At 62.7% G+C, this 230,686-nt stretch carries 201 protein-coding genes, 3 tRNA genes and 3 pseudogenes (1 of these 207 cut by a window edge); 101 read left to right on the top strand and 106 right to left on the bottom strand.

Annotated elements, in window-relative coordinates; translation table 11 throughout:
- A protein-coding gene (locus B5F90_RS01035; RefSeq protein WP_087360158.1) for a rod shape-determining protein crosses the window boundary here: on the bottom strand, positions 1-202 show its 5' portion. 818 nt of this gene lie to the left of the window's left edge; only the first 202 of its 1,020 coding nucleotides appear in the window; it begins with the start codon at positions 200-202; its stop codon lies off the left edge, out of view.
- A gap of 179 nt (positions 203-381) precedes the next feature.
- On the opposite strand from B5F90_RS01035, the gene B5F90_RS01030 reads away from it, so the two are divergent.
- Positions 382-1,389, top strand: coding sequence for an NAD(P)H-dependent glycerol-3-phosphate dehydrogenase (locus tag B5F90_RS01030; RefSeq protein ID WP_087360155.1), 1,008 nt, complete (start codon positions 382-384; stop codon positions 1,387-1,389).
- A 3-nt stretch (positions 1,390-1,392) separates the two neighbouring features.
- Positions 1,393-2,724, top strand: a complete 1,332-nt coding sequence (locus B5F90_RS01025; protein ID WP_087360153.1) for a glucose-6-phosphate isomerase — start codon at positions 1,393-1,395, stop codon at positions 2,722-2,724.
- A 429-nt stretch (positions 2,725-3,153) separates the two neighbouring features.
- Here the strand turns inward: B5F90_RS01025 and B5F90_RS01020 are convergent, their stop codons facing one another.
- Complete coding sequence (locus B5F90_RS01020; RefSeq protein WP_162607732.1) at positions 3,154-3,612, bottom strand: lipocalin family protein; 459 nt, start codon at positions 3,610-3,612, stop codon at positions 3,154-3,156.
- A gap of 548 nt (positions 3,613-4,160) precedes the next feature.
- Complete coding sequence (gene efp / locus B5F90_RS01015; RefSeq protein ID WP_087360147.1) at positions 4,161-4,727, bottom strand: elongation factor P; 567 nt, start codon at positions 4,725-4,727, stop codon at positions 4,161-4,163.
- 219 nt (positions 4,728-4,946) lie between these two features.
- Between efp and B5F90_RS01010 the strand changes: the two genes are divergently transcribed.
- Entirely contained in the window at positions 4,947-6,017 is a 1,071-nt protein-coding gene (locus tag B5F90_RS01010) for a hypothetical protein (protein WP_087360145.1), read from the top strand.
- Between the two features lie 329 nt (positions 6,018-6,346).
- Here B5F90_RS01010 and B5F90_RS01005 read toward each other — a convergent pair whose 3' ends face one another.
- Positions 6,347-6,919, bottom strand: a complete 573-nt coding sequence (locus tag B5F90_RS01005; RefSeq protein WP_087360142.1) for a polysaccharide deacetylase family protein — start codon at positions 6,917-6,919, stop codon at positions 6,347-6,349.
- A 167-nt stretch (positions 6,920-7,086) separates the two neighbouring features.
- Between B5F90_RS01005 and B5F90_RS01000 the strand changes: the two genes are divergently transcribed.
- Entirely contained in the window at positions 7,087-8,082 is a 996-nt protein-coding gene (locus B5F90_RS01000; protein ID WP_087360139.1) for a DUF4837 family protein, read from the top strand.
- A gap of 41 nt (positions 8,083-8,123) precedes the next feature.
- Positions 8,124-9,539: a cardiolipin synthase gene (gene cls / locus B5F90_RS00995; protein WP_087360136.1), complete on the top strand. Its 1,416-nt coding sequence runs from the start codon at positions 8,124-8,126 to the stop codon at positions 9,537-9,539.
- A gap of 161 nt (positions 9,540-9,700) precedes the next feature.
- Here the strand turns inward: cls and clpB are convergent, their stop codons facing one another.
- Entirely contained in the window at positions 9,701-12,301 is a 2,601-nt protein-coding gene (clpB, locus tag B5F90_RS00990; protein ID WP_087360133.1) for an ATP-dependent chaperone ClpB, read from the bottom strand.
- A 296-nt stretch (positions 12,302-12,597) separates the two neighbouring features.
- A complete protein-coding gene (gene uraH / locus B5F90_RS00985; protein WP_204229515.1) occupies positions 12,598-13,011 on the bottom strand; it encodes a hydroxyisourate hydrolase in 414 nt (137 codons plus the stop codon).
- A 311-nt stretch (positions 13,012-13,322) separates the two neighbouring features.
- On the opposite strand from uraH, the gene dnaX reads away from it, so the two are divergent.
- The 10 genes from dnaX to B5F90_RS00935 all read left to right on the top strand — a co-directional run bounded on the left by dnaX (position 13,323) and on the right by B5F90_RS00935 (position 32,286).
- Positions 13,323-15,251: a DNA polymerase III subunit gamma/tau gene (gene dnaX, locus B5F90_RS00980; protein WP_087360127.1), complete on the top strand. Its 1,929-nt coding sequence runs from the start codon at positions 13,323-13,325 to the stop codon at positions 15,249-15,251.
- A 97-nt stretch (positions 15,252-15,348) separates the two neighbouring features.
- Entirely contained in the window at positions 15,349-16,644 is a 1,296-nt protein-coding gene (gene tyrS, locus B5F90_RS00975) for a tyrosine--tRNA ligase (RefSeq protein WP_087360125.1), read from the top strand.
- A 13-nt stretch (positions 16,645-16,657) separates the two neighbouring features.
- Positions 16,658-17,011, top strand: a complete 354-nt coding sequence (gene folB, locus B5F90_RS00970; protein WP_087360122.1) for a dihydroneopterin aldolase — start codon at positions 16,658-16,660, stop codon at positions 17,009-17,011.
- A gap of 291 nt (positions 17,012-17,302) precedes the next feature.
- The gene (locus B5F90_RS00965; protein ID WP_087360119.1) at positions 17,303-18,652 is read left to right on the top strand and encodes a sodium-dependent transporter; all 1,350 of its coding nucleotides are present in this window, start codon (positions 17,303-17,305) and stop codon (positions 18,650-18,652) included.
- Between the two features lie 505 nt (positions 18,653-19,157).
- The gene (locus tag B5F90_RS00960) at positions 19,158-20,564 is read left to right on the top strand and encodes a calcineurin-like phosphoesterase family protein (RefSeq protein WP_087360116.1); all 1,407 of its coding nucleotides are present in this window, start codon (positions 19,158-19,160) and stop codon (positions 20,562-20,564) included.
- Positions 20,565-20,615: 51 nt separating this feature from the next.
- On the top strand, positions 20,616-22,802 hold the full coding sequence (locus B5F90_RS00955; protein ID WP_087360113.1) for a calcineurin-like phosphoesterase family protein: 2,187 nt from the start codon (positions 20,616-20,618) through the stop codon (positions 22,800-22,802).
- 18 nt (positions 22,803-22,820) lie between these two features.
- Positions 22,821-25,463 carry a BACON domain-containing carbohydrate-binding protein gene (locus B5F90_RS00950; protein ID WP_087360111.1) on the top strand — a complete coding sequence of 881 codons (2,643 nt, stop codon included), beginning with the start codon at positions 22,821-22,823 and terminating at the stop codon, positions 25,461-25,463.
- An 84-nt stretch (positions 25,464-25,547) separates the two neighbouring features.
- Complete coding sequence (locus B5F90_RS00945; RefSeq protein WP_087360108.1) at positions 25,548-28,883, top strand: SusC/RagA family TonB-linked outer membrane protein; 3,336 nt, start codon at positions 25,548-25,550, stop codon at positions 28,881-28,883.
- A gap of 13 nt (positions 28,884-28,896) precedes the next feature.
- Positions 28,897-30,567, top strand: coding sequence for a SusD/RagB family nutrient-binding outer membrane lipoprotein (locus B5F90_RS00940; protein WP_087360643.1), 1,671 nt, complete (start codon positions 28,897-28,899; stop codon positions 30,565-30,567).
- A 21-nt stretch (positions 30,568-30,588) separates the two neighbouring features.
- Positions 30,589-32,286: a BACON domain-containing protein gene (locus B5F90_RS00935; RefSeq protein WP_087360106.1), complete on the top strand. Its 1,698-nt coding sequence runs from the start codon at positions 30,589-30,591 to the stop codon at positions 32,284-32,286.
- A 120-nt stretch (positions 32,287-32,406) separates the two neighbouring features.
- On the opposite strand, the gene B5F90_RS00930 is transcribed toward B5F90_RS00935, so the two are convergent.
- The 3 genes from B5F90_RS00930 to B5F90_RS00920 all read right to left on the bottom strand — a co-directional run bounded on the left by B5F90_RS00930 (position 32,407) and on the right by B5F90_RS00920 (position 34,786).
- Positions 32,407-32,697, bottom strand: a complete 291-nt coding sequence (locus B5F90_RS00930) for a DUF721 domain-containing protein (protein ID WP_234025738.1) — start codon at positions 32,695-32,697, stop codon at positions 32,407-32,409.
- Positions 32,694-33,782, bottom strand: coding sequence for a DNA replication and repair protein RecF (gene recF, locus B5F90_RS00925; RefSeq protein WP_087360103.1), 1,089 nt, complete (start codon positions 33,780-33,782; stop codon positions 32,694-32,696). The genes B5F90_RS00930 and recF overlap by 4 nt, the downstream gene beginning before the upstream one ends.
- A gap of 113 nt (positions 33,783-33,895) precedes the next feature.
- The gene (locus B5F90_RS00920) at positions 33,896-34,786 is read right to left on the bottom strand and encodes an AraC family transcriptional regulator (RefSeq protein WP_087360100.1); all 891 of its coding nucleotides are present in this window, start codon (positions 34,784-34,786) and stop codon (positions 33,896-33,898) included.
- A 150-nt stretch (positions 34,787-34,936) separates the two neighbouring features.
- On the opposite strand from B5F90_RS00920, the gene B5F90_RS00915 reads away from it, so the two are divergent.
- The 3 genes from B5F90_RS00915 to ribH all read left to right on the top strand — a co-directional run bounded on the left by B5F90_RS00915 (position 34,937) and on the right by ribH (position 36,959).
- Positions 34,937-35,608, top strand: a complete 672-nt coding sequence (locus B5F90_RS00915; RefSeq protein WP_087360097.1) for a DUF6198 family protein — start codon at positions 34,937-34,939, stop codon at positions 35,606-35,608.
- A 121-nt stretch (positions 35,609-35,729) separates the two neighbouring features.
- Entirely contained in the window at positions 35,730-36,413 is a 684-nt protein-coding gene (locus B5F90_RS00910) for a tetratricopeptide repeat protein (RefSeq protein WP_087360094.1), read from the top strand.
- Positions 36,414-36,428: 15 nt separating this feature from the next.
- Complete coding sequence (gene ribH / locus B5F90_RS00905) at positions 36,429-36,959, top strand: 6,7-dimethyl-8-ribityllumazine synthase (RefSeq protein ID WP_087360091.1); 531 nt, start codon at positions 36,429-36,431, stop codon at positions 36,957-36,959.
- A 523-nt stretch (positions 36,960-37,482) separates the two neighbouring features.
- Here ribH and B5F90_RS00900 read toward each other — a convergent pair.
- The 3 genes from B5F90_RS00900 to B5F90_RS00890 all read right to left on the bottom strand — a co-directional run bounded on the left by B5F90_RS00900 (position 37,483) and on the right by B5F90_RS00890 (position 41,972).
- On the bottom strand, positions 37,483-38,670 hold the full coding sequence (locus B5F90_RS00900) for an OmpA family protein (protein WP_087360088.1): 1,188 nt from the start codon (positions 38,668-38,670) through the stop codon (positions 37,483-37,485).
- A gap of 185 nt (positions 38,671-38,855) precedes the next feature.
- Entirely contained in the window at positions 38,856-41,408 is a 2,553-nt protein-coding gene (locus B5F90_RS00895; RefSeq protein WP_087360085.1) for an adenosylcobalamin-dependent ribonucleoside-diphosphate reductase, read from the bottom strand.
- Positions 41,409-41,597: 189 nt separating this feature from the next.
- Positions 41,598-41,972, bottom strand: a complete 375-nt coding sequence (locus tag B5F90_RS00890) for a RidA family protein (RefSeq protein ID WP_087360082.1) — start codon at positions 41,970-41,972, stop codon at positions 41,598-41,600.
- 153 nt (positions 41,973-42,125) lie between these two features.
- Between B5F90_RS00890 and B5F90_RS00885 the strand changes: the two genes are divergently transcribed.
- Positions 42,126-42,572, top strand: coding sequence for an META domain-containing protein (locus B5F90_RS00885; RefSeq protein WP_087360079.1), 447 nt, complete (start codon positions 42,126-42,128; stop codon positions 42,570-42,572).
- A 285-nt stretch (positions 42,573-42,857) separates the two neighbouring features.
- Here the strand turns inward: B5F90_RS00885 and B5F90_RS00880 are convergent, their stop codons facing one another.
- From B5F90_RS00880 to B5F90_RS00860, 5 genes are all read right to left on the bottom strand, one after another.
- Entirely contained in the window at positions 42,858-43,856 is a 999-nt protein-coding gene (locus B5F90_RS00880; protein ID WP_087360076.1) for a malate dehydrogenase, read from the bottom strand.
- A gap of 346 nt (positions 43,857-44,202) precedes the next feature.
- Positions 44,203-44,799, bottom strand: a complete 597-nt coding sequence (recR, locus tag B5F90_RS00875) for a recombination mediator RecR (protein WP_087360073.1) — start codon at positions 44,797-44,799, stop codon at positions 44,203-44,205.
- A gap of 228 nt (positions 44,800-45,027) precedes the next feature.
- A complete protein-coding gene (locus tag B5F90_RS00870) occupies positions 45,028-45,909 on the bottom strand; it encodes a tetratricopeptide repeat protein (protein WP_087360070.1) in 882 nt (293 codons plus the stop codon).
- A 52-nt stretch (positions 45,910-45,961) separates the two neighbouring features.
- Positions 45,962-47,833 carry a BatD family protein gene (locus tag B5F90_RS00865; protein ID WP_087360067.1) on the bottom strand — a complete coding sequence of 624 codons (1,872 nt, stop codon included), beginning with the start codon at positions 47,831-47,833 and terminating at the stop codon, positions 45,962-45,964.
- 72 nt (positions 47,834-47,905) lie between these two features.
- The gene (locus tag B5F90_RS00860; RefSeq protein WP_087360064.1) at positions 47,906-49,519 is read right to left on the bottom strand and encodes a fumarate hydratase; all 1,614 of its coding nucleotides are present in this window, start codon (positions 49,517-49,519) and stop codon (positions 47,906-47,908) included.
- Between the two features lie 448 nt (positions 49,520-49,967).
- On the opposite strand from B5F90_RS00860, the gene B5F90_RS00855 reads away from it, so the two are divergent.
- Positions 49,968-50,960: a class II fructose-bisphosphate aldolase gene (locus tag B5F90_RS00855; protein ID WP_087360061.1), complete on the top strand. Its 993-nt coding sequence runs from the start codon at positions 49,968-49,970 to the stop codon at positions 50,958-50,960.
- Between the two features lie 411 nt (positions 50,961-51,371).
- Here B5F90_RS00855 and B5F90_RS00850 read toward each other — a convergent pair whose 3' ends face one another.
- On the bottom strand, positions 51,372-51,977 hold the full coding sequence (locus B5F90_RS00850; protein WP_087360060.1) for a superoxide dismutase: 606 nt from the start codon (positions 51,975-51,977) through the stop codon (positions 51,372-51,374).
- Between the two features lie 192 nt (positions 51,978-52,169).
- Here B5F90_RS00850 and B5F90_RS00845 point away from each other — a divergent pair, with 192 nt between their 5' ends.
- A complete protein-coding gene (locus tag B5F90_RS00845) occupies positions 52,170-53,546 on the top strand; it encodes a tryptophanase (protein ID WP_087360057.1) in 1,377 nt (458 codons plus the stop codon).
- A gap of 298 nt (positions 53,547-53,844) precedes the next feature.
- Here B5F90_RS00845 and B5F90_RS00840 read toward each other — a convergent pair whose 3' ends face one another.
- The 4 genes from B5F90_RS00840 to B5F90_RS00825 form a co-directional block, all read right to left on the bottom strand.
- A complete protein-coding gene (locus tag B5F90_RS00840) occupies positions 53,845-54,837 on the bottom strand; it encodes an aspartate-semialdehyde dehydrogenase (protein ID WP_087360055.1) in 993 nt (330 codons plus the stop codon).
- 178 nt (positions 54,838-55,015) lie between these two features.
- A complete protein-coding gene (locus B5F90_RS00835; protein ID WP_087360052.1) occupies positions 55,016-57,451 on the bottom strand; it encodes a transglycosylase domain-containing protein in 2,436 nt (811 codons plus the stop codon).
- Between the two features lie 35 nt (positions 57,452-57,486).
- Positions 57,487-60,447: a hypothetical protein gene (locus tag B5F90_RS00830; RefSeq protein ID WP_087360049.1), complete on the bottom strand. Its 2,961-nt coding sequence runs from the start codon at positions 60,445-60,447 to the stop codon at positions 57,487-57,489.
- Complete coding sequence (locus B5F90_RS00825; protein ID WP_087360046.1) at positions 60,444-60,794, bottom strand: translation initiation factor; 351 nt, start codon at positions 60,792-60,794, stop codon at positions 60,444-60,446. Before B5F90_RS00825 ends, B5F90_RS00830 begins: the two co-directional genes overlap by 4 nt.
- 104 nt (positions 60,795-60,898) lie before the next feature.
- Here B5F90_RS00825 and B5F90_RS00820 point away from each other — a divergent pair, with 104 nt between their 5' ends.
- The gene (locus tag B5F90_RS00820) at positions 60,899-61,993 is read left to right on the top strand and encodes a DUF4435 domain-containing protein (protein WP_087360043.1); all 1,095 of its coding nucleotides are present in this window, start codon (positions 60,899-60,901) and stop codon (positions 61,991-61,993) included.
- A gap of 165 nt (positions 61,994-62,158) precedes the next feature.
- On the opposite strand, the gene B5F90_RS00815 is transcribed toward B5F90_RS00820, so the two are convergent.
- The 3 genes from B5F90_RS00815 to B5F90_RS00805 form a co-directional block, all read right to left on the bottom strand.
- Positions 62,159-62,869: a hypothetical protein gene (locus B5F90_RS00815; protein WP_143256071.1), complete on the bottom strand. Its 711-nt coding sequence runs from the start codon at positions 62,867-62,869 to the stop codon at positions 62,159-62,161.
- A gap of 76 nt (positions 62,870-62,945) precedes the next feature.
- A complete protein-coding gene (locus B5F90_RS00810; protein WP_087360639.1) occupies positions 62,946-64,199 on the bottom strand; it encodes an aspartate kinase in 1,254 nt (417 codons plus the stop codon).
- A 381-nt stretch (positions 64,200-64,580) separates the two neighbouring features.
- Entirely contained in the window at positions 64,581-66,713 is a 2,133-nt protein-coding gene (locus B5F90_RS00805; RefSeq protein ID WP_087360037.1) for a prolyl oligopeptidase family serine peptidase, read from the bottom strand.
- A gap of 115 nt (positions 66,714-66,828) precedes the next feature.
- Between B5F90_RS00805 and B5F90_RS00800 the strand changes: the two genes are divergently transcribed.
- The 3 genes from B5F90_RS00800 (at position 66,829) to gcvH (ending at position 69,208) form a co-directional block, all read left to right on the top strand.
- Entirely contained in the window at positions 66,829-67,656 is an 828-nt protein-coding gene (locus tag B5F90_RS00800) for a 2,3,4,5-tetrahydropyridine-2,6-dicarboxylate N-succinyltransferase (RefSeq protein WP_087360034.1), read from the top strand.
- Positions 67,657-67,695: 39 nt separating this feature from the next.
- Positions 67,696-68,445 carry a biotin--[acetyl-CoA-carboxylase] ligase gene (locus B5F90_RS00795; protein ID WP_087360031.1) on the top strand — a complete coding sequence of 250 codons (750 nt, stop codon included), beginning with the start codon at positions 67,696-67,698 and terminating at the stop codon, positions 68,443-68,445.
- 385 nt (positions 68,446-68,830) lie between these two features.
- Entirely contained in the window at positions 68,831-69,208 is a 378-nt protein-coding gene (gcvH, locus tag B5F90_RS00790) for a glycine cleavage system protein GcvH (RefSeq protein WP_087360028.1), read from the top strand.
- Between the two features lie 669 nt (positions 69,209-69,877).
- On the opposite strand, the gene greA is transcribed toward gcvH, so the two are convergent.
- Complete coding sequence (gene greA, locus B5F90_RS00785; protein WP_087360025.1) at positions 69,878-70,354, bottom strand: transcription elongation factor GreA; 477 nt, start codon at positions 70,352-70,354, stop codon at positions 69,878-69,880.
- 1,080 nt (positions 70,355-71,434) lie between these two features.
- Between greA and bamD the strand changes: the two genes are divergently transcribed.
- The 6 genes from bamD to B5F90_RS00755 all read left to right on the top strand — a co-directional run bounded on the left by bamD (position 71,435) and on the right by B5F90_RS00755 (position 78,079).
- A complete protein-coding gene (gene bamD, locus B5F90_RS00780; RefSeq protein WP_087360023.1) occupies positions 71,435-72,253 on the top strand; it encodes an outer membrane protein assembly factor BamD in 819 nt (272 codons plus the stop codon).
- Between the two features lie 2 nt (positions 72,254-72,255).
- Positions 72,256-72,630: a DNA-directed RNA polymerase subunit omega gene (locus B5F90_RS00775; protein WP_087360020.1), complete on the top strand. Its 375-nt coding sequence runs from the start codon at positions 72,256-72,258 to the stop codon at positions 72,628-72,630.
- 14 nt (positions 72,631-72,644) lie between these two features.
- A complete protein-coding gene (gene coaBC, locus B5F90_RS00770; RefSeq protein WP_087360017.1) occupies positions 72,645-73,865 on the top strand; it encodes a bifunctional phosphopantothenoylcysteine decarboxylase/phosphopantothenate--cysteine ligase CoaBC in 1,221 nt (406 codons plus the stop codon).
- A gap of 103 nt (positions 73,866-73,968) precedes the next feature.
- Complete coding sequence (gene recN, locus B5F90_RS00765; protein WP_087360014.1) at positions 73,969-75,660, top strand: DNA repair protein RecN; 1,692 nt, start codon at positions 73,969-73,971, stop codon at positions 75,658-75,660.
- Positions 75,661-76,148: 488 nt separating this feature from the next.
- The gene (locus B5F90_RS00760; RefSeq protein ID WP_087360011.1) at positions 76,149-76,637 is read left to right on the top strand and encodes a sigma-70 family RNA polymerase sigma factor; all 489 of its coding nucleotides are present in this window, start codon (positions 76,149-76,151) and stop codon (positions 76,635-76,637) included.
- A 26-nt stretch (positions 76,638-76,663) separates the two neighbouring features.
- Complete coding sequence (locus B5F90_RS00755) at positions 76,664-78,079, top strand: zf-HC2 domain-containing protein (RefSeq protein WP_087360008.1); 1,416 nt, start codon at positions 76,664-76,666, stop codon at positions 78,077-78,079.
- Between the two features lie 139 nt (positions 78,080-78,218).
- Here the strand turns inward: B5F90_RS00755 and groL are convergent, their stop codons facing one another.
- Complete coding sequence (gene groL, locus B5F90_RS00750; RefSeq protein ID WP_087360005.1) at positions 78,219-79,847, bottom strand: chaperonin GroEL; 1,629 nt, start codon at positions 79,845-79,847, stop codon at positions 78,219-78,221.
- 4 nt (positions 79,848-79,851) lie between these two features.
- A complete protein-coding gene (locus B5F90_RS00745; protein WP_087360002.1) occupies positions 79,852-80,121 on the bottom strand; it encodes a co-chaperone GroES in 270 nt (89 codons plus the stop codon).
- A gap of 223 nt (positions 80,122-80,344) precedes the next feature.
- On the opposite strand from B5F90_RS00745, the gene B5F90_RS00740 reads away from it, so the two are divergent.
- Positions 80,345-80,420: transfer RNA gene (locus B5F90_RS00740), tRNA-His, on the top strand.
- A gap of 499 nt (positions 80,421-80,919) precedes the next feature.
- Here the strand turns inward: B5F90_RS00740 and rpsT are convergent.
- The 5 genes from rpsT to B5F90_RS00715 form a co-directional block, all read right to left on the bottom strand.
- Positions 80,920-81,171 (bottom strand): 30S ribosomal protein S20, encoded by a 252-nt coding sequence (rpsT, locus tag B5F90_RS00735; protein WP_087359999.1) that lies wholly within the window; start codon positions 81,169-81,171, stop codon positions 80,920-80,922.
- 291 nt (positions 81,172-81,462) lie between these two features.
- A tRNA-Glu gene (locus tag B5F90_RS00730) sits at positions 81,463-81,534 on the bottom strand.
- 95 nt (positions 81,535-81,629) lie between these two features.
- Positions 81,630-82,397, bottom strand: coding sequence for an ABC transporter ATP-binding protein (locus B5F90_RS00725; protein ID WP_087359996.1), 768 nt, complete (start codon positions 82,395-82,397; stop codon positions 81,630-81,632).
- Between the two features lie 13 nt (positions 82,398-82,410).
- A complete protein-coding gene (locus B5F90_RS00720; protein WP_087359993.1) occupies positions 82,411-83,412 on the bottom strand; it encodes an iron ABC transporter permease in 1,002 nt (333 codons plus the stop codon).
- A 3-nt stretch (positions 83,413-83,415) separates the two neighbouring features.
- Entirely contained in the window at positions 83,416-84,552 is a 1,137-nt protein-coding gene (locus B5F90_RS00715; RefSeq protein WP_087359990.1) for an ABC transporter substrate-binding protein, read from the bottom strand.
- A gap of 126 nt (positions 84,553-84,678) precedes the next feature.
- Between B5F90_RS00715 and B5F90_RS00710 the strand changes: the two genes are divergently transcribed.
- A tRNA-Pro gene (locus B5F90_RS00710) sits at positions 84,679-84,753 on the top strand.
- A gap of 133 nt (positions 84,754-84,886) precedes the next feature.
- On the opposite strand, the gene B5F90_RS10755 is transcribed toward B5F90_RS00710, so the two are convergent.
- The 8 genes from B5F90_RS10755 to thiL all read right to left on the bottom strand — a co-directional run bounded on the left by B5F90_RS10755 (position 84,887) and on the right by thiL (position 92,616).
- Positions 84,887-85,690, bottom strand: coding sequence for a hypothetical protein (locus B5F90_RS10755; protein WP_143256070.1), 804 nt, complete (start codon positions 85,688-85,690; stop codon positions 84,887-84,889).
- Between the two features lie 3 nt (positions 85,691-85,693).
- Complete coding sequence (locus B5F90_RS10750; RefSeq protein ID WP_143256069.1) at positions 85,694-86,257, bottom strand: hypothetical protein; 564 nt, start codon at positions 86,255-86,257, stop codon at positions 85,694-85,696.
- 116 nt (positions 86,258-86,373) lie between these two features.
- Positions 86,374-86,757 carry a hypothetical protein gene (locus tag B5F90_RS00700; RefSeq protein WP_087359984.1) on the bottom strand — a complete coding sequence of 128 codons (384 nt, stop codon included), beginning with the start codon at positions 86,755-86,757 and terminating at the stop codon, positions 86,374-86,376.
- A 333-nt stretch (positions 86,758-87,090) separates the two neighbouring features.
- The gene (locus B5F90_RS00695) at positions 87,091-87,630 is read right to left on the bottom strand and encodes a hypothetical protein (protein WP_087359981.1); all 540 of its coding nucleotides are present in this window, start codon (positions 87,628-87,630) and stop codon (positions 87,091-87,093) included.
- Between the two features lie 124 nt (positions 87,631-87,754).
- Entirely contained in the window at positions 87,755-88,750 is a 996-nt protein-coding gene (locus B5F90_RS00690; RefSeq protein WP_143256068.1) for a hypothetical protein, read from the bottom strand.
- Positions 88,751-88,756: 6 nt separating this feature from the next.
- Positions 88,757-90,100: a hypothetical protein gene (locus tag B5F90_RS10745; protein WP_143256067.1), complete on the bottom strand. Its 1,344-nt coding sequence runs from the start codon at positions 90,098-90,100 to the stop codon at positions 88,757-88,759.
- Between the two features lie 22 nt (positions 90,101-90,122).
- Positions 90,123-90,449 (bottom strand): hypothetical protein, encoded by a 327-nt coding sequence (locus tag B5F90_RS00680; protein WP_087359973.1) that lies wholly within the window; start codon positions 90,447-90,449, stop codon positions 90,123-90,125.
- A gap of 1,006 nt (positions 90,450-91,455) precedes the next feature.
- Positions 91,456-92,616 carry a thiamine-phosphate kinase gene (thiL, locus tag B5F90_RS00675; protein ID WP_087359970.1) on the bottom strand — a complete coding sequence of 387 codons (1,161 nt, stop codon included), beginning with the start codon at positions 92,614-92,616 and terminating at the stop codon, positions 91,456-91,458.
- Between the two features lie 94 nt (positions 92,617-92,710).
- Here thiL and B5F90_RS00670 point away from each other — a divergent pair, with 94 nt between their 5' ends.
- Positions 92,711-93,286, top strand: a complete 576-nt coding sequence (locus B5F90_RS00670) for an adenylate kinase (protein WP_087359968.1) — start codon at positions 92,711-92,713, stop codon at positions 93,284-93,286.
- A 179-nt stretch (positions 93,287-93,465) separates the two neighbouring features.
- On the opposite strand, the gene B5F90_RS00665 is transcribed toward B5F90_RS00670, so the two are convergent.
- Together B5F90_RS00665 and B5F90_RS00660 are read right to left on the bottom strand one after the other, a co-directional pair.
- Positions 93,466-94,080 carry a lysine exporter LysO family protein gene (locus tag B5F90_RS00665; RefSeq protein ID WP_087359964.1) on the bottom strand — a complete coding sequence of 205 codons (615 nt, stop codon included), beginning with the start codon at positions 94,078-94,080 and terminating at the stop codon, positions 93,466-93,468.
- Complete coding sequence (locus B5F90_RS00660; protein WP_087359961.1) at positions 94,077-94,355, bottom strand: LysO family transporter; 279 nt, start codon at positions 94,353-94,355, stop codon at positions 94,077-94,079. The genes B5F90_RS00665 and B5F90_RS00660 overlap by 4 nt, the downstream gene beginning before the upstream one ends.
- Positions 94,356-95,110: 755 nt before the next feature.
- Here B5F90_RS00660 and rpsF point away from each other — a divergent pair.
- From rpsF to rplI, 3 genes are read left to right on the top strand one after another with little or no spacing between them, the layout of a single operon-like run.
- Entirely contained in the window at positions 95,111-95,455 is a 345-nt protein-coding gene (gene rpsF, locus B5F90_RS00655) for a 30S ribosomal protein S6 (protein WP_087359958.1), read from the top strand.
- A 3-nt stretch (positions 95,456-95,458) separates the two neighbouring features.
- Positions 95,459-95,737 (top strand): 30S ribosomal protein S18, encoded by a 279-nt coding sequence (gene rpsR / locus B5F90_RS00650; protein WP_087359955.1) that lies wholly within the window; start codon positions 95,459-95,461, stop codon positions 95,735-95,737.
- A 19-nt stretch (positions 95,738-95,756) separates the two neighbouring features.
- The gene (gene rplI, locus B5F90_RS00645) at positions 95,757-96,197 is read left to right on the top strand and encodes a 50S ribosomal protein L9 (protein WP_087359952.1); all 441 of its coding nucleotides are present in this window, start codon (positions 95,757-95,759) and stop codon (positions 96,195-96,197) included.
- Positions 96,198-96,941: 744 nt separating this feature from the next.
- Here the strand turns inward: rplI and rpsA are convergent.
- Together rpsA and B5F90_RS00630 are read right to left on the bottom strand one after the other, a co-directional pair.
- Positions 96,942-98,744 carry a 30S ribosomal protein S1 gene (gene rpsA, locus B5F90_RS00635; RefSeq protein WP_087359945.1) on the bottom strand — a complete coding sequence of 601 codons (1,803 nt, stop codon included), beginning with the start codon at positions 98,742-98,744 and terminating at the stop codon, positions 96,942-96,944.
- 328 nt (positions 98,745-99,072) lie between these two features.
- Positions 99,073-100,509, bottom strand: a complete 1,437-nt coding sequence (locus B5F90_RS00630; protein ID WP_087359942.1) for a bifunctional UDP-sugar hydrolase/5'-nucleotidase — start codon at positions 100,507-100,509, stop codon at positions 99,073-99,075.
- Between the two features lie 68 nt (positions 100,510-100,577).
- On the opposite strand from B5F90_RS00630, the gene B5F90_RS00625 reads away from it, so the two are divergent.
- The 9 genes from B5F90_RS00625 to trxB all read left to right on the top strand — a co-directional run bounded on the left by B5F90_RS00625 (position 100,578) and on the right by trxB (position 114,387).
- On the top strand, positions 100,578-102,248 hold the full coding sequence (locus B5F90_RS00625; RefSeq protein ID WP_087359939.1) for a nucleoside kinase: 1,671 nt from the start codon (positions 100,578-100,580) through the stop codon (positions 102,246-102,248).
- A gap of 64 nt (positions 102,249-102,312) precedes the next feature.
- Positions 102,313-103,899, top strand: coding sequence for a sulfatase (locus tag B5F90_RS00620; protein ID WP_087359936.1), 1,587 nt, complete (start codon positions 102,313-102,315; stop codon positions 103,897-103,899).
- Positions 103,900-104,036: 137 nt separating this feature from the next.
- Positions 104,037-106,862: an aminomethyl-transferring glycine dehydrogenase gene (gene gcvP / locus B5F90_RS00615; protein ID WP_087359933.1), complete on the top strand. Its 2,826-nt coding sequence runs from the start codon at positions 104,037-104,039 to the stop codon at positions 106,860-106,862.
- A 445-nt stretch (positions 106,863-107,307) separates the two neighbouring features.
- Positions 107,308-107,856: a peptidylprolyl isomerase gene (locus tag B5F90_RS00610; RefSeq protein ID WP_087359930.1), complete on the top strand. Its 549-nt coding sequence runs from the start codon at positions 107,308-107,310 to the stop codon at positions 107,854-107,856.
- 66 nt (positions 107,857-107,922) lie between these two features.
- Positions 107,923-109,233 (top strand): WG repeat-containing protein, encoded by a 1,311-nt coding sequence (locus B5F90_RS00605; RefSeq protein WP_143256066.1) that lies wholly within the window; start codon positions 107,923-107,925, stop codon positions 109,231-109,233.
- 263 nt (positions 109,234-109,496) lie between these two features.
- On the top strand, positions 109,497-111,230 hold the full coding sequence (locus B5F90_RS00600; protein WP_087359927.1) for a DUF4954 family protein: 1,734 nt from the start codon (positions 109,497-109,499) through the stop codon (positions 111,228-111,230).
- Positions 111,231-111,496: 266 nt separating this feature from the next.
- Entirely contained in the window at positions 111,497-112,354 is an 858-nt protein-coding gene (locus tag B5F90_RS00595; protein ID WP_087359924.1) for a hypothetical protein, read from the top strand.
- A 4-nt stretch (positions 112,355-112,358) separates the two neighbouring features.
- On the top strand, positions 112,359-113,399 hold the full coding sequence (locus tag B5F90_RS00590) for a WG repeat-containing protein (protein ID WP_087359921.1): 1,041 nt from the start codon (positions 112,359-112,361) through the stop codon (positions 113,397-113,399).
- Between the two features lie 67 nt (positions 113,400-113,466).
- Positions 113,467-114,387, top strand: coding sequence for a thioredoxin-disulfide reductase (trxB, locus tag B5F90_RS00585; RefSeq protein ID WP_087359918.1), 921 nt, complete (start codon positions 113,467-113,469; stop codon positions 114,385-114,387).
- 193 nt (positions 114,388-114,580) lie between these two features.
- On the opposite strand, the gene B5F90_RS00580 is transcribed toward trxB, so the two are convergent.
- Positions 114,581-115,144 (bottom strand): PepSY-associated TM helix domain-containing protein, encoded by a 564-nt coding sequence (locus B5F90_RS00580; RefSeq protein WP_087359915.1) that lies wholly within the window; start codon positions 115,142-115,144, stop codon positions 114,581-114,583.
- 24 nt (positions 115,145-115,168) lie between these two features.
- Entirely contained in the window at positions 115,169-115,780 is a 612-nt protein-coding gene (locus B5F90_RS00575) for a hypothetical protein (RefSeq protein WP_087359912.1), read from the bottom strand.
- Positions 115,781-115,996: 216 nt separating this feature from the next.
- Here B5F90_RS00575 and B5F90_RS00570 point away from each other — a divergent pair, with 216 nt between their 5' ends.
- The 7 genes and pseudogenes from B5F90_RS00570 (at position 115,997) to B5F90_RS00540 (ending at position 124,489) form a co-directional block, all read left to right on the top strand.
- Positions 115,997-116,920 carry a ribonuclease Z gene (locus tag B5F90_RS00570; RefSeq protein WP_087359909.1) on the top strand — a complete coding sequence of 308 codons (924 nt, stop codon included), beginning with the start codon at positions 115,997-115,999 and terminating at the stop codon, positions 116,918-116,920.
- Entirely contained in the window at positions 116,917-117,663 is a 747-nt protein-coding gene (locus tag B5F90_RS00565; protein WP_087359905.1) for an RNA methyltransferase, read from the top strand. Before B5F90_RS00570 ends, B5F90_RS00565 begins: the two co-directional genes overlap by 4 nt.
- 355 nt (positions 117,664-118,018) lie before the next feature.
- The gene (pdxA, locus tag B5F90_RS00560; protein ID WP_087359902.1) at positions 118,019-119,107 is read left to right on the top strand and encodes a 4-hydroxythreonine-4-phosphate dehydrogenase PdxA; all 1,089 of its coding nucleotides are present in this window, start codon (positions 118,019-118,021) and stop codon (positions 119,105-119,107) included.
- A gap of 488 nt (positions 119,108-119,595) precedes the next feature.
- Complete coding sequence (thrS, locus tag B5F90_RS00555; protein ID WP_087359899.1) at positions 119,596-121,548, top strand: threonine--tRNA ligase; 1,953 nt, start codon at positions 119,596-119,598, stop codon at positions 121,546-121,548.
- Positions 121,549-121,840: 292 nt separating this feature from the next.
- Positions 121,841-122,359 (top strand): annotated as a pseudogene (infC, locus tag B5F90_RS00550) (translation initiation factor IF-3); the annotation flags it as partial.
- Between the two features lie 480 nt (positions 122,360-122,839).
- Positions 122,840-123,805, top strand: a complete 966-nt coding sequence (locus B5F90_RS00545; protein WP_087360637.1) for an acyltransferase — start codon at positions 122,840-122,842, stop codon at positions 123,803-123,805.
- A gap of 36 nt (positions 123,806-123,841) precedes the next feature.
- Positions 123,842-124,489, top strand: coding sequence for an acylneuraminate cytidylyltransferase family protein (locus B5F90_RS00540; RefSeq protein ID WP_087359891.1), 648 nt, complete (start codon positions 123,842-123,844; stop codon positions 124,487-124,489).
- 97 nt (positions 124,490-124,586) lie between these two features.
- Here B5F90_RS00540 and B5F90_RS00535 read toward each other — a convergent pair whose 3' ends face one another.
- Positions 124,587-125,504, bottom strand: coding sequence for a hypothetical protein (locus B5F90_RS00535; protein ID WP_087359889.1), 918 nt, complete (start codon positions 125,502-125,504; stop codon positions 124,587-124,589).
- A 114-nt stretch (positions 125,505-125,618) separates the two neighbouring features.
- Between B5F90_RS00535 and B5F90_RS00530 the strand changes: the two genes are divergently transcribed.
- Positions 125,619-126,548 (top strand): glycosyltransferase family A protein, encoded by a 930-nt coding sequence (locus tag B5F90_RS00530; RefSeq protein ID WP_087359887.1) that lies wholly within the window; start codon positions 125,619-125,621, stop codon positions 126,546-126,548.
- A gap of 508 nt (positions 126,549-127,056) precedes the next feature.
- Here B5F90_RS00530 and B5F90_RS00525 read toward each other — a convergent pair.
- The 3 genes from B5F90_RS00525 to surE all read right to left on the bottom strand — a co-directional run bounded on the left by B5F90_RS00525 (position 127,057) and on the right by surE (position 129,625).
- Positions 127,057-127,701 carry a response regulator transcription factor gene (locus B5F90_RS00525; RefSeq protein WP_087359884.1) on the bottom strand — a complete coding sequence of 215 codons (645 nt, stop codon included), beginning with the start codon at positions 127,699-127,701 and terminating at the stop codon, positions 127,057-127,059.
- Between the two features lie 15 nt (positions 127,702-127,716).
- Positions 127,717-128,673, bottom strand: coding sequence for an ATP-binding protein (locus B5F90_RS00520; protein ID WP_087359881.1), 957 nt, complete (start codon positions 128,671-128,673; stop codon positions 127,717-127,719).
- Positions 128,674-128,851: 178 nt separating this feature from the next.
- Positions 128,852-129,625, bottom strand: coding sequence for a 5'/3'-nucleotidase SurE (gene surE / locus B5F90_RS00515; RefSeq protein ID WP_087359879.1), 774 nt, complete (start codon positions 129,623-129,625; stop codon positions 128,852-128,854).
- Positions 129,626-129,871: 246 nt separating this feature from the next.
- On the opposite strand from surE, the gene rplS reads away from it, so the two are divergent.
- Positions 129,872-130,255, top strand: a complete 384-nt coding sequence (rplS, locus tag B5F90_RS00510) for a 50S ribosomal protein L19 (RefSeq protein ID WP_087359876.1) — start codon at positions 129,872-129,874, stop codon at positions 130,253-130,255.
- 470 nt (positions 130,256-130,725) lie between these two features.
- On the opposite strand, the gene B5F90_RS00505 is transcribed toward rplS, so the two are convergent.
- Positions 130,726-131,451 carry a YebC/PmpR family DNA-binding transcriptional regulator gene (locus tag B5F90_RS00505; RefSeq protein ID WP_087359873.1) on the bottom strand — a complete coding sequence of 242 codons (726 nt, stop codon included), beginning with the start codon at positions 131,449-131,451 and terminating at the stop codon, positions 130,726-130,728.
- A 321-nt stretch (positions 131,452-131,772) separates the two neighbouring features.
- Here B5F90_RS00505 and B5F90_RS00500 point away from each other — a divergent pair, with 321 nt between their 5' ends.
- The 3 genes from B5F90_RS00500 (at position 131,773) to B5F90_RS00490 (ending at position 133,243) form a co-directional block, all read left to right on the top strand.
- Positions 131,773-132,153: a VOC family protein gene (locus B5F90_RS00500; RefSeq protein WP_087359870.1), complete on the top strand. Its 381-nt coding sequence runs from the start codon at positions 131,773-131,775 to the stop codon at positions 132,151-132,153.
- 111 nt (positions 132,154-132,264) lie between these two features.
- Entirely contained in the window at positions 132,265-132,846 is a 582-nt protein-coding gene (locus B5F90_RS00495; RefSeq protein ID WP_087359867.1) for an L-threonylcarbamoyladenylate synthase, read from the top strand.
- Between the two features lies 1 nt (position 132,847).
- On the top strand, positions 132,848-133,243 hold the full coding sequence (locus B5F90_RS00490; protein ID WP_087359864.1) for a thioesterase family protein: 396 nt from the start codon (positions 132,848-132,850) through the stop codon (positions 133,241-133,243).
- 475 nt (positions 133,244-133,718) lie between these two features.
- Here B5F90_RS00490 and B5F90_RS00485 read toward each other — a convergent pair.
- The 3 genes and pseudogenes from B5F90_RS00485 to B5F90_RS00475 all read right to left on the bottom strand — a co-directional run.
- Positions 133,719-135,095, bottom strand: a pseudogene (locus B5F90_RS00485) (HD domain-containing protein); the annotation flags it as partial.
- A 10-nt stretch (positions 135,096-135,105) separates the two neighbouring features.
- The gene (locus B5F90_RS00480; protein WP_087359861.1) at positions 135,106-135,756 is read right to left on the bottom strand and encodes a GDSL-type esterase/lipase family protein; all 651 of its coding nucleotides are present in this window, start codon (positions 135,754-135,756) and stop codon (positions 135,106-135,108) included.
- Positions 135,757-135,761: 5 nt separating this feature from the next.
- A complete protein-coding gene (locus B5F90_RS00475) occupies positions 135,762-136,478 on the bottom strand; it encodes a pyridoxine 5'-phosphate synthase (RefSeq protein WP_087359858.1) in 717 nt (238 codons plus the stop codon).
- Positions 136,479-136,631: 153 nt separating this feature from the next.
- On the opposite strand from B5F90_RS00475, the gene B5F90_RS00470 reads away from it, so the two are divergent.
- The 6 genes from B5F90_RS00470 to B5F90_RS00445 all read left to right on the top strand — a co-directional run bounded on the left by B5F90_RS00470 (position 136,632) and on the right by B5F90_RS00445 (position 143,623).
- Positions 136,632-137,513 (top strand): NAD(+)/NADH kinase, encoded by an 882-nt coding sequence (locus B5F90_RS00470; RefSeq protein ID WP_087359855.1) that lies wholly within the window; start codon positions 136,632-136,634, stop codon positions 137,511-137,513.
- A 121-nt stretch (positions 137,514-137,634) separates the two neighbouring features.
- Positions 137,635-138,381: an isoprenyl transferase gene (locus tag B5F90_RS00465; RefSeq protein WP_087359852.1), complete on the top strand. Its 747-nt coding sequence runs from the start codon at positions 137,635-137,637 to the stop codon at positions 138,379-138,381.
- Between the two features lie 52 nt (positions 138,382-138,433).
- Positions 138,434-141,025, top strand: a complete 2,592-nt coding sequence (locus B5F90_RS00460) for a POTRA domain-containing protein (protein WP_087359849.1) — start codon at positions 138,434-138,436, stop codon at positions 141,023-141,025.
- Positions 141,026-141,325: 300 nt separating this feature from the next.
- Positions 141,326-141,841, top strand: a complete 516-nt coding sequence (locus B5F90_RS00455; RefSeq protein WP_087359846.1) for an OmpH family outer membrane protein — start codon at positions 141,326-141,328, stop codon at positions 141,839-141,841.
- A 27-nt stretch (positions 141,842-141,868) separates the two neighbouring features.
- Entirely contained in the window at positions 141,869-142,411 is a 543-nt protein-coding gene (locus B5F90_RS00450; protein WP_087359843.1) for an OmpH family outer membrane protein, read from the top strand.
- Positions 142,412-142,708: 297 nt separating this feature from the next.
- Positions 142,709-143,623: an AraC family transcriptional regulator gene (locus B5F90_RS00445; protein ID WP_087359841.1), complete on the top strand. Its 915-nt coding sequence runs from the start codon at positions 142,709-142,711 to the stop codon at positions 143,621-143,623.
- Between the two features lie 258 nt (positions 143,624-143,881).
- Here B5F90_RS00445 and B5F90_RS00440 read toward each other — a convergent pair whose 3' ends face one another.
- The 5 genes from B5F90_RS00440 to B5F90_RS00420 all read right to left on the bottom strand — a co-directional run bounded on the left by B5F90_RS00440 (position 143,882) and on the right by B5F90_RS00420 (position 147,283).
- Positions 143,882-144,103, bottom strand: a complete 222-nt coding sequence (locus tag B5F90_RS00440; RefSeq protein ID WP_087359838.1) for a hypothetical protein — start codon at positions 144,101-144,103, stop codon at positions 143,882-143,884.
- 120 nt (positions 144,104-144,223) lie between these two features.
- Positions 144,224-144,685 (bottom strand): hypothetical protein, encoded by a 462-nt coding sequence (locus B5F90_RS00435; RefSeq protein ID WP_087359836.1) that lies wholly within the window; start codon positions 144,683-144,685, stop codon positions 144,224-144,226.
- An 11-nt stretch (positions 144,686-144,696) separates the two neighbouring features.
- Positions 144,697-145,320 carry a hypothetical protein gene (locus B5F90_RS00430; protein WP_143256065.1) on the bottom strand — a complete coding sequence of 208 codons (624 nt, stop codon included), beginning with the start codon at positions 145,318-145,320 and terminating at the stop codon, positions 144,697-144,699.
- Positions 145,317-146,039 carry a bifunctional demethylmenaquinone methyltransferase/2-methoxy-6-polyprenyl-1,4-benzoquinol methylase UbiE gene (gene ubiE, locus B5F90_RS00425; RefSeq protein ID WP_087359830.1) on the bottom strand — a complete coding sequence of 241 codons (723 nt, stop codon included), beginning with the start codon at positions 146,037-146,039 and terminating at the stop codon, positions 145,317-145,319. Before ubiE ends, B5F90_RS00430 begins: the two co-directional genes overlap by 4 nt.
- A complete protein-coding gene (locus B5F90_RS00420) occupies positions 146,036-147,283 on the bottom strand; it encodes an FtsX-like permease family protein (protein ID WP_087359827.1) in 1,248 nt (415 codons plus the stop codon). The genes ubiE and B5F90_RS00420 overlap by 4 nt, the downstream gene beginning before the upstream one ends.
- A gap of 76 nt (positions 147,284-147,359) precedes the next feature.
- On the opposite strand from B5F90_RS00420, the gene B5F90_RS00415 reads away from it, so the two are divergent.
- From B5F90_RS00415 to tpiA, 8 genes are all read left to right on the top strand, one after another.
- Positions 147,360-148,106 (top strand): SDR family NAD(P)-dependent oxidoreductase, encoded by a 747-nt coding sequence (locus tag B5F90_RS00415; protein WP_087359824.1) that lies wholly within the window; start codon positions 147,360-147,362, stop codon positions 148,104-148,106.
- Positions 148,107-148,338: 232 nt separating this feature from the next.
- On the top strand, positions 148,339-149,091 hold the full coding sequence (locus tag B5F90_RS00410) for a zinc metallopeptidase (protein ID WP_087359822.1): 753 nt from the start codon (positions 148,339-148,341) through the stop codon (positions 149,089-149,091).
- Entirely contained in the window at positions 149,088-150,680 is a 1,593-nt protein-coding gene (locus tag B5F90_RS00405) for a hypothetical protein (protein ID WP_087360635.1), read from the top strand. Before B5F90_RS00410 ends, B5F90_RS00405 begins: the two co-directional genes overlap by 4 nt.
- On the top strand, positions 150,677-152,179 hold the full coding sequence (locus tag B5F90_RS00400) for an MBOAT family O-acyltransferase (protein ID WP_087359820.1): 1,503 nt from the start codon (positions 150,677-150,679) through the stop codon (positions 152,177-152,179). The genes B5F90_RS00405 and B5F90_RS00400 overlap by 4 nt, the downstream gene beginning before the upstream one ends.
- A 13-nt stretch (positions 152,180-152,192) precedes the next feature.
- On the top strand, positions 152,193-152,840 hold the full coding sequence (locus B5F90_RS00395) for a phosphatase PAP2 family protein (RefSeq protein WP_087359817.1): 648 nt from the start codon (positions 152,193-152,195) through the stop codon (positions 152,838-152,840).
- Positions 152,841-153,113: 273 nt separating this feature from the next.
- Positions 153,114-155,288, top strand: a complete 2,175-nt coding sequence (locus tag B5F90_RS00390; protein ID WP_087359814.1) for a hypothetical protein — start codon at positions 153,114-153,116, stop codon at positions 155,286-155,288.
- Between the two features lie 185 nt (positions 155,289-155,473).
- Positions 155,474-157,198: a lysine--tRNA ligase gene (gene lysS, locus B5F90_RS00385; protein WP_087359811.1), complete on the top strand. Its 1,725-nt coding sequence runs from the start codon at positions 155,474-155,476 to the stop codon at positions 157,196-157,198.
- Positions 157,199-157,843: 645 nt separating this feature from the next.
- Positions 157,844-158,602, top strand: coding sequence for a triose-phosphate isomerase (tpiA, locus tag B5F90_RS00380; RefSeq protein ID WP_087360632.1), 759 nt, complete (start codon positions 157,844-157,846; stop codon positions 158,600-158,602).
- A gap of 210 nt (positions 158,603-158,812) precedes the next feature.
- Here the strand turns inward: tpiA and B5F90_RS00375 are convergent, their stop codons facing one another.
- The 35 genes from B5F90_RS00375 to rpsL form a co-directional block, all read right to left on the bottom strand.
- Positions 158,813-159,253, bottom strand: coding sequence for a PepSY-like domain-containing protein (locus B5F90_RS00375; RefSeq protein ID WP_087360630.1), 441 nt, complete (start codon positions 159,251-159,253; stop codon positions 158,813-158,815).
- Positions 159,254-159,598: 345 nt separating this feature from the next.
- Positions 159,599-160,285, bottom strand: coding sequence for a DUF6624 domain-containing protein (locus B5F90_RS00370; protein WP_087359809.1), 687 nt, complete (start codon positions 160,283-160,285; stop codon positions 159,599-159,601).
- 374 nt (positions 160,286-160,659) lie between these two features.
- Positions 160,660-161,226 carry a 50S ribosomal protein L17 gene (rplQ, locus tag B5F90_RS00365; RefSeq protein ID WP_087359806.1) on the bottom strand — a complete coding sequence of 189 codons (567 nt, stop codon included), beginning with the start codon at positions 161,224-161,226 and terminating at the stop codon, positions 160,660-160,662.
- 2 nt (positions 161,227-161,228) lie between these two features.
- Positions 161,229-162,221, bottom strand: a complete 993-nt coding sequence (locus tag B5F90_RS00360) for a DNA-directed RNA polymerase subunit alpha (protein ID WP_087359803.1) — start codon at positions 162,219-162,221, stop codon at positions 161,229-161,231.
- A gap of 23 nt (positions 162,222-162,244) precedes the next feature.
- Positions 162,245-162,853 (bottom strand): 30S ribosomal protein S4, encoded by a 609-nt coding sequence (gene rpsD / locus B5F90_RS00355; RefSeq protein ID WP_087359800.1) that lies wholly within the window; start codon positions 162,851-162,853, stop codon positions 162,245-162,247.
- Positions 162,854-162,973: 120 nt separating this feature from the next.
- The gene (gene rpsK / locus B5F90_RS00350) at positions 162,974-163,363 is read right to left on the bottom strand and encodes a 30S ribosomal protein S11 (RefSeq protein ID WP_022307380.1); all 390 of its coding nucleotides are present in this window, start codon (positions 163,361-163,363) and stop codon (positions 162,974-162,976) included.
- 13 nt (positions 163,364-163,376) lie between these two features.
- Entirely contained in the window at positions 163,377-163,757 is a 381-nt protein-coding gene (gene rpsM, locus B5F90_RS00345; protein WP_087359798.1) for a 30S ribosomal protein S13, read from the bottom strand.
- Between the two features lie 35 nt (positions 163,758-163,792).
- Positions 163,793-163,909 carry a type B 50S ribosomal protein L36 gene (gene ykgO / locus B5F90_RS00340; protein ID WP_010262443.1) on the bottom strand — a complete coding sequence of 39 codons (117 nt, stop codon included), beginning with the start codon at positions 163,907-163,909 and terminating at the stop codon, positions 163,793-163,795.
- Between the two features lie 19 nt (positions 163,910-163,928).
- A complete protein-coding gene (gene infA, locus B5F90_RS00335) occupies positions 163,929-164,147 on the bottom strand; it encodes a translation initiation factor IF-1 (protein ID WP_087359795.1) in 219 nt (72 codons plus the stop codon).
- Positions 164,148-164,153: 6 nt separating this feature from the next.
- Complete coding sequence (gene map, locus B5F90_RS00330; RefSeq protein WP_087359792.1) at positions 164,154-164,930, bottom strand: type I methionyl aminopeptidase; 777 nt, start codon at positions 164,928-164,930, stop codon at positions 164,154-164,156.
- Positions 164,931-164,955: 25 nt separating this feature from the next.
- Positions 164,956-166,338: a preprotein translocase subunit SecY gene (gene secY / locus B5F90_RS00325; protein ID WP_087359789.1), complete on the bottom strand. Its 1,383-nt coding sequence runs from the start codon at positions 166,336-166,338 to the stop codon at positions 164,956-164,958.
- A 21-nt stretch (positions 166,339-166,359) separates the two neighbouring features.
- Positions 166,360-166,806, bottom strand: a complete 447-nt coding sequence (rplO, locus tag B5F90_RS00320; RefSeq protein ID WP_087359786.1) for a 50S ribosomal protein L15 — start codon at positions 166,804-166,806, stop codon at positions 166,360-166,362.
- 28 nt (positions 166,807-166,834) lie between these two features.
- Entirely contained in the window at positions 166,835-167,017 is a 183-nt protein-coding gene (gene rpmD / locus B5F90_RS00315; protein ID WP_087359783.1) for a 50S ribosomal protein L30, read from the bottom strand.
- Positions 167,018-167,031: 14 nt separating this feature from the next.
- The gene (gene rpsE / locus B5F90_RS00310; protein WP_087359780.1) at positions 167,032-167,550 is read right to left on the bottom strand and encodes a 30S ribosomal protein S5; all 519 of its coding nucleotides are present in this window, start codon (positions 167,548-167,550) and stop codon (positions 167,032-167,034) included.
- A 6-nt stretch (positions 167,551-167,556) separates the two neighbouring features.
- Positions 167,557-167,919 carry a 50S ribosomal protein L18 gene (gene rplR / locus B5F90_RS00305; protein WP_087359777.1) on the bottom strand — a complete coding sequence of 121 codons (363 nt, stop codon included), beginning with the start codon at positions 167,917-167,919 and terminating at the stop codon, positions 167,557-167,559.
- Between the two features lie 16 nt (positions 167,920-167,935).
- A complete protein-coding gene (gene rplF / locus B5F90_RS00300) occupies positions 167,936-168,523 on the bottom strand; it encodes a 50S ribosomal protein L6 (protein ID WP_087359774.1) in 588 nt (195 codons plus the stop codon).
- A gap of 27 nt (positions 168,524-168,550) precedes the next feature.
- Complete coding sequence (gene rpsH / locus B5F90_RS00295; protein WP_087359771.1) at positions 168,551-168,949, bottom strand: 30S ribosomal protein S8; 399 nt, start codon at positions 168,947-168,949, stop codon at positions 168,551-168,553.
- 802 nt (positions 168,950-169,751) lie between these two features.
- Positions 169,752-170,048, bottom strand: coding sequence for a 30S ribosomal protein S14 (gene rpsN / locus B5F90_RS00290; RefSeq protein WP_087359767.1), 297 nt, complete (start codon positions 170,046-170,048; stop codon positions 169,752-169,754).
- Positions 170,049-170,053: 5 nt separating this feature from the next.
- A complete protein-coding gene (gene rplE, locus B5F90_RS00285) occupies positions 170,054-170,611 on the bottom strand; it encodes a 50S ribosomal protein L5 (RefSeq protein ID WP_087359764.1) in 558 nt (185 codons plus the stop codon).
- Positions 170,611-170,934 (bottom strand): 50S ribosomal protein L24, encoded by a 324-nt coding sequence (gene rplX / locus B5F90_RS00280; RefSeq protein ID WP_087359761.1) that lies wholly within the window; start codon positions 170,932-170,934, stop codon positions 170,611-170,613. The genes rplE and rplX overlap by 1 nt, the downstream gene beginning before the upstream one ends.
- Positions 170,935-170,955: 21 nt before the next feature.
- A complete protein-coding gene (rplN, locus tag B5F90_RS00275; RefSeq protein WP_087311260.1) occupies positions 170,956-171,321 on the bottom strand; it encodes a 50S ribosomal protein L14 in 366 nt (121 codons plus the stop codon).
- Positions 171,322-171,323: 2 nt separating this feature from the next.
- Complete coding sequence (gene rpsQ, locus B5F90_RS00270; RefSeq protein ID WP_087359758.1) at positions 171,324-171,578, bottom strand: 30S ribosomal protein S17; 255 nt, start codon at positions 171,576-171,578, stop codon at positions 171,324-171,326.
- 11 nt (positions 171,579-171,589) lie between these two features.
- Positions 171,590-171,781 carry a 50S ribosomal protein L29 gene (gene rpmC, locus B5F90_RS00265; protein ID WP_087359755.1) on the bottom strand — a complete coding sequence of 64 codons (192 nt, stop codon included), beginning with the start codon at positions 171,779-171,781 and terminating at the stop codon, positions 171,590-171,592.
- A 12-nt stretch (positions 171,782-171,793) separates the two neighbouring features.
- Positions 171,794-172,222, bottom strand: coding sequence for a 50S ribosomal protein L16 (rplP, locus tag B5F90_RS00260; protein ID WP_087359752.1), 429 nt, complete (start codon positions 172,220-172,222; stop codon positions 171,794-171,796).
- Positions 172,223-172,249: 27 nt separating this feature from the next.
- Positions 172,250-173,002 carry a 30S ribosomal protein S3 gene (rpsC, locus tag B5F90_RS00255; RefSeq protein WP_087359749.1) on the bottom strand — a complete coding sequence of 251 codons (753 nt, stop codon included), beginning with the start codon at positions 173,000-173,002 and terminating at the stop codon, positions 172,250-172,252.
- Positions 173,003-173,007: 5 nt separating this feature from the next.
- Complete coding sequence (rplV, locus tag B5F90_RS00250) at positions 173,008-173,418, bottom strand: 50S ribosomal protein L22 (protein ID WP_087359746.1); 411 nt, start codon at positions 173,416-173,418, stop codon at positions 173,008-173,010.
- A gap of 7 nt (positions 173,419-173,425) precedes the next feature.
- Positions 173,426-173,695 carry a 30S ribosomal protein S19 gene (gene rpsS, locus B5F90_RS00245; RefSeq protein WP_087359743.1) on the bottom strand — a complete coding sequence of 90 codons (270 nt, stop codon included), beginning with the start codon at positions 173,693-173,695 and terminating at the stop codon, positions 173,426-173,428.
- Positions 173,696-173,711: 16 nt separating this feature from the next.
- Complete coding sequence (gene rplB / locus B5F90_RS00240; protein WP_087359740.1) at positions 173,712-174,533, bottom strand: 50S ribosomal protein L2; 822 nt, start codon at positions 174,531-174,533, stop codon at positions 173,712-173,714.
- Between the two features lie 5 nt (positions 174,534-174,538).
- On the bottom strand, positions 174,539-174,829 hold the full coding sequence (gene rplW, locus B5F90_RS00235; RefSeq protein ID WP_087359737.1) for a 50S ribosomal protein L23: 291 nt from the start codon (positions 174,827-174,829) through the stop codon (positions 174,539-174,541).
- A gap of 15 nt (positions 174,830-174,844) precedes the next feature.
- Positions 174,845-175,471: a 50S ribosomal protein L4 gene (gene rplD, locus B5F90_RS00230; protein WP_087359734.1), complete on the bottom strand. Its 627-nt coding sequence runs from the start codon at positions 175,469-175,471 to the stop codon at positions 174,845-174,847.
- A 2-nt stretch (positions 175,472-175,473) separates the two neighbouring features.
- The gene (rplC, locus tag B5F90_RS00225) at positions 175,474-176,088 is read right to left on the bottom strand and encodes a 50S ribosomal protein L3 (RefSeq protein ID WP_087359731.1); all 615 of its coding nucleotides are present in this window, start codon (positions 176,086-176,088) and stop codon (positions 175,474-175,476) included.
- Between the two features lie 63 nt (positions 176,089-176,151).
- Positions 176,152-176,457, bottom strand: coding sequence for a 30S ribosomal protein S10 (gene rpsJ / locus B5F90_RS00220; protein ID WP_004329464.1), 306 nt, complete (start codon positions 176,455-176,457; stop codon positions 176,152-176,154).
- Positions 176,458-176,465: 8 nt separating this feature from the next.
- Positions 176,466-178,580: an elongation factor G gene (gene fusA, locus B5F90_RS00215; RefSeq protein WP_087359729.1), complete on the bottom strand. Its 2,115-nt coding sequence runs from the start codon at positions 178,578-178,580 to the stop codon at positions 176,466-176,468.
- A 15-nt stretch (positions 178,581-178,595) separates the two neighbouring features.
- On the bottom strand, positions 178,596-179,072 hold the full coding sequence (gene rpsG, locus B5F90_RS00210; RefSeq protein WP_087359725.1) for a 30S ribosomal protein S7: 477 nt from the start codon (positions 179,070-179,072) through the stop codon (positions 178,596-178,598).
- A 42-nt stretch (positions 179,073-179,114) separates the two neighbouring features.
- Positions 179,115-179,495 (bottom strand): 30S ribosomal protein S12, encoded by a 381-nt coding sequence (gene rpsL / locus B5F90_RS00205; RefSeq protein ID WP_087359722.1) that lies wholly within the window; start codon positions 179,493-179,495, stop codon positions 179,115-179,117.
- Between the two features lie 706 nt (positions 179,496-180,201).
- On the opposite strand from rpsL, the gene leuS reads away from it, so the two are divergent.
- The 8 genes from leuS to menA all read left to right on the top strand — a co-directional run bounded on the left by leuS (position 180,202) and on the right by menA (position 189,304).
- Positions 180,202-182,958, top strand: a complete 2,757-nt coding sequence (gene leuS, locus B5F90_RS00200; RefSeq protein ID WP_087359719.1) for a leucine--tRNA ligase — start codon at positions 180,202-180,204, stop codon at positions 182,956-182,958.
- 164 nt (positions 182,959-183,122) lie between these two features.
- Positions 183,123-184,208, top strand: coding sequence for a peptide chain release factor 1 (gene prfA, locus B5F90_RS00195; RefSeq protein WP_087359716.1), 1,086 nt, complete (start codon positions 183,123-183,125; stop codon positions 184,206-184,208).
- Positions 184,208-184,534: a methylated-DNA--[protein]-cysteine S-methyltransferase gene (locus B5F90_RS00190; RefSeq protein ID WP_087359714.1), complete on the top strand. Its 327-nt coding sequence runs from the start codon at positions 184,208-184,210 to the stop codon at positions 184,532-184,534. Before prfA ends, B5F90_RS00190 begins: the two co-directional genes overlap by 1 nt.
- 230 nt (positions 184,535-184,764) lie before the next feature.
- Positions 184,765-185,298: a TonB-dependent receptor plug domain-containing protein gene (locus tag B5F90_RS00185; protein ID WP_087359711.1), complete on the top strand. Its 534-nt coding sequence runs from the start codon at positions 184,765-184,767 to the stop codon at positions 185,296-185,298.
- Positions 185,299-185,549: 251 nt separating this feature from the next.
- The gene (gene xseA, locus B5F90_RS00180) at positions 185,550-186,899 is read left to right on the top strand and encodes an exodeoxyribonuclease VII large subunit (RefSeq protein ID WP_087359708.1); all 1,350 of its coding nucleotides are present in this window, start codon (positions 185,550-185,552) and stop codon (positions 186,897-186,899) included.
- A gap of 35 nt (positions 186,900-186,934) precedes the next feature.
- The gene (gene xseB / locus B5F90_RS00175) at positions 186,935-187,123 is read left to right on the top strand and encodes an exodeoxyribonuclease VII small subunit (RefSeq protein ID WP_087359705.1); all 189 of its coding nucleotides are present in this window, start codon (positions 186,935-186,937) and stop codon (positions 187,121-187,123) included.
- Positions 187,124-187,331: 208 nt separating this feature from the next.
- Positions 187,332-188,351: a class I SAM-dependent methyltransferase gene (locus B5F90_RS00170; protein ID WP_204229514.1), complete on the top strand. Its 1,020-nt coding sequence runs from the start codon at positions 187,332-187,334 to the stop codon at positions 188,349-188,351.
- A 68-nt stretch (positions 188,352-188,419) separates the two neighbouring features.
- On the top strand, positions 188,420-189,304 hold the full coding sequence (gene menA, locus B5F90_RS00165; RefSeq protein WP_087359702.1) for a 1,4-dihydroxy-2-naphthoate octaprenyltransferase: 885 nt from the start codon (positions 188,420-188,422) through the stop codon (positions 189,302-189,304).
- A 185-nt stretch (positions 189,305-189,489) separates the two neighbouring features.
- Here the strand turns inward: menA and B5F90_RS00160 are convergent, their stop codons facing one another.
- Positions 189,490-190,149: a hemolysin III family protein gene (locus tag B5F90_RS00160; protein WP_087359699.1), complete on the bottom strand. Its 660-nt coding sequence runs from the start codon at positions 190,147-190,149 to the stop codon at positions 189,490-189,492.
- 79 nt (positions 190,150-190,228) lie between these two features.
- On the opposite strand from B5F90_RS00160, the gene B5F90_RS00155 reads away from it, so the two are divergent.
- The 11 genes from B5F90_RS00155 (at position 190,229) to B5F90_RS00105 (ending at position 203,363) form a co-directional block, all read left to right on the top strand.
- The gene (locus tag B5F90_RS00155) at positions 190,229-192,430 is read left to right on the top strand and encodes a RelA/SpoT family protein (protein ID WP_087359696.1); all 2,202 of its coding nucleotides are present in this window, start codon (positions 190,229-190,231) and stop codon (positions 192,428-192,430) included.
- Positions 192,431-192,499: 69 nt separating this feature from the next.
- A complete protein-coding gene (locus tag B5F90_RS00150) occupies positions 192,500-193,117 on the top strand; it encodes a GNAT family N-acetyltransferase (protein ID WP_087359693.1) in 618 nt (205 codons plus the stop codon).
- A gap of 88 nt (positions 193,118-193,205) precedes the next feature.
- A complete protein-coding gene (locus B5F90_RS00145) occupies positions 193,206-194,408 on the top strand; it encodes an argininosuccinate synthase domain-containing protein (RefSeq protein ID WP_087359690.1) in 1,203 nt (400 codons plus the stop codon).
- Entirely contained in the window at positions 194,405-195,367 is a 963-nt protein-coding gene (argC, locus tag B5F90_RS00140; RefSeq protein WP_087359687.1) for an N-acetyl-gamma-glutamyl-phosphate reductase, read from the top strand. The genes B5F90_RS00145 and argC overlap by 4 nt, the downstream gene beginning before the upstream one ends.
- A gap of 136 nt (positions 195,368-195,503) precedes the next feature.
- Positions 195,504-196,631: an aminotransferase class III-fold pyridoxal phosphate-dependent enzyme gene (locus B5F90_RS00135; protein WP_087359684.1), complete on the top strand. Its 1,128-nt coding sequence runs from the start codon at positions 195,504-195,506 to the stop codon at positions 196,629-196,631.
- Positions 196,632-196,654: 23 nt separating this feature from the next.
- Positions 196,655-197,614, top strand: coding sequence for an acetylornithine carbamoyltransferase (locus B5F90_RS00130; protein ID WP_087359681.1), 960 nt, complete (start codon positions 196,655-196,657; stop codon positions 197,612-197,614).
- A complete protein-coding gene (gene argB, locus B5F90_RS00125) occupies positions 197,611-198,396 on the top strand; it encodes an acetylglutamate kinase (RefSeq protein WP_087359679.1) in 786 nt (261 codons plus the stop codon). The genes B5F90_RS00130 and argB overlap by 4 nt, the downstream gene beginning before the upstream one ends.
- A 207-nt stretch (positions 198,397-198,603) precedes the next feature.
- Positions 198,604-199,689 carry a M20 family metallo-hydrolase gene (locus tag B5F90_RS00120; RefSeq protein ID WP_087359676.1) on the top strand — a complete coding sequence of 362 codons (1,086 nt, stop codon included), beginning with the start codon at positions 198,604-198,606 and terminating at the stop codon, positions 199,687-199,689.
- An 81-nt stretch (positions 199,690-199,770) separates the two neighbouring features.
- Positions 199,771-201,069 carry an argininosuccinate lyase gene (gene argH, locus B5F90_RS00115; protein WP_087359673.1) on the top strand — a complete coding sequence of 433 codons (1,299 nt, stop codon included), beginning with the start codon at positions 199,771-199,773 and terminating at the stop codon, positions 201,067-201,069.
- A gap of 402 nt (positions 201,070-201,471) precedes the next feature.
- Positions 201,472-202,605, top strand: a complete 1,134-nt coding sequence (locus B5F90_RS00110) for a BACON domain-containing protein (protein WP_143256064.1) — start codon at positions 201,472-201,474, stop codon at positions 202,603-202,605.
- Entirely contained in the window at positions 202,602-203,363 is a 762-nt protein-coding gene (locus tag B5F90_RS00105) for a hypothetical protein (protein WP_087359668.1), read from the top strand. The genes B5F90_RS00110 and B5F90_RS00105 overlap by 4 nt, the downstream gene beginning before the upstream one ends.
- Positions 203,364-203,780: 417 nt before the next feature.
- Here B5F90_RS00105 and B5F90_RS00100 read toward each other — a convergent pair whose 3' ends face one another.
- Together B5F90_RS00100 and B5F90_RS00095 are read right to left on the bottom strand one after the other, a co-directional pair.
- Positions 203,781-205,094 carry an MFS transporter gene (locus B5F90_RS00100; protein ID WP_087359665.1) on the bottom strand — a complete coding sequence of 438 codons (1,314 nt, stop codon included), beginning with the start codon at positions 205,092-205,094 and terminating at the stop codon, positions 203,781-203,783.
- 307 nt (positions 205,095-205,401) lie between these two features.
- Entirely contained in the window at positions 205,402-206,391 is a 990-nt protein-coding gene (locus tag B5F90_RS00095; RefSeq protein ID WP_087359662.1) for a polyprenyl synthetase family protein, read from the bottom strand.
- A 103-nt stretch (positions 206,392-206,494) separates the two neighbouring features.
- Here B5F90_RS00095 and B5F90_RS00090 point away from each other — a divergent pair, with 103 nt between their 5' ends.
- The 10 genes from B5F90_RS00090 (at position 206,495) to B5F90_RS00045 (ending at position 219,466) form a co-directional block, all read left to right on the top strand.
- Entirely contained in the window at positions 206,495-209,044 is a 2,550-nt protein-coding gene (locus B5F90_RS00090; RefSeq protein ID WP_143256063.1) for a YfhO family protein, read from the top strand.
- Positions 209,045-209,335: 291 nt separating this feature from the next.
- Positions 209,336-210,217: a permease-like cell division protein FtsX gene (locus B5F90_RS00085; RefSeq protein WP_087359659.1), complete on the top strand. Its 882-nt coding sequence runs from the start codon at positions 209,336-209,338 to the stop codon at positions 210,215-210,217.
- Positions 210,218-210,230: 13 nt separating this feature from the next.
- Complete coding sequence (locus B5F90_RS00080) at positions 210,231-210,491, top strand: DUF3098 domain-containing protein (protein WP_087359656.1); 261 nt, start codon at positions 210,231-210,233, stop codon at positions 210,489-210,491.
- 95 nt (positions 210,492-210,586) lie between these two features.
- Positions 210,587-211,384, top strand: coding sequence for an undecaprenyl-diphosphate phosphatase (locus B5F90_RS00075; protein ID WP_087359653.1), 798 nt, complete (start codon positions 210,587-210,589; stop codon positions 211,382-211,384).
- Positions 211,381-212,124, top strand: coding sequence for a tRNA pseudouridine(55) synthase TruB (truB, locus tag B5F90_RS00070; RefSeq protein WP_087359650.1), 744 nt, complete (start codon positions 211,381-211,383; stop codon positions 212,122-212,124). Before B5F90_RS00075 ends, truB begins: the two co-directional genes overlap by 4 nt.
- A gap of 46 nt (positions 212,125-212,170) precedes the next feature.
- On the top strand, positions 212,171-213,220 hold the full coding sequence (gene queA, locus B5F90_RS00065; protein ID WP_087359647.1) for a tRNA preQ1(34) S-adenosylmethionine ribosyltransferase-isomerase QueA: 1,050 nt from the start codon (positions 212,171-212,173) through the stop codon (positions 213,218-213,220).
- Positions 213,221-213,312: 92 nt separating this feature from the next.
- Entirely contained in the window at positions 213,313-214,119 is an 807-nt protein-coding gene (locus tag B5F90_RS00060) for a glycogen/starch synthase (RefSeq protein WP_087359644.1), read from the top strand.
- Positions 214,103-215,797 carry a DUF4270 family protein gene (locus B5F90_RS00055; protein ID WP_087359642.1) on the top strand — a complete coding sequence of 565 codons (1,695 nt, stop codon included), beginning with the start codon at positions 214,103-214,105 and terminating at the stop codon, positions 215,795-215,797. The genes B5F90_RS00060 and B5F90_RS00055 overlap by 17 nt, the downstream gene beginning before the upstream one ends.
- Positions 215,798-215,904: 107 nt before the next feature.
- Entirely contained in the window at positions 215,905-218,205 is a 2,301-nt protein-coding gene (topA, locus tag B5F90_RS00050) for a type I DNA topoisomerase (protein ID WP_087359638.1), read from the top strand.
- Positions 218,206-218,263: 58 nt separating this feature from the next.
- Positions 218,264-219,466 (top strand): C1 family peptidase, encoded by a 1,203-nt coding sequence (locus tag B5F90_RS00045; protein ID WP_087359636.1) that lies wholly within the window; start codon positions 218,264-218,266, stop codon positions 219,464-219,466.
- 1,450 nt (positions 219,467-220,916) lie between these two features.
- Here the strand turns inward: B5F90_RS00045 and B5F90_RS00040 are convergent.
- From B5F90_RS00040 to B5F90_RS00005, 8 genes and pseudogenes are all read right to left on the bottom strand, one after another.
- Positions 220,917-221,651 (bottom strand): 4'-phosphopantetheinyl transferase superfamily protein, encoded by a 735-nt coding sequence (locus tag B5F90_RS00040; protein WP_239307710.1) that lies wholly within the window; start codon positions 221,649-221,651, stop codon positions 220,917-220,919.
- On the bottom strand, positions 221,648-222,925 hold the full coding sequence (gldE, locus tag B5F90_RS00035) for a gliding motility-associated protein GldE (RefSeq protein ID WP_087359630.1): 1,278 nt from the start codon (positions 222,923-222,925) through the stop codon (positions 221,648-221,650). Before gldE ends, B5F90_RS00040 begins: the two co-directional genes overlap by 4 nt.
- Positions 222,926-222,994: 69 nt before the next feature.
- Positions 222,995-224,320 (bottom strand): cell division protein FtsZ, encoded by a 1,326-nt coding sequence (ftsZ, locus tag B5F90_RS00030; protein ID WP_087359627.1) that lies wholly within the window; start codon positions 224,318-224,320, stop codon positions 222,995-222,997.
- A 358-nt stretch (positions 224,321-224,678) separates the two neighbouring features.
- Positions 224,679-226,184, bottom strand: a complete 1,506-nt coding sequence (gene ftsA / locus B5F90_RS00025; protein WP_087359625.1) for a cell division protein FtsA — start codon at positions 226,182-226,184, stop codon at positions 224,679-224,681.
- Between the two features lie 55 nt (positions 226,185-226,239).
- Complete coding sequence (locus B5F90_RS00020) at positions 226,240-227,340, bottom strand: hypothetical protein (RefSeq protein ID WP_087359622.1); 1,101 nt, start codon at positions 227,338-227,340, stop codon at positions 226,240-226,242.
- 179 nt (positions 227,341-227,519) lie between these two features.
- Positions 227,520-228,902: a UDP-N-acetylmuramate--L-alanine ligase gene (gene murC, locus B5F90_RS00015; protein WP_087359619.1), complete on the bottom strand. Its 1,383-nt coding sequence runs from the start codon at positions 228,900-228,902 to the stop codon at positions 227,520-227,522.
- A 90-nt stretch (positions 228,903-228,992) separates the two neighbouring features.
- Entirely contained in the window at positions 228,993-230,099 is a 1,107-nt protein-coding gene (gene murG / locus B5F90_RS00010; RefSeq protein ID WP_087359616.1) for an undecaprenyldiphospho-muramoylpentapeptide beta-N-acetylglucosaminyltransferase, read from the bottom strand.
- Positions 230,100-230,356: 257 nt separating this feature from the next.
- Positions 230,357-230,686, bottom strand: a pseudogene (locus B5F90_RS00005) (magnesium chelatase); the annotation flags it as partial.

Raw genomic sequence — 230,686 nt, 5'->3', positions numbered from 1 at the left:
GCGGACGGATGGTCTTGATGTTCGGATTGGTCTTCTCGTGCATCTGGCGGGCCTGATGACCGATGGCGACCACCTTGCCGGTGTGCACGTCGAGGGCCACGATGGAGGGCTCGTCCACCACGACCTTGCCGTTATAGATTATCAGCGTATTGGCCGTTCCGAGGTCGATGGCCAACTCCTGTGTCAAAGAAAACATTCCCATATTTATTCGCTCAACTTTCTTATTGTCAAACAGGTAAGAGTTCGTATCCGTAAAAATTCCCGGGGCACGCCTCCCCAGGAGCATATACACGGACAAAGGTAGCAAAAAGCAGGGGGATTTTTACATTTTTTATTAAGTTTTTTTTATTTACTTTTGTATGGCAAACAACAACCGACCGCATGGAACACCCAATCGGACACGAGGCCCGCTGCGCCGTCATCGGGTACGGCAGCTGGGCGACGGCCATCGTCCGCCTGCTCACCGAAAACAACCTCCGCACCGGATGGTACGTACGCAACCCCGAGGTGCTTGAATCGCTGCGCACCGAAGGGCGCAACCCCCGCTATCTGAGCGACGTGGAGTTCGACACGGCGCGCATCGCACCGTCGGACAACCTCGACGAGGTGGTTGCCGCCGCCGACGTGGTCATTCTGGCCACTCCGTCGGCCTATCTCAAGGATTTTCTGGCGCCGCTGACCGTACCGCTGCGCGACAAGTTCGTGGTCTCGGCCATCAAGGGCATCGTTCCGGGCGACTACCAGACCGTCGTGGAGTACATCCACGACCACTACGGGCTCTCCTACCGCCAAATCGGCATCGTCACGGGCCCCTCGCACGCCGAGGAGGTCTCGCGCGGCAAGCTCTCCTACCTGACGGCCGTCTGCGCCGACGAGGAGAACGCCCGGCGGCTGGGCGCCATGTTCGCCACGTCGTACATCCGGCTGAGCTACTCGACCGACCTCTATGGCATCGAATATGCAGCCATCCTGAAGAACATCTACGCCCTGGCGGTGGGCATCGCCGTGGGGCTGGGCTACGGCGACAACTTCCTGGCGGTGCTCATCTCGAACAGCGCCATGGAGATGGACCGTTTTCTCGAAGAGAGCTACCCCGCACCGCGCAACACCCACGCCTCGGCCTATCTGGGCGACCTGCTGGTGACCTGCTACTCGGTCTACAGCCGCAACCGCCGGCTGGGGCTGCTCATCGGCCACGGCTGCACGGTGAAGAGCGCCCTGAACGAGATGACGATGGTCGCCGAGGGCTACTTCGCTTCGGAGTGCATCCGCCACATCAACACGCGCCACGGCGTCGAGATGCCCATCGCCGAGATGGTCCACGAGGTGCTCTACAACGGAGCTTCGCCCCGCCGGCTGATGCAGGAACTGACTTCTAAACTTATCTGAGATATGAATGCGTTAAAACTGGACATCACCAAGTCGGGCGTCACGATTACCCCCGACATGGAGAAGGCGGCGCTCGAAGCCAATGCGCTGCTCTACTCGGGCAAGGGCGCCGGCAACGACTTCCTGGGGTGGGTGCACCTTCCCTCGTCGATTTCGGCAGCCGACATCGAGGCCATCGAGGCCGAGGCGGCCAAGCTGCGCGCCAAGGCCGACGTGGTCATCTGCATCGGCATCGGCGGCTCGTACCTCGGCGCCAAGGCGGTGCTCGAGGCGATGAGCGACCCCTTCCGTCTGCTGCACAAGGCTCCCCAGGGGCCGACCGTACTCTTCGCCGGGCAGAACATCTCGGAGGACTACACCTACGAGCTGCTCGATGCGGTCCGCGACCACTCGATTGCCGCCATCGTCATCTCGAAGTCGGGCACGACGACCGAACCGGCCATCGCCTTCCGGCTCATCAAGGCCGAAATCGAGCGGCGCTACGGCAAGCGTGAGGCGGCCGAGCGCATCGTCGCCGTGACGGACAAGGCTCGCGGCGCCCTCAAGACGCTGGCCACGAAGGAGGGCTACCCCACCTTCGTCATCCCCGACGACGTAGGCGGACGCTTCTCGGTGCTCACCCCCGTAGGGCTGCTGCCGCTGGCCGTCGCCGGCGTCAACATCGCCGAGCTGGTGCGCGGCGCCCGCGAGATGGAGCACGCCACGGGCGAGGAGGTTCCCTTTGCCGAGAACCCCGCGGCCCGCTACGCCGTGGTGCGCAACGAGCTCTACCGCAGCGGCAAGCGCATCGAGATTCTCGGCTCGTACGAGCCCCGGCTGCAGTACATCAACGAATGGTGGAAGCAGCTCTACGGCGAGAGCGAGGGCAAGGATGGCAAGGGGCTCTTCCCGGCCAGCGTGACCCTCACGGCCGACCTCCACTCGATGGGTCAGTACATCCAGCAGGGTGAGCGCATCCTCATCGAGACCATCATCTCGGTGGCAAAGCCCGCCCACGAGGTGCGCATCGAGGCGGATGCCGAGAACCTCGACGGATTGAACTACCTGGCCGGCAAGCGCATCTCGGAGGTGAACCGCATGGCCGAGCTGGGTGTCCAGATGGCCCACCTCGACGGCGGCGTTCCCAACCTGCGGGTCGAGATTCCGGCCATCGACGAGCACGCCATCGGCAGCCTGCTCTACTTCTTCGAGAAGGCGTGCGGCATCAGCGGCTATCTGCTGGGGGTCAACCCCTTCGACCAGCCCGGTGTCGAGGCCTACAAGAAGAACATGTTCGCGCTGCTCGAGAAGCCCGGCTACGAGGAGGCCACCAAGGCCATCAAGGCCCGGCTGTAGGCAGCCCAGGAGAGGGGGGGGAGAAGAAAAAAGAAAAGCGAAAACAAAAAAATCCGCTCCTCCGCGACACGCGAAAAAATCCCGGTTCCATCCAGAACCGGGATTTTTGTATCCGACAAGAGAGTCTGCCGGGCGGCTGTTGCGACACCGGACAACGACTGGCAAGACCCACCCTCGGGTCCTGCCAAACCGAAGAGCCGCCACCTCTCACCCCGCCCAGACAGCTCCGGCCGGGCAACTCTCCTTCCCGCGGAACAAAGCCAAACAACCCGCCTCCCCACGGAACAGGGCTCCCGACCCCGGCCGGGCAGGTCCCGAGCCCCGGACATTCGGAGAGACTGCTACACGGAGCGACGCCCCCTCCGGAGACAAAAAGAGAGGCGGACGCCCGTACCCGGACATCCGCCTCGTTGCATCTGATGCTGTCTGTTAGAGGAAGCGCTCCTCGGCCGGAATTTCGATAAAGGCCGTGCGCGTCATTACCCAGTCGGGAATGGTCGTCGCGTTGAACTGAGCCGCCTTGCCGTTGGACTCGGTGAGGGTCAGCGAGCTGCCCGAAAGTTTCACCGAATAGCTCTCCTTCCACGCCTTGCCGTCGGAATAGGTTCCGCTGAGCGAGCCGCCGCTATAGTTGTAGTTGCCGGTCAGTTCGGTATAACCGGCCTCGTTGATGTTCTGATAGAGTGCAAAGGTACCCCCTTCGTTGAAGCGGATATAGACCTTCTCGGCCATCTCCTGCGACCCGGCATACGAAGCAAGCACCCAGTCGCCGACGATACCGTCGTTGCCCGACGGCGAACCGCCGCCCTTGTTGTCATCACTACCGCCGCAACTGCTCAAGGCGAAAGCGGCAAACATCACGATTACGAATTTAGTCCAAATTTTCATACTATAAAGCCGCCCGGATTTGGTTTTCAGCGGATGCGGACCTACAAATATAGTCAATCCGCCTGAAAAACCAAAAGCTCCTCCGAAAAAAAACGCCGAAAGGGTCCACATCCGAGTAAAAATTCCCTTTCCGCAACATTTTCCGGCCAAAGCGGACAAACGGCCCGACACCTGCACGGCACCCCTCCGTCCGCTCCCCGTTCTTCCTCCGTTCACTATCTTTCCCGACCTGCTCCCGGCCTTCCACAGGCCCTCTTTCTCCAACCGTCCCTTCGACAACCCCGAACACTCCCGGTCTTACGCCCCGTCCGTCCCTTGCTGCCGATGGCCAAGGCCTTACCCCCCATCCGTCCCTGCGGAGGGGCGGCCTTTTACCGGGTCGAAGCTGGCGAGGGGGACGCTTTGCCCGCCCCGGCCCGACAACAGTGCTCACCGGAGCCGGCAGCCCCCGCTGTCGGAAAACAGAGGCGGACGGAGCACGATGCTCCGTCCGCCAGCTCGAAAGGGGTTGCGCCGGAGGCTTTCCGACGCATGCCGCACCTATATAATTACTTGATGCGCTCGTAGTACTCGCGCGTGCGGGTATCGACACGAATCTTGTCGCCCGTATTGATGAAGAGCGGCACGCGAATCGTGGCACCCGTATTGACAACGGCCGGCTTGAGCGAGTTGGTCGAGGCGGTATCGCCCTTGATGCCCGGCTCGGTGTAGGTCACCTCCATGTCGACAATCGGAGGAAGCTCGGCCGAAAGCACCGTCTCCTTCTCGGTGTGGAACATCACCTCGACAATCTGGCCGTCGGCCATCAGGTCGTAGTTCTGGATGAGGTTCTTGTCGATGTTAATCTCCTCGAAGGTCTCGGTGTGCATGAAGTGGGCGCCCAGGTCGTCCTCGTAGGTGAACTGGTAGGGGCGGCGCTCCACGCGCACGGGTTCAATCTTCGCACCTGCAGTGAAGGTGTTGTCCACCACGCGGCCGTTCTCCAGGTTCTTGAGTTTCGTACGTACGAAAGCGGGGCCCTTGCCCGGCTTCACATGCTGAAAGTCCACAATCTGGAAGGTCTTGCCGTCCAGCTCGATGCACATGCCGATTTTGATGTCTGCAGTCGTTGCCATAGGATTATCTTTTTATGTTTGTATTCGCGCCGCGAAGTTAGTAAAAAAATCTGAATTTTCCACCACCCCGCCCCGCGGCCTTTCGTCGAAACCGCCACAAATGCACCTTCCGAAGCGGCAGGCGTCCCGGAAGTTTCCTTTCGAAACTCGAAAGTTGCCTAATTCGTCCCGTTTTTTTACCTTTGTGTCTGGTTTTATTAACAACAAAAGGTTAAGTTTATGAGAAACGCAACTCGATTATTCCACCTCCTGGGCATTGCGCTGCTGAGCTTCACGCTGGCAGCCTGCTCGGATTCGGGCGACAACGACCCGACACCCTCCCCCGACGGCGGCGGCGACGGAACGACACTCGTGCCCACGCAGGACGTAACGACGGAGGCCTACTACAAGGGCGACCTCTACGGCACCTCAACGGGCAACCTCTGGATTAACTTCATCTCGAAGATGGAGTACGACGCGTCGGAGGGCGACTACGTCGGTCCGGGCTATATCCTCTGTCTGGACTTCAACACCACGCTGGCCGAGAATGCCGATTTCGCCACGCTGGCCGAGGGCACCTATACGTGCAACTATGCGTCGGACAGCCACGAAGCCTTCACACTCAACGTCGCCTACGGCGACAGCTACCTGCTCCGCTACGCCGAGGGCGGCGGTTCGGAGAACTTCGATATCACGGGCGGAACGGTCACCGTAGCCCTCCGCGAAGGATACTACTGCATCGACGCACACCTGACGCTGAGCGACAACTCCGACTACGACTACTCGTTCGTCGGCGAGCTGTCGTTCCTCAACCGCTCGGACGAGGGGCAGATGAGCAACCTCACGGGCGACGTCACGCTGAGCGGCATGACGCAGGCGCTGGCCGGCTACTACGGGGCAGCCTTCACCAACACGTCGGACTACTACACAATCATCATCGCCGGACCGGACTACGACCTGGACGTCAACTACGGAGCCTCGGACGCCCTGATGCTGACGCTCAACGTCACCCCCGGGAGCACGGATGGGATTCCGTCGGGCAGCTACACGGTCGTCGACACCTCGACGGCCATCGACTTCTACCCCAACACCGCGCTGAGCGGCATCTATGACCCCACCTACGGCGGCTACTTCGGCACGTGGTTCTTCTCGACCACCGGGAAGCTGGAGGCGTCACTGCGCGGCGGCGAGGTGAAGGTAACCAACAACGGCGACGGCACCTGCGTCTTCGACATCTCGCTGCAGGACGGCTACGGCCACCGCGTGTCGGGCAGCTGCACGGTCCCCTGCCGCGTGGAGGACTGGTCGTAGCGACACACACTTCCGCAGGAACACGGACCCAAGCAACGAAGAGACCGGCCTTTCCCGAACGGGAAAGCCGGTCTCTCATTTTTCCACAAGGCAATCGGGCGGCGGCACAGCCGGCAGCGGAGGAGGGGGAGCAGACAGAAGAGGAGGACGACGGAACGGGCCGATGACAGAACGGCCGGACGCAGAACCGACCGACGAAAGGACAGCCGGGCCGGCAGTACCGGGCCGGACGCAAGGGGAGGGGTGGCGGAACAGCCCGCCGCAGAACCGCCCGGAAGCGACACCGGGCCCTCTACCTAACAGGCCGGAAGCAACACCGGGCCCTCCGTCTACAGTTCAATCGACTTGCAGCGGAGCCCCATCTCGCGAATCCGCTCCAGCGTCCGGGGCAGCGCATAGCGCATGTTGCGGAAGGACTTCTCGCTGTCGTGAAAGACCACGATGGAGCCCGGCGCCAGATACTTGGTCACGTTCTTCAGACAGGAGCGCGGCGAGAGGCGGCGGTTGTAGTCGCGCGAGATGATGTCCCACATCACCAGCTTGTAGCGCTGGCCGAGCAGCCGCGCCTGCGCCGGCGTGATGCGGGCATAGGGCGGACGGAACAGCTCGCTGTGGATAAAATCGTTGGCAAAATCCACATCCTCCGTATAGCGCTCCAGGCTCATGCCCCACCCCTTCTGGTGGGAGTAGGTATGGTTGCCCACCTTGTGGCCGGCGTCGAGGATGCGCTGGAAGAGGTCGGGATACATCTCGACGTTCTTGCCCAGCACGAAGAAGGTCGCTTTGGCATCGTACTTGTCGAGCGTCGAGAGAATCCATTCGGTAATGCCGGGCGTCGGGCCGTCGTCGAAGGTGAGGAAGACCCCCTCCGCATCGTCGATTTCCCAGATGAGGTCCGGCATCAGACGCCGGATTATTTTCGGTGGTTTGAGTCGCATGGCAATCGGTTCCCGAAGCAAAAATAGTGAAAATCCCTCCCATTCCGAAAAAATATATCTATATTTGTAGGGTGTGCAGTACTCCGTCTGCACAGAGCGCCGCACACCTCAATCCATTAACCGACCATACCATGAAAAAGAGACTGCTGCTCGCACTGGTTGCCCTCGTCGCCCTGGCGGGAACCGGCTGCGACGCCTTCCACAAACTCAACAACGACCATAAGAAGAGCGCCCAGGGGCGCCCCTACGAACTGATTGTCGTCTGCCCGCAGGACAAATGGACGGGCGAACTGGGCGACACGCTGCGCAGCGTGCTGACGGCCCCCGTCCCCTACCTCAACCAGACCGAACCGCACTTCGACGTGCTGCGCGTCACCGAGCGGGGCTTCTCGGGAATGGTGGCCGACCACCGCAACATCCTCAAGGTGGCGACCGACCCGAAGCTCGACTCGACCACGGTGGCCGTCCAGTACGACGTGACGTCACGGCCGCAGATTGTCCTCACACTCCAGGGCCCCGACAACCGCCACCTGACCGACTACGTCTCGGCCCACCGCGAGCAGCTGCTCGCAGTGCTCGAGAAGGCCGAGCGCGACCGCGCCATCGAGAGCGCCCTGCGCTACAACGAGACGGGCATCCAGAAGGCCATCCTCAAGAACTTCGGCGTCGAGATGACCGTGCCGAAGGGCTACATCCTGGCCGCCGACCAGCCCGACTTCCTCTGGGCACGCTTCGAGTACCCCGAAGCCAGCCAGGGCTTCTTCATCTACTCCTACCCCTACGCCGGCAAGGAGGCGCTCACCCCCGAGGCGCTCATCGCCGCCCGCAACCAGTTCGCCGCCCGCATTCCGGGACCCTCCGACGGCTCCTACATGACCACCTCGGAGCTCTTCGTGCCGGGCTACCGCATCTTCAAGCTCGAGGGGCGCGTCTGGATTGAGATGCGCGGCTTCTGGGATGTCGAGGGCGACTTCATGGGCGGTCCCTACGTCAGCTACACCACCGTCGATGAGCGTACGGGCCGCGTCTTCACGCTCGACTGCTACGTCTACTCGCCCCACCTGCACAAGCGCAACTTCATGCGCGGCGTCGAACATCTGCTCTATCTGGTGAAGTTCCCCGACTGAGCCTCCGACCCGCCGACCGACCTTCCACCCCCGCCCCGCCGATGCCCCCGCTGCTGACATACCTCCTCTTCGGAATCTACGCGGTCACGATTCTCGGCATCGTTCTGGTCATCATCACCGACAACCGGAACCCGCTGAAAACCGTGCCGTGGATTGTCGTGCTGCTCTTCGCACCGGTTGTGGGGCTGCTCTTCTACTTCTTCTTCGGACAAAACCTCTCGAAGCTGCGCATCCTCTCGCGCCGCATGCGCAAGCGCATCCACATGCAGCTGCTCGAGGCCGGGCCCGACGAACGGAAGGAGCTCCCGGCCCAGTACCGGCCGCTGGCCCGCCTGCTCGGCAACGCGGGCCACTCCATCCCGCTCTGCGGAAGCCGCATCACCCCCTACGTCGACGGCGCCTCGAAGATGGAGGCGCTGCTGGGTGACATCGCCGCAGCGCACGAGCACATCCACCTCCAGTACTACATCCTCAACGACGACACCACGGGGCTCCGCCTGCGCAACGCCCTGATGGCCAAGGCGCGCGAGGGGGTCGAAATCCGGATTCTCTACGACGACGTAGGGAGCAGCAGCGTGCACAAGCGCTTCTTCGAGGAGATGCGCCGCGCCGGCATCGAGGTGCGCCCCTTCCTCCACGTCAAGTTCCCGCTCTTCACCAGCAAGGTCAACTACCGCAACCACCGCAAGATTGCCGTCATCGACGGCCGCACGGGCTACATCGGCGGCATGAACATCGCCGACCGCTACGTCGTCGGCACCGACTGGGGGACGTGGCGCGACACCCACTTCCGCGTCGAGGGGCCCGGCGTGGCGGGGCTTCAGGCCTCGTTTCTGAGCGACTGGGGCGCCACCACGCGCATCCGCCTGCGCGACGAACGCTACTACCCCCGCACCGAACGCTTCACGCACAACATCATGCAGGTGCTCCCCAGCGGCCCCTTCGGCAAGTGGCGCACGCTGCTCCAGGCCGACAGCTACGCCATCGCCAACGCCCGCCGGCGCATCTGGATTGAGACCCCCTACTTCCTCCCCTCCGACGTGCTCAACACGGCGCTCCAGACCGCCGCGCTGGCCGGCATCGACGTGCGGCTGCTCCTCCCGGCCCGCTCCGACTCGCGGGTGGTCGACCTGGCGACCCACTCCTTCCTCGACGACATGCTCAAGGCCGGGGCGAAGGTCTACTTCTACCAGCCGGGCTTCCTCCACTCGAAGCTGCTGCTCATCGACGACGGATTGTCCGTCATCGGCTCGGCCAACATGGACTTCCGCAGCTTCGAGCACAACTTCGAAATCAACGCCTTCGTCTACGACGGCGACTTCGCCGCCGTGATGGCCGACATCTTCCGCCGCGACATGGAGCAGAGCCGGCTCGTCACCCCGGGCGAGTGGTTCCACCGCCCCCGTTCGCGCCGCTTCGCCGAGTCGCTCATGCGGCTCTTCTCGCCGCTGCTCTAACCCCCTCCCCCCGGCCGAAACCTCCGCCGCAGCACATCCACACCCACCCCCAACCACAAAAAACAGCGTAAGCCGCGCCCGCAAAGGTCCCTTCGGACATGGACAAAAAAAACGGAGCCGGGATTGCTCCCGGCTCCGCACCGTCCGAGGACGGTTTTCGGCTAATTGGCAAAAGTCAGACCCTTGTCGTCGGCGTCGATTCGAATCGGCTTGTCGCGATGTACCTCGCCGGCCAGAATCCGCTTCGACAAATCGTTGACGATGTAGCGCTGGATGGTACGCTTGACAGGACGGGCTCCGTAGAGCGGGTCGTATCCTGCCGTGGCCACCCACTTGCGTGCGGCTGCCGTATACTCGAGCTTGATGCCGTTCTCCTCGAGCATGTGGCGCACGATGCCCAGCTGAATGTCGACGATGCGCTCGATGTCGGCATGCGTCAGCGGCTCGAACATCACAATCTCGTCGATACGGTTCAGGAACTCGGGCTTGAGCTGCTGCTTGAGCAGTTCGATGACCTCGCGGCGCGTCTTCTCGATGACCTCCTCGGGGAGCTTGTCGCCGTGGAAGGCCGAGGCGAAGTTCTCCTGGATAATCTGCGAGCCCATGTTCGACGTCATGATGATAATCGTGTTGCGGAAGTCGACCGTACGACCCTTGTTGTCGGTCAGTCGTCCGTCGTCGAGCACCTGCAGCAGGATGTTGAAGACATCGGGGTGCGCCTTCTCGATTTCATCGAGCAGCACGACCGAGTAGGGCTTGCGCCGCACGGCCTCGGTGAGCTGTCCGCCCTCGTCGTAACCGACGTATCCCGGAGGCGCACCGACCAGACGCGAGACGCTGTGACGCTCCTGGTATTCGCTCATGTCGATTCGCGTCATCATCGAGTCGTCGTTGAAGAGGAACTCGGCCAGCGCCTTCGCCAGCTCGGTCTTGCCCACACCCGTCGTACCGAGGAAGATGAATGAACCAATCGGCTTGCGCGGGTCGTTCAGCCCGGCACGCGAGCGGCGCACGGCGTCGGAGATGGCGGCAATGGCCTGGTCCTGGCCTACGACCCGCTTGTGAAGCTCCTCCTCCATGTGGAGCAGCTTCTCGCGCTCCGAAGCCAGCATGCGCTGTACGGGGATGCCCGTCCAACGCGATACCACTTCGGCGATATCCTCGGCGTCGACCTCCTCCTTAATCATGGCGTCACCGCCGGCCGAAGCCAGACGGAACTCCTCCTGCAGGGTTGCAATCCGCTTCTGGGCCTCCTGAATCCGGCCGTAGCGAATCTCGGCCACACGTCCGTAGTCGCCCTGACGCTCGGCCTGCTGCGCCTCAATCTTGAGCCGCTCGATTTCGTCCTTGTTCGACTGAATCTTCTTCAGCAGGTCGCGCTGGCTCTGCCACTTGGCTCGCAGCTCCGAATCCTTGGCCTTCAGCTCGTCGATTTCGTGCGTCAGCGTCTCGACACGCTCCTTGTCGTTCTCGCGGCGAATCGCCTCGCGCTCAATTTCGAGCTGGCGGACACGGCGGTCGAGCGTATCAATCTCCTCAGGCATCGAGTTCATCTCGAGCCGCAGCCGCGAGGCGGCCTCGTCGACCAGGTCGATGGCCTTGTCGGGGAGGAACCGTGAGGTGATGTAACGCGTCGAGAGTTCGACGGCGGCCACAATCGCCTCATCCTTGATACGCACCTGATGGTGGTTCTCGTAACGCTCCTTCAGACCGCGGAGAATCGAGATGGCATCCTCGCGCGAAGGCTCGTCGACCATCACCTTCTGGAAACGGCGTTCGAGCGCCTTGTCCTGTTCGAAGTACTTCTGGTACTCGTCGAGGGTCGTGGCGCCGATGGTGCGCAACTCGCCGCGTGCCAGCGCCGGCTTGAGGATGTTGGCGGCATCCATCGCACCCGACGACTTGCCGGCACCGACCAGCGTGTGAATCTCATCGATGAAGAGCAGAATCTCGCCCTCGCTCGAAACGACCTCCTGCACGACGGCCTTCAGTCGCTCCTCGAACTCGCCCTGATACTTCGCGCCGGCAATCAGCGCACCCATGTCGAGCGAGTAAATCACCTTCGACTTGAGGTTCTCGGGCACGTCGCCGTCGACAATACGGTGGGCAATGCCCTCGGCGATGGCCGTCTTGCCCACACCGGCCTCACCGACCAGGATAGGGTTGTTCTTCGTACGGCGCGAAAGAATCTGCAGCACGCGGCGAATCTCCTCGTCACGCCCGATAACGGGGTCGAGCTTGCCCGAACGAGCCTGCTCGTTGAGGTTGATGGCGTACTTACCCAGTGCGTCGAACTCCTGCGAGGAGGTCTGCGAGTCGACCGTCGCCCCCTTGCGGAAGGTGCGGATAGCCTCGATGAGCTCCTTCTCCGATGCGCCGTAGCGCTTGAGCAGCTCGGAGACCTGACCGCGCTCGGCCACGAGCGCCAGCAACAGGTGCTCGACCGACGCATACTTGTCGCCGAAATTCTTCGTGAAATCGACGGCGCGCTGTACGACCTTCGACGTATCCTGCGCGAAATACTGCTCACCGCCGCCCTGCACCCTCGGGAGGGAACCCAGCAGACGGGTCGTCTCCTCGCGCAACATCTTGACATTGACGCCCACACGGCCCAGAAGGAAGGTCGCCAGCGCATTGTCCTCGCGTATCAGCACGCTCAGCAGGTGCACCGGCTCCACGGCCTGCTGCCCCCGCTCCTGTGCAAGAGTAATTGCAGCCTGCAACGCCTCCTGCGCCTTGATGGTTAAAGTGTTGATATTCATATTGCGTTGTTTTTGTTAGTTTCAATGTTCGCCCTCCATACCCGCAAAACCCCTGCCAGGCCATAAAAACGCGTTTCGAGACGCTCCGGAGGGGCTTTTTGTCACTTTTTGACACCTTTTGTCACGTCACGACTGCCATGTGTCCGCCAAAATGGCGGCTCCGACACGAAAAGGGTTGTCAGCAAACGAAAAAGGCCTGCAACCGCCGCCCAGGCGGGTTGCAGGCCTTCACACGGCGCCGCACAAGGGCGAAGAGCGAACAGGCAATTCCTATTATAGGAAGGCTTCGCCGGCGGTCAGTTGCCGCGGTAGGTGGCGTAGCCGTTGGCCGACATGGTGATGGGGATGTGGTAGTGGCTGTCGCCCTCGATGCGGAAGGTCACCTCGACCCAGGGGTAAATCGAGCGGAGCCCCTGCCGGGCGAAGTAGGCTTCGGTCTCGAAGCGCAGCCGGTAGAGGCCGTTGCGGGCCTCGCCGGCCGGCAGCAGGTCGGCCACCCGGCCGTTGGCATCGGTCCGCCGCTCGGCCACCCGCTGCCAGAGGCCGTCCCCCTGCAGCTCCTCGAGCACCACCGCCACATCCGACGCCGGCCTTCCCAGCGAGACGTCGAGCATGTGGGTGCTCAGCCGGTAACCCGGCTCCGCGGCCGAACTCCACTCAGCGCACAGCAGCACCGCCAGCGCCACGGCAATCATTCGAATCGTACGCATAACTTTTCTTTTTTTTGAAAGGTTAAACCATAGTTGAATAATCGAGCCGGGGCACGGCCGGCGCAGCCATCCATCCGCCTGCCCCTCGGGGGAGGGGCAAGATAGGAAAATTCGGCCGGAGAACAATACCCTCCGCAGGGATTTTTTCCAATGGGCAACCCCGCCCTTCGCCGGAGCGCCTCCGCCGGGCCGTCGCCGGACATCCGCTCCGCCTCCGTCCCCGCCTCCGCCCTGCCATCCCCGAAAGATTGCCGGTAAAAATCGAAGGCCGCGTTCGATTCTTCACGCATATTTCGTATCTTTGCTGCATCATGAGTGATTTCATCGTCAGCGCACGCAAATACCGCCCCGCGACCTTCGCTTCGGTCGTCGGGCAGAAACATATCACCTCCACGCTCCGCAACGCCATCGAACGGGGACAGCTGGCCCATGCCTACCTCTTCTGTGGCCCGCGCGGCGTGGGCAAGACCACCTGCGCCCGCATCTTCGCCAAGGCCATCAACTGCCTCCACCCCCACGGAGCCGAGGCCTGCAACGAGTGCGAATCGTGCCGCGCCTTCAACGAGGGGCGCTCGCTCAACATCCACGAGCTCGACGCCGCCTCGAACAACTCGGTCGAGGACATCCGCACGCTCATCGACCAGGTGCGGGTCATCCCCCAGGTGGGCCGCTACTCGGTCTTCATCATCGACGAGGTCCACATGCTCTCGGCGGCCGCCTTCAACGCCTTTCTGAAGACGCTCGAGGAGCCCCCCGCCCATGCGATTTTCATCCTCGCCACCACCGAGAAGCACAAAATCATCCCGACGATTCTCTCGCGCTGCCAGATTTACGACTTCAACCGCATCCGCGTCGAGGACGGCGTCGAGTACCTCAAGTACATCGCCTCGCAGGAGGGCATCACCTACGACGAGGAGTCGCTCAACCTCATCGCCCAGAAGGCCGACGGAGGCATGCGCGACGCGCTGTCGATGTTCGACAAGGCGGTCTCGTTCTGCGGCACGACGCTCCGCTACCCCGAGGTGGCCCAGACGCTCAACGTGCTGGACTACGACACCTACTTCAACGTCACGCAGCTGCTGCTTGAGGGCAACTACGTCGAGGCGCTGGTCGCCTTCGACCAGGTGCTCTGCCGCGGCTTCTCGGGGCAGGCCTTCATGGCGGGGCTCAACCGCCACATGCGCGACCTGCTGATGGCCAAGCGTCCCGAGACGCTGCGCCTCATCGAGATGACGGGCACGCTGCTCGAACGATACCGCACGCAGGCGGAGGCCTGCAGTGTCGAGTTCCTCTTCGGAGCCATCTCCATTCTGACGGAGCTTGACGGAAAGATACGGCAGTCGTCCAACCAGCGGCTGCTTGTCGAGCTGGGCCTGATGAAAATCTCAGGTCTCGGCCAAAAAAAAAATAATCCCCTGACCACCGACGCCGACTACCCGCTTCCGGAGCTCGACGGACCCGCACCGCGGCAGCATACGGCAACCGCAGCAGCAGCGTCAACTGCCCCGGCAGCCACCCGGCCCGCACCGCAACCGGCCGGCGCAGCAGCCTCCCGACCCGCGGCAGCCCCGACCCCGGCAGCGGCCCCGCAGACGGCACCCCGCACCGCAGCGGGCGCCCCGGCCGTAACGGCTGCGGCACAACCGCAGAATCCGGAAGGGGCCCCGGCCCGCAGCAACGCAACGGCTGCCTCCGCGCAACCAGGCGGCGCTCCAAGCGCCGCAACAACCGCTCCGGCCGCTGGTCCGGCCGCTGGTTCGGGCATGGGAACAGCCGCAGCCCGGCCGCGGCGCAGCCCGCTGGGGACATCCCTCTCGGAGCTGCTGGCGACGACGGACCCCGCCGTCGAGGCCGAAGAGGCCACGGCTGCCGCACCGGTCATCGACCCCCAGAGCGAGGCAAAGCTCCAGCGGGCGCGCGAAGCCATCTTCGCCCTCATCCGAGAGAAGCGCCCCCGCTTCGTGGCCGCCTTCGAGCAGATGCAGTTCATCGGCAACACCATCTGCGTGAGCGTTCCGACGGCGGCGCTGCGCGAAGAGATGCTCCGCTCGAAGACCGAGATGCTGATGCGCATCGTCGAGCTGGCCGGCATCCACGGCACCATCGACCTCGAGGTCAAGGTCAACGAACAGATTCGCGCCTCGCGCCCCATCAAGCTGGAGGACCGCATGCGCTACATAACCGAAAAGAATCCGCTGGTGGCCGAGCTGCGCAAGGCGCTCGACCTCGAGGCGGAATAAGACGGGCGGCACGCCGCCCCACCCCGCGGAGAGGAGGCCGACGCCCCGACCGACGCGCGGCAACCGCACAACGAAGCAAGAAAGACAACGAAACGATATGAAAAACTTCATCGAAGAACTCGAATGGCGCGGCATGATTCACACCATCATGCCCGGCGCAAAGGAACAACTCGAAAAAGAGATGACGACGGCCTACCTGGGCATCGACCCCACGGCCGACTCGCTGCACATCGGCCACCTGGTGGGCGTGATGATTCTCAAGCACTTCCAGCTGTGCGGCCACCGTCCGCTGGCCCTTGTGGGCGGCGCCACGGGCATGATTGGCGACCCCTCGGGCAAGTCGCAGGAGCGCAACCTGCTCGACGAGCAGACGCTGCGCCACAACCAGGAGGCCATCAAGCGGCAGCTGGCCAAGCTGCTCGACTTCGACTCGGACGCCCCCAACGCCGCACGCATGGTCAACAACTACGACTGGATGAAGGACTTCACCTTCCTGGACTTCATCCGCGACATCGGCAAGTGCATCACCGTCAACTACATGATGGCCAAGGATTCGGTCAAGAAGCGCTTCAACGGCGAGGGTGACGGCATGTCGTTCACCGAGTTCACCTACCAGCTCGTGCAGGGCTACGACTTCCTGCACCTCTACCAGACGATGAACTGCAAAATCCAGCTGGGCGGCGCCGACCAGTGGGGCAACATCACCACCGGCACGGAGCTCATCCGCCGCAAGCTGGGTCCCGAGGCCGAGGCCTTCGCCATCACCTGCCCGCTCATCACCAAGGCCGACGGCACGAAGTTCGGCAAGACCGAGAGCGGCAACGTATGGCTCGATGCACGCTACACGTCGCCCTACAAGTTCTACCAGTTCTGGCTCAACGTGAGCGACGAGGATGCCAAGCGCTACATCAAGATTTTCACGCTGCTCGACCGCGAGACCATCGAGGCGCTCATCGCCGAGCATGAGGCTGCGCCCCACCTGCGCGTGCTGCAGAAGCGGCTGGCGGAGGAGGTGACCACCATGATTCACTCGCGCGAGGAGTACGAGAAGGCCCTCGAGGCATCGAACATCCTCTTCGGCAGCTCGACCTCCGAGGCGCTGCGCCGCCTCGACGAGCAGACGCTGCTGCAGGTCTTCGAGGGGGTTCCGCAGTTCCGCATCGCCCGCTCGGAGCTCGGCACGCTCCCCTTCATCGAGCTCTGCGCCGGACGGACCAACATCTTCCCCTCGAAGGGCGAGTGCCGCAAGATGGTCCAGGGCGGCGGCGTGTCGCTCAACAAGGAGAAGGTCACCGACCCGATGCGCATCGTCACGGAGGAGGAGCTCATCGCCGGCAAGTACCTGCTCGTACAGCGCGGCAAGAAGAACTACTACCTGGTCATCGCCGAATAGCTCCGAAGGGGTCATGCTCTACGACATCGAACTGACACGCATGGAGTTCCGGGCCTACCACGGCTGCTACGACCTGGAGCAGCAGGTCGGCAACCGCTTCACGGTCGACCTGGTCATCACGGCCGAGCTGGGCGACGCCGCCGAGCGCGACGACGTAACGCGGACGGTCAACTACCTGACCGTCTACGAGACGGTCCGCCGCCAGATGGGCATCACGCAGCGGACCATCGAGCGGGTGGCCGCCAACATCATCGAGGCGCTCTACGCCGACTTCGCCCAAATCCGGCACGTAAAATGCAGGGTTTCGAAGCTCGCACCGCCGCTGGGCGGCAAGCTGGAGAAGGTCAGCGTCGTGCTCGAGCGTTAAGGGCCGGGCATCCCGACGCAGCCAGGACGAGCGGAGCGACCCTGACCCTTCCCGACGGAAGGCAAGGCCGCTCCGCTTGCCGTATCCGTGAAGGGCAGCACCGCAGGGGGGGGCGAGCACCGCGCAACAGCCGCCCCACCGGGGCCTCAGGAGCAGGCGCCCCGTGACCGCCGCAACACAGGGGTCCGGAACCTGGCACCGCGCAACAACCGCGCCGCCGGGGAACCAGGCACCGCTGCGACTGCCACACAGCAACCGAGAGCAGAAAGCATCCATAAATCATAGAATACCATGACACACCACCACCATCGCGTCACACTGGGCGGCAAACTGAGCGCCGTGCTGGTCGCCGCCGGGAGCTCCGTAGGGCTGGGCAACATCTGGCGCTTCCCCTACGTCGCCGGAGAGAACGGCGGCGGAGCCTTCCTGCTGATATATATAGGTTGCGTACTGCTGCTGGGACTCCCCATCATGGTGGCCGAGTTCGCCGTCGGCCGCTCGACGCGCCGCAATGCCGTGGGCGCTTACCACGCGCTCGACCGCCGCTGGAGCTTCATCGGCTACAACAGCGTGCTGGCCGCCTTCCTCATCCTGGGCTTCTACTTCGTGGTCTCGGGCTGGACGGTCGAGTATACGGTCCACTCGCTCACGGGCGAGCTGGCCCGCCATACGACGGCCGAGGAGTATGCCTCGCTCTTCGAGCGCTTCATCACCAATCCATGGCGGCCGCTGCTCTACACGCTGCTCTTCATCCTGGCCACCCACGCCGTCATCGCGCTCGGCGTCCAGAAGGGAATCGAACGCTCAGCCAAGGTGCTCATGCCGCTGCTCTTCGTCATCCTCATCGCACTCTCGATTCACGCGCTGCTGATGCCCGGCGCCGGCGAGGGGCTCCGTTTCCTCTTCTACCCCGACTTCTCGAAGGTGACCGCCTCGACGCTGCTCACGGCGCTGGGCCAGGCCTTCTTCTCGCTCTCGGTAGGCATCGGCACCATGGTGACCTACGCCTCCTACTTCAAGCCCGACACCAACCTGCGCCACACGGCCCTCAACGTCTCGCTGCTCGACACGCTGGTGGCCGTACTGGCCGGCGTGATTATCTTCCCGGCCGTCTTCACAGCCGGCATCGCCCCCACGTCGGGCCCCTCACTGGTCTTCATCACGCTGCCCGGCATCTTCAACGGCATGCCGCTGAGCATGGTCTGGTCGACGGTCTTCTTCCTGCTGCTGGTCGTCGCCGCCATCACCTCGACCATCTCGCTGCACGAGGTCATCACGGCCTACCTGCACGAGGAGTGGCACCTCTCGCGCCGCGCGGCCGCCTGGCTCACCACGGGCGCCACGGCACTGCTGGCAACGCTCGCCTCGCTCTCGCTCGGAGTGCTCGGCGGCTGGCGCATCTTCGGGCTGACACTCTTCGATGCCCTCGACTTCGCCACGGCCAACATCCTGCTCCCGCTGGGCAGTCTCTTCACCTGCCTCTTCGTCGGCTGGAAGCTCGACCCCGCGCGGCTGCACGACGAGGTAACCAACGGCGGGGAGCTCCGCTTCCGCATCTACGGGCTCTTCATCTTCCTGCTGCGCTGGGTCTGCCCCATCATCCTGCTGCTGGTCTTCCTGGACAACCTGGGGCTCTATTGAACCGATTTTATAAATTTTTAAAAACGGACGTCTCCTCGAATGCGGGAGCGTCCGTTTTTCTCTTCCGAAGCCTCTGAAAAGGGGCGAAAAGAGCGCGAAAGTTTCGTTTTGAAATGATTTTCCGCCTCCTCCAAACCAATTTCAAACTCGAAACAAGCCATTAACGACCAGAAAGCAAGGAAATGTCACCCGAAGTACACCGTCTGAAGTGGCGTAAGAGGTGAGCCCCGTGGCCGTAATTGTAACAATACAGAGCCCGTTTTGAACGAATCTATACTCCCTTTCGACAAAATGGAGTGCAAAAAGGATATCCTTTGTTCCAATAACTTCCACGACAAGGGGCTATTATCCCGCCGAAAGCGCCTCTTCGTTACAAAGCAGTGAATTCTTTGCAAAAGAATCGTTATCTATTTTGAAATATAAAATATAATCCCTACATTTGTTTTGAAATAAAATAAAAATTATTACGCATCGCAACTACTCCGTTAAAAAACGCCCACTGTCCATGAAAAGAATACTTCTTTGCCTTCTGGCAAGCATTCTTTGGCTCGGAACCGTTGCACGCCCTGTGAAGGGCCGCGTCACCTGCGAAAAAGAGCCTGTCGGTAACGTCTTGCTTACCGACGGCCATACCTTTGCCCGCACCGATGCGAACGGAGCCTACGAACTCGACCTCGCAGAGGGTGCACACTTCGTTGCGATGGTGACCCCGGCGGGCTACGTCGCCCCCGCCGAGGAGGGATTTCCACGTTTCTACCGCGCCGTCGAGGAGCGCACGTCGCGCTACGACTTCGAGCTGCTGCGCTGGGAGGCCCCCACGGCCGGATACGAACTGCTGGCCATCGCCGACCCGCAGCCCAAGAGCCGCAACCACTTCGAACGGCTGGAGCAGGAAATAATACCTATATTAAATAAAAGATGCGCCCGCGCCGCGGCTGCCGACCGGCCGCAGGCCGCGCTGATTCTGGGCGACATCGTCTGGGACTCGCCCGAGCTGATGGCCGGCGTAAAGGGACTCTTCGGACAGCTGGGCATCCCCGTCTACCCGCTTATCGGCAACCACGACCACGACCGCGCGGTGAGCGACGACGACGCCTCGGCCGAGAACTACCGCCGCTGCTTCGGCCCGACCTACTACGCCTTCGATTTGGGCCGCACCCATTACATCGTCCTCGACGACATCATCTACCACGGCGACAAACACTACGACGAGCAGCTCGACACGCTGCAACTCGCCTGGGCCGCCCGCTATGCCCGCCTGCTGCCGACGGGCTCGCGCGTCTGCATCGCCATGCACGCACCGGTCTACAAGTCATGGCTCAACCACACGATGGAGAGCATCGAGCCGCTTCTGGCGGCTTTTGCCGGCTTCGAACTCCACTTCATCACGGGCCACACCCACATCAACTCGAACTACGAGGTGCGCGACGGCGTCACGGAGCACAACGTGGCGCAGCTCTGCGGCAACCTCTGGCACGACCCGATGAATGCCGACGGCACGCCGAAGGGCTATCAGCTCTTCCGCGAGTCGGGCGACGACTTCGAGTGGCAGTACCAGAGCCTCGACGAACCGGCCGACCGGCAGCTGCGTCTCTGGCTCCCGGGTCAGGTCGAGGGCTATGGTGACCGACTGGTGGTCAAGGCGTGGAACTGGGACCCGCACTGGACGGTGGTCTGGTATGAGGACGGCCGCTACCGCGGCGCCATGCAGCGCATCCACATCGCCGACCCCGACTATACGGCCCGCCTCGACTCGCTGCGCAGCGCCGGCGTACGGCTCGCGCATGCACAGAGCGCCCGCCCCACCAACTTCTACTTTGCGGCCCGACCCTCGGCCGACGCCCACGCGGTCACCGTCGTTGCCACCGACCGCTTCGGACGCCGATACACCGAGCAGCTCCGCCTCCGGTGACCCGCTCGAAACAATAACAACCCTATGTAAAAAACCAAAACCCAATACCGTATGAAAAAACTCCTTACACTACTTACCATTCTGTCGCTGTCGTGTACGCTGCTTTGCATCTCGGGATGCGAGGACAGCGGCGACTCCGTCTATGTGGACGAGGGGCGACTGGTATCCGACGTGGTAATCAACACATCGATGGATGTGTTCAAGGGCATGGAGGTCCCCATCGAAGGCCAGGGCTTCGAATCGGGCGACCAGATGATGCTCCGCGCCGAGACCGACCTCGAGGCAACGACCGAGGTCTCCTCGTCGAACCTTCTGACCTTCACGCTCCCCGACGAGATTGAGGACGGACACACCTACAAATTCGTCCTGCTCCGCGGCGACGACTACCAGGTGCTCGGCGCCTCGACGCTGACCGTCAAGCTGGTCATCAACGTCGAACTCGACGAGACGATGTCGGCCTCGTGGGGAGCTCCCGCCGTCATCCGCGGCGAGGGATTCCGCATGACCGACGTGCTGGTGCTCGACCAGGCCGGCGGCTCGCATGAAATCACGCCCAGCGAGGTGGACGACCAGTCGGTCACCTTCATCATTCCCGAGGGCGTCGCCGAGGGTGAGAGCACCTTCACGCTGCGCCGCGGCGAGGAGACCCAGGAGCTCGGCACGACCGAACTCTTCCTCTCGACCTCGGCCGTCGTTCCCGACAAGGAGGGCATGACCATCAAGGGCATCGTCCACAGCAACGGACAGGGCATTCCCAACGTGCTCGTATCGGACGGCGACCTGATTACCCAGACCGACGAGAACGGCTTCTACTGGCTCGCTTCGGAGAAGCGCAACCAGCTGGCCTTCATCATCCTGCCCTCGGGCTACGACGTGCCGACGCAGAAGGCGATGCCGCAGTTCTGGAAGCCCTGCACGCTCGACGCCTCGACCTGCGAGCAGCTCGACTTCAAGCTCATTCCGACGCAGAACGACAACCACACGATGCTCGTGGCTACGGACATGCACCTGGCCAACCGCAACACGCCGCTTGACCACGTACAGTTCGCCGACGGCTTCGTAAGTGAGATTACGGCCAACTACAACAGCTTCGCAGGCAAGGTCTACATGCTCAACCTGGGCGACTTCTCGTGGGACCTCTACTGGTATTCGAACAAGTGGGCGCTGCCCGAGTGCAAGGCTGCCATCGAGGACTTCAACTTCCAGGTATGGTCCGCCATGGGCAACCACGACAACGACCCCTACGTGGCCGATGACTTCCTGGCCGAGGCTCCCTACCGCCAGTACATGGGCCCGGTCTACTACGCAATGAACATCGGCAAGATTCACTACATCATGCTCGACGATACGCAGTATACCAACGACGGCGGCTCGCAGGGCGTCGTGGGCGACCGTGAGTACAACCGCACCTTCACCGCCAAGCAGCTTGCCTGGCTGCGCGAGGAGCTCAAGTACGTCGACAAGTCGACCCCGATTGTGGTCGGCGCACACTGCCCGCTCTACAACTACTCGGGCATCGACCGCGTAACCACCGCCGTAACCAACGTGAGCGAGGTGCTGAGCTGCTTCGACGGCTTTAAGAACGTCACCTTCGTCACGGGCCACACGCACGTCAACCGCAACATCCAGTCGCCCTCGTTCAGCAACGTCTACGAGCAGAACGTGGCGGCCGTCTGCGGCACCTGGTGGTGGACGCGCAACTACGCCGGCATCAACATCTGCACGGACGGCTCGCCGGCCGGCTACAAGATTTACACGGTCAACGGCACCGACATGAAGTGGCAGTACAAGGGCGTCGACCTGCCCGTCGAGCGTCAGTTCATGACCTACGACATGAACGAGGTGAAGAACTACTGGGCAACCGACGAGGAGGCGCAGAAGGCCTTTGATTCGGGCAACCTGCCCAACCGCCGCAACGACTACAACTCGGTGGGCGAAAACGAGGTATTCATCAACGTTTGGGCCTACGAACCGGGCTGGAAAATCACCGTGACGGAGAACGGCCGCCAGCTCGACGTCGAGCAGGTATGGATGCGCGACCCGCTCCACACGATTTCCTACGACATCCCGCGCGGCGTCTCGAACTCGCTCACCTTCCCCTCGGGATACTGCCCGCACATCTTCTCCGTGACGGCTTCGTCCGCGAACTCGACGCTCGAAATCTCCGTCACCGACCGCTTCGGCAACGTCTACACCGAGAGCATGACGCGCCCCAAGGCGTTCAAGTCCGATTTCTAACCGCAAAAATCATAACCCATGAAAAGATTACGCAACAAATGGTTTCTGCCGCTCTTCTGCGCAGCGCTCCTGGCAACGGGAGGCTGCTCGGAGGACGAGACGGAGAGCAGTTCGCGCGAGCCGCTGCCCCCGACCATAACCACCGAGAACATACCCGACCAGGGCTTCTCGTTCCTCTATACGGCACAGGAGCCCCAGACCTTCCTGCTGAGCAGCGACGCCCCGTGGGAAATCACCAAGACGGAGGGCTGGTTTGTCGTCACCCCCAAGGAGGGTGAGGCCGGCACCGGGCTCGAAATCTCGGTCATTGCCAACGAGAACACGGGCGAGGAGCGCACGGGTGAATTCACCATCCGCGCCAACAGCGGCAACCACCTCCATCCGGTCTACACCGAGATGACGGTCCAGCTGCGTCAGGACGCCTTCAACGCCGCAGGACTTACCGTCGAGGGGATAACCGACGACCAGATGGTCTTCATGGCCGAAGAGTCGGCTCCGACGACGTTCTACGTAACGGGCTCCTTCGACTGGACCATCACCCTGAGCGACGACTCGTGGGTGAGCGTCTCGCCGATGCAGGGCACGGCTCTGGAGCGCACGGCCGTCCGCGTGACCCCGACGCCCAGCACCGACCGCCAGCGCCACGAGGCCACGATGACCATCACCGTTGCCGACCCGGCACTCTCGGAGAACACCGCGACGCGTGAAATCAAGCTCATCCAGATGCCGCCCGCCGACACGCACCCCGAAGGCACCGTCTTTCTGAAGGACGACTTCAGCTGGATTACCGCAAACTGGGTTGAGCCCTACACCAAGTACGGCTGGCCGTCGGTTGCCATCGACGGCAAGAACAACAACGAATTCGCACTGACCAACTCGTCGATTGCACCGGTGGTTGCCGAGAAGGGCTACACCACCAGCGCTTCGGTCTATGCCCGCTACGAGGGACACATCAAGCTGGGCAAGACGGCCACCATGGGCTCCATCACCACGCCCGCCCTTTCCGGCATCGACGCCGACAAGGCGGCAACGCTGCTCGTGCAGTTCGACGCTGCAGCCTACTCTTCGGCCGGCGGAACGGTCGACAACGGCGACACGCACTTCTATGTATCCGTCACGCCTCCGGCCACCATCGGCGACCTGGAGCAGAGCGAGGCAGCCATCGAGGTGACCAACGTCTGGAGCTGGAAACGCTACTCGGTACTCGTCTACGGAGCAACCTCCCAGACGCAGATTACCTTCGGCAGCGAGCGTACGGTCAAGTGCCGCCTCTATCTGGACAACATCTCCATCACGCGTGCAGCCGATGAAGGGGCCGAGGCTCCCGCACCCGAGGATGTGGAGACGCCGCTCGACAAGGAGATTGTCGACAACTCGCCCGCAGGAACCTACAACGCATCGAACGAGGTTTCGAAGGAGGGTGCCACGCTGCTCTACTCCGTCCGCGTGAACAAGGCATGGAGCGCCCAGAGCGACTGCGACTGGCTCACCATCACGGCCGTACGCTGCGGCTCGACCGGTACGGGCACCGACAACGGCGCATCGCTCTCGAACGGCGTCGCCACGGTTTCGGGCACGGCTCTTCCCTACAACCAGACGCTTCTGAGCGTGAGCGAAAACAAGACGACCGAGGCCCGCACGGGTCACATCACCATCCAGGCCGAGGGTCAGACCATCGAGACGATTACCGTGAAGCAGGAGGCCGGTGACCCCGCCAGCTTCGACATCACGGGACTTGCCGGCAACAGCCTCTCGCTTGCCGCCGACCCCGCATCGAGCGATGCAAGCGTAACCTTCACCGTGAAGGGTACCCACGACTGGAAGGCCACGGTACCCTCGGATGAGAGCTGGTACACGGTATCGCCCCTGCAGGGAGCCGCCGGAGAGGCCGTCGAGGTGACCGTAAGCGCCGTCGAGAAGAACGAGGGCGCCGCACGCACCGGGTCGTTCAACCTCCGCATGGAGCCCGCCGGACTGGAGCCCGTCACCGAGACCATCACCGTGACGCAGAACTCGCCCGAGGAGATGTGGGACCTCGCAACTCCCGTCCAGTGGAACTTCTCCGCCGACAACATGGGCAACTACAAGGAGTTCTTCGAGGGCCTGGCCAGCGACCCGACCGCCAAGAACGCACTTCCGGCCGACCAGGGTCCGGGCTACATCTCCTTCTCGCACAACTATCCGGGTCTGCCCGAAGAGTGCGAGCGTCTGGTCGGCAGCACGGGCCATCCCTACATAACCGGTGCATGGCCGGGTGACTACTGGAGCTTCCGCGTACCCGTCGCCTCGCTCGCAGCCGGGACGAAGATTCACTTCACGGGCCTGACCCGCACATCCAAAACCGGACAGAAGTACTGGAAACTGGTCTACAACGACGGCGGTGAGTGGAAGCCTGCCGCAACGCTTCTGACCAAGGAAGTCAACGGCCAGACGGTCGAGTACACGCATGCCATGGCAGACGACGGAAAAACGAACATCGGTGTGGATGTCACGGTGACCTACTCCAACGCCATCACCAGCGGCAACGTCGAGTTCCGCTTCATCTGCATGGCCAACGCACAGTCGAGCAACGAAGCGGCACTTTCGGCACCCAACGGCGGCACGAGCCGCTGGGCCGGCGCCGGAACGGCCGACAGCCCGCGCATCGAAGTGGTGCACTAACCAGCCGAATACCGGGGCGACGGAGACTCCGTCGGGCAGCCGTCGCCCCGTTTCCATCCGAACTAATAAACAAAGAAACGCGATATGAAGCTAAAATTTTACCTAAGGAACTTACTCGCGACCCTCGTGCTCGTACTGATTGCGGGCAGCGCATGGGCGCAGAGCCGACGCGTTACGGGTATCGTCTACGACACGGACGGCAAAACGCCGATGGTCGGAGCCACGATTCTGGTCAAGAACACGACCAACGGCGTCATCTCGGGTATCGACGGCAGCTACACCATCGAGGTGCCGGGCGACGATGCCACCCTGATTTTCCAGTCCCTGGGCTACGACTCGCAGGAGATTACGGTCGGCCCCCGCACACGCCTCGACGTAACGCTCAAGGAGGCTTCGCAGAAGATTGACGAAGTGGTCGTGACGGCCCTCGGTCTGACCCGCTCCGAGAAATCGGTGGGTTACGCCATCTCGAAGGTCGACGGCGACATCCTCACGCAGTCGACCACCTCGAACTGGGTGAGCAACCTCAACGGCAAGGTGGCCGGTCTGACCATGTCGTCGGCCGGTACGGGCCCCGGCGGCACGATGCGTGTCACGCTGCGCGGCGACTCGTCGCTCAACTACGGCGCCAACGAGGCACTCTACGTCATCGACGGTATTCCGATGATGAGCAACACGGTCGCTTCGGGCTCGGGCGCCAACTACGCCAACTCGGATGCCCCGGTGGACTTCGGTAACGGCGTGACGGACATCAACCCCGACGACATCGAGAGCGTCTCGGTGCTGAAGGGCCCGGCCGCAGCCGCCCTTTACGGTTCGATGGCCCAGAACGGCGTCATCCTCATCACCACCAAGCGCGGCCGCGAGCAGAAGGGTATCGGCGTGACCTACAACGGTACGGTATCGTTCGAGAAGGCCGGCTTCTGGCCCGACTTCCAGACCGAGTACGGACCTTCGGCCGTCACCACGTCGCTGACCAACCGCGAGGCTTCGGCCTGGGGTCTTCCCGCCTCGATGACCGACGACGGCGTCGCCGTTCGCCAGCAGATTTCGCGCTACACCTACGGTGAGCACTTCGACCCCAACAAGATGCGTTACCTCTATCTGTCGAAGAACTGGGAGACGGGCGAGTTCACCCGCCTGCCGTGGGTCTATGCCGACGACTGGTATACGGGCCTCTTCGAGACGGGCGTGACGTGGACCAACAGCGTCACCATCGACGGCTCGACGGGCAAGGGCACCAGCGCCCGCTTCTCGTTCACCGACACGCGCAACGACTGGATTATGCCCAACACGGGGTACAACCAGCAGTCGTTCGCCCTGGCGCTGAACCAGAAAATCAGCAAGCGCATCCAGTTCTCGGCCAAAGTCAACTACATACGCAAGGACAGTGACAACATGCCCATGTCGGGTTACAGCCAGGCATCGCCCATGTACGGCCTTATCTGGGGCTACAACGTCAACCCGATTTCGGCCTACCGCGACGAGTACATGAAGGGCCGCTACACGATGGCCAACTTCAATGCCGGTAACTCCGAGGACAAGTACAACGTCACCTCGGGTCTGGTCTACAACAGCCTCGAGGGCCACAACCCCTTCCGTACGCTCTACGAGGAGCTCAACAAGCTCGACCGCGACCGCATGTTCGGCAACGTGAACATCTCCTTCGAGATTCTCCCCGAGCTGACGCTCAACCTGCGCGGCGGCGTGGACATGAACATCGAATGGCGCTCGCAGCAGAAGCCCAAGATGTCGCTCGACTACCCCGAGGGTATGTACCGCACCAAGGAAATCCGCCAGTACGAGTACTCGTCGGACTTCCTGCTCAAGTACGACAAGAGCTTCTGGGACCGCTTCCACCTGACGGCAGCCTTCGGCGGCAGCACGCTGCGCAACAAGTACTACTCGATTACGACGGAGGCTTCGCAGCTGCTGGTCGAGGGCCCGGGCATGTACTCGTTCGCCAACTCGGCCGTAGCGCTTGACGTCTCGCCCTACCGCAGCAACAAGGCCATCCACAGCCTCTACGGCTTCCTGAACCTCTCGTGGGACGATACCTACTTCCTCGACGTGACGGCCCGCAACGACTGGTCGTCGACGCTCCACCCCACGCAGTGGTCCTACTTCTATCCTTCGGTGAGCGCCAGCATCCTGCTCGACAAGGCGCTGAAGTTCAACTCGCGCTGGGTCAACATGGTCAAGCTGCGCGCATCGTGGGCAAGCGTCGGTAACGACACGAGCGTCTTCTCGCTCTACCCCGACTACTCGACCACGGACTACCCCGGCGGATTCACGCTGCCCACCACGCTGCCCAACGCCCTGATTCGTCCCGAGAAGACCAACAGCTGGGAAATCGGTCTTGACACGAAGTTCTTCGAGAGCCGACTCAACATCGACCTGGCCCTCTACAAGACCTCGACCACCGACCAGATTATCAGCGCCTCGCAGAGTGCCGAAATCGGTGCCACGGCAATGAAGATTAACGCCGGCCGCATCGAGAACAAGGGTATCGAGGTTTCGTTCCGCGCCGTGCCGGTCCGCACGAAGGACTTCACGTGGGAAATCAACGGTAACTGGTCGCTCAACAAGAACAAGCTGTGCGAGCTGCAGGATGGCTGGGACCCCCAGACGCCGCTGCAGACCTCGACCTCGACGACCATCGGCGGACGTGTCTACATCTACTCCTACGTAGGTCAGGCCATGCACCAGATTTACGGTAAGGACTGGGTACGCGCCCCGGAGGGCTCCTACTACACCGACGAGAACGGCAAGCAGATTGACTGCTCGGGCATGCCCATCATCAACGAGAAGACGGGGTATCCCTCCTTCACCGACCCCGACCAGTACATCGCACAGGTCAACCCCGACTGGCGCGCCGGCTTCGGCACGACGCTCCGCTACAAGGGGCTCTCGCTGAGCGCCACCTTCACGGCACAGGTCGGCGGCAACGCCTACTCGGCAACCAACTTCGCACTCTCCTACCAGGGCAAGCTGAAGAACTCGCTCGAGGGACGTGACGACGGTCTGATTGTTCCGGGTGTCAACGCCGTGACCGACGCCGACGGCAACGTGACCTACAAGAAGAACACGACCATCACCGAGAACGTCTACACCTACTACCAGACCTACAAGTGGAACCGCGACAACGCCCGGACGAACACCTTCAGCACCGACTTCCTCAAGCTCAAGGAGCTGCGCCTGGACTATCAGCTGCCCGCCAACCTGGTCAAGAAGACGCGCTTCCTGCAGGGTGCTTCGATTGGCTTCTTCGCCACGAACCTCTTCTGCATCACCGACTGGCCGCAGTACGACCCCGAGGCTGCCAGCCTCGTGAACGGCACGGATATCTACCCCGGTATCGAGACCGTCACCTTCCCGATGACGCGCACCTACGGTTTCAACCTCAAACTTCAGTTCTAAAACGATGCAAGCCATGAAATACTTGAAACATACGCTCTACGCCGCCCTGGCCGCCCTGGCCGTGACGGCCTGCACGGGGGATTTCGAGGAGTACAACACCAACCCCAACAAGCTTACGCAGGGCTCCATCACCCCCATTTCGATGTTGGAACCGCTGCTCTACTCGGCTACCAACTCGTTCGACGACTACATGCTCGCCATCGCCAACGAGATTTCGCAGGTGACCGTCGCCAAGTCGACGCCGCGCCGCGAGCACTGCTACAACCTCAGCAACCAGAACTTCCAGCAAATCTGGAATCTCTGCTACAAGTGGGCCAAGAATGCCGACCACATGTATGAGCTGGCCGTCGACCAGAACCAGCCCAACTTCCAGGCCATCGGCCTCACGCTGAAGGTCTACTACATGTCCATCTGCACCGACATGTTCGGTTCGGTAGCCTACACCGAGGGTCTGCGCGGCGACGAGGGCATCCTCAAGCCCCACATCGACTCGCAGAAGGAGGTCTACGAGGCCATGATGGCCGACCTGGAGACCGCCAACTCGCTCTACGACCCCTTGCAGGAGATGGACGACCCGACCAAGGATGCCATCTATGCCGGTGATATCTCCAAGTGGAAGAAGTTCACCAATACGCTGCACCTGCGTCTTCTGATGCGTGTGAGCGGCCGCAACGACGCCTTCACTCCGACGGTCGGCGAACGCATCCGCACCATCATCGATGACCCGACGACCTATCCCGTCTTCACGTCGAACGCCGACAACGCGACGGTGAAGTTCTCGGGCACGGCAATCTACTACCGCAACTACTTCAACACCACCACCTTCCCCAACGACACGAGCCTTTCGGGCGACCACCACGTATCGAGCCAGTTCCTGGGCATGATTTACAATGCCGAGACGGGATTCGCCGACCCGCGCATGTACGTCTGGATTAAGCCGCGCTACGTCAACAACGAAATCCGCGAGATGGTGGGTGCCCTTTCGGGCTGCACCATCGAGTTCAACTCGAACTCGATTCGTTCGGACAAGGAGCCCTATCTGCACTACGAGACCCTCGTACGCGACACCAACCCCAACCACATGCTCGACTACGACGAGCTGCTCTTCATCAAGGCCGAGGCGGCGATGAAGGGGTGGATTTCGGGCGAAGCGAAGGAGTACTACGAGGCAGCCATCACGGCATCGTGCGAGAAGTGGAACGAGTACGGACAGTATGCCGCCTACCCGATGCTCAACGAATCGGGCACGCTGACCCTCTCGACCATCTCGATTGGCTCGAAGGAGATTTCCGCCTTCCTGGCCAGCGACGAGGGCAAGTGGGACGGCACCGAGCAGCGTCTGGCCGAGCAGAAGTGGCTGGCCCTGTTCTGGGTGGTCGGCTTCCAGATGTACCACGAGATGCGTCGCACGGGCTATCCCGAGTGCATGACCGGTGAGGGCACCATCGACCTGGGCTACACCGACGGCAAGTTCATCGCCCGTTACGCCTACCCGCAGATTGCCGTGGCCAACAACCGCGCCAACTACGAGGCTGCCTTTGCCGAGCAGGGCGCCACGCTGGCCGACAACAACATGATTCTGCCCGTATGGTGGAGCGGCCAGGCCGTCGCCAAGGATGCCGGTACGCCGTGGGAGCACTCCTTCCGTCACAACATCATTGCCGACGAGAGCCAAATCGAATAATCCTTCAACCGCAGAACGATTATGAAAACCATAGATTTATTCCGCAAGATACGCCGGGGGGCGGGCGTTGCAACGCTCCTGCTGGCAACGCTGTTCTCGGCGTCGTGCAACGACGACGACACGTCGACGGGAACACCCTATTTCCGACTCGAAAACGTGGTGGTGTCGAGCAAGATGGTCACCTCGTCGTCCGAACTGGGCTTCAACGTGGAGGCCATGGTCGGCGACCCGACGCTCGAGCTCATCCGCTACGACATCCGCTCGAACTGCGACTGGACGGTCGAGGCCAACTCCGAGGATGCCGACTGGCTCCTCATCTGGCCCGACCACGGGTCGCGTGACGGCAAGGTACGCTTCTGCGTAACGGACAACGACAACCCGCTGCCGCGCTCGACGACGGTCGTATTCCGCTACGCCGACGGCCGCCAGACCGAGGCTACACTGGCGGTGGTACAGGCAGCCAACGTTCCGCACATCACCATCTCGGTCGACAACACGGCCACGACGGAGATTGTCGCCGGACGCGCCGCACAGAGCTACGACATCAACGTGAACGCCAACGTCGACTTCTTCTATTCGATGGAGCAGAACGACTGGGCGAAGCTCACCGAGACGGGCAACGGCACCTTCAAGCTCGAGGTTGCGGCCTATCCCGAGCAGCCGACCGAGCTCGAGCGCAGCTGCGCCATCACCTTCGAGGGCGTAGGCGAGTACAAGTCGACGACCAACCGCATCGACATCCTGCAGACGATTCGCCCGAAGATTGAGGTGACGAGCGAGGACCTCGACACGTCGGACAACTCGCTGCCTCCCTTCGCCGCACAGGGCGCCAAGCCGCTCTCGATAACCATCAAGTCCAACTGGGACTGGACGGCCACCACGGAGGCCGACGCCTGGTACAGCGTATCGCCCGCTGCGGGTGAGGCCGACCAGGAGTACACGCTCACCATCACGCCGACCGACAACACGGGCGACATGCGCTACGGCATGGTATCCATCCGCACGGCCGAGGTGCTGGGCGTGAGCGCCACCTTCGACATCACGATTTCGCAGGAGACCGGCGCCGGGTCGAGCGCTCCGATGACGGGTCTGGACAGCCCCGTGGAGTGGTTCTTCAACGGAGCTTCGGGCACCGACTACACCACGCCGACCAAACAGTTCGTCGAGGAGAACAACCTGCGCGCCGTCACGGGCGTCGGATACCTCTCCTACACGCACACCTACGTCGACAGCCAGGGTAACCCCGACCCCGACTGCGAGCGCTTCATCGGCGGTACGGGCCAGCCCTACATCACGGGTGCATGGCCGGGCGACTACTGGCTCTTCCGCGTACCGGTGAAGAACTTCAAGGCAGGCACCAACGTCCGCTTCTCGGGCGTCAGCCGCATCTCGGGTACGGGTCAGAAGTACTGGAGACTCGAGTACCTCGACGGTACGACGTGGAAGGCTGCTACCGAGCTGAAGACGGCCACCTTCAACGGTGAGGAGATTTCCTACACCCACATCCTGCCCACCAGCACGCCGAACCTGGAGGTATCGGCCACCGTATCCTTCAAGCGTGCAATCCCCGACGGCGAGGTACAGTTCCGCTTCATCTGCGCCGCCAACTGCACGGGAGGCAACCTGGCACTGGAGAACCCCAACGGCGGTACGTGCCGCTGGGCAAGCTCCGAGGATACGGGCTACAAGGACAGCCCGCGCATCGAGGTTGTCGAGTAACACCCCGCACTCAGCAGACAGAAAGTCCGGTGCTCCAGATGGAGCACCGGACTTTTTTTGCATAAGGAGCATCGCGGCGGCTGTACCGAACATGGACACGCCCCGTCTCCCTCCCCCGGGTCAGCGGACGACCACCGAGCGGACGAGTGCCACCCCCGAGCGGCGGTTGATTTCATCGCGCAGCGCCTCACGCTGGTAGAGCAGCTCGGAGCGCAGCACGCTCGAGCGCAGCGTGACGTAGAGCACGCCCCGCTCCAGGCGCAGAGAGGTTGTCTGGGCAGCGGCCGCCTCACCCACGATGGCACGCCACGTATCGGGCAGCTTGCCTTCGGCCACCTTGGCGGCAACGTAGGGGCGCTTGAAGAACTCCTCCAGCAGGTCGCCCATCAGCATGGTCTTCGTCCGTCTCATTGTTTGATGGTTCCATGCTCGACCTCGAAAAGGGTATAGTCGGCGCCTGCGCGGTCGAGAATCGTACGCAGACGCGTCGGGTTACAGTCTGAAATGAAAATCTGCCCGAAGCGCTCCTCCGACACCAGGCGGATGAGCTGCTCGACGCGGCCGGCATCGAGCTTGTCGAAGAGGTCGTCGAGCAGCAGAATGGGGCGCTCGCCGCAGGCCTCGGCCACAACGGCGTACTGCGCCAGCTTGAGGGCAATGAGGAAGGACTTCTGCTGCCCCTGCGAGCCGTACTTGCGCAGCGGATAGCCGCCGATGCGGAGCACCAGGTCGTCGCGGTGGATACCCGAGGTGGTGAACTCGTTGGCCAGGTCGCGGGCGCGCGAGGCGAGCAGCAGCTCCTCGAAGGGGCGGTCGTTCAGCTCCGAACGGTACGTGAGCTCGACCTGCTCGCTGTCGCCCGAAAGACGGCGGTAGCACTCCTCGACGAAGGGCCTCAGGCGGGCGACATACTCGCCGCGCCGCGCATGGATGAGCCGTCCTTGCTCGGCGAGCTGGCGGTCGTAGATGGAGAGCATCGTCTCGTCGGGCATGTGCTTGAGCAGCCGGTTGCGCTCGGCCAGCACGGCGTTGTAGCGCATGACGGCCGCCAGATAGGGACGGTCGAGCTGCGCGATGAAGCCGTTGAGGTAGCGGCGCCGCTCGTCGGCCGCATCGCTGATGAGCGCCGAGTCGGCCGGCGAGACAATCACCACGGGGACGAGCCCCACGTGGTCCGACAACCGCTCGTACTCCTTGCCGTTGCGCTTGAGCACCTTGCCCCCCTTGCGGGCAAAGGAGCAGGAGACCTGCTCGGTGCGTCCGGCGTCGGTCAGGTAGCTCCCCTCGACCACGAAGAAATCTGCGCCGTGGCGGATGCTCTGACCGTCGGTCATGCCGAGCGACGACTTGCACATCGAGAGGTAGTAGACCGCCTCCATGATGTTGGTCTTGCCGGCGCCGTTGTCCCCCACGAAGCAGTTGACGCCGGGGCAGAGCCGGAGCTCCTCCTGGGCAACATTCTTGAAGTTGAGCAGCGATAGTCTCTTGAGATACATGGCCAATCGGACATTATGCAGGTGCGCCTCCGGCGCGCCGTTTCAGGTACAAAGATACGACAAGCGGCAGGGACCGCCAAATTTATTTCAACCGCCAACGGAATCTGACGCAATCAGACTCCACGGCTACGGCGGAAGGCGAGCGGCGTGCAGCCCACATGGCGGCGGAAAAACTTGCAGAAGACGGCCGCATCGCCGAAGCCCAGCTGCGCCGCCACCTCACCCACCTGCAGCGTCGTCGTGAGGAGCAGGTTGCGCGCCTCCATGAGCTGCAACTCGCTGAGGATTTCGTTCACGCTGCGCCCCGTCTCGGCCCGCAGCACGCGCGTCAGATACTGCCGGCTCACGGCCAGCCGGTCGGCATAGAAGCCCACGGAGTGCTCCTCACGGAAGTGCTTCGTCGCCAGGGCGTGGAACTCACGCAGCAGTCGGTCGCGGCGGCTCACATGTTCGCGCACCACCGTCTTGTGCGACAGCCAGTCGGCCACATCGAGCAGCAGTGCCTCGCAATGGACCTGCACCCTGCGCCGCAGGAAGCGGTGGTCCGAATCGAGCAGCGACATCAGCGCTTCGAGCTCGCTGCGCAGATGCTCGGCGGCATAGGGGCTCAAACGGAGCGTGCAGTCGTCGTCGCGGCGCATGGTGAGCAGCAGCTGCGCAACGATGCGCGACAGGGCCGGCTCCTCGGCCCAGAGCGACTCGGAGAGCGACAACGCCATATACTCGAGGTCGGAGGACAAACTGCGGTGGTCGGTCAGATAGTCCGGACCGTGCAGCAGGACGGTTCCTGCCGACAACGATACGGGACGCCCGTTGAGGCGGATTTCGGAGTGTCCCGCGGTGAGCAGCACCAGCATCAGCTCGCGGTTAAAGTACCGCTCGTTGTGCGGATAACGACGGTTGTCAAAATTGCCCACAAAACAGACAACCTCGTCGTCCAGATGCGGCAGCTGAGGCCAGTGATGCAGCAGCTGCGCATTATCGTAGGTTCGCAATTCACTCATCGGGCGGTTGGTTTTACTCTATAAAGGTACGATTTATTTCCCGATTGACAAAAAAAGGACGGATACGGTCAATACTTTTTGCCCAAAAAGCAAGACCTTTGCAGGCTGGAACCGGTCCTGACCGGCCCTTCCCCAAAAAAGATTCTGCCCATGGAACCGAAACAGCTGGCCAAACGCTACGCCATCTTCATCGCAGGGCTCTACTTTCTGGCCCTCGGCATCGTCCTCATCGTCCGCTCGTCGCTCGGGACGACCCCCATATCGAGCGAAAACTACGTGCTGAGTCTGCACACGACCCTCACGCTGGGCTGGTGGACCTTTCTGACGAACCTCATCCTCATGGGCGGGCAGTTCTGGCTGCTGCGCGGCCGCACGACCCGCCGCGACACGGTCGAGATACTGCTGCAGTTCCCCTTCTCGTTCATCTTCGCCCTCTTCATCGACCTCAACATGGCACTCACCGAAGGGCTCGTTCCGGCAGGCTACGCCGCCTCGCTGGCGCTGCTGCTCTTCGGCTGCCTCGTGCAGTCGGTAGGCGTGGTGCTCGAGCTCAAGCCCCGCGTGGCGATGATGAGCGCCGAGGCCTTTGTCAAATACGCCGCACAGCGCTACGGGCGGGAGTTCGGCCGTGTCAAGGTGGTGTTTGACATCACGCTGGTGCTCATCGCCGTGGTGCTCGGACTGCTCTTCTCGGGGCGCATCGAGGGGGTTCGCGAGGGTACGGTCATTGCCGCCTGCATCACCGGCTACATCGTCTCGTTCCTCAACACGCGGGTGATGACGCGCCGCACGCTCGGACGGCTGCGTTCGGCACTGAAATAGGCCCACTTCGGCACGCCGCACAGGGCAAAAAAATCGGAGCACGGCATTGTACTTTGTGAATAGTTTTGTATCTTTGCTGCCTACTGTATGAAATTATAAACCCAAAACACCGATATTTTCTATGGCAAAGGAGCAAGTCGCCGGGCAGGAAGCTCTCGGCACGGCGATGAACAAAACGGAATTTTTCTTCGAGAAGAACGGCAAACTGATGTCGTACATTTTCCTCGGACTGCTCATCCTGGCAGCCCTCATCTTCGGATACCGCACCCTCATCGTGCAGCCGCGTGCCGAGAAGGCCGCCGAGATGATTGCCCAGGCACAGGCCCGCTTCGAGGCCGAGAACCCCGACTATGAGCTGGCCCTGAACGGCGACGCCAACGGCGCCGGTTTCCTCGACGTCATCGACCAGTACGGCTCGACCCCCTCGGGCAACCTGGCCAAGCACTACGCCGGCATCTGCTACCTGAAGAGCGGCGATGTGGAGCAGGCAGCCCTCTATCTGGCGAAGTTCTCCCCCGTGAAGGGTCTTCCCGGCGCGCTGATTAACGCCCAGAACTACGGGCTGCAGGGCGACGTAGCCGTCGAGCAGGGCAACTATGCCGCAGCGGTGAAGTTCTACGAGAAGGCCGTCAAGGCAGCCGACAACAACATGACCGCTCCGCTCTACCTGCGCAAGGCAGGTCTGGCCGAGAAGGCCCAGGGCAACAACGAGCGTGCTGCCGCACTCTTCCAGCGCATTCTGGACAACTACCCCTCGTCGATGGAGGCCCGTGAGGCCGAGAAACTCCTCGGAAGCATCAACTAACAAGGGAGCAACCACATGGCAACGAAAAACCACAACCTCTCGCAGTTCGATTCGCCGCTGCCTTCGGCCGCCGACATGCGCTTCGGCATCGTCGTGGCCGAGTGGAACCGCGAAGTGACCGAGGCGCTGCTCGAGGGCGCCGTCAGGACGCTGCGCAGCGCCGGCTGCCCCGACATCAACATCCAAATCAAGTATGTCCCCGGCACGTTCGAGCTCTCGCTCGGCGCCCAGTTCTTCGCCGAGTATACCGACGTGGATGCCGTCATCGCACTGGGCTGCGTCGTGCAGGGCGACACGCGCCACTTCGACTTCATCTGCCAGGGCGTAACGCAGGGCATCACCCAGCTCCAGATTCAGTGGAACATGCCCATCGCCTTCGGTGTGCTGACGGTCAACGACATGCAGCAGGCACTCGACCGCTGCGGCGGCCGTCTGGGCAACAAGGGTGACGAGGCCGCTGCCGCCGCCATCCAGATGGTGAAGCTCCAGATTGACATGGAGGCCGCATCGCCCAACCGCGAACCCGACCGCCGCAACATCAACTGACAAGGGCGGAGGTGCGGAAGCGCTCCATCCAACCCCAAACGAGGGACCGACAACCGTGTCGGTCCCTCGTTTTTTCATGCTCTCCTTCGAATTTGCGGCAGCAACAGCGCTACGCATCTCCATATCCGCAGGCCAGAGCCACTACTCCATCGCATCCCGACAACCCCATATCGCAGGCCCGACGCCTCTGCCGCATCCCAACAACCACAAACCGCAAACCACAGACACCACAGACACCACAGACACCGCAGACACCGCAGATAGCCCAAACGCCCGCACCCTGCTGCCGGGTCACACACCCCTTGAGCCGGAGACACGCCACTTCCATCCACAGCATCCTCCCTGCCCCACCCCTGCACCCAGCCGGGCGACACGCCCGGCACCACCCGGCAGGCTGCTTCCGGCGCCGGCCGACGGTCCCCTTCTCGAAAGCCGGCACACAGGCGACAAAAAAAGAGCGCATCCCGCTGCAGCGGAATGCGCCCGACCCGACGAAACCCGCCGGGAGGATATCGGTCGCCCGTTACTTGATAATCACCGAACGGTTGGCCTCCTTGAAGTCATAGGGGCTCTCCGAGTCACCCAGACCCTCGTAGGTCAGCTGCTTGGGGTTGACGCCGTTGGCCACCAGGAAGTCGTAAACGTTCTTGGCGCGGTTCTCGGCCACACGCTTGTTGCCGGCCGGCGTACCGGTCTGCTTGTCGGCATGGCCCTGAATCTTGTAGACACGCTCCTCGGGACCGTTCTTGATGACCTCAGCCATCAGCAGCAGACGGGTCTTCTCCTTCGAGGTGAGCTTCGACATGCTGTAGTCGTAGAAAATCACCGACATCGGGCTGGGATTGAGCTCCTGGGCGGCAGCTTGGGCAGCCTTCGCCTCGGCAGCACGGGCAGCGGCGTCGGCACGCTCGGCATCGGCACGCGCAGCCTCAAGTTCGCTGTTCAGACGCTCGTTCTCGGCCTTGGCCTCCTCCAGACGGGCATTGCCGTCGGCCACGGCGCGCTGGAAGGCCTCCACTTGCTCCTCGGTCACACCCGGCACACCACGCTCCCAGACGCGGCGGTTGAAGCGGTAGGTCACACCTGCCGTGGCACCCAGACCGAGCAGCACGGTGCTCGACGTCTTGGCCGGGCAGACGCGGTCGTGGGTGATGAAGCCCTTCAGCTCGAGGTTGATGTCGAAGGCGGGCGATACGCGGAACTTGTTCAGAAGGCCGTAGGCCACCGCGAAGTCATCCTGCGTCGAGGTTGCGAACTTCGACTGAATCTCGTCGGTGAAGTTGCTGACCATGTAACCGAAGCCGACGAAGGGGACGGCATAGTAGACCCGGTCGTCGCGATAGCCGCCAATCCAGTTCGAGAGGTTGACCGCCAGGTCGACGTGACCGAACAGGTAGGGCCATCTGGCCTTGCCCAGGTCGGGGTCGAAGTTACCGAGCTTGCCGCCCTGCAGCTGACCGCGGACTCCGAGCACGGGGTTGAGCCACTTCAGCAGCGAGACGTTGCCCTCGAAACCGAGCCGTTCGCCGAAACTTCCGGCGTTGGTGCCCGTCGTGAAGGCGGTTCCGGCTCCGAGGCCGACCGAAACCTCCCAGTTATCCCAAAAACCGTTGGTGACGAAACCCGACCAACTCGGATGCTTGGGTTCCTCACCTGCCGTTGCAGCGAAAGCCGTTGCAACCAAGACACATGTCAGGAATAGTTTTTTCATGCTTCTCATTTGATTTAAGTCCGAAACGAATATTAAAATTCTTTACAAATATAACGATAAATCTGCGGTTTACATATCGTGCACGCAAAAAAAGTCGGTCTCGGCACTAAAAAAAGGGGCCGGGATACGCATCCCGGCCCCTCTGCCGCCCGGAGAGGCCCATTTGCCCCTCCCGCTATGAGGCATCAACCGCACTTCGAATAGCCGCACGACATGCAGGTGATGCAACCGTTCTGGTAGGCCATGTTCTCCTGACCGCAGCTCGGGCACTTGCCCTTGGTCTTCGTGCCGTCGACGATATACTGCTTGAGCGCCCGGCAGACACCCGTCTTCCAGGTGTTGATGGACTCGCTGTCCAGATGGAGCGACTCGATGAGCGAAACGGTCTTCTCAATGGGCATGCCGTGGCGCAGCACACCCGAAATCAGCTTGGCATAGTTCCAGAACTCCTCGTTGAACAGACGCGAGATGCCGCCGATGGTGTTCGTATAGCCGTAGCGGTCCGTATACTGGAAGTCGTAGCGCTTCGTGCCGTCGGCCTCGCGCACCTTGATGATGTTGCCCTTGGTGATTTTGCGGGGGATGTACATGGCGTCCTCCTCGATTTTACCGGTGAAAATCTCGTAGGGGCGTCCGTCCTGCAGACCCACGAAGGCAATCCAGTCCTCCGAGCCGTTCTTGAAACGCACAATGTCGGCCGGAATCGACTTGGGACGCTTGAGCACCTGTCCGGGATGCTCCTCGCAGCGGGACTTCTTCTGCGAGTTCTTGTCGAGCAGCACGCCGTCGCGGCAGCCGTCACGGTAGACCGTCACGCCCTTGCAGCCGCTCTCCCATGCCGTCCGGTAGACCTGGGCCACCAGCTCCTCCGAAACGTTGTTGGGCAGGTTGACCGTCACCGAAATCGAGTGGTCGACCCACTTCTGGATTGCACCCTGCATCTTGACCTTGGCCACCCAGTCGATGTCATTGGCCGTGGCGCCGTGGTAGGGCGAGGCTGCCACCCAGCGGTCAAGCTCCGCATCGGAGATGGTCGCCAGCTTCGAGGTGTCGTAGCCATTAGCCTCAAGCCACTTGACGAAGTTGTGGTGGTAGACGTTGTACTCCTGGAACTTTTCGCCCGTCTCGTCGACGTAGTCCACATGCGTGTCCACGTCCGAGGGGTTAATCTTGCGGCGCCGCTTGTAGACCGTGCGGAAGACCGGCTCGATGCCCGAGGTGGTCTGCGACATGAGCGACGTGGTGCCCGTCGGGGCGATGGTCAGCAGGGCGATGTTGCGGCGTCCCTTCTCGGCCATCTCGGCGTAGAGCTCCGGGTCGGCCTCGCGGATGCGGGCAATCATCGGGTTGTTGCGCTCCTTCTCGGTGCTGTAGATGGGGAAGGCGCCGCGCTCGCCGGCCATCGTCACCGATGCGCGGTAGGCAGCCAGCGCCAGGGTCTTCTGCACCTCGACGGCGAAGTCGATGGCCTCGTCCGAGCCGTAGCGCAGCCCCAGAGCGGCCAGCATGTCGCCCTCGGCCGTGATGCCCAGACCCGTACGGCGGCCCTTGGTGGCCATCGTGCGGATTTTCTTCCAGAGGTTGAGCTCCACGCTGCGGATATCCTCGTCCTCGGGGTCAGCCTCGATTTTGGCGATGATGAGCTCGACCTTCTCCAGCTCCAGGTCGATGATGTCGTCCATCATGCGCATCGCCTTGTTCACATGCGATTTGAAGCGCTCGAAGTTGAAGCTGGCCTCCTTCGTGAAGGGTTTGTCCACATAGCTGAAGAGGTTGATGGCCAGCAGACGGCACGAGTCGTAGGGGCAGAGGGGAATCTCGCCGCAGGGGTTGGTCGAGACCGTCACGAAGCCCTCGTCGGCATAGCAGTCGGGGACGCTCTCGCGGATAATCGTATCCCAGAAGAGCACGCCGGGTTCGGCCGACTTCCAGGCGTTGTGGATAATCTTCTCCCACAGCTTGCGGGCGTCGATATCCTGCTGGTAGAGCGGCGCGGGCGAATTAATCGGGAACTGCTGGTGGTAGGGCTTGCCCTCGATGGCGGCACGCATGAACTCGTCGTCGATTTTGATGGAGACGTTGGCGCCCGTCACCTTGCCCGTGTCGACCTTGGCGTCGATGAAGCGCTCGGCGTCGGGGTGCTTGATGGAGAGCGTCAGCATCAGCGCACCACGGCGGCCGTCCTGCGCCACCTCGCGCGTCGAGTTGGAGTAGCGCTCCATGAAGGGGACGATACCCGTCGAGGTGAGCGCAGAGTTGAGCACCGGGCTGCCCGTGGGACGGATGTGCGAGAGGTCGTGACCCACGCCGCCGCGACGCTTCATGAGCTGCACCTGCTCCTCGTCGATGCGGAAGATGCCGCCGTAGCTGTCGGCCGGATGCTTGTGGCCGATGACGAAGCAGTTCGAGAGCGAGGCCACCTGCAGGTTGTTGCCGATGCCGGTCATCGGGCCGCCCTGGGGAATCACGTAGCGGAAGTGGTCGAGCAGTTCGAAAACCTCCTCCTTCGACATGGGGTTGGGATACTTCCGCTCGATGCGCTCGATTTCGGCGGCGATGCGCTCGTGCATCTGGCGGGGGGAAGATTCGTAGATATTGCCGAACGAATCCTTCAACGCATACTTGCTCACCCACACCGTGGCGGCCAGTTCGTCCCCGTCGAAGTATTTTTTCGATTCGGCAACCGCATCGTTGTAGGCAACTTTCTTCAAAGGTGCGGTTGTTTCGGTTTTTGACATATGATTTATCTTTTTCTCGGTTTATCAGTCAGTTGGAACACTTCGTCTCAAAATACGGTTTTACAAATTTGCCGTTTTTTTCGGTAAAAAACAATTAAAAGAAATCAATTTTATGAAAAGTTATCTACAGCACCGCAAAAAAACGCGCCCGGCCTCACCGGAGCGCGTTCGAGCCTGCAGCCCGCCGAATCAGCGAACCGCCACGGCGTCAATCTCGACGCTGGCGCCCATCGGCAGCCGGGCCACCTCATAGCACATGCGCGCCGGCATCTGCTGCGTGAAGAACTCGGCATAGACGGCGTTCATGGCGGCAAAGTCGCCCATGTCCTGCAGCAGCACGGTCGTCTTGACCACCGCCTCGAGCGAGCTGCCCGCCTCCTCGAGGATGTGGCGCAGGTTGGTCAGCGACTGGCGCGTCTGCGCCTCGATGCCTTCGGGCATACGGCCCGTCGAGGCGTCGATGGGCAGCTGCCCCGAAACGTAGATGGTGCCTGCCGCCTCGACGGCCTGCGAATAGGGACCCACGGCCTTGGGAGCCAGGGGCGATGCAATAATCTTTTTCATAGTGGAGGGTGGTTGTTTCGGACAAAGATACGGAATCGTCCGCTCATTTACAACCTCCGCCGGGTCGAATCGGAGGAAAAGCGTCCCCGAAGTTGTCCGTCCGCGGAACAATCCGTATCTTTGGGCTTCGAACGACCAAAAAAGACATACGTCATGAAACATCTTCTCTTCAAGAGCGGTCTGGCCGCACTGCTCGTGCTCTTCACAGCGGCGGGCTGCTGCCCCTGCCGCTCCTACCAGCGCCGCACGCAGCGGCCGCTCGTGGGGACCGAATGGCAGCTTATCCAGCTGGGCGGACGCCACTTCCAGCCCGAAGAGGGGCGCTACACGCTCTGTTTTCTGGAGGAGGAGCGGCGCGTGGCCGGCGTCGGCGCCTGCAACCAGCTGACGGGAAGCTACACGCTGGGCGAACGCCGCGCGCTGAGCATCTCGCCGCTCGCCTCGACACGCATGGCCTGCCCCGACGGAGCCGATGAAGCGGCCTTTGCCGAGGCCATCGAGTCGACCACCCACTACGAGATGGACGGTCCGATGCTGCTGCTGCTCTCCAACGGTGACCTGAAGGCGGTCTTCCAGGCCAAACCGGCCAAATCGGAATAGCGCCCGACCTCCGGAGGCACCGCCATTCCCGCGGTCCCGCGACTCTGCGGGTCAGAGGTTCCGCGGTCCGAAGACTCGGAGGTCCGAAGGCCCGGAGGTCCGAAGACCCGGAGGCTCCGGCCACGCCTCGGTCCACCCGGCCACCCCGGTTCCGCCAACGCTTCGTTCCGACCCGGTCCGCTCTGGTCCGCTCCGGTCCGCGTTCCGACAGTTCACCCCGCTCCACAACAAAGCCGGCCCCCCCTGACGGGAAGCCGGCTTCTTTTTGTCCGGAGGTGACTCCGATTACTTGAGGTTCGGGTTCAGCTCGCCCCACTTGTCCATAGCGGGCAGCACACCCATCTCAATCACCTCGTCACGCAGCGTGCAGAGGTGCTTGTAGCTCTCCTTCAGGGCTGCATGCTCCTCGGGAGTTCCCTTTACATCCTTGTAGTGGGCGCCGTTCTTCGTAATCTCGCACTCCATGGCCATCATGATGTGGTCGAACTCGCCGTTGTGTACATAAACACCGGCAGGATAGTCGAACGGTTTGCCGCCCATGGCTGCTGCAATCATGCAAATCGAGACGTATGCCGGGCTCTGGAACGACGAGCGGCCACGCAGGTCGATGATGTGCTTGCCGCCCTGGATGACGCGCTGCTGAAGTGCGTGCCAGTCCTCAACGGGCATCTTCGTGCCGATGAGCTCCGACAGGGGCTTGCCGGCAACCATCGTCGTCGATGCGAATACGGCCATCTGCTCGCCGTGGCCGCCGTACGTACGGCAGTTCTTCACCTCGTCGGGCGAAATCTTGAAGTACTTGGCCAGCTCCGAACGCAGACGCGTCGAGTCAAGAGCGGCGAGGGTGGTCACCTGCGAGGGCTTCAGACCCGAGTAAATCAGGGTAATGAGACCCGTGATGTCGGCCGGGTTGAAGATAACGACCACGTGCTTTACATCGGGGCAGTAGGCCTTGAGGTTCTTACCGAAATCCTCGGCAATCTGAGCGTTGCCCTTGAGCAGGTCCTCACGCGTCATGCCGGCCTTGCGGGCTGCACCGCCCGACGATACGACATAGGCAGCGCCCGTAAGAGCCTCCTTCACGTCGGTCGTCCAGGTGATGTTTACACCCTCGAAGGCGCAGTGGTAGAGCTCCTCGGCAACACCTTCCAGTGCGGGACCGAAGGGGTCATAGAGGCAAATGTTCGGCGTAAGGCGCATCATCAGAGCCGTCTGTGCCATGTTCGAACCAATCATGCCGGCTGCGCCGACGATGGTCAGTTTCTCGTTCGTCAGAAATTCCATAATCGTTCTGTTTTAAAAGTTGAACACCTATTTTTTGTAAAACGTCTTTCGTTTCTCTTTTCCATCATCCCGGCCTCCCGTCCCGACCTCCGCTTCGTCGGTCGTTTCCGGCGGCAGGTTCCTCAGTCCGGGAAGTCGCAGGCTGCCGTCGACACATTTCAGCACCAATCGCCGCTCATTCCGACGGCCCCGGCGGCACTTCCGCATCCAGACAGCCCCGACGGCACTTTCCGCGGCCCGGCAGCATCTTCAGCCACCCACCCGGCAGAACCTTTCGGCGGTCCGGGAGCCCCTGCGGGACTTCTCGCGGCCCGGCACCCTTCTCCCCGCCATGCGGCCCGGCACCCTACTCCACCTCGCGGCGGTTCATCAGCGCATGAGCGATGGTCAGCTCGTCGACGTACTCCAGCTCGTCGCCGAAGCCGATACCCCGGGCGATGGCCGTCACCTTCAGCCCCTCGAACTGCCTGAGGCGGTTCATCAGGTAGAAGAGCGTCGTCTCGCCCTCGACCGAGGTCGAGATGGCCAGAATCACCTCCGTCACGCCGCCCCGTGCGATGCGGTCGACAAGCAGGTCGATTTTCAGGTCCGAGGGGGCGATGCCCTGCATGGGCGAAATCACGCCGCCCAGCACATGGTAGAGCCCCCGGTACTGGTGCGTGTTCTCAATCGAGAGCACGTCGGCAACCTGTTCCACGACGCAGATGGTCGAGTGGTCGCGTTCGGGGTCCGCGCAGATGGGACAAATCTCCTCGTCGGAGAGGTTGTTGCACTGCGCGCAATACTTCACGTCGTCGCGGAAGCGGTTGATGCTGCGGGTCATGTCGTGGACCGATTCGGGCTCCATGCGCAACAGGTGGATGGCCAGCCGCAACGCCGTGCGGCGCCCCACTCCGGGCAGCTTCATCAGCTCGCCGACGACATCCTGAAGAAGTCGTGACAATGTCTTATCTCGTTCTAAACAGTTCTACATCTGCGGCCCGGGTCCAATCCTTCCGGGCCCAATCCTTCCAATTCCGAGCCTTCCAAGGCCGAACCTCCGGCCCATCTCCTTCCGAGGCCGAGCCTTCCGGCCCCACTCCTTCCGAATCCGAGCCTTCAGCCCAACTCCTCCCGGGTCCTCCATTCCGCCCCGGAGCCTGTATCTCCCCCCCCCGGCGCTGCCGCAGGGTCAGATGACCTCGATTTTCGAGCGCTCGAGCCACCCCTTCTTGCCGTCGGCAATGACCACCTCGCACCAATCATCCAGACGGTCGGTGACGGTCACCTTGGTCCCTTCGTGGAGCACGAAGAGGTCGGTCGACGACTTGTCGGGCGAACTCTTGACGGCCGTCGACGCGGTCATCACCACGGCCTGCGTGTCGTCAAGGATTTCATGCCGCTCGCCCGCTGCAAACCACGTTGTTACGACGAAGAGCAGGAAGGCCACGAGCGTTCCGTAGAAGCCCGCCTTGCGCAGCGGCAGCCGCTGTGCCAGCAGGTAGAGCAGGAAGAGCCCCAGCGCCGCCAGCAGCGCCACAAGCGAGAGGATGCTCCACGAGGTGCACCCCATCACGTGGCGCACGGCGCGCAGCCACGAGGCGAGGAAAAACTCCGGAATCGCCTCGATGTTATCCTTGGTCATCGCCTCGGCAACCCCCAGGTTGTAGCGGATGTCGTCGTTGCCCGGCGCCAAGCGCAGCGCGCGGTTGTAGTTGAGAATCGCCTCACCCAGCCGCTCGTCCTTGAAGCAGGCGTTGCCCAGGTTGTAGTAGAGCTTCGCCGAGCCGAGTCCGCGGGCCAAAATCTGATTGTAGACGTCGATGGCCGTATGGAAATCCGAGTTGATGTAGGCCGTGTTGGCCTTGTCCCACAACTGCGCCTCGGTCAGCGCCGTTTCCTTGTCCGCCGTCTGCGCCGCGGCGGCCGTTGCCGCCGCATCGCCCTCGGCCCCCTCGGCGGCGGCCGTCTGCACCGTATCCGGCACGCCCGCAAGCGAGTCGGCAGGCTCCGCAGCCCGGAGCGTCACCGCCATGCCGAGCAGCGCCACCGCGCAGATTGCATATCGTTTCATCGCTTTCATCGCTCTCCGTTGTTCAGTCATACACTTGGTTTCCCGCACGCCGCTACCGTTTGATGATTGACTCAATGTGCGAAATCAGGTCCACACCCTCGGCATAGACGTCGCTCATGCGCGACGACTCGACGGGCGAATACTGCGCCTCGTCGCAGCGCGTGATGATGGCCGTGAAGCGCTGCGAGTCCTCGGCCGGCACGCCCCGCTTGTGGAGCTCCTCGCGGACGTTCTCCTTCGTGAGGCTGGCCACGGGGATGTTGAACTTGTCACCCATGTATCCCCACAGCGCCCGCAACATCTCCTCGTAGAAGGCGTGGCGGTTCTGCTCGGTCATGTAGTGCTTGGCGGCACGGAAGCGCTGCACGGCGACCTTGTTGGCGCGCCGTCCGCGCAGCAGGGCCACGTTCTGCGAGTCGCGAATCCGCTTGCGCAGCGCCACGTAGGCCATGGCGAAGAGGAGCAGAATGCCCCCCAGCAGCACCCAGTAGGCCGCGCTGAAGAGGAAGGGCGACCGCATGGGCCGCAAGCCGGCTCCGCCCAGCTTGATGAAGCGGATGTCCTGCCCCAGCAGCTTGACCTCCTCCTTCGACATGCCGCGTCCCTGCATGACCAGCGCCGCGTCGCCGCCCCCCTTGGCATCGGGGGTGATGTCGAGCGTCAGCGCCTTGGAGCGGAGCGTCACGTACTGCATCCGCTCGGGGCTGAAGTAGGAGAACTCGACCGGTTCGATGTCGTAGGTCCCTTCGGCACGCGCGATGAAGGGGTACTCGAACTGGCGGTATCCCGACGTTCCGGCCACGGAGCTCTTGAGCGATTCGGTCGTCTTGACGTTGTACTGCTCGAACGAGCCGGGCAGCGTGAGCTTGGGCGCCTGCACGAAGGTCAGGTTGCCCGTACCCGAAATCTTCACCGTATAGGTCGCGGCCGAGTTGGCGGCCAGATGCGTCTCGGGCAGCGTCGCCTCCATCGTATAGTTGCCCACCGCGCCGCTGAAGCTCTCGGGCGCACCGGCCGGCAGCTCCTTGACGTTGACCGTCACGCGCTGCGTGGCCACCTTGCGGGGCACGTTGTAGATGTCGGGGCCGCCTCCGAAGAAGGGGTCCATGTTGCGGCTGTTCTGCACGACCACCTGTGCCAGCAGCGTCAGCTCGGCCGGCTCGATGACCAGCTTGCCCGCCTGCTGGGGGTAGAGCAGGTATTCGCGCACCACCTGGGCGTTGTAGACCTTGCCGCCCAGCGTCTCGCGGCCGGCACGCGGCACGGAGTTGACGTCGAGCTCCTGGGCCCAGAATCCGTTGAACGAGGGCCAGCTTTCGCCCTGAGAACCGACGATGGGCACCCGCGTGTAGAGCTTGAAGCTCACGCGCAGCGGCTCACCCTTGTAGACCGACGTGCGCGACACCTCGGCACGCAGCAGCACGTCGTCCTTGGCCAGCTGCCCCTGAGCGGCTGTCTGACCGCTGTCCGGGGCGGCCGACTGGCCGCCGCTGCCGCCATGCTGCGCGGAGGAGCCGGAGCCCGCTTCGCGGACAATCTCCACCGGCACGGGGTCGGTCGAATAGGTCGTCCCGTCGACGGCAATCGAGGCGCTGCCGATGGTGACGTTGCCCTCGGCCTGCGGCAGCAGCACGTAGGTGATTTTGTATTCGACGGTCTTGTCCATCGAGCCGTTGACGATTGAAATCCGCTGCCCCTTCGAGACGGCCGGGCCCGCCAGCACGTCGAACCCTTCGAACGAGGGGGCCGAGAAGGTGCTTTCGTCGGGCTTGGCGTTGAGCGAGAACTCCACGCGGAAGGCCTCGCCCACGGCTACCGTCAAGGGAGCATGGGTCTCAAAAGTGACCTTCTCGGCGCCGTACGCCGAGAAGACCGCCAGCACGGTGAGTGCCGTCAAGAATATTTTCGCTAAGAATGCTCTCATCGATTCGTATAGACTCGCTTTTTGCAACTATAACGACGCCCGTGCACCGTTATTATATGCGAGCGGAGGATTTTAGTGCTTGAATTCGGCGAAAAAGTCGTTGCCCTTGTCATCCACGATGATGAAGGCGGGGAAGTTCTCGACGTAAATCTTGCGCACGGCCTCCATGCCCAGCTCGGGGAAGTCAACCACCTCAACCGACTTGATGGAGTTCTTGGCCAGGATGGCTGCCGGACCGCCGATGGAGCCCAGGTAGAAGCCGCCGTTGGCCTTGCAGGCGTCCGTCACGGCCTGCGAGCGGTTGCCCTTGGCCACCATCACCATCGAGCCGCCATGCTTCTGGAAGAGGTCCACGTAGGGGTCCATGCGGCCGGCCGTCGTGGGGCCGAACGAGCCCGAAGCCATGCCCTGCGGCGTCTTGGCCGGACCGGCATAGTAGACCGGGTGCTTCTTGAAGTACTCGGGCATGGGCTTGCCTTCATCGAGCATCTGCTTGATGCGGGCGTGGGCGATGTCGCGCGCCACGATGAGCGTACCGCGCAGGTTCAGACGCGTCTTGATGGGGTACTTGGTCAGGATGGCGCGCACCTTGTCCATGCCTTCGTCCAGGTCGATGTCCACGGCCGGCGACATGGCGGGAGCCTCCTTGGGCAGGAAGCGGGCGGGGTTCTTCTCGAGCTGCTCGAGGAAGATGCCCTCGGGGGTAATCTTCGCCTTGATGTTGCGGTCGGCCGAGCAGCTGACGCCGATGGCCACGGGGCACGATGCGGCGTGGCGCGGTGCGCGGATGACACGCACGTCGTGTACGAGGTACTTGCCGCCGAACTGGGCGCCCACGCCGCTCTCGCGGCAGATTTTCAGCACCTTCTCCTCCCACTCCAGGTCACGGAAGCAGCGGCCGCCCTCGTTGCCCGAGGTCGGAAGCTCGTCCAGATAGCCGGCCGAAGCCTTCTTGACGGTCGAGAGGCACATCTCGGCCGACGTGCCGCCGATGCAGATGGCCAGGTGGTAGGGCGGGCAGGCCGACGTACCGAGGTCGAAGATATGCTGCTTGATGAACTTGGTGAGCGACTCCTCGTTGAGCAGCGCCTTGGTCTGCTGGTAGAGGAAGGTCTTGTTGGCCGAGCCGCCGCCCTTGGTGATGAAGAGGAATTCGTACTCCATGCCGGGCTTGCCGCCGTAGATGTCAATCTGTGCCGGGAGGTTCGTTCCCGAGTTCTTCTCGTCAATCATCGAGAAGGGGACCACCTGCGAATAGCGGAGGTTGCGCTCCTTGTAGGTCTCGTAGACGCCGCGGGCGATGCAGCGGGCGTCGTCGGCGCCGGTCCATACGTCCTCACCCTTGTGGGCGATGCAGATGGCCGTACCGGTATCCTGGCAGGTGGGCAGCTCGCCCTCGGCGGCCACGCACTGGTTGAGCAGCATCGTGTAGGCGACGAACTTGTCGTTGTCGGTCGCTTCGGGGTCGTCGAGGATGTTGCGCAGCTTCTGCAGGTGCGCCGAGCGCAGGTAGAACGACACGTCGCTGTAGGCGGCCTTCGAGAGCAGCTCGAGGCCCGCGGGGTCGACCTTCAGCACCTTGCGGCCGTCGCACTCGACCACTTTCACGTAATCCTTCGTCAAAAGACGGTACTCGGTTTTGTCCTCCCCGACGGGGAACGGCTCCTGATAGATGAATTCAGACATGGCTCGTTATGATTATATTGTTGTTTGCCGTTGTTGGTTGTGTAGTCCGCCGGGGGCGCGTCGCCCCCTTCGGTCACCGCAAAAATACAAAATTCTCCCGAAATACCGCAACAAAACGGGGCGGATTGTTATTTTTTTCACAAACCGGCGAAACCGGAGTGTAAAAATTCCGGCCGCTGCCCGCAAAACCCCTCGAAAAACCCCACGGCAGAGCGCTCCGGAGCACTTTCCTCCCCTTTTTCCGCCCTCCCGAGCGGAGGGCGCCGGGCCCCGCGCGGCGGCCCCGGCGCGCTCCTCCCCCACCGATATATAAATCCTCGCCTGCGAAGCGAGGCCGCGCGCTCGCCGCGGGCGATTTTTTTATGCGGAGACTCCGTTTCTTAAGAATATTTATTAACTTTGTGGCGGTTTTTGAGACTAACAATTTTTTCACATAAACTCATTACTTATGGTATCGTACAAAGATTTGGGTCTGGTAAACACCCGTGAGATGTTTGCCAAGGCAATCAAAGGCGGTTACGCGATTCCTGCATTCAACTTCAACAACATGGAGCAGATGCAGGCCATCATCCAGGCTTGCGTCGAGGCTTCGTCGCCGGTGATTCTGCAGGTATCGTCGGGCGCCCGCAAGTATGCCAACCAGACGCTGCTCCGCTACATGGCGCAGGGCGCCGTGGAGTACGCCAAGGAGCTGGGCAAGAACATTCCCATTGTGCTGCACCTCGACCACGGAAACTCGTTCGAGCTCTGCAAGAGCTGCATCGAGATGGGCTTCTCGTCGGTAATGATTGACGGTTCGGCGCTTCCCTACGATGAGAACGTCGCCCTGACCAAGAAGGTGGTTGACTATGCACACCAGTTCGACGTAACGGTCGAGGGTGAGCTGGGCGTTCTGGCCGGTGTCGAGGATGAGGTCGCTTCGGAGCACTCGCACTATACCAACCCCGACGACGTGGTTGACTTCGTATCGAAGACCGGCGTTGACTCGCTGGCCATCTCGATTGGTACGTCGCACGGCGCCAACAAGTTCAAGCCCGAGCAGTGCACCCGCAACGCCGACGGCATCCTCGTTCCGCCCCCCCTGCGTTTCGACATTCTGAAGGAGATTGAGAAGCGCATCCCGGGCTTCCCCATCGTGCTCCACGGGTCGTCGTCCGTTCCGCAGGAGTATGTCCACATCATCAACACCCACGGCGGTGCGCTGAAGGATGCGGTAGGTATTCCCGAGGAGCAGCTGCGTGAGGCTGCCAAGAGCGCTGTCTGCAAGATTAACATCGACTCGGACGGCCGTCTGGCCATGACCGCTGCCATCCGCAAGATTTTCGTGGACCAGCCCGCAGAGTTCGACCCCCGCAAGTACCTGGGTCCGGCTCGCGACGAGCTGAAGAAGCTCTACAAGCACAAGTGCGAGAACGTCCTCGGTTCGGCCGGCAAGGCTTAATCGAAGCGCGCTTCGCAAACAATTTCCGGAGGCCCCGAGCGGGGTCTCCGGATTTTTTATGCCCGCGCGGCAGGGGCGGAGGCTGCAGCCGGCGGACGCACAAGAGGCAGAGCGCAAAAGGCAGGGCAAAGGAGGGGGGGGGCGGACCAAGCCGGGAAGGCCGGCGGGAGGGTCCGCCGGAAACAGACGGGACAACGGACAACGGACAGCGGACAACGGACAACGGACAGCGGACGGGCCATGCCGGGCGTCGTGGACCCGAGGCCCGACGGAGCAGAACCGCTCACCCGGCTGGACCACCACACCTTCACACCGCCGCACCACCGCGTATCGCCGCACTGCCCGTCCGGACGCGCATAGCCGCAGCGCCGCCCGCCGGGACGCCTCTCCGCAGTGCCCCGCTCCACGGCGCTACCGCCCGTAGCGCTCGCCGACGGTGCGCCAGTCGATGCGCTCCCAGAGGGCCTTGACGGCATCGGCGCGGCGGTTGCGGTAATCGATATAATAGGCGTGCTCCCAGACGTCGATGCAGAGCAGCGGCACCAGCCCGTCGCAGAGCGGATTGCCCGCATTGGCGCGCGCCTCGACCCGCAGGCGGCCCGAGGAGTCCTTCGACAGCCAACACCACCCCGAGCCGAAGAGGCCGACGGCCGTGTCAATCATCCGCGTGCGGAGCGCCTCGAACGAGCCGAAGTCGCGCTCTACGGCTGCAAGCAGCGCCCCGTCGGGCGCCGTCTGAGGCGCGGGCGAGAGCGAACGGAAGAGGAAGGCGTGGTTCCACGCCTGGGCGGCGTTGTTGAAGAGGGGACCGTCGGCCGAGCGGACCACATCCTCGAGCGGCTGGCCGGCAAAGGGGGTGTCGAGCGACAGTTCGTTGAGTTTGGCAACGTAGGTCGCATAGTGGCGGTCGTGGTGGTAGCGCATCGTCTCCTCGGAAATCTGCGGCATCAGCGCATCGTAGCCGTAGGGCAGCTCCTCAATCTCGAAGCGGGAGCTCTTCATTGCATCGTTCGTCATGGTGTTATTCCGTTTTTGGTTTGGTCAATTATCCGTGAACTCCGCTCCGCTGACGGCCGGCAATTCGGCACATGCGGAACGGAAAGCCTCTTTTTGCGAACAAATAGGATGCCGGCGGCGTGTTTGTCGAAAATTTTTCCTATTTTTGAAGGAAAAGCCAACAAACCGTAACCTTAAAACCCATTTTTCATTATGAAACTACCCTATGCCGAGCCTTACAAAATCAAGATGACCGAGGCCATCCGCACCTCCACGCGCGAGGAGCGCGAAACCTGGATTCGCGAGGCGCACTACAACCTCTTCAAGCTGCACGCCGACCAGGTGACCATCGATCTGCTGACCGACTCGGGCACCGGCTCGATGAGCGACCGCCAGTGGGCCGCCATGATGACCGGCGACGAGAGCTATGCGGGAGCCACCTCCTACTTCCGGCTCAAGGAGACCATCGAGCGCATCTTCGGCATGCCCTACTTCCTGCCGACGCACCAGGGCCGCGCAGCCGAGAACGTCATCTTCTCGGCGCTGCTCAAGGCGGGCGACATCGTGCCGGGCAACTCGCACTTCGACACCACGAAGGGCCACATCGAGTTCCGCAAGTGCCACGCCGTGGACTGCACCATCGACGCGGCGGCCGACACGCAGCTTGAAATCCCCTTCAAGGGCGAGATGGATACCGCCAAGCTGGAGAAGATTCTCAAGGAGAACCCCCGCGAGAAGGTTCCCTGCGTGGTGCTGACCATCACCAACAACACGGCCGGCGGACAGCCCGTATCGATGCGCAACATCCGCGAGACGGCCGAGGTGTGCCGCCGCTACGGGGTGCCCCTGCTCATCGACTCGGCCCGCTTCGCCGAGAACGCCTACTTCATCAAGACGCGCGAGGAGGGCTACGCCGACAAGAGCATCAAGGAGATTGTGCGTGAAATCTACACCTACGCCGACATCATGACCATCTCGGCCAAGAAGGACGGCGTGGTCAACATGGGCGGTTTCGTGGCGATGCGCTCCGAGGAGCTCTTCCGCTCGGCGATGATGTACAACATCATGTTCGAGGGCTATGTCACCTACGGCGGCATGTCGGGCCGCGACATGGACGCACTGGCGGTGGGTCTGGACGAGAATACCGAATTCGAGCAGCTCGACGCCCGCATCCGCCAGGTGAAGCTGCTGGGCGACCTGCTCGACGAATACGGCGTGCCCTACCAGCGTCCGGCCGGCGGCCACGCCATCTTCCTCGACGCCAAAAAGATTCTGACGCACCTGCCCAAGGAGCAGTTCATCGCCCAGACGCTGGCCATAGAGCTCTACGTCGAGGCGGGCATCCGCGGCGTGGAAATCGGCTCGATTCTGGCCGACCGCGACCCCGAGACCCACGAGAACCGCTACCCGGCCCTCGAGCTGCTGCGTCTGGCCATCCCGCGCCGCGTCTACACGGACAACCACATCCGCGTGATTGCCGCCGCCTGCCGCAACATCTACGAGCGTCGCGAGTCGATTACGACGGGCTACCGCATCACCTTCGAGGCCCCCATCCTGCGCCACTTCACCGTGGAGCTGGAGAAAATCTGACGCCTCCGCGGCTCCGCCCCGGCAAATCCGGGGAGCGGGTCCGAAAGACGCTGAAAACCGACAAGGTCCGGCCACTGCGGCCGGACCTTTTTCATGCACCGTCTTCATTCCCCTTCCCGGCCGACCGGGTCCCGGCCGCAAGCGCCGGCACGGACACCCTTCCGCCGAACGGCATACCGAACCCGGGCATCCGGTCTTGTCCGCCGCCGCTTCACTGTTCCAAAAACAGAACGGGGCCCCGGCAATCCGGGAGCCCGCTTTGTATCGTTTGCCGCGGCATCGGCCGCCGCCGGCCACGTTAAATCAGCGTCTCGAGAATCTGGACGGCATTGAGCGCCGCACCCTTGCGGATTTGGTCGCTCACGCACCAGAAGGTCAGACCGTTGTCGCAGGTGAGGTCCTTGCGGATGCGGCCCACGTAGACGGGGTCCTTGCCCGCGATGAAGAGCGGCATGGGATAGACCTTCTCCGAGGGGTTGTCCATCAGCACCACGCCCGGAGCCTCGGCAAAGGCCCGGCGCGCCTCCTCGACCGAGACGGGACGCTCGGTCTCGAGCCAGATGCTCTCCGAATGGGCCCGCATCACGGGCACACGCACGCAGGTGGCCGACACCCGCACGTCGGAGTGCATGATTTTGCGCGTCTCGTTGAACATCTTCATCTCCTCCTTCGTGTAGTCGTTCTCGGTGAAGACATCGATGTGGGGAATCACGTTATAGGCGAGCTGGAAGGCGAACTTCTCGACATGCGGCTCGCGGCCGGCCCCCAGGTCGGCATACTGCGCCACCAACTCGTCCATGGCGGCGGCACCCGCACCGCTGGCCGACTGATAGGTCGAGACGTGGACGCGGCGGATGTGCGACAGGCGCTCGATGGCATTCAGCGCCACGACCATCTGGATGGTCGTGCAGTTGGGATTGGCGATAATCCGCCGCGGCGCATTCTTCGCATCCTCGGGGTTCACCTCGGGAACCACCAGCGGCACGTCCGCATCCATGCGGAAGGCGCTCGAGTTGTCAATCATCACCGCACCGTAGCGCGTAATGGTCTCGGCAAATTCACGCGAGGTGCCGGCCCCGGCCGAGGTGAGGGCGAAGTCCACACCCCGAAAATCGTCGTTGTGCTGCAGCAGCCGCACCGTAAGGTCGCGACCCCGGAAGCGGTAGCTCCGCCCCGCGCTGCGCTGCGAGCCGAACAGAAGCAGCTCGTCGATGGGAAGTTCGCGCTCCTCGAGAATCCGGAGGAACTCCTGGCCAACGGCGCCGCTGGCCCCCACAATAGCAATTTTCATAACCAACCTTTATATTAAAACCTTTCTTGTTTCCAATTTGCCGCGCCGACGGGTCCGATGCGGTGCAGTGCAGTGCGGCAGCTCCGGCCCTCTCCGGCCCTCGGTGTGCGTCCCCTCCGGACCGCCACCGATCAGCAGGCACCCGGTGTGCATCCGCCCCCGACCTGCGGCCCCGGGGTCAGTTGAAGAACATCTCGTCCTCCTCCTCGTCGCCGAGCTCGCCGCCCGACGAGGTGGTGAGTTCCTCGTCGCAGTCGTAGTGGGGCATCATGGCCGGACGCACGAAGCGGTCCGTGCGGTTGATGCCCAGCCGCGGGTCGTCGTAGACCCGCTTGAGGAAGTCGCCCACGATGGGCAGCGCCACGACGCTGCCCTCACCGCGCGCCAGCAGGTGCACCGACTGGTCCTCGCCGCCTACCCACGCTCCGGCCACAATCTTCGGAGCCACGCAGACGAACCACGCGTCGCGGTTCTTGTTCGAGGTACCGGTCTTGCCACCCAGCTCGACACCGTCGAGGCCGAACTGCCACTTCAGACGCCCGGCTGTTCCGCCGTTGACCACCCCCTGGAGCATCGTCAGCATCGTATAGGCCGTACGCTCGCTGATGGCATCCTGCGACTGGGGAATGAAGCTGGCGATGAGGTTGCCCTGCCGGTCCTCGATGCGCGTGACGAAAATCGGGTCCGTATGGACGCCCTCGTTGGCAAAGGTGGCAAAGGCGCTCGTCAGCTCGTAGACGTTCGACTCCGAGGGGCCGAGGCAGAGCGCCGGCACGGGGTCGATGTAGCTGCGGATGCCCATGTTGTGGATGAAGTCAGCGACGGCGGCCGGCTGCTTGGCCTGCTTCATAATCCAGGCCGAGTAGTTGTTGCGGCTGTGGGCCAGGCCCCAGCTCAGCGGGTGCATCTCGCCCAGCTGCTCGACGCGGCCCGCCTCCTTGGGCGACCAGGCCGTACCGTTGGCCGTCTCGATGGTCACCGGAAGGTTGGGCACCGGCGTGCAGGGGCTCAGCCCCAGGTGGTCGATGGCGAAGGTGTAGACGAAGGGCTTGATGGTCGAGCCAATCTGGCGCTTGCCCTGCTTGGCCATGTCGTACTTGAAGTAGCGGAAGTTGGGGCCGCCCACATAGGCCTTGATGAAGCCCGTGCGCGGCTCGACGGCCACGAAGGCGGCGCGCATGATGCGCTTGTGGTGGAGAATCGAATCGCGCGGCGTCATCACCGTGTCGCGGTCGCCCTTGTAGGTGAAGACCTTCATCGCGCAGGGCTTGTCGAAGCTGGCCAGCACCTCGCGCTCGCTCACCCCGGCGTCGCGCATCTCGCGGTAGCGGTCCGAGTAGCGTATGGCCTGGCGCATGATGCGCTCGCGCTCCTCGCGGTCGGCATCGACGAAGAGCACCTTCGTGCGGCGGTACTGCGCATCCATCTTGGGCTGAATTTCCCGCTCCATCTGCCGCTGCACGGCCTGCTCGGCGTAGGCCTGCATGACGGAGTTGATGGTGGTATAGATTTTCAGACCGTCGCGGTAGATGTTGTAGGGCGTGCCGTCGGCCTTGCGGTTCTTCAGGCACCAGCCGTAGATGGGGTTCTGCTCATACTCCTTGCGGGCCACCTCGTAGTCCCACTCGTTGTAGAACTGGTTGCGGCGGGGCGGCTCGGCGTTCATCACCAGACGAAGCATCTCGCGGAAGTAGGTCGCGGCCCCCTCGTTGTGCGAGACGGGCTTGTAGTTGAGCACGATGGGCAGCGCCGAGAGCGAATCGGCCTGGGCGCGCGTCAGCGCCCCGGCCTGCTGCATGCGTGTGAGGACCAGGTTGCGGCGCGCCAGAGCGCTCTCGGGATTGCGCACCGGCGAGTAGCGCGTCGGGGCGTTGACCACCCCCACCAGCACGGCGGCCTCCTGCACGTTCAGTTCATGGGGCTCCTTGTTGAAGAAGGTATGGGCCGCCGACTTGATGCCGTAGGCGTTCGAGCCGTAGGCCACCGTATTGAGGTACATGGCGGCAATCTCCTCCTTCGTGTAGTTGTATTCGAGCTTGAGGGCCGTAATCCACTCCTTGAGCTTCGAGACGACGAGCTTCGACGTGCGGGCGATTTTGCCGCGGTGGCGCGCCGTGTCGCGCGGGAAGAGGTTCTTGGCCAGCTGCTGCGTGATGGTCGAGCCGCCGCCCTGCGAGGTGTTCTGCAGCAGCACGGTCTTCACCGCCACGCGGGCCAGCGAGGGGATGTCGATGCCCGAGTGGCTGCGGAAGCGGGCATCCTCGGTGGCGATGAGCGCCGCCACGACGGGGGGCACCTCATGGCCGCCCAGCCGGATGTGGAGCGTCGAGTCGGCCGGATAGAGCTCGTCGTACTGGACGTAGGAGCGGTTCTGGACGAAGAAGGTGCCGAGCACCTTGCCGTCTTCGGAGTAGATTTCCGTCGCCAGGTTGCTCTTGGGGTTCTCCAGCTCCTCGAACGACGGCAGCCGTCCGAAGAGGCCCGTCGCCGTCAGCAGCAGCAGGAAGACCAGCAGCGCCACGGGTGCGAAGGCAATAATCCAGAGCCAGCGGATGAGCCGGGGTGAAGCCTTGATGAACCGGGAGCGGGCTCCCGCCTTATTGTTTTGTGTCATGGGACCGAATTTTGCGGTAAAGGTACGAATTTTTCTCAGAAGGGAAGCCCCAACGCGGCAGTAATCCACACGCCGCCCGTACTGGGACGGTAGCACGAGAGCTTGACGGTCGAGGTGGCCGAGGCCGGCATGCGGAAGAGGTTGACGTCGAAAATCAGGTCACCGCCCACCGACCAGATGCGCCGGCGCGTTGCGGCGCCGGGGTAAATCTGCCCCCCGCCCTCGGGGGGCGTAGCGCGGTAGCGCCACGGCTCGGTGGTGAGGAACTGCGCGTAGTCGCCCCCCACGTTGAGCCGTATGCGCTTGAAGTAGAGCACCGAACCGATGCCCCCTTCGGGATAGCAGAGCGGGAACTGGTAGTCGACGGCCGCGGCAAAGTAGTCGTTCGAGACGATGTCGGCCGACGTGAAGCCGCGCGGCACGAGGCGCGTCGAGCGGTAGCTCAGCGGCGCATAGCCCGACGGGAACTTGTAGCCGCCGACCGAGGTCTGGTACGTGGCGGCCACCGTCAGCGAGTTGTGGGGCAGGAATCCGGGGGTGTAGAGCTTGACGTAGCCCGAGAGCAGGTCGCTGAAGTGGCGGTCCGAGGGGTTGAACGTATAGCCGGCGCTCACCGTATAGCCCCACGGCGAGACGAAGTCGCGGTGGGCCAGCCGCGTGAGGTCGGAGTAGCCCACCGAGAAGGAGAGGCTGTGGAGCCCCTCGCGGAAGCCGATGTGCTCGATATTGGTGATGGAGCCCGTCTCCTCGTCCCAGCGGATGTTGCCCACGTTGGCCACCATGCCGTTCGAGAAGTTCCACCCCGTGGCGACGGAGAACTGCCGCGTATGGTAGCCGCGCTGGAGGTAGAGGGGCAGCGTCGCCGTGAGCCCCACCGAGTAGTACTTGTCGGGGCTGGGCGTGCGCTGTCCGCCCAGACCGTAGAACATCTGGTTGCCGCCGTAGGCGGCATCGAGGTCGAAGCGCACGCCCAGCCCGAAGTAGCGGACGCCCAGCCGGAAGAGCGACCCCTCGGAGCGGTTCCAGCCGTAGGAGAAGAAGCCTTCGGTGTTCGAGAGCAGGTTCTGCGAGACAAGCGTCACGCCCAAATTAAGGCTGATGTTCTTCTCGTCGGCCACCTCGAAGGGGTCGAACGCCGCGGGCATCCAGCTGTGGACGTTGACCAGGTTGGGAAGCTTCGGATAGCGCTTGGTGCGGAACTTCGGCTCCGCGGCCAGCGAGTCGGTATAGACGAAGTGCACCGTGTCGAGGTTGACGACGCCCCACGAGCGGCGCGGCGGGTTGACGAGGTTGAGCGGCAGCCGTGCCGGCTCGACGCGGCAGGCGAGGCTGTCGGCCGCCTGGCGCGTGAGGCGGTATCCGAGCCGGTCGTAGGTGGTCATCAGCACCTCGCCGCCGGCGGGCATCGGCTCGAAGGAGCCGTACTTCGAGGTCGAGAGGCGGTACTCGGTGCCGCGCTCCAGGTCGAAGCAGTGGACCTCGTCGCGTCCCGACTGGATGGAGCCGAACCAGAGGCGGCCGCCGCCGGCCCGCAGGTCGCTCAGCGTGATGTAGGCTCCGCGCGTGAGGGGCTCGAGCCCCCCGGCACCGATGCGTCCGAGCCACATGCCCGAGTCGTCGGTCACCAGCACGTAGAGCGCCCGCGTAAGGTCATCCCACGCCAGTCCGTGAATCTCGGTGAGCCCCTCCATGGCGAAGCGCTCCTCGCGCTCCCCGCGGCGGAGCACCACCGTGTAGCGGCCGTCGGGGTTGTATTCGACCCACGCCAGCGCATCGTCGCCCGCACTGGTGGGATAGAGCACGTTGCGCCGCCCGGCGAAGGTGCGCGGACGGCCGTCGGCGAGGTTCATGTAGCAGAGCTGCGAGTTGACCCGCTGCTCGAAGAGCTTCGAGCGCCGGTATTCGGTCCACCAGACCCGCCCGCCCGCAAGGGCCGGACGCGTCGAGACCGACCCGACGTAGCAGACCGTGCGTTCCTCGCCCGTACGGGTATCGACCCGCACGAAGCGGGCCGGGCGGTCGAAATCCTCCTTGAGCGCCAGCACGACCGTGTCGCCCAGCGGCAGCGGCCAGCGGTAGGTGGTATGGTTGCCCTCGGGCAGCCGGACGAGCGACTGCGCGCTGTCGTCCTGCGCGGGAAGCGAATCCCAGTGGTGGCGCAAATCGTCGAAGGTCTCGCGGAAGAGGCGCGAGACGTTCGTGTCGTAGTACTTGCCCAGCGCCACGCGCGTGATGGCGAAGACGTAGGGGTTGCGCGAGCCGTAGCGCGCCACGTTGTTCCACACCTCGGGACCGTAGCGCTCGCAGGCGTAGGAGCAGAGCTGGTAGCCCAGCTCGTAGTGGTCGGGTATGTAGTCGCGGTAGGAGCCGCAGAACCACTTGTCGATGTTGCGCCGCCCGTCGCCCACGCGCTCCATGGCGCGGTAGGCCAGCGTGAAGGAGGGCTGCAGTCCGCGCCCGAACGACGACATCTGCGTCTCGGACATCACGGCGTCGCCCTCCATCGCCCAGAAGGGCATGCAGAGCAGGCCGATGGTCGACCCCTGCTGCCCGAGCAGGTAGCTCAGCGCGCGGATGACGCCCCGGTCGAGGTTGTTGTACTGCACGGCGTGGCGGTACTCGTGGGCCACGAGCTGCTTGAGCCACGGCATCGAGTAGCCGTCGATGGCCGGCGAGGAGAGGAACTCGACGCGCTTGGGGAGGTACATCACCAGTCCGTTCGACTGGAAGTTCTCGGGGTGGATGACAAAGGGAATCCGCATCGGGCCGTGGGTGAAGCCGTAGGAGATGTCGGGCTGCACCGTACGGATGTAGAAGAGCGTATGGCGGGCGATGTTGGCCGCCGTGTCGGGATAGATGACCCGCACATCGCGCGAGCGCATCGTGCTCCACTTCAGCCCGACGGGGTCCGAGCCCCACGTGTAGTACTGGGCCGAGGCGCGGTGCACGCAGCAGAGGGCGCCGACAAGCAGCAGTATGGCCACCAGCCGTTTCACTTTCCGCCCGCCTTTTTGCACCGGTATCCGTTCTGCAGCAGGATTTCGACCACGCGGTCGCGGTGGTCACCCTGGATGATGATTTCTCCCTCCTTGGCCGAGCCGCCGACACCGCAGCGGCTCTTGAGCAGGCGGGCCAGCTCGCCGAGGTCGGCCTGCGTGCCGACGAAGCCCCGCACGAGGGTCACCTGCTTGCCGCCCCGCTGCTTGCGGTCGAGCCATACGCGCAGCTCCTGCTGCGCGGGGGGAAGCGTTGCGGGCTCCTCTTCGCGGGCCGTTTCGAAGTGATAGTCGGGGTCGGTCGAGTAGACCATCCCGAGCCGGGCTTTCCAGTCGTTGTCTGCCATGGTGGAATCGGGGTCGGAAAAATTGCTCCGAACGTAGCAATCTAACGTCGGAGGGGGTGTTATATTTTGCGCAAAAATACGAAAATTATTATCTTTGTTTGCGTATGGCTACCAACTTCAGCGAAAAACTGCGCCGGTGGAACCCCTTTGCGCGCCCGGCGACGCTCGAGGAGCTGCCGCGGCCCCTGCCGCCGGCCGACCCCGCGCAACGGCTGGTCCACGTCTATGTCGAGGGCTACGAGGACGTGGCCTTCTGGCGCGGCGTCTTCGACCACTTCCAGAACCCCTACCTCCGGTTTGAAATCTCGGTGCCCAACCGCGCCGACCTGCCCAAGGGCAAGAAGGTGCTCATGAGCATGATTCCCCGCTCGTCGGAGGAGATGCTGCTCTGCGTCGATTCGGACTTCGACTACCTCTTCGACCAGGCCACCGAGCAGTCGCGCGAGGTCAACGGCTCGACCTTCATGTTCCACACCTACGCCTACGCCACCGAGAACTACCTCTGCTACGCCCCCTCGCTGCACAACGTCTGCGTCAAGGCGACCAAGAACGACACCCACATCTTCGACTTCGTGCGCTTCATGCACGAATACTCGTGCGCCATCTACCCCGCCTTCCTCTGGTACGCCTACTCGGCGCGCCTCTCGTCCGAGGGGGTCTTCACGCTGGCCGACTTCAAGTCGACGGTGCGCATCGGCTACCTCGACATGGAGGAGAACGGCGCCAACACGCTGGCCTGGGTGCGGCGCAACGTCGAGAAGCGCGAGCGGCACCTGCGCGGCCGCAACCCGCGGATGGTCGAGCCGATGAAGGAGTTCGAGGAGCAGCTCCGCGCACGGGGGCTCCGACCCGAGAACACCTACCTCTTCATGCACGGCCACACGCTCATGGACAACGTGGTGCTCGTGCTGCTCAACACCGTCTGCGAGAAGCTGCGCCAGATGTCGGTGGCCAAAATCACCTCGTCGGACAAGAAGGGGGTGGCCCTGAAGAACGAGATGTCGAACTACACCAACTCGCTGCGGTCGATTCGCGACGTGCTGCTCGACAACGAGAACTATACGCGCTGCCCGCTCTACAAGCGGCTGCACAACGACATCGAGCGCTACCTCGAGCACACCATCTGGGAGATGAAGCGCCGCGGCGAGCTGCCCGAAGATTCGGTGCTCACCATCGCGCGCAACCTCAAGCAGAAGTAGCCGCGCGGGCGGCGGCCGGGTGTTTGCAGAGGCCGTTCCCAAAAGGCAAGCGGCGCCATACACCACTCAAAAACCGGGCCCGGAAAACAGATGAAGGGAAGGCTCCTGTCCAGCCTTCCCTTCATTTTTTGCATGCGCCCGGCGGCGCGTATCCTCCGTCAACAATCAGTACCGGATTCGCTTCTGACCGTGGCAGACGCGGCACTGTCCGGACCGGTTGCAGGAGAGGCAGGGATAGACATCCCCGTCGCGACCCACGAAGTGCCCGTTGCCGTGGCAGGCCGGGCACAACCCCGTACCGCCGCACGCCTTGCAGGTGGTGTAGCCGTGGCGCGACGTATCGCCCGAGGAGCCGCTGTCGTAGGAGTCATAGGAGCCGTTGCTGCCCGAGCCTCCGCCGTAGGAGCCTCCTCCGCCGCCCGCCGCGGGCGAGCTGCCGTAGTTCTGCTCGTAGAGCTCGTTGAAGCGCCCGGGCGAGAGGCGGATGGTGTACCACGTATCGTTGTAGACCGCCTGCGAGCAGTCCCGCGCAAGGTAGAAGCGCTCGCTGTTCTTCGACTTGCAGACGTCGCCCGTCGGCATCATCACCGGAAAACCGCCCATGCCGACCGACTGCGCCCTGTATTCCGGAGCCAAAGTATACCCCTCGAACGAGAACCACTCGTCGCTCGTCCCCGTGCAGAGGAACAGATGCGATGCATAACCCAGCATCACGGAGGCCACCGCATCGCCCTTGTTGTCATACATGAGGCTGACGGTCATCAGACGGCCGTCCTCCCGGCCGAAATAGAACTTTTTCCCGCTGGGAAAGGATTGCGCCGTCGCCGTCGCAACGGAGGCCATCCAAAGGAGCAACAAAAATCCAATCCGTTTCATATCCATTCGCTCATTTCATGCTTCCTTATGTTTCATGGGGCGGCGGAGGGAGCCCCTGCCGCCGCGCGTCCCGTCGTCAGCGCTTGCGCACCACGCGCACGGTGGCCTGGGTCGACTGCCGGATGAAGACCTGCGGGCCCTTGGCGTAGCGGCGCCACAGCTCGTCCGTATAGCCGCGGATGGTCAGCAGCTCCATGTCGCCCGTCTTCATCACGTCGAACCCGTTGGCACGCAGGGCGTTCACCGCCTCGTCGATGTGCCACGAATTGTCGACGCAGAGGCTCAGGTTGACCGCCGAGTTGTGAATCAGGTTCGTCTTGAGGCGGAAGCGCTCGAAGAGCGAGAAGATGGTGGCGAAACGCTCCTCGAGCACGAACGAGAAGTCGCGCGAACGAATCGTCAGCAGCACCTGGTTCTTCTTCAGAATCAGAATCGGCACGTCGACCGGCGCCGACATGGCGCGGATGACCGTACCGGGCTTGCGCTTGTCGCCGAAGGGGCGCACGTAAAGCGGGATGTTCTTGTTCTGCAGCGGTTTGATGGTCCTGGGGTGGATAATCTGGGCGCCGCTGTAGGCCAGTTCGATGGCATCGAGGTAGTTGAGCTCGGCAATCTGCACGGCGTCTGGAAAAATCTTGGGGTCGGCGTTCAGCACGCCGTCGACATCCTTCCACACCGACATCGACTCGGCGTCGAGGATGTTGGCCGCCACGGCCGCCGAGTAGTCCGAACCTTCGCGGCCGAGCGTGGCGGTCGTTCCGTCGGGGGCACCGCCGATGAAGCCCTGACCGATGAAGACCCGCTCGGGGCGGCCGGCCAGCTCGGCCCGCAGCAGCGGCGCCGAGGCGGCGATGTCGATGGCCGCATCCTTGTGACGCATCTCCGTGCGGAAGCAGCGCCGCATGTCGACCCAGTGGTTGGCAACGCCCGCCGCATTGAGGTACTCCGAGACGATGGTCGTCGAGAGCAGCTCACCGTAGGCGACAATCGCATCGTACCACAGCTCGGCATCCTCCGCCCGGTAGACGGTCTGCGTCGCCACCCGTTCGAGCTCGGCAAAGAGCTCATCGACCCGCTCGAGCCGTTTGGGACCGTGCCACAAATCCTCGATGATGCCGGCGTGGTAGTCGCGCAGTGCGGCAATCTGCTCCTCCGAGAGGGCGCGGTCGCCCCGCTGCAGCCCCGTGAAGACCTGCTCGAGGGCGTTGGTCGTCTTGCCCATGGCCGAAACAACGATGAAGAGGTTCTCCTCTCCCGCAATGATTTTGTGGAGGTTGCGTACGCCGTCCGCATTGCGGACCGAGGCTCCTCCGAACTTGTAGACTTTCATGCTGTCAAACTTCATTTCGACCGCTGCCGGACGGGCCGCTCCCCCATCCTCGGGGGCCGGCTCGTCCGGCAGCAATCGCACAACGTGTTGTTCTCAAAAAAAAGCTCTTTCCCCGCCTCCGCGGAGGAGGCGTCAGCCGCTCGCAGCGGGTGTCTTCCGGCGGCCGCTTCGCAGCAAATACTTCCCGGCGGACGCTTCACCGCGGGCGCATCCCGGCAGCCGCATCACGACAGGCCCCTAACCGACCCGCCGCGCTCCTTCCCGAGGTTCCGACAAAATCCGCCCGGAGGTTCCGACAAAATCCTCTCCCGAGGCTCCGCCGAACTCCGCCCGAAGGTCCCGCCGAAATTTTCTCCCCGGCGGCCCCCCCGCCGCGCAGGGTTACTTCACTGCACGGTAGGGCACGCCGATGTTCTGGAAGAGGAAGGCGTACATGTCGGCCGCCTCGTCGATGCGCTTCGAGGTGGGCTTGCCGGCACCGTGGCCCGCCTTCGACTCGATGCGGATGAGCACCGGAGCGTCGCCCGCCTGGCAGTGCTGCAGCTCGGCGGCGAACTTGAACGAGTGGGCCGGGACGACGCGGTCATCGTGGTCGGCCGTCATCACCAGCGTGGCGGGATACTTCACCCCTTCGCGGATGTTGTGCAGCGGCGAGTACTTATAGATATAGGCGAACTGTTCCTCGTTGTCCGACGAGCCGTACTCCACGGCCCAGCCCCAGCCGATGGTGAACTTGTGGTAGCGGAGCATGTCGAGCACGCCCACCTGCGGCAGGCAGACGGCGTAGAGGTCGGGACGCTGCACCTCGCAGGCGCCCACCAGCAGACCGCCGTTCGAACCGCCGTTGATGGCCAGACGCTCCGACGAGGTATACTTCTGGGCGATGAGCCACTCGGCCGCCGCGATGAAGTCGTCGAAGACGTTCTGCTTGTTCTCGAGCATGCCGGCCTTGTGCCAGGCCTCGCCGTACTCCGAGCCGCCGCGCAGGTTGGCCACGCAGTAGACGCCGCCCTGCTCGACGAACATCATCGCCGAGGGGTTGAAGCCCGGCGTGAGGTTAATCTGGAAGCCGCCGTAGCCGTAGAGCAGGCAGGGGTTCTTGCCGTCGAGCTTCAGGTCCTTGCGATGGGTGATGAACATCGGGACCTTCGTGCCGTCCTTCGAGGGGTAGAAGACCTGCTCGGTGACGTAGAGCGAGGGGTCGAAGGCCACCTCGGGAGCCTTGTAGAGGGTCGACTCGCCCGAGGCGATGTCGTAGCGGTAGAGCGTTGCGGGCGAGGTGTAGTTCGAGAGCGCGTAGTAGAGCTCCGTATCCTCCTTTTCACCCGAGAAGCCGCTCACGGTGCCGATGGCCGGGAGCTCCACTTCGCGCAGGAGCTTGCCGTCGTAGTCGTACTGCGCGATGCGGTTCTGGGCATCCTGCAGGTAGGAGGCCCAGAGGTAGCCGCCCGCCGTGCCGACACCCTCGAGCAGGTTCTTCTCATGCTCGGGAATCACCGTCTCGACCTTCGAGGGGTCGTTGAGCGAGATGCGCTTGAGGGCGTAGTTCAGGGCGCCGTCGTTGGTCACGAAGTAGAGGTTGTCCTCCCGGCAGTCGACGGGCGCATAGTCGTGGGCAAAGCCCTTGAGCAGCGTGCGGAACTGCTTCTCGGAGCTCTTGCGGCAGAGCACCTCGGTGCCCGACGTACCCTCCGAGCCGATGATGAAGAGCCACTTGCCGTCCTCCGAGGGCCAGGCCGAGAAGTAGCGCAGCGGGTGCTCGCGGTCCTCATAGATGAGGAGGTCGGCCGACTGGGGCTTGCCCAGCTCGTGGTAGTAGACCTTCTGGAACTGATTCTGCGACGAGTAGACACCCTCCTTCGGGGCGTCGTAGGCGCTGTAATAGAAGCCCTTCGAATCGGGCGTCCAGGTGGCGCCGGAGAACTTCACCCAGTTGATGCTGTCGTCGGTCAGCTTTCCCGTCGCGGTATCCATCACACGGATTTCGACCCAGTCCGAGCCCGACGCCGCGGCGGCATAGGCCATGTAGCGGCCATCCTTCGAGAAGGAAATCGCCGCCAGCGCCACCGTACCGTCCTCCGAGAGGGTGTTGGGGTCGAGAAAGACCTCCCCGGGCTGGCCGGGCTCCTGCGTGCGGTAGATGACCGCCTGATTCTGCAATCCGTCGTTGTAGGAGTAGTACCACCAGTCGCCGTGCTTGACGGGAGCCGACTCCTTGGCATAGTTCCACAGCTCGGTGAGCCGCTCGCGGATGGCTCCGCGGAAGGGAATCTGCGCGAGGTAGTCCTCCGTCACGGCATTCTCGGCCGCAACCCAGGCGGCCGTAGCCTCCGAATTGTCGTCCTCGAGCCAGCGGTAGGGGTCGGGAACCTCCACGCCGAAATAGTTGTCCACCACGTCGCCGCGCTCGGTGGCAGGATAGGGTAAGTGCTTGATGTTCATTTTGCTTCCACAACTTGCCAGCATCGCCGCTGCGCCGAGCAGCAACACCGCACCGGAGAATTGTTTCCTCATAATCGACGGATTAAGGTTAATATCGGGACAAAGTTAGGAAAAAGTTGAGAGACTCGGACGCCGGAGTCGAAGATTTTGCATAACTTTGGGCTTCCGAAACAACGAACCAACGAGCATGTACAGCGAACTGAAACAAATCATCGAGCAGGCGTGGGAGGAGCGCGCGCTGCTCAGCGAGGAGTCCGTCCGCGAAGCCGTCCGCCGGACGGTCGACCTGGTGGACAAGGGCCAACTGCGCACGGCCGAGCCTCTGGACGAGGAGCGGAGCCTCTGGCAGGTGAACGAATGGGTCAAGAAGGCCGTCATCCTCTACTTTCCGCTCCAGCCCATGCGCAAGATGCAGGCCGGCGAGCTGGAGTGGTACGACAAGATGGAGCTCAAGCACGGCTACGAGGAGCTGGGCGTGCGCGCCGTGCCCCACGCCGTGGCGCGCTACGGTGCCTACATCGCCCCGGGCGCCATTCTGATGCCCTCGTACGTCAACATCGGCGCCTATGTCGATACGGGCACAATGGTCGATACGTGGGCCACGGTGGGCTCTTGTGCACAAATCGGCAAGCAGGTCCATCTGTCGGGCGGCGTGGGCATCGGCGGTGTGCTGGAGCCCGTGCAGGCGGCGCCGGTCATCATCGAGGACCACTGCTTCATCGGTTCGCGCTCGATTGTGGTCGAGGGGGCCCACGTCTGCCGCGAGGCGGTGCTCGGCTCCAACACGGTCATCACCGGCTCGACCCACATCATCGACGTCACGGGGCCGGAGCCCGTCACCTACAAGGGCTACGTACCGCCCCGCTCGGTGGTCGTTCCGGGCAGCTACCGCAAGCAGTTCCCGGCGGGCGAATACAGCGTCTCGTGCGCCCTCATCATCGGCCGCCGCAAGGAGTCGACCGACAAGAAGACCTCGCTCAACGACGCGCTGCGCGACTTCGGCGTCAGCGCCTGACCGCGCCCGCCGTCCGACGACCCTAACCCGACACGACACATGATTTACCACATCCGACAGACCACCTCGACCAACGACGAGGCCCGCGATGCACGCTACCGCCACGGCGACGTGGTGTGGGCCGAATGGCAGAGCGCCGGCCGCGGACAGCGCGGCCACACGTGGCTCTGCCCCGAGGGGCTCAACATCACCTTCTCGGCCATCCTCGAGCCGACGTTCCTGCCCGCCCCGGAGCAATTTCTCTTCACCGAGGTGGCGGCGCTCGCTCTGGTCGACGCGATGCGCGACTACGGCATCGAGGCCCGCATCAAGTGGACGAACGACCTCTACGTAGGCGACTGCAAGTGTGCGGGCATGCTCATCGAGCACGACCTGCGCGGAGCGAACCTCGCCCGCAGCATCGCCGGCATCGGCCTCAACATCAACCAGCGGGAGTTCGACCCGTCGCTGCCCAACCCCACCTCGATGGCGCTGGCCGCGGGCCGGGAGTTCGACCGCGAGGAGGTGCTCCGCTGCTGCATCGACCACCTGATGGCGCGCTACGCACAGCTCGAGGCGGGCGACCGCGAGGGGCTGCAGCGCGACTACCGGGCGCGGATGTACCGCCTCGGGGAGCGCCACCTCTTCCGCCTGCCCGACGGCACCCTCTTCCAGGCGGCGGTCGAGGGGGTGCGACCCACGGGCGAGCTGCAGCTGCGCCACGACGACGGTACGCTGCACGAATACCTCTTCCGCCAGGTCGAGTTCCTCATCGAGGGGCGCGACCCGCAACCCGCCGGGGAGCACTGACCCGCGCCGGAAGGCACGGGCCGGGGCCGGGAAACGCCGGCCGGAACCCGGGAGCGGGCAAGCCGGAACCCGGGAGCGGGCAAGCCGGAAAACGGAATGCGCCGGCCGGGAAATGCGGACAGGAGAACGAGGATGCGCGGGCCGGAGCGCAGGATGCACCGGCCGGAAGATACCGCTCCGCTGCGGACGTTGGCTCTGGAGGGACGACAGCCCGCCGCCCCGGTCGTGCGGCACCGTTGCGCAAGGGAAGAGCTCGGCCGCTGCCGCCCCCATGTGCGCCCCGAAGGAGGGCCAAGGGTGTTAAAAAAATAACAAAACCCTTGCCCATCCCGAAATAACTGCTATATTTGCATTGGAAAATTCACAACACAAAGCTCGTAATACCATGAATGTACCTACCAATCTGAAATACTCGAACGACCACGAGTGGTGCCGCGTCGAGGGTGACGTTGCCGTTATCGGCATCACGGATTTCGCACAGAGCCAGCTGGGCGACATCGTCTTCGTAGACGTGCCGACCGTAGGCGAGACGCTCGCCGCCGGCGAGGTGTTCGGCTCGATTGAGGCCGTGAAGACCGTCAGCGACGCCTACCTTCCCGTCTCGGGCGAGGTGCTCGAGTTCAACGAGGCCGTCGACGCCGACCCCTCCATCGTCAACAAGGACGCCTTCGGTGAAGGCTGGCTCGTCAAGGTCCGCATGTCGGCCCCCGAGGAGTACGACAAGCTGCTCACCCCCGCCCAGTACGAGGAGCTGATTGGTTAGCGACGGGCGCCGGCAGGCGCCTCCCCTCTCCCCTTTCGGAACAATGCGCCGCAAGGTGTCGAAAACGCCCCGAATCGCGGGCGCCGGGGTGTGGTGTCCCCATCTCTCCCCTCCCGCGCCGAGTAGCCGTTCCATTCTGAGCGCAGCCCTCCCCCAAAAGAGTGCTGAGGCTGTACCCGAAAAAGAGCACCGCAATACCCGGGAGGAGTTGCAAAACAAGGGCGGCAACAGAATTGCACCGGGAGCGGAAACGCCCCGATGAGGTATTCGGACCGTTCCGCACCCGTCTCTCTGTTTCATATAGAAGACCGCATTCCCCAAGGGGTGCGGTCTTCTCTTTTTCTACAAACGAGAACGGGAGGGGACCGCACAGAAACGCGTGCGGAACCGGCCGCCCGTCAACACGGCTGTCCCGATACCGCCCCCACACCAACGCTGCCACCTCGCTCCGGCCGCACCCAACCGCCCCTCTACAGCGTCGCCCCGTACCGGGTGCAACCGACCGCCCCGCCAACCCAACATCCGCACTCATCCACCTGCACCCCTATACACACAAAAAGGGCCGCCCGAAGAGCGGTCCTGCAGGAAGTCTTCCCCACGGGGAAGACTGTATGTATCGGCTGGTCCGAAAGCGGCGGCGGCGAACCGTTCCGAGCTACATGCGAGGCATCAGATGCTGATGTCGAGTATCTCGAAATGAATCGTCCCGGCCGGAACGACGACATCGACCGTGTCGCCCTTCTTGTGGCCGAGCAGCGCCTTGGCAATCGGCGTACCGATGGCCAGCTTGCCTTCGCGCAGATTGGCCTCGTGCTCGGCGACAATCGTATAGACCACCTGCTTGCCGTTGTTGTGGTTCAGCAGCGTCACCTTGCTCAGAATCTGCACCTTGCTCTTGTCGATTTTCGACTCGTCGATGACGCGCGCATTGGCCAGCGTATCCTCCAGCTTGGCAATCCGCATCTCGAGCAGACCCTGTGCCTCACGCGCCGCATCGTACTCCGCATTCTCCGAAAGGTCGCCCTTGTCGCGTGCCTCGGCAATTGCGGCCGAAATCGCCGGACGTTCGACGGAACGCATGTGGTCAAGCTCGTCCTTGAGCTTCTTGTACCCTTCCGCCGTCAGATAGATAATCTCTTTTGCCATAAGAATGATAATCCAATAAAAAACAAGAATCCCGGCCTCGAAAGGCCAGAACCCCTATACTTAACCGAAACAAAGATAGGAAGGATTTTCCGATTTTCCAAATTATTTCGCAGAACTTCTCGCCGGCGACGCATCGCGCCCCGACCGACCACGCGGGGTGCCGCCGCAGCCCATCTGTCCGCCCGGCCGGCGCATGGCGGCGGAAATGGCAGGCAGCGGGTGCGGCTGGTGAGAAGCGGCGGGACGGCAGGCAGAAGCGGGGACGCAGACAGCGGCGGAGGTAGCGGGCGGCAGGCGGCAGGTGATAACAGGCGGGGAAAAGCGACAGGCAGCGGGGAGACAGACAGCGACAGGGGTGGCAAGCAGCGGTGGCGGAGGTAGCGGGCGGCAGGCGGCGGGTGATAACAGGCGGGGAAAAGCGACAGGCAGCGGGGAGGCAGACAGCGACAGGGGTGGCAAGCAGCGGTGGCGGAGGTAGCAGGCGGCGGGGACACAGGCGGCGGGGACACAGGCGGCGGGGTGGCTGGCAGCTGGTGCGGCGGGTGAGAAGCGGCGGGGGTGCAGGCAACAGCGGATGATGAGATGATGACAGGCAGCGGGGAGGCAGGCGGCGAGGAGCGGAAACGCAAGCAGCGGGCGATAGCAGCGAATAGCGGTGGCGACGGGAAACGTGTCCGAACCCGCCTCTCCCCGAAAGAGAAGCCCGCCGTCCCGCCGCAGCCTGTTCCCTCCAACCAAGAAACACACCGCCTGTTCCCGGACCGTTTCCGGGGAACGGCAGCAACTACCGCCCCGCAGAGCCTCCGTTCGAACCCGGCTTCTCCCCGAAAGAGAAGCTCGCCGCCCCGCCGCAGCCTGTTCCCTCCAACCAAGAAACACACCGCCTGTTCCCGGACCGTTTCCGGGGAACGGCAGCAACCACCGCCCCGCAGAGCCTCCGTTCTAACCACCGCAGCCCCCACCATCCGACCAGGAAGCACGCCGCAGTCCCCGTCCCAATGCGTGGAGGCAATAATTTTTTTGGCGGTTCGTTAATTTATATGTAACTTTGCGCGTTAAAGCGCCGTAAACGACCTTTCGATGAAGCACACTCTCTCACTCATTGCTGCCGGCCTGCTGCTGGCGACCCTCTTCACGGGCTGCGCCGGCGTCAGCTCGATTCTCAAGAGCGGCAAGCCCGACGTCATGTACGACAAGGCGCTCGAATACTACGCCAAGGAGAAGTGGACGCGCGCCTCGACCCTCTTCGAGGGGGCGCTGCCCTACTACTCGGGCACCACGCGCGAGGACAGCATCTCCTTCTTCAACGCCCGCTGCAAGTACAAGAACCGCGACTACGAAACCGCCTCGCTGCTCTTTGACGACTTCCGCCGCAAGTTCGGCCGCAGCGTCTTCATCGAGGATGCCGAGGGTATGTTCGCCCTCTGCTACTACTACCTCGCGCCGGGTCCCTCACGCGACCAGACGATGACCAGCCAGGCCATCATCGCCGTCAACGAGTTCATGTCGCGCTACCCCGACAGCAAACAGGTGGAGAACTTCAAGAGCATCAACGAGGAGCTCACCCAGCGGCTGCACGACAAGGCCTATCTGAACGCCTACACCTATTACAAAATCGGCAAGTACAACTCGGCCATCGTCGCGCTGAAAAACGCCCTGAAGAAGTATCCCGAAAGCACGCACCGCGAGGAAATCATGTACCTGATTGTCGACGCAAGCTACCGCTACGCCAGCAACTCGATTGAGGAGAAGCAGACGGACCGCTACCTCTCGATGCTTGACTCGTACCTCTCCTTCAAGGAGGAGTTCCCCGAATCGAAGCACATCCGCGAGCTGGAGCGCATGGCCAAGCACGCCAAGGATTATCTGGACCGGAACAAGAAAGACAACAACATATAGTCATGGAGATTAAGAAAAACATTCCCAACAACACCATCACGAGGAAACTGGTGGACTTCGACCGCGAAACGGGCAACGTTTACGAGTCGATTAACATCATCGCCCGCCGCGCCAATCAGATTTCGACCGAGCTGAAGAACGAGCTCAGCCGCAAGCTGGCCGACTTCTCCTCGCCGACGGATGCCACTCTGGAGGAGACGTTCGAAAACCGCGAGCAAATCGAAATCTCCCGCTATTACGAGCGGTTGCCCAAACCGACCATCATCGCCACCGAGGAGTTCCTCGACGGAGAGCTCTACTACCGCATGGGCGGCAAGGACGGCAAGGAGGCCAAGGAGAGCGGCAAGGAGGAGAAGCCGACCACGAAGGAGGCCTGAGCGGGCTGTCGACGATGGATTCACGGCATACGACGTGCCCCTCGCTGCAGGGGCGCCACATACTGCTGGGCATTACGGGAAGCATAGCTGCCTACAAGGCGGCTGTGCTCTGTCGTTTATTGAAGACGGCCGGCGCCGAAGTGCGCGTGGTGATGACGCCGCTGGCCAAGCAGTTCATCACCCCGCTGACGATGGCCACCCTCGCGAAGAACCCGATTCTGGTCGAGTTCTTCGACCCCGAGAACGGCGCCTGGAACTCGCACGTCTCGCTGGGCGAGTGGGCCGACTGCTACCTCATCGCCCCCGCTACGGCCAACACGCTGGCCAAGATGGCCACGGGCGTGGCGGACAACCTGCTGCTGACGACCTACCTCTCGGCGCGCTGCCCGGTGGTCGTCGCCCCGGCCATGGACCTCGACATGTTCGCCCACCCCGCCACGCAGGCCAACCTCGCGACGCTGCGCAGCCGCGGCGTACGGGTCGTCGAACCCGAGGCCGGCGAGTTGGCGAGCGGACTTACGGGCAAGGGGCGTCTGGCCGAGCCGGAGCACATCGTCGAGGCGGTGACGCGGCTGCTTGCCCCCACGGCGAAGAGCCTCGAGGGGCGGCACTTCCTCGTCACGGCGGGAGCCACCATCGAGGCCATCGACCCGGTGCGCTTCATCTCGAACCACTCGTCGGGCAAGATGGGCTACGCCATTGCCGGCGAGCTGGCGGCGCGAGGCGCCCGCGTGACGCTCGTCAGCGGCCGCACGGCACTCGCCTGCCCCGAAGGGGTGGAGCGCGTCGACGTCCTCTCGGCCGAGGAGATGTACCGCGCCGCCACAGAGGCCTTCGCCGCATGCGACGGCGCCGTGATGTGCGCCGCCGTGGCCGACTACACCCCCGAGCAGGTCTCCGCGACCAAGCTCCGCAAGGGTGACGGCGAGCTGGTCATCCGCCTGCGCCGCACGCACGACATCGCTGCCGAGCTGGGCGCCCGCAAGGAGGGGCGGATGCTGGTGGGCTTTGCGCTGGAGACCGATGACGAGGAGGCGCACGCCGAGCAGAAGCTCGCGCGCAAGCACTTCGACTTCATCGTCCTCAACTCGCTGCGCGACGCCGGGGCCGGCTTCCGCGGCGACACCAACAAGGTGACCTTCATCGACCGGACGGGACGCGAACCGCTGCCGCTGCTCACCAAACGCGAGGTCGCGGGCCGCATCGTCGACCGAATCGAAAAATTGCTGAAATAACAGACGGGCGGCTCCTTCTCACGAAGGGGCCGTCGCTGCCCCGGGCCCCGGGCTTCGCCCCGCAGGGCCCGACCCGACAAACGTCATAAACACCTCAATCGCCATGTTACGCCGACTTTCGGTCGAGAACTACGCGCTCATCGAGAAGCTCGAACTCGAGCTGGACCCGCATCTGAACATCATCACCGGCGAAACGGGCGCCGGCAAGTCCATCCTGCTCGGCGCACTCGGGCTGCTGCTCGGCGCCAAGAACGACGGTGCGGCCATCAAGGATACGACCCGCAACTGCAAGGTCGAGGGGCTCTTCGACCTCACGGGCCGTGACCTGCGCCCCCTCTTCGAGCGCAACGAGCTCGACTACGAGGAGCAGTGCACCCTCACGCGCGTCATCACGCCGGCGGGCAAGAGCCGCGCCTTCGTCAACGACATGCCCGTGTCGCTCACGCAGCTGCGCGAGCTGGGCACGCAGCTCATCGACATCCACTCGCAGCACCAGAACCTGATTCTCTCCTCGGAGGAGTTCCGCACCTCGGCGCTCGACACCGTGGCGGACGACGCCGCGCTGCGGGCCGAATACGGCGCCGCCTACGCCCGCCAGAGCGAGCTGCGCCGCCGTCTCTCCGCCCTCGAGAAGGCTGCGGCCGAGGGGCGCCGCGACGAGGAGTGGCTCCGCTTCCAGAGCGAGGAGCTCACGGCGGCCAACCTGCGCGAAGGCGAGCAGGCCGTGCTGGAGGAGCAGCTCGCCGTGCTGGAGCATGCCGACCAGATTGGCGAGACGCTCACCACGCTGCGCAACCGTTTCGACGACGACGAGACGGGGGTGCTCGCCCAGCTCAAGAATACCGAGAGCGAACTCAACCGCCTGCGCGACCACTACCCCCAGGCGGGCGACTACGCCGACCGGCTCCGCTCTGTGCTGGAGGAGCTGAAGGACATCGACGCCTCGGCGGCGGACGAGAGCGAACGGCTCGACACCGACCCCGAGCGGCTGCAGCAACTCTCCGCGCGCCTCGACACGCTCTACTCGCTCACGCAGAAGCACCATGCCGCCACGGTCGAGGAGCTCATCACCATCCGCGACGGCTACCTGGCCCGTCTGGCGGCCATCGACCACGGCGACGAGGAGCTCACGGCCTGCCGTGAGGAGCTCGCCCGGGCCACGGAGCAGGCCGAGAAGCTGGCCGAGCGGCTCCACAAGGCCCGCGAGAAGGCCTCGCCGGCCTTCGGCAAGGAGATTTGTGCGACGCTCGCGCGGCTCGGCATGCCCGACACGACCTTCCGCGTGGCGCTGGAGCCGACGCAGGAGCTCACCCCCTCGGGGCGCGACACGGTGACCTACCTCTTCTCGGCCAACCGCGCCATGACGCCCCAGGCCGTCGAGCGCATCGCCTCGGGCGGTGAGCTTTCGCGCGTCATGCTGGCCCTCAAGGCGATGCTGGCGCGGCGCATGCAGCTGCCGACCATCATCTTCGACGAAATCGACACGGGCGTCTCGGGACGGATTGCCGATGCAATGGGCGAAATCATCGCCTCGCTGGCCGAGACGATGCAGGTGGTCGACATCACCCACCTGCCGCAGGTCGCCTCAAAGGGCCAGACCCACTTCGTGGTCTACAAACGCGACGGACGCACCTCCATCACGCGGCTGACGGCCGAGGAGCGGACGACCGAAATCGCCAAGATGCTCTCGGGCAGCCGCATCACCGACGCGGCCCTCTCGCAGGCCCGCATCCTGCTCGGCCAGCCGGAGCGCCCCGCACGCTCGCGCGGCGACGAGAGCCAGACGCTCTTCTGACGCACCGCCGGCCGGAGAGGGGGGGGGAAAAGAATGAAAACTGAAGCTCCCGCCGCCAACAACAGATACCCCAAGGGACCGCCTGCGGTCCCGCCGACACGAGCTCTTCACCCAAAAGGCCTCGGAAGCCGCAGCTTCCGGGGCCTTTTCCTTGATAGGGGCGCAAAGCCACAAGAGGCCGCATCGGAACAAAGGGCGAAGGCCCGAAGGGAAGAGGAGAGGGACATCGGAAAACAGAGAAGGGGGAAAAGCGGAAGAGCCGGGGAGCGGCCCCGGGAGACGGAGAGACGGAGAGACGGAGAGGCAGAGAGACGGAGAGGCAGAGAGACGGAGAGGACGAATAAGAGGCAGCAGAAAAGGGAGCGACCGGCAGCAGAGGTACGTGGGGGCCCTGCCGGCAATTTTTTTCGGCCGGCGATTCGTCCTTTTTCGCCTTGCGACGTCTTATAAGTGAACGCGCGTTCGAACACAAAAACAGACTGAAATCAATGAACACAACCCCAACCTTCACCGAAGAGGAGCGGATGGCGCTGCTCGAGGATGCCGCGGAGCGCTGGAGCGAGGCGCTCTTCCGCTTCGCGGCACTGAGGTGCGCCTCCCGCAGCGACGCCGAGGATGTCGTTCAGGAGGCCTTTCTCCGATTCGCCACCGCCACGACACCCGTCCGCAACGCCAAAGCCTACCTCTTCCGCATGGTGGCCAACGGCTGCAACGACCTGCTGCGCCGGCGCCGCCCCTCCGAGCCGCTCCCGCCGACACTCGAAGATGACCCGAGCGAGGAGCACATGCTCGAAGCCGAGGCCCGGCGGCTTGGCACCCTGCTCGACCGCCTGCCGGCCGAACAGGCCGAGGTCATCCGCCTGCACACCTTCGCCTCGATGCGCTTCACCGAAATCGCCGAGACGCTCGAGCTGCCCGCTTCGACCGTCAAGTCGCGCTTCCACTACGGCATCGAGCGACTGAAAACCCTCCTGTAAAACCCTTCCAAAAAAATCCGAAAACCATGAAAACCGATAAGACCATGACGTGCCGCCGCTTCCGCGAGCAGCTGGACGAACTGCTCGCCGGCACCCTCTCCGACGCTGAGCGCCGCAGCATGGAGGAGCACGCAGCCGCGTGCGAAGCCTGCGCCGCCGCCCTTCGCGACGCCCGACGGGCGCTCGACGCCGCAACCCCCCACATCGAAATTACCCCGCCCGCAGGTCTCCGCGAACGGATTCTGGAAGCCGCCCGCCGACGACTGGCCGAGCAGGGAAGCGAACCCGGACTGGCCGCATCCGCCATCGCCGAACCTGCCGCGGCCGCCGACCGCAATGAGGCCGCCGCATCCGGCCAACCCCGCCGCCCCGTACGCCGCATCGTCGGCATCCTCTCGGGGGCGATGGCCGCCGCGGTCCTTGTCGTCGCAGCCCTCACCCTCGGCTTCAACACCCCGGCACGCGCCGCGCGCAACAACTTTGCACAGGCCATCGTCGCAATGAACGGCGTGCGGAGTATCCGCATCGAGCTGCACATCCGCACCGACGCCGACGAAAACTTCGACTACACCAACCCGCTCGACGAGCCGGTGCCCCACACCATCGAGGCCATCTACTCCCCGCAGCTGCTCTGGCGCATCGAGAAACCGGGCCGCAAGGCGCTCTACGACGGGAAGCACACCTACCTCTGGTTCGACGCACTGCGTGAGGGCGAGGTGCTCCCCTACTCGCCCGGCGTTGCGGGGATGCTCTTCCAGCTAATCGACCCCGGCCAGCTGCTCTCGTTCGAGGAGCAGCTCACCCGCTCGCACGACGGCTCGCGCTACACGCTGCGCCGCGAGGGGGATACCCTCCGCCTGACGGTCCACAGCCCGGCACAGGGCGATTTCAGCCAGAGCGACTACATGCGCAACTCCTCCGTCGCCGAGAGCGACACGCGCCGCGAATACCGCTTCGACGCCGCAAGCGGACGGCTGCTGGGTGGAAGCATCACCTTCCTCGCGGCCGACGGAAGGGAACGGACGCTGCTCGAGATTGACCGCATCGAGTACGACGCCCCGCTCGACGCCGCAACGCTCACCGCACTTCCCGAGGGCATCACCTGGAGGGAGCTGACCCAACCCGAGGCGGCGACCTCCCGCCTTGCGGGCATCGACGCCGGCCGGGCGGCACGGCTGATTCTCGACGCCTTCGCAACGTGGGACACCGAGATTCTCGACGAGGCGCTCTCGGCATACGGCGCCCGGGCCCGCCAGCTGCTCCGCAGCCGCTACGCCGGAGCTACTGTGGTGGAGTGCTCGGCCCCGGTCCGCTCGGGCAACTACCCCGGCCTCTTCATTCCCTGCCGGCTGCAAATGGCAGACGGCTCTACCGAGGAGCTCCACCTGGCGCTGCGCAACGACAACCCGCAGCGGAGCTGGGTCGTCGACGGCGGGCTCTGATCCCTCCGTCCGGCGGGGGGCAGCCCCGACCGCCGCATCCGACTCCCCTCCCGCAAACAAACGGGCACAAAAAAACCGGGGCACCCCGCTGGGGTGTCCCGGTTTTCCGTATATGCTGTCCTGCGGCAGCGGCCGACTGTTACATCATGCCGCCCATGCCGCCGGCGGGCATTGCAGGTGCAGGCTGCTCGGCCTTCTTCTCGGCCAGCACGCACTCCGTGGTGAGGAACATCGACGCAATCGATGCGGCGTTCTCCAGAGCCACGCGCGATACCTTCGTCGGGTCGATGATACCGGCCTTGAGCAGGTCCTCGTAGCGGTCGTCGCGGGCGTTGTAGCCGAAGGCTCCCTCGCCCTCACGCACCTTGTTGACAACCACCGAGCCCTCGCCGCCGGCGTTGGCGACAATCTGGCGCAGCGGCTCCTCGATGGCACGCTTTACGATGTTGATACCGGTCGTCTGGTCCTCGTTGTCGCCCTTCAGACCCTCGAGAGCGGCCGTAGCGCGGATGTAGGCAACGCCGCCACCCGGAACGATACCCTCCTCGACGGCGGCACGCGTAGCAGCCAGCGCATCGTCGACGCGGTCCTTCTTCTCCTTCATCTCGACCTCGGTCGTAGCGCCCACGTAGAGGACAGCCACACCGCCGGCGAGCTTGGCCAGACGCTCCTGCAGCTTCTCCTTGTCGTAGTCCGACGTAGCCTTCTCAATCGAGGCGCGAATCTGGGCCACACGGGCTGCAATGGCCTCCTTCTTGCCTGCACCGTCGACAATGGTGGTGTTCTCCTTGTTGAGCGTCACCTTGTCGGCCGTACCCAGCATCGAGAGGTCGGCATCCTCCATCTTCATGCCCTTGTCGGTCGAGATGACCGTGGCACCCGTCAGGATGGCGATATCCTCGAGCATCTCCTTGCGGCGGTCACCGAAGCCCGGCGCCTTGCAGGCGGCAATCTTCAGCGTACCGCGCAGCTTGTTGACCACCAGGGCCGACAGCGCCTCGCCGTCGACATCCTCGGCGATGATGAGCAGCGAGCGTCCGCTCTGAGCCACCGGCTCCAGGATGCCCATGAGCTCCTTCATCGTCGAAATCTTCTTGTCGGTAATCAGGATGTAGGGCTTGTCGAGCTGTGCCTCCATCTTCTCGGGGTCGGTAATGAAGTAGGCCGAGATGTAACCGCGGTCGAACTGCATACCCTCGACCACCTCTACGTGGGTATCGGTGCCCTTGGCCTCCTCGACGGTGATGACACCCTCCTTGTTGACCTTGGCCATCGCCTCGGCAATCAGCTTGCCGATGTAGTGGTCGTTGTTGGCCGAAATGGTGGCTACCTGCTCAATCTTGGCGATATCGGTGCCGACCGTCTGGCTCTGCTTGCGCAGCGAGTCGACAACCACCGAAACGGCCTTGTCGATACCGCGCTTGAGGTCCATGGGGTTTGCACCCGCCGTGACGTTCTTCAGACCCACGCCGATGATGGACTGAGCCAGCACCGTTGCGGTGGTCGTACCGTCACCCGCGTCGTCGTTGGTCTTCGAGGCAACCTCGCGGACCATCTGGGCGCCCATGTTGGCAAAAGCATCCTCGAGCTCCACCTCCTTGGCGACCGTCACGCCGTCCTTGGTAATCTGCGGCGCACCGAATTTCTTGTCGATAATCACGTTGCGACCCTTCGGGCCCAGCGTCACCTTCACTGCGTTCGACAGCGCGTCGACGCCCTCCTTGAGAAGCTCGCGCGCCTCAACGTTATATTTAATCTCCTTTGCCATAGTCTTAGATAATCGCTAAAATGTCGTTCTGTTTCATCATGAGGTAATCGACGCCGTCGATTTGAATCTCCTGTCCGGCATACTTGCCGTAGAGCACCTGGTCACCGACCTTTACCTCCATCTGCACGTCCTTCGTACCGGGACCGACGGCAATGACCTTGCCAGCCAGCGGTTTCTCCTTTGCCGTGTCGGGGATAATCAGTCCACCTGCAGTCTTCTCCTCCGCGGGATTCGGGAGAATCAGCACACGGTCCGATAATGGTTTTACGTTCATAGTTCTATGTTTTTTATGTTGTTTGTTCGTAGTTTCGTGCAAAACGAATGCGTGACAGACTTCAACAAGAGCTGTGCCAAGCGGATTTTGGCAGGAAAAGGGTGACAAAGCTACAGTCGCGACTGACATTTTGTCACGGGCGATTATTTTTTTCGCACTTTTGTTGCATGGACCGAAAAAACGTATTACATTTGCACTCCGAAAGACCCGAAGACGGTCACACGGTGGATGTAGCTCAGTTGGTTAGAGCGTCGGATTGTGGTTCCGAAGGCCGAGGGTTCGAGCCCCTTCTTCCACCCGAAGAGGTCTCCTCAAAGCGAGGAGACCTTTTTTTTGCGTCGGTACGGGCATGCCGGCTCGGAAGCCTCAACGCACGCTGCGCCCGACACCTGCCCCATCCCACGCCAGGTCTCTGCACCGCCCGCCGCAGCAAGAGGCTGCCGACAGCCACACAGCCCGGCCTCCGCCCGTCAACAACCGAATCTCCCGACCCACGCCGCAATCGATTCAAGGGCCGCACGCCGTTTCAGCCTCCTCCCCCCCCGACAGACGAGCCTCCGCCCGCCGACAAACGAGCCTTCCGCCCCACCGCCGCAGCGCGGATTCAAAGGCCGTACGCCGCGCCCCGCTGCACTTCCCGCTTCGCCACAACCGGCCCATCTTCCGCAACCGGCACTACCCGCACAAGCACCTCAACCTCCGCAACCGGCACCGGCCCCGCCCAAGCGCCTCGAAGCGGCACAAAAAAACAGCCGTCCCCGCGTTGGGGACGGCTGTCGTCTCTATGCTCGAACCGGCTTAGAGGGCGTTCACATGGAGCTGAAGCGCGCTCTTGAGGTTGCCGGCCTTGTTCTTGTGCATGATGTTGTGCTTGGCGAGCTTGTCGAGCATCGCGGTTACCTTCGGCAGAAGGGCCTCGGCGGCGCTCTTCTCGGTGGTGTTGCGCAGGGCCTTCACGGCATTGCGGGCCGTCTTGTGGTAAAGACGGTTGTGCGTACGCTTCGTCAGGGTCTGACGGATACGCTTCTTCGAAGACTTATGGTTTGCCATAACTTAAATTTTTGTTGTTCCTCTTTCGCTCTCCGGAGCTCCGCAGAAACGGGAGGCTTTCGACCCGCGCCACATGCTGTCGGCACGTTTCCGACCCCTCTTTCCGGTTTTACGTTTCACCGCCGCGCTCCGGATGCCGGCGGCACTCAGCGGCCGTAGCCGCTTGCGGATGGACCCGAGGGTCCGCTCCTGAACTAAAAACACCCGTCAGCGTTCGCCGCACCTTCGGAGAACCGGGGGTTCATTCCTCCCCCCCCAACGTCTCCACCGGCACGTCTCGCGCCAAGCTCGTAGCCCATAGGAGAATCGAACTCCTCTTTCAAGAATGAAAATCTTGCGTCCTAACCGATAGACGAATGGGCCTTACCGCTATCGCACCGCTCCGAGAAGGGGCTTTAGCGGTGCAAAGGTAAACAAAAAAGCGAAGCAAACAAAAAAAACCGCTGAAAATTATCGCCCTACCCCTTTTCGGCGGGTCGAACCGTCTGGCTCACAGGGTCAAAGGTGATGCCTCCGCCCGAGAAGAGACGCTCGATGTGGCCGCTGCGGACCATCTCCCGCGTGGGCAGGTGGTGCAGGTGCGGCGTGTCGATGAGCGCCACCGAATCGCAGAGCGAGAGGGCGATGTCGAGGTCGTGCGTCGAGAAGAGGACGCACTTGCCCTCCTCGCGGGCGAGCCGCTGCAGCAGCGTGCAGAGCTCGTAGCGGTTGGGCAGGTCGAGGAAGGCCGTCGGCTCGTCGAGCAGGATGACGGGGGTATCCTGCGCCAGGGCCCGGGCGATGAGAATCCGCTGGCACTCGCCGTCGGACATGGCGTCCATCGTCTTGCGGGCGAAGGAGCTCATCCCCACCAGTTCGAGGGCGCGGGCCACCGTCTCGCGGTCGCCGCGCTGCATGCGGCCGAACCAGTTGGTATAGGGGGCGCGGCCCAGCGCCACCACATCCTCGCACGCGAGGTTGGCAATGCGCACCTTGTCGGTGGTCACGAAGCTGACGGTCGAGGCCCGCTCCAGGGGTGAGAGCTGCACGAGCGGCCGCCCGCAGAGGAGCACCTCGCCCGAGGCGACGGGCCCCAGTCCGGCCAGCGCCCGCAGCAGCGTACTCTTGCCGCTGCCGTTGCGCCCCAGCAGCGCCGTGAGGCTACCCTGCGCAAAGGTGGTCGAGACGTCGTCGAGCAGCGTCCGCCGGCCGTAGCCGATGCCCAGATGTCGAAGTTCTATGCTCATGGTCGGGTCAATGTCAAAAGAGGTTGCGGTTGCGTACGACGACCAGTATCACCACCGGGATGCCCATCATGGCGGTGACGGTGTTGATGGGCAGCGTCAGGCTCTTCGAGAGCAGGTCGCAGAGGAGCAGCAGCGCCGAGCCTGCCAGCATCGAGGCGGGCATCAGCACGCGATGGTCGGCCGCCGCGAAGAGCATCCGCGCCAAATGGGGCACCGCCAGGCCGATGAAGCCCACCGGACCGCAGAAGGCGGTGACCGTACCGGCCAGCAGCACCGTCGAGAGGAAGAGCATCGTCCGCACGCGGACGATGTTGAGCCCCATCGTGCGGGCGTAGTTCTCGCCCAGCAGCAGCATGTTGAGCGGTTTGATGGAGGCCACCGAGAGGAGCAGACCCACGATGACGGGCGGCAGCAGCAGCCCGAGCTGCGAGGCCGTGACGTCGCCGAGCGACCCCATGGTCCAGATGACGAACGACTTGAGCGCCGCCTCGTTCGAGAGGTACTGCAGGATTTCGACCACCGAGCCGATGCCCGAGCCGAACATCATGCCCAGAATCAGAATCACCATGATGTCCTTGATGCGGCGCCCGACGGCCATGACGGCCAGCAGCACCAGCGCCGAGCCGAGCCACGCCGCACCGGTCAGTCCGAGCGACTGCACCAGCGAGTGGTTGGCCACACCCAGCAGCGGCGCCCCCAGCAGGAAGAGCGCCACGCCCAGGCTGGCGCCCGAGCTGACGCCCAGCACGTAGGGACCCGCCAGCGGATTGCGGAAGAGCGTCTGCATCTGCAGGCCGCTCGCCGAGAGGGCCGCACCGGCAAAGAGCGCCGTAATGGCCTTCAGCAGACGGATGTTCAGCACGATATAGCGCGATTCGGCGGGGCAGTCGCTCCCCGTGAAGGCGGCCACGACGTCCGACGCCGGAAGCCGCACCGAGCCGACAAAGAGGTCGGCCACAAGCAGCGCCAGCGTCAAGAGGCCGAGCAGCAGGAAGCAGAGCGAGGTGCGCGACATGGGCTATTCCAGCTTTTTGTAGTACCAGAGCGAATCGCTCCGCCCCTCGAAAATCCGAATCAGGTCGGCCAGCACGCGGTCGGGATGGACGACGCCCGACTCCCAGAAGTCGGAGCCTCCGGCGGGTGTCTGGCGGCGGTTGTTGTTGAAGACGCGGCCGTTGCGGACGGCCGGCACCGAGGCGAAGCGCGGATTCTGCCGCACGAGCTCCTGCAGCGAGTTGGCCGCCCCGGTGTTGAGCCAGTAGTCGGCCGAGTTGGTCAGCAGGTAGGCCTGCTCGATTTCGACCGCATGCGAGGCGTTGCCCCGCGCCTCGGGGCAGACGTAGGCGCCGCCGGCATCCTCGATGAGGCGCACCATGTAGCTGTCGGCCGAGGGAAGGTACCACGTGTCGCGGTAGGGGGTGTTGAGCATCACGCGGGGACGCTGCCCGGGCTTAACTCCGTCGCGCAGCGCCTCGTAGCGGGCACAGGTGGCATCGAAGAGGGAGCACCCCTGCTCCATGCGGTCGGTCAGCTCGGCGATGACCATCACCCATTCGGCCTTGCCCAGCGGCGACTCCTCGACGTAGTCACCAATATATATATAGGGAATCCCCAGCTCGCGGAGCTTGTTCGTCACGGCCGTATCCTCGCCCGCCACGCCGTAGAGCAGCACCAGGTCGACGCGCATGGCCACCAGCAGCTCGAAGTTCAGGTTCGAGTCGTAACCCACGTCGCGCACCTCGCCGCAGAGCTTGTGGGCGGCGACATAGTCGTTGGCAATGTAGTCGATGCCCGAGACCCCGACGATGCGCTCCACCTCGCCCAGCAGGTCGAACATCGCCACATGGCTCGACGACATGCAGACGACCCGCCGTACGGGCGCCTCGACCACCTGCCCCGGGAATCCGGCCGGCACCGGCTCGCCGTCACGCACGACGTAGAGGTACTGCACCTCGCCCGAGCCGCCCTGCCAGGGGTTGCGGACCGTTATGAGCGAGCTGACACTCCCCTCGCGGCTGCGGATATCGAAGCCCGACGCATAGCGGGGCGTGTAGCGCTCGACCGTGAAATCCTCCACGGCGAAGGGTCTTGAATCGCGGCAGCCGACGGCCGCAAGGGCCATCCAGAGCAGCCCGACGAGGAAAAATCGTTTCATATCGCACAAAAATAGAAAAAAATATTGCGAAAAAGTGTTGTTTTGAAAAAAATACACTATATTTGCAGTCCCAAACACGAGGTAAATGCTTCTCCGGAAGCGGGCCGCGGGTGAGGGAACAGGAATCGGGGCGTAGCTCAGTCCGGTTAGAGTACACGTCTGGGGGGCGTGTGGTCGCTGGTTCGAATCCAGTCACCCCGACTGAAGAAAAGGCTTGACAATCAACTGATTGTCGAGCCTTTTTCGTTTTTGCACCAGCCCTTCGCTGCTGCCGTGGAACATAAATGGAACATGGACGAGTGCTATCTGAAGATTTCAAACAGTATATGCAAATCTATATAGCTTGTGCTAGATCGGCCTTTTGGCTCCATAATATTACTTTGTTTTTATCGTTTTGATTGTCTATGAGGTAATCATAGTAAGTTTGGACTTGGGGTGATTCTATGATGCTTCGTTTCCGATCATCGAGAAGTGTTACAGTATTTTGAATTGAATATCTATCTCGTAGAGGTAATATTAATTGAAAATTCATGTTAGAACGACATAATGAACTTGCATAGTAGCTTGAGTTAGATCCGGAGACAAAATTTATTAAATTTACCCCTCTATGATTTCGTTCAATAGCATTAAATCGGATGGTCATATTGTCAGATAATGGTTTGTCATATTCAAATCGATCTACTCCAAACTCTCGTCTTAGATATCCTCTAACTTCTTTTTTGAAGGTCATATCAACTCGATCCGATACAAATTGAATATTTGCAGAGCTAACAATAGCATTAACAAAATTAGCTAGATCAAAAACAATATTAGGAAGCAATTCCAATTGATCTATACGTTTATAATAGAAAGTCCTTTCTTTTACATAGATCCGTTGTATTTCGAAGCTCTCCAAATAAAAGGCTCCAATTTTGTTGAAGACATTAGCTTTCCAGTTTATTTCGCATTCATATAACCCTGCATCAATCCAACCTCCATCTGTGGCAATATAATTATCACCTCTTTTAGTTATAAAAATAGAAACAAACATATTATTTACAGTGGCCACAGGTGTGATAATTTCTAGTGTGTTGCCATAATCTTTAAAATGCCAAAGCGATTGATATGCTTGTACTATAGTCTCAAATATATTATCCATAATTCAAAAGGCTATTCCATTCAAGGGATCATTGTCGGGTTCAAATGGGAGAACTCCATTTTCTTGGACTTCGATAGATACTGCGAGATTGTTATTGGATGTAATTTTTTCTTCTTGACAAAACAATTGGAATCCTTCTTGTATTGGTAATGGAGAAGATTTAATTTCTAATTCTTTTGTTTTGTACGCAATAAAACGGCCATTTGTGTCATATTTATGAAAATGAGGAGTAGTGACCATCTGTTGGTCAAGGGGGATATCCTTGCAGTTATTCCTGTGAGTCCCATTTCCTTCGTCTAATCTTGCTAAAACTTTATTGGATAAGATGTTAGATAGAATCTGAAATGAATAATTATTGGGGTTTTTATACCGAACCTCACAATCTATCATTGTTTCCCCAAAATCTTTTACAGAATCTAGGGCTTGCTCTTCATATAGTGACGACGGATGATTACTCTTGTTTTTGGAGACCCGCAAAGGCATACTTGTTGATTTAGGGGATTCCATAAAAAGATTATAATCATTTAGGATCTCTAATAATTCTTTGTTGATTTTGATATGCCCCATTTGTTAAATTTTATTCCGTGAATTTATTATGTTATTACAAAGGTAATGAATCTATGTGGATTTAACAATCTTATTTACATTTGAGATTGTAATAAACGAGGTGTAGAGTAGTCTGATTAGCAGCTAATTAGCAATAAGATTGAAAAATTAGTTTGATCAATTTTTGCATCCGCACTGCAGCCCCAGAGGATGTTTGCTTTTGGTGCAGATGCATGAATAACATTCAAGAGATCGCAAAGATAGTCGAAACTTATTTCTGATGAGGGATGATAGCTTACCTTTACAACTACGTTGAGAATAGTTTCAAAGTGCAGAATCTCTAATTCCGAGCAGAGCTGTTTTGTTAAAGTTGGTATTTTGCCTTTGAAGGAGATTAATCTACAGCGCGTTGTGTTGTTCAAGATGCGGTCGAAATCTTCCCGTGTTATTGAATCCGGATTATTATCCATTGTTTCCCAAACCGAGTTGAGATATTGCCTGATTACTTCTTTGTCTTTCATTGTGTTTGTGCTTTAATGACTCCTAGTAAAGATGAATACGCAACGCGGATGCAAAGCCGATAGTTTTGTCTTGGGCGCAGGATTGGTAATTTTCAATAGAAAGCCTATACATTGGCCCCAATTGGACGGTAAATAGTTTTTATTGAGTTTGGGGTTATATAAGCTGTAATCGCCCCTGAACCGGCTCTATTGGGATTTAATAAAACGACCTGCCGAATGCGGCAGGTCGGAGAAAGGTCGGGATAAAAGTTGAATGAGGCGGGTGGATGGATAACAACTTACAACTATGGTTTTATCCGCGACCAAAATGATATACGATCGGTAAGCGTAGAATCATTTAATATTGTAATGTTTGTTATATTCATTTTTTAACACCCTGAAAACTTCTTTATATTCAGGTTCTTCTGAAACCAATGTTATTCCATCTTTGTCCCGGAAACTTGCCGATAACATCATGTCAGGAGATTTTAGTGTGAAGGTCCATGGATAACAGAAATCTGCGGCGTAGTCTCCAAAATTAAATATGATGTTGAAAGGAGTTGTATTGTCCAATCCGATACATTCTAAAACAACAGTATCTGCAGATTGCTCCTTTACGATCTTTGTATTCCGGACTGTAAAGATCACTCCTTGTCCCATGATGTTGGCCATGCCCATGATCGGATAACCGGGTTTCTGGGTAAAGAAAAACTGCATGATAAACTCTTGACGGGAGTTCCGATCAGTGATTGCCTTTGTACTCTCTTTGAAAGAATAAAAAGCATTGTCTATTACTAAGGCATATCCTTGAACATCTATCGTTTTTGCCTTTTCTTGGGCTTTAATAGAAACGCATACTGTTAGTCCCATGAGGAGCAAAAATAATTTTTTCATGATTTCTTGTTTAAAATTTCAATTAATAAAAGATTCATATCTGCCGAATGTCCTTGCAGAGCATTGCTTTTTTGATTTTAGGGAAGCGAGGAATGATAAGAGTTTTTTTGCTTATGTTACATGCTTATTTTTGGCAGGAAGAGTATACAACGGAATAGAGTCTTTGGCATTCTTGAATTATTCCTTGTTGGTTGTTGTTGTATTTTTCTCGAATTATATCATCACATCCCAGTATGCGGATTGCAGCTTCATATCCTTTCATCATAAATAAAAATCCGAAATCCTTTTGATCCCCTGTTATTAAATCATAGAATTCTTGTGCATTATATATTCGTTTGGTTAAGCCCAACAGATCCATCCTTGGCAAATCGTTTTGGTAGTTTTCGCCTAAAACTTCTTGTAGCGTCATATCTGCCGTTTGTTTTGCATAATCGGAAAGTTGTTGTGCGCTCCAACCCCCATCGTTCAAACCAACAATAAATCCCATTGCATAGATTTGTTTAAAGGTTGCTTGGTAGATCGAGTTGTCTAATTGGGGAGATTGTTGCGCGGATGCAGTAAATGCAGTTATCATGGCATCCCATTCCAGCATGTTTGCATTCGTTGTGAGATCTTCGAGAAAATACAATTCCGGATGGTCTCTCTTATATGCAGCCATATTGAACATTAAAACAGAATCTTGCCCCTGGATTTCGTAATACCAATATACGTCGAGAGTTTCGTCGGTATAGGAATAGATAATAGAGTCCTGTATGGCATCAAAGCAGGGAGAATCACAGCGCTTCAGGATACAACGGTCAACTTCTGAAACCATAGCTATCATTTCGGAATAATCCTTATGCAGTATTTGTGACAGAAATTTTGCTCTTTGCGAGGCATCCAAAGTGTCACAAAACAGAATATTATTGAGTGATCCACTTAGGTCCACTAGTTCCTGAAAGGGTCGCCCTTTTAACGGTTCCTTGAATTGTCCTTTCAGCAGCTCCAACGGAGATGGAGCTGCCGGTTGTGATATGGCGCTTGAATCTGCTGTCCTGGTAGGTTCAATCCTCTCATAGATGAAGTAGCCGCATAGTGCTGCTATAATGATGCATAATGGAGTGATATATGCTCGTTTCATAGTTTATCAATAGATGCTTGTCAGTTTTCCATCGGTGAAGGTGAGAATCGTATATTGGGGAGCCGTTGCCCCGAATGTTTCGGCAAGGCCGATAAACATGGCCAAAGCCACGGCTTCCTCCCCGGAAAGCTTCGACATGGCAGCTGCTACTTGTAGATCTTGTTTATCCTTATTAAATGTCCATGTTTCAATGATGTGTCCCGCGTAATTGTGTTTTCCTATGTCGTATGATTTGATATCGATCACCTCCTGGCACATTTGTTTGGTCATGCCGAGTTCGAGTTTCCCGGTTGCAAGCGCCTTTCCCCATCTGGTTCCATATTTGCGGATGAGAGTTTGCTCCCTTTTTTGGGCCTCGGCTTGCTGTTCCTGACGTTCCCTTAATTGCTCTTTTTTGCGTAATGCCTCTTTCTCTTGAGCTTCACGTTGAGCCATTAACTCTTTTTCTCGTTGTTGGGCCTCAAGAGCCCGTATCTTATCACGGAGTTGAGAAGGAGTTGTCATTGAGGTAAACAAACTGGAATAATCTTGTTGCGCGCTTCTACGAATAGTCCACATTGAATCAATACTCCCGTCATGGTATCTCATGATTCCATTTACGGGTATAATGTGGTCTGCGCGATTCCGAAAGCAATATGCGTCGCCTTCAAATTCATCCTCATTAGACCATTTGTATTGAATCTTGAATGGTTTGGGGGAATTCCAGATATTATAATTGATGCCAAACTTTCCTACTTTCCAGGTACCTCTTTCTCGATAAATCGGTCCCGTGTATATATTCCCATTATTGAATTTAATTATTGCATTCTGAATAGGAAGGACACTTTCCGAACTTATAAATTCCCGGTTGAAATAATATAAAAATTTTATCCAAGAAAGATCCACTTCCCGACTGATTGAACCTCGACGATTTTTAATCGTTTTACTATAGAAGGAATGGTCCCTCAGTAAAGCAGAGACAACGGGTAAGTCAAATCCGATTATTTCAGTGAACTGTAATTTGATAGTCCAGTCATTCGCCGATGATTTTGCTAATACGGTATGATCCTCATTATTATAAATTTCTCCGGTACATTTGAGTGTTACTTCTCTGCATTTTATGGTGCCAGTGAATACAGAATTCAAATAAGTGCCTTCTAGAATTACACGTATGCCGCCATTGTCGGCAATATAGGGAGAATAAAACTTGACAGGTCCGTCAGATAAAATGCCTTTATCGAAATTTCCCTTGCAAATAATAGTTGCAGTAGATGTTCCTGCCTTTATTTTATAAGTGACAGTACGTTCTTTGGCTTGGGTATGCAAGCAAAAACAAAGCATCAATGTAAAAAGCAATAATAATCGTTTCATAATTTGAGATATGATTTTTTGTTTATTTCAACTTTTTCCAAAGAGAAGAGCGAGAAGTTTTCCCGTTCATGTTAGAGGATGTTGCGTCTCCGATTTTTTCGATTTGTAATGCTTGACTGTTTAGTCTGAGGTAATTCCCAATCTGATTCGCTATGGCAAAATGGGGGTCTTGGATGTTTCCTTCGCTTGCAAGAGCGTTCAACATCCGTTCGTAATACGTTCTGAAGTCCTGAGGAAAGCGGCTGGTGATGCGGTGCGAATCGAAGGTCGGTTCGGCGATGTTTTCGTAGATGTACCTGCGCAACTGGTCATTGCCCAGCTCCTTGAGGATACGGTAGGTTTCGGTCATAACGGCAAAGGTTGGTTGTTGCCATTCGACTCCTGCATGGCGGGATTTGTACAAAAAGAAAGTGTGGAGTCGTTAGTTTATCTATGCAGAGGCTCTGGTAAAGCCCGAATGTAAATAAACAGATACAATACCCCACACCTGTATAGTATGGGATGACATCCCCACATACCAATACAGATGATGAGTGTTGCAGCTATCCTTACATTCAGTGAAATTTACCAGATTTCTGCATAAGGATAAAAGCCAAACACTTTCATCAAATATGTCCGTCGCCTGCGCGACACACAAAGATAGGAAATGTTTTTCAAACAACACGCTTCGGAAGGGGTATTGTAGACACTTCATGTCGAGTAATTGATAAATGTCCGGCCCGAAGTCATCCTTTCGGGCCAAAGCGCCGCAAGTGTTCTGTCACACGGAGCAAAGCGGTGTTTTCACCCGTGGGTGCTCCGACGAAACCCGTCGGAGTTGTTCCCAGGATGGGCCACACCACCCCCTCGCAGCCTCCGGACGCATTCTGTGCCCTCCTGCAGGCTGCCTCATCGGGCTCTCTTTCGTCAAGTCTTTCGGTTTCATACTTGTTCCGTTTTATGGATTACAGGGGCAAAGCTATCACGCGAGTGTGCCGAAGGCCCGCACACTGAAGCATCAAATGGATAAAAACTCTGAAAAATTGCTGCAGATTCAGTTCCGGAAAGCCGGTTTGGGCCCAGTCACCCGGACAGAGGAGGGGCAGGGTTGTCGAGCCTTTTCGTTTCTGTGCCTGCCCTTCGTCGCAGCCGTGGGACACAAATGGAACAAAGGGCGGGAACTTTCCACCCTTTGCCGGAGTTGGGGCACGAGCAGGAACACCGGCAAGGCAAGGCACGCACAGCCTCAAATGCTCCGCGTCGGCCAACCGTAGGACTCATATAATAAAAAGGGATGCTGTCACCTGCGGGTGACAGCATCCCTTTCTTACCTTGTGCAACGTCCGGACCGTGACCCGCCCCGGACACCGAGAGCTCTATTTTTTCTTCTGTTCCGGGGCCGAAGCAGCTGTGCTTTCCGCCGCAGAGGCGCCGGCGGTCGTGGCTGCCGAGCCCGTACCGGCCGAAGCGGTCGAAGCACCCGCGGCACCCTTTGCCTCAATCTCCCCGTCGGGGAAGCCCTGGGCGCGCAGGCGGATGTTCGAGCCGTCGGGCGTCACCAGGCAGGCCCCCGACTCCTCGGAGGTGATGTGGCCGATGACGTCGATGCCCCCCATACGCATCACCTGCTCCTGCATGGCCAGCGGCACGGTGAAGAGCAGTTCGTAGTCCTCGCCGCCGTGCAGCGCCGCCACCACCGGGTCGGAGTGCATCTCCTCGGAGAGCTTCGTGGTCTGCTGCGCAATGGGAATCCGCTCCAGATAGAGCCTTACGCCACACTTCGAGGCGCGGCAGAGCTGCAGCATATCGCTCGCGAGGCCGTCCGAGAGGTCAATCATCGACGTGGGGACGATGCCCTCCTCGGCCAGTGCCTCGATGATGTCGGTGCGGGGACGCGGCTTGAGGTACTTCTCGAGCAGGTATTCGTAGCCCCCGAAGCGCGGCTCGGGGTTCTTCACGTCGCTCAGCACGCGCCGCTCGCGTTCGAGGAGCCGGAGCCCCATGTAGGCTGCGCCGAGATTGCCCGTGATGCAGACCAGGTCGTGCAGCCGCGCGCCGTTGCGGCGGACCACCCGCTCACGCTGCGCCGCACCGAGCACCGTGACCGTGATGACGAGCCCCGTCATCGAGGCGCGCGTGTCGCCCCCCACCAGGTCGATGTGCTGCTCGCGGCAGGCGAACGAGATGCCCTCGTAGAGGTCCTGCAGCGCCTCGACGGGGAGCTTCGACGAGACGCCGAGCGACACGGTCAGCTGCCGCGGCAGGGCGTTCATCGCCAGGATGTCGCTCACGCCGGCCGTCACCACCTTGTAGCCCAGATGCTTGAGCGGGAAGTAGGTCAGGTCGAAATCGACCCCTTCGTAGAAGGAGTCGGTCGTGCAGAGCACCACCTCGTCGGCCGACGGCGCGATGACCGCCGCATCGTCGCCCACACCCACGAGCGTCGAAGGATTCGTGGGGGTAAAGTCGCGCGTCAGCAGGTCGATGAGGCCGAACTGACCGAGCGTTGCGATTTCCGTGCGCTGTTTCTTCTCCATGATTATAAATTTTTTTACAAATCTAACGAATCTTTGGCGTATCTACAAAAATTAGCGTATTTTTGTCCAGCTAATCACATAAACGGTTCAATTCATGATAAACATCGTTTTATTCGGCGCGCCGGGCTGCGGCAAGGGCACCCAGGCCCAGCGCCTCAAGGAACACTACGGCATCGAGCATGTCTCGACGGGCGAGGTCATCCGCGGCGAGATTGCCCGCGGCACCGAGCTGGGACGCAGCATGGAGTCCTACATCAAGGCCGGCAAGCTGGCCCCCGACCAGATTGTCATCGACATGATTGCCAACTACGTGGCCGAGCACCGCGACGCCAAGGGGTGCATCTTCGACGGCTTCCCCCGCACGACGGTCCAGGCCGAGGAGTTCGACAAAATCCTCGCCAAGAACGGACTCAAGGTGGACATCATGATTGACATCCGCGTCCCGGAGGAGGAGCTCGTCAAGCGCATCCTGCTGCGCGGCAAGGATTCGGGCCGCGCCGACGACGCCTCGGAGGAGGTCATCCGCGGCCGGCTGGACGTCTACCACAAGCAGACGGCCATCGTCTCGGACTACTACACGGCACAGAACAAGTACGCCTCGGTCGACGGCGTGGGTACGATGGACGAGGTCTTCGACCGCATCGCCGCCATCATCGACAACCTGAAGTAACGGGGGCGTCGCCGGGCCGTTCCCGCCGACACGTCTCCGACAGAAAGGGGAGCATCGCCACCGCGACGCTCCCCTTTTTTCGTGCGCAACGCTTCACGCGGCGGCCCGCAACCGCGGGCGGACCCGCCCTCCGCCGGCCGCTCCTGCGCTATGCCGGTACAGTTACCCGCCCGGCTTCACTACCGGCAGAAGAGGCCGACAAGCAGCGGCACGCTCAGCTCGAGCGCCAGCCCGTGGAGGACGGCCAGCGGGATGAGCTCGCTGCCCGAACTGCGGACAATCATCGGCAGGCAGACATCCATCGAATTGATGCCCGCCACGGAGATGGGCGCCAGTCGTCCGCCCAGGCGGGCGAAGAGCGGAATGCCGAAGAGGGCGACCAGTTCGCGCATGATGTTGGCCAGCAGCGCCACGGTGGCCAGCGCCGCAGCGTCGGCCGCACCTCCCTTTAGATTGGTAATCAGCACCGACGAGAGCGAATAGTATCCGAAGCCGCTCCCCACGGCGAGGCAGTCCATCAGCCGGAGGTCGCGCAGCAGAAAGACCGCCAGCCCCGAGAAGAGCAGCGTCCCGGCAATGGTGAAGAGGGGCAGCAGAAGCATCCGCCAGCGGAACCCGCGCAGCGAGGCGAGCACCTCGCGGTCGCCGCCGAGCGTGATGCCGACCAGAAAGACCAGCCCCGAGAGCAGCACGAGCGGCAGCCCTGGGTGAGCCAGCGCAGCGGGTGCCGTCCCGGTCATTCCGGCGGCAAGTCCCAGCGCAAGACAGGCGAAGATGAGCAGATTCTCCTTCATCGCGCACCTCCTTTCCCGAAGAGAAGCCGCGCCGCCAGCCATGCGGCAACGAGGCTTCCCGCGATGCCAAGGGCCGCAATGACGACGGCCTGACGGCCGAACTGACCGAACTGACTGAGAAGCTCCCCGTGGGAGCCGGTCGAAAAACCGATGACAAAGACCAGCGCCAGCACGACGAAGCGGATGCTCCGCCCGGCGAGGGCCACCACCCGCCGCCCGCGCAGCAGGTAGCCGATGCCGATACCCGACATCAGGAACAGAATAATCGTAAACATGGATTGACTGATTTTCAAGGTTATAAACTGCGTACAGCACGCCGGCGCACGTCCTCCTCAGACACGGACCGGCCGACCTTGGCCGACGGCCCCGCGACGGGGAGGCAGCACCTCGCTGCGGGCGCTTCGCTCCGGAAGGCCCGACCCATCAGCCGCCGCACCCCCGAACGGACCGGCGACAAACCTTGTCAGTCAGATGAAGCCGCTGAACCAGTGGACATGGACCCGGAAGGCACGCGCAATGACGCACCTCCGACCGTAGTAGATATGTCCCTTTCTGCGATACATGGTTCAACGAATGGTTCCGGCCGCAAAGATAGCGCGTGCGGACAAGATTTCCAAATCACCCTCTGCGTCGCCCGGAGAGTGCCGCCCGGCCCGGAGACGTTTGCAGGCACACGGAAGCCGGGCGTGCAACCAAAAGCACCGGACAGAGCATCCCGCGCACCCGAATCGAGGCAAAAGAGGCCCCGACATACCACCCCCTCCGACCGTCCGTAAGCCCCCCTCGCCGCACCGGGCCACTTCCTTCTGTCCGCACCAACCCACCTGCCGCCCCGCACCGGCGCCTCTTCTGCCCGCGCCGGCAACCCGTTTTCCACACACCGGCCGGCATCCGCGCCCTGCACAGCCCCCGAAATATCGGAAAATCAGCGTCCGAACGAAAAAATTTCGGCGCCGCACTTTGCACAGTCTCCGTTTTTTGTTATCTTTGCACCCGCTTTAAGCCTAATTAATTTTTAATTACAAGCATCATGAACAATTACGAAACCGTTTTCATTGTCACGCCGGTACTGTCCGATGCACAGGTACAGGAGGTCGCTGACAAATTCCAGGGCGTCATCACCGAGAACGGCGGTCAGATTGTGAACAAGGAGTCGTGGGGCCTCAAGAAGCTCGCCTACCCTATTCAGAAGAAGACCACCGGTTTCTATTTCCTCATGGAGTTCACCGGTGAGGGTTCGCTCATCAACACGCTCGAGACGCAGTACCGCCGCGACGAGCGCGTGATTCGTTTCTTAACTTTCAAGCAGGACAAGTACGCCGTGGAGTACTCGGCTAAGCGTCGTGCAAAACTTTCTAACAAGCAGGAGGAGTAAACCATGGCACAGGAGAACAAGGCTCAATCGGAAATCCGTTACCTCAACCCGGTGACGGTAGACGTCAAGAAGAAGAAGTACTGCCGTTTCAAGAAGCTCGGCATCAAGTACGTGGACTACAAGGACGGCGAGTTCCTGAAGAAGTTCCTCAACGAGCAGGGCAAGATTCTGCCCCGTCGTCTTACGGGTACTTCGCAGAAGTTCCAGAAGAAGGTGGCCCAGGCCGTCAAGCGCGCCCGTCATCTCGCCATCCTGCCCTTCGTAACCGATTGCATGAAATAATTAAAGAGGAGGAGAGACAATGGAAGTCATTCTGATTAAGGATATGGATAAGCTGGGCTACGCCAACGACATCGTGAACGTGAAGCCCGGTTACGCAAACAACTACCTGATTCCCCAGGGATACGCCAAGGTTGCCACCGCAGCCGCCAAGAAGGTGCTCGCCGAGAATCTGAAGCAGCGCGCCCACAAGGACGCCAAGATTCTGGCCGACGCCCAGGCTCTGGCCGAGACCATCGCCAACCTGCCGCTCACGCTCAACGTGAAGGCCGAGGAGGGCAAGCTCTTCGGTACGGTGACCGCAGCCGACCTGGCCGAGGCACTCGCAGCCAAAGGCATCGAGGTGGACCGCAAGCTGATTGTCGTCGAGCCCATCAAGACCGTGGGCGAGTACGAGGCAACGGCCAAGCTGCACCGCGAGGTAAAGGCTACCATCAAGTTCTCGGTAGTCGCTGCCGAATAAGGCATCGTCTCAACACGACAAAGGCCTTCCGCTCAGCGGAGGGCCTTTTTGTTTGGGTGCGCCCCAGGTGGCGGCCCCACGACGTTACTCGGCGGTCCGCTGAGGAGCAAAGCTCCACAACAGACCTTCCCTCCGGCAAGTTGTCCAGACGGCAAGCCGGTCCAGACGGCAAGCCGGTCCAGACGGCAAGCCTCCGTTTCTACCCGCATTCTGTCAGACAAGCCCAGCCTTCCGGTCCCGGGCCACTCCAAACCTTCCCTGCCCAACCGCGCCAACCTTCTGCAGACCGCTATTGCGCTGCGGCCGCACCCAAGGCTCAGCCCAGCCTCACACACCCAAAAGCCTCCACCCGGCCGCGCCACGCTGACGCCGCACTCAGCCGCACTCCTCCGCCCTCGACACCACCCCAATGCCGCCCCGGCACCGCCCCGTCCCGTCATCCTGCCCGAATCGGCTGGCCCCACCACGCTCGCCCCTCTTCCGGCACTCCATTCTCTCCTCCTCCGACTTCGCCGCGCGGGATTGGCTGCCCCGCACCCTCGCGTTCACGCTCTCGCCCAACACGCCCCCCTCACCCTTAATCACAACTCACACGCTCACCTGCACACACGACTCACCGCTCCGCAACAAACCGCCTCTGCCCTGTTCCGCGCCGTCGCCGTCGCCACCGGGACCGGACCGGACACAAAAAAACGCCCGCACCACTCAAGGTGCGGGCGTCGGTATTACCGAATAACCGAAGAATTACTTCTCGTTCTTCTCGGCATTCTCCATGGCGGCCTTCAGAGCGGCCAGACCGGCGATGTCGCCGAGGGTCGTCTTCTCGACCGAAGCGTTAATCTTCTTCACCGTCGACTTCGTAGCGTCGGCAGCAGCGCGCTTCTCGGCCTTCTCGGCAGCGATTTCAGCCTTCTTGGCGTCCGAGTAGGTACGCACGTGCGAAAGCGTGATACGCTTGGTAGCCTTCGAGAACTCGAGAATCTTGAATGCCAGCTTGTCGCCGACCTTCGGCATCGAGCCGTCCTCCTTGGTGAGCTGACGGTTCGGGCAGAAGCCCTCGACGCTGTCACTCAGTGCTACGACGGCACCCTTCTCGGTCATCTCGGTGATGGTACCCTCGTGGATGCTGTCGATGGGGAACTGCTTCTCGAACTCGGTCCAGGGGTTCTCCTCGAGCTGCTTGTGACCGAGCGACAGACGGCGGTTCTCCTTGTCGATTTCAAGCACAACCACGTCGATGTCGGCACCTACCTGCGTGAACTCACCGGGGTGCTTGATTTTCTTGGTCCAGCTCAGGTCCGAAATGTGAATCAGACCGTCGATGCCCTCCTCAATCTCGACGAATACGCCGAAGTTGGTGAAGTTGCGCACCTTGGCCGTGCACTTCGTACCGACGGGATACTTGGTCTCGATGTTCTCCCACGGGTCGGGGGTCAGCTGCTTGATGCCCAGCGACATCTTGCGCTCCTCGCGGTCGAGCGTCAGGATGACGGCCTCAACCTCGTCGCCCACCTTCAGGAAGTCCTGAGCCGAACGCAGGTGCTGGCTCCACGACATCTCCGAAACGTGAATCAGACCCTCCACACCGGGAGCAATCTCGACGAATGCGCCGTAGTCGGCCATCACAACCACCTTGCCCTTCACGTGGTCACCCACCTTGAGGTTGGGGTCGAGTGCCTCCCACGGATGCGGGGTAAGCTGCTTCAGACCCAGAGCGATGCGCTTCTTGGCATCGTCGAAGTCCAGGATAACGACCTTGATTTTCTGGTCGAGCGAAACAATCTCCTCGGGGTGGTTTACGCGGCCCCACGACAGGTCGGTGATGTGAATCAGACCGTCCACACCGCCCAGGTCGACGAATACGCCGTAGGAGGTGATGTTCTTGACCGTACCCTCGAGAATCTGACCCTTCTCGAGCTTCGACATGATAATCTGCTTCTGAGCCTCGAGCTCGGCCTCGATGAGGGCCTTGTGCGAAACGACCACGTTGCGGAACTCCTGGTTGATTTTCACAACCTTGAACTCCATGGTCTTGTCGACATATACGTCGTAGTCGCGAATCGGCTTCACGTCAATCTGCGAGCCGGGCAGGAAGGCCTCGATGCCGAACACGTCGACAATCATACCGCCCTTCGTACGGCACTTGATGTAACCCTTGATGACCTCGTCCTTCTCGAGGGCCTCGTTGACGCGGTCCCACGACTTGAGCTGACGGGCCTTCTTGTGCGAGAGCAGCAGCTGGCCGTTCTTGTCCTCGGCCGACTCGACGTAGACCTCTACCTTGTCGCCTACCTTCAGGTCGGGGTTGTAGCGGAACTCCGAAACGGGAATCACACCCTCGCTCTTGTAGCCGATGTTGACGAGAACCTCACGCTTGTTGATGGCGGTAACCGTACCCTCGACAACCTCGCCGACAGCTACGTTCGACAGCGTCTTGTCGTAGGCCTCGGTGATTTGCTCCTTGGGCTGGTCATAGACACCCAGGTCGTTCTCATAGGCGTTCCAATCGAAATTCTCGTTGGCAACGGCAGTTTTGTTTTCTTCCATTGTGGAAAGTTTTGCGATACAATCGCTCGTTAAATGGTTAATAATTAAGTTCATACCCGGAACCATGCGCGCATGTTGCGCGTATGCGGGACTGCAAAGCTACATCTTTTTCGCTGAAAATCAAATTTTTCAGCCGATTTTCGGCCGATTTGCCGCCAAGACCCGCTCCGGGAAAAAGGCCGGGCCTCCCTCCCGCTGCCGGGAAGAAGGCCCGCAAGGCACAAGATGAGGACGCCCCGTCGTCAGTGCGACCCTGCTCCGGATCAGTGCGACGCCGCTCCAAGGTCAGTGCGACACCACTCCGAAGTCATGTGACGCCGCTCCGAGGTCAGCGCGACCCTGCTCCGAGGCGGACGACACGCTGCCGCGCCTCGTTGTCGGGGTGCAGCGGGGAGTCCTCGCGCAGCTCTTCGAGCAGGACGCCGGCCACCTCGTCGTCAAGGATGCGGCCATCCGCATACTCCAGCGCGCGGTAGTTGCGGAAGATGTAGTCGTTCATCGCCACACGGTAGAGACGCCCCTCGAGCAACTTCGGGAAGCGCACGTCGAGGGCCCGGTCCTCCGCATCGACAACCAGTTCGTAGGGGGTCGTCGCTATGAGGTCGATGCGGTGCGCCTCCTTCAGGTTCACCGTATCGTTGTACTTCTCGACAATCATCCGCCGCATCTGCGCGGGGGTCATCCGCATGGCGGCCACATGCGTGCCGAAGGGCTCGAGGCCATAGACCGTGGCGGAGCTCACGGCACCCTTTTCGACGCGGTCGAGCCGCACGCCGCCCACGTGGTAGAAGCCCACCTCGGCATCGGCGCAGTCGGCCACCGCTTCGGCCATCCAGTTGGCAAGCCCCTGCTTGTCGGCCGCCTCGGCCAGACTCCCCACCGGGGCGTTCAGCTCGGGCGAGGCGTAGATTTCCGCCACCAGAGCCTCATATTCGGGCGCAGGCTCGTAGTCGGAGAGCGGCACCACGCGCGTCTCGACGCCCACCAGGCGATGCCCCTTCAGGCGGAGCACCGTCACCCCGACGTTGCGCAGCTCCTTGCCCGTCTGCAGCAGGGGCGTCCCCCCGACGAGGGTGTCGACCACCACGTGGGTGTGGCCGCTCAGCAGCAGGTCGTAGTCGCTGTTCGAAGAGAGGAACTCGCGGTCGCGGTCGTCACCCATGTGCGACAGCAGCACCAGCACGTCGACCTTGTCGCGCAGCTCGCGGGCGCAGCGCGCCGCCGCCTGCTGCGGGTCGGGGAATTCGAGGCCGGCGTAGCTCGAGTCGTTGCCCGCCGGATGGCCCGGACCCTCGTAGTTGGTCACCACGCCGACGAAGCCGATGCGCACGCCTCCGCGCTCGAGGATGGTCCAGGGGGCCATCTGCGGGAAGGTCGCCGTGTCGCTCACCACGTTGGCGCAGACCACCGCGAAGCGCATGCTGTCGAGCATGCGCCCCAGAAAGGCCTGTCCGTAGTCGAACTCATGGTTGCCGAGCGTCGCCACGTCGAACCCCAGACGGTTCATCAGCGAGAGCATCGGCATGCCGGGCGTGGGGGCCTTGTCGACAAAGGCGTTGCCCGTCCAGCGGTCGCCGGCATCGGCCAGCACCACGTCGCTCACCGTGTCGCGGCAGCGCTCGACGGCCGCGGCCAGACGGGCGAAGCGCTCGATTTTGGCGTGCATGTCGTTGGTCGACAGAATGACCACAACCCGTTCACGCGGTGCACAGGCCACCGTCACAAGGGCCGCCAGCACCGTTACAAAGCGGAAAAGCATTCTCATATTCTCGGTATTCGTTTGCCAAAATTACAAATAATTTCTACCTTTACACATTGAGACATCGAAAAAACATGACCGACACCGTTCAAGTCATCTACGAAACATCCGGCGAGCGAATCCGGATTCCGATGGGCACCTCGCTGCTCGAACTCGCGCGCAAGGTGACCCCGGGCGACCACCCCTTCCTCGCCGCCTACGTCAACAACCGCATCCGCGAACTCAACTACCGCATCTTCTCCCCCGTATCGCTGCGCTTCGTCGACATCACCTCGTTTGCGGGGCTGCGCGTCTACCAGCGCACCTCGTGGTTCCTGCTGCAGCTGGCCGCGGGCGAGCTCTTTCCCGGCAAGCGGCTCCACATCCGCCACTCGATGGGACAGAGCGGCTTCTACTGCGAGATTGAGGGCATCGAGCGCTTCTCCCCGGACGCTGCCGCACGGCTCAAGGAGCGCATGCGGCAGCTGGCAGCGGCCGACATGCCGATTCGGCGCGAGAAGCTGCCCACCGACGAGGTGCGCGCCCGCTACACCGAGCTGGGCTTCGACGACAAGGTGGCGCTGCTGGATACGCGTCCGCGCCTCTACAGCGACCTCTATACGCTGGGCGACACGGCCGGCTACTTCTACGGCTCGCTGGCCCCCTCGACCGGCTACATCACCCTCTTCGACATCACCCCCTACTACAACGGCTTCTACCTCTCGCTGCCGCTGCGCACGGCGCCCGACCGGCTCCAGAGGGAGGTGCACCAGGAGAAGATGTTCGACATCTTCCGCGAATACCAGTCGTGGGTCCGCATCATGGGCGTCCCCACGGTGGGCGACGTCAACTCGAAGGTGCTCGCCGGCGACGCCGGAGGCATGATCAAGCTGGCCGAAGCCTTCCACGAACGCAAGTTCGCCCAGACGGCCGACGCCATTCTGGAGGCCAACCGCACGCGCGGCACCCGCATGGTGCTCATCTCGGGCCCCTCGAGCAGCGGCAAGACCACCTCGGCCAAACGCCTCGGCCTCCAGCTGGGCGTGCTGGGACTCAAGCCCGTGCTCATCTCGCTCGACGACTACTTCGTCGACCGCGAGCATACGCCCCGCGACGAAAACGGCGAGTACGACTACGAGGCGCTCGAGGCCATCGACCTGGAGCTCTTCAACGACCACCTGCGCCGCCTGATGCGGGGCGAGAGCGTCGACATCCCCCGCTACGACTTCATCACCGGGCGCCGCACATGGCACAACGCGCCGCTGACGCTCGACGAGCGCTCCATCCTCGTCATCGAGGGCATCCACGGCCTCAACCCGCGGCTGACCCCCGCCATCCCCGACGAGCAGAAGTTCCGCATCTACATCTCGTGCTTCACCTCGGTGGCGATGGACAACCTCTCGCGCATCGCCACCACCGACAACCGGCTGCTGCGCCGCCTCACGCGCGACTACCAGCAGCGGGGCTCCGACGCGCTGGCCACCCTCTCGCGCTGGGCTTCGGTGCGGCGGGGCGAAGAGCGGCACATCTTCCCCTATCAGGAGAATGCCGACGTGATGTTCAACTCGTCGCTCTTCTACGAGATTTCGGTGCTGCGCCCCTTCGCCGAGAAGATTCTGCGCGAGGTGCCCGACACGGTTCCCGAATTCGACGAGGCGCGCCGCATGCTCAAGTTCCTCGACAACTTCATCCCCATTGCGCCCGACGAGGTGCCGCCCACCTCGATTCTGCGCGAATTCATCGGCGGCAGCAGCTTCAAGTACTGACCCCCGCCCGAGTACCGGAGAGCAACGACCCGCAACATTCAGAACCCACCACCCCCGCACCCGCATGGAAAAAAGCCTTCTTCTGGCCGCGGCCGCCCTGCCGCTCGCAGCCCACGGAGCCGCCGGAGCTACCGGAGCGGCATCCCGCACCGAGGACGCGCCGACGCGCCGTCCCAACATCATCCTCTTCATGGTCGACGACATGGGGTGGCAGGACACGTCGGTCCCCTTCTGGAGCGAACGGACCCCCTACAACCGCCTCTTCGAGACCCCCGCGATGGAGCGGCTCGCCTCGATGGGAACGCTCTTCACGCAGGCCTACGCCTCGAGCATCAGCTCCCCGTCGCGCTGCAGCCTGCTCACGGGGTGCAACGCCGCACGCCACTGCGTCACGAACTGGACGCTCGAGCGCGACAAGTCGACCGACCACGAGAGCCCCACGCTGCAGCTGCCCGAGTGGAACGTCAACGGCATCCTCCAGTCGGGCGAGGTCGACCGCACCTTCCGCGCCACCTCCTTCGTCGAGCTGCTGCGCCGCAGCGGCTACCACACGATTCACTGCGGCAAGGCTCACTTCGGAGCCATCGACACCCCGGGCGAAGACCCGCACCACTTCGGCTTCGAGGTCAACATCGCCGGCCACGCCGCCGGAGGTCCGGCCAGCTATCTGGGCGAGCAGAACTACGGCAACCGCACCGACGGCGCCCCGCAGTCGCTCTTCGCAACGCCGGGGCTCGAAAAATACTGGGGCACGGAGACCTTTCTTTCGGAGGCGCTCACGCGCGAAGCGCTCCACGCGCTCGACAAGGCCCGCCGCTACGGCCAGCCCTTCTTCCTCTACATGGCGCACTACGCCGTCCACGTCCCCGTCGACCGCGACGCCCGCTTCTTCGCCAAATACAAGGAGCGGGGGCTGAGCGACCGCGAGGCGGCCTACGCGGCGCTGGTCGAGGGAATGGACAAGAGCCTGGGCGACCTGCTCGACTGGCTCGAACGCAACGACGAGCTGCAGAACACCATCATCCTCTTCATGAGCGACAACGGCGGTCTGGCGGCCGAGGGGACGCGCGACGGCGCGCTCCACACGCAGAACGCCCCGCTCAACAGCGGCAAGGGGTCGGCCTACGAAGGGGGCATCCGCGAACCGATGCTCGTCTACTGGCCGGGCGTCACGCGCGGCGGCGAGCGGTGCGACGACTACCTGCTCATCGAGGACTTCTACCCCACCATCCTCGAGATGGCGGGCATCCGCCGCTACCGGACCGTGCAGCCGATTGACGGACGCTCGTTCGTCCCACTGCTTACGGGGCGCGGCCCGAACCCCGCACGCGGGCGCTCGCTCTACTGGAACTGCCCCAACGTCTGGGGCCCCACGGGCCCGGGCATCGGCCCCACCTGCACCATCCGCCGCGGCGACTGGAAGCTGGTCTACTACTACGAGGACGGCCGCCGCGAGCTCTTCAACATCCGCCGCGACATCGGCGAGCGGGAGGAGCTCTCCGCCTCCGAGCCGCGCCGGGTCCGCGAGCTGTCACGCCGTCTGGGACGCTTCCTGCGCCGGGTCGGCGCCCAGCGCCCCTCGTTCAAGGCGACGGGCGAGCCCTGCCCCTGGCCCGACGAGATTGATACGAAGGCCCCCGGGGGCCGATGAGCCGCACCGCCGGAGGCACCGGCACAGCACCGGGCAGAGGCACAGCACAAGACAAGGCAACACAATACAAAACACGATACGGAACGCAAAGACAACCAACGCATAACCCGCAAAAAACTCAATAACCAACGAATCCTATGTTCGACAAATTCTCCGACCGCCACATCGGCGTCACCCGCGAAAACGAACTGAAGGCGATGCTCGACACCATCGGCGTCGGCTCCGTCGAGGAGCTCATCGCGCAGGTCATTCCCCAATCCATCCGGCTCAAGAAGCCGCTCGCTCTGCCCGCCCAGGGGATGAGCGAATACGAATTCTCGGCCCACATCCGCGCGCTGGCCGACCGCAACCGCACGCTGCGCTCGTTCATCGGCATGGGCTACTACCCCTGCGCCGTGCCGGCCGCCGTGTCGCGCAACGTCTTCGAGAACCCCGCCTGGTACACCTCCTACACCCCCTATCAGGCCGAGATTTCGCAGGGCCGCCTCGAGGCGCTGCTCAACTTCCAGACTGCCGTCATCTCGCTCACGGGGATGGAAATCGGCAACTGCTCGCTGCTCGACGAGGGAACGGCCGCAGCCGAGGCGATGCTGATGATGTTCGCGCTTCGCTCGCGCGAGGCAGTGCGCGAAGGACGCAACCAGCTCTTCGTCGACCGCAACATCTTCCCCCAGACGCTCGACGTGCTGCTCACGCGCAGCGAGCCCTTCGGCATCGAGCTTATCATCGACGAGTACGACGAGTATGAATTCACGGGCAAGGAGTTCGGCGCCATCGTGCAGTACCCGGCCGCCAACGGCCACCTGCGCGACTACTCGGACTTCACCGCCGCGGCCCACGCCAAGGGGGCGCTCGTGACGGCCGTGGCCGACCTGCTGGCCCTGGCGCTGGTGAAGGCCCCGGGCGAGTGGGGCGCCGACATCGCCGTGGGTACGGCGCAGCGTCTCGGCACGCCGATGGGCTTCGGCGGTCCGGCCGCCGGCTACATGGCCACGCGCGAAGCCTTCAAGCGCCACATGCCGGGCCGCATCATCGGCGTTTCGGTCGACCGCCTGGGCAACCGCGCGCTGCGCATGGCGCTCCAGATGCGCGAGCAGCACATCAAGCGCGAAAAGGCCACCTCGAACATCTGCACCGCCACGGCCCTCATGGCCTCGATGACGGGCTTCTACTGCGTCTACAACGGTCCCGAGGGGCTGCGCCGCGCCGCCCTGACGGCCCACCTTGCGGCCGTGACCGTCGCCCGCGGGCTCGAGGCGCTGGGCTACACGCTCGCCGCACACGACTTCTTCGACACGCTCGAGGTCGAGGCCGAGGCGGCCGTCGTCCAGTCGCTGGCGCTCGAGCAGGGCATCAACTTCTACTACCCCTCGGAGGAGCGCGTGCGCATGTCGTTCGACGAGGTGACCACCCCCGAGGAGGTCGACCTCGTGCTGCACATCTTCGCCCAGGCGAAGGGCCGCAAGGCCAAGGCGACGAAATACGCCACCGAGGAGAGCATCCCGGCCGCCCTGCGCCGCCAGTCGAACTACCTGACCGAGCCGGTCTTCCACGCCTGCCGCTCGGAGAACGAGCTGATGCGCTACATCAAGCGGCTCGAGCTGCGCGACATCTCGCTGGCCAACTCGATGATTTCGCTCGGTTCGTGCACCATGAAGCTCAACGCCGCGGCGCTCATGCAGCCGCTCTCGCTGGCCGGCTTCCAGAACATGCACCCCTTCGCCCCGGCCGACCAGGCCGAGGGCTACATGGAGCTCATCGCCGAGCTCGAGCGCGACCTGGCCACCATCACCGGCTTTGCCGCCTGCTCGCTGCAGCCCAACTCGGGCGCCGCGGGCGAGTACACCGGTCTGATGGTCATCCGCGCCTACCACCAGAGCCGCGGCCAGGGCTACCGCAACGTGGTGCTCATTCCCGCCTCGGCCCACGGCACGAACCCCGCCTCGGCAGCGATGGCCGGCATGAAAATCGTGACGGTCGCCTGCGACGAGCGGGGCAACATCGACGTCGAGGACCTCGAGGCCAAAGCCCGCGAGCACAGCTCGGAGCTCTGCGGCCTGATGGTGACCTACCCCTCGACGCACGGCGTCTTCGAGAGCCGCATCCGCGAGATTGTCGACGCGGTGCACGACGCCGGCGGCCAGGTCTACATGGACGGCGCCAACATGAACGCCCAGGTAGGTCTGACCAACCCGGGCTACATCGGCGCCGACGTCTGCCACCTGAACCTCCACAAAACCTTCGCCATGCCTCACGGCGGCGGCGGTCCGGGCGTGGGCCCCATCTGCGTGGCCGAACATCTGCGTCCGTTCCTCCCCTCGCATCCGATTGTCGGCACGGGCGGCGACGAAGGCATCACGGCGGTGGCTTCGGCCCCGTGGGGCTCGGCCATGCTGCTCCCCATCACCTACGGCTACATCAAGATGCTGGGTGAGGAGGGTCTGCGCCACGCCACCGAGATGGCCATCGTCAATGCCAACTACATGTCGGCGGCCCTCGCTCCGGAGTTCCGCACCTACTACTCGGGCGAGACGGGCCGCGTGGGCCACGAGATGATTCTCGACCTGACGCACTTCAAGCATGACTACAACATCGACTGCGGCGACATCGCCCACCGTCTGATGGATTACGGCTTCCACGCCCCGACGCTCTCGTTCCCCGTCCACGAGACGCTCATGGTCGAGCCCACCGAGTCGGAGCCCAAGGCCGAGATGGACCGCTTCATCGAGGCGCTCGTCCAAATCAAGCGCGAGTGCGAGGCGGCGGTCGGCAAGGCGGACAACGTGGTGGTGAATGCGCCCCATACGGCCGTCGAGCTGGCTGGCGAGTGGACCCACCCCTACACGCGCATGGAGGCGGCCTTCCCGCTGGAGTGGATTCGCCAGGCGAAGTTCTTCCCCTACGTCTCGAAAATCGACAACGGCTACGGCGACCGCAACCTCTGCTGCCGCAACCTCGATTAACCGGGAGTGACAGGCTCCGATGCTTCGGGGGCGGCGGCCGCAGGCTGCCGCCCCTGCCTTTTGTCCCGGAAGGAGGCCGAAGGCGGGTGTCCCGAAGAGGAGGCCGGAAGAGGAAAAGGCGACCCGGAGGGAGAGAAGGCCGAAAAAGAAAGAGGCGACCGGAAGAGGAAGGCCGGGAGAAAGGAGAAAAGGCCGAAAGAAGAATCCGGGAGAAGGGTGTCGGAGCGCCGTCTGCGCCCCGTTCCGAGGGGCGGGATGCATTATTTTGCGCAAGAATTTGGCAACTCGCGCCGAAGTGCGTACCTTTGACGACTTGCCGGTGCGAACCGCACCCCGCCGGAGCGTCCGCTCCAACCGCCCGCGCGACGGCGAGCGGTCCCCGCAGCAGGACGGAAGCCGGACCGGCACGAAACGGAGCCAATAACTCAAAACAAAGCATATTCAGATGAAAGTAGCACAGAACAAAATGGTCGGCGTGAACTACAAGCTCACCGTCGACGGCAAGATTGCGGACCAGTCGCGTCCGGGCCAGCCCCTCGAGTTCATCTTCGGCACGGGCATGCTGCTCCCCAAGTTCGAGGAGGCGATTCTCGGCAAGGAGGTAGGCGACAAGGTATCCTTCACGCTCGAGCCCAAGGACGGCTACGGCGAGCTGATTGCCGAGGCCATCGTCGACCTGCCGAAGAGCATCTTCATGGTTGACGGCAAGCTGGCCGAGGATATCCTCTTCGAGGGCTCGCAGGTGCCGATGAGCGACGCTCAGGGCAACCGCATGATGGGCACGGTCAAGGAGGTCGGCGACGAGCACGTCAAGATGGACTTCAACCACCCGATGGCCGGCAAGACGCTCAACTTCGAGGTTGAGGTGGTATCGGTGCGCGACGTGACGCCCGAGGATTTGAAGGGCGGCTGCTCGTGCGGCTGCGGCGAACACGACCACGACTGCGGCTGCGACGACCACGGTTGCGGCGACGGCTGCGGCCACTGCCACTAATCGCACGAAAGAAGAAGCAGGGCCGGAACATCCGGCCCTCTTTTTTTATAACACCATACTGCACGCGTGTACACTCTTCGCCAATACCTCACGACGCTCGAGGAGCCCTCGGGGCTCTGCCGCACGCTGGAGCCCTTCGAACTCTGCCGCGACCAGCAGGGAAGGCCGCTCTATGCCGTGGGCAACAGCGCGGCGGTCTTCCGCATCCGCCGCGAAGGGCGCCTTCAGGCGCTGCGCTGCTACATGCGGCCGGCCGAGCATCTGGCGGAAATCTACGGCAGCAGGCTCCTGACACGCGAGCTCTTCCTCTACACCTCGCCCGACGAGGGGGTCTGGTGCGACGTGGTGGTCGACGACTGGGTCGAGGGGCGCACGCTCCGCGAGGAGATTGACCTTGCGCTGCAGGCTGCGGACCGGGAGCGGCTCGGTGCGCTGGCCAACCGCTTCGACCGTCTGGCCGCCCGCCTGGTGGCCGACGACTGGGCCCACGGCGACCTGAAGCCCGAGAACATCGTGGTCCGCCCCTCGGGCGAACTGCAGCTCATCGACTTCGACGCGATGTTCCTCCCCGCCTTTGCCGGGCGGCGGAGCCCCGAGCTGGGCACCACGGCCTACCAGCACCCGGCCCGCGAGGCCGGCGACTTGGACGCCTCGCTCGACGACTACCCCGCGGCGCTGATTTCGACGGCACTCCATGCCCTGGCGCTCGACCCCTCGCTTGCGGCACGCCACGCCTCGGACGGGCTGCTCTTCACCCCGTCGCGGATGGACCGCGACGGAGTGCTGGAGGAGGTGCTCACCCTCTTCGAGCAGCGGGGCATGGCCGTCGCCTACCGGATTGCACGATTGTTGTGCTCACCCACGCTGCAGCTCTTCGGCCTGGAGCACCTGCTGCGCCTTGCCGTCGCCCGCGCCGACAGGAAGGGGTGCCCCGATGGTGCCGAAACCGGAGGTGCAGCAACCGAAGGAGCGGCCGGAGCCGGGGAAATGGCCGGAAGCGCTCCCGGCGAAGTTCCATCCCCAGCCGCGGAGACCGCCCGGACCGACACCGGGGCGGAGCGAGCCGAGGAAATGGCCGGAGAAGAGACCGAACCCGGCGAGGAGCCCGAGCTCTTTGTCGAGAACGGGCTGTGGGGCTACCGCTGCAACGGGCGGGAGGTCATTCCGCCCCTCTACGACTGCGGCTTCGACTTCAGCGAGGGGCTGGCGGCCGTACGGCTGGGGCACACGTGGCACTACATCGACCGCAGCGGACGCACGCGGCTCAGCCTGCCGGGATGCGAGGCGGTGAAGCCCTTCCGCAGTGGAAGGGCCCGCATCTTCCGCGACGGCACGTGCCGCACCATCGACCCCGAGGGGCACGAGTGCGGGGAGTGACCCGCCCCGTGCGCGGGCCCGCGACAACGGCCCGACCGTGGCTGCGCAACGCCGCCCCGGACCGCAGGAGGGAGCCGAGGCGACGATTCCGACGGCTGCAGCCTCCGCCGGAGCAACGGCCCGCCGGAAGAGCCCTCCCGGCCGCCGCACGCAGAGGCCCCCCGCCCCCGAAAACCCCTCCGGCAGGAGGTCCGGCAAAAAACTCATGCGGGCGCGCTTTTTGCCCCGCCTTTTCGTATCTTTGCATCAAACGAATGGAGCCTATGTCCCAATTCCGCAATCTGACCGACGACGAGGTGCACCGCCTCGAGGCTACCGGCTGCAGCGCCTCCTCGTGGAGCGACGTATGGGTGGCCGCAGACTTCTGCACGGAGCAGCTGGCCGCATGCCGCCTCGAGGGGCGTGTCCGCATCGCCTCCGGTGCTCGCATCTACCGCTCGCGGGTCCGCAACTACGACATCGGCGAGCGCTCGCTCGTGGCCGACGTCACGGCGCTCGAGTGCCGCCACGCCTCCCCGTTCGGCAACGGAGTGCCGGTGGCGACGATGAACGAGGGGGGCGGCCGCACGGTGAAAATCTTCACCGCGCTCTCGGCCCAGACGGCCTATCTGGCGGCCCTCTACCGCCACCGCCCGCAGCTTGTCGCCGCGCTGGAGCGCATGGCCGCGGAGGAGGCCGGGCGCGTACGCTCGGAGTTCGGACGCATCGGCTCCGACTGCCGCATCACGGCCTGCCGCCTGCTGCGCGAGGTGCTGACGGGCGACCGCGTGGAGCTCGACGGCGTCTCGCTGCTCGAGAACGGCACGCTCTGCGACGGGGCCCGCGCCGGCATCGACGTCAAGGCGCGCGACTTCATCGCCGCCGAGCAGGCGCAGCTCGACAACGGCGTCATCGTCGAACGCTGCTTCATCGGCGAGTGCTGCCGGCTCGACAAGGGATACTCGGCCACCGACGCCCTCTTCTTCGCCTGCTCGCACTGCGAGAACGGCGAGGCGGCCTCCATCTTCGCCGGCCCCTTCACCGTCTCGCACCACCGCTCTTCGCTGCTCATCGCCGGAATGTTCTCCTTCTTCAACGCCGGCAGCGGCACCAACCAGAGCAACCACCTCTTCAAGAGCGGCGCCGTACATCAGGCCGTCCACCTGCGGGGCTGCAAGTTCGCCAGCGACGCCTACGTCATGTCGCCGGCGCTCGAAGGGGCCTTCACCATGGTGATGGGCCACCACACCCACCACCACGACACCTCGGACTTCCCCTTCTCGTACCTCATCGAGAAGGAGGGGCGCTCGGTGCTGATGCCCGGGGCCAACCTGGCCAGCTACGGCACGGTGCGTGACATCGAGAAGTGGCCCACGCGCGACCACCGCACGCGGCGGCGCGACGTGGTCAACTTCGAGGCCTTCAACCCCTACCTCACCCAGGCGATGCTCCACGCCGTCGACACGCTCCACACGCTCTCGGACGAGGAGCCCGACGCCCCCTTCTACAACTACCGCAAGACGGTCATCCGCCAGACGGCGCTGCGCCGCGGCATCGCGCTCTACAACAAGGCGATTGCCGCCTCACTGGGGGCGATGCTCGAACGGGGCGAGGCGCCGCTCGAGGCATCACTCGGGGAGCCTGCCCACTGGCTCGACGTGGCGGGAGCCTACATCACCCGCAGCGAGGTCGAGGCGCTGTGCGACGCCATCGAACGGGGCGAGCTGACCTCCCCCGACCTAATTGACGAACGCTTCCGCAGCTTCGCCCGCCGCTACGATGACCATGCCCGCCGCTGGGCGCTCTCCATCTATGCCCGGCTGCTGGGCCACCTCCCCTCGCAGGAGGAGGTCGACGAGGCGGTCCGGGGAGGCGCCCACGCCCGCAGGGCGCTGCGCGAGATGACCGATGCCGACCGCGCCCGCGACTGCTCGCCCGACAAGGCGGTCGGCTACGGACTCGACGGCGGCGAGGAGGAGCGGCTGCTCGACTACCGCGCCGTGCGGGGGCTCGACTGAGCCGCACCCGAGTCTCCGCCCGGCAACCCGCACCCGAGGCGCCGGCCGTAAAACCGCACCGGGCCCTCCGCCCGACGCCCCGCCAGAGGCCGGGGCCGCCCCAGGGAATACGCCCGGAAAGAACCGCCCCGGAAAGAACCGCCCCGGAAAGGCCCGCCCGACAGCGCCCGACAAACCCGAACCGAGAAAACCCGAACCGAGAAAACCCGAACCGAGAAAACCCGAACCGAGAAAACCCGAACCGAGAAAACCCGACACTACGACCCATGTATACGCAAAGCATCACGCGCAGCCACCGCACGGCCTTCTTCCTGGCCATCGACTGCTCCGGCTCGATGGCCGAGCCGATTCACTTCCGCGGCGGCTGCAAGGCCAAGAGCGAGGTGGTGGCCACCATCGCCAACGAACTGCTCTTCGAGCTTATCGAGCGGGCGCGCCGCAGCGACGGCGTGCGCGACTACTACGACATCGCCGTGCTGGGCTACCACGGCGACGACGAGGTGACGCCGCTGCTGGCCGACCGGGCGGCGATGCACACCGTCTGCGAACTGGCCGCCATGGAGCCCCGCATCCGCACCGAGCTGCTCGAATACCGGTTGCCCGACGGCGGCATCTCGCTGCGCGAAATCCCCACGCCCTGCTGGGTCGAGCCCCGCGCCGAGGGGCAGACGCCGATGTGCGAGGCGCTGCGCCGCATCCGCGACCTGGCCGCGGAGTGGGTCCTCCGCCCCGAAAACGCCGAGAGCTTCCCGCCCGTGGTCTTCAACATCACCGACGGCGAGGCGACCGACTGCGACGGAGAGGAGCTCCGCACGGTGGCCGAACAAATCCGCTCGCTGGCGACGGCCGACGGCAACGTGCTGCTGGTCAACATCCACATCGCCACGGCCGCCGACATGCGCCCGCTGCTCTTCCCCGAACCCTCCGAGGAGCACTACGCCAACCGCTACGCCTCGCTGCTCTACGACTGCTCGAGCACGATGCCCGAACCCTTCCATGCGGCCATCCGCGAGCTGAAGGGGGCCGGGGCGCTCCCGCCCTTCCGCGGCCTCTGCTTCAACGCCTCGGCCGCCGAGCTGGTCTCGGCGCTCAACATCGGCTCCATCAGCGTCAAAACCGAATAAGACGATGACACCCACACTCAACGACTTCACCCGCGCGCTGCTCACGCCCGACCTCTCCTTCGCAACGCTCGCCGACGCACGCGCCGTCACCGACCGTCAGGGGCTCCCCCGGCTGCGCCGGACGACCCGCTTTGCCGAGGCCCGCATCGAGTGGCGGGGCGGCAGCTGGCTGCTCTTTCTGCCGCTGGCCCCTCAGGCGCTGCTGCGCATCGAGCGCACGGCGGCCCGTCTGCGCCGGCTGACAAGCAACCTGCTGGCCTCCTACCGCATCCTCCCCGGCGAGATGCAGTGGTGCGACACGCTGGGCACGCCCCGCACCACGGACCTCATCCTGCAGGAGCTGCCCGCCGGTGCGGAGTTCTCTACGGCGTTGGAGACGGAGGAGCCCGCCACACTGCTTGCGGCGCTCGACACGCTGCAGGAGGGGCTCCGCAGCCTCGGCTTCAACCACCGCAACCTCAAGCCCGAGAATCTGCGCTGGTGCGCCGGGCGCTTCATCCCGCTGCGCTACCACGACGCCCGCTTCGGCACCACGGGGGCCGACGACGAGGCCTTCGAGGCGCTGCGGCAGCTGGTCATGGAGCAGGGCCGGAGCCATACCGCCGCGGACGCGGGGCAGACGCTGCACGATACGGCGGCCTCCTACACCGCCCTGCGCCGGCTGAAGGGGCACCGCTGGTGCAGCAACCTCTTCGAGGGGCTCGTCTGCGTCGAGGACGAGACGGGCTACGGCTTCGTCGACGCCTCGAACCGGGTGGTCATCCCCTCGCACTTCCTCTGGGCCAACGACTTCCACGAGGGACGCGCCGAGGTGCAGACGGCCGAAGGGATGGGCCTCATCGACAAGCAGGGCGGCTATGTCATCCCGCCGCACTACGAAATCGTGGAGTACGACCCCGCGACGAGCCTTAGCCTCGTACGCCGGGCCGGCAACTGGGCCCGCTTCGACTACCTCGGACGGCAGCTCACCCGCTTCGCACCCCTTGCCGAGCTCGGCGAGGAGGAGCCGGCGGCCGATGCAAGGGAGCCCCTTCCCGTCGGATGACGCGCCAGGCGGCGAACCGGCGCCGCAACAAGTTACGAATCACAAACACCAACAACCCATAGAGAACATGGAACAAGTCAAAGTCCTGATTATAGGCAGCGGCCCGGCGGGATACACCGCGGGCATCTACACCTCGCGCGCCAACCTGGCGCCCGTACTCTACGAGGGCATCGAGCCCGGCGGACAGCTCACCACCACCACCGAAATCGAAAACTTCCCGGGCTATCCCGAGGGGGTGGACGGCAACCAGATGATGGCCGACCTGCGGCGTCAGGCCGAGCGCTTCGGCACCGACGTACGCTCGGGCGTCGTAACGCGCGTCGACCTCTCGCAGCGCCCCTTCCGCGTCGAGGTCGACGGAGAGAAGGAGCTCCGGGCCGAGACGCTGATTGTCTCGACGGGCGCCTCGGCCAAGTACCTGGGCCTTCCGTCGGAGACGCGCTTCAGGGGGATGGGCGTGAGCGCCTGCGCCACGTGCGACGGCTTCTTCTACCGCAAGAAGGATGTGGCGGTGGTCGGCGGCGGCGACACGGCCTGCGAGGAGGCCACCTACCTCGCCTCGCTCTGCCGCAAGGTCTACATGATTGTGCGCAAGCCCTATCTGCGCGCCTCGAAGGCGATGCAGGAGCGCGTCTTCCATACGCCCAACATCGAGGTGCTCTTCGAGCACAACACGGTCGAGGTGCTGGGTGACGACAACGGCGTGACGGGGGCTCTGCTGCGCCACAACGACGGCACGGAGCGGCGCATCGACATCGACGGCTTCTTCCTGGCCATCGGCCACCACCCCAATACGGAGCTCTTCGCCGGACAGCTCGAGCTCGACGCCGAGGGGTACATCCGCACCGAACCCGGCACCTCGAAGACCTCGGTCGAGGGTGTCTTCGCCGCCGGCGACGTGCAGGACCCCCACTACCGGCAGGCCATCACCGCCGCCGGGTCGGGCTGCATCGCGGCGCTCGACTGCGAGCGCTTCCTGCACCAGTAGGCCGCGCTGACGGGAGATAACTCCGCAAGGAAGCACAAAGAGAGGCGACCGTCGCACGACGGCCGCCTCTCTTTGCATACGGCTCCAGCCGCCCGGGCAGTCTTCCCCCGGCAGTCCGGGCGGCATCTCCCGGAGCCCCGCTCCGGACTAAACGCCGCACCTGGACAGAAGGCCCCGCACCGACCCGAGCGCCTCACTCCAGCAGGAAGAGGAAGAGCAGCGGGATGACCATTCCGGCCAGCAGCTCCACGCCGCCGCGCCCCCACAGCCCCTTGGGACCGCGCACCATGACCAGCCCCGTGAGGACAATCACCACCAGCCCCGCCAGGAAGAGGTCCGAGAAGAGGGTCCACCACCGCGAGGGGTTGTAGTGCAGGCGGTTGAGCCCGCTCAGCAGCGGCCGGCGGCGAATCTCCTCGTAGAGCCCCTCGCCGCGGCGAAGGTCGACCGTGAGCGTGGCGCCGCCGCGCAGGAAGAGCTTCATTGTCCCCGCCTCGGGGAAGTAGTGCTTCAGACAGCTCCACTCCCCGCCGGCGGCCGCAAGCAGGCTGTCGACCCGCCCGCGGCTCCACGACGCCTCGTCCGCCGGCAGCGGCCCGGCAAAGGCGACCGTGCGCCGCACGACGGAGTAGTCGGCGTTGAAGTCGCGCTTGTGGTTAAGCATGAAGCCCGAGACGGCATAGAGAAGCAGCACCCCCGTGAAGAAGTACGAGAGGTCGCGGTGCAGCAGCCTGCTCCACCGCCTCAGGGTGTTCATCCGTTCGTTCCGACCCACGGCGCGCTACTCGACGATTTCGTACGCGGAGCCCTCCACGTGGTAGAACGACAGGTAGGCCTTCCCCTCGCGGGCCTCACGCTCGGCAATGCGCCGCCGGAAGTCGGCGATGCGCCGTGCGGCACCCGCCTCGAGTGATTCGCCGCGGGCCTGCTTCTCGGTCGTGCATCCGCCCTCGCCGTCGCCGTGACGCTCCCCTTCTCCACTGTGCAGGCGCGCCTCCCAGGCCGCCAGATAGGCCTCGTCGATGCGGCTCTCGCACACCGTGCCCGTCACCCGCACCGGACGGTTGACGCACACGGGGCTGAAGCTGCCGATGCGCTCCCCCGCCTCGATGCGCAGCAGGCGGCGCGGCGCGGAGCCCATGAGGAAAATCTTGCGGCCGCCGTGTTTGCAGATGTGGGTGCAGACTCCCTCGATGCGCACCTGACGCCCAACCAGCGAGGCCGCGTCAGCAAGCAGTGAGTCCACCCCGACAACCGCCGGCGTAGCCGCGGCATCGGCCGTCTGCGGTGCCGCACGCTGCTCCCGGGTCCGGCTGCCGCCACCGCCGCAGGCCGTCAACACGAGGAGGAGCCCAAGGGCCGCTCCCCGAAACATGATTTGTTTCATCTTCATAATCGTATCCGTTTGGTTCGTATTTTTCCGACGGCAAAGGAAGCGCATCCGTCCCGGCGGGGCAATACCCACAAATGGGGATTCGCGCCCCGGGACATCCCCATCCCGGCGGGCGAAACCCCTTGGCGGTGCGGGGAAAAATTCGTACTTTTGCCGACGGAGCGCCCCGCCGGCCGCAGGCCGCACGGGAGCCCCGCCGCAAAACCCCGCACAATGATGAGTTTCAACGTCACCATACTCGGCTCCTCGTCGGCCAAGCCGACCATCGACCGCCACCCCTCGGCCCAGGTGGTGAACGTCCACGAACAGTACTACCTGGTCGATGCGGGCGAGGGGACGCAGCAACAGCTCATCCGCTACGGGGTCAACCCGCTGAAGCTGCGCGCCGTCTTCATCTCGCACCTCCACGGCGACCACCTCTTCGGACTCTTCCCGCTGCTCTCGACGCTGGGGCTCTACGGCCGCCGGACCGAGCTTCCGGTCTATGCGCCGGCCCCCTTCGGCGAGCTGCTCGCCTGCCACCTGCGCTACTTCGACACGGACCTCCCCTACGAGGTCACCTGGCACGAGGTGCGCACCACGGAGCATGCGCTGCTCTTCGAGAACCGCACACTCGAGGTGTGGAGCATCCCGCTGCGGCACCGCGTGCCGACGGCCGGCTTCCTCTTCCGCGAGAAGCGCCCGCCGCTCAACATCGAGAAGCACCAGATTGTGCGCTACGGCCTCTCCATCGCCCAGATTGCCGCCGCCAAGCGGGGCGAGGACATCCTCCTCGACTCGGGCGAGCGGATTCCCAATGCGGAGCTCACCTACCTCCCATACGAACCACGCTCGTACGCCTACCTCTCGGACACCAACTTCTCGGCCAAGGCCGCCGGGCTCTGTCGGGGGGTGGATTTGATGTACCACGAGGCGACCTACGCCGCCGCGGAGCAGAAGCTGGCCCGTGAACGGGGCCACTCGACCACGCTCGACGCCGCACGGGCGGCCCTCAAGGCCGGAGCCCGGAGGCTCATCATCGGCCACTTCTCGACGCGCTACAAGCAGCTCGACGAGCTGGTGGCCGAGGCCCGCACGCTCTTTCCCGAAACCTACGCCGCCCGCGAAGGCGAAACCTTTACCCTGGAGAAACACCAATGACCAAAGCCGAACTGCAACTCGTCCGCTCGCTTGCCGACAAGCGGGGACGCACCGAAACGGGACTCTTCGTCGCCGAAGGAGCCAAGCTCGTCGGCGAGCTGCGCGCCTCGCACCTGCGCGTGCGCAAGATTTTCGCCCTCGAGGGGCTCTTCGAGGGGCCCGAGGTCGAATGCGTCACCCCGCGCGACATGGAGCGCCTCTCGCTGCTCAAGACCGCCTCCAATTCGCTGGCGCTGGTCGAGATACCCCGCTACCGGTTCGACGCCGCCGGGGCGGGGCGGCGGCTTACGCTCGCCCTGGACCAGGTGCAGAACCCCGGCAATCTGGGGACCATCATCCGGCTGGCCGACTGGTTCGGCATCGGCGATATCGTCTGCTCGCCCGACTCGGCCGACTGCTTCAACCCCAAGGTGGTGCAGGCGACCATGGGGGCCATCCTCCGCGTGCGGCTCCACTACACGGAGCTCGATGCGCTGCTGGCCGACGCCGCGGCGCGCCGCACGCCCCTCTACGGCACCTTCCTCGAGGGGGAGAACCTCTACGATGCGGAGCTGACCGAGGGCGGCATCGTCGTGATGGGCAACGAGGGGCGCGGCGTCTCGGAGCGGGTGGCCCGCCACATCGACCACCGGCTCTTCATCCCGCCCTACCCGGCCGACCGGCACGGCTCCGAATCGCTCAACGTCGCCATGGCCACCGGCATCGTCTGCGCCGAGTTCCGCCGCCGCGCCGCACGCCGCTGACAGGGCCGTTCCCGCACACACTCACCGCCGCGTACCCGCCGCATCACCTTCCGTCGGACTGCACCCTTCCGGGACATCGCCCTCCGAGACTACACCCGCACCCGTCCGGAGCGTCGCCCGCCGAAGCCGCTTCCGCACACTCTTCCCGAGCCCGCGTTCCACCGCCTCGCCGCTGCACACCGTCCCCTGCCGTCCCCACCATCGTCACACCTCCTCCCGCCGCACCCGCCTTCCATCGTCCCGCTCCTGCACGCCGCCCCCTGCAACACCCCTCCGCCGTCCGCCGCTTTTTGAGGCTCCGGGGCGCGGCGTTGCGATTTTTTACCTATCTTTGTCATTTGAAACGATTTTGACTATGTCGGAACAGAAACTCAGAATAGGCATCACGCAGGGCGACCCCAACGGCATCGGCTGGGAGGTGATTCTCAAAACCTTCGCCGATATGCGCATGACGGAGCTCTGCACACCCGTCATCTACGGCTCGCCCCAGGCGGCCGCCTTCTACCGCAAGTGCGTCGAGGATTCGGAGGAGCTCACGCTCAACCCCATCGTCTCGGCCCACGAGGCTCGCCGCGGCCGCGTCAACCTGGTCGCCTGCGGCGACATGAAACCCGAACCGGGCAAGGAGTCGGCCGAAGCGGGCCGCGCCGCCGTCGAGGCACTCGTACGCGCCACCGACGACCTGAAGCAGGGGCTGCTCGACGCGCTGGTCACCGCCCCCATCAACAAGGAGGCCGTCCAGTCGGACGACTTCCGCTACACGGGCCATACGGAGTTCTTCGGTGCCGAGTTCGACGGCGAGCCGATGATGATTATGTGCAGCGACGTGTTGCGCGTGGGGCTGGTCACCAAGCACATCCCCGTGGCGGAGGTGAGCCGCAACATCTCGACCGAGAAGATTCTCCGCGACCTCCACACGCTGCGCCGCTCGCTCATCCGCGACTTCGGCATCGTCGAGCCGCGCATCGCCGTCATGGCGCTCAACCCCCACGCCGGCGACGGCGGGCTGCTGGGCCACGAGGAGGAGGAGATTATCCGCCCGGCCATCGTCGAGGCCTTCAACCAGGGGGTGCTGGCCTTCGGCCCCTTTGCCGCCGACGGGCTCTTCGCCGGGGGCGGATTCGCACGCTACGACGGCATCCTGGCCATGTACCACGACCAAGGGCTGACCCCCTTCAAGACCCTCTCGCCCGACGGCGTGAACTTCACGGCCAACCTCTCCGTCGTGCGCACCTCGCCCGACCACGGCACGGCGTTCGACATTGCCGGCACGGGCCGTGCCGACGCCCAGTCGATGCGCAATGCCATCTACGCCGCCATCGACATCACGCAGCGCCGCCGCGCCTGGGAGGAGTGGACGAGCAATCCTTTGCCGCATGCCGAGCGCGAGAAGAGCACGCGCGACGTCTCGGTCAAGGAGCTGCCCCAGACCGAGAAGGAGTAGCCGGAACGCTGCGGACCCGGAACCCTGCGACCGACACGCCGCGACCGGAGCGCCTCAATGGAGAGCCCCGACCAACGCCGCAACCGAAACAGCCGCGGACCCGGAACCCTGCGACCAACGCCGCAGCCGAACGCCGGGACCGGATAACCGGGACCGACACGCCGGTCCCGGAACAGCCGCAACCGGAGCGCCGCGGCCCCGAAACCATGCAACCAGAGGGCCGCTTCCCCTTGCCCCGACGCCGCTCCAAAAACGGACGAAACGGGGTACGAAGCCGGACGAAACCCGTTGAAGGAGAGCCCCGGGGGCGCTCCGACAGGCCCGAAAGGGAGAAAACGGAGAATCGAAGCGATTTTTTTCGGTTCGGCGGTACAGAATTCGTACATTTATTTTTAATTTTGCCGCAACACCCGGACAAACCGAGGGCGTATTCCGTCTCGTAATTGTGGAAGCGCCCAAGGAGCCGAAAACTTAAACAAAACAACAAAATGGTAAAAATCACTTTCCCCGACGGCTCCGTGAGAGAGTATGCCGAAGGGACGACTGCGTACCAGATTGCGGAGAGTATCAGCCCTCGTTTAGCTGCCGACTCGCTCGCTGCCGCAGTCAACGGCGCAACGGTGGACATGATGCGCCCGATTAAGGAGGATGCCTCCATCAAATTCTACAAGTGGGACGACGACGAGGGCAAGCACGCCTTCTGGCACACCTCGTCGCACCTGCTGGCCGAAGCGCTCGAAGCCCTCTACCCGGGCATCAAGTTCGGCATCGGCCCCGCCATCGAAAACGGCTTCTACTACGACGTGGATTCGCCGACCCCCATCACCGAGGCCGACCTGCCGCGCATCGAGCAGAAGATGCAGGAGCTGGCCCGCAACAAGGAGCCGCTCATCCGGCGCGAGGTCCCCAAGGCCGAGGCCCTGAAGACCTTCACCGAAAAGGGCGACCAATACAAGGTCGAGCTCATCACCGACCTTGAGGACGGTACGATTTCGTTCTACACCAACGGCGCATTCACCGACCTATGCCGCGGTCCGCATATCCCCAACACGGGCTACATCAAGGCCATCAAGCTGACGTCGGTTGCCGGTGCCTACTGGCGCGGCAACGAGAAGAACAAGATGCTGACGCGTATCTACGGCATCTCGTTCCCCAAGAAGTCGATGCTCGACGAGTACCTCACCATGATGGAGGAGGCCAAAAAGCGCGACCACCGCAAGCTGGGCAAGGAGCTCGAGCTCTTCACCTTCTCGCAGCGCGTGGGTCCGGGTCTGCCCCTCTGGCTGCCCAAGGGTGCCGCGCTGCGCGACCGTCTGGAGCAGTTCCTGCGCGGCGTGCAGAAGGAGTACGGATACCAGCAGGTCATCACCCCGCACATCGGCAACAAGGAGCTCTACGTCACCTCGGGCCACTACGCCAAGTACGGCAAGGACTCCTTCCAGCCTATTCACACCCCGGTCGAGGGCGAGGAGTATCTGCTCAAGCCGATGAACTGCCCGCACCACTGCGAAATCTACCGCTCGAAGCCCCGTTCGTACAAGGACCTGCCGCTGCGCCTGGCCGAATTCGGTACGGTCTACCGCTACGAGCAGTCGGGTGAGCTCCACGGACTGACGCGTGTGCGCGGATTCACGCAGGACGATGCCCACATGTTCGTACGCCCCGACCAGCTGCTCGAGGAGTTCGAGAAGGTGATTGACATCGTGCTCTACATCTTCAAGACGCTGAAGTTCGACAACTATACGGCACAGATTTCGCTGCGCGACCCCAACAACCGCGAGAAGTACATCGGTTCGGACGAGAACTGGGAGAAGGCCGAGAACGCCATCATCCAGGCAGCGAAGGACAAGGGGCTCAAGACGGTGGTCGAGTACGGCGAAGCGGCCTTCTACGGCCCGAAGCTCGACTTCATGGTCAAGGATGCCATCGGCCGCAAGTGGCAGCTGGGCACCATCCAGGTGGACTACAACCTGCCCGAGCGCTTCGATTTGACCTACAAGGGGGCAGACGACAAGCTGCACCGCCCCATCATGATTCACCGCGCGCCCTTCGGCTCGATGGAGCGCTTCGTCGCCGTGCTGCTCGAGCACACGGCCGGCAAGTTCCCGCTCTGGCTGGCGCCCGACCAGGTGGTCGTACTGCCCATCTCGGAGAAGTACAACGACTACGCCAACGAGGTGTCGGAGTACCTCAACCGCTACGACGTCCGCGCCCAGGTGGATGACCGCAACGAGAAAATCGGCCGCAAGATTCGCGACAACGAGCTCAAGCGCATCCCCTACCTGCTGATTGTCGGCGAGAAGGAGCAGGCCGAGCGGCTCGTCTCGGTCCGTGCCCAGGGCGAAGGCGACAAGGGACAGATGACCCTCGAGCAGTTCCGCGACTTCATCACCGGACTGGTCAAGGAGGAGATTGAATCGCACAAGCTGAAAAAGGCATAACACCGACGAAGCGCAGGGCCTGCGGCTTCAGTCGCAGACCCTGCCTTTTTTCACGCTCCGACAGCTCCTTTGGAAGAGACCGCCCAAAAGGCACCGCAAACGGTCGTGGCAACCCGGAGCGGATGTCTCCGACTAAGGCGCCAGCGAGCAGCGAAACAACAATAGAAAACATTTAACCATTTAATTTACAACAACTATCGCAGCACCGAAACCATTCCCGCCGAGGCCGTTCAACCCCGGGAATAACAGACCGAAACCGGCCGGTGGCGCTCCCCGCACGGGACGCAAGCCCGAAAAGGAGAACCCGCACCGCATCAACGACCAAATCACCGCACCCGAGGTGCGCGTGGTGGGCGACAACATCGAGCAACCCAAGGTCATGTCGCTCCGCGAGGCTCTGCGCCTGGCGGACGAGATGGAGCTCGACCTGATTGAGATTTCGCCGAAAGCCGACCCCCCGGTATGCCGCATCGCCGACTACCAGAAGTTCCTCTACCAGCAGAAGAAGAAGGCCAAGGAGCTGAAAGCCAACCAGACGAAGGTGGTGGTCAAGGAGATTCGCTTCGGTCCGCAGACCGACGACCACGACTACAACTTCAAGCTCAAGCATGCCGAGAACTTCCTCAAGGAGGGGGCCAAGGTGAAGGCCTACGTCTTCTTCCGCGGCCGTTCGATTGTCTTCAAGGAGCAGGGCGAAATCCTGCTGCTGCGCTTCGCCACCGACCTGGAGGAGTATGCCAAGGTGGAGATGATGCCCAAGCTCGACGGCAAGAAGATGAACATGATGCTTGCCCCGAAGAGCAAGAAGTAGAGCGGCTCCGGACCCGTACGGCCCGACCTGCGAACAAGACGACAACCGCAGCGCGGAACAACTCCGCCGCTGGCGGTTGTTGTTTTTTTAGGCGGGGGGGGACGCGGCGAAGACCAACCGATGCTGAACTGCCAGCCGGGGGGGCCGACTGACACAGAGCCGCCCGACCCGGCGAAAACCGACCGATACGGCCCCACCCGACCCAGAGGAATGACTACCCGCGTGTACCGGGGACGCCGGCCTGGAATTGCGGATGCCGGGGCGGGCGGCCAAGAGTTGCAGATACCGAGACAGCCGGCCACAAGTTGCAGATGCCGGGACAGCCGGCCGCACCGGCCGCACCGAATGAACCGCCGAAACGGAGGCATCGAAACGGAGCCGCCGCCCGACAGGGCCTCCCCCACCCGGAAGGGCATCGGAAAAGGGAATTCCGAAATCGGAAATAAATCGCTACCTTTGCAGCAAATGGTTTCAGCCTACATGCTTACCGACGACGACCTGTTCCGCATTGCGGACAACGAGGCTTTCGAGGCGGCGGCGCTGGAGACCTTCCGCTTCCAGGCCGAAAGGTGCGCCCCCTACCGCCAATACCTCGCACTGATTGGAGTGCGCCCCGGGCAGATTCACCGCCCGGAGGAGATTCCCCATCTGCCCATCGGCCTCTTCAAGACGCACGACATCTACTGCGGCGACGCGGCTCCCGAGGCGGTCTTCACCTCGAGCAGCACCACGGGCATGACCCCATCGCACCATGCGATGCGTTCGCTGGCGCTCTACGAGCAGGCCTTCCGCGCCTCGTTCCGCACCTTCTACGGCGAGCCGCGGCGGTGGAGCCTCTACGCGCTGCTGCCCAACTACCTGCGCCGCAAGGGTTCGTCGCTGGTCTACATGGCCGACCGGCTGATTGCCGACTGCGGCTCGGGAGGCTTCTACCTCGACGACTACGAGCGGCTGCTCGACGACATGGCCGCCGACCCGAAGCCCAAGATTCTGCTCGGCGTGAGCTATGCGCTATGGGACCTGGCCGAACGCTACTCGCCGAAGCTAAAGGGTACGGTGGTGATGGAGACCGGCGGCATGAAGGGCTACCGCGAGGAGCTGCCCAAGGAGGAGTTCCACCGCATCCTCTGCGACGCCTTCGGCGTGGAGGTCATCCACTCGGAATACGGCATGGCGGAGCTCACCTCGCAGGCCTACTCGCTCGGCGGCAACCGCTTCCGCTGCCCGGGGTGGATGCGCGTGGAGGTGCGCGACATCAACGACCCCTTCGAGCTGCTGCCCGACGGCTCGCGCGGCGGCATCAACATCACCGACCTGGCCAACCGCTGGTCGTGCGCCTTCATCCAGACCGAGGATGTGGGCAAACGCTTTACGGACGGCTCGTTCGACATCGAGGGGCGCATCGACCACAGCGACATCCGGGGCTGCAACCTGCTGGTGCAGTAACGTCTATCAACCGACCGAACACGTAACACGAAAGAGATGAAAACCGTAGCATTCGTACCCATACGCCTCAACAGCCAGCGCGTGAGCGGCAAGAACCTCCGCCTGCTGGGTGGCGAACCCCTCATGTGCCACATTCTGCGGACGCTGACCCGCGTCGAGGGCATCGACGAGGTCTATGTCTTCTGCAGCGACGAGCGCATCCGCGAGCTGCTGCCCGAGGGGGTCCGCTTCCTGCAGCGCAGCGCGGAGCTCGACCGCGACACCACCCTCGGCCGCGAAATCTACGACGCCTTCACCGCCCGCGTCGAGGCCGACCTCTACGTGCTGGCCCACGCCACCTCGCCCTTCATCCGCCCGGAGACCATCTCCGGGGCTCTTGCGAAGGTGCAATCGGGGGAGTACGACTCGGCCTTCAGCGCCGAGAAGATTCAGACCTTCGCCTGGTTCAAGGGGCGTCCGCTCAACTACGCGCTCGACAACATCCCCCGCACGCAGACCATCGAGCCGGTCTACATAGAGACCAGCGCCTTCTTCATCTTCCCGCGGGGGCTGTGGTGCGGCGACCACCGCCGCATCGGCGACCGCCCCTACATGGCGGTGGTCGAGCGGGTCGAGGGGCTCGACATCGACTATCCGGAGGACTTCGCCATGGCAGAGATTATCGCCGCCAGCCGCGGACTCTGAGCCGCCCGCGCCGCCGCGCCGACAAACAGGGCCTCCGGTGATGTGCATCATCCCCGGAGGCCCTGTTTTTTCATCGACGGACCGAAGCTGAAGGAGGCTATTTCGGCTCCGCCTCCTGCTGCTCGGCCTCGCCGGCGCGCTCATAGGCGTCAATCATCGAGCCGGCCGTGTGGTTGACAATCCGCGCACCGAGCGTTGCGGCGTAGTCGCGCAGCACCTCGTGGCCGCGGAAGAGCTCGGCCACCTCGGCCAGGTAGGAGGCCATCGTGTAGGGGACGGGCGGAAGGGTGGCGTTGAAGTAGATGGGGCGCGGAGCCGCGGCCGCACCCTGGTCGTAGTAGTGGCGGTCGGCGCGGCAGAGGCGGTTCGAGGCGTCGACGCACAACCCCTCGAGCAGCGTATGGTCGACGCCGTAGAGCGACAGATGGCGGTAGCCCAGCAGCAGCCCGATGTACTCGCCGTTCTGGATGACCGTGCCGAAGTTGGCGCTCCCCAGCCCGTGGCGGAAGAGCCAGAACTCGACGCTGCGGAAGCCGTGGTAGAGCAGCGTATGGAAGGGGACGATGCGGATATGGGGGTTGGGCAGCCGGCGGCGATAGTCGAACCGCTCGGGGTTGTAGTACTGCACGTAGAGGTTCATCTCCCACGTGACCTTCTCGTTGAGCCTCCGGTAGAGCGCCTCGACCCGCTCGCGGTTGACGCTCTGGCGGAAGAACATCGGGTCGGAGAGGACGTAGTATTTGGGGCGAATCTCCTCGAAGCGGTCATCCTCGGCGAAGAAGTTGACCACCAGGAAGTCCTTCGTGCGGTGGTCGCCGCGCGCAAGCAGCCGCGGCAGTTCGCGCCCGAGCGAGGGGCCGTTGGCCAGCAGCACGAGCTCCTGCGAGGGGCGGCCGACCACCCCGGCGCGGCCGACGTAGTTGCGGAAGTTCTCCTTCACGGCCATCGCCGCGAAGTAGAAGAGCGTATCGAAGGTATTGCGGAGCAGAGCAACGATTCTGAGCGACAGGGTCATGGGCTGATGTTTTGAAATTGGGCACGCGGGCAGCCCGACACCCGTCGGAGCGGCCCGATGCCGCTTGCAAATGTAGCAAAATAACGATACCTTTGCAAGAAAGAGCCCGACGCCGTGAGCACACCCACCTTTTCGGTCATCATACCCCTCTACAACAAGGAGGCGGAGGTCGCCGCGACCCTCCGCTCGGCCCTCGAACAGAGCCTCCGCCCGCTGGAGGTCATCGTCGTCGACGACGGCTCGACGGACCGCTCGGCCGAGGTTGTCGTCTCCTTCCGCTCGCCGCTCATCCGCCTCATCCGCCAGCCGAACGCCGGCGTGAGCGCCGCCCGCAATAGGGCCATCGCCGAGGCGCGGGGCGAGTATGTCGCTCTGCTCGACGCCGACGACCGGTGGCGCCCCGGCTTCCTGGCCGAAATCGCCTCGATGATTGAGCGCTGGCCCGACTGCGGGCTCTACGCCACGGCCTTCGACATCGTGAGCGACGAGGGGCTCGTGCCGGGCCGCACCCCCCGCGAGCGGGGGCCCGTCGACGACTTCTTCACCCGCTCGATGAGCTGCTACGTGGCCATCCCCTCAGCCAGCGTCATCCCGCGTACCCTCTTCGCAGAGGTGGGGCTCTTCCCCGTGGGGATGAAGCTGGGCGAGGACCAGTACCTCTGGACCCGCATCGCCCGCTGCCGCCCGGTCTGCTTCTCGCCCGAGCGGCTGGTGCTCTACTCACGCGTCGCCTCGAACCGCTCCAATGCGGTCTACACCCCCGAACGGAGCCGCCACACGCTCGAGGAGCTCTACGACGCCTCGGCCTCGGAGGCCAGCAACGAATACGTCGCCCGCGTGGCGCTGGGCAAGGCGCTGGTCATCAGCGCCAAGGGCGGCACCGAGGAGGCGGCGCGCACGGTCCGCTTCTTCGGCTGGACGCGGCTGAACCGCCGCCTGCTGCGCAAGGTGCGGATACTCAACGCGCTCCCTGCGGCGTGGCGCCCTGCGCTGCTCGACGCCTACAACCGTCTGGCCTGGCGCCTGGCCCGCAAGGGGCTCTGAGCGGAGGACTCCCGGACGGCAGAGACCGGGCATCAAACGACAGGCATAAGACGACGGCTCCGCCTCATAATCGACCCGCACCGATTCCGGACAACTGCTCCGAACGCCCATCCCGGACCGCTGCTCCGGACAGGCTGCGACCGCCCGTCTTGACAGCCGTCCTCAACGTCCGGCGACCGACATGGAGGCTCGGGGAGCCCGGCAATCATCCGGAGCTTCCGGCGACCGACGGGGAAATCCGGCATCCGCCCGGCCCGCACAAAAAAACATCCGACCCCAAAAGGTCGGATGTTTTCTTATGTTTTAGAGTATCCCAGCGAAAGGAGGGTCTCCATTTCCAGGCTGCCCCCCGTCTGTATTACTGACTCAGCGATTCCACTCCCGGACGGCCACGTCGTTTTCCGCGTGCACCGATACCTTTCTGCCTGTGCTCGGCTTGTTGCCCCGCCGGCTCCCCGCTGCATCTCTCTGCGCCTATCAGCCGGGCCCTCGTGGCGCCCCCTCGGCGTCAGATGTCGACAATCCCGTGGCGGATGGCGTAGACGACCAGCGAGGCGGTATTCTTGCACCCAGTCTTCTCCAGAATATTGGCCCGGTGCTTGTCGACCGTGCGCTTCGAGATGAAGAGCTCGTCGGCAATCTCCTGATTCGAGAGGCCGCGGCAGACCGCCACCAGAATCTCGCGCTCGCGCTCCGAGAGCTGCTCGTCGGGGGCATCCTCGCGCGCATGCATGCGTCCGGCAAGCGACGAGAGCAGCTGCGGGCTGAAGTAGCTGCCACCGGCCTCGACCGTGTCGATGGCCTGCAGCACGTCGCTGATGTCGGAGTCCTTGAGCAGGAAGCCCCGCGCCCCGGCCTGCACCATACGCTGGTAGTAGCTTTCGTCGCCGAACATCGAGAGGGTGATGATTTTCAGCTCGGGACGCTGCGCCAGCGCCCGTTCGGTCGTCCGCGCGCCGTCGATGCCCGGCATCGAGAAGTCCATGAAGACCACGTCGGTCTCCAGCCCGGGCAGCAGAGCCAGGAACTCCTCGCCGCTGGCCGCCTCGGCCACCACACGATACCCCTCGCAACGGTCGAGCAGCCCCCGCAGTCCATTGCGGAAGAGCGAATGGTCGTCGACCAGCACGATTCTGCACTCCTTCTTTTCCATCTTCACCGTCTCCGTTTACTTTTTACGCGGCGGCACGCCTTGTGCCACCCCTACGTGAATCGAGGCGCGCATGCCCCGCCCCCGCGAACTCGTTATCTGGAAGCGCCCCCCGAGCGAATTAATCCGCGAGGCGATGTTCGAGAGCCCCATGCCGCAGTCCATCATTGCCTGGGGGTTGAAGCCCCGCCCGTCGTCCGTGTACTCGAGCGAGAGCGAACCGCTGCTCTGCGAGAGCGAGAGGTTGATGGACTTGCAGCCCGAATGTTTGAGCGAGTTGTTGATGAGCTCGCAGATGACGCGGTAGAGAATCACCTCCGTGTCGGGGTCGTAGCGCTCCGTGCGCAGGTTGGTCGTGAAGCGAATCTTCACATTGTGCATCGCGGCGCTGCGGTCGATGAAGTTCTGTACGCCGCGCGCCAGTCCGAAGTCGATGAGCACGTGGGGCGAGAGGTTGTTCGAGATTTCGCGCAGCGAGCGAATCGCCTCGTCGATGACATAGGTCGTGTTGGCGATAATCTCGCGCTGCTCGGGGTCGCGCTCCTCGCGGGCGAGGGCCGAGAGCGACATCTTGGCCGACGAGAGCAGCGGGCCCAGCCCGTCGTGCAGCTCCTTCGAGAAGCGCGAGCGGGTCTTCTCCTCGGTGCGCAGCACGGCCGTCAGGATGCGGCGGTTGAGCAGCTGACGCTGGCGGTTGAGCCGCCCGATGTACTTGAAGAGCTTGTGGGCGTACATGACCCCGATGGAGAGGCAGACCGAGATGACGATGCCCAGGTAGGCGAACCACCCCCGCGGGACATACTGCCCGCTGGCGGCGAGGAACTGTACCAGCCGCTCGACCGAGAGCAGCGAGAAGCCCACGATGAAGAGAATCCACACCGAGTTGTACTTCGTCGTACGCACCAGACGCAGGGCGTAGAGCGTGGCCAGGGTCTGGATGACGATGGCGATGATGAGCAGTATCTTAATCAGCATAAAGCGCCGCAGTTTTCCTGGGGTTAAACGGATGCGCGGCCCGGGCGCGGAGTGTCGGGCAGGCGCGGAGCCACCCGGCAGACCGCCCTTCGCGGGCGTACCAATTACAAAGATACGAAAATCCGCGGATATTCCGCAAACGTCATGCGCAACGTCCGCACCCGCCTCCCGCCGGCGGCTATCCGAAGAGGGGCGTCAGTTCGCGCAGCCGCGCGTAGTCGGTCAGGTCGGTCTGGACGGGCACCACCGAGACGTAGCCGTGGGCGAGCGCCCACTCGTCGGTATCCTCGGCCTCGGGCTCCTGGTTGACGAAGTCGCCCGTGAGCCAGAAGTATTCGCGGCCGCGGGGGTCTTCGTGGCGGTAGAACTCCTCGCGCCAGAAGCCCCGGTTCTGGCGGCAGAGGCGGATGCCCCGCAGCTCCTCGGGACGCCCCACCGGGACGTTGACATTCAGACAGAGCGGCGGCTGCACCCCGCCCTCGAGCAGGCGGCGCAGAATCCGCTCGCCGTAGAGCGCCGCAGCGTCGAAGTCGGCATCGGCGCTGTAGTCCGTGAGCGAGAGGCCGACGGCGGGACAGCCGTAGAAGCTCCCCTCGATGGCCGCCCCCATCGTCCCCGAATAGAGGACGTTGACGGCCGAGTTCGAGCCGTGGTTGATGCCCGAGAGCACCAGGTCGACCCGCTTCCCGCGCAGCAGGTAGTCGAAGGCCATCTTCACGCAGTCGACCGGCGTGCCGGAGAAGGCGTAGACGTCGAGCCCCTCCTCGGAGCGTACCCGCCTCAGAAAGAGGGGCGTATTCATCGTAATGGCCTGGCTCATGCCGCTCTGCGTCGTCTCGGGCGCCACGACCACCACCCGTCCGAAGCGGCGCGCCACCTCGATGGCGGCGGCGATGCCGCGCGAGTCGTATCCGTCGTCGTTGGTCACCAATATCAATCGTTCGTTCATCATTTTCCCGTTTTGCGGAGCAAAGATAGCACATAAATCGGGGTCACGAAGCGATATTTTTGCGCCGATGCGTGAAAATCCGAAAATTATTCCTAACTTTGCCGTCCCTTCGGGGACGTATATCAACCTCTTTCATTGGGCTTAACGGCACAGGCGGCACAACCGCGGGATTGCACGGCAGGGACCGGGCATGGTAGCCGGAGGGCAGCGGGAACGTTGAATGCGAAATCAAAAAAAACAGTTGCAACAATGAACAAAGACGCAATCATCAAGCTCGTCAACGAGCAGATGTGGCCCAAGACGGATGCCGACATTCCGTCGTTCAAGGCCGGTGACACCATCACCGTAACGTATCGCATCGTCGAGGGCAACAAGGAGCGCCTGCAGAGCTTCCGCGGTGTGGTAATCCAGATTAAGGGTTCGGGCAAGACCAAGATGTTCACGATTCGCAAGATTTCGAACGGCGTGGGCGTTGAGCGTATCTTCCCGCTCTACTCGCCCCACATCGACAAGATTGAGGTGAACAAGGTCGGTGTCGTTCGTCGCGCCCGCATCTACTATCTGCGCGACCTGACCGGCAAGAAGGCCCGCATCAAGGAGAAGCGCATGGTTGCCAAGAGCGAGAAGGAGTAAGTTCCGCTCCCGCAACACGGAAAAACGGAATGTTCCCCACCCGGGGAGCGTTCCGTTTTTTTAATGTCCCGGCCGTTCTCCACGCCGCTTGTTCCAACCGCCCTTCACGCAGTTTGTCCCGGGGCAGCCCCGCCCGTCGTTTTTCCATGGGCTCGCGCCGTCCCTTTGCTTTCCTTTTTCCGGCAGTCCATGCCAGCGCCCTTGCCGCTCTTTTTCCCCGGCAGCCCGCGCCAGCTTCCTTGTCTTCGTTGTCCTATTGTCTCGGCTGCAACCGCTCTCTCCTCGCCCCGGCTGCGCACCCGCGACCGCATGCTCCGGCGTGCTCTCACCCCCCCCCGTCGCTCGGCCCCTGTTGCCGCTCCCGTTCCCGGCCGGGCAAAAAAAGAGAGCGGTTCTTTGCGAACCGCTCCCCGAATTGTTCCTTTGCGCGCCACGACCCCCGGGCCGCCCGCCGCGCCTCAACCGAAGGGCTACTCCTCCTCGGGCTCCTTCATGTTGTGGTAAACGTTCGTCACGTCGTCGTCCTCCTCGAGGCGCTCCACCAGCTTCTCGACCGACTCGCGGCCCTCGGCGTCGAGCTCCTTGGTATCCGTAGGCAGGTAGACCGACTCACCCGAGACAATCTCCCAGCCCTTGTCGTCGAGCCACTTCTGGATGGCGCCGAACGACTCGTAGGGGGCGTATACCGTCACACCCTCCTCGTCGGGATAGAACTCGTCGACACCCAGGTCGATGGTCTCGAGCTCGAGCTCCTCCATGTCGGTGCCGGCCGGAGCGTGGAACTTGAAGACGCACTTGTGCTCGAACATGAAGGCCACCGAGCCGCTGTTGCCCAGCGCACCGCCGCACTTGTTGAAGTGCATGCGCACGTTGGCCACCGTACGGTTCGTGTTGTCGGTTGCCGTCTCCACCAGGAAGGCGATTCCGTGGGGGCCATAGCCTTCGTAGATAACCTCCTTGTAGTCGGCGGCGTCCTTCTCGGTGGCACGCTTGATGGCGCGCTCGACGTTCTCCTTGGGCATGTTCTCGGCCTTGGCGTTCTGAATCAGAATGCGCAGACGCGTGTTGCCCGACGGGTCGGGACCTCCGGCCTTCACGGCGATTTCAATCTCCTTGCCGATTTTGGTGAACGTGCGGGCCATGTGACCCCAGCGCTTCAGCTTGCGTGCTTTGCGATATTCAAAGGCTCTTCCCATAGGTGTATGCTTTTTGTATTTTATTTTTCGTTTCGCAAAAGTATAAAATTCTTGCAAAATAATGAAATATCGGCAAAATATTCGGCCGGGCCCCTCGCGTGGCGCCGGGAGGAAGGAGGAGGAAGGAGGAGGAAGGCGGCGAGTACACCGGAGCCGGCTGCAGGGAGGATACCGGGCCACACTGCAGGCAGAACCGGCGGCGGGAGGAGAGACAGACGGCGGTACGGGGGCCGTTACGCGGGCGGCGATGTCGAAAACTGCGTTTTCCGTTTGCCTCGGCCCGCACCTTTTCGTATCTTTGCACCCAAATTCAGGACACTTATGGAAATCAAAGGCAAATTCGACCACTTCAACATCAACGTGACCGACCTGGCCCGCAGCATCGACTTCTACGGCCGGGCGCTCGGTCTGCACGAAATAGGCCGCCAGAAGGCCGAGGACGGCTCCTTCGAGCTGGTCTTCCTCGGCGACGGCGAGAGCAACTTCCACCTGGAGCTCACCTGGCTGCGCGACAAGGAGGGTGCCTACGAGCTGGGTGACAACGAGAGCCACCTCTGCATCCGCGTGGCGGGCGACTACGACGCCGTGCGCGAGTTCCACCGCGCCAACGGCTGGGTCTGCTTCGAGAACCACGAGATGGGGCTCTACTTCATCAACGACCCCGACGACTACTGGATTGAGGTGCTGCCCCTGAAGCGATAGGGCGCCCCGTTCCGGTGGAATCCGCCCCGTGCAGGGCGTGCCGAAGGAGCACACGAACCGAAGCCCCTCCCCGCACCCTGCACCTCGGGCCAACCAACAAAGACGAGCATCATGAAAAACGAAACCGAACTGCAGCACGAAGTCGACGAGGCGGTCCGCACGCTGCACGAAGGCGGGCTGCTGCTCTACCCCACCGACACGGTGTGGGGCATCGGCTGCGACGCCACCAACGCCGACGCCGTAGCACGCATCTATGCGCTCAAACGGAGCGAGAACAAGAAATCGATGCTGGTGCTCTGCGCCTCGCCCGACATGGTCGTGCGCTACGTGAACAAGGCGCCGGGCATCGCCTTCGAGGTGATGGAGCTGGCCACCAGCCCCCTCACGCTCATTCTGCCGGGCGCCACGGGGCTTGCCGCGAACCTCATCCCCGAAGAGGGGACGCTCGGCGTGCGGGTGCCCGACCACGAGTTCTGCCGCCGGATGCTGCGCGCCTTCGGCCGGCCGATTGTCTCGACCTCGGCCAACATCTCGGGCGAGAAGACCCCCGCGGGGCTCGACGAGGTGGCGCGCGAAATCATCGACGGCGTCGACTTCGTGGTCAACCCCCGCTTCGAGGGGAAACCCACGCGCAAGGCATCGTCGATTATCGCCTTCACCGAAGGGGGCGAAGTGAAAATCATCCGCGAGTAAGATGGCACGCACATTGACAACACCGGTCCAGCAGCGTTTCTCGGACATCGACTCGTTCCACCACGTGAACAACGTCGCCCAGCAGATGTACTTCGACGTGGGCAAGGTGGACTACTACCAGAAGGTGCTCGGCGAGGAGGTGCTGCTGGGACAGAACCGCATCATCACGGTCTCGACCTCGACCTCCTACTTGGGGCAGGTCCGCATGGGCGACGACATCCGGGTGACGACCACCTGCGAGCGCATCGGCAACAAGAGCATCGTCCTCTTCCAGCAGCTGCTCTGCGGCGAGGAGGTGCGCAGCGAGAGCCGCTCGGTGATGGTTGCCTTTGACTTCGACCGCCAGGAGAGCTTCCCCGTCCCCGCGCTGTGGCGCGAGCGGATGCTCGGCGAGTAATCCGGCCGCTCCGGCGGCGGAGGGTCCGGCAAGGCGCTGAGAGGTGCGAAGAGGAACCGGGAAGGCACCGGGACAGTTTTCCAAAAGACGACCGACATCAAATGACAAGCCGACCGACATCCGTAGATGTCGGTCGGCTTGTTTTTGTTACGCCGGAGAAGGGCAACGCAAAGCCCCTTCACGGCCGGATGAACGCTGCTGCGCTCCGGGCGGACTATGCGTCGGACCGTTCAATCTTTCCGGTTGCTTCGGCCGAAACGGCCGGGGTATCCGACGCCGAAACCGCCGGGCGCTCCGATGCCGCACCTGCCTCCGCCTCCGCAGAAACGGCAGAAGAGGGCTCCGCCGCCAGGCCCTCCGGCGCGGAGGTCGCCATAGCAGCCGGGGAGGTTGCAGCCGCCGGAGCTGTCGCCGCAGTCGGCTCCGCAGCCTCTGCCGGGGCCGCCCCCTCCGCCGCAGGCCGCGCCACGGGCCGCAGCCCGTGCTCGGCCGCCAGACGCTCCATCAGCGCATGGGCGGCGGCATATTCGTTGGGTATCTCGCCATCGAGAATCGCATTCTTGATGACTTCCTTGATGTCGCCGATAAGGCGGCAAGGGCCGATGCCGTAGGTCTCCATGATGATTTCGCCCGTAATCGGCGGCTGGAAGTTGCGGATGCGGTCGCGCTCCTCCAAATCCTTCATCTTGCGCCGCACCAGCTCGAAGTTGGCCAGGAAGCGGCGCACCTTGGCGTCGTTGCCCGAGGTGATGTCGGCCTCGCAGAGGGTCATCAGCGCCTCGACGTCGTCGCCCGCCTCGAAGAGCAGCCGCCGCACGGCCGAGTCGGTGACCTGCTCCTCCGAAAGGATGATGGGGCGCAGGTGGAGGAAAACGAGCTTCTGGACGAACTTCATGTGCTCGTTGAGCGGCAGTTTGAGCTGGCGGAAAATCGCCGGCACCATCTTCGAGCCCAGCACCTCGTGGCCGTGGAAGGTCCACCCCGCGCGGGGGTCGTAACCCTTGGTCAGCGGCTTGGCGATGTCGTGCAGCAGCGCGGCCCAGCGCAGCCAGAGGTCGTCGGAGCGGCGCGCCACGTTGTCCAGCACCTTGAGCGTATGGATGAAGTTGTCCTTGTGGGCGTGCTGACCCCGCCGCTCGACCCCCTTCAGGCGGTGCAGTTCGGGGAAAATCAGCTCCAGCAGCCCCGTCAGGTCGAGCAGCTCGAAGCCCATCGAGGGGACCGGCGAGAGGACAATCTTGTTGAGCTCGGTGGCGATGCGCTCGCGCGAGACGATGCGAATCCGCTCGCGGTTGCGGCGAATCGCCTCGAAGGTCTCCTCCTCGACGGAGAAGCCCAGCTGCGTGGCGAAGCGCACGGCGCGCATCATGCGGAGCGGGTCGTCCGAGAAGGTGACGTCGGGGTCGCACGGCGTGCGGATGATGCAGGCCTCGAGGTCCTCCATGCCGCCGAAGGGGTCGACCAGCTCGCCGAACGTGTCGCCGTTGAGCGACCACGCCATGGCGTTGATGGTGAAGTCGCGGCGGCGCTGGTCATCCTCGAGCGTGCCGGGTTCGACCTGCGGCTTGCGCGAATCGCGGGTGTAGGACTCCTTGCGGGCCCCCACGAACTCGACCTCGACACCCCGGCAGCGGACCATCGCCGTGCCGAAGGTCTTGAAGACCGAGACGCGGGCGTGCAGCTCGGCGGCAAGCGCCTCGGCCACCTCGATGCCGCTTCCGACCACCACCACGTCGATGTCGGTCGAGGGGCGGTGCAGGTAGTAGTCGCGGACGTAGCCCCCCACGACGAAGGCCCTCACGCCTCGCTCGTCGGCAATGCGCCCGATGCGGCGGAATATGGGTTGCGACAGCGGCTCCACGTTACTTCACGTACTGCTCGATGGCCTTCTTCCAGACGAGGTAGCCCTCGCCCGTCAGGTGCAGACCGTCGTTCGTGTAGCGCTTGTCGAGCAGTCCGCGCTCGTCGACCAGCACCGAATAGATGTCCAGATAGGGGATGTCCAGCTCGCGGCAGAGCTCCTGCAGCAGCTTGTTGGTCTCGATGATTTCGGCACCCTTCGACCAGTGCTTGCGCGTCTTGCCGCCGGCATCGACGCCGTTGACCGGGAAGATGCTCTGCACGTAGAGCTTCGTACGGGGCGACTCCGTGCGGAAGCGCTCGAGGATGCGGCGGATGTTGTCGACGACCGTCTGCGGGGCGATGCCGGCCGCCAGGTCGTTGGTGCCGATGAGCAGGAAGAGCTTTTTGGGCTGCCCCTTCACAATCGGGTCGAGTCGCTCGAGCATCCAGCCCGTGCGGTCGGCGCTGATGCCGCGGTTCTTGATGCGGGGGTTGTCGAAGAGTTCGGCCCACTCGCAGCCGTCGGTGATGCTGTTGCCCAGGAAGACGATATCGTTCGAATGGATGGGCAGCACCTCGAAGAGGCTGCGGCGCTGGAAGTTGTAGGAGCTTTGCGCAAAGGTGGGAAGCGCCGCCGCAAGCAGCAGCGCAAGAAAGAGCAGTTTTTTCATATCGGTCAGTGTTTGAGTTGTCGTTGGTAGAGCTGCACAGTGTTCTCCAGCCCGTAGTAGAGGGCGTCGCAGATGAGCGCATGGCCGATGGAGACCTCGTCGGTCCAGGGAATCCGCCCGATGTAGTAGGCCAGATTCTCCAGATTGAGGTCGTGGCCCGCATTGAGGCCGAGCCCCTGTCGGCGGGCCTCCTCGGCGGCAGCCACATAGGGAGCCACGGCCCGCTCGGGCGAGGCGGCGTATTCGCGCGCATAGGCCTCGGTGTAGAGCTCCACGCGGTCGGCGCCGCAGGCGCGGGCGCCGGCCACCATCTCGGCTACCGGGTCGACGAATATCGAGACGCGGATGCCCCGCTCGTGGAAGCGGGCGGTCACCCCGGTGAGGAAGTCGCGGTTGGCGACGGTATTCCAGCCGGCATTCGAGGTGATGGCGTCGGGAGCGTCGGGCACGAGCGTCACCTGCGTCGGGCAGACCTCGAGCACCAGGTCGATGAAGCTCGGGATAGGCTTGCCCTCGATGTTGAACTCGGTCGTAAGCACCCGCTTGAGCGCCCGCACGTCGTCGTAGCGGATGTGGCGCGCATCGGGACGCGGGTGCACCGTGATGCCGTCGGCTCCGAAGCGCTCGATGTCCTGCGCCGCGCGCACGACGTCGGGCATGTTGCCGCCGCGCGAATTGCGGATGACGGCAATCTTATTGACGTTTACACTTAATTTTGTCATAATAATCGCTAACTTTGCGGTCAAGGGCGGCCTTCGGAGCGAAACCGCAGGCAGCCCCGCCGGGTGGACGTTTCGTTGCGGAAAGGCCGCCCGGAAGGCTTTCGGGCCCCGTTCCGCGAGGTCAAAGTTACGTAAAATTTCGAAACTCTGCCGATGAAAATCATACTTTTTTCCCGCCCGCAGGTGGCGCACGACGCCGGGGAGCTCCGCCAGCTCTTCGACGGCCTCGATGCCTTCGGATTCGAATGCGTCGTCAACGAGGAGTTTGCCCCCGTGGCCGAGCGCCTCACCGGCAGGCTCTTCCCCCCGTCGGCGCGCTACGGCAGCCGCGTCGGGGAGGTGGATGCCCGCGCGGCGGTGATGCTCTGCTACGGCGGCGACGGCACGCTGCTCGAGGGGGCGCACCGGCTGGGCGGAGCCCCCGTCCCGGTGCTGGGCGTCAACGCCGGCCACCTGGGCTTCCTGACCAGCGTCCCGACCGGAGGCATGGCCCCGCTGCTGGAGGAGATTCGCGACGGCGGGCTGCGCACCGAGCCGCGCACGCTACTCGAGGTGCGGGGCAGCTTCGCACAGCAGCCCGAGTCGACCTTCTGCCTCAACGAATTCACCGTCCAGCGCCACGGCGCCGGGCTGATTTCGGTCGAGACCTACGTCGACGAGCAGATGGTGGCCACCTACCACGGCGACGGGGTCATCGTCTCGACCCCCACCGGCTCGACCGCCTATTCGCTCAGCGCCGGAGGGCCGGTCGTCGCCCCGACCTGTTCCTGCATGGTCATCACCCCCATCGCCCCCCACAACCTCACAATGCGGCCGGTGGTCATCCCCGACACGAGCCGCGTGCGGCTCCACATCCGCGCCCGCCATTCGGACCCCTTCATTACGCTCGACAACCGCACCTGCGCCGTGGCGCCCGAGGCGGTCTTCACCGTCGAACGTGCTGAGCAGAAGATTTTTTTGGCCGTGCCCCACAATATATCGTTTTACGACACGTTACGCAATAAGATGATGTGGGGAATCGACATCCGCAGCTGACCGCCCGCCTCAGGGCTCCGCGCAACAGCGGGTCGGTGGGGATGGAGCGTCGTTTCATCGCCCTCAATTTGGCGGCAGGATTGAACCATTTTGAATTAAATTCCCTATATTTGCACCCTATATGAGTGAACAGAAACGCATACCGCAACACGTCGCCATCATCATGGACGGCAACGGCCGCTGGGCCGAGTTGCGCGGCAAGGAGCGCTACGAGGGCCACATCGCCGGTGTGGAGGCCGTACGCACGACGGTGCGGGCCGCATCGCGCCGGGGTGTGAAGTATCTGACCCTCTACGCCTTCTCGACCGAGAACTGGGGACGCCCCCGCGCCGAGGTCGACGCCCTGATGGAGCTTTTCTGTACGAGCGTGGTCAATGAAACGCCCGAGCTGCAGCGCCAGGGGGTCCGCATCCGGATGATTGGCGACCGCAACCGCTTCTCGGAGAAGGTGCAGCACTACCTGGCCCGCGCCGAGGAGCAGACCGCCCAGGGGCAGACCCTGACGCTCATCCTGGCGCTCAACTACTCGTCGCGGAGCGAAATCACGCGCGCCGTGCGCCATCTGGCGCAGCAGGCCGCGCGGGGAGAACTGCGACCCGAGGCCATCACCGAAGAGTGCATCTCGGCCGCGCTCGACACGGCCGACTATCCCGACCCGGACCTGGTCATCCGCACCAGCGGCGAATACCGCCTGAGCAACTTCCTGCTCTGGCAATCCTCCTACGCCGAGCTCTACTTCCCGCAGGTGCTCTGGCCCGACTTCACGGAGGAGGAGTTCGACCGCGCGCTGGAGGAGTACGCCCGCCGGGACCGCCGCTTCGGCCTGGTTCACGAAAAGAAAAACGATGCCGAGCCGCCCGCGAAGTGAGGCATCCCGGCCGATGATGCGTAAGTCAAACGGAAAGACACTAATTGAATAGATGAAGTATTTCGGTAAAACCGTACTCCTCGCAGCCGCAGCCGTGCTGCTCAGTTGCCCCCATATATTCGCCCGCCAGGAGAACCCCGAGCCCCCCGCCGACTCGACGGCCGCGGCCGCTCCCGAGTTCGACCAGAACGCCCCGATGTTCTCCCAGGACGGCGCCCCGCGGCGCTACTACATCCGCCACATCAACGTCCACGGCGTGCAGTACCTCAACGAGGAGATGCTCAAGTCGTCGGCCGGCCTCATCGCCGGCGATTCGGTCTATCTGCCCAGCAACTTCATCTCGAACGCCATCTCGCGTCTGTGGAGCCAGCGCTTCTTCTCGGACGTGAAAATCGGCGCCACCATCGAGGGCGACAGCCTCGACCTGGAGGTCTTCCTCAAGGAGCGCCCCCGCGTCTACAACTGGGGCTTCGAGGGCATCACGAAGGGCAAGAAGCGCGACCTGCTCGACAAGCTCAAGCTCCGCCGCGGCAGCGAACTCTCGGACTACGTGCTCGACAAGAACAAGAAGCTCATCAAGGCCTACTGGGCCGAAAAGGGCTTCCGCAACGCCGAGGTCGACGTGCGCATCGAAAACGACACGGTGCGGCCCCAGGGCGTCAACGTCACCTTCATCATCGACCGCAAGGACAAGGTCAAAATCGGCCGCATCAACTTCATGGGCAACCAGCAGTTCACCGACAAGCGGCTGCGCCGGACCTTCAAGAAGACCCACCAGCGGAGCATCAACATCTTCCGCAACTCGAAGCTCAACGAGGAGGACTACGCCGCCGACAAGGAGCTGCTCATCGACTTCTACAACTCGCGGGGCTACCGCAACGCCACGGTGGTGCGTGACTCGATTTACTTCATCAACAACAAGCGGCTGGGCATCGACATCGAGGTCTCGGAGGGCAACAAGTACTACATCCGCAACGTCACGTGGGTAGGCAACTCGGTCTACGAGACCGACTTCCTGCAGAACATGTTCGGCGTCTCGAAGGGCGACACCTACGACAAGAAGTCGATGCACAAGCGTCTGGGTATCGGCAAGGAGACCGACCCCGACGCCATGTCCGTCTCGTCGCTCTACCAGAACAACGGCTACCTGATGTCGCAGATTGAGCCGGCCGAAATCATCATCGCTCCCGACTCCATCGACCTTGAAATCAAGGTCTTCGAGGGCAAGCAGTTCACCATCAACGAGGTGGGCATCACGGGCAACCAGCGCGTCGACGACGAGGTCATCCGCCGCGAACTCTACGTCCGCCCGGGCGAGCTCTACAACCGCTCGCTGCTCATGCAGACCATGCGTACGCTCAGCTCGATGGGCCACTTCAACCCCGAGGCCATCATGCCCGACGTGAAGCCCGTCTCGAACGAGCTGGTGAACATCAACTGGCCGCTCGAGGAGCAGGCCTCAGACCAGTTCAACATCGCCGGCGGCTGGGGCTCGGGCACCTTCGTCGGTTCGGTGGGCATCACGCTCAACAACCTCTCGATGAAGAACTTCTTCAAGAAGGGGGCCTGGCGTCCCTACCCGATGGGCCAGAACCAGCGGCTCTCGATTTCGGCCCAGACCAACGGTACCTACTACAAGGCCTTCGCCTTCAGCTTCACCGACCCCTGGCTGGGCGGCCACAAGCCCAACTCGTTCACCCTTTCGGCCCACTATTCGGACCAGAACGACGCCTACTACGTCTGGCAAACCAGTACGCAGTACTTCCGCACCTACGGCGTGGCGGCCGGTCTGGGCAAGCGCCTGACGTGGCCCGACCCCTACTTCACCTTCTACGCCGAGGCGGCCTACGAGCGCTACTCGCTCAAGAACTGGTCGTCGTTCATCATGACCAACGGCTCGGCCAACATGCTCTCGCTCAAGCTGGTTCTCTCGCGCAACTCGGTCGACCAGCCGATTTATCCGCGCCGCGGTTCGGAGTTCACCGCCTCGGTGCAGTTCACGCCCCCCTACTCGCTCTGGGACGGTCTCAACTACCGCCAGCTGGCCGAAACGGCCGAGAACACGAGCCTGAGCAGCTCGGTGCGTGACCAGGCCAACCAGACGCGCTACCGCTGGGTCGAGTTCCACAAGTGGCAGCTCAAGGCGCAGTGGTTCCAGGCCCTCTCGAGCAACTCGAACCTCGTGCTGATGGCCAAGGCCGAGATGGGTTACCTGGGCAACTACAACAAGTACAAGGTATCGCCCTTCGAGCGATTCGAGGTCGGTGGCGACGGCATGTCGGGATACAACATGTACGGTATCGACATCATCTCGATGCGAGGTTACGAGGACGGAGCGCTCGACCCCGTGGGCAGCTACTCGTGCGCCTACAACAAGTATACGGTCGAGCTGCGCTACCCGGTGATTCTCAAGCCCTCGTCGCAGATTTACGTGCTGGGCTTCCTCGAAGGCGGTAACGGCTTCTCGTCGTGGAAGACCTTCTCGCCCTTCAAAATCAAGCGTTCGGCCGGCTTCGGCGTCCGCCTCTACCTGCCCGTGGTGGGTATGCTGGGCATCGACTGGGGTTACGGCTTCGACGCACCGGCAGGCTCGACCACCAAGAGCGGCAGCCAGTTCCACTTCGTCCTCGGTCAGCAGTTCTGACGCCCCGGGCCGGAGTGAGCCGGGTCCCGGATTAATAGGGAGGGATACCCCGGAATGGAGCGAGGAGTGCCCCGGGCCGGAGAGAAAGGTGCCCCGGGATGGAGTAAGCGGTGCCGGGTGGAGTCCGACCCGGAGGAGGTTCCCCGAAGCGGCTGCGGACGAATTTGAGGCATGCCGGACGTTTGCGGCAGACAAAACGGGGCCGCTGGCAATAAATTTGAAAGAAAAGAGTTATCTTTATGGGTGCTTTGTGGCGCAAACCGCCCCCACCCGCCAAGAGAACCTGATAAAAACGGAACTATGAAACGTCTGATTTTGATTGCGGCATTCGTGCTTGCGGCCGGAACCGTCGCCGCCCAGAACTGCATCACCGTCAACAGCGAGAAGCTCTTCAAGTCGCTCGACACCTACAATGCGGCCATCGAGCAGCTCGATTCGCTCGCTTCGGCCTACCAGAAGCAGGTCGACGCCCGCTTTGCCGAGGTCGAGGAGCTCTACAATACCTACATGGCGCAGAAGCGTACGCTCACGGCCGCCATGCAGCAGAGCAGCGAAAACGCCATCCTGACCAAGGAGAAGGAGGCGCAGCAGTACCAGGAGAGCATCTTCGGCAACGAGGGTACGCTCATGAAACAGCGCGTGGCGCTCATCGAGCCGATTCAGAAGCAGGTATTCGCCGTCATCGAGGCCTATGCCGCCGAGGTGGGGGCCGACCTGGTCATCGACTCGGCCAACAACCCGACGCTGCTCTACAACTCGGAGCGCGCCGACCATACGCAGCAAATTATCGAACGACTGAAAACAACAAACAAATAACAAGACAACAAAAACAACTGATTCACCATGAAAAGAGCCATCAAACTGACCCTTGCGGTAGCACTCATGATGAGCGCCACGTCGCTCTTCGCCCAGAAGTTCGGGCGCATCAATACCCAGGAAATCATCATGAACATGTCCGAGACCAAGGAGATGCAGACCAACCTTGAGAGCTTTGCCAAGGAGCTGCAGGACCAGGTCGAGAGCATCAACGTCGAATTCAACAACAAGCGGCAGGAGTTCCAGAAGAACTACAATACCTACTCGGAGTCCGTTCGCCAGCTCAAGGAGAAGGAGCTCTATGAGCTTCAGCAGCGCCTCGAGGACTACAGCCAGGTGGCACAGCAGGATTACCAGAAGCGTCAGAACGAGCTGCTCGCCCCGATTGTCGAGAAGGCTCGCGCAGCCATCGACAAGGTGGCCAAGGCCAACGGCTTCATGGCCGTCTTCGACATCTCGACGGGTGCCATCGCCTACTTCGACGAGGCGACGCTGACCGACCTTGCCCCGCAGGTACGGGCCGAGCTGGGCATTACGGAGACTCCCGCTGCGGAGACGACTTCGAAATAGTTCGAAACACGAGGAGTCCGTACGCCCTCCGGCAGGAAGGGGGCATTCGGGTCCGATAAAAGCCTCGATACGACGGGCGGCCGATGTTCGGCCGCCCGTTCTTATTTCCTGCACCGCCGCAACCTCCCGACCCAGCACACCCCGCCCCGCAACCCGGGCAGAAGGCTCCGCCCGATACGGCATCGTGCGGCCGCTCTGCAAAAAGGAGACACAACTGTCCGAATGTTCCGAAAATGAGACATTCCGAATACTAAGCGCAAATATTTACGTTATATTCGATGAAAAGACGACAATAAAATGGAACTCACAAACAACCCAACGGAAGAAATCCCCTGCTTCACCCTTGCACAGCTTCTCTCCATGCAGGGCGCCTCGCCCGAGCGGGAACTTGCAAAGGGTTGCATGACGGCCAACAACAATCTGCAGCGCCGGCTGTTCCGCTACCCCTGTCGCATCGACGCCCTCTTCATCGGGGTGTGCACGGAGGGAGAGGCCGAGATATCGTTCAACCTCAACAATTTCCGGCTCTCAAAGGACAGCATGTTCATCTATGCTCCCAAAAACATCATCCAGGTACACTCCGACGAGCGATTCTGCGCCCACATGGTAATCATCACCCCGGAGTTCATGCAACGTCTCAACGTCGACATCAAACGCATGATGCCGCTCTTTCTCCGCTACGCCAACCGTCCCTGTATCGAACTCTCGGAGGAGGAGTGCCGGACGTTCCGCAGGTTCCTCTCGCAGGTCGAGCAGGAGCTGGCTGCCCCTGACACGCCCTTCTCACGCGACGTGGTCGACGCGCTGGTCACGGCCACCATCTACAAGTCGTGCGACACTCTCACCCTGCATGCGGAGGAGCAGGCCTCGCCAGAGCCCCCCATACGAAGTCGCAACGAGTTTTATTTCAAGGAGTTCATGAGACTTCTGAACGAGAATTACAAGTCGGAGCGGAGCGTCCTGTTCTATGCTCAGAAGCTCTGCATCACGCCCAAATACCTCACCTCGCTCATCAAGCGCGTGAGCGGCAAGTCGGTCTCCGAATGGATTGACAACTACGTGATTCTCGAGGCAAAGACGCTGCTCAAGTCCTCCAACATGAGCATCCAGGAGATAGCCTACTACCTGAACTTCCCCAACCAGTCCTTCTTCGGCTGCTACTTCAAGCGCCACGCCGGACTCTCGCCCTCGCAGTACAAGCTCAAGAGCTGAGAAGCCGGCCCGCCCCACGCCCGAAGCGGCGAACCGTCCCAAGGAAGAGGCACTCACCAAGAGACAAAAGGCCCGTCACCGCTTCGGTGACGGGCCTTTTGCCATGTATTGCCTGCACACAGCCTGCCTCAATCGCACTCCGCCGGACGGACGGAAGAGGTGACCGCACCCCGCACGCCGCCCCGAAACAGGCACAGGACAAAAAAATAAGAGGGCTCTTGTAGAAGAGTCCTCTCGAACAAATGTTCCGTGGAGCAATTACTTCGTCTCCTCAACGGGGGCAACCTCCTCAGCGGCGGCAGCCTTCGTCGAATCGCAAGCCTCGGCGCAAACCTTCGTCGAGTCGCACTCCTCGGTGCACTCTACAGCAGCCTCGGTAGCCTCAGCCTCAACCTCGGCAGCCTTCTTGTTCGAGTTACCAGCGCAGCCTACCATTGCAACGGCTGCCAGAACAACGACAAAAGAAAAAATCTTTTTCATAGCAGGAATAATTTTAATGGTTATTTTTTTACGCCGCAAAATTACATAATCGGTGGAATTATGCAAGAAAAAAGAGAAAAAAAATACAGCTTTACGCCACCTTTGTCCCGTAGGTATCAGTCATTTCACCAAATCGGCCGCCGTCAGCTCCTCATTCTTGACGTAGGCCTTCGGAAAGACCCCCTGGACACGTCCCTTCAGGATGATGGCCTCCTCCGAGGTGAGGCAGTCCCCCACCGTCACCTTGAAGTAGGGATTCTCATAAACCATGTAGACGCGGATGCCGGGAAAGTGCTCCTCGAAGAGCGTCTTGGCCTCGACGGCCTTGGCCCGGGCATCCTGCCCGTTGTCGAAGAAGATGCAGACGCGGTAGCCGCGGAAACGCAGCTGCGTCTCACCCGAAGAGAGCTCCTTCACGGCGCGGGCCGCCTGGGCATCCTCGCGCACCGTGACGCGGGCCGTCCCCAGGGCGGCTTCGGAGACGGCCGGACGGGCCAGCTGCTCCTTGAAGGCCTCGAGCGACTGGGCCCGAAGCGAACCTGCGGCCGCAAGGGCCACAATCAGCATGATGAACGTGCGCATAGTCAGAAAGGTCAGAATAGTTTCTTGAGGTCATCGACCGACAGCCCGAAGTTACGCAAAAAATCCGACAAAGGGACCCTTTCCTGCGAAAGATTGGCCGAAGCGAGCCCATACCGCCCGCGGGCATGCCACGTGACGGTGGCCTCGGCCGTCTGGCCCGACTGCAGCCGCCGGCCGACGAGCAGCAGCGTCAGCGGGTCGGAGGCCTGCAGCCGCCACCGCGTCCCGAGGCTCGCCTCGCTCCGCCGCGGCAGCACCACCTCGTCGACAAGCCGCGCGCTGGCCAGACACCGCTCGCCCCAGTAGAGGTCGAAGCCCGCCTCCTTGAGCCGGAGCGTGCGGCCCGTATCGTTGACGGCCCGCAGCGTGAGGTCCACGCCCGAGAGGCCGTGCAGGGCGACCGACTCGACCCCCTCGAAGCGGATGTTGCGGCGCACCCGCTCGACCGCTCCCGAGCAGGAGCTCGCCGCGACGGCCACCAGCAGCAGCGCCGCACACCAGAGCCGCCGCACCGCCGGCCGCAACCGACGCGCGCGCTTTGTCTCCGTACGCCCGTGCGCACCTCGTTCCGTTCCGCTGCCGCACACAGGGCGTGCGGCGCAGCATGGAGTCGTTGTTTCGTTTCGTCTCATCATCGTTCTCCCGTATAAATCCGGGCTATTCCGAAGCTCTGGCTCCGGGCCCGGCAGTTGTGGAATCCCGCCCGGCGCATCAGCTCCATGAAGGCTTCGGGCTCGGGGAAGGCCTCGACCGAGGCGGGCAGGTATTCGTAGGCCTTGCGGTCCTTCGAGACGGCGCCGCCGATGCGGGGCAGCAGCCATCCCGAATAGAAGCGGTAGAGGCGGCCGAAGAGTGCCCCTTTCGGTTCCGAGAACTCCAGAATAACGGCCACACCCCCCGGTTTTATTGTGCGGGCCATTTCGCGCAGCCCAGCCTCGAGGTCGCCGAAGTTGCGCACGCCGAAGGCTACCGTCAGGGCGTCGACCGAGGCGGTCTCGACACGCAGATGTTCGGCGTCGCCCTCCTCGAGCCGCACGCGGGCGTCGAGCCCGCGCTCCGTAACCTTGCGGCGCGCCCGCTCGAGCATCTGCTCCGAGAGGTCGATGCCCAGCACCTGCGAGCCGGGAATGCGGCGGGCCAGCTCGATGGCCAGGTCGCCCGTGCCGGTGGCCAGGTCGAGGATGCGCCGTGCGCCGTGCCGCCGCACGAGCCGCACCACGCGGCGGCGCCACAGGCGGTCGATGTTGAACGAAAGAGTATGGTTGAGCAGGTCGTAGCGCGGCGCTATGCGGTCGAACATGTCGCGCACCTGCGCCTTTTTGGGGCGCTCCTCATCGTAGGGTTTTACCGTCATTCGTATCGGATGGTTTGTTCGGGTTTAATCGAGGATATAATATAGGTAGGAAGCACCAGCAGCAGGACGATGACCGCCAGCACCCCGGCGTTGAGCAGGAGCCACCACCCCCACTCGAGGGAGATGGGGACCTCCGAGAGGAGGTATCCCTCCGAGTCGAGCTTCACTACATGGAACCACTGCTGCAGGAGGCAGAGCAGCAGCCCCACGCCGTTGCCCCACGCCATGCCGCGCAGGGCGATGAAGGCCGCCCGGTAGAGGAAAATCCGCCGCAGCGGGCCGTTGCGCATCCCCAGCGCCTTGAGCAAGCCAATCATCCGCGTCCGCTCCAGCACCAGAATCAGCAGCGCCGAGGCCATGTTGAAGAAGGCCACCACAAGCATGATGCCCACTATGACGGCGGCGTTGACGTTGTGGGCCGCCAGCCAGTCGAAAATGTTGGGATAGAGCTCGCGCAGCGACGTGACGGTGAGGTTCTGCGCCTCATCGCCGTCGTCGTAGAGCAGGCGGAGGGCCACCCGCCGCGCGAAGTCGTCCGAGTGGGCGAAGTCGTCCGTACGCAGCTCGTAGCCCGAGACCTCGTCCTCCTGCCAGTCGGCCAGCCGCTGCACGTTGCGCAGGTCGGTGAAGGCCAGCAGGGCGTCGGCCTCGTCCATGCCCGTCGCGTAGAGGCCCGAGATGCGGAAGCGGTCGCGGCGGGGGCGCATGCCGCTCCCCTCGACGAAGAGCATCTCGACCTTGTCACCCACGTCGAGCTTCAGACGGCGCGCCATCAGCTCGGAGAGCAGCACATCCTTCGTCCGCAGCGAATCGCCCACGCGGGGCAGCTCCCCGCGGCGCAGGCGGCTGCGCAGAAACGACCAGTCGTAGCTCGCGTCGACCCCCTTGAGCAGCACCCCCTGCACGGCGTCCTGCGTGCGGACAATGCCGCTGCGCGCGGCATAGGGGGCCATCGAGGCGAAGCCCTCGACGCTGCGGAGCAGCTCCTCGAGGGCGGCCGTACGCCGCACGGGCTCCGAATCGGGGGCCGAAACCCCGCGGATGTCGGTCACCACGGCATGCGCCGCCAGCCCCGTCAGGTTGCGGACCACCTCGCGCTTGAAGCCCACGATGACGGCCAGCGAGAGGAGCATCACCGCCACGCTCAGCGCCACGGAGACCACCGCGATGCGCACCATCACGCCGGGCTTGCTGCCCGACGAGGCCGAGGCCAGACGACGCGCGATGAAAAAGGGAAGGTTCACGACTCGGGGTTTTATGGAATTGTGTGCAAAGTAACATATTTTTTCGTAATTTCGCCCATCACTAAACCCCGGAACAATGAAAAAACTGGCATTGATTACGGGAGCGACCTCCGGCATCGGCCGCGCAACGGCGCTCCGTCTGGCAAAGGAAGGATACGACATCGTGGCAACGGGCCGCCGCGCCGAGCGGCTCGAGACGCTCCGCCGCGAAATCGAGGCGCTGGGCGCCTGCTGCACGACGCTCTGCTTCGACGTGCGCTCCGAGGAGGAGGTGCGCCGCGTGCTGGAGCCCCTCGAGCGGGTGGACCTGCTGGTCAACAACGCCGGACTGGCCGCCGGACTGGAGCACATCGACCAGGGCGACACGGCCGACTGGGACGCGATGATTGACACCAACGTCAAGGGACTCCTCTACGTCACGCGCGTCATCACGCCCAAGATGGTGGCCGCCCACCGGGGCCACATCTTCAACATCGGCTCCATCGCCGGCACGGAGCCCTACGAGAACGGGGCGGTCTACTGCGCCTCGAAGCACGCCGTGCACGCCATCTCGCAGTCGATGCGTGCCGATCTGCTGGCCGACGGCATCAAGGTGACCGAAATCCGCCCGGGCATGGTCGAGACCGAGTTCTCCGAGGTGCGCTTCCACGGCGACAAGGCGCGCGCCGAGAAGGTCTACGAAGGGGTGACGCCCCTGACGGGCGACGACATCGCCGAGGCGATTGCCTGGGTGGCGCAGCTGCCCGACCACATGAACGTGAACGACATGGTGCTCATGCCCGCCCAGCAGGCCGGCGCCTACTACACCGTCCGCCGTCACTGAGCGCGGCCGCCGGGCGGCAACCCCCGCACGCAGGGGGCGGCCCGGAGACGGTGCCGATGCCGATGACGCCCCGACGCCGGGCGGCGGCACGATGCCGAACGGACGAAACTCCTCTCCGGCGAGGGAAAGTCGCGCGGAGGCGCACGTTTTTGTACGCTTCCAAAATAAAATGCCTATATTTGCCGTTGATTTTCCGTAAGGAATAATTGACGGAAAACAAAAACACGACACCATGTTACAACCACTTATCGCCCTGCTCTATGCGGGCACCCAACAGAGCGCACACTTCTCCGCCGCTTCGTCGGGCATGTTTCTGCTCATCATCGCCATCGGCATCGCCGGCTACATCGTCCAGGCACGGCTCCAGTCGGTGTTCAAGAAATATTCGAAGGTTCAGTTCCCCGGCGGGCTCACGGGCGCCCAGGTCGCCGAGAAGATGCTGCGCGAGAACAACATCCACAACGTCAAGGTGACGCACGTGGCGGGACACCTGACCGACCACTTCAACCCCCAGACGATGACCGTCAACCTGAGCGACAGCGTCTACAACTCGACGAGCGTCGCGGCGGCGGCCGTTGCCGCCCACGAGTGCGGCCACGCCGTGCAGCACGCCCGCGACTACGCCCCGCTGACGCTCCGCTCGCAACTGGTTCCCGTCGTGCAGTTCGCCTCGTCGGCCGCCACGTGGGTCATCCTGCTGGGTCTGGTGCTGCTGGCCACCACGCGCAACGAGCTGGTATGCTGGATTGGCGTGGCGCTGATTGCCATGTCAGCCCTCTTCTCGCTCATCACCCTCCCGGTCGAGTACAACGCCTCGGCCCGCGCCCTTGAGTGGCTCGAGTCGAGCCGCACGATGCAGGGCGCACAGCTCGTCCAGGCCCGGGAGGCCCTCACGTGGGCGGCCCGCACCTATCTGGTGGCGGCGCTCGGCGCCATCGCCTCGGTGCTTTACTACGTCTTCCTCATCCTCGGTCGCCGCGACTGATGCAACCCGAAAAGAACTACCTCAACCGCGGCTGGATAGCCCTCACGATGCTCATTGCGGTGCTCGTGGGGGTCAGTTTCATTCCGCCCCAAAGCGTGGGCGGCATCCATCTGCGGCGTGCCAACATCCTCTCCGACCTGCTCACCTTCGAGGATGCCGCCGAGGCCAAGGCCGAACCCGCGCTCTTCGACGAGGAGGAGTTCCATGTGGACATGGAGCAGGTTGCCGAACGGATTGTGGCCGACTCGCTGGCCGACTCCGTCCGCACCACCTTCGAGTGGTCGCTCGCACGGCCCGACTCGACCCTCCGCGCCCGGCGTCCCGACACGGTGCGCCTCACACCGCGCATCGTCCCCATCGAGGACTACGACACGACGGGCATGAGCCCCATGCAGCGATTCTACGAGGCGCTGCTCGGCGGCCGGCCGGTGCGCATCGCCGTTCTGGGCGACTCCTTCATCGAGGGCGACATCCTGACGGCCGACCTGCGCGAACGGCTCCAGTGCGCCTATGGCGGCGGCGGTACGGGTTTCGCCCCGATGGCCTCGCCGCTGACGGCCTTCCGCCGCACGGTGCGCACGCAGGCCCGCGGTTGGAACTCCTACAACATCATGCAGCGGCAGCGCACGCCCGAGGAGCTGCGCGCCAACTACTTCGTCTCGGGATGGGTCTGCAGCCCCGACGAGGGGGCCTCGACGCGCTGGGAGGCGACCGACGCCCGACAGCGACTCGACTCGGTGACGACGGCCCGCGTACTCTTCCTCGCGCCGGAGGATGCCCGCATCGAGGCGACGCTCAACGACACGCTGAGCCGCAGCTTCGACGTCGAGGGTGACGCCGCCGTGCGGCAGCTGCTCGTCACGGCGCCCCACATCCATGCGCTGAGCTTCAAGGTGCTCTCGGGCACCCGCCGGTTCATCGGCTACGGCGCCACCTTCGAAGGGGGCGGCGTGACGGTCGACAACTACTCGGTGCGAAGCAACAACGGGCAGGCGATGTTCTGGACCAACCCCTCGGTCAACGCCCAGGTGAACGCAATGCTGGGCTACGACCTGGTGGTGCTCCAGTACGGACTCAACATCATGCAGGCGGGCGTACACGCCTACAACAGCTACGGCCGCCAGGTCGAGAAGATGGTGGCCTACGTACGACAGTGCTTCCCCGGCGCGGCGGTGCTCGTGCTGGGCGTGAGCGACCGCTCGGTCAAGGGCGAGGCGGGCTTCGAGCCGATGGATGCCGTCCCCTACATGAGCGAATGCCAGCGCCGTGCGGCCCGCAATACGGGAGCCGCCTTCTGGCCCACGAGCGACGCCATGCGCGTGCTGGGGGGCATGGAGCGCTTCGTGGCCAGCGGCTGGGCGGGCAAGGACTACACCCACATCAACTACGCGGGCGGCCGACAGGTGGCCTGGGCGCTCTTCGACGCCCTCAACGCCGCACTGGGCGATGCGACCCTGAGGCTCGAGGCGGAGGCTCGCCGCCGCGAAATGCAGCAGGGGGTCATCGACTCGCTGCACATCGTCCGCCTCGACCGGCAACTCTTCTCCGGCGTCATGCTGGAGGACCCCGATAACACCTCGTTGCAATGACCCTTCCCATCACGGACGACCTCGCGGACAAACTCCAATCGCTGCTGCTCTACGACCCCTCGTCGCCGCTGATTTTCAGCAGCGGGCTCTTCCTGTTCCTCTTCGCGGGATTCCTGCTCCTCTACAGCGCCCTGGGCCGCGCCCAGACGGCACGCGTGCTCTACGTCGTCCTCTTCTCGCTCTACTTCTACTACAAGTCGAGCGGCTTCTACTTCCTGCTGCTGGTCTTTACCGCGGCGAGCGATTACTGGCTCGCCCACGCCATCGCCCGCACCGAGCGGCAGAGCGCACGACGGTGGTTCGTGGCGTTGAGCGTTGCCATCAACCTCGGCATGCTGGGCTACTTCAAGTACACGAACTTCTTCATCGACCTCTCGAACCAGCTCTTCGGACAGGGATTCCTCGAATTCCGCAACATCTTCCTGCCGGTGGGCATCTCCTTCTTCGTCTTCCAGTCGATGAGCTATACCATCGACGTCTACCGCCGGCAGCTGCGCCCGCTCGACCACTGGCTCGACTACCTCTTCTACCTCTCCTTCTTCCCGCAGCTGGTCGCGGGCCCGATTGTCCGCGCCCGCGACTTCATCCCCCAGATTCGCCAGCGCCCCTTCGTCACGCGCGAGATGTTCGGCACGGGGGTCTTCCTGATTCTGACGGGCCTCTTCAAGAAGGCCGTCATCTCGGACTACATCTCGCTCAACTTCGTCGACCGCATCTTCGACGAACCGCTGCTCTACTCGGGCTTCGAGTGCCTGATGGGCATCTACGGCTACGCGCTGCAAATCTACTGCGACTTCTCGGGCTACTCCGACATGGCCATCGGCATCGCCCTGCTGCTGGGCTTCCGCTTCCCGAAGAACTTCGACGCCCCCTACAAGTCGGCCACCATCACCGAGTTCTGGCGGCGGTGGCACATCTCCCTCTCGAGCTGGCTGCGCGACTACCTCTACATCTCGCTGGGCGGCAACCGCAAGGGGCGCGTGCGCACCTACATCAACCTGCTCCTCACCATGCTGCTGGGCGGCCTGTGGCACGGCGCCGCCATCCGCTTCGTGCTGTGGGGCGCGCTGCACGGCGTGGCGCTGGCGCTCCACAAGATGTGGCTCGCCCTCGTCCCCGGCGCCAAGATTTCGGGTGCGCAGATGCACCCGCTGAGCCGCATCGCGGGCATCTTCCTCACCTTCAACCTCGTCTGCTTCGGGTGGCTGATGTTCCGCGCCGAATCGATGCAGTGCGTCGAGCTGATGCTCCACCAAATCTTCACCAACTTCAACCCCGCCGTCATTCCGCAGGCCCTTGCAGGCTATGCGGGGGTCTTCGCCCTCATCGGCACGGGCTACCTGCTCCACATGCTCCCGGGGCGGGTCGACCAGATGGCCCGCAGCGTGGTGATGCGCTCGCCGTTCGTGGTGCAGGTGCTGATGGCCGCCGTGCTGATTTGGTGCGTGATGCAAATCAAGTCGAGCGACATCCAGCCCTTCATCTACTTCCAGTTCTGAAAAACACACGACGATGAACTTCGACCACGACCTCTTCCTGCTGCTCAACTTCGACGGCGGCACGACGCTCGACCGCGTGATGCTCACGCTCTCGGGCACGACCATGTGGCTGCCGCTCTATGCGCTGATTCTCTGGCTCGTCTGGCGCCGCAACGGCTGGCAGCGGACGCTGCTCTTCTGTGTGCTCATCCTGCTGGCCGTCGCTCTGGCCGACATGGTGGCCGGCATCTTCAAGCATTCGGGGCTGCTGGGCGGGCTCTGCCCCGACCTTGAGCCGCGCCTGCGCCCGATGTTCACCCCCGCACTCGAAGGGCTCGACATCACGCCCGACTCGCTCGCGGTGCTGCGCCGTGCCGCACCGGCCGACGCCTCGTGGGTGGTTCACGTACCGCAGGGGGCCCTTGCGGGCCGCTACGGAACCGTCTCGGCCCACGCCTCGACGACGGTGGCGCTGGCCCTCCTCTCGGCGGGCATCATCCGCCGCCGCTGGTTCACGTGGGTGATGGTCATCGCCACGCTGCTGATTTGCTACTCGCGCATCTATCTGGCCAAGCACTTCCCGATGGACATCGTCTGGGGAGCCGCACTGGGCGCCGTGCTGGGATGGGCCGGCTGCCGGCTCTACCGCATCATCGGCCGCCGTCTGCCCGAAAGGAAGTAAAACCGCACCAACGACACCCGAGCGCGGGGTCCGGACTGTCCGGGCCCCGCGCCTGGCTTGTATGCGCGTCCATGCACCGGCATCCGCGTCGGGATGTGCTGCATGCAAGGCTGTTTTCGACCGAAATGCATCACCATTCAATCAAAATGGTAAAAAGGAGAGCTGATTTCTCTTTTTGTCGTATAATTTGGTCTATTTTATTTGTTTTTCCTGCCGTTTTTTCCGATATTGCACCAATCTTTTCCCTTTATTAATCATTTAACCTTTGCAAGCATGAAAAAAATCTACTCGATTCTCGCATGCGCCATGCTTCTGCTGACGTCATGGAGCTGCTCCGAGGACACAACGTCCGGTCCGGGGCCAGAAGAACCCACGGCCCCCGAACTCTCGGCCCAACTTCAGTCCGCCCAGGAGGGCACCGTCACCTTCACGGTCACCGCAACCGAGGGTGCCGAGGTGGCCTACTGGTTCGGTGAGGCAGCCTTCTTCGAGACGGTGGACGTCACCCCCGAGACGATTTTCCGGACCGGCGAGACCATCACCCCCGTCAGCTTCCCCGCAACGGTCACCATCGAGGAGGCCAACCTCTACGTCGCAAACCGCATCTGGATAGCCGCCCGCAGCAACGGACTCTACAGCCAGGCACTCTGTCTGGAGGTCAACCCCTCGGACGAGGATATCCTCACGGCCGGCGAGGCGACCAAGACCAGCCTGAGCTACATCATCGGCAACGTCGCTCCGGACGCCGCCGTGAGCCACACCTACATCGAGCTCTGGTTCTACAAATACCTCCACGACCAGGCCGTGGCCGAATACGGCGAACTGACCGAGGAGGAGTTCAACCGTCTGGTGCTGGCCAACTACGGCATCACCTCGACCGGTCCGCGCACCGTGGTCTGGAACGCCGGTGATGCGAACGAGCCTCGCGAAAGCTTCGCCGCCATCGTCGGCGGACGCACCTACGTGGCCCTCGCCGCACCGCTGCTCAATGCCGAAACCGGTCAGATGGGACGCGCCGAGTCGGTCGAAATCAACACCCCCGAGCCCGACGAGTCGTCGGCCCGCGTCCAGGTGACCATCTCGGAGCTCACCCCCGAGGGGATGCTCTCGGTCATCGACCCCGGCGAGGATGTGCGCTTCTTCTACTACGACCTCTTCAGCCGGCAGACCCTCGACGAGTTCCTCAGCGAGAATACCGAGAAGGACCTCTGCGACTTCCTCTACGAATACGGCTACGTCAGCGCCAACTGCTACACCGACCAGTGGGGCTTCACGGTTCCGGGAGCCGCCTACGTGCTGGCCATCTACGGCGTCGACATGAACGGCGACACCTTCCTCCAGCAGGAGGCCATCGAGCCGGAGCCCTACGAGCCCGAAATCGAGCTGACGCTCACCCCCTACGAGAACGAGGCGGAGTCGCTCTACGGCTACAACACGCTCCACGTCTCGGCCACGTTCCGCTACTTCGACCAGATTGACCCCTCGACGGTCATGTACCTCTTCACCTCGAAGGAGATGATTGACGCGTTGAGCTCCGGGCTTTCCATCGAGGATGCCATCCAGTACGGCCTCTTTGTCCCCAACGCCATGCCCCTGTCGGAGGAGTGGAGCGCATCGCTCACCGCACAGCAGCAGTTCTCGGGCGTACTCAAGGAGGACCCCTTCACCTCCAGCGCACTCCAGCCCCAGACCGAATACTGCTTCCTGGTGATGACCAACGACCCCTCGGGCACCGAAGTAATCGGAGCGTATGCCGTCGCCGCAACCAACGCCGAGCCCAGCGAGGAGGAGGACGAGGGCTACAAGGCCTATCTGGGCGAGTGGACGCTCAAGGGGCAGAGCACCGAGTTCTGGAGCCCCAACACCATCACCTACAACCTGCGCGTCGAGGAGCTGGTGGCCAACTACAGCTACCGCGTCTACGGCTGGTCGGATGCCGACGTGGCACAGACCACCCCCTTCGTGATGAACTACGACCCCGAGACCCAGCAGGTCTACATCCAGGGTCCTCAGGACCTGGGTCCCTACAACGGCAACGACAACATCCACCTCTACTTCGGCGGCATGGTGCTCGGCGACGGTGACAACCTCAATTACGTCAACACCGCACCGCAGCGGCTCTTCACGGGCCACCTCTACGACGACAGCTTCATCCTGCAGGGTGAGTTCACCGAGTTCGAGGGGCGCAGCACCGACTACCGCTCGATGAACTACGTGAGCGTCGACTCGGCAACTCCCGACACCTATTCGCGCATCCCGGGAGCGCTCTACGACGCCATCTACTTCAACATCCAGCGCGCAGCCGCATCGGGCACCGCCGCACGCCGCAACTACGTCGAGCGGCCGACAGCTCCCGCGCCCGCCCTTCAGAGCGCTGCCGCCGGACAGCTGCGCCATGACGTCGACCCGCGCAGCACACGCCCGCGTCCGCGCATCGCCCTCCGATAGCGCACGCCCGGCAGCGTGACGGCAGCGGCCGCCGCGCCGGGCAACCCGCACGCATGAACGACCCCCGGAGCCACTGGCCCGGGGGTTGCTGCGTCGGAGGGGGTCGAAAAAAAGGGGCCGCACCCGAAATCTCGACTTTTTTTTGTAATTTTGCCCTCCGGAAAACAAATCAAACAAGAGATAATATGAGCATCGAACTCAGTGAACAGGAACTGCTTCGCAGACAGTCGCTCAAGGCGCTGCGCGAATTGGGCATCGACCCCTACCCCGCCGCCCGTTACGAGGTGACGGCCACCGCGCGTGAAATCGCCGAGAACTACGACGAAGCGAAGGGCAACTTCCAGGATATCCGCATCGCGGGCCGCATCATGTCGCGCCGCATCATGGGCAGCGCGTCGTTCTTCGAACTGCAGGACCACACGGGCCGCATCCAGGTCTACATCCGCCGCGACGACATCTGCCCCGAAGGCGACCCGACGCTCTACAACACCGTATTCAAGAAGCTGCTCGACATCGGCGACTTCGTCGGCGTGGAGGGCTTCGCCTTCCATACCAAGACGGGCGAGCTCTCGGTGCACTGCCGCAAGTTCACCCTGCTCTCCAAGTCGATTCGTCCGCTGCCCGTCGTCAAGGAGAAGGACGGCAAGACTTTCGACGCCCTCACCGACCCCGAAATCCGCTACCGCCAGCGCTACCTCGACCTGATTGTCAATCCGCAGGTCAAGGAGGTCTTCGTCAAGCGTGCCAAAATCATCACGACGATGCGCGAGTTCTTCAACGAGCGGGGCTACCTCGAGGTCGAGACGCCCATCCTGCAGCCCATTCCGGGCGGTGCGGCGGCACGTCCCTTCATCACGCACCACAACTCGCTCGACATAGACCTCTACCTGCGCATCGCCACGGAGCTCTACCTCAAGCGGCTCATCGTCGGCGGCTTCGACGGCGTCTACGAGCTGGGCAAGAACTTCCGCAACGAGGGCATGGACCGCACGCACAACCCCGAGTTCACCTGCATGGAAATCTACGTGGCCTACAAGGACTACCGCTGGATGATGGAGTTCACCGAGCAGATGCTCGAGCGGATTTCGACCGCTGTGAACGGCACCACGGAGCTGACCATCGACGGCCGACAAATCTCCTTCAAGGCCCCCTTCCGCCGCCTGACGATGACCGACGCCATCCGCGAGAAGACGGGCTACGACATCACGGGCCAGAGCGAGGAGCAGCTGCGCGAGGCATGCAGCCGTCTGGGTGTCGAGACCGACGAGACGATGGGCAAGGGCAAGCTCATCGACGCCATCTTCGGGCAGTACTGCGAAGGGGAGCTCATCCAGCCCACCTTCGTCTGCGACTACCCCATCGAGATGTCGCCGCTGTGCAAGCGCCACCGCGACAACCGGGAGCTCACGGAGCGTTTCGAGCTCTTCGTCAACGGCAAGGAGCTCTGCAACGCCTACTCCGAGCTGAACGACCCGATTGACCAGCTGGAGCGCTTCCAGGAGCAGCTGCGTCTCTCGGAGAAGGGCGACGACGAGGCGATGTTCATCGACATGGACTTCGTCCGCGCACTGGAGTACGGCATGCCGACCTGCTCGGGCATGGGCATGGGCATCGACCGTCTGGCGATGTTCATGACGGGCCAGTCCTCAGTTCAGGACGTGCTCTTCTTCCCGCAGATGCGTCCCGAGAAGAAGGTCGTGGCCGACCCCGCGGAGGCCTACACTGCCATCGGCGTCCCCGAGGAGTGGGTTCCCGTCATCCAGAAGATGGGCTACATCACCGTAGAGTCGCTGCGCAAGCTCGCACCGGGCAAGTTCTTCAACGACCTCTGCGGATACAATAAGAAAAACAAGCTCGGGCTGAAGGCCCCCTCGATGGAGGAGGTCAAGGCGTGGTGCGCGGCCGAATAACGGGCCGGGCACCTCGGGCCGCGGGGCCCCACGGGGGGCACTGAGGAGGCACTGAGGAGGAGCCGGGAGCCACAAGGGCCACGGAGGAGCCGAGAGCCCGGAAGGCCACGAGAACCACGGGAGCCACGGAGAAGCCGAGAGCCCGGAAGGCCATGAGGGTCGCAAGGGTCGCGGAAGTCTCCGGGGTCACAGGGCACGAGGATTAGCGGGGTAACATGGCCCCGGGAGTCATTGTCCCCGCAACGCCCCGCAATGCAGCATTTCGGAAGCATGAGCGAACAGGAAACAGAGCGTCGGAAGCGGAGAATCGCCGACGCGGTCATCATCGCCGTCATCGTGGCGGGCGGCCTCTCCATCGGAGGGGTGCTGCCGGCATGGTTCGGCCGCGCGGTGTGGCTGCTGCTGGCCGCCGGATGCTGGCTCTGGCTCGCGCTCCGGGCGTGGCACAGGCTCACGATGCGGCAGCGCGGCTGGCTGGTCTTCTGGAGCTATGCGGCCGCAGGGTGTGCCGCCGCATGGGTGCTCCACACGGCGCCGGAGCAGGCGACCCTCTGGGTGCGGTTCGACCGCATCTGCAGCGCCATCCTGCTTGCGGGGCTGATAACGGCAATTGCATACAACATCATCTATAAAAACAAACCGAACATGAGAAAGAAAATCGTAGCCGGCAACTGGAAGATGAATACGCTTCCCGCCGAAGGAGTCGAACTGGCAAAGGGCGTCGTAGCAGGACGCGGCGAGGTATGCTCGTGCGTGAACTTCATCGTCTGCCCGCCGTTCACCCATCTGTCGATGGTGGCCGAGGCCCTGAAGGGTTCGGACATCGCGCTGGGCGCCCAGAACTGCGCCGCCGAGGCCAAGGGTGCCTACACGGGCGAGGTTGCAGCATCGATGCTTGCCGCCCTGGGCTGCAAGTATGTCATTCTGGGCCACTCGGAGCGCCGCCAGTACTACGGCGAGACCTCCGCTACGCTCAACAAGAAGATGGAGCAGGCCTATGCCAACAACCTCACGCCGATTTACTGCGTGGGTGAGAACCTCGAGGAGCGCGAGGCCGGCAAGCACTTCGACGTGGTGAAGGCTCAGATTGAGGAGGTGGTCTACAACCTCACGGAGGAGCAGTTCAAGAACCTGGTCATCGCCTACGAGCCCGTATGGGCCATCGGTACGGGCAAGACCGCCACGGCCGAGCAGGCTCAGGAGATTCACGCCTACATCCGCAAGGTGCTGGCCGAGAAGTTCGGCGCAGCTGCTGCCGAGTGCCCGATTCTCTACGGAGGTTCGTGCAAGCCGGCCAACGCTGCCGAAATCTTCGCCAAGGAGGATGTCGACGGTGGTCTGATTGGCGGCGCCGCCCTCAAGGCTGCCGACTTCCTGGCCATTGGCAAGGGATTTGCCAAGTAGTCCCGGACTCCGGAAACAGCGGCCGGCGCCCCCGTCGGGGCGTGGACCGCATCCACGACAAAGCCCGTGCTGCACAATGCAGCACGGGCTTTGTCGTTGCGTCGCGGAGAGGCCACTGCACAGGTCCGGCGGCCAGTGTTCCTCCCCCACCTCCATGCAAAAAAGCGGCGGGGCCGAAGCCTCGCCGCTTGCTGCCGATGGAAGCCGGCATCAGTCGTCGATGTCAATCACCTGGAAGTTCTTGTCGAACTTGATTTCCAGGCCATTCATCAGCTCGGCCTCCCAGGTGTACTTGTTGCGCTCGATTTTGCGGATGGTCTGCCCTGCGAAGCTCTTGGCAACGTAGTCGCGAATCTGGGCCGGTACAATCGCCTCGGGAACCGCCGCATAACGGCACTCGACCGAGGTCCAGGCACCGTCGTTGTCGAAGTCGACCTCCGTACGGTCGGTGTAGGTCACCTCATACTCCGAACCGATGAACTGCGGGTCCTCGATGGCGAAGGCGAGGGTCAGGTTCTTGAAGTTGGCGGAGAGGAACTCCTGCGCGGCGGCGGGAAGCTGCTCGAGGGTGATGGGGCGCTCGCGGCCGTCGGCGAACGAAGCGGTGATACCTGCAAAGAGAAGGGCTGCTGCTGCAAAATACTTTTTCATGGTCATACGGTTTTTTAAGTTTTAACGTGTTCTGTTTTCTTTTACGATACAAAGTTCGCGCTCAAATCTGAAAAGAATCTAACATCGGCTGCCGAGGGGCGATTTTTTGCAAAAAATTTTTTCCGCCACCCCTTCCGACGCACCTCCCCCACTGTTGCCGGCCTATCACCGCACCTACGACAAACCCTTCGCCGCTCCGCTGACGGTCCTTCACCTTCGGGCGCCGGCCCTTCACCGCACCTACGACACGGCTTTCTCTTCGGTCGTCAATCCTTCGCCACAACTTCGACGACCCGCTTACCTACTGCCGCCGGCCGGTCTACCCGATGTCCGGCAATTCAATTGCTACTCCTCGGAGAAGGCCTCGACCCCGAGCGTCGGGTCCCAGGTGCAGGGGGCGCCATAGCTCTCCCCCACGGCACGGAGGTAGTCGTCGATGGGTTCGAGTCCCACCGCCTCACGCAGCGAATCGAGCCGCTCGGGCGACTCGACGGGCCAGAGGCGGCAGATGCGCTCGACGCGCTGCGGCGCTCCGTCGACCAGGAGCGTCGAGGCGTGCGTCTGCGTGCCATAGCGCTGGGGGCGTCCCTCACGCATGAGCATCCGGTCGAGCAGCGTGGCGTAGCTCGCTCCGGAGATGCGGCCGGCCCGCATCTGCTCCTCGACGAGCGGCATGAAGCGTCGCTGCATCGCCAGGTCGGCGTGGTCAATCACCAGCCAAATGGTCTCGTTCGCCTCGTCGGAGAGTCCCTCGGGCCACCCATTCTCGAGCAGCGAGGAGACAATCTGCCGGTTGCGGGCATCAACCTCCTCCATGCGTGCGCAGGCCGCAAGCAGCGAGTCGACCTGCTGCGGCTCCTGCTGCGAGAGGCGAAGAACCTCGAGGCGCACCGCCTGGTCCCGGTCGTGAACCGTCCGCAGCAGCGAATCGAGGTTCTGGGCTGAGAGTGTCTGAAGGCCGCACAGGGCGCCGAGGCCGAGCAGCCATCGTTTCATCGTCGTCATTCCTATCATCGTCTTCATCGTCTTCATTGCGCTCCTCATCGCGGTTTCAAAGGATTGAAATCTGTACGGCTCCCCCAACCGCATGCGGCCGAAGGTGCGCATGGTCCGAGTAACGCTTCGTCCTATAAATATAAGGAAAAAATCGGCAACAGCATGACGCAACGCGCCGAAACACACCAACCACGGCACAAAAACAGAAGAGGACAACAAGAACCCGAAGGGAGCGCACCACGCCGAAGAGCATCCTCCACAACGCCACAAGTCCCCGAAGAAAACAACGCGACAACCGAAAAGCCCCAGCTGCGCACAAAAAAATTCCCGGGAGTGTCGCTCGGCGACCCCTCCCGGGAACTCTTCGGCTGACGGGTTCCGGACCCCGGTCGGGGTCCGCCCGTGCGCGATTACATCTTCTTGCCTACGTTGGTCTTCTTGGCAGCCTTCGGAGCGGCGGTCTTGGCCGATGCAGCCTTCGGGGCCTTCGGCGCAGCCGTCTTCTTGCTCTCTACGACCGTAGCATCCTCCACGGCGTCGGTCGTCTTCTTCGAACGCGAACGACGCGTCTTGGGCTTCGCCTCCGTAGCGGCCGGCTTAACACCCAGCGTGTAGGGCTCGTTGAAGTCAACGAACTCGATGATGCACATGTCGGCAGCATCGCCCAGACGGAAGCCCGTCTTCAGAATACGTGTATAACCGCCCGGACGCTCGGCAATCTTCGGCGCGATGGTACGGAAGAGCTCCGTTACAGCCTCCTTCTGCTTGAGGTAGGAGAATACGACACGGCGCGAGTGCGTGGTGTCCTCTTTCGACTTCGTTACGAGCGGCTCCACGAACTGACGCAGGGCCCGTGCCTTCGCAACCGTAGTCTCGATGCGCTTGTGCAGGATAAGCGACGAAGCCATGTTCGACAGCAGCGCCTTGCGGTGACCCGCCTGACGGCCGAGATGGTTGAAATTCTTATTGTGTCTCATGTTTAGTCTTTGTCAAGTTTGTAGATAGATACGTCCATACCGAACTTAAGGTTGAGCGAGGCCAGCAATTCATCGAGCTCCGTCAGCGACTTCTTGCCGAAGTTGCGGAACTTCAGCAGGTCGTTGCGGTTGAGCTTCACCAGGTCGCCTACGGTGTCCACATCGGCGGCTTTCAGGCAGTTGAGCGCACGTACGCTCAGGTCCTGGTCCGAAAGCTTCGTCTTCAGCAGTTGGCGCATGTGAAGCACATCCTCGTCGAACTCCTCGGCGCCGTTCGTATCCTCCATGTTCACCGTAATCTTCTCGTCGGAGAAGAGCATGAAGTGCTGGATGAGGATTTTCGCGGCCTCCTTGAGCGCCTCCTTGGGATGAATCGACCCGTCGGTAGTAATCTCTATGTTGAGCTTCTCGTAGTCGGTCTTCTGCTCGACACGGTAGTTCTCCACAGAGTATTTCACGTTCTTGATGGGCGTGAAAATCGAGTCGATGGGCAGCGTTCCGAATTCGCAGTCGGCCGGCATGTTCTCCTCCGAGGGAACATAGCCGCGCCCCTTGCCAATCGTGAGCGTCATCTGCATCTTCGTACCCGGAGCCAGGTGGCAAATCACCAGGTCGGGGTTCAGCACCTTGAAGAACGACAAGTAATTCGAGATATATCCGGCAGTCAGCTCCGTCACACCCGCAACGTTAATAGACACCTTCTCGGCATCCTGATTATCGACTGTGCGGATAAAACGAACCTGCTTCAGATTGAGGATAATGTCAATCATACCCTCCATCACACCGGGGATGGCGGCAAACTCGTGGTCGACACCGGCGACCTTGACAGTCGTGATTGCATATCCCTCCAGCGAAGAGAGCAGAATACGACGCAAAGCGTTACCGACAGTCATACCGAATCCGGGCTCCAGCGGTCGGAATTCGAACTTCCCGAACGACGGAGTGGATTCGAGCATAATAACCTTCTCAGGTTTCTGGAATGCTAAAATTGCCATAATATTGAATTGCTGTTAAATTACTACTTCGAGTAGAGTTCGACGATGAGCTGCTCCTTGATGTTCTCGGGAATCTCCTCGCGCTCCGGGGTCTGGAGGAACTTGCCGCTCATGGTGGCGTTGTCCCACTCCAGCCAGGCGTAGCGGCTCTTCGAACCGCCGGCGAGGGATGCCGTGATGACTTCGAGGCTCTTCGACTTCTCGCGAACGGAGACGATGTCGCCCACGCGGAGCGAATACGACGGTACGTTCACTACGCTTCCGTTCACGCAGATGTGGCAGTGCGATACGAGCTGACGGGCAGCTGCGCGCGTCGGAGCGATACCCAAGCGGTAAACAACGTTGTCCAGACGGCACTCGAGCAGCTTCAGCAGGTTCTCACCCGTGATGCCGCCCATACGGGCAGCCTGCTCGTACGTGCGCGAGAACTGCTTCTCCAGCAGGCCGTAGGTATACTTGGCCTTCTGCTTCTCGCTCAGCTGCGTACCGTACTCGGAAATCTTCTTGCGCTTGCGCGCCAGGCCATGCTGTCCGGGAGGATAGTTGCGCTTTTCGAGCACTCTGTCCGCACCGTAAATAGCTTCACCGAACTTTCTGGCGATTTTAGATTTTGGTCCTATATATCTTCCCATGGTTTTACTATGTTAAATATCGTTGATTAGTTGTTGGCTCCGTCCCTGGCCGACGGCCGGCCCGCAAACACCTTCTCAGAGAATCATTGCTGCCCGCCGCCCGAAGGGCCGGCACCGGAATTATACGCGGCGACGGTTGGGAGCACGGCAACCGTTGTGCGGCAGCGGAGTGACGTCGATAATCTCCATCACCTCGATACCGGCACCGTGGATGGTGCGTACGGCCGACTCGCGACCTGCACCCGGGCCCTTGACATAGACCTTCACCTTGCGCAGACCCATGTCGTATGCAACCTTGGCGCAATCGGCGGCCGACGTCTGTGCGGCATACGGAGTATTCTTCTTCGAACCACGGAAGCCCATCTTGCCGGCCGACGACCAGCTGATGACGTCACCCACCTCGTTGGTAATCGTGATGATGACGTTGTTGAAAGTCGAGTGTACGTAAGCGTTGCCCACGGCACCTACCTTCACGACCTTTTTCTTGACTGTTCCAGTTTTCTTTGCCATAATTCTCTAAAGATTACTTAGTTGCCTTTTTCTTGTTTGCGACCGTCTTCTTCTTGCCCTTGCGGGTGCGGGCGTTGTTCTTGGTCGACTGGCCGCGAACGGGAAGACCCAGGCGGTGACGGATGCCGCGGTAGCAGCCGATATCCATCAGACGCTTGATGTTGAGCTGAACCATCGAACGGCACTCGCCCTCGACCTTGATGCCCATCTCGGCAATCTTCGAACGAATGGCGGTTACCTGCTCATCGGTCCAGTCCTGTACTTTGACGTCGTAGCTGATTCCTGCGCCGTCGAGAATCTTGCGGGCCGTCGAGCGACCGATACCGTAGATATAGGTCAGACCGATTTCGCCCTGCTTGTTTTTTGGTAAATCTACACCAACTATACGTGCCATAAAAATCTTTTCTTCTTAAATAAACCGTTTAAACATTACCCTTGGCGCATTTTAAACTTGGGATTTTTCTTGCAGATGACGTAAAGTTTGCCCTTACGCTTCACAATCTTGCAATCCTCGCTTCTCTTCTTGATGGATGCTTTAACTTTCATGATTTCAAGCAATCAATTGTTATTTGTAACGGAAGGAGATACGCCCCTTGGTCAGGTCGTACGGCGTCATCTCCACTTTTACCTTATCGCCGGGAAGAATCTTGATGTAATGCATGCGCATTTTACCCGAGATGTGTGCGGTAAGAATGTGGCCGTTGTCCAGCTCGACGCGGAACATCGCGTTGGAGAGGGCCTCGATAATCGTACCGTCCCGTTCGATAGCAGCTTGCTTTGCCATAGAGTCTCAGTTTTTTAGTGTTTTCTCGATGATACTGAAGTCCGTCAGGACATCGGGACCATCCTTGCGGATTGCCACGGCAAACTCGAAGTGTGCCGCCGGCTTGCGGTCCTTGGTCCTTACCGTCCAGCCATCCCGTTCGAAAACCACCGCCTTGGTCCCCATGTTGATCATGGGTTCGATGCAGATGACCATACCCTCCTTCAGGAGTGGTCCTCTGCCTCGTGCTCCGTAGTTGGGAACACCCGGGTCCTCGTGCATCTTCCGACCCAGTCCGTGTCCCTCCAGTTCGCGCACTACGCCGTAACCAAACTGTTCGGCGTACTCCTGTACGGCCGCCGAGATATCGCCTACGCGATTTCCCGCCTTGGCCTGCGCCGTACCTTTATAAAGAGCCTCTTTGGTGACGTCGAGCAACTGCCGTACTTCCTCGGCAATCTCTCCCACGGCAAACGTATAGGCCGAATCACCAACAAACCCCTTCATAAACGTACCACAATCGACCGAAACGATGTCGCCCTCCTTGAGGACGCATTTCGAGGATGGGATACCGTGAACTATCTGCTCGTTGACCGAAATGCACAACGAGGCGGGATAGCCCTCGTACCCGAGGAAAGCGGGAACCGCTCCGTGCGAACGGATAAAATCTTCGGCTATCTTATCCAACTCCTTGGTGGTGACGCCGGGCGCGATGTGGCGACCCACCTCCGCCAGCGTCTCGCTCACCAGGATGTTGTTTTCGCGAAGCAGCTCGATTTCCTCGTCTGTCTTTAGGTAAATCATGTTCAAGAACTCTAAAAATCGCCTCCTAATGACGTCCCTGGATTCGACCCGTCTTCATCAGACCGTCGTAGTGACGCATCAGCAGGTAGCTCTCTATCTGCTTGAGAGTGTCGAGCACCACACCGACCATAATCAGCAGCGACGTTCCGCCGTAGAAGTAGGCGAAGGCCTGCTGAATGCCCAGGAACTTCATCGCCAGCGCCGGAAGAATCGCTACGATGGCGAGGAAAATCGAACCCGGAAGGGTGATGCGCGTCATGATGGTATCGATGTAGTTCACCGTCTGCTTGCCCGGTTTCACTCCCGGGATAAAGCCGCCGTTGCGCTTCATGTCATCGGCCATCATTTGAGGATTGATGATAATCGCCGTGTAGAAGTAGGTGAAGGCGATTACCAGCACTGCCAGCGTAAAGTTGTACCAGAAGCCGGTCATCGAGCTGAACGCCGAAGCAAAGCCCGGAGCGACGTTGGTGAACAGAGCCGGAATAAACATCAGAGCCTGCGCGAAGATGATGGGCATCACGTTCGCGGCATTCATCTTCAGCGGGATGTACTGACGCACACCGCCGTACTGCTTATTGCCGACAATACGCTTGGCATACTGTACGGGCACCTTGCGGACTGCCTGTACCAGGGCAATCGTTGCCATGAAGACAAGGAAGAGGAGCACCAGCTCGAGAATCAGCATGATGGCGCTGCCCGAGGCGGTCTGGAAGCGCGCGTTGACCTCGGCCAACAGCGCGTGGGGCAGACGGGCCACGATGCCAATCATGATGATGAGCGAGATACCGTTGCCGATACCCTTGTCCGTAATCTTCTCGCCGAGCCACATGATGAACATGGTGCCGGCAATCAGAATCGTCGTCGCATAGCAGACGAAGCCGAACGAGTTGCCGTAGACGAACGCGTCGGGAACCTGGTGGTAGAGGTTCGCGATGTAGGCCGGTCCCTGGATAATCAAGACGACGATTGTCAGGAAACGCGTCCACTGGTTCATCTTGCGGCGGCCGCTCTCACCCTCCTTCTGCATCTTCTGGAAATACGGAATCATCATGCCCATGAGCTGGATGACGATGGAGGCGGTGATGTACGGCATGACTCCGAGCGCGAAAATCGCCGCATTGCCAAATGCACCGCCCGAGAAGACGTTCAACAGACCCAGAAGTCCGTTGCCCTCCAACTGGCTGGCATACGCCGAACCCTCGCCCAGGGCGTTGGGGTTGATGCCCGGAATCACTACGAAACTACCAAGACGGTAAACCACGAGCAGCCCGATGGTGTAGAGTACACGCTTGCGGAGCTCCTCGATTTTATAGATGTTCTTGATAGTCTCCACCACTTTCTTGTTGGTCGCCAGAAGAACGATTACCACCAAAAAGACGAGACCAACGATAAGGTATTGACTCATAATGTTTGCGTTCTAAAGGTCCTACAGTTTTTCGACACTGCCGCCGGCTGCCGTGATGGCTGCCTCGGCGCTCTTCGAGAAGGCGTGAGCCTTGACCGCAAGGGCCTTCGTCAGCGCGCCGTCGCCGAGAATCTTCACACGGTCGCCGTTCGCTACGAAACCTGCCTCGACGAGCGTCTCGAACGAAATCTCCGAGAGCGACTTCTTGGCTGCCAGCTCCTCGAGCGTCGAAAGGTTGATGGGCTTGTATTCCACACGCTTCAGGTTCGTGAAACCGAACTTCGGCACGCGACGCTGCAGAGGCATCTGACCGCCCTCGAAGCCCAGCTTGCGCGAGTAACCCGAACGCGACTGAGCACCCTTGTGACCACGCGTGGCCGTGCCGCCGTGACCCGAACCTGCACCGCGGCCAATCCGCTTGTCGTGGTGCGTAGAACCCTTAGCGGGTTTGAGATTATTGAGTTCCATGCTTAAATTACGTCTTTGCAATTATACTTTACTTTACCTCCTCGACCTTGACGAGGTGCTTTACGCGCTCAATCATCCCCTTGATGATGACCGAGTCGTCGTGCTCCACGCTTGCGTTAATCTTCTTCAGACCCAGCGCGTCGAGGTTCTTGCACTGACGCGCGGTGGCGCCGATGCGGCTTTTGACCTGAGTGATTTTCAATCTTGCCATTTGTCTTCGAGAAATTAACCGTTAAACACCTGGTTCATCGAGATGCCGCGAAGCTGGGCGATGCTGCGTGCGTCGCGCAGCTCGCAGAGGGCACCGATGGTTGCCTTGACGAGGTTGTGGGGGTTCGACGAGCCCTTGCTCTTGGCAAGCACGTTCTTCACGCCCACCGACTCCAGAACGGCACGCATGGCACCGCCGGCGATGATACCCGTACCGGGAGCGGCCGGACGAATCATCACGAGCGAACCGCCGTAACGGAGCTCCTGCTTGTGGGGAATCGTACCGTTGATGACCGGAATCTTGACCAGGTTCTTCTTGGCATCCTCCACGCCCTTGGCGATGGCAGCCTGTACCTCCGAGGCCTTGCCCAGGCCGTAGCCTACCACGCCGTTCTCGTTGCCGACAACGACGATGGCCGAGAAGCTGAATGTGCGACCACCCTTCGTTACCTTCGTAACACGCTGGATGCTTACGAGTCTGTCCTTAAGCTCGAGGTCGCTCGTGCGTACTTTCTTTATGTTCGTATTAGACATATTCGCTTAGAATTTAAGACCGGCTTCGCGAGCTGCTTCGGCCAACTGTTTTACGCGTCCGTGATAGAGGTAGCCGTTACGGTCGAACGACACCGTCGAGATGCCCTTGGCTACGGCACGCTCGGCTGCGAGCTTGCCCACCAGAGCGGCCACTTCGCACTTGGTCTTGCCGGCGGCTGCTTCGGCAACCTCCTTGTCGAGCGAAGATGCGGCGGCCAGCGTCTGACCGGCCAGGTCGTCAATAAACTGTACGTAGATTTGCTTGTTGCTACGGAATACAGTCATGCGAGGCTGTTCGGGCGTACCGTTGACGATTTTACGGATACGCATCTTAATCCTCTCTCTTCTTTCTATCTTGTTCAGTGACATAACTCTTGACTATTTACTATTTGGCACCAGCCGATTTACCTGCCTTGCGGCGAATCTGCTCGCCTACGAACTTGATACCCTTGCCCTTGTACGGCTCCGGCTTACGCAGCGAGCGGAGCTTGGCGGCTACCTGGCCGATGAGCTGCTTGTCAATCGACTTGAGCGTTACAATCGGGTTGCCCTTCTTCTCCGTCACGGCCGTAGCGGTAACCTCGGGGGGCAGCATCAGGTAGGTGTCGTGCGAATAGCCCAGGCTCATCTCAAGCACCTGGCCCTTGACCTCGGCCTTGTAGCCGACGCCCACCAGCTCCTGCTTGATTTCATAGCCCTTCGATACGCCGATGACCATGTTGTTGATAAGTGCGCGGTAGAGACCGTGCAGCGAACGATGGCGCGGCTGGTTGGTCGGGCGCGTTACGAACACGGCGGGAATATCCTTCTCCGTGTGGGGGTCCTTGTGCGAGCCTACCGTAACCGTGATGTCCGAGTCTACCTTCAGACTCAGTGTCCCGAGTGGCCCTTTCACGCTTACCGTATTGTCGGCAGCTACCTCGACGGTAACGCCGGCGGGCAAGTTTACAGGTAATTTACCAATTCTTGACATGTTGTTGTTGTTTAATGATTTCGATGATTAGTAGATGTAGCACAGAACCTCACCGCCTACGTTCTCCTTGCGGGCCTTGGCGTCGGTCATGATGCCCTTCGAGGTCGAGAGGATGGCGATACCCAGACCGTTGAGCACGCGCGGCATCTCCGATACCGAAGCGTAGCGGCGCAGACCCGGACGGCTGATGCGCTGCAGCCCCTTGATGGCGTTGCTCTTCGTGGCGGCATCCCATTTCAGGGCAATCTTGATGGTCGGGTGGCCCTTCTCGTTCGTGTCGAACTTGTAGGCGAGGATGTAACCCTGCTCGTAGAGAATCTTCGTAATCTCCTGCTTAATTTTTGAACCGGGAGCTTCAACCACCTTGTGGTTGGCTTTCACCGCGTTTCTAATTCTGGTCAGAAAGTCCGCAATAGGATCAGTCATAACGAATAGAAGTTAAAAATTAAAGTTTGTTAGTAAATAATTTATTCAAAATCATCGGTTTACGCCATTCGGTCGTCCGAGCGGCCATCCGTTGAGTTTTCCTTTTTGCCGTTCCGGGAGCGGTCCGCGAAGGCGGTTTTCACACGCACATGCGACGCCCAACCCGGAGTTTAAGCGCGCAAATATACGTATTATTTCCCGATAAACCATGCATTTAACCTTAATTTTGAGGCCCGCGATGCAGATTCCGCAATACGGACAATGTTAGCACCCTTGGCTGCTAACATGTCTCCGTACCGATTTCCGCCCTGTGCGACCTCGGTTTCCACCCTCCGAAACGACCGTCGCGCCCCCTGCAGGGTAGCGGCAACGGCGTCTCTCGGGCGACACCGGTCCGGGAAATCCGTAACAAAACGCCTAACCTTTTCGGGTGTCACGCCATCGAGAAGTTACCGCTTGTGGCGGCACTTTCCCCGATTTTGCGACCTCCTTACTCGGGCTCTGCGCCCCTATCGGGTTCCGACTCTGCGAGCATGCGGCGAGCAGACGCGCCCCAACGGGCGGTGCCTCCTGATGCGATGCTCCTGGGCTTGCACCCCGGAGAACGGAACCTCTCGACTCGACGGGAAGGTGACTTTCGATGCTTTCGGTACCTCTTCGGCTCCTCCTCAGGCTCCTCTTTCGATTCCCCCTTCGGTTCCTCCTCAGACTCCCCTTCGGCACCTCCTTCGGCACCTCCTTCTCCCCCTCCCGTGAATCGGAAGTGAATTTACGGGTGCGACGCATCGCACCCGTAAATCGACTACCAGCTGGCCTTCTTCACGCCGGGAATCAACCCCTGCGAAGCCATCTCACGGAACTGGATACGGCTGATACCGAACTGACGGATATAGCCCTTCGGACGTCCCGTAATCTTGCAGCGGTTGTGCTGACGGATGGGGTTCGAGTTGCGCGGCAGCTTCGAAAGGGCTACCCATGCCTCCTCGTGGTCCATCTCGCCGCTCTTCACCTTGGCAGCAATCTCCTCGCGCTTGTGCTGATAACGCTTCGCGAGCTTTGCACGCTTTACCTCGCGTGCCTTCATCGATTCTTTTGCCATATAGCTTAGTTCTTTTTAGCGTTCTTGAAAGGAAGACCGAAGCTACGGAGCAGCGAGTAGGCCTCCTCGTCGGTCTTGGCCGTGGTCACGAAGGTAATCTCCATACCGAAAATCTTCGTAATCTTGTCGATGTCGATTTCCGGGAAGATAATCTGCTCGGCGATGCCGAGGGTGTAGTTGCCGCGACCGTCGAACTTCTCGTTGATACCCTTGAAGTCACGGATTCGGGGCAGAGCCACGGCAATCAGACGCTCGAGGAACTCGTACATCTTCGTGTCACGCAGCGTAACGCGTACGCCGATGGGCATACCCTTGCGCAGCTTGAAGTTCGAGATGTCCTTGCGCGAACGGGTCTGAACGGCCTTCTGACCTGCAATCTGCGTCAGCTCGGCCTCCGCTACGTCGATGAGCTTCTTGTCGGCTACGGCCTGACCCATACCCTGGTTGATAACAATCTTGGTGAGTTTCGGGCACTGCATGACGCTCGAGTAACCGAACTCCTTCATAAGGGCAGGGACAATCTGCTCCTTATACTGTGTCTTGAGTGTTGGTACGTATGCCATTATTTAATCTCCTCCCCTGACTTTTTAGCGTAACGAACTAATTTACCTTTATCATTGAGCTTGCGGCCTACACGGGTAGGTTTGCCGCTCTTGGGATCGAGCACCTGCAAGTTCGAGATGTGGATGGGAGCCTCCTGCTCGACGATTCCACCCTGAGGGTTCTTGGAGCTGGGCTTGGTGGCCTTCTTGCAGAGGTTCACGCCCTCGACGATGGCACGCTGCTTTTCGGGCTCGACCTTGAGGACCTTGCCCTGCTGGCCCTTGCTGTCGCCGGCGATGACCGCTACCATATCCCCCTTCTTAATATGTAATTTGACTGACATATCCGAAATTTGTTTTTTGATTTACAATACTTCAGGTGCAAGAGAGATAATCTTCATATACTGGTCGCGCAGCTCGCGGGCTACGGGGCCGAATATACGAGTACCGCGCATTTCACCCTGATTGTTCAGCAGTACCACGGCATTGTCGTCGAAACGGATGTACGAACCGTTGGCACGTCTGATTTCCTTGGTCGTGCGGACCACAACCGCCTTCGATACGGCGCCCTTCTTGACATCGCCCGAGGGGCTCGCGCTCTTGACGGCTACCACGATTTTATCGCCAATCGACGCGTAGCGACGCTTCGTGCCGCCGAGAACTCGGATGCAGAGAACCTCCTTTGCACCGCTGTTGTCGGCTACTACGAGTCTACTTTCCTGTTGTATCATAACTACTTCGCTCTTTCAATGATTTGTACTAATCTCCAACGCTTCGTCTTGCTCAGGGGACGGGTCTCCATAATCCGGACCGTATCGCCCTCCTTGCAGCTCTCGTCGAGGCATTCGGCTACGAACTTGGTCGTCTTGTTGACGAACTTGCCGTAAATGGGATGCTTCACCTTACGTGCGACGGCAACCACAATGGTCTTCTCCATCTTGTTGCTGACAACCACCCCGATACGCTCTTTTCTAAGATTTCTTTCCATGGTTTATCTCCTTATTTGGCGTTTTTTTGACGCAGGATGGTCAGCATGCGAGCGATATCTCTGCGGTTTTTCTTGATGATGGAAGGGTTCTCGACGGGGGATACCGCATGCTGCACCTTGAGCGTGGCCAGCTGGGCCTTCTCCGTCTCGATGCGCTCTGCGAGGTCCTTCACCGAAAGATCCTTGATTTCTGCACTTTTCATCTTGTCGTCCTGTTAGATAGTGGTTTCAACGTAATCACGTCGTACAATAAACTTGGTCGTAATGGGAAGCTTCTGTGCACCCAGACGCAGCGCCTCCTGCGCCACTGCCAGAGGCACACCTTCCGCCTCGAAGAGAATACGTCCCGGCGTTACGGGAGCCACGAATCCTTCGGGATTACCCTTACCTTTACCCATACGTACCTCGGCAGGCTTCTTCGTGATGGGTTTGTCGGGGAAGATGCGAATCCAGAGCTGACCTTCACGCTTCATGTAACGGGTGATGGCCTGACGTGCGGCCTCTATCTGACGGCCCGTAATCCACGAGGACTCCAGGGCCTTGATTGCGAACGATCCGTATGCAAGTTGGTTACCTCTCTGAGCAAGCCCTTTCATACGGCCTTTCTGCATTCTTCTAAACTTGGTCTTTTTCGGCTGTAACATGTTCGTTCTGCTTTAAAAAGGTCCGACTTACTTGTTGTTGTTGCGACGACGTCCGCCACGACGCTCTCCGCGGTCACCGCGACGCTCGCGACGCTCGCCATCGCGCTGCGAGGGAGCCTGTGCCGATGCGCCGGCGATTTCGAAGATGTCGCGCTTGCCGTAAACCGTACCCTGGCAAATCCACACCTTCACACCGAGGATACCCACCTTCGTGAGCGCCTCCGTGAGGCAGTAGTCGATGTCGGCACGGAACGTGTGCAGCGGAATACGTCCCTCCTTAACGGTCTCCGTACGAGCCATCTCGGCGCCGCCTACACGGCCGGCAACCTGGATTTTGATACCCTCGGCGCCCATGCGCATGGTCGATGCCACGGCGGTCTTCACCGCACGGCGGAACGACACGCGGCCCTCGAGCTGACGGGCGATGTTCTGACCCACGATGACGGCATCCACCTCGGGACGCTTCACCTCGAAGATGTTAATCTGGACCTCCTTGCCGGTGAGCTTCTTGAGCTCCTCCTTCAGTTTGTCGACCTCCTGGCCGCCCTTGCCGATGATGATACCCGGACGGGCGGTCGAGATGGTCACCGTAACGAGTTTCAGCGTACGCTCGATGATGATTTTCGAGATGCTCGCCTTGGCCAGACGGACATTCAGGTACTTGCGAATCTTGGCGTCTTCTACGAGCTTGTCGGAGAAGTCCTTGCCACCGAACCAGTTGGAATCCCAACCGCGGATGATACCAAGACGATTTGCTATCGGATTAACTTTCTGTCCCATCTGAATTACTTGTTTTCTACGGTTACCATTTTGTCAACTACGATTGTCACATGGTTCGAACGCTTGCGGATGCGGTGTGCACGACCCTGGGGCGCAGCCTGAATACGCTTCAGCATGCGGCCGCCGTCGACGAACACTTCCTTCACGCAGAGCTTCGTATCCTCCAGACGCTCGCTCTCGTTCTTGGCCTCCCAGTTGGCGATGGCCGACTTGAGGAGCTTCTCCATGCGAATCGAGGCCTCCTTCTTCGAATAGCGGAGGATACCCAATGCCTTGTTAATCTCAACACCGCGGATGATGTCGGCCACCAGGCGCATCTTGCGGGGAGAGGTCGGGCAATCACGCATAATGGCAATCGCCTTCTGCTTCTTTTCAGCCTTTAATTTCTCGGCTCTTATTGCTTTTCTTGCACCCATTTTCTACCTATTTTTTCTTGTTACCTGCGTGACCACGGAAATTGCGGGTGGGAGCAAACTCACCGAGTTTGTGACCTACCATGTTCTCAGTTACATACACCGGAATGAACTTGTTTCCGTTGTGGACAGCAACCGTCTGACCTACGAAGTCAGGCGAAATCATACTTGCGCGCGACCAGGTCTTGATGACAGACTTCTTGTTGCCTTCGGCCTGGGCGATTACCTTGGCCTCGAGCTTCGGGTCGATATACGGTCCTTTTTTTAATGAACGGCTCATTATGTACTCTTTTTAATTATTTTTTCTTGGAAATAATAAACTTCGAGGTCGTCTTCTTCGGGTTACGAGTCTTATAACCCTTGGCAAGCAGACCCTTGCGCGAACGGGGATGACCACCCGAAGCACGTCCTTCGCCACCACCCATCGGGTGATCCACCGGGTTCATTACGACACCACGGTTGCGGGGACGACGACCGAGCCAACGCTCGCGTCCGGCCTTGCCCGAGCTCTCGAGGTTGTGGTCCAGATTCGAAACCACGCCCACGGTCGCACGGCAAGTTACGAGTACCATACGAGTTTCACCAGAAGGCAGCTTGATGATGGCAAATTTGCCCTCACGCGCCAGCAGTTGAGCATACGAGCCAGCCGAACGTGCCATGGCGGCACCCTGACCCGGGTAGAGTTCGATGTTGTGGATGACCGTTCCCAGAGGAATCTCGCTCAGAAAGAGCGTGTTGCCCACCTCGGGAGCGACGCCTGCGCCGCTCATCACGGTCTGGCCCACCTTCAGGCCGTTCGGTGCGATGATGTAGCTCTTCTCACCGTCGGCATACACCAGAAGTGCAATACGTGCAGTACGATTGGGGTCGTACTCGATAGTCTTTACAGTAGCGGCAATGCCGTCCTTGGCACGCTTGAAGTCCACGTGACGGTACATCTGCTTGTGACCGCCGCCGATGTAGCGGACCGTCATCTTGCCGGTGTTGTTACGTCCACCCGTGCTCTTCTTGGGGCTCAGGAGCGACTTCTCCGGTACATTCGAGGTAATCTCGTCGAATGCGCCGATAACCTTATGTCTCGTACCTGCGGTAACAGGCTTAAATTTTCTTACTGCCATCTTCGTTAGATATTACTGTAAAAATCTATCTTGTCTCCATCCTTCAAGGTGACAATAGCCTTCTTGAAGTTGTTCGCGCGGCCTGCAAGAAGACCGGCCTTCGTGTAGCGGCTCTTCTGCTTGCCCATGTAGTTCACCGTGTTCACGTCCGTGACCACGACGTTGTACATCTGCTCTACGGCGTTGCGAATCTGCAGCTTGTTAGCTCTCACGTCAACGATAAAACCGTAGCGATTCAACTTTTCGCCCTGAATCGTCATTTTCTCGGTCAAAACCGGCTTAATAATAATCTCCATTGTGTCTCTTGCGTTTTAAGCTAACATCGTATTCAATACATTCTCGGCACCCTCGACCATTACCAGGGCCGAAGCGTTCATCACGTCGTAGGTGCAGAGGTTCTGTGCCAGCACCGGCTTCACGTAGGGAAGGTTGCGGCACGAGAGCTGCAGCGTGTAGTTCGACTCGGGCAGTACGAGGAGCACCTTCTTGTCGGCGACCTTCAGCGCCTCGGCCATTGCCTCGACGAACTTGGTCTTCGGAGCCTCCATCTTGACGGCCTCAACCACGCTGATGGCACCGGCCTGCGCCTTGTAGGTGAGGGCGCTGCGACGGGCCAGCTGCTTGAGCTTCTTGTTGAGCTTGAAGCTGTAGTCGCGGGGCACGGGACCGAAGACGCGGCCGCCGCCTACGAACAGAGGCGACTTGATGCTGCCGCAACGGGCACCGCCGGTACCCTTCTGGCGCTTGAGCTTGCGCGTCGAACCGGCAACCTCGTTGCGCTGCTTCGACTTGTGCGTGCCCTGACGCTGGTCGGCCAGATACTGCTTCACATCGAGATAAATAGCGTGGTCATTAGCCTCCACGCCGAAGACAGCGTCCGAAAGGACTACCTTACGACCCGTCTCTTTTCCTTGTGTGTTCAATACAGCTAATTCCATGACTATTTCTCAATTGTTAAGTAAGCACCCTTTGCACCCGGAATCGAACCCTTTACGAGAATGAGGTTATTCTCGGGAATCACTTTCAATACCTTCAGGTTCAGCACCTTGACCTGCTCGCCTCCCATCTGGCCAGGCAGACGCTTGCCGGGGAATACGCGCGAAGGATAGGACGAGGCACCCAGCGAACCGGGCTTGCGCTGACGGTTGTGCTGGCCGTGGGTCTGGCCGCCGACACCGCCGAAGCCGTGGCGCTTCACAACGCCCTGGAAGCCCTTGCCCTTCGAAATCCCGGTGACGTCCACCCAGTCCTCCTCCGTGAAGAGGTCAACCGTAAGCGTGTCGCCCAGGTTCACTTCGGGCATGCCCTTGAACTCGGCAAGCTTGCGCTTGGGAGTCGTTCCGGCCTTCTTGAAGTGCCCTAACAAACTGCTGCTGGTGTGCTTTTCGCTCTTTTCGTCATAGGCAATCTGAACCGCCTCGTAGGAGTCCTTCTCGACGGTTTTGATTTGCGTAACAACGCACGGACCAGCCTCAATGACAGTGCATGGTATGTTCTTACCCTCGGCACTGTAAACGGAAGTCATTCCGATTTTCTTTCCAATAAGTCCTGACATTTTTGTCGAATTACGTTTGTTATATTAAGTGAGCTTTTTCTCATTCGGTAGCAAACACCCCCATCAGACCTTGATTTCAACCTCGACGCCCGAGGGAAGCTCCAGCTTCATCAGTGCGTCGATGGTCTTCGGAGTCGACGAATAGATGTCGAGGATGCGCTTGAAGGTGCAGAGCTGGAACTGCTCGCGGGCCTTCTTGTTGACGAACGTCGAGCGGTTCACCGTGAAAATCTGCTTGTGCGTGGGCAGGGGTACGGGACCGCTCACCACGGCGCCCGTGCTCTTCACGGTCTTCACAATCTTCTCGGCCGACTTGTCGACGAGATTGTGGTCGAATGACTTTAACTTGATTCTAATCTTCTGGTTCATATGTGTGCTTATTCTATATCCTTACGTTTACCACTCGCTTTCTCGATAATCTCCTTGGCAAGGTTTGCGGGAACCTCCTCGAAGTGCGAGAACTCCATGGAAGAGGTGGCACGGCCCGACGAAATCGTACGCAGTACGGTCACGTAGCCGAACATCTCCGACAGGGGCACCTTGGCCTTGACCACGCGTGCCGTACCCTTCGTCTCCATGCCGGTAATCTGACCGCGGCGCTTGTTCAGGTCGCCGATGATGTCGCCCATGTTCTCCTCGGGGGTAACAACCTCCACCGACATGACGGGCTCCATGATGACCGAACCGGCCTTGGGAGCTGCGGCGCGGAAGCCGTTGCGTGCGGCGATTTCGAACGACAGCTGGTCGGAGTCCACGGGGTGGAACGAACCGTCCTTGAGGGTAACCTTCATCGAGTCAATCGGATAGCCGGCCAGTGCGCCGTTGGCCATGGCGGCCTCGAAGCCCTTCTGAACCGAGGGGATGAACTCCTTGGGAATGTTACCGCCCTTCACCTCATCGACGAACGTAAGGCCCATCTTGCCCTCGTCGGCAGGACCAATCTCGAAGATGATGTCGGCGAACTTACCGCGACCACCGGTCTGCTTCTTGAAGACCTCACGGTGCTGAACCGTCTTGGTGAGGGCCTCCTTGTAGTTGACCTGGGGAGCACCCTGGTTGATTTCGACACCGAACTCGCGGCGCAGACGGTCGACGATGATGTCGAGGTGGAGCTCACCCATACCGCTGATGACCGTCTGACCCGAATCCTCGTCGGTGTGTACCGTGAAGGTGGGGTCCTCTTCGGCCAGCTTCGCCAGAGCGATGCCCAGCTTGTCGAGGTCCTTCTGCGTCTTGGGCTCTACGGCCAGACCAATCACCGGCTCGGGGAAGGTCATCTGCTCGAGCACGATGGGTGCGTTCTCGGCGCAGAGCGTATCACCGGTGCGAATCTCCTTGAAGCCGACAGCTGCACAGATGTCACCGGCGCTGACCGTCTCGAGGGGGTTCTGCTTGTTGGCGTGCATCTGATAGATGCGGCTGATGCGCTCACGCTTGCCGCTGCGTGCATTGAGCACGTAGGAACCTGCGTCGAGCTTGCCCGAGTATACACGGACGAATGCCAGACGGCCTACGAAGGGGTCGGTGGCAATCTTGAAGGCCAGACCGCAGAAGGGTTCGTCGTCCGAAGCGTGGCGGACCTCCTCGGCGTCGGTCTTGGGGTTGATGCCGTGTACGGGGGGCACATCCAGCGGCGAAGGCAGGAAGGCCATCACGTAGTCGAGCAGCTTCTGAACGCCCTTGTTGTGGAACGACGAGCCGCAGAGCATCGGGACGAGCTGCATCGAGATGGTGGCCTTGCGGATGGCGGCCAGCAGTTCGTCGGGGGTAATCGAATCGGGGTCCTCGAAGAACTTCTCCATCAGGGCGTCGTCCGTAGCGGCAACCTCCTCGATGAGCTTGGCACGCCACTCGGCAGCCTCGGCCTTCATCGACTCGGGAATCTCGCGGATTTCGAAGTTGTCGCGGACGGTCTTGTCGTCGAAGTAGTAAATCGCATTATTATAAATAAGGTCTACCAGTCCCTCGAACTTGTCCTCGGCGCCGATGGGCAGAACCACCGGAAGCGCCGTTGCGCCGAAGTGCTCCTTAATCTGCGCGCAGACCGAGAAGAAGTCGGCACCCGTACGGTCCATCTTGTTGACGTAGCCGATACGGGGAACATGGTACTTGTCGGCCTGACGCCAAACGGTCTCCGACTGGGGCTCCACGCCGCCTACTGCGCAGAAGGTGGCGATGGCGCCGTCGAGTACGCGGAGCGAACGCTCCACCTCGACGGTGAAGTCCACGTGTCCCGGGGTATCAATCAGGTTAATCTGATACTGATGGTCCTTGTAGTGCCAGAACGCCGTGGTAGCGGCCGAGGTGATGGTGATACCGCGCTCCTGCTCCTGGACCATCCAGTCCATGGTGGCGCCGCCCTCGTGCACCTCGCCGATTTTGTGGGTCTTGCCCGTGTAGAAAAGGATACGCTCCGATGTGGTGGTCTTACCGGCATCGATGTGCGCCATGATACCGATATTACGCGTATAGTGTAAGTCTCTGGTTGCCATCTGTCGTCTCCTTTTTTAGAATCTGAAGTGTGCGAACGCCTTGTTGGCCTCTGCCATGCGGTGCATCTCCTCCTTGCGCTTGAAGGCGGCACCCTGCTGGTTGTAGGCGTCCATTATCTCTGCTGAAAGCTTCTCTGCCATCGTTTTGCCGGCGCGCTTACGCGAGTAAAGGACAAGGTTCTTCATGGAAATAGAAATCTTGCGCTCCGGCCGAACCTCCATAGGAACCTGGAAGGTCGCGCCACCGATACGCTTCGACTTCACTTCGACTTGGGGCGTGATATTCTCGAGAGCCTGTTTCCAGATTTCCAGCGGAGATTTATCAGCATCCTTCATCTTCTTGCCCACCAGCTCCAGTGCATCGTAGAAAATGGTGTAGGCAATACTCTTCTTACCATCCAGCATGAGGTTGTTCACGAAACGGGTCACTGCCACGTCGTTGAACTTCGGATCCGGAAGTAGAATTCGCTTCTTAGGCTTAGCTTTTCTCATTGTTTCTTGCTAAAAAAATTCGATTGATTCTTCTGTTTTCGATTATTTACCGGCCTTGGGTCGCTTTGCACCGTACTTCGAGCGACGCTGACGACGTCCGTCTACACCGGCCGAGTCGAGCGCACCGCGCACCAGGTGGTAACGTACACCGGGGAGGTCCTTCACACGACCGCCGCGGACGAGCACGATGGAGTGCTCCTGCAGGTTGTGGCCCTCGCCCGGGATGTAGGCGTTGACCTCCTTGCCGTTGGTCAGGCGCACACGCGCCACCTTACGCATAGCCGAGTTAGGCTTCTTCGGGGTCGTGGTGTACACACGCGTGCAGACGCCGCGGCGCTGGGGGCACGCTGCGAGTGCAGGGGACTTCGACTTGTCCTCGAGGGCAACCCGACCGTTTCTCACTAACTGTTGAATAGTTGGCATTTCTTAAAACGTTTTTGTCCTTGAAACTTGGTTAAAAAATCTATCTCCATTGTCCAAAATGGACTGCAAAGGTACGCATTTTTTTGGAAATTCCATATATAGCCCCATCTTTTTTCGCGTTTTTCCAGCATTTTGCAGGGTTTTCCATACTTTTTACTTATCGTTTCTATAAAACCATATAAATACATTTATACACAATCATTCAATGCGGGAAATATCAGCTCGTTACCCGCATTGTCGCCGGAGGTGTCGGGAAGGGTCTGCAAACCGACCTCCGGAGCATGGACGGAGGGCGGCAGCCACCCGCTATCGGCGTGTCCTTCAAGCGCATGCACCGCATGGCAATTGCCGGAGCGGGGAGACGCGAAGCGAGGCGGGCGGAATGTGAAAAGAGAGGCGGGAAGAGGGGTCTCCGGAGCCGAGAGGGAGGGGTGGAAAACGGGAGAGAGCGGGACCGACGGAGCAAGCGGAAGAGAACCACCCGGACGGGCCACACGGGCCCCTCCCGCACAGACCGCACACGCCTCCCGGACGAACCACAGAAAGCATCCCCGCAAGGACCGCATAAACCCTCCCGGACGGGCCGCGCAGGGGGCGAAACCGCACACGCTCACCCCTTTTCAAAGGGAAACTCCCCCGAAATGGACGAAATCCGAAAAGTTTTCCTTACTTTTGCGGGAAAATCGACAACAAACAGAAACCCGATATGGAATACAATTTCAAGGAGATTGAGTCCAAATGGCAGCACCGCTGGCAGGAGGAGGGAACCTACCGCGTCGAAGTCGACCCTTCGCGCCCGAAATACTACGTGCTCGACATGTTCCCCTACCCCTCGGGGGCGGGGCTCCACGTCGGCCACCCGCTGGGCTACATCGCCTCGGACATCTACGCCCGCTACAAGCGGCTCCGGGGCTTCAACGTCCTCCATCCGATGGGCTACGACGCCTTCGGACTCCCGGCCGAGCAGTACGCCATCCAGACGGGGCAGCACCCCGCCGTCACCACCGAACGCAACACGGCCCGCTACCGCGAGCAGCTCGACAAAATCGGCTTCTCGTTCGACTGGTCGCGCGAGGTGCGCACGTGCGACCCCAAGTACTACAAGTGGACGCAGTGGGCCTTCCTGCGGATGTTCGACCACTGGTACGACCGCGCGCAGCAGAAGGCGCGCCCCATCGCCGAGCTGACGGCCGCATTCGCCGCCTCGGGCACCGAGGGCATCGACGCCGCCTGCACTCACGAGATGAGCTTCACGGCCGACGAGTGGAACGGCTGGGACGAGGCACGTCGCGAGCAGGTGCTGCAGAACTACCGTCTGGCCTACCGCGCCGACACGATGGTCAACTGGTGCCCGAAACTGGGCACCGTGCTGGCCAACGACGAGGTGCGCGACGGACTCTCGGTGCGCGGCGGCTACCCCGTCGAGCAGAAGCGCATGAAGCAGTGGCTGCTGCGCGTGACGGCCTACGCCGAGCGGATGCTCGAGGGGCTGGAGCATCTGGCCTGGAGCGACTCGCTCAAGGAGATTCAGCGCAACTGGATTGGCCGCTCGGTCGGCGCACAGGTCTTCTTCGACATCGCCGGCTCGGAGCGCAAGCTCGAAATCTTCACGACGCGTCCCGACACGATTTTCGGCGTCACCTTCATGGTCATCGCCCCCGAGCACGAGTGGGTTGCCGAGCTGACCACCGCCGAGAACCGTCAGGCCGTCGAGGACTACATCGAGCAGACGAAGAAGCGCTCGGAGCGTGAGCGCATCGCCGAGACGCGCCGCGTGAGCGGCGTGAAGACGGGCTCGTTCGCCATCAACCCCTTCACGGGCCGGCAGATTCCCATCTACGTCTCGGACTACGTGCTGGCCGGCTACGGCACGGGAGCCATCATGGCCGTCCCGGCCCACGACTCGCGCGACTGGGCCTTCGCCCGCCACTTCGGCCTCGACATCGTGCCGGTGGTCGAGGGGGGCGACGTGGAGCAGGCCTCGTACGACGCCAAGCAGGGGCGCCTCATCAACTCGGACTTCCTCAACGGCATGGAGGTCAAGGAGGCCATCGCGCGGATGTTCGACGAAATCGAGCGCCGCGGTCTGGGCAAGCGGCTGGTCAACTACCGCCTGCGCGACGCCATCTTCTCGCGCCAGCGCTACTGGGGCGAGCCCTTCCCGATTTACTACCGCAACGACATCGCCTGCCCGCTGCCGGACGACCAACTGCCGCTGACGCTGCCGCCGATTGAGAACTTCGGCCCCACGGCCGAGGGCGAGCCGCCACTGGCCCGCGCCAAGGGTTGGACCACCCCCGAGGGCTACCCCTACGAGCTCTCGACGATGCCCGGATTCGCCGGCTCGTCGGCCTACTACCTGCGCTACATGGACCCGCACAACGACCAGGCGCTCGTCAGCCGCGAAGCGAACGCCTACTGGCGCAACGTCGACCTCTACGTCGGCGGCATCGAGCACGCCACGGGCCACCTGATGTATGCCCGTTTCTGGAACATGTTCCTCTACGACCTGGGCTGCGTCTGCGAACCCGAACCCTTCCGCAAGCTGGTCAACCAGGGTATGATTCAGGGCCGCTCGAACTTCGTCTACCGCGTGGTGGGAACCAACAAGTTCGTCTCGCTGGGGCTGCGCGACCAATACGAGACGCAGGAGATTCACGTCGACGTGAACATCGTCCACAACGACATCCTCGACCTGGATGCCTTCCGCGCCTGGATGCCCGACTTCCGCGATGCGGAGTTCATCCTCGAGGACGGCAAGTATATCTGCGGTTGGGCCATCGAGAAGATGTCTAAGTCGATGTACAACGTCGTGAACCCCGACCGCGTCATCGAGCTCTACGGCGCCGACACGCTGCGCATGTACGAGATGTTCCTCGGGCCGCTTGAGCAGGCCAAACCGTGGGACACCAACGGCATCGACGGCGTGCACAAGTTCCTGCGCCGCCTCTGGCGCCTCTACTTCGACCGCGACGGCCGTCTGGCCGTCACCGACGCCGAGCCTACGGAGGAGGAGCTGCGGACGCTGCACAAGACCATCCGCAAGGTGACCGACGACATCGAGAACTTCTCGTTCAACACGGCCGTGGCCGCCTTCATGATTTGCCTCAACGAGCTGGGCGACTGCTCGAAGCGGAAGATTCTCGAGCCGCTGGCCGTGCTGATTGCCCCCTTCGCGCCGCACCTGGCCGAGGAGCTGTGGGAGGCGTTGGGCCACACGACGACGGTCTGCGACGCGACGTACCCCGTCTGCGAGGAGCGCTACCTCGTGCGCAGCACCTTCGAATACCCCGTGTCGGTCAACGGCAAGCTGCGCTTCAAGAAGCAGTACGCCGTGGCGATGACGCCGGCCGAAATCCAGGCGGCGGTGGTCACCGAGCCCGAGGCGCAGAAGTGGCTCGACGGCAAGACGCCCAAGAAGGTGATTGTCGTGCCGGGCAAAATCATCAACATCGTCATCTGACCCGCCGGCCGCCCCGGCCTGCCGGACTGAGCGGCCCCGAAAGGAGCAATCCCGAAAGGAGCGGCCCGCTTTTTACCGCCGAAGGGTGAAAATCGGGCTGCGATTTCCAAAATCGTCAAATGTATCGTATCTTTGTCCTCAAAACAAGATACGATACCTTTTTTATGGCAGACAACACCATACTGACCCGCCTCGACGGGTTGAAACTCAAGTACGAGGAGATTGGCCAGAAGCTCACCGACCCCGAAGTGATTGCCGACGTCAAGCAGTTCGTCCAGCTCAACAAGGAGTACAAGGAGCTCGAGCCCATCATCGAGACCTCGGAACGCTACCGCACGGCGCTGGCCAACCTGGCCGAAGCGAAGGATGTCCTGGTCAACGACAAGGACGAGGAGATGCGCGAGATGGCCCGCGGCGAAATCGCGGAGCTCGAGCCCGCCATCTCCCGCATGGAGGAGGAAATCAAGCTGCTGCTCATCCCCAAGGACCCGCAGGATGCCAAGAACGCCATCATGGAGATTCGCGGCGGCACGGGCGGCGACGAGGCGGCCCTCTTCGCCGGCGACCTGCTGCGCATGTACACCAAGTACATCGAGTCGAAGGGGTGGAAGTACGAAATCACCTCGGCCTCGGAGGGCGCCGCCGGCGGCTACAAGGAGGTGGTGATGAAGGTGACGGGGCAGAACGTCTACGGCACACTCAAATACGAGTCGGGCGTGCACCGCGTGCAGCGCGTCCCCCAGACCGAGACGCAGGGGCGCGTCCACACCTCGGCCGCCTCGGTGGCCGTGCTGCCCGAGGCGGAGGAGTTCGACGTCGAGATTTCGATGAACGACATCCGCAAGGATATCTTCTGCGCCAGCGGCCCGGGCGGGCAGTCGGTCAACACGACCTACTCGGCCATCCGCCTGACCCACATCCCGACGGGCATCGTCGTGCAGTGCCAGGACCAGAAGTCGCAGCTGAAGAACTTCGACAAGGCCTTCGAGGAGTTGCGCACGCGCGTCTTCAACCTCGAGTACTCGAAGTACCTCGACGAAATCGCCTCGAAGCGCAAGACGATGGTCTCGACGGGCGACCGTTCGGCCAAAATCCGCACCTACAACTACCCGCAGGGGCGCATCACCGACCACCGCATCAACTACACCATCTACAACCTGGCGGCCTTCATGGACGGCGACATCCAGGATGTCATCGACCACCTGATTGTGGCCGAGAACGCCGAGCGGCTCAAGGAGAGCGAGCTCTGATGTCCCGCACGAAGCACACGACGCTGCCCGCGGCACTCGACGCCGAGCTCTACGAGCTTGTCCGAGAGATTCCCGCGGGCAGCGTCGCCACATACGGCCAGCTGGCCCGGCTGCTCGGACGGCCCAACCATGCGCGGCTGGTCGGACGGCTGCTTGGAAGAGCTCCCTCCGACATCCCCTGCCACCGGGTGGTCAGCGCCTCGGGGCGCACCGTCGCGGCGTGGAGCGCCCAGCGCACGCTGCTCGAGGGCGAAGGGGTGCGCTTCCGTCCCAACGGAGCCGTCGACCTGCGGAGTTTTCTCTGGAGACCCGGGGCTCCGGAGTGAGGTCCGACGGCGGGGCGAGGTTCCGACAGCAGACGGAGCGAGGGGGTGCGAGGCCTGCCCGCAGAGAGGGGCCCGACAAAGCAAAGTCCCACCCGACCGAGGAGATAAGTCGCCAGCGCGGCAAAGCCCCCGGTGGAACAAGCCCCTGCCACCGGGACGAGCCCCGGAAAAGAGGGCGGCGCATGCAATAGGAGCCCCCGGCGAAACGTTATCCGAAAAAAGAGAACCGCATGAAACGACTGTTGCTCATACTGCTCCTCACGTCGGCACTCACGGCCGCCGCACAGGAGCCCCTCTATCTGGTCAACGGGAAGGAGGTCGACGAAATCAGCTCCATCCCGCCCGACGACATGGAGAGCGTCGAGATGCTCCCGGCCGACGAGGAGACCATCGCCCGCTACGGCGAGAAGGCCTACAACGGAGTGATGGTCGTCACGCTGCGCTACGACACCCCCGCCCGCTTTCCGGCCGGGGAGTCGTTCGACGCCTACATCGCCTCGCAGGTGAAGTGGCCCGAGGAGGAGACCGCCGCCCGCGTGGTGCTGCGCTACACCGTCACCCCCGAGGGGCGTACGGTGGCGGGCGACGAGCTGGAGTCGACCGACAGCCGCCTGCGCCGCCGCGTGCTGAAGGCCCTGGAGGAGGCCCCCCTCTGGGAGCCCGCCACCAAGAACGGCACCCCCGTGGCCAGCGAAGGGGTGCTGCGCATCCAGCTGCCCGAGGGCAAGCCGCTGCCCCGCCTTCCCGAGCTGATTTGGCGCTGAGCCGCCGCCCGCCCCGGCAACCGACTGAAGACCGAACCCCGCAACCACCGCCAGGCAGCCGCGCCCGCAACCCTCCAACCGCCAAATCCCGCAGCCACCCCGCAACCACCCTCCCGGCAGCCAAATCTCCGGCAGTCGCCCCCTCTGCAACCATCCGAAACCCCGTCCCGCACACCCATTCCCCGCAAAAAAGGGCACCGCACGGGCGGCCGCTTGTTTTTGCCGGGACAATCCACTATCTTTGCCTCCCGATGCAGCCATCGGCACATATCACCCTCGTGGAGTTGCAGCGACTCGTGAAGGAGCGTCTTCACGAGCAGTTCCCGCTGCCGCTCTGGGTCAGCGCCGAGATTGCCGAACTGAAGGTCAACTACTCGGGCCACTGCTACCTCGAGCTGGTCGAGAAGGGGGGCGACAACGGCGTGCCGCTGGCGCAGTCGCGCGCCGTCATCTGGCGCTCGGTCTACCCGCGCGTGGCCGCATACTTCGAGGCGGAGACCGGCCGCAAGCTCGCCCCCGGCATCCGCATCCTGGCCCGCGTGACGGTCAACTACCACGAACTCTACGGCTTCTCGCTCCAGATAACCGACATCGACCCCGCCTACACGCTGGGCGACATGGAGCGCCAGCGCCAGCAGACCATCGCCCGCCTGCAGCGCGAGGGGGTCTGGGAGATGAACCGCGAAACGGAGCTGCCCCCCGTCGTGCAGCGCATCGCGGTGGTCTCGAGCGCCCATGCGGCCGGCTATCAGGACTTCTGCCAGGAGCTGGCGAAGAGCCCCTATGCCTTCCGCACGGAGCTCTTCGACGCCTTCATGCAGGGCGACGCCGCCGAGGAGTCCATCATCGCGGCGCTCTGCGCCGTGGCCGAACGCTCCGAGGAGTTCGACGCCGTGGTCCTCATCCGCGGCGGCGGCTCGGCCAGCGACCTCAACTGCTTCAACGCCTACCGCCTCTGCGCCTACATCGCCCAGTTCCCGCTCCCCGTACTGACGGGCATCGGCCACGACAAGGATACGAGCGTGGCCGACATGGTGGCCCACACGGCGCTCAAGACCCCAACGGCAGTGGCCGGCTGGCTGGTTGACCGTGCGGCGCAGGTCGACGCCTGGCTGGACCGGGCCGCCGTGCAGCTTCACGACACCACCGTCGAGGCGATGCGCCGCGCCGAGCTGCAGCTTGAGCGCCTCACGGGCGAACTGCGGCGGCGGAGCGACGAGCTCGTGGCCCGCCGGCGCCTGCAGCTCGAACGGCTTGCGGGCGAGCTGTCACAGCGCTGCGCCACGCTCGTGGCCCGGCAGCGGCTGCTGCTCGAAGGGGCGGCCCGGGAGCTGCCCCGCGCCGTCGGGGAGCTGCTCACGCGCCAGCGCAACCGCCTCGCGGCGGCCGGCGAGCTGGTCGAGGCGCGCTCGCCGCGGCGGATTCTCAAGCTGGGATTCGCCGTCGTGCGCACCGGAGGGCGGGCCATCGCCTCGGTGCGCGGCATCGCGGGGGGCACGCCGCTCGAGATTGAGGTGGCCGACGGACGGCTCCGCGCCACGGCCGACGAAGAGCAGCCCTCCGGCGAGGAAGGCTCCCCGGAGGAGGCACCCCGCGCCTGAACCCATACCACAACGCACAAAACCATCCACGCACCATGGCCAAGAAAGAGATAAGCTACAGCGAGGCGATGGCCGAAATCGACAAGATTCTCGCCCGCCTGCGCAACGAAGAGATGGACGTCGACAGCCTCGCTGCCGAGGTCAAGCGGGCCACCGAGCTGATTGCCCGCTGCAAGGAGCGGCTCGGCAAGGCCGAAACCGAAGTCCGCAAGATTCTGGAATAACCCGCCGCACGCGCCTTCCGGCCGATGCCCGGCAACGCTGACCGCCGACACGCTGCGGGACATGCCCACCGGGGAAGGACAAACGTCCGCCGCCCGGCAAGAGCGGCACCGCACGACCGAAACACCCAACCGTCGGCCTGCCGAAGCCGAAGTCGGGACCGAAGCCGGAACCGGGTATAACAAGGAGCAATAAAAACACGTCACGCCTATGCGCCGAATCATCAAATGGGCCCTCAACCACCTGCCGCGCACGCTGCTGCAACGGCTTGCCGGCTGGATGGTGCCCCTTGCGGGGCTCTTCTACCGCGGCCGCCGGGTCGAGTGCCCCGTATGCGGCTCCCACTACCGCAAGTTCCTCCCCTACGGCTACGTCACCTCGCGCCCCAATGCGCTCTGCCCCCACTGCCTCTCGCTCGAACGCCACCGCCTGCTCTGGCTCTGGCTCGTGCGCGAGACGAGGCTGCTCGACGACTGCCCGCGGCTGCTGCACATCGCCCCCGAGGTCTGCCTGATGCGCCACCTCGGTCGCCTCTACGCGCAGCACCCCGAGCGCTACGTGACGGCCGACCTCGAGAGCCCGCTGGCGAAGCTCCACTTCGACGTGCAGCAGATTCCGCTCGAGGATGGCTTCGCCGAGGTGCTGCTCTGCAACCACATTCTCGAACATGTGGCCGACGACCGCCTCGCGATGCGCGAACTCTTCCGCGTGCTGCGTCCCGGCGGCTGGGGCGTCATCCTCTCACCCGTCGACCGCACGCGTGCCGCCACCTTCGAGGACGACTCCATCACCGACCCCGACGAGCGCACCCGCATCTTCGGGCAATACGACCACCGGCGCATCTACGGCCGCGACTATGCCGACCGGCTGCGCGAGGCGGGCTTCGAGGTGCTCGAACTCGACTACGCCGCCGCCTGCACCGCAGAGGAGCGCCGCCGCTACGCCCTCTGCAAGGACTGGCTCTACATCGTCCGCCGTCCGGCCGAGAGCGACCTTATCCGCAAGGCGCCCGCATCCGTGAACAGGGCCTCCGCCGCCGAAGAGGAGACCGCCGCCGAACCCGCCGCCGCGCCGGCCACGCCTGCCGCGCCTGCCGCGCCTGCCGCGCCTGCCGGAAAGACAACTGCCGCCGCTGAACCCACCGCCGAAGAGGCAGCCGCGGCCCGGCCGGCCAACGCCCCGACCCCTGAATCCACTGCCGAACCGGCCTCCCGACCGGCTCGGGCATGACACATACGCCCCGATTCCGCCCCCTTGTCCGACGGAAGCGAACCAACGTATCAAAACATCATTTGCCCATGAAGACAAATTCCCTGCGCGCATGGCTCCTCGCCGTGCGACCCTACAGCTTCGGCGCCACCTCGACGCCCATCATCGTCGCCTCGGCGCTGGCCTGGAGCGACGGCTCGTTCCACTGGCTGCCGGCACTGCTCTGCCTGCTCTTCGCGCTGCTGATGCAGTGCACGGCCAACCTGGTCAACGACCTCTGCGACTTCCAGAAGGGAGCCGACAGCCCCGAACGGCTCGGTCCCGACCGCGCCTTCGCCAAGGGCTTCATCACGCTGCGCGCCATGAAGTGGGGCATCGCCGCCTTCACCGTGGCGGGGGCCGCCGTCGGTCTGACGCTGCTGCACTACGGCGGCTGGGAGCTGCTGCTCGTCGGCGCCGCCTGCATCCTCTTCGCCTACCTCTACACCGCCGGGCCGTGGCCGCTGGCCTACCACGGACTGGGCGACGTGGCCGTCATCCTCTTCTTCGGCGTCGTCCCCGTCGGATTCACCTACTACATCCTTGCCCACGACTGGACGTGGGAGGTGACGCTGGCCGGACTGGCCTGCGGACTGGTCATCGACACGATGCTGATGGTCAACAACTTCCGCGACCGTGTGGAGGACGCCGCCAGCGGCAAGCGCACGATTGTCGTCTGCCTCGGCGCCGGGGTCGGACGCTGGGGATACTTCGCCCTCGGCACGACGGCCACGCTGCTCTGCCTCGCCTTCGCACTCTTCGGGCGGTGGGGCGCCGCGCTGCTGCCGCTGCTCTACTGGGTTCTCTTCTTCTTCACGTGGCGCAAGATGGTCCGCATCGACCACGGCGAGGAGCTCAACGTCTGCCTGGGCGAGACGGCCCGCAACCTCACCCTCTTCGGGGTGCTGCTCACCGTCGGGCTGCTGCTCGGCTGACGCGGCCGGAACAAGGCAAAGGCAAGAGGCGCCGCATCCTTTCGACGGGAGGATGCGGCGCCTCTGTTTTCGGGCGGGGCGGCCGGGCGAAATCTCAGAGACGGCGGGCGGCGGCGCAAACCGCCCGACGCGGCAACCAACGGCAGCAACCGGCGTCAGCAACCGCCCGGCTTCAACCGGCGGCCTCAATAGAGGTAGAAGACGATGCCCGCGAAGTGGCAGGCGGCGCCGAGGTTGATGAGCAGGTGCCAGACCAGATGGTGGTAGCGGAACCCCTTGCGGGCGTAGAACCACGCCCCGAGCGTATAGAAGAGGCCGCCCGCGGCGATGAGCCACAGCAGCTGCGTCGAGGCGTTGCGCAGGAAGAGCGGCAGGAAGAAGAGAATCGTCCACCCCATGACCAGATAGATGGTCAGGCTCACGGCCGGGAGCGAACGCCGCGAGAGCGACTTGTAGAATATCCCGAAGAGCACCATCGCCCACTGCAGCACGGCGATGAGCACGCCCTGCCACCCGCCGATGACCGAGAGGGCGATGGGGGTGTAGCTGCCGGCGATGGCCACGTAGATAAAGATGTGGTCCAGGATGTGGAAGACCGCCTTGTGCTTCGAGGCGGGATTCATCGAGTGGTAGAGCGTCGAGGCGAGGAACATGAGGAAGAGCGAGATGACGAAGATGCTCACCGAAACGCAGGCCAGCACCGGCTGAGGGTCGTGCAGATAGGCCCACACCGCCGCGAAGGGGAGGGCGCAGAGCGCCAGAAGCGACATCACGCCGTGGGAGATGGTATTGGCAACCTCCTCACCCAGCGTGGGAAAATAAATTCGATTGTTGATGCGCAACATGGTTTCCAGAGGGTTTGTTGTGGTCAAAAGTAGAAATTTTTTCATATCTTTGTACGGTTAGGTTATCGACAATCACAAAATGGACTATTCACGCTACGAAAAACTCCGCGCACTGGTGCGCGGGAGTTTCTCGTCCGAGACCCAGCGTCTGGTTGACGAGGCGCTGGCCTATGCGGACGAACGACTCGCCGGGATGACCCGTTACGACGGCTCCCCGCTGCTCGAACATGGAGCGGGGGTAGCCTGCATCGTCATCTCGGAAATCGGGCTGGGGCGCAACTCCACCCTCTCCTCCATCCTGCACGACGTGGTGCGCATCGCCCACAAGCAGCAGACGCAGGAGGAGTTCCTCGCGCTGATGAGCGACCTGCGCGCCCGCTTCGGCGAGCAGGTGGCCGGCATCACCATGGGGCTCTGCAACATCTCGGAGCTGAAGCTCAAGGTAGCCAACGAACAGGCGGGCAACTTCCGCGACCTGATTGTCAGCTACTCGGAGGACCCGCGCGTGATTCTCATCAAGCTGGCCGACCGGCTCGAGGTGATGCGCTCGCTCGACATCTTCCCGCGCGAGAAGTGGCGCAAGAAGAGCTGGGAATCGATGAACCTCTACGCACAGATTGCCCACAAGCTGGGTCTCTACGGACTCAAGAGCGAGCTGGAGGACATCGCCCTGAAGTACCTCGAGCCGAAGGACTACGAGCACATCGTGGCCAAGCTCGAAGAGAGTGCCGACGAGCGCCGCGCCTTCATCGCCCGCTTCATCGTCCCCATTGAGGAGCGGCTGCAGAAGCTGGGCATCCGCTACCACATCAAGAGCCGCACCAAATCGATATTCTCCATCTGGAACAAGATGCAGAAGCAGCGCGTCCCCTTCGAAGGGGTCTACGACATCTTCGCCATCCGCATCATCATCGACTGCCCGCTGGAGGATGAGAAGCGGCTCTGCTGGACGGTCTACTCCATCGTCACCGACTTCTACACGCCCAACCCCAACCGCATGCGCGACTGGATATCCATCCCCAAGTCGAACGGCTACGAGTCGCTCCACACGACCGTCTCGGCCGAGGGGCGGTGGGTCGAGGTGCAGATTCGCACCGAGCGCATGGACGCCGTGGCCGAGCGCGGTATCGCGGCCCACTGGCGCTACAAGGGGGTAGGTCAGGGCGCCGCCACCAGCGAGCAGTGGCTCAGCCGGCTGCGCGAGCTGATGGAGGATACGCCCCATGCGCTGGCGCAGCGCTTCGACGCCAAGCCCGCCACGGGTGAAATCTTCGTCTTCACCCCCAACGGCGACCTGCGCAAGCTGCCCGAGGGGGCCACGCTGCTCGACTTCGCCTTCGACATCCACACCAATCTGGGGGCCACCTGCTCGGGCGGCAAGGTGAACAACCGCGCCGTCTCGATTCGCGAGGTGCTCCACAACGGCGACATCGTCGAGATTCTCACCCAGAAGAACCAGACGCCCAAGGCCGACTGGCTCTCGGTGGTGGTCACCTCGAAGGCGCGCAACAAAATCAAGTCCTTCCTGCGCGAGGAGCAGGCCAAGCATGCCCGCATGGGACGCGAGGAGCTCGAACGCAAGCTCAAGAACTGGAAATTCCCGCTCACGATGGACGAGGCGGTGGCCTACCTGGCCAAATACTTCAAGGTGCGGACCGGCACCGAGGTCTACGGCCTCATCGCGACGCAGAAAGTCGACCTGGCCTCCATCAAGGAGATTCTCACGCGCCACATCTCGGGTGCGGCCGAGGAGGAGCGGCGCGCCGCGGCGGCCGAGGTCGAACGTGCGAAGGCCGCAGCGCGCGAGGCGGCCCCCGCACGGAGCAGCGATGCGCTGATTATCGACGACGACATCTCGAAAATCCAGTACAAGCTGGCGCGCTGCTGCAACCCCATCAAGGGCGACGAGGTCTTCGGCTTCGTCACCATCGGCTCGGGCATCACCATCCACCGCACCGACTGCCCCAATGCGCGGCGCATGCGCGAGCGCTACCCCCACCGCGTCATCGAGGCGCGCTGGCGCTCGACGGCCGAGGGCTCCTTCCGCGCCTCCATCCGCATCGTGGCGGCCGACATGACCGGCATGGCCAACCACATCACCGAGGTCATCAGCCGCGACCTGAAGCTCAACATCCGCTCGATGAACTTCTCGGCCGCCTCGGGCGGCTGCGTCGAGGGGGTCGTGAGCGTCGAGGTCCCCGGCGCCGCGGTGGTCGACACGCTCATCCACTCCATCATGCGCATCAAGGGGGTGCAGCGGGCCTACCGCATCAACAACTGACGCGCGGTCGGGGGGGCGAGGCCACGTATGTTCCATGAACATTTCCTTTTTTATTTTACTATCAGATAAATGAATAACAAATCCATCAGCGTCGTTTTCGCCGACTCGTCGCATGCGCACTACGCACAGCGTATCTGCGACCTCATCTACGAGTCGGCCCTGCAGCGGGGCACGGGCATCGCCAAGCGGTCGCCCGAGTACATCGCGGCGAAGATGACCGGCGGCAAGGCCGTCGTGGCGCTGGACGGCGAGAAGCTCATCGGCTTCAGCTACATCGAGTGTTGGGAGCACGGCGATTTCGTCGCGACCTCCGGATTGATTGTCGACCCCGAGTACCGTCACATGGGACTCGCGGAGCAAATCAAACGACGAACATTCGAGCTGGCCCGACGACGATTCCCCTATGCGAAGTTATTCAGCATCACCACGTCGCTTCCGGTCATGAAGCTCAACTCGCGGATGGGATACGTTCCCGTGACTTTCTCGGAACTGACCGACGACGAAGAGTTCTGGCAGGGCTGCCAGGGATGTTGCAACTACGACATCCTCCAGCGCAACAACCGGCGGATGTGCCTCTGCACGGGCATGCTCTATGACCCGGCCAAGGAGCAGCCCCGGCAGTCGCGGCTGGCACCCTACGTGATGTTCATCCGCAACCGGTTCCGCAAGCTCTTCCACCTCAAGTAGCGGGAAGGCAGACGGAGCACACGCTCTCCGGGACGGTTTCCGGAGGGAGACAGACAACGAAAAACGTAAAATAAAAAGACAGGCAACAATGGAAAAGAAGAAAGTGGTACTGGCGTTCAGCGGCGGTCTGGACACCTCGTTCTGTGTAAAATACCTCTCCGAAGAGAAGGGTTACGACGTATATACGGCCATCGCCAACACGGGCGGCTTCTCGGCCGAAGAACTGGCGCGCATCGAAGAGCGCGCCCTGGCGCTGGGCGCCGTGAAGCACGCCACGCTCAACATCGAGCAGGAGTACTACGAAAAGAGCATCCGCTTCATGGTCTACGGCAACATCCTGCGCAACGGCACCTACCCCATCTCGGTCAGCTCGGAGCGCATCTTCCAGGCCATCGCCATCATCGAGTATGCCAAGCAAATCGGCGCCGACGCCGTGGCCCACGGTTCGACCGGCGCGGGCAACGACCAGGTGCGCTTCGACCTGACGTTCCAGGTGCTAGCCCCCGACATCGAAATCATCACCCCGACGCGTGACCTGACCCTCACGCGCGAATACGAAATCGACTACCTGCGCCGCCACGGCTTCGAGGCCGACTTCCGCAAGATGGAGTACTCCATCAACAAGGGGCTCTGGGGCACCTCCATCGGCGGCCGCGAGACGCTCCACTCGGAGCAGACGCTTCCCGAGGAGGCCTACCCGAGCCAGATTACCGCCACGGGCGAGGAGACGCTCCGCCTGGGCTTCACCGAGGGCGAGCTCACATCGGTCAACGGCACCCCCTACACCGACCACGTCGAGGCCATCCGCGCCGTCGAGGCCATCGGCTCGCGCTACGGCATCGGCCGCGACATGCACATCGGCGACACCATCATCGGCATCAAGGGACGCGTGGGCTTCGAGGCTGCCGCCCCGATGCTGATTATCGCCGCCCACAAGATGCTCGAGAAGCACGTGCTGACCAAGTGGCAGCTCTACTGGAAGGAGCAGGTGGCCACCTGGTACGGCATGTTCCTCCACGAGGCGCAGTACCTCGAGCCGGTCATGCGCGACATCGAGGCGATGCTCCTCTCGTCGCAGCGCAACGTCACGGGCGAGGTTGAGCTGACGCTCCGTCCGCGCTGCTTCACGCTGGTGGGCGTCTCGTCGACGTTCGACCTGATGAAGACCGACTTCGGCGAGTACGGCGAGGTGAACAAGGCCTGGACGGCCGACGACGTGAAGGGCTTCACGAAGATTCTGGCCAACCAAATCAAGATTTACTACAACGTCCAAAAGCGCAACGGACGATGATACGGGTCGGAATCATCGGCGGCGCCGGCTATACGGCCGGCGAGCTGCTCCGCCTGCTGGTGAACCATCCCGGGGTCGAGCTGGGCTTCGTCCACAGCACGAGCCATGCGGGCGATGCACTCACGGAGGTCCACGCGGGGCTCGACGGCCAGACCGGGCTGCGCTTCTGCGCGGAGTACGACCTGCAGGAGGTCGACGTGGTCTTTCTCTGCTCGGCCCACGGCGAGAGCCGCAAGTGGCTCGCCGCGCAGCAGCTCCCCGAGTCGCTGCGCATCATCGACCTGGCGCAGGACTTCCGCGACGAGAGCGAAGGGTTCGTCTACGGACTGCCGGAGCTCTGCCGCGAGCGGATTCGCGCGGTGCGCCGCGTGGCCAATCCGGGCTGCTTCGCCACGGCCATCCAGCTGGCGCTGCTGCCTCTGGCGGCGACCGGGCTGCTCGAGGACGAGGTGCACGTAACGGGCATCACCGGCTCGACCGGCGCCGGGGTGAAACCCTCGGCGACGACCCACTTCAGCTGGCGGAGCGACAACATCTCGGTCTACAAGTGCTTCACGCACCAGCACCTGCTCGAAATCGGCCGCAACCTGCGGCAGCTGCAGCCCTCGTTCGACCGCGACATCAACTTCGTCCCCATGCGGGGCGACTTCACCCGCGGCATTCTGGTCAGCCTCTACACGCGCTGCCGGCTCGACGAGCGGGAGGCTCGGCTCCTCTACGGCGACTACTACGAAGGGGCGGCCTTCACCCTCATGACGGAGCAGTACCCCGACCTCAAACGGGTGGTCAACACCAACCGCGCGCTGCTGCACGTGGCCCGCTACGGCGACAAGCTGCACGTGGTGTCGGTCATCGACAACCTGCTCAAGGGGGCCTCGGGCCAGGCCGTGCAGAACCTCAACCTGATGTTCGGTCTGGACGAGCGCGAGGGGCTGCGGCTCAAGGCCAGCGCCTTCTGATTCCCCACCCGGTGCCAGGGCACTCCCCGGCGCCCGACAGAACCCATCCGGCAGTGTCCCGACCCGCGTCGGGATGCGGCCGGGTGTATTCACCCCCAAACAACCGGGGGTCCACTCACCCAAAAACAACACGTACATGAAACCATTCAACGTATATACGCTCTACCCCACGGAGCCCGTCCGGGGCCGCGGCAACTTCGTCTACGACGCCGCCGGCACCGAGTACCTCGACCTCTACGGCGGCCATGCGGTCATCTCGCTCGGCCATGCCGACGAGACCTACGTCGACCGCATCGCGAAGCAGGTCGCACGACTGGGCTTCTACTCCAATTCGGTCGAAAATTCGCTCCAGTGCGAGCTGGCCGAGCGTCTGGGCCGCGCATCGGGCTACGACGACTACGCGCTCTTCCTCTGCAACTCGGGGGCCGAGGCCAACGAGAACGCCATGAAGCTGGCCTCGTTCCATACGGGCCGCTCGCACATCCTCGCCTTCACGGGTGCCTTTCACGGCCGCACGTCGGGGGCCGTCGCCGCGACGGACAATGCGGCGCTCCGCGCCCCCTTCAACGCGACGGACCACGTCGAGTTCGCCCCGCTGGGCGACCTGCAGCGGGTCGAGGAGCTGCTCGCGACGGGGCGCTTCGCCGCCGTCATCATCGAGGGCATCCAGGGCGTTGCGGGCATCCGCGTCCCCTCGGACGACTTCCTGCGCGGGCTGCGCGAGGCGACCCGCCGCCACGGCGTGCAGCTCATCCTCGACGAAATCCAGTCGGGCTACGGCCGCACGGGGCAGTTCTTCGCCCACCAGAAGGCGGGCATCCGCCCCGACCTGATTACCGTCGCCAAGGGGATGGGCAACGGCTTCCCCATCGGAGGCGTGCTCATCGCCCCCCACTTCGAGGCGAGGCCGGGGATGCTGGGCACCACCTTCGGCGGCAACCACCTGGCCTGCGCCGCCGCGCTGGCCGTGCTCGAGGTGATGGAGCGCGACCGCCTCATGGAGAATGCCGCCGCGACGGGCAGCTACCTGCTCGACCGGCTGAGCCGCATCGAAGGGGTGCACGACGTGCGGGGCCGCGGCCTGATGCTGGGCTTCGACGTCGAGGGGTCGGGGGCCGACTTCCGCCGCCGGCTGCTCTTCGAGAAGCACATCTTCACGGGCGGCGCCGGGAAGTCGACCGTCCGCCTGCTGCCGGCCCTCACGCTCACGCGCGAGCTGGCCGACCGCTTCCTCACTTCGCTCGGAGAGCTGCTCCGGGCCTGAACCGAAAAAAAAGAACGCAAGCCATGAAAAAATTTACCTGCGTAGAAGATATCGGCGACCTGCACCGTGCCGTCGCCGAGGCATTTGAAATCAAGCGCGACCGCTTCCGCCATACGGAGCTGGGGCGCAACCGCACGCTGCTGATGCTCTTCTTCAACTCGAGCCTCCGCACCCGCCTCTCGACCCAGAAGGCGGCGATGAATCTGGACATGAACGTCATGGTGCTCGACGTGAACCAGGGCGCCTGGAAGCTCGAGACCGAGCGCGGCGTGGTGATGGACGGCGACAAGGCCGAGCACCTGCTCGAGGCGATTCCCGTCATGGGCTCCTACTGCGACATCATCGGCGTGAGGTCGTTCGCCCGCTTCCGCGACCGCGCCGAGGACTACGAGGAGCGCGTGCTCGAGGAGTTCATCCGCTACTCGGGGCGCCCCGTCTTCTCGATGGAGGCCGCCACGCGCCACCCGCTGCAGAGCTTCGCCGACCTGCTCACCATCGAGGAGTACAAGCGCACGGAGCGTCCCAAGGTGGTCATGACCTGGGCGCCCCACCCCAACGCGCTGCCGCAGGCCGTCCCCAACTCCTTCGCCGAGTGGATGAACGCCGCCGGCTACGACTTCGTCATCACCCACCCCGAGGGGTACGAACTCGACCCGAAGTTCGTCGGCCACGCCCGCGTGGAGTACGACCAGCGGAAGGCGTTCGAGGGGGCCGACTTCGTCTATGCGAAGAACTGGGCCGCCTATACGGGCGACAACTACGGCAAGGTGCTGAGCCGCGACCGCTCGTGGACCGTCACGGCCGAGAAGATGGCCCTCACCCGCGACGCCTACTTCATGCACTGCCTGCCCGTGCGGCGCAACATGATTGTCACCGACGAGGTCATCGAGTCGCCGCGCTCGCTGGTCATCCCCGAGGCCGCCAACCGCGAAATATCGGCACAGGTGGTGCTCAAGAGGCTGCTGGAGGGGCTCGCACAATGAGGAGCGTCACGGTGATGAAAATCGGGGGCAACGTCATCGACGACCCCGCGGCGTTGAAGCGCTTCCTCGCCCAATTCGCCGCACTCAAGGGGCCCAAGGTGCTGGTCCACGGCGGCGGAAAGCTCGCCACGCGGCTCGCCGAGCGGCTCGAGCTGAAGACGCAGATGGTCGACGGCCGCCGCATCACCGAACGGGGGACGCTCGACGTGGTGACGATGGTCTACGCCGGACTCATCAACAAGCAGCTCGTCGCCGGCCTCCAGGCCGAGGGGTGCAACGCGCTGGGGCTGTCGGGCGCCGACGGTAACGTCGTCACGGCGCACCGCCGGGCCCCCGAGCCGATTGACTACGGCTTCGTGGGCGACATCGAGCGGGTGGACGACGCCCTGCTCGAGCGGCTGCTCGAGGCGGGGCTGACGCCCGTCTTCCCGGCCATCATGCACGACGGCCGCGGGACGCTGCTCAACTGCAACGCCGACGGGGTGGCCACGGCACTCGCCACGGCGCTCGCCCGCCGCATGCCGACCGACCTGGTCTTCTGCTTCGAGAAGCGCGGTGTGCTGCGCAACCCCGACGACGAGGGGTCGGTCATCCCCGAAATCACGGCCGACGACTTCGCGGCGCTGCGCGCCGAGGGGGTTGTCAGCAAGGGGATGCTGCCCAAAATCGAGCAGGCGCTGAAGGCCGTCGAGGCGGGGGTGCGCAGCGTTGTCATCCGCAGCGCCGACCATCTGGACGAGCCCTCGGGCACCGTCATCCGCCGCCGGGCGGCCGAGCAGTGAGACCCTCAGACCGGGCGGCCGGGCTGTAACCCCTTCGGGCCGGACGGTGGAGCAAAGACCTCCCCGGGTCAGGCAGCTGCACAATGGCCCTTTCGGGCCGGACGGCACATCCCGCAGCGCCCTTCCCCTCCCCCGAAGCGGCCCCGCAACGCCGCTCGGCCGCAAGACAAGGCCACAACAACAGACGAACCAAAGAGACGGAAAACCATGCAGGAGAACCTTCACCACGCAGCCGACGAGGCCGTCGGGCTGCTGCGCGAGCTCATCGCGCGCCCCTCGCACTCACGCAGCGAGGAGGCGACGGCCGGGCTGCTCTTCGACTTCCTTGCCGAGCGCGGGGCCGCCCCCGAGCGGCTCCACAACAACGTCTGGGCCCGCTCCGAGGGGTTCGACCCCGCACGGCCGACGCTGCTGCTCAATTCGCACCACGACACCGTACGCCCCGCGGGCGGATATACGCGCGACCCCTACACCCCCACCGTCGAGGGCGACCGGCTCTACGGTCTGGGGAGCAACGACGCCGGGGCCTCGGTCGTCTGCCTGACGGAGACCTTCCTCGCCTGGCGGCGTCGGCCGCTGCCGTTCAACCTCGTGCTGGCGCTCTCGGCCGAAGAGGAGTGCATGGGCGAGCATGGGATGCGGGCGCTGCTGCCGGCGCTCGGGCGCATCGACATGGCGCTCGTGGGCGAGCCCACCCGCATGCAGGCGGCCGTCGGCGAGCGGGGGTTGGTCGTGCTCGACTGCACGGCCCGCGGCCGCAGCGGCCATGCGGCGCGCGGCGAGGGGGTCAACGCCCTCTACATCGCGCTGGACGACATCGTACGGCTGCGCACGCTGCGCTTCGAGCGCTGCTCGGAGCTGCTGGGCCCCGTGGGCATCGCCGTGACGCAGATTGAGGCCGGCACGCAGCACAACGTCATCCCCGACCGGTGCCGCTTCGTGGTCGACGTCCGCACCACCGACGCCTACACCAACGAAGAGACGGTCGAGCTGCTGCGCCGCGAGCTCCGCTCCGAGGCCGTGCCCCGCTCGACACGCGTCCGCGCCTCGGCCCTCGCGGCGGAGCATCCGCTCTGCCGCGCCGCACGGGCCGCCGGCTGCACGACCTTCGTCTCGCCGACCACCTCCGACATGGCGCTCATGCCCTTCCCCTCGCTCAAGATGGGGCCCGGCGACTCGGCCCGCTCGCACACGGCCGACGAGTACGTGCGGCTTCCGGAGCTTGAGGCCGGCATCACCGGCTACGACACCTTCATCGAGGCGCTCCGCCGCGAGGCGGAACACCTCGGCTGACCCTTCGGCGGGGAGCGCCCCACGGCGGCGCACTCCGCACGCATGTTTCACCTTTCACCCGAAAAAACGCAACATACCGATATGGCAGGAAAACTCTGGGACAAGGGCTTCGAGCCCGACGCACACATCGAAGCCTACACCGTGGGCAACGACCGCGAACTCGACCTGCGGCTGGCCCGCTACGATGTCGAGGGGTCGCTGGCCCACATCACGATGCTCGAGAGCATCGGACTGCTCACCCGCGACGAACTGGAACGGCTGACGGCCGGATTGAAGGAGATTGCCGCCGAGATTGAGGCGGGGCGCTTCGAGATTGAGCCCGACACCGAAGATGTACACTCGCAGGTCGAGCTGCTGCTCACCCGCCGTCTGGGCGACGTAGGCAAGAAGATTCACTCGGGCCGTTCGCGCAACGACCAGGTGCTCGTCGACCTCAAGCTCTTTCTGCGCGACGAGCTGCGGCAGACGGCGGCGGCCGTCCGCACGCTCTTCGACCGGCTGCAGGAGCTCAGCGAGCGCTACCGCGACGTGCTGATGCCGGGCTACACCCATCTGCAGGTGGCCATGCCCTCGTCGTTCGGTCTCTGGTTCGGCGCCTACGCCGAGACGCTCGTCGACGACCTGCGCCTGGTGGCGGCCGCCTACCACATCGCCAACCAGAATCCGCTGGGCTCGGCGGCGGGCTACGGCTCGTCGTTCCCGCTCGACCGCACGATGACCACGCGGCTGCTCGGCTTCGAGACGCTCCACTACAGCGTCGTGGCGGCGCAGATGAGCCGCGGCAAGTGCGAACGGGCCGCCGCCAACGCCATTGCGGCCGTCGCCGCGACCGTCGGGCGGCTGGCCATGGATGTCTGCCTCTTCATGAGCCAGAACTTCGGCTTCGTCTCGCTGCCCGACGAGCTGACCACCGGCTCGAGCATCATGCCCCACAAGAAGAACCCCGACGTCTTCGAGGTGATGCGGGGGCGCTGCAACCGGCTGCAGTCGGTGCCCAACGAAATCGCCCTGCTGACGACCAACCTGCCGTCGGGCTACCACCGCGACCTGCAGCTGCTCAAGGATATCCTCTTCCCGGCGACAAGCGAAATCCGCCGCACGCTCGCCATGTGCACCTTCATGGTGGACAGCCTGCGCGTCAACACCCACATCCTCGAGGATGCGCGCTACGACTACCTCTTCACGGTCGAGGAAGTGAACCGGCTGGTGCTCGAGGGGGTTCCCTTCCGCGAGGCCTACCGCCGCGTCGGCATGGAGGTCCAGCGGGGCGAATACCGCCCCGTCAAGGAGGTGCACCACACCCACGAGGGGAGCATCGGACGGCTCTGCACCGAGGAAATCCGCCGCAAGATGGAGTCGGTGATGAAGGAGTTCGAATAACGCCACAGGCACCGCACCACGGGCGCAACGACCGTACGGGCCGCCGCTCTGCAGCAGGAAGGGCTTCCGAAAGGGAACCTCCACGGGGCAGGGCGGCGGCCCTTTTTTTCGCTGCGGGAGGGCTGCCGGGGCAAAAAAATCACTTTTTTTCTAAAAAAATTATTGTTCGCCTCCGGAGCCTGCCGCGGCACAAATGTCACCAAACGAAACCCTTTTCTTCCAAAATCGTAAGCCCAATCCGGCAAAAACGGCCCGAAACCCCGCTCCGCGCCGGAGCCGGCCCGCCCCCGGGCACTTGCATAATTGCCTCAAACAACTAACTTTGTAAAAAGGATTGCTCCTCCGGGGCACTCCTTTCCCTTTTTTCCCACATGTTTCACCCCCTTAAAAACATTTGTGCTTATGAAGAGATTTTGGACCCATCGGTGCTTTGCGGCGCTGTTTGCCGTGCTGCTGTTGACGACAACCGGTTGCAAGGAGGACAATGCGGAGGAACCCGCTCCCCCGTCGAACGTGACGACGACCCTGCAGCCTGAAGTGGTTCCCGCCGAGGGAGGAACGATAACCATCACCTGTGCCATCGAGAATCCCGTGACGTCGGCCCGCCTCGAGGCCCGCACCGACGAGGAGTGGATAACCAACCTCACCGTGCTCGAGCAGGAGGCCAAGGTGACGGCCGTCGCCACCGCCAACGAGCTTCTGGAGGAGCGCACCGGTACCGTGACGCTCGCCTACGACGGCAAGGAGTACCCCGTCGAGATAACCCAGTCGGCCCGCGTGCTGCCCTATGCGCTCACGGCGACCGGGATAACCCACTGCGACGCCCTCATCAGCATCGTGCCCGTCGACAAGGAGGCCGCCTACTACTCGGCCGTTGCCCCGGCCGAAGGGTTCGATGCCGCCACCGTCGCCGCACAGAACCTCGCAGCCTTCACCGCCGCGGCCGAAGAGGCCGGCCAGAGCCTCGCGGAGTACCTCGCCACCGTCACCCGGAGCGGCGACGCGGAGTACCACCCCGCACGGCTGACCCCCGAGACCTCCTACGTGGCCTACGCCTACGGCATCGACCAGTCGGGCACCGCAACGAGCGAAGTGGTCGTCTGCACCTTCGACTCGCAGGCCGTAGCCGCGGGCGAGATGACCGGCAGCACCATCGAAATCGAGGCGCAGAGTCTCACCTCGACCTCGGTAGCCGTCCTCTTCAAGCCCTCCGACCCCTCAATCTATTACTACTACGAGATGTTCGATGCGGCGGGCTACGAGGAGGTGCGCGACAACCTGCCGGCCCATATCTACAACTACTACATCGAGCAGGTGACCGACTACTGGTCGCTCGAGATGGCCGTGAAGTACTCGAGCGCCTATGGTGAGAAGACGGTGCAGAGCAAGGAGCTCACCCCCGAGACGACCTACTATGCGCTGGCCGTGGGCGTGAACCTCGAAGGACTCATCAACACCGAGGTGGCCGTACTCGAAATCACCACCCCCGAAGAGACCCCATCGACTACGGCTTCACCTTCAGCACCGACGCCGTGACGGCCACCGGAGCCACCGTGACGGTCACCCCCAACGACGTGCGCGCCTTCTACTACTGGGACGTGATGACCGACGCCGAGTACACGGAGCTGAACGGCGACGAGGAGAAAATCGCCGCCTACTTCCTCGAGAAGATGGATGCCAAGCGCATCGAGCAGTACGGCGACTACGCGATGTTCTTCCCGCTGCCCAGCTACATCGTCTCGCAGTGCTCCGAAGGGTTCGACGGGCCGGACAGCTACACCTTCGGCACGCTCTCGCCCGCAACGACCTACCATCCCTACGCCTTCTGGGTTGACCAGGAGACCGGAGAGCCCTCCTCGGAGACCTCCTTCGGCGAGGCCTTCACCACCAAGGAGCTGACCTTCTCGAACGCCGCGGCCGAGCCGACGCTCTGGCTCACCGACGGAGACGACTGGGCCGACCTCAGCCCCATGGGCTACATGTTCCTCCGCGGGCTGGCCGTCCCCGGCGCACGCCTTGAGCCCAATGCCGACGCCGCGCACTGGTATTCGAACATCTACAAGGCTGCAGACATCGCCTCGACGGATGACCTGCTGCTGGGCTCGTCGCTCATCAACAGCAGCTACAACATGGACAAGAGCTCCTACAACCTCTCCTACGGCGTGGCGTGGGACGACACCGAGTATGTGATTGTCAGCATCGCCGTCGACGCCGAGGGCAACCGCGGCGAGCTGCGCAAGGTTCCCTTCAAGGTCGACAAGTCGCTGGTCGAGGAGCTCACCGAGCTGCCGTAACGGCCGCGGCCGCGGGCGGAGGAGGTCCCTGCCTCCGCTCCGGCCGGCGGTCGCCGGCCCCGAAGAGGGCCGGTCCGGAGCATTGACGGCCCTGCGAAGGTTCGGGCCGAATGGTTGCAAGCCCGAAGGGTTGCAGGCCCGAAAAGTTGTTGGTCCGAAAAGCTGTTGGTCCGAAAAGCTGTTGGTCCGAAGGGTTGCAGTCCCGAAAAGCTGTTGGCACGAAGGGTCTCAGGCCCGGCTCCGCAGGCCATCCTGCCCGCCGCCCGAACCCGGGGCTTCAGCTCCTCCACATCGGCTCTCCGCGGACATGGGCCCCGGACTCCGGAGACGACAGCGGCCAAAACGGCAACGCCCAAAACGAAGCGTCCCGCCTCCACAGAGAGGCGGGACGCTTTTTCGTTGCGGTGCGGAAGCGAATCAGTCGACCGGAATATCCTTGTTGACGTTCTTCGAACCGACGAGCGCGTAGTAGAGGATGTAGCAGAGGCAGAGGATGATGACCCAGTAGCTGGCCAGATAGCCGGCCAGGTCGGCTACGTAGCCCTGGATGAGCGGAAGGATACCGCCACCGCAGACCATCACCATGAAGATGCCCGAGCCTACCGAGGTGTACTTGCCCAGACCCTCAACGGCCAGGTTGAACAGGCCGCCCCACATCACCGAGGTGCAGAGGCCGCACAGCACGAAGAAGACCACGCCCACGGGAACGCTCGCCAGACCGAAGCTGATGTCCGAACGGAAGACGGGCATCGAGACCGTGGCGGTCGTCGGAGCGAAGATGCCGATGAGGACGAAGATGATGGCCAGAGCGCTGACGAAGGCAATTTGCACGCGGCTCGAGACCTTGGCGCCAACCAGACCGCCCAGCAGACGGCCACACATCATCAGGAACCAGTAGGTGCCCACCACCGAACCGGCGATGGCCGTGTCGAGCCCCATGCCGACGGCGCCCGAGGCCCCGTCACGCGCCGAGGTGAGGAAGAGGTTGATGAAGTTGGGGATGCCCACCTCGACACCCACATAGATGAAGATGGCCACCGTACCCAGTACGAAGTGACGGAACGACATGGGACCGTACTTGTCGTTGGCGTCCTTCTTCTCCTCGAGGGCGTAGGGTTCGGGAATCTGCATGAGCCACAGCACGATGAATGCCACGGCGAAGATACCCATCGCGATGAAGAGGGCGGGAGCCGCGTCGCTCAGGCGTGCCTTGGCCACGTCACCCATGAGGTAACCCACCAGCACGGGGACAATCGTCGCCGAGATGGAGTTGAGCGAACCGCCGAACTGGATGAGCTGGTTGCCGCGCTTGCCGCCGCCACCCAGCGTGTTGAGCATCGGGTTGACCACCGTGTTGAGCATGCACATCGAGAAGCCCGAGATGAAGGCGCCGACCAGATAGACATAGAAGGGGGCAAACGAGGTGCCGTCGCCCGAGCCGGTGCGGCCGGCGAGGAACTGGACACCCACGCCGATGAAGCCGACGGCGATGGCGGCCAGCGCCGTCTTCTTGTAGCCGATGCGCTTGAGCATCAGACCTGCCGGAAGTCCCATGAAGAAGTAGGCGATGAAGTTGGCGGCATTACCCAGCTGCGACATCCAGTTCGGAAGGGCGAACTGATGCTTGACGATGACACCCAGAGGGTTGGTGAGGCCCGTCACGAAGGATATCATCGCAAAGAGCGCGAACATCATGATGATGGGCAGGATGTAACTTTTTTTCTGTTCCATTACGAGTTTATTTAGGTTTTTGTTCTGTCTGTTCCGTCATCCGGCGACGCACTCACTCACATACACGCTCTTCACTCCTGCTCACCGATGTCTGTTTTTCATGTCATGTGTCATGCTCCGCACCGCCGCATCTGCGGCCCGGCACTTCCGGCCCACGGACAGCTCCGGTCCTCCGCTCCCCGTCTGCACTTCCGGCCCCGGGTTCTCCGACTCTTTCGCTCTTCCGGCCCGGGTTTTCCGGCTCCTTGCTCTCCCGGCCGCACTTCCGGCCCCGGGTTCTCCGGCTCCTTCGCCCCCCGGCAGCGGCTCAGCGGTCGCGCTCGGCGACGTAGGCGCAGAGGTTGGCCAGCGCCGTACGGGCGGGCGAATCCTCGTAGGTCGAGAGCAGGTCGAGGGCCCGCCGGAGGTATCCCTGCATCACGCGGGCCGCAGCCTCGAGGCCACCCTCCTCGACCACCGTACGCTGGAGCAGCGCCACCGACTCCTCGTCCTCGTGGCAGCGGGCCAGACGCTCCAGCAGCTCGCTGCGGCGCTCCGCGTCGACACGCTCGAGCACGTCGAGCAGCGGCAGCGTGATTTTGCCCTCGCGCAGGTCGTTGTTCGAGGGCTTGCCGGTGCGGGCCGACGGCGAGAAGTCGAGGATGTCGTCCTGAATCTGGAAGGCCATGCCCAGCGCCTCGCCGAAGCTGCGCATAAGCTCCACCCGTTCGCGGGGCGCACGCACGGCCAGCGCACCGACCGAAGCGCTCGTTCCGAGCAGGCTGGCCGTCTTCTTATGGATGATTTCGAGGTAGCTCTGCCGCGTGGTGTTCTGCTTCTCGGCGCAGTCGCTCTGGAAAATCTCCCCTTCGCAGAGCGCCGTAATTGAGTTGCAGACGTGGGTCACCAGGTCGAACTGACCGCTCGAAAGACCTATGTTCATATTACGGGCCAGGATGTAGTCACCCAGCAGCACCGCCTTGCGCGACTGCCAGCGGGCGTTGACCGAGGCCCGTCCGCGGCGCTCGGCCGACTCGTCGATGACGTCGTCGTGGATGAGCGACGCCACGTGAATCATCTCCACAAGCATCGCCGCCAGCGAGACGCGCGGCCCCAGACGTTCCGTCTTCACGGGCGCATTCATCGCCGCCGAGAGCATCACCAGCGTGGGGCGAATCCCCTTGCCGCGCGACGAAAGCGCATAGCGCAACATCTCTTCGAGCAAATCCCCTTCTGCCGTAAACTGCCGGGCCACAAACGCATCAAACTCCTCCAGGTCGGCCGCCACGGGTTTGCGGATTATATCGAGTGTTATCATAAACGGATACTCTTTTGCTTCGCAAAGATAGTTATTTTTCGCCACAACGACGCGTGAGTAAATGTTTTTTCGTACCTTTGGCAGTCGGTTAACCACTGAAACGATGAATTTTCCGAACGATACGAAGGCCCGATGGATGGCCCCGGCAGCGGCCCTGCTGCTCTTTCTGGTGGTGAGCATCTTCTACTTCGCGCCCCAGTTCCGGGGCGAGGTGCTGCCCCAGCACGACGTGCTCCAGTACCGGGGCATGAACAGCGACATCGAGCGCACGCGCACCCAGACGGGCGAGGACCCGCAGTGGACCGGAGGCATGTTCGGCGGCATGCCCGCCTACCTGATTAACGTGGCCTATCCGGCCCAGCTGGTCAAGCAGAGCGTCGGCCGCATCTCGAAAATCATGGACATCCCCGCCTCGCTGCTCTTCTTCTCGATGGTGGCCATGTGGCTCATGCTCCTCATGTTCGGCGTCAACCCCTGGGTGGGCATCGTCCCGGCGCTGGCCTACGGACTCTCAACCTACTTCCTGCTGAGCATCGGCGCGGGCCACATCACCAAGATGTGGGCCGTGGTCTACGCACCGCTGATGATGGGCGGCGCGTGGATAACCCTGCGGGGCAACATGTGGGTCGGCGGCGCGCTGACGGCGCTGGCCGCCTCGCTCGAAATCGGCGCCAACCACCCCCAGATTACCTACTACTTCCTGCTGGCGATGGGGCTCTTCTGGCTCTCGGAGGGCATCGTTGCGCTCCGGCAGCGCCACCTCGCCTCGTTCGCCCGCCGCACGGCGGTGCTGGCCGCAGCGGGAATTCTGGCCGCCGGCTCCAACTTCTCGCCCCTCTGGTACACGCTCCAGCACTCGAAGGAGACCACGCGCGGCGGCTCGGAGCTCGCCGAGGCGGGCGAGGAGACCTCCCGCGGCCTCGACCTGGAGTATGCCACGGCGTGGAGCTACGGCCGCGCCGAGAGCTTCAACCTGCTCGTGCCCGACTTCATGGGGCGCGACTCGGCCACCGGCTTCTCGTCCGACGGCGAAGTGGCGGCCGTATTGAACGACTACGGACTGCGCGGCGCCGCCGAACAGCTGCCCGCCTACTGGGGCGAGCAGCCCTACACGGGAGGCCCCACCTACCTCGGCGCCGCGGCGCTGATGCTCGCCGCGCTGGGCATCGCCCTGGCCAGCGGCCGCAACAAGTGGTGGCTCGTGGCGGCCAGCGTGGCGGCGCTGCTGCTCGCCTGGGGCCACAACTTCATGGGACTCACCCAACTGGCGTTCAAATACCTGCCCGGATACGACAAGTTCCGCACCGTGACGATGATTCTGGTTATCGTGCAGTGGGCCGTGCCGCTGCTGGGCGCGCTGGCGCTCATGCCGCTGTGGCGGGGCGAGGTGCCGCGCCGCAGGCTGTTGCGGGCGCTGGGCTGGTCGGCCGGCATCACGGGCGGCCTCTGCCTGGTACTGGCGCTGGGCGGCGGGTCGCTCTTCGACTTCGGCCGCACGGAGAGCACGACCTTCATGACCGACCAGTTCCACCACATCTTCCAGGCCAACGGCATGCAGGAGTACATCGACCGCGGTGCCGACGTCGAGTGGGGCGAGGCGGCGGGTGCCGCCATGGCGGCCGAACGGGCCCGGATGATGAGCGCCGACGCGTGGCGTTCGCTGCTCTTCGTGGTGCTGGCGGCCGGATGCGTGGCGCTCTATGCCTTCGGGCGCATCCGGCGCGGGGCGCTGGTGGCGCTGCTGGGCGTGGTGGTGGTCGCCGACCTGCTGCCGGTCGACCGCCGCTTCCTCTCCGACGAGAACTTCGTGCCGGCCCGCCGCCAGCAGATTGTACCCACGGCGGCCGACAAGGAGATACTGGCCGACAAGGGTGAGCCCGGATACCGGGTCTTCAACCTCACGGTAAGCCCCTTCAACGACGCCACGACCTCCTACTTCCACCGCTCGGTGGGCGGCTACCACGGCGCCAAGCTCTCCCGCTACCAGGACCTCATCGACCGCTACCTCTCCAACGGCGACGAGCAGGTGCTCGACATGCTCAACACGCGCTATCTAATCGTCCCGGGCGACGACGGCACCCCGCAGATCGTGCGCCGCACGACGGCCTTCGGCGCCGCATGGTTCGTCGACAGCCTTCTCGAGGCCTCCACGCCCCGCGAGGAGATTGAGCTGCTGGGGCAGGTCAACCTCCGCACGACGGCCGTCGTGGCGGAATCGGCACGGGAGGCGATGCAGGGATTCCGGCCCGCGAAGGAGGACTCCCTCGCCACGGCGCGCATCACCCTGACGGAGTACCGGCCCAACCGCCTCGTCTATGAATACAGCGCCCCCCGGGAGGCGATGGCTCTCTTCTCGGAAATCTACTACGACAAGGGCTGGCGTGCCTTCGTCGACGGGCAGGAGGCCCCCTACTTCCGGGCCGACTACCTGCTGCGGGCCATGCTGCTCCCGGAGGGCGACCACACCGTCGAGTGGCGTTTCCGCGCCCCGGGCTGGGGTGCGGCCGAGACGGTGACGGGCATCTGCTCGGCGCTTATCCTTCTGGGAGCCGTCGCGGCGCTCCTCCTCTCGCTGCGCCGCCGGAAGGTTGCCGGCACCGACACGGAGCAGCCCGACGGGCCCAAATCTCAAAAGGGGCAGAAGGGCGAATAGTCCGCCCGGACAGGACAACCGGGGAACGACCAGGCAGGGCGGCCGGGGGAAATATGCCGGGATGCGGCGGGCGGAGGAAATAACCGGACTGCCGCCGGGGAGCCGCGGAAAGCCACAGGAGACCAAAGGTGACTGCGAAGAGTGGTCGGGTGCCACGGAAAGCCACCGGAAAACCGCCGGAAAAAGCCACCGAGAGGCTTCGGGAAGTTGCAGTGCAGGAGGCAACCTGGAAAAATGCTGGAAAAACGCCGGTCGGGGCCGCAGGGTCGGCCGGCAAATCGGAGACAAGAGATGAAAGACGACAAGAGACTCAAGCGGAAAGTCCGCAATTCATACATCGTATCGACCGTCAGCGTGGCGCTGGTCCTCTTTTTGCTGGGGTCGGTGGGATACCTGATGGTCGCCGCCATGAAGATGGCCGACACGCTGCAGCGGAGCATCGCCGTGACGGTCGAACTGCGCAACGGACTCTCGGAGGAGGAGCGCGAGGCCATCAACCGCACGCTGACGGCCGAAGAGCTGGTGGCCACCATCGCCTTCTCGTCGAAGGAGGAGAAGATTGAGGATGCCGAGTTCCGCAAGATGTTCGCCAGCGAGTTCGAGGAGCTGCTGGGCGAGAACCCCCTGCGCGACTCCTTCGAGCTGACCCTCACGGCCGGCTCGTCGGACGAGGAGCAGCTCGACGCCTTCATCGCCCGCACGGAGGCGCTCGAAGGGGTGGAGTGCGTCTCCTACCCGGCGCAGGTGGCCCGACAGATGCACGCCACGGTGGGCAAGATACGGCTGGTGCTGCTGCTCTTCGGCGGCGCGCTGCTCGTCATCTCGCTCATCCTGCTCAACAACACCATCCGGCTGGCCATCTTCTCGAAACGCTACCTCATCAACACGATGAAGCTCGTCGGCGCCACCAAGTGGTTCATCATGAAGCCCTTCCTGGCCAGCAGCGTCACCCAGGGGCTCGTTGCCGGAGTGGTCGCCTCGCTGCTCTTCGCCGCCACGGTCTACGGGCTGAACGAGGCGGTGCCCGAGCTGCTGACCATCGCCGAGGCGACCAAAATCGCCATCATCGTCGGCGCGATGCTGCTGGGGGGCGTGGTCATCTCGCTCCTCTTCACGCTGGTGGCCCTCAACAAGTTCGTCAACATGAAGTCCAACAAGATATATCTTTACTGATACCGATTCACCGATGAAAAAAGAGCACAAAACGCCTTCGGAGCAGAGCGACCCCCGCATGCCCCTCACACGGCGCAACTACATCCTGCTGGCCGTCGGCTTCGCCGTCATCCTTCTGGGGTTCATCCTCATGGCAGGCGGCGGCAGCGACTCGCCCGACGAATTCAACTACGCCATGTTCTCGTGGCGGCGCATCACGCTGGCCCCGATTCTGGTTGTCGGAGGATTCGTCATCGAAATCTTCGCCATCATGAAGCGCTTCCGCAACGAATAAACCCGCCCGACGGTCGCTCGCGTCGCTGCGCCCCGGCCCCAGTGACCCGTCCCGGCGCGGCGCCTCCGCACAACGACAAAAAGCCTATAGAAACAATGGATACACTGCAAGCCATCCTGCTCGGAATCGTGCAGGGCATCACCGAATTCCTCCCCGTCTCGAGCAGCGGCCACCTTCAGATTGCCAAGGAGCTGCTGGGCGTCGAGCTGGAGGAGAACCTCTCGTTCGACGTCACGCTCCACGCCGCTACGGTGCTGAGCACCATCGTCGTCTTCTGGCACGAAATTGTCCGCCTCATGCGGGGGCTCTTCTCGCGCCGCTTCAACGAGGAGCAGGCCTACGTGCTCAAGCTCCTCCTCTCGATGCTCCCCATCGGCATCGTGGGCTTCCTCTTCAAGGAGCAGCTCGACGCGCTGCTCGGCTCGCCCGCCATCCTGGCCATCGTGGGGGCCATGCTGTTGCTGACGGCCGCCCTGCTCGCCTTCGCCTACTACGCCAAGCCGCGCCCCAAGGAGCGGATTTCCTACCGCGACGCCCTGCTCATCGGCGTGGCGCAGGCCTGCGCCGCCATGCCCGGACTCTCGCGCTCGGGCTCGACGATTGCCACCGGCCTGCTGCTGGGCAACCGCAAGGCCGCCGTGGCCCAGTTCTCGTTCCTCATGGTGCTGGCCCCCATCATGGGCGAGGTGCTGCTCGAGGCCGCAAAGGGGGAGCTGTCGGCCGGCATCGGCACCGTGCCGATGCTCTGCGGCTTCCTGGCCGCCTTCATCTCGGGATGGCTCGCCTGCCGCTTCATGATTGGAATCGTCAAGCGCGGCAAGCTCATCTGGTTCGCACTCTACTGCGCCGCCGCCGGCATCGTCTCCATCCTCAGCTACACGCTCCACGCATGACGCCGCAACACGACCTGCGCGATGTAAACTTCGAGGAGGGGTACATCGCCGTCATCGACAAGCCGCTGCGCTGGACCTCGACCGACGTGGTGCGCAAGGTGAAGTTCGCCCTGCGCCGCGCTGGCTACCGCAAAATCAAGGTGGGCCATGCCGGAACGCTCGACCCGCTGGCCACGGGCATCCTGCTGGTCTGCATCGGCCGCGCCACCAAGCAGGTCGACGCCCTGCAGGCCGAGGAGAAGGAGTATGTGGCCGACGTGATGCTGGGGGCCACCACCCCGAGCTACGACCTCGAGCACCCCGTCGACCAGACCTACCCCATCGACCACATCACGCGCGAGGGGGTCGAGCAGGCGCTCGCCGCCCTCACGGGCGAACGGCTCCAGACGCCGCCCCTCTACTCGGCCAAGAAAATCGAGGGGACGCGCGCCTACGAACTGGCCCGCGCCGGCGAGGAAGTGGCGCTGCGCCAGGCGCTCATCACCATCTACGAGCTGCGGCTCGAGGAGTACGACCTGCCCCGCATCCGCATCCGCGTGCGCTGCAGCAAGGGGACCTACATCCGCTCGCTGGCCCGCGAAATCGGCGAGGAGCTCCACAGCGGCGCCCATCTGACCTCGCTGCGCCGCACGCGCAGCGGCGGTTTTACGGCCGACGAGGCGTGGCAGCTCGACGATTTTATGAAAAAACTCTCGGAAATTGAAACAAAAAAGACTTTTCCACGTATAGAAAAATACTGATTGTTTGTTGTTTCAAGCGTCGAAAAGTCAAATTTCTCAACATATCATGAAACTTTCGCAATACGGCTACGACTTCAGCCCCGACATGCTGGCCAAATATCCGGCGGAGAACCGTGACGAGGCGCGGCTGATGGTCATCAACCGCTCGAAGGGTACCATCGAGCACCGCATCTTCAAGGATATTCTCGACTACTTCGAGGAGAAGGACCTCTTCGTCTTCAACGACACGAAGGTCTTCCCGGCCCGCCTCTACGGCAACAAGGAGAAGACGGGGGCCGAAATCGAAATCTTCCTGCTGCGCGAGCTCAACCGCGAGCTGCGGCTGTGGGACGTGCTGGTCGACCCGGCGCGCAAAATCCGCATCGGCAACAAGCTCTACTTCGGCGACGACGACCTGCTGGTGGCCGAGGTCATCGACAACACCACCTCGCGCGGCCGCACGCTGCGCTTCCTCTTCGACGGCTCCTACGACGAGTTCAAGGCGGCGCTCTTCAAGCTGGGCGAGACGCCCCTGCCGCGCTGGGTGCGCGAAAAGGTCGAGCCCGAGGATGCCGAGCGCTACCAGACCATCTTCGCCCGCCACGAAGGGGCCGTGGCTGCCCCGACGGCCGGCATGCACTTCTCGAAGCACCTGATGAAGCGCATGGAAATCAAGGGGGTCGACAGCGCCTTCATCACGCTCCACGTGGGTCTGGGCAACTTCCGCACGGTCGACGTCGAGGACCTCTCGAAGCACAAGATGGATTCCGAGCAGTTCTTCGTCACGGAGGAGGCGGCCGAGGCGGTCAACAACGCCAAGCGCAGCGGCCACAAGGTGGTCTCCATCGGCACGACGGTGATGCGCACGCTCGAGACGGCCGTCTCGACCAACGGCATGATCAAGCCCATGGAGGGGTGGACCAACAAGTTCATCTTCTACCCCTACGACTTCACGGTGGCCGACGCCATGGTCTCGAACTTCCACCTGCCCTACTCCACGCAGCTGATGATGGTGGCGGCCTTCGGCGGCTACGACACCGTCATGAACGCCTACAAGGTGGCCAAGCAGGAGGGCTATCGCTTCGGCACCTACGGCGACGCGATGCTGATTCTTTAAGAAATTTTTCGTATCTTTGCACGGACGCATCCCTGCATCGCCGGGCCGACGCTCACCCGAGGCAGGGTGCCATTCACCGAAAACAGTCTGTCATGGCATCAAAGATTCTGTACGTGTGTCAGGAAATCGCCCCCTATCTGCCCGAAACGGAGGAGGCGAAGCTGTGCCGCATGCTTTCGCAGGCAATGCAGGAACGCGGGAATGAAATCCGCACGTTCATGCCTCGCTACGGGTGCATCAACGAACGGCGGCACCAGCTGCACGAGGTAATCCGCCTCTCGGGCATGAACCTCATCATCGACGACAACGACCACCAGCTCATCATCAAGGTCGCCTCGATACCCTCGGCACGCGTGCAAATCTACTTCATCGACAACGACGACTACTTCGCCCGCAAGGCGGTGCTCAAGGATGCCGACGGCAACTACTTCGCCGACAACGACGAACGGGCCATCTTCTTCGCCCGCGGCGTGCTCGAGACGGTCAAGAAGCTGCGCTGGACCCCCACGGTGGTCCACTGCCACGGCTGGCTCGCGAGCGTGGTGCCGGTCTATCTGAAGCGAATCTTCGCCGACGACCCCATCTTCAGAGATGTGAAGATTGTCGTCTCGCTCTACGACGACAGCTTCCCCGGTGAACTGGAGCGTGAGTTCCGTACGAAAATCGCCCACGAAGGGGTCAAGGACAAAAATCTGTCGATTCTCGAGGCCCCGTCATACGAAAATCTCTGCCGCTTCGTTATGAAGTATGCCGACGGTGTGGTCGTCGGCTCCGCAGGAGCGGATGCCGCGGTCGTCGAACTGGCCCGCCGCAGCGGGAAACCCCTGCTCGAGTACCAGTCGCCCGACGAGGCAGACTTTTTCGACAATTACAACCGATTCTATGAAGCACTCCAATAACCTCAGCCGTGTGCTCCGGAGCCTGGCCGTCGTGGCCGCCGCCGGAGCGATGACTTTTGCAGGTTGCACGAAGGTGGACGACACGCTGGGCTCGAACCTCATTCCCGAAAACCAGGAGTTGAAGGCGGGCTTCACGACCCTCGGCGGGCGTCTTGCCAACGGAGAATTCAACCCCAACAAATACTTCGAAACGCGCCTCTACCAGACCGATTCGATTATCTCGTCGAATCTCGGCTCGGGCTACATGGGTACGATGCTCAGCGACACGTTCGGACTGCGTACGGCGGGCTTCCTCTCGCAGTACGTGAGCTACTACGCCGTCGACTCGGGATACTTCGGCTACCGGCCGATTTTCGACTCGGCGCAAATCATGCTCGGCATCAGCAGCTACACGGGCGACACGCTCCAGCCCCAGACCTACTACGTCTACGAGGTGCTGAGCAACAAGTACATCACCGAAAAGCCTCTGGGCGAGGGGAAGAGCGAGCGCGACTCGAACTACTACCTCAACTTCGACCCCGTAAAGGAGGGCATCATCTCGGCCGACTCGAAGCCGCTCTTCGAGTTCACCTTCCCCGACGGGAAGAAGACCGGCCCGGCGACCACCGCCGTGACGATGACGGCCACCGACGAGGGGCGCGCCTTCGTGCGGCGTCTGATGCTGCAGGAGGGCAAGTACAAGGACGACTACTCGGTCTACAGCCTCGACAGCATCGAGCAGTTCATCGAGGAGTTCAAGGGGCTCTACATCATCCCCAAGGAGGATGCCACCTCGGGCGGCGCCGTCTATACGACGAAGCTCGAATCGACCGGACTCTCAATCTACGGACGTAACCGTCTGGAGAGCGACCCGACGCTCATCAAGGATACCATCGGACTGGTCTTCTACTTCTACGACGAGCAATCCAAGGCGGGCAACCTCTCGGTCAACACCATCCGTCGCGACTACAGCAAGGCGACCGTCAGCGGCGATTTGCGCATCAACCTCGACGACGCGGTCGAGACGAACGAGGCGCGTCCCGAGAACCGCCGCATCTTTGTCGACGGCATGGGCGGCGTCCTCTCGGAGCTGACCTTCACCGAGGAGTTCTTCAAGGAGCTGGAGGCCGTGCGCCAGCGGGAGAACGAGCTTGCGCAGCGCAAGGACCCGGCGCTCTGGTACACCAACATGGGCGTCAGCCAGGCGAAGATGTCCATCTACTTCACCGACAGCGACTACGACTGGCAGAGCATCCCCAACCTCAGCTCGCTCATCGACGAGATGGACCGCTCGATGGAGCGTCTGGGCTCCTATACCAACTTCAAGAAGCTCTCGGGCATCTCGGACTACGCCTACGCCTACGAGCAGCAGTACAGCTCGACGCTCTCCTACGGCGGCTACATCAACCGCAGCCGCGGCTGCTACGTGCTCGACATCTCGGCCCATCTGCAGGAGCTGTGGAACAGCTACATGAAGGAGAAGAAGCGCCTGGGATTCGAGCGCCTCTCCTACGACGAGCTCACCTCGGAGGAGAACTGGAGCCGCATCGACTGGGACAACATCGAGAAGCGCTCGTTCTACATAGGTCCCGAAGCCTACTCGCTCTTCACGCCGACCCACGCGGTCATCCAGGGCGAGAACGACGGTCAGAACACGGCCCCCATCCGGCTCGATTTGACCTACACGATGCTCAAGTAAACGAAGGTGCAGAACAAGCAACCAAGCAGGAAAAAGAAAATACCGACCGCGGACAACCTAAGTGCGATACTTAGGTTTTCGCGTTTTAGGACAGAGAGATACAGAACATGCAGGAAAATTTAGTAATCGTCGAGTCCCCGGCCAAGGCCAAAACCATCGAGAAGTTCCTCGGCAAGGACTACGTCGTCAAATCGAGTTTCGGACACATCCGCGACCTGGCCAAGAAGGACCTCGGCATCAACATCTCGGAGGGGTTCAAGCCCGTCTACGAAATACCGAGCGACAAGAAGAAGGTGGTCGACGAGCTGCGGAAGCTCTCGCAGAAGACCAAGACCGTCTGGCTCGCATCCGATGAAGACCGCGAAGGAGAGGCCATCGCATGGCACCTGACCGAAGTGTTGGGTCTCCCCGTGGACCAAACCAAGCGCATCGTATTCCACGAAATCACCAAGCGGGCGATTCTCGACGCCATCGAGCACCCGCGCACGGTCAACATGAATCTGGTCAACGCCCAGCAGGCGCGCCGCATTCTGGACCGTCTGGTGGGCTTCGAGCTCTCGCCCGTGCTGTGGAAGAAGGTGCGGCCGGCGCTCTCGGCGGGCCGCGTGCAGAGCGTTGCCGTACGGCTGCTCGTGGAGCGCGAGCGCGAAATCATCGCCTTCCATTCGACCCCCTACTACCGCGTCGTGGCGCAGTTCCACGCCGCCGACGACCCCGACAAGACGCTCTTCAAGGCCGAGCTCTCGTCGCGCTTCGAGACGCGCGAGGAGGCCGAGGCGTTCCTGCGCAGCTGCATCGACTCCACCTTCACGGTGGCCCGCGCCGAGGAGAAGCCCGCACAGCGCTTCCCGGCGCCGCCGTTCACCACCTCGACGCTCCAGCAGGAGGCGGGCCGCAAGCTGGGCATGAGCGTCTCGCAGACGATGTCCGTGGCGCAGCACCTCTACGAGCAGGGTCTCATCACCTACATGCGTACCGACTCGGTCAACCTCTCGCAGCAGGCGCTGGCCCAGTGCAAGGAGGAGGTCATCAAGCTCTACGGCGAGAAGTACTCGCGCTGGTACAACTACAAGACCAAGACCAAGGGGGCCCAGGAGGCCCACGAGGCCATCCGTCCATCGTACATCGACCGCCAGACGATTGAGGGCACACCGGCCGAGAAGCGGCTCTACGACCTGATTTGGAAGCGCACGGTCGCCTCGCAGATGGTCTGCGCCGAGCTCGACCGCACGACGATTGTCATCGACATGTCGGGCTCGCAGCAGCAGTTCGTCGCCACGGGCGAGGTGATTCGCTTCGACGGCTTCCTGCGCCTCTACTCCGAATCGACGGACGACGAGCAGAGCGAGCAGAGCGGCGAGGGCCTTCTGCCGAAGATGGCGAAGGGCGACCGGCTGCTTGCCCAACAGATTACCGCCACGGAGCGCTTCACGCAGGCCCCGGCCCGCTACAACGAGGCCTCGCTGGTCAAGCGGCTCGAGGAGCTGGGCATCGGCCGTCCGTCGACCTACGCGCCGACCATCACCACGATTATCAACCGCGGCTACGTGGTCAAGCAGAGCAAGGAGGGGCAGAAGCGCACCTACACGCAGCTCACGCTCGCCGACGGGCGCATCTCGGAGAAGAGCCTCACGGAGAACTTCGGCAAGGAGAAGAACCGCCTCCAGCCCACCGACATCGGCATGGTGGTCAACGACTACCTCGAGGCGCAGTTCAGCCCCATCATGGATTACAACTTCACGGCCAACGTCGAGAAGGAGTTCGACCGCATCGCCGAGGGCGACATCACGTGGGAGAAGATGATAGAGAACTTCTACGGTCCCTTCCACCAGATGGTCGACAAGGCGATGGGGACGCAGAGCGACAAGTCGAACATGACGCGCATCCTGGGCACCGACCCCACGACGGGCCACGTGGTCAAGGCGCGCATCGGCCGCTACGGCCCGATGGTCGAGATTGAGGGTGCCGCGGGTGAAAAGAGCCGCTACGCCTCCCTGAAGAAGGGTCAGCTCATCGAGTCGATTACGCTCGAGGAGGCGCTCGAACTCTTCTCGCTGCCCCGCAACGTGGGCGTACTCGACGGCGAGACGCTCATGGTGGGCATCGGCAAGTACGGGCCCTACGTGCGCTACGGCAAGAGCTTCGCCTCGCTGCAGCGCGGCGACGACCCCTACACCATCACCTACGAGCGGGCCGTCGAGCTGATTCGCGCCCAGCAGGCTGCCGCCGCTGCGGCCCACACCCCGCTCAAGAGCTTCGACGAGGAGCCAGAGCTGCTGGTCAAGAACGGCCGCTACGGACCCTACATCGCCTACAAGGGGAAGAACTACCGCATCCCCAAGGGGCGCAACCCCGAGGAGCTGACGCTCGAGGAGTGCCGCGACATCATCGCCCACTCGAAGAAGTAGCAGCCGGCCGTAGCGCCGAAATAGGAAAACGAATATTCACAAACCCAAAAACCGTATCATGAAGAAACTTCTGACCCTCATCGCGCTCTGCGGGGCCCTCACGGCCGGAGCGCAGACGCCCACAGCGGCCGACACCGCCTCGGGCTACCGCTTCACCGACCTCAAGGTGCTGCGCACGACCCCCGTCAAGGACCAGAGCCGCAGCGGCACCTGTTGGTGCTACTCGACGATGACCTTCCTCGAGAGTGAAATCCTCAAGGCCGGCGGCCCCGAGATGCACCTCTCGGAGATGTGGATTGTCCGCCACTCGTTCATGGACAAGGCCGAGAAGTACATCCGCATGCACGGCACCATCAACTTCGCCGAGGGAGGCGCCTCGCGCGACGTGACGGAGGGCATCAAGGCCCACGGCATCGTCCCCTTCGAGGTCTATCCGGGCTTCAACTACGGCACGCCCAAGGCCGACTTCCACGAACTCTCGCTCGTGCTGAAGAGCTACCTCGACGCCGTGCTGAAGGCCAACGAACAGAGCAACAAGGCCCTCTCGACGGCCTGGAAGCGCGGCTTCAACGCCCTGCTTGACGCCTACTTCGGCCCGATGCCCGAGCGCTTCACCTACGAGGGCAAGGAGTACACGCCCGAGACGTTCGCCGCGTCGCTCCCCATCGAGTTTGACAACTACATCGACATCACCTCCTTCACGCACCACCCCTTCTACGAGCCCTTCATCATCGAGGTGCCCGACAACTGGATGTGGGGCCAGGCCTACAACCTCCCGCTCGACGAGATGATGCAGGTCATCGACCATGCGCTCGACGAGGGCTACACCGTATCGTGGGGCACCGACGTGAGCGAGAAGGGCTTCAGCCGCACCAAGGGCATCGGCATCGTTCCCGAGGCCGACCTCGAGAGCATGAGCGGCACCGAGGCCGAGAAGTGGGGCAAGCTGACCGACCGCGAGAAGGAGGCTGCGCTCTACAAGTTCGACAAGCCGGGCAAGGAGCTCACCATCACGCAGGAGCTGCGCCAGACGGCCTTCGACAACTTCGAGACGACCGACGACCACGGCATGGTGATTGTCGGCACGGCCAAGGACCAGGCGGGCAACAGCTACTACAAGGTGCAGAATTCGTGGAACACGGTGCCGCCCTACGACGGCTTCTGGTACTTCTCGCGCCCCTTCGTAGCCTACAAGACCACCTCGATTATGGTCAACAAGCAGGCGCTGCCGAAGGATATTCGCAAGAAGCTCGGACTCTGACCCGCCACCGTGCGCAACAACCGCAAGGGAGCCCTGCCGGATAACCGGCAGGGCTCTCCTGTTTTATCCGCACGACAGCATGCCGCAGCAGCACAACCCCGGCCGCCACGTACAGTCACCTACCCTTCCGCAGAGCAGGCACAACCACCGCAACACCTCGGCATACATATTCCCCACCGTCTCGACGCCTCGGACAACCCCACCAGCGCCGGGCCCCAACGCTCCAACGCAATTCGCCAGCGCCATTCAAGACACTTCCCCGCCGCCGCACGCAGCCCCACTCCGTCCCGACGCCTCGGACCACCTTACCAGCGCCGGGCCCCAACGCTCCAACTCCCCGTCGCAACGCTCCCGTGCCATTCAAGACACTCCCCTGCCGCCGAACACCGACCCCACATCGTCCCGACACCTCGGCCCCCCGCCGACACCGGGCCACGCCTCGCCGCCGGGCCCCAATGCTCCAACTCCCCGTCGCAACTCGCCCGCCTCATTCAAGGCACACCCCTGCCGCCGCACAACGGTTCCACCGTCCCGACGCCTCGGACAATCCCGCCGACACCGGAACCCGCCACGCGCCGGGCACTGCCTCACCTCACCGCCGGGACCCAACGCTCCAACATTCCGCCGCAACTCGCCAGCGCCATTCAAGACACTTCCCCACCGCCGCACAACGGCCCCCACACCATCCCAACGCCTCGAACCACCCCGCCGACACCGGGACCCGCCCCGCGCCGGGCACAAAAAAATCCGGCTCTGCGAGCCGGACCTATTCATTTGTCAGTAATTTTTCAGTAAAAAACAGGCGATTACATCTCGCGCAGACGAATGCTCTCACCCAACATAATCAAAGCGGTGCGTACCCACTGATTAATCCTTGCCCTCATAACTAACTAAATAATTTTAATTAATTCTTAAAATATTTTATCATTTATGACGGGTGCAAAAGTAATGCACGGAAAGGAAATGTGCAAGAATTTTATTCAAAATATTTATTAAATATCTAAATTTTTTGAATAAACTAACTGCAATCGTGCACAAACCTTGAAAGGCTACGCGGCTCGAAAAACATTTACAGATTAAATTACAGATACATACAACAATGGAGCCGGCAAAGAAGGATAAGAGGGGAGGGGACGGAAATGAGGGGTAGCCAAAAAAACGACCCCGGAAACAGCCGCAAAAAGGGAACTGCCCGTCACACAAGGGAGGTGTAAAGCTACTGGGGGGGAGACGGGGGAAGAACAGGAGAGAAAGAGTGGAACAGGGAGGGAAGACAAAGCGGAAGACAGAGCGGAGCGAAACAGAGAAGAACAGAGAAGAACAGAGAAGAACGGAAAAGTACGGAAAAGTACGGAAAAGTACGGAAAAGTACGGAAAAGTACGGAAAATAGAAAAGGGAAGAGAGGAATAGAAATGGTGTGAACCCCGAAAAATGTCCGGGAAGAGCGCCTCAGCAGCGCCAGACAACCACGCAGTCGTCGATGCAGCGCAGCTGCAGCTCGAGCGGCTCTCCGCCGCAGATGCGCCCTACGATACGCCCCGCTTCAAAGTCGACCCCGAGCACCTGCACGTCGCGCTGCAGCTCCAGTTCGCGTCGCCCGGCATACTTGTAGAGCGCCTCCTTGGCGCACCAGAGCGCCGCACCGAGCCGTTCGTCCGTCGAGAGCGTCCGCTCCCGGGGGGTCATGCAGCGGGCAAGCGCCGCGCCGAAGTTACGCGACACCGACTCGATGTCGACGGCACACCGCTGCCGCGAGATGCAGACGGCAACCCGCTCACGGCAGTGCGACACCCCGATGAAGTACCCCTCGGGCGAGGTGACCACCGGAGCCCCCACCCCGTTGTAGCCAATCACGGCGTCGCGTCCCAGCTCGCGGCGCACCAGCGTCCGCCAGGTGAGGTATTCGCTCCGGCGCCGCGCGGAGCCGAAGCGGGCCGCCTCGGCGCGCTCCTCCTCCGTAGTCCAGAGGTCGGTCTCGGCCGCCGCAAGCGGCTCGGAGAGCAAAAGCTTCCCGGGAGCAACGGCTGAATGGGGTGCCGCTGCAGAAGAGGGTGCCGCTGCAGAAGAGGCTGTCGTATCGGAAGGCATCGCCGCGTCGGAGGAGGTTGTCTTGACGGGCGCGGGCGTAGCGTCAGAAGAGGAGGTCATGGCCGGATGGGGCCTCGCGCCGGAGGGGGTCGTCATGGCAGCGTCACGAGAATCTTGTCGATGCGGTGCCCCTCGACCTCCTGCACCGTGAAGCGGATGTCGTGCGTCGTGAAGCTGTCGCCCTTGCGCGGGAAGTCACGCCTGAGCTCCAGCATCAGCCCCGCCAGCGTCTCGGCCTCGCCCTTGACGTCGGAGAAGAGGTCCTCCTCCAACTCGAGCACCCGCTCGAAGTCCCCGATGTGGGTCTTGCCGTCGAAGAGGTAGTTCTTGGCGTCGAGCCGCGTATAGAAGCTCTCGACCGTATCGCTCTCGTCCGAGATTTCGCCCACAATCTCCTCGATGATATCCTCCAGAGAGACCAGACCGAGCGTCGAGCCGTACTCGTCGACCACGATGGCCATGTGGACCTTGTTGCTCTGGAACTCGGCCAGCAGGTCGTTGATTTTCTTGTGCTCGGGGACGAAGTAGGCCTTGCGGATGAGGCGCTGCCAGGCAAAGTCGTCGCCGTGGTTGATGTAGGGGAGCAGGTCCTTGACGTAGAGCGTGCCGCGGATGTTGTCCACCTCGTCCTCGTAGACCGGGATGCGCGAGAAGCCCGACTCGATGATGACCCGCTTGACGTGCTCGTAGCCCTCCGTAATCTCGATGGCCGTGATGTCGACGCGCGGCTTCATGATTTCCTGCACCTCGGTATTGGCGAAGTTGACGATGCCCGAGAGCATCTCGTGCTCCTCGGGCGAGGAGCTCTGCGTCATGTCGACGGCATCGGCCAGCTCGTCCAGCGAGAGCTCGCTGCGGTGGGCCGCCTTCTCGCTGATGCGGCTGCTCGTGCGGACCAGAATGTAGGAGAGCGGGTAGAAAATCCAGCGCAGCACCAGCAGCGGACGCGCCGCGAAGCAGGCGAAGCGCACCGGCACCGTCTGAGCGAAGACCTTGGGGAGAATCTCGCCGAAGAGCAGCAGCAGGAAGGTCACCAGCACGCTCTTGAAGAGGAACTCGAAGCGCAGGAAGGTGAAGGTGGCGTCGATGACGTTCGACGTCAGGATGACGATGCAGATGTTGACCAGGTTGTTGACCACCAGAATCGTGGCCAGCAGCAGTTCGACGTTGCCCAGCAGTTTGAACACCCCTTCGCTCGAAGCCGAGCGGCGCTCGCGGATGCGGCGCACGTCGTTGTGCGAGAGCGAGAAAAAAGAGGTCTCGGCACCCGACACGAGCGCAGAGACCATCAGCAGACAGAGCGAGACGATGCACAGCACGACGGTATGCGTCGTCACTCCGTTGAATGCTATCCAGGAACCGGTTTCCAAAGTTTGCGTGTGTTAGTATGATATCGGAAGGGGCCTCCGCACATGGAGGGCGCCTCCCCCATCGGTGGCTCAGTCGAAGAGCGACCCGCCGTGCGGCTCCTGGCGGTGTGCGTTCTCCGACGCATCGTCGCGCAACACCTCCTTGCGGCCGCCCGAGACCTGGACGACGAACTTCGAGTTGCGGGTCTGGTAGGCGGGGCGGCTCAGCAACGCCTCGATGTTGCTGTAACGGGTCGACTTGGCCCCCAGCACCACCTGCTCGGGATGCACGCGCTGCGTCTCGGCAGCCGCCGCGGCCGGCTTGATGGGGATGAGCTCCGATTCGGCCGCCTGCTTCTCGCGCAGCGTCTGCGCCGTGCGGCGGGGCGGCACGGGCGACATGCCGTGCTCCTCGTCGTCGTTGTCGAAGCCCGTGGCGACCACCACCAGCTCGATGGCGTTGCCCAGCTGCGGCTTCTCGCTCGTTCCCCAGATGATGTTGGCGTTGTGGACCGTGCCGTCCTGGTCCTCCACCGTGGCGTGCATCTGGATGTACTCCAGAATCCGAACCACCTCCTCGTACATGAGCTCCTCGGCATTGGCCACCGAGATGTTGAGCAGGATGTTCTTCGCACCCGAGATGAGGTTGTGGTCGAGCAGCGGCGAGCGCAGCGACGCTTCGGCCACCGCCTCGGCGCGGTTCTCGCCCTCGGCCGTGGCGACGCTCATGTGGGCGCGGCCGCTGTCGCGCATCACCTTCGAGACATCGGCGAAGTCGACGTTCACCAGGTCGCTCTCGACCGTGATGATTTCGGCGATGCCCTTGGCGGCCGAGGCCAGGATGTCGTCGGCCTTGCCGAAGGCCTGCTTGAGCGAGAGGCGTCCGTAGATTTCGAGGATGTTCTCGTTGTTGATAATCAGCAGCGAGTCGACGTTGCGGCGCAGCTCCTCGATGCCGCGGTAGGCCTGGTCGTAGCGGATGCGCCCCTCGACGGCCAGCGGCGAGGTGACGATGGCCACCGTGAGCAGCCCCATCTCCTTGGTCAGCTTGGCGATGACGGGCGAGGCGCCCGTACCGGTGCCGCCGCCCATGCCGGCGGTGATGAAAATCATCCGCGTGCCCGACTCCTCGAGGTACTGCTTGATTTCGGGCAGCGTCTCGACGGCAGCCTTGCGGCCGTTCTCGGGGTCGTTGCCGGCGCCGAGGCCCTCGCTGCCGAGGCGGATTTTCTTCTCCACGGGGCTCTTGTCGAGCGCCTGCTGGTCCGTGTTGCAGACCATGAAGTCGACACCCTTGATACCCAGGTTCCACATGTGATTCACGGCATTGCCGCCGGCACCGCCGACGCCCACCACCATGATTATCGAGCCGTCCGTCCTCGTAGCCTTGATTTCGGACATCAAATCGTCAGTCATATCGTTTCGTAACTCTCTCTTTGGTCAAAAACTCGACAGCCGCACGCCTTCGCGGCACAGCCGTCCAACTCTCTCTTGCTTCAGGCCTCCGGCCCGGTTCCGCCGCCTTATCTACTCTGCGCTTCCCCGGATGCTCCCCGGCTGCGTCACTCCCCGGCTTCCGCCTTACCTGTGGTCTCCGGACGCACCCCGGCTCCGCCGCCTTATCTACACTGCACTTCCCCGGATGCTTCCCGGCTTCGTCGCTCCCGGCTCCTGTGCTCCCGGCTCCTGTGCTCCCGGCTCCCGCCTTACCCGTGGTCCCGGCGCACTCAGGCCTTGTCGCCCTATCCACGCCGGTACCCTCCGCACGCGGGCGTCAGATATCCTCGTCCTCGGGGCCGCCGAAGCTCTCGTTGATTTTCTTGAGAGCACCCTGCAGCAGCGAGCCCAGACCGCCGCGGCGACGACGGGGTTCCTGCTGCGGCTCCTCCTCGTCGTGACGGGGCTGCTGCGGCTCGGTCTCGGCCGGTGCAGGCTCCGCCGCAACGGAGTGCGATGCAGACTGCGGCGCATGGTAGGGATGCGGCGCCGGCTGCGGCCGCGGCATGGTGCGCAGCGGCTGCCGGGCCGAGGGCTCGGTGCGGGGCGCCGCCGCTTCGGAAGAGGCTGCGGGCTGCGGCTGAGGCTGCGGTGCGGTGCGGTGCGACGCCGGCATCTCAACCACGGCGCAGGCGCCCGTCTGGGAGCCCTTGAGCAGAATGCCCACGGCCGTCGAGAAGGCCGGGTCGGCCACATGCTCCTTCGATTCGGCGGTGATGCCCGCCTCGGGCAGCGCGACGCGCACATCCATCCGCGTGACGCGGCGGAAGAGCTCGTCGAGGTCCTTGAGCCGGGCCGAACCGCCCGTCAGGACGATGCCGCAGGCCAGGCGGTCGGCATAACCCGAGTCCTTGATTTCCTGGGCAACGAACTCAGCAATATCGGTAGCGCGCGCCTCGATGACCGTAGCCAGGTTGCGCAGCAGAATATCCTTCGCGTCGCGGGCCGTGCGGCCGTTCACGCGGACGAGCTTGTCTTCGGGCGCCAGTTCGGCCACCGCCGAGCCGTAGCGCAGCTTGAGGCTCTCGACCAGCCGCTCGGGGACACCCATCGTCCGGATGTCGCGGTTGATGGCCGTAGCACCCATCGGGATGCAGGCGATGTAGCGCACCACGTTGTGGTAGTAGACCGTCACGTCGGTCACGCCGCCGCCCACGTCGACCACCGCCACGCCCTCCTCCTTCTCCTCGGGGGTGAGCACCGCTTCGGGGGTGACCAGCGCATTGGAGAAGACACCCGCCATGCGGATGCCCAGACGCTTGAGCGCCATGTCGAGCCGCTGCATGGGGGTCTTCAGGCAGAGGATGAAGTTGAACGTCGACGAGAGCTTGCGTCCGAACGACCCCACGGGGTTCTTCACCTCCTGGTTGTCGTCGACCACGTAGTTCTGGGGCACACGCTCCATGATGGTCTCGTCGTCGGGCGCCTGGACGTTGCGCATGCGGTCGAAGAGCGCCTCGACGTCGCGCTGGCAGACGCCGTTCTGGGGGTCGAGGACAAAGACGTGGTCCGTATGGCGCGCACAGCGCACGAAGTCGCCCGAGAGGCCCGCATAGGCTTCGCTGATGCGGAGCCCCAGGCGCGCCTCGACCTCCGAGACCGCCTCGCGGATGGCATTGCTCACCAGTTCGATATTCTCGATTTTACCGGCCCTGACCCCTTCGACGGGTTTCGACACGACGCACTCCACGTCGAGCGCGCCTTCGGCATTGCGGCTGCCGACGGTGACCACGACGTTCGACGTACCCAAATCGACAGCGACCGTATAACTCTTCCTTTCCACGTTTATTTATCCAAATATAGTTATCTCCCTCATGTGCGGAGCGCGTCGCCGGCCGCTACTTCCGGCAGACCACGCGACCCCTGTACTGGACACTCACCGTTGCGAACTCGTCCCAACCGAGCCGGCCCAGTCCGCGGCGGTAGAAATCCGCAAGCAAATCGAACTTCTCGTCGACCCGCTCGATGCGCCCGAAGAGAATCCGAAAGCGGCCGCTGCGCGGGATGAGCTCCACCTCCAATGCGCCGCTGGGGGCCGTGTGGGCCACAATCTGAACCACCTCCGACCTCCAGAAATCATCCTCTTCGAGGAACTCTACAAAGGTAAGGAGTTTCGTGAAATCTTCGTAGCTTTTCTCCAACTTTTTTTGTTTGCGGCGCTCGGCCTCCTGACGTGCCGCAACGGCCTCAATCCCCTCCTGCACAAGGCGTGCCTCGTAGCGGTAGCTGCGCCGCAAATCGGCCTTGTGGCTGCGCAGCTTCTCGACCCGCTCTTCGAACTCCTTTTCGCTCTCGAAGCGCCACCAGCGCCGCTTGATGCGCATGCGGCGCAGCGCGCGGATGTTCTCGTCGTTCTGCAGCTCGCGGCGGAAGTAGGGGTACTTCTCGCGCTCGAGCTCCTCGATGCGGCGGTCAATCTCCTCGATGCGGCCGTCGACATAGTCGCGCACCGGTCCCGAATAGGAGGCGGGGAAGGGCGGGCGGTAGCTGCCCGTCACCACCGGCACGTAGAGCGACGAGGAGCGCGGTGCGGCGAAGGCGAAGCCCTCCTGCGTGACGTAGGAGTTCCAGCCGTCGGTCAGCATCCGCAGCAGCGGGCGCCGCTGGCGGATGTCGACGTGCAGCGTTCCGTCGTAGCGGACGTAGGCGTCGACGCGGCTCACGAAGCCGTTGTCGGCAATCAGCCGCTCGATGCCGCGCAAATCCACCTCGCCGACCTTCGCGCCGACGGTCTTCAGGCCGCTGCGGCCAATCCACGAGCGGACCTGCGCCGTCGAGACCAGATGGCCCTGCGAGGTGCTGTCGCGCACGTCGACCACCAGCCGCGTCACCTCGCGCGCGGCGCGCTGGCGGTGCGCCGCCGCGGCCGACCAGATGATGTATCCGGCGACTGCTGCCCACAGAAGGGCTGCTGTCAGGTATTTGAGCGGGCGGGACATCGTGTGTCGGCTCTCTTCTTTACGGGTTGTTTATCGGTTATGGTCTCTTGTCTAAGGGCGGACCCGCCGGGCGCACTTATCGGGTGCACTTGTCGGGGGCATTCCGCGGGGGCGTTCGTCGGGTGTCCGGGCCTTTTTTCTCCTCCTCCCCCGGCCGGGCGGACCCGGGGCAGGGCCTTTCAGGCCTTGGGGCGCAGGGCCTCGGCGATGGCCTCGCAGCAGGCGTCGATGTTGCCCGCACCGAAGCTCACCACCACGTCGGTATCCATCGCGGCGACGGTCCGCGCCAGCTCGCTGCGCTCGACGATGCGGCAGGGCACCGTCACGCGCTCGGCAATCAGCTCGCTCGTCACGCCGGGAATCGGCTCCTCGCGGGCCGGGTAAATCGGCAGCAGCACCACCTCGTCGGCATGCGACAGCGCCTCGGCGAACTCGACGTAGAAGTCGCGCGTACGGGTGTAGAGGTGGGGCTGGAAGAGCGCCGTCACCCTCCGTCCGGGGAACATCTGCCGCACGGAGGTGAGCGTTGCGGCCAGCTCGCGCGGATGGTGGGCGTAGTCGTCCATGTAGACCTGGCGCGGCGTGTTGATGTAGAACTCGAAACGGCGCTTCACCCCCGAGAACGATGCGAGCGCCTCACGCACCCGTGCGGCGTCGAGGCTCTGCCCCTCGTGGTGCGCGGCGCACCAGACCGCGGCGACGGCCGCCACCGAATTCTCGATGTTGACCCACCCCGGCACGCCAAGCGTGCACTGCTCGACCACGCCGTCGGGCGTCACCACGTCGTAGCTGTAGTGGCCGCCGCCGATGAGGCGGATGTTGCGGGCGTAGAAATCGCACGGCGTATCGTAGGCGTAGCGGTAGACCGTGATGTCGGGGTTGTCGAGCAGGATGTCGACCCCCTGCTTGATGACGAGGCTCCCGCCCGGCCGAATCTGACGGACGAACTGCGAGAAGGCCTCCTTGACGGCCTCGTGCGTGCCATAGATGTCGAGGTGGTCGGCATCGGCCGAGGTGACCACCGCCACGTCGGGCCACAACCGCAGGAACGAGCGGTCGAACTCGTCGGCCTCGACCGCCAGGCGCGGTCCGTCGCCCAGCACGAGGTTGCCGTCGAAATTCTTCGAGATGCCCCCCAGGAAGGCGCTGCCGCCCCCCGTCAGGTGACGGTTGAGCCATGCGACGAGCGTCGTGGTGGTCGTCTTGCCGTGGGTGCCCGCCACGGCCATCACATACTTGCCCTGCGTCAGATGGCCCAGCATCTGCGAACGCTTCTCGATGCGGAAGCCGTGGTCGGCAAAGTAGCGCAGCTCGGCGTGGTCGGCCGGGATGGCCGGCGTGTAGACCACCATCGTCCGCTCGGGACGGAGGAACTCGGCGGGAATCGCCCGCACGTCCTCCTCGTAGTGAATCAGCGCGCCCTCTTCGGCAAGACGGCGCGTGAGGGGCGACTCCGTGCGGTCGTAACCCGCCACGCGCTTCCCCTCGTGGATGAAGTAACGGGCCAGGGCGCTCATGCCGATGCCCCCGATGCCCAGAAAATAGATGTTGTCGAACTCCATAGTCTCTCTTATCATTTCAACGTGCGTCACCCGTTGTGCGGATGCGTCACCCTCCTTGTACGGGCGCGTCACCCTCCTTGTGCGGGCCCGCTACCGCTTCATCACCCGCACAATTTCATCGACGATGCGCTCGGCCGCGTCGGGACGGGCCAGTGCCTCGATGTTGCGGCTCATGCGCCGCAGCGCCTCCTCGTCGGCCAGCAGTTCCAGCGCACGAGGCATCGCCTCGGTGCGGCAGACGGCGTCGGGGACGAGCAGCGCGGCCCCCTTGTCGGCCAGCGCGCGGGCATTCTTCGTCTGATGGTCCTCGGCCACGTTGGGCGAGGGGACGAAGAGTACGGGCTTGGCCACCAAGCAGAGCTCCGAGACGGTGCAGGCGCCGCTGCGCGAGATGACCAGGTCGGCCGCCGCATAGGCGTAGTCCATCCGCTCGATGAAGGCCCCCTGCCAGATGCCCCGTACGGGGTGGGCCGCCAGGAAGGCCTGCATCTCACGCTCGTAGTACTTGCCCGTCTGCCAGATGACCTGAACCGGGGCCTCGCCCCCGCCGAGCGAGAGCAGCCACGTCTTCATCATCTCGTTCAGGGAGCGCGTGCCGAGCGAGCCGCCGACAACCAGCACCACCTTGCGCCCGGGCGTGAAGCCGAAGTAGTCGAGCGCCTCCGCACGCGGCGTGCCGCTCTTCGAGAAGCGGCCGCGGAGCGGGTTGCCCGTCAGGACGATTTTCTCTTTGGGGAAGAAGCGCTCCATCCCCTCATAGGCGGTGCAGATGCGGCAGGCGCCCCGCGCCAGAATCTTGTTCGTCACGCCGGCATAGGAGTTCTGCTCCTGGATGACGGTCGGCACCCCCATGCGCTGGGCGGCCCACAGCACCGGCGCGCTCGCATAGCCGCCGAAGCCCACCACCACGTCGGCCCCGAAGGAGCGGATGACGTTGCGGGCCTGGCAGATGCTCCGCAGCACCTTGAAGGGGACCAGCAGGTTGTGCCACTCCAGACGGCGCTGCAGCCCGGCAATCGGCAGCCCGACGATGCGGTAGCCCAGCGCCGGGACCTTCTCCATCTCCATCTTGCCCTCGGCGCCGACGAAGAGCAGTTCGACCTCCTCGCCGAAGCGGCGCCGGAGCGCCTCGGCCACGGCCACGGCGGGATAGATATGGCCCCCCGTGCCGCCGCCCGAAAGAATAATGCGTTTCATCGTATTGCGTTTGCTGCCGCCGTCAGAGGCCCCGAGGGACCTCCGGCAGCGGCATGTTCCATTGTTTTTGTTCCGTTCCTCACGCCGGGCATGCGGATGCGCCGGCGCCCTTCGCGCGGCTGCGCCCGAGGGTCTTCGGCCCCGGGTTCGGCTCGATTCCAAGCTTCCCTGTCCCGGCTCCATTCCAAGCTTCCCCGGCCCGGGGTCCTCGGCTTGCCCCGCTTCGTGAAGGCTCCACCCTCGCCCCCCCCAGAAGGCTACCGACCCCAGCTTTCGCGGTCGAGCGAGCGGTAGTTGATGGCCTCGGCCACATGGGCGGCCGAAATCCGCTCCTCGCCGGCCAGGTCGGCAATCGTCCGCGCCACCTTCAGAATCCGGTCGTAGGCGCGGGCCGAGAGTCCGAGCCGCTCCATGGCCCGCAGCAGCAGCGCCTCGGCCGCCGCGTCGAGCGGGCAGAAGGCGCGCAGCATGGCGGAGGTCATCATCGCGTTGGTGTAGAGCCCCTCGATGCCGCGGAAGCGCTCCCGCTGGAGGCTGCGCGCACGGATGACCCGCTCGCGGATGACGGCGCTCCGCTCGCCGGGGGC

This window comes from Alistipes sp. An31A, assembly GCF_002159425.1.
Taxonomy (GTDB): domain Bacteria; phylum Bacteroidota; class Bacteroidia; order Bacteroidales; family Rikenellaceae; genus Alistipes; species Alistipes excrementigallinarum.
The sequence above is the reverse complement of the archived record's forward strand: the minus strand, read 5'-3'. Positions and strand labels throughout refer to the sequence as shown.

What these genes read in the sequence shown, in the direction of transcription:
- rpsT (WP_087359999.1), bottom strand. Translation starts at nt 81,171, where the DNA reads ATGGCAAACCATAAGTCTTCGAAGAAGCGTATCCGTCAGACCCTGACG.
- B5F90_RS00395 (WP_087359817.1), top strand. Translation starts at nt 152,193, where the DNA reads ATGAACTTCGACCACGACCTCTTCCTGCTGCTCAACTTCGACGGCGGC.
- B5F90_RS00095 (WP_087359662.1), bottom strand. Translation starts at nt 206,391, where the DNA reads ATGATAACACTCGATATAATCCGCAAACCCGTGGCGGCCGACCTGGAG.
- B5F90_RS00525 (WP_087359884.1), bottom strand. Translation starts at nt 127,701, where the DNA reads ATGGAAAAGAAGGAGTGCAGAATCGTGCTGGTCGACGACCATTCGCTC.
- B5F90_RS10755 (WP_143256070.1), bottom strand. Translation starts at nt 85,690, where the DNA reads ATGGATAATATATTTGAGACTATAGTACAAGCATATCAATCGCTTTGG.
- B5F90_RS00885 (WP_087360079.1), top strand. Translation starts at nt 42,126, where the DNA reads ATGAAACATCTTCTCTTCAAGAGCGGTCTGGCCGCACTGCTCGTGCTC.
- rplD (WP_087359734.1), bottom strand. Translation starts at nt 175,471, where the DNA reads ATGGAATTAGCTGTATTGAACACACAAGGAAAAGAGACGGGTCGTAAG.
- B5F90_RS00775 (WP_087360020.1), top strand. Translation starts at nt 72,256, where the DNA reads ATGGAGATTAAGAAAAACATTCCCAACAACACCATCACGAGGAAACTG.
- rpsM (WP_087359798.1), bottom strand. Translation starts at nt 163,757, where the DNA reads ATGGCACGTATAGTTGGTGTAGATTTACCAAAAAACAAGCAGGGCGAA.
- efp (WP_087360147.1), bottom strand. Translation starts at nt 4,727, where the DNA reads ATGGCAACGACTGCAGACATCAAAATCGGCATGTGCATCGAGCTGGAC.
- rplP (WP_087359752.1), bottom strand. Translation starts at nt 172,222, where the DNA reads ATGTTACAGCCGAAAAAGACCAAGTTTAGAAGAATGCAGAAAGGCCGT.
- rplC (WP_087359731.1), bottom strand. Translation starts at nt 176,088, where the DNA reads ATGTCAGGACTTATTGGAAAGAAAATCGGAATGACTTCCGTTTACAGT.
- B5F90_RS00580 (WP_087359915.1), bottom strand. Translation starts at nt 115,144, where the DNA reads ATGAACACCCTGAGGCGGTGGAGCAGGCTGCTGCACCGCGACCTCTCG.
- rplV (WP_087359746.1), bottom strand. Translation starts at nt 173,418, where the DNA reads ATGGGTGCAAGAAAAGCAATAAGAGCCGAGAAATTAAAGGCTGAAAAG.
- B5F90_RS00900 (WP_087360088.1), bottom strand. Translation starts at nt 38,670, where the DNA reads ATGAAAAAACTATTCCTGACATGTGTCTTGGTTGCAACGGCTTTCGCT.
- thiL (WP_087359970.1), bottom strand. Translation starts at nt 92,616, where the DNA reads ATGGAGAAGAAACAGCGCACGGAAATCGCAACGCTCGGTCAGTTCGGC.
- B5F90_RS00665 (WP_087359964.1), bottom strand. Translation starts at nt 94,080, where the DNA reads ATGAAGGAGAATCTGCTCATCTTCGCCTGTCTTGCGCTGGGACTTGCC.
- B5F90_RS00505 (WP_087359873.1), bottom strand. Translation starts at nt 131,451, where the DNA reads ATGGGAAGAGCCTTTGAATATCGCAAAGCACGCAAGCTGAAGCGCTGG.
- B5F90_RS00850 (WP_087360060.1), bottom strand. Translation starts at nt 51,977, where the DNA reads ATGACGAACGATGCAATGAAGAGCTCCCGCTTCGAGATTGAGGAGCTG.
- B5F90_RS00410 (WP_087359822.1), top strand. Translation starts at nt 148,339, where the DNA reads ATGTTACAACCACTTATCGCCCTGCTCTATGCGGGCACCCAACAGAGC.
- B5F90_RS00590 (WP_087359921.1), top strand. Translation starts at nt 112,359, where the DNA reads ATGACACCCACACTCAACGACTTCACCCGCGCGCTGCTCACGCCCGAC.
- B5F90_RS00680 (WP_087359973.1), bottom strand. Translation starts at nt 90,449, where the DNA reads ATGACCGAAACCTACCGTATCCTCAAGGAGCTGGGCAATGACCAGTTG.
- murG (WP_087359616.1), bottom strand. Translation starts at nt 230,099, where the DNA reads ATGAAACGCATTATTCTTTCGGGCGGCGGCACGGGGGGCCATATCTAT.
- rpsA (WP_087359945.1), bottom strand. Translation starts at nt 98,744, where the DNA reads ATGGAAGAAAACAAAACTGCCGTTGCCAACGAGAATTTCGATTGGAAC.
- B5F90_RS00595 (WP_087359924.1), top strand. Translation starts at nt 111,497, where the DNA reads ATGTATACGCAAAGCATCACGCGCAGCCACCGCACGGCCTTCTTCCTG.
- B5F90_RS00625 (WP_087359939.1), top strand. Translation starts at nt 100,578, where the DNA reads ATGACCGACACCGTTCAAGTCATCTACGAAACATCCGGCGAGCGAATC.
- rpsR (WP_087359955.1), top strand. Translation starts at nt 95,459, where the DNA reads ATGGCACAGGAGAACAAGGCTCAATCGGAAATCCGTTACCTCAACCCG.
- B5F90_RS00185 (WP_087359711.1), top strand. Translation starts at nt 184,765, where the DNA reads ATGAAACGACTGTTGCTCATACTGCTCCTCACGTCGGCACTCACGGCC.
- B5F90_RS00865 (WP_087360067.1), bottom strand. Translation starts at nt 47,833, where the DNA reads ATGAGAGCATTCTTAGCGAAAATATTCTTGACGGCACTCACCGTGCTG.
- B5F90_RS00100 (WP_087359665.1), bottom strand. Translation starts at nt 205,094, where the DNA reads ATGGAACAGAAAAAAAGTTACATCCTGCCCATCATCATGATGTTCGCG.
- rplO (WP_087359786.1), bottom strand. Translation starts at nt 166,806, where the DNA reads ATGGAACTCAATAATCTCAAACCCGCTAAGGGTTCTACGCACCACGAC.
- B5F90_RS00880 (WP_087360076.1), bottom strand. Translation starts at nt 43,856, where the DNA reads ATGGAATTTCTGACGAACGAGAAACTGACCATCGTCGGCGCAGCCGGC.
- folB (WP_087360122.1), top strand. Translation starts at nt 16,658, where the DNA reads ATGCTCTACGACATCGAACTGACACGCATGGAGTTCCGGGCCTACCAC.
- rpsJ (WP_004329464.1), bottom strand. Translation starts at nt 176,457, where the DNA reads ATGAACCAGAAGATTAGAATCAAGTTAAAGTCATTCGACCACAATCTC.
- B5F90_RS00480 (WP_087359861.1), bottom strand. Translation starts at nt 135,756, where the DNA reads ATGAAAAAACTGCTCTTTCTTGCGCTGCTGCTTGCGGCGGCGCTTCCC.
- B5F90_RS00825 (WP_087360046.1), bottom strand. Translation starts at nt 60,794, where the DNA reads ATGGCAGACAACGACTGGAAAGCCCGGCTCGGGATGGTCTACTCGACC.
- B5F90_RS00045 (WP_087359636.1), top strand. Translation starts at nt 218,264, where the DNA reads ATGAAGAAACTTCTGACCCTCATCGCGCTCTGCGGGGCCCTCACGGCC.
- B5F90_RS00920 (WP_087360100.1), bottom strand. Translation starts at nt 34,786, where the DNA reads ATGAGTGAATTGCGAACCTACGATAATGCGCAGCTGCTGCATCACTGG.
- leuS (WP_087359719.1), top strand. Translation starts at nt 180,202, where the DNA reads ATGGAATACAATTTCAAGGAGATTGAGTCCAAATGGCAGCACCGCTGG.
- rplF (WP_087359774.1), bottom strand. Translation starts at nt 168,523, where the DNA reads ATGTCAAGAATTGGTAAATTACCTGTAAACTTGCCCGCCGGCGTTACC.
- B5F90_RS00755 (WP_087360008.1), top strand. Translation starts at nt 76,664, where the DNA reads ATGAAAACCGATAAGACCATGACGTGCCGCCGCTTCCGCGAGCAGCTG.
- rplW (WP_087359737.1), bottom strand. Translation starts at nt 174,829, where the DNA reads ATGGAGATTATTATTAAGCCGGTTTTGACCGAGAAAATGACGATTCAG.
- secY (WP_087359789.1), bottom strand. Translation starts at nt 166,338, where the DNA reads ATGAGTCAATACCTTATCGTTGGTCTCGTCTTTTTGGTGGTAATCGTT.
- tyrS (WP_087360125.1), top strand. Translation starts at nt 15,349, where the DNA reads ATGAAAAACTTCATCGAAGAACTCGAATGGCGCGGCATGATTCACACC.
- B5F90_RS00490 (WP_087359864.1), top strand. Translation starts at nt 132,848, where the DNA reads ATGGCACGCACATTGACAACACCGGTCCAGCAGCGTTTCTCGGACATC.
- B5F90_RS00540 (WP_087359891.1), top strand. Translation starts at nt 123,842, where the DNA reads ATGAAAACCGTAGCATTCGTACCCATACGCCTCAACAGCCAGCGCGTG.
- B5F90_RS00855 (WP_087360061.1), top strand. Translation starts at nt 49,968, where the DNA reads ATGGTATCGTACAAAGATTTGGGTCTGGTAAACACCCGTGAGATGTTT.
- B5F90_RS00820 (WP_087360043.1), top strand. Translation starts at nt 60,899, where the DNA reads ATGGCTACCAACTTCAGCGAAAAACTGCGCCGGTGGAACCCCTTTGCG.
- rplS (WP_087359876.1), top strand. Translation starts at nt 129,872, where the DNA reads ATGAACAAAGACGCAATCATCAAGCTCGTCAACGAGCAGATGTGGCCC.
- B5F90_RS00720 (WP_087359993.1), bottom strand. Translation starts at nt 83,412, where the DNA reads ATGTCGCGCACCTCGCTCTGCTTCCTGCTGCTCGGCCTCTTGACGCTG.
- B5F90_RS00520 (WP_087359881.1), bottom strand. Translation starts at nt 128,673, where the DNA reads ATGCTGATTAAGATACTGCTCATCATCGCCATCGTCATCCAGACCCTG.
- B5F90_RS00080 (WP_087359656.1), top strand. Translation starts at nt 210,231, where the DNA reads ATGAAAAAAGAGCACAAAACGCCTTCGGAGCAGAGCGACCCCCGCATG.
- B5F90_RS00800 (WP_087360034.1), top strand. Translation starts at nt 66,829, where the DNA reads ATGTACAGCGAACTGAAACAAATCATCGAGCAGGCGTGGGAGGAGCGC.
- B5F90_RS00945 (WP_087360108.1), top strand. Translation starts at nt 25,548, where the DNA reads ATGAAGCTAAAATTTTACCTAAGGAACTTACTCGCGACCCTCGTGCTC.
- rplN (WP_087311260.1), bottom strand. Translation starts at nt 171,321, where the DNA reads ATGATACAACAGGAAAGTAGACTCGTAGTAGCCGACAACAGCGGTGCA.
- B5F90_RS00955 (WP_087360113.1), top strand. Translation starts at nt 20,616, where the DNA reads ATGAAAAAACTCCTTACACTACTTACCATTCTGTCGCTGTCGTGTACG.
- dnaX (WP_087360127.1), top strand. Translation starts at nt 13,323, where the DNA reads ATGAGTGATTTCATCGTCAGCGCACGCAAATACCGCCCCGCGACCTTC.
- B5F90_RS00660 (WP_087359961.1), bottom strand. Translation starts at nt 94,355, where the DNA reads ATGTTTACGATTATTCTGTTCCTGATGTCGGGTATCGGCATCGGCTAC.
- rpsK (WP_022307380.1), bottom strand. Translation starts at nt 163,363, where the DNA reads ATGGCAAAGAAAACTGGAACAGTCAAGAAAAAGGTCGTGAAGGTAGGT.
- ftsZ (WP_087359627.1), bottom strand. Translation starts at nt 224,320, where the DNA reads ATGACTGACGATTTGATGTCCGAAATCAAGGCTACGAGGACGGACGGC.
- B5F90_RS00575 (WP_087359912.1), bottom strand. Translation starts at nt 115,780, where the DNA reads ATGAAGATGAAACAAATCATGTTTCGGGGAGCGGCCCTTGGGCTCCTC.
- rpsG (WP_087359725.1), bottom strand. Translation starts at nt 179,072, where the DNA reads ATGAGAAAAGCTAAGCCTAAGAAGCGAATTCTACTTCCGGATCCGAAG.
- xseA (WP_087359708.1), top strand. Translation starts at nt 185,550, where the DNA reads ATGCAGCCATCGGCACATATCACCCTCGTGGAGTTGCAGCGACTCGTG.
- clpB (WP_087360133.1), bottom strand. Translation starts at nt 12,301, where the DNA reads ATGAATATCAACACTTTAACCATCAAGGCGCAGGAGGCGTTGCAGGCT.
- B5F90_RS00760 (WP_087360011.1), top strand. Translation starts at nt 76,149, where the DNA reads ATGAACACAACCCCAACCTTCACCGAAGAGGAGCGGATGGCGCTGCTC.
- B5F90_RS00155 (WP_087359696.1), top strand. Translation starts at nt 190,229, where the DNA reads ATGGACTATTCACGCTACGAAAAACTCCGCGCACTGGTGCGCGGGAGT.
- B5F90_RS00870 (WP_087360070.1), bottom strand. Translation starts at nt 45,909, where the DNA reads ATGAAACGATATGCAATCTGCGCGGTGGCGCTGCTCGGCATGGCGGTG.
- murC (WP_087359619.1), bottom strand. Translation starts at nt 228,902, where the DNA reads ATGGAGTTCGACAACATCTATTTTCTGGGCATCGGGGGCATCGGCATG.
- B5F90_RS00460 (WP_087359849.1), top strand. Translation starts at nt 138,434, where the DNA reads ATGAAGTATTTCGGTAAAACCGTACTCCTCGCAGCCGCAGCCGTGCTG.
- argC (WP_087359687.1), top strand. Translation starts at nt 194,405, where the DNA reads ATGATACGGGTCGGAATCATCGGCGGCGCCGGCTATACGGCCGGCGAG.
- B5F90_RS00700 (WP_087359984.1), bottom strand. Translation starts at nt 86,757, where the DNA reads ATGAAAGACAAAGAAGTAATCAGGCAATATCTCAACTCGGTTTGGGAA.
- recF (WP_087360103.1), bottom strand. Translation starts at nt 33,782, where the DNA reads ATGTATCTCAAGAGACTATCGCTGCTCAACTTCAAGAATGTTGCCCAG.
- thrS (WP_087359899.1), top strand. Translation starts at nt 119,596, where the DNA reads ATGGTAAAAATCACTTTCCCCGACGGCTCCGTGAGAGAGTATGCCGAA.
- B5F90_RS00360 (WP_087359803.1), bottom strand. Translation starts at nt 162,221, where the DNA reads ATGGCAATTTTAGCATTCCAGAAACCTGAGAAGGTTATTATGCTCGAA.
- B5F90_RS00075 (WP_087359653.1), top strand. Translation starts at nt 210,587, where the DNA reads ATGGATACACTGCAAGCCATCCTGCTCGGAATCGTGCAGGGCATCACC.
- ribH (WP_087360091.1), top strand. Translation starts at nt 36,429, where the DNA reads ATGGCAACGAAAAACCACAACCTCTCGCAGTTCGATTCGCCGCTGCCT.
- B5F90_RS00040 (WP_239307710.1), bottom strand. Translation starts at nt 221,651, where the DNA reads ATGACGACCCCCTCCGGCGCGAGGCCCCATCCGGCCATGACCTCCTCT.
- B5F90_RS00610 (WP_087359930.1), top strand. Translation starts at nt 107,308, where the DNA reads ATGAAAGTAGCACAGAACAAAATGGTCGGCGTGAACTACAAGCTCACC.
- greA (WP_087360025.1), bottom strand. Translation starts at nt 70,354, where the DNA reads ATGGCAAAAGAGATTATCTATCTGACGGCGGAAGGGTACAAGAAGCTC.
- B5F90_RS00670 (WP_087359968.1), top strand. Translation starts at nt 92,711, where the DNA reads ATGATAAACATCGTTTTATTCGGCGCGCCGGGCTGCGGCAAGGGCACC.
- B5F90_RS00135 (WP_087359684.1), top strand. Translation starts at nt 195,504, where the DNA reads ATGAAACCATTCAACGTATATACGCTCTACCCCACGGAGCCCGTCCGG.
- B5F90_RS00375 (WP_087360630.1), bottom strand. Translation starts at nt 159,253, where the DNA reads ATGAAAAAGTATTTTGCAGCAGCAGCCCTTCTCTTTGCAGGTATCACC.
- B5F90_RS00805 (WP_087360037.1), bottom strand. Translation starts at nt 66,713, where the DNA reads ATGAGGAAACAATTCTCCGGTGCGGTGTTGCTGCTCGGCGCAGCGGCG.
- B5F90_RS00145 (WP_087359690.1), top strand. Translation starts at nt 193,206, where the DNA reads ATGGAAAAGAAGAAAGTGGTACTGGCGTTCAGCGGCGGTCTGGACACC.
- B5F90_RS00960 (WP_087360116.1), top strand. Translation starts at nt 19,158, where the DNA reads ATGAAAAGAATACTTCTTTGCCTTCTGGCAAGCATTCTTTGGCTCGGA.
- B5F90_RS00915 (WP_087360097.1), top strand. Translation starts at nt 34,937, where the DNA reads ATGGAACCGAAACAGCTGGCCAAACGCTACGCCATCTTCATCGCAGGG.
- B5F90_RS00835 (WP_087360052.1), bottom strand. Translation starts at nt 57,451, where the DNA reads ATGACACAAAACAATAAGGCGGGAGCCCGCTCCCGGTTCATCAAGGCT.
- rpsE (WP_087359780.1), bottom strand. Translation starts at nt 167,550, where the DNA reads ATGTCTAATACGAACATAAAGAAAGTACGCACGAGCGACCTCGAGCTT.
- B5F90_RS00815 (WP_143256071.1), bottom strand. Translation starts at nt 62,869, where the DNA reads ATGAAACGGATTGGATTTTTGTTGCTCCTTTGGATGGCCTCCGTTGCG.
- B5F90_RS00470 (WP_087359855.1), top strand. Translation starts at nt 136,632, where the DNA reads ATGAAAATCATACTTTTTTCCCGCCCGCAGGTGGCGCACGACGCCGGG.
- argB (WP_087359679.1), top strand. Translation starts at nt 197,611, where the DNA reads ATGAGGAGCGTCACGGTGATGAAAATCGGGGGCAACGTCATCGACGAC.
- B5F90_RS00545 (WP_087360637.1), top strand. Translation starts at nt 122,840, where the DNA reads ATGCTTACCGACGACGACCTGTTCCGCATTGCGGACAACGAGGCTTTC.
- rpsS (WP_087359743.1), bottom strand. Translation starts at nt 173,695, where the DNA reads ATGAGCCGTTCATTAAAAAAAGGACCGTATATCGACCCGAAGCTCGAG.
- rplQ (WP_087359806.1), bottom strand. Translation starts at nt 161,226, where the DNA reads ATGAGACACAATAAGAATTTCAACCATCTCGGCCGTCAGGCGGGTCAC.
- cls (WP_087360136.1), top strand. Translation starts at nt 8,124, where the DNA reads ATGCCCCCGCTGCTGACATACCTCCTCTTCGGAATCTACGCGGTCACG.
- ykgO (WP_010262443.1), bottom strand. Translation starts at nt 163,909, where the DNA reads ATGAAAGTTAAAGCATCCATCAAGAAGAGAAGCGAGGATTGCAAGATT.
- B5F90_RS00415 (WP_087359824.1), top strand. Translation starts at nt 147,360, where the DNA reads ATGAAAAAACTGGCATTGATTACGGGAGCGACCTCCGGCATCGGCCGC.
- B5F90_RS01030 (WP_087360155.1), top strand. Translation starts at nt 382, where the DNA reads ATGGAACACCCAATCGGACACGAGGCCCGCTGCGCCGTCATCGGGTAC.
- xseB (WP_087359705.1), top strand. Translation starts at nt 186,935, where the DNA reads ATGGCCAAGAAAGAGATAAGCTACAGCGAGGCGATGGCCGAAATCGAC.
- B5F90_RS00745 (WP_087360002.1), bottom strand. Translation starts at nt 80,121, where the DNA reads ATGAACGTAAAACCATTATCGGACCGTGTGCTGATTCTCCCGAATCCC.
- lysS (WP_087359811.1), top strand. Translation starts at nt 155,474, where the DNA reads ATGAGCATCGAACTCAGTGAACAGGAACTGCTTCGCAGACAGTCGCTC.
- pdxA (WP_087359902.1), top strand. Translation starts at nt 118,019, where the DNA reads ATGTCGGAACAGAAACTCAGAATAGGCATCACGCAGGGCGACCCCAAC.
- rpmD (WP_087359783.1), bottom strand. Translation starts at nt 167,017, where the DNA reads ATGGCAAGATTGAAAATCACTCAGGTCAAAAGCCGCATCGGCGCCACC.
- B5F90_RS00950 (WP_087360111.1), top strand. Translation starts at nt 22,821, where the DNA reads ATGAAAAGATTACGCAACAAATGGTTTCTGCCGCTCTTCTGCGCAGCG.
- tpiA (WP_087360632.1), top strand. Translation starts at nt 157,844, where the DNA reads ATGAGAAAGAAAATCGTAGCCGGCAACTGGAAGATGAATACGCTTCCC.
- B5F90_RS00910 (WP_087360094.1), top strand. Translation starts at nt 35,730, where the DNA reads ATGGCAAAGGAGCAAGTCGCCGGGCAGGAAGCTCTCGGCACGGCGATG.
- queA (WP_087359647.1), top strand. Translation starts at nt 212,171, where the DNA reads ATGAAACTTTCGCAATACGGCTACGACTTCAGCCCCGACATGCTGGCC.
- rpsF (WP_087359958.1), top strand. Translation starts at nt 95,111, where the DNA reads ATGAACAATTACGAAACCGTTTTCATTGTCACGCCGGTACTGTCCGAT.
- B5F90_RS10750 (WP_143256069.1), bottom strand. Translation starts at nt 86,257, where the DNA reads ATGGGGCATATCAAAATCAACAAAGAATTATTAGAGATCCTAAATGAT.
- B5F90_RS00190 (WP_087359714.1), top strand. Translation starts at nt 184,208, where the DNA reads ATGTCCCGCACGAAGCACACGACGCTGCCCGCGGCACTCGACGCCGAG.
- argH (WP_087359673.1), top strand. Translation starts at nt 199,771, where the DNA reads ATGGCAGGAAAACTCTGGGACAAGGGCTTCGAGCCCGACGCACACATC.
- B5F90_RS01010 (WP_087360145.1), top strand. Translation starts at nt 4,947, where the DNA reads ATGAGAAACGCAACTCGATTATTCCACCTCCTGGGCATTGCGCTGCTG.
- B5F90_RS00845 (WP_087360057.1), top strand. Translation starts at nt 52,170, where the DNA reads ATGAAACTACCCTATGCCGAGCCTTACAAAATCAAGATGACCGAGGCC.
- B5F90_RS00695 (WP_087359981.1), bottom strand. Translation starts at nt 87,630, where the DNA reads ATGAAAAAATTATTTTTGCTCCTCATGGGACTAACAGTATGCGTTTCT.
- rpmC (WP_087359755.1), bottom strand. Translation starts at nt 171,781, where the DNA reads ATGAAAAGTGCAGAAATCAAGGATCTTTCGGTGAAGGACCTCGCAGAG.
- B5F90_RS00465 (WP_087359852.1), top strand. Translation starts at nt 137,635, where the DNA reads ATGAGTGAACAGAAACGCATACCGCAACACGTCGCCATCATCATGGAC.
- B5F90_RS00965 (WP_087360119.1), top strand. Translation starts at nt 17,303, where the DNA reads ATGACACACCACCACCATCGCGTCACACTGGGCGGCAAACTGAGCGCC.
- B5F90_RS00060 (WP_087359644.1), top strand. Translation starts at nt 213,313, where the DNA reads ATGGCATCAAAGATTCTGTACGTGTGTCAGGAAATCGCCCCCTATCTG.
- B5F90_RS01025 (WP_087360153.1), top strand. Translation starts at nt 1,393, where the DNA reads ATGAATGCGTTAAAACTGGACATCACCAAGTCGGGCGTCACGATTACC.
- rplI (WP_087359952.1), top strand. Translation starts at nt 95,757, where the DNA reads ATGGAAGTCATTCTGATTAAGGATATGGATAAGCTGGGCTACGCCAAC.
- B5F90_RS00495 (WP_087359867.1), top strand. Translation starts at nt 132,265, where the DNA reads ATGAAAAACGAAACCGAACTGCAGCACGAAGTCGACGAGGCGGTCCGC.
- B5F90_RS00150 (WP_087359693.1), top strand. Translation starts at nt 192,500, where the DNA reads ATGAATAACAAATCCATCAGCGTCGTTTTCGCCGACTCGTCGCATGCG.
- B5F90_RS00570 (WP_087359909.1), top strand. Translation starts at nt 115,997, where the DNA reads ATGAGTTTCAACGTCACCATACTCGGCTCCTCGTCGGCCAAGCCGACC.
- B5F90_RS00170 (WP_204229514.1), top strand. Translation starts at nt 187,332, where the DNA reads ATGCGCCGAATCATCAAATGGGCCCTCAACCACCTGCCGCGCACGCTG.
- B5F90_RS00795 (WP_087360031.1), top strand. Translation starts at nt 67,696, where the DNA reads ATGATTTACCACATCCGACAGACCACCTCGACCAACGACGAGGCCCGC.
- B5F90_RS00090 (WP_143256063.1), top strand. Translation starts at nt 206,495, where the DNA reads ATGAATTTTCCGAACGATACGAAGGCCCGATGGATGGCCCCGGCAGCG.
- B5F90_RS00895 (WP_087360085.1), bottom strand. Translation starts at nt 41,408, where the DNA reads ATGTCAAAAACCGAAACAACCGCACCTTTGAAGAAAGTTGCCTACAAC.
- rplX (WP_087359761.1), bottom strand. Translation starts at nt 170,934, where the DNA reads ATGTCAGTCAAATTACATATTAAGAAGGGGGATATGGTAGCGGTCATC.
- B5F90_RS00725 (WP_087359996.1), bottom strand. Translation starts at nt 82,397, where the DNA reads ATGAGCATAGAACTTCGACATCTGGGCATCGGCTACGGCCGGCGGACG.
- rpsL (WP_087359722.1), bottom strand. Translation starts at nt 179,495, where the DNA reads ATGCCAACTATTCAACAGTTAGTGAGAAACGGTCGGGTTGCCCTCGAG.
- fusA (WP_087359729.1), bottom strand. Translation starts at nt 178,580, where the DNA reads ATGGCAACCAGAGACTTACACTATACGCGTAATATCGGTATCATGGCG.
- B5F90_RS00500 (WP_087359870.1), top strand. Translation starts at nt 131,773, where the DNA reads ATGGAAATCAAAGGCAAATTCGACCACTTCAACATCAACGTGACCGAC.
- B5F90_RS10745 (WP_143256067.1), bottom strand. Translation starts at nt 90,100, where the DNA reads ATGAAACGATTATTATTGCTTTTTACATTGATGCTTTGTTTTTGCTTG.
- ubiE (WP_087359830.1), bottom strand. Translation starts at nt 146,039, where the DNA reads ATGACGGTAAAACCCTACGATGAGGAGCGCCCCAAAAAGGCGCAGGTG.
- coaBC (WP_087360017.1), top strand. Translation starts at nt 72,645, where the DNA reads ATGGATTCACGGCATACGACGTGCCCCTCGCTGCAGGGGCGCCACATA.
- topA (WP_087359638.1), top strand. Translation starts at nt 215,905, where the DNA reads ATGCAGGAAAATTTAGTAATCGTCGAGTCCCCGGCCAAGGCCAAAACC.
- B5F90_RS00840 (WP_087360055.1), bottom strand. Translation starts at nt 54,837, where the DNA reads ATGAAAATTGCTATTGTGGGGGCCAGCGGCGCCGTTGGCCAGGAGTTC.
- B5F90_RS00935 (WP_087360106.1), top strand. Translation starts at nt 30,589, where the DNA reads ATGAAAACCATAGATTTATTCCGCAAGATACGCCGGGGGGCGGGCGTT.
- prfA (WP_087359716.1), top strand. Translation starts at nt 183,123, where the DNA reads ATGGCAGACAACACCATACTGACCCGCCTCGACGGGTTGAAACTCAAG.
- groL (WP_087360005.1), bottom strand. Translation starts at nt 79,847, where the DNA reads ATGGCAAAGGAGATTAAATATAACGTTGAGGCGCGCGAGCTTCTCAAG.
- recN (WP_087360014.1), top strand. Translation starts at nt 73,969, where the DNA reads ATGTTACGCCGACTTTCGGTCGAGAACTACGCGCTCATCGAGAAGCTC.
- B5F90_RS00890 (WP_087360082.1), bottom strand. Translation starts at nt 41,972, where the DNA reads ATGAAAAAGATTATTGCATCGCCCCTGGCTCCCAAGGCCGTGGGTCCC.
- rpsC (WP_087359749.1), bottom strand. Translation starts at nt 173,002, where the DNA reads ATGGGACAGAAAGTTAATCCGATAGCAAATCGTCTTGGTATCATCCGC.
- map (WP_087359792.1), bottom strand. Translation starts at nt 164,930, where the DNA reads ATGATTTACCTAAAGACAGACGAGGAAATCGAGCTGCTTCGCGAAAAC.
- gcvH (WP_087360028.1), top strand. Translation starts at nt 68,831, where the DNA reads ATGAATGTACCTACCAATCTGAAATACTCGAACGACCACGAGTGGTGC.
- rpsN (WP_087359767.1), bottom strand. Translation starts at nt 170,048, where the DNA reads ATGGCAAAAGAATCGATGAAGGCACGCGAGGTAAAGCGTGCAAAGCTC.
- bamD (WP_087360023.1), top strand. Translation starts at nt 71,435, where the DNA reads ATGAAGCACACTCTCTCACTCATTGCTGCCGGCCTGCTGCTGGCGACC.
- B5F90_RS01000 (WP_087360139.1), top strand. Translation starts at nt 7,087, where the DNA reads ATGAAAAAGAGACTGCTGCTCGCACTGGTTGCCCTCGTCGCCCTGGCG.
- B5F90_RS00390 (WP_087359814.1), top strand. Translation starts at nt 153,114, where the DNA reads ATGAAAAAAATCTACTCGATTCTCGCATGCGCCATGCTTCTGCTGACG.
- B5F90_RS00475 (WP_087359858.1), bottom strand. Translation starts at nt 136,478, where the DNA reads ATGACAAAATTAAGTGTAAACGTCAATAAGATTGCCGTCATCCGCAAT.
- B5F90_RS00810 (WP_087360639.1), bottom strand. Translation starts at nt 64,199, where the DNA reads ATGAAAGTCTACAAGTTCGGAGGAGCCTCGGTCCGCAATGCGGACGGC.
- uraH (WP_204229515.1), bottom strand. Translation starts at nt 13,011, where the DNA reads ATGCGTACGATTCGAATGATTGCCGTGGCGCTGGCGGTGCTGCTGTGC.
- infA (WP_087359795.1), bottom strand. Translation starts at nt 164,147, where the DNA reads ATGGCAAAGCAAGCTGCTATCGAACGGGACGGTACGATTATCGAGGCC.
- rplR (WP_087359777.1), bottom strand. Translation starts at nt 167,919, where the DNA reads ATGTCACTGAACAAGATAGAAAGAAGAGAGAGGATTAAGATGCGTATC.
- B5F90_RS00430 (WP_143256065.1), bottom strand. Translation starts at nt 145,320, where the DNA reads ATGATGAGACGAAACGAAACAACGACTCCATGCTGCGCCGCACGCCCT.
- B5F90_RS01020 (WP_162607732.1), bottom strand. Translation starts at nt 3,612, where the DNA reads ATGAAAATTTGGACTAAATTCGTAATCGTGATGTTTGCCGCTTTCGCC.
- B5F90_RS00085 (WP_087359659.1), top strand. Translation starts at nt 209,336, where the DNA reads ATGAAAGACGACAAGAGACTCAAGCGGAAAGTCCGCAATTCATACATC.
- B5F90_RS00400 (WP_087359820.1), top strand. Translation starts at nt 150,677, where the DNA reads ATGACCCTTCCCATCACGGACGACCTCGCGGACAAACTCCAATCGCTG.
- menA (WP_087359702.1), top strand. Translation starts at nt 188,420, where the DNA reads ATGAAGACAAATTCCCTGCGCGCATGGCTCCTCGCCGTGCGACCCTAC.
- gcvP (WP_087359933.1), top strand. Translation starts at nt 104,037, where the DNA reads ATGTTCGACAAATTCTCCGACCGCCACATCGGCGTCACCCGCGAAAAC.
- B5F90_RS00930 (WP_234025738.1), bottom strand. Translation starts at nt 32,697, where the DNA reads ATGAGACGGACGAAGACCATGCTGATGGGCGACCTGCTGGAGGAGTTC.
- B5F90_RS00160 (WP_087359699.1), bottom strand. Translation starts at nt 190,149, where the DNA reads ATGTTGCGCATCAACAATCGAATTTATTTTCCCACGCTGGGTGAGGAG.
- B5F90_RS00565 (WP_087359905.1), top strand. Translation starts at nt 116,917, where the DNA reads ATGACCAAAGCCGAACTGCAACTCGTCCGCTCGCTTGCCGACAAGCGG.
- B5F90_RS00440 (WP_087359838.1), bottom strand. Translation starts at nt 144,103, where the DNA reads ATGAAAAAGATTTTTTCTTTTGTCGTTGTTCTGGCAGCCGTTGCAATG.
- B5F90_RS00715 (WP_087359990.1), bottom strand. Translation starts at nt 84,552, where the DNA reads ATGAAACGATTTTTCCTCGTCGGGCTGCTCTGGATGGCCCTTGCGGCC.
- B5F90_RS00455 (WP_087359846.1), top strand. Translation starts at nt 141,326, where the DNA reads ATGAAACGTCTGATTTTGATTGCGGCATTCGTGCTTGCGGCCGGAACC.
- B5F90_RS00370 (WP_087359809.1), bottom strand. Translation starts at nt 160,285, where the DNA reads ATGAAGACGATGAAGACGATGATAGGAATGACGACGATGAAACGATGG.
- B5F90_RS00630 (WP_087359942.1), bottom strand. Translation starts at nt 100,509, where the DNA reads ATGAGAATGCTTTTCCGCTTTGTAACGGTGCTGGCGGCCCTTGTGACG.
- B5F90_RS00110 (WP_143256064.1), top strand. Translation starts at nt 201,472, where the DNA reads ATGAAGAGATTTTGGACCCATCGGTGCTTTGCGGCGCTGTTTGCCGTG.
- truB (WP_087359650.1), top strand. Translation starts at nt 211,381, where the DNA reads ATGACGCCGCAACACGACCTGCGCGATGTAAACTTCGAGGAGGGGTAC.
- B5F90_RS00130 (WP_087359681.1), top strand. Translation starts at nt 196,655, where the DNA reads ATGAAAAAATTTACCTGCGTAGAAGATATCGGCGACCTGCACCGTGCC.
- B5F90_RS00860 (WP_087360064.1), bottom strand. Translation starts at nt 49,519, where the DNA reads ATGTCTGAATTCATCTATCAGGAGCCGTTCCCCGTCGGGGAGGACAAA.
- B5F90_RS00690 (WP_143256068.1), bottom strand. Translation starts at nt 88,750, where the DNA reads ATGAAACGAGCATATATCACTCCATTATGCATCATTATAGCAGCACTA.
- rpsD (WP_087359800.1), bottom strand. Translation starts at nt 162,853, where the DNA reads ATGGGAAGATATATAGGACCAAAATCTAAAATCGCCAGAAAGTTCGGT.
- B5F90_RS00055 (WP_087359642.1), top strand. Translation starts at nt 214,103, where the DNA reads ATGAAGCACTCCAATAACCTCAGCCGTGTGCTCCGGAGCCTGGCCGTC.
- B5F90_RS00120 (WP_087359676.1), top strand. Translation starts at nt 198,604, where the DNA reads ATGCAGGAGAACCTTCACCACGCAGCCGACGAGGCCGTCGGGCTGCTG.
- B5F90_RS00535 (WP_087359889.1), bottom strand. Translation starts at nt 125,504, where the DNA reads ATGACCCTGTCGCTCAGAATCGTTGCTCTGCTCCGCAATACCTTCGAT.
- rplE (WP_087359764.1), bottom strand. Translation starts at nt 170,611, where the DNA reads ATGGCATACGTACCAACACTCAAGACACAGTATAAGGAGCAGATTGTC.
- rpsH (WP_087359771.1), bottom strand. Translation starts at nt 168,949, where the DNA reads ATGACTGATCCTATTGCGGACTTTCTGACCAGAATTAGAAACGCGGTG.
- B5F90_RS00600 (WP_087359927.1), top strand. Translation starts at nt 109,497, where the DNA reads ATGTCCCAATTCCGCAATCTGACCGACGACGAGGTGCACCGCCTCGAG.
- surE (WP_087359879.1), bottom strand. Translation starts at nt 129,625, where the DNA reads ATGATGAACGAACGATTGATATTGGTGACCAACGACGACGGATACGAC.
- B5F90_RS00940 (WP_087360643.1), top strand. Translation starts at nt 28,897, where the DNA reads ATGAAATACTTGAAACATACGCTCTACGCCGCCCTGGCCGCCCTGGCC.
- B5F90_RS01005 (WP_087360142.1), bottom strand. Translation starts at nt 6,919, where the DNA reads ATGCCGGACCTCATCTGGGAAATCGACGATGCGGAGGGGGTCTTCCTC.
- B5F90_RS00450 (WP_087359843.1), top strand. Translation starts at nt 141,869, where the DNA reads ATGAAAAGAGCCATCAAACTGACCCTTGCGGTAGCACTCATGATGAGC.
- B5F90_RS00620 (WP_087359936.1), top strand. Translation starts at nt 102,313, where the DNA reads ATGGAAAAAAGCCTTCTTCTGGCCGCGGCCGCCCTGCCGCTCGCAGCC.
- B5F90_RS00020 (WP_087359622.1), bottom strand. Translation starts at nt 227,340, where the DNA reads ATGTCCCGCCCGCTCAAATACCTGACAGCAGCCCTTCTGTGGGCAGCA.
- B5F90_RS00435 (WP_087359836.1), bottom strand. Translation starts at nt 144,685, where the DNA reads ATGCGCACGTTCATCATGCTGATTGTGGCCCTTGCGGCCGCAGGTTCG.
- trxB (WP_087359918.1), top strand. Translation starts at nt 113,467, where the DNA reads ATGGAACAAGTCAAAGTCCTGATTATAGGCAGCGGCCCGGCGGGATAC.
- rpsQ (WP_087359758.1), bottom strand. Translation starts at nt 171,578, where the DNA reads ATGGAAAGAAATCTTAGAAAAGAGCGTATCGGGGTGGTTGTCAGCAAC.
- B5F90_RS00445 (WP_087359841.1), top strand. Translation starts at nt 142,709, where the DNA reads ATGGAACTCACAAACAACCCAACGGAAGAAATCCCCTGCTTCACCCTT.
- rplB (WP_087359740.1), bottom strand. Translation starts at nt 174,533, where the DNA reads ATGGCAGTAAGAAAATTTAAGCCTGTTACCGCAGGTACGAGACATAAG.